Here is a 230,686-nt window from a genome sequence, read left to right on the forward strand (position 1 = left end):
ATTGATGATCTGTCAATCCACTTTGACGGCATTCCATGATGAGACGGTATTGTTCTTCGGCAGGTATTCTTTTGCTTCTCATGAGCACACCTCCATAACTTTAATAGAGTAAAATGCTCGCATCTATCATTTCTAGCAAGAAAAGATGAAGTAAAATGCTTGCATTCTCTATTGATTATTATGGGATATTTTTTGGGGCAACACAATCCGTCGAATTATTTTGCACTTACGATTAATGGACAAAAAAACGAACCACACTAACCATGTGATTCGTTATCTTTTATAACAATTCCAATATTTTTAATATTATGAATCTCATCTTTGCCTCTCCAAAAGATTCTTAAAAATTCTACATTACTTCAAGAACTCGAATTGCTATCAATCCAATTCGAACACTAAGCACTTCTGCTGGATTATTAAAATCTATATTCGTTATTTCTATTATTTTCTGCAAACGATATGAAACAGTTCGATAATGAATAAACATTAATTCAGAAGTCTTTTTTAAGCTTTGGTTGACATTCAGATAACATTCCAATGTATCAACCAGCTCTCCATTTTTCTGAATATCGTACTGGCGAAGTTTATTCAATGACTCCGGTATAAACGCTTGCAACTGATTTATATCTTTCATCTTTTCCAGTATCTGATAAAAGAATCCTACCTTTGTACTATCTATAACTGACTTATCCTCGTCTCCGATTATTCGTCTAATAACTTTAATATATTTAAGCGCAATTTTAGAAGATTTAAAAGACTCCTTCAATTCATGGTATCCTGTGACAGTTTTACCTATACCAATCAGAAAATCTATTTCAACTCCCCTATTAACTAGAAATTCTTGTATCGTTTTCTGCAGTTTCTCCAGTTTTTTACGAAATTCCAATCCGGTTTCCCGTTCCGTTTCTCTGTGAATATATACAATCTGGTTGGTTTGCAAAAAAATAGGCTCCCTCGGTAAATAACGTATAATTTCGTTTTCGACCAATTCTGTTTCTTTTATCTGGGCATTGGTAAATTTTTCCATATTCTTTATTGCATCCATACGGAAAGTGACAACCCGATATATCTCTGCATCATTAAGACCAAGCATACCTGCAACTTCATTTTCTTCATCATTTGACAGCGAACCATTCAGCATACGATATTCCAAATCTCTTAGATGTCGTTTTTCAAGATTCTCTTCTAATACATGTCTGATCAAACTAAACTGTAATGTAATGATAATATTCTCTAACGCGATAAAATCTAATTCCCTCAATGGTTCATTCTGTTCTGAAACAACAAAATACATTTCCTGTCTTTCAAATATATTGAGCTTCTTAATATATTCAATATAGTTAGTATTTTTTCTTTTTTGACACAAATATTGATATCTGGTTATAATTCCAGACTTATATTCCGCAATATTTTTTTCAATTCTAAAATCCTGTGTTTCCGAATTACTTGAAAAAAGACAGGTTCCATCTGCGTTATATAAACCGACCGGATTCCCGAGCATGGTACTGATCAAGAAAAATATTCTCTCTATAGATTCCCTTGAATCTATCACGTTCAGTAAAATATTACTTAAATTATCATGTGTCATCTTAAAATATTTCAGTTTTGCAGTTTCAATATCACACAACTGAAGTAGTATATGCTTAATAATCCCCCAAAAATACAAATCCTCAGAAATTTCTATCACGGGCAAATGATGTTCCTGCGAAAATTCCATTAAAATATCAAACAGTCTTTTCAGGTGTTCAGTTCTCTGACAGCACTTTACTATAAATCCACTTATCTGCTTTTTATCCAATTCTTTTAAATGATGCAAAAAAACATCTTCCTCTGTGGCTTCATAGGCTCGCATACTTGTCAGGAGCAGCTCACCCCCCCCAGGAATTTTTCCATATCTGGCACTTCAATGATTCGGACTCCTTTAATTTCACGACCAATTCCAGAATCATCACTTATCAGTTGCATTTCCGAGAAATTGTTTGATTCAAGCAAGTCCTTTACTGTATACCCCATTTGTATTCCCTTCCTTTTACAATTGATTTGATTTATCTTTATTTTGCCTTATTATGTTATGCTATATCTATTTTAATATATTGGTGGAGTTATTTCTATAATTGTTTTTCATATTCTCTAGTTTGTTTTCTTAGCTATTCTGATAACTCATCGGCATCTGGTTTTATAATCTCCGAGACCTTTATGCCCTTTAGTAGATTGTCATAAGTTTGCTGCACATCCAGCAATATTTTATGTACTTTACAATGCTCTGTTGCATTTCTGGAACAAAACCCATCCTCTTCTAAACAACGATTTAATTTCATGGTTACTTCCGTGGAGGATATTATGTCAAACAGAGAAATATCTTCTGTTTTTTTCACAAGTGAATACCCACCTTTTATTCCTTCGCAAGCTGTAATTATATTCGCTTCTTTTAATTTTTTTGTGATCTTTGGAATATAGCTTTCTGGAATCTTTAATTCGTAAGCTAACTCAGACGCAGTGATTACTTCACCACGACAAGCCAGATAATATACTATTCTGATCGCATAATCCGTTGTAATTTTTAATTGCATAATTGCTCCTCTCCAAAACAGGAAAAATCCCGAATTATTATCCTTGCGCTTCATCTTTTATCGCCTCAAGTCTAATAAATTCGGGATATTGTATAACCTTTCATTTCCATATCTGTGCCTGATGCTTCAACTACTACATTTAAGGATAAAAAACATATAGAAAGAATCAAAATCCAAGAACATAAAATTTTTATGTATTTTTTCCATATATTATGCCTCATCTTGTGATTCTCCCTTATTTCTTTTCTGTTTTTTATGGATTAAAACACTTAGACAAATCAGTGAACCAAACAGCAATAAGAAATATCCCATAACAGGACTGTCATCTCCAGTCTTTACGCTATTGGTTTTTCCTAATCCATCCGAATAGGACGGACCAGATGGTTGTGACGGGTTTGAGGGCTGTGTTAGATTCGGCTTTTCTTCTCCCATATAACTGTTTTTAAAAGAGATCGCTTCTATTTTCTCCCCCTTCTCATTTGCTACAATTGTGACAACTTTTAACTGATTCGATTCATTATAGTAAGCCTCGACAGTCACATAGTACCTGTTTTGATCATATTTATAATCATCCTTTTTTTCTGTCGTCTGATAAATGTTATAATGATACTGTCCTGCTGTTTTTACATTCAGTATAATCTCTGTTGCTGCATTCTTTTCCATTGTCCAGGAATACTGCATATTGCGGCTTCCGGCTGGCATTGGTGCGTCGCTTTGATCGGTTGTCATAATATAAGAAAATTCATCTGCAATGCCTTCCACTTCACTGTCAAAGATCTGTCTCACCGGAATTTTCACTACAGTACAGTTATCAGATGCAAACGCTGATATCTGCATGCTCAGAAAAAGGAGCATAGTCACCAATATGACAGCTGTTTTCTTTAAATCAAGAATTTTCATGTTTTTTCTTTCCCTTCTTCTTTAATTTTCTATCTATCAGCAATAGAACGATAATTAGCAAAAGTATCCAGTAGATAACCGGCACCTGAATCATCTTTTCTTTCAATTTATCAATTCCAGTTCCCAGATTCTTGGCTTTCTCTTTCTCAGGATAGACCTGATCCGTAAGCCTTCCTACTAATATATTTCTTCCATTTGTCATGTCTGAGGTACATGTTATCAGAAGAACCAAATGGTCATTTTCAGTAAGTTCAATGTTTCTTTTATGTAAAGCATTGTCCGATATTTCCTGCAGATACGCCTGTTTTGCTGCCGGTTCCTCTGAACTGACACTGAACAGCCGCTCATTATAAGCATCTGCCTGAATCAATGCATAAAATTCAATTCCATGATCTTTTCCATCAAAAAAAAGATTTCCGTATGGATGTTCGTCAAAATACTCCTTATCTGCGAATAGCCCCACATCTCCAAACATCATGTGTTTTTCCATATGGTGTCCATAAATCATATTGTTAAAATCGGAAAAATCCGGTTTGTTTGCACAGTGCAAAAATATGGAACCACTTAAAGAATATTTGCCTTCGGCATCCGTATTCATATAAGTATCATCATCTTCTGCCTGAAGCAGCGGATAATTAACGTTTGTTTCATTTATTCGAATCCAGCCAATAATATCCGGATTGATTTTCTGCAATTCTTCAAAAGATTTCGTATGTTTTTCTGTTGGAATATAGGCTTCGTAGTTCTTCGCATCAGCCGCCTGATATACCTGATTGGAATCCCATAACATATAGCATGACAGGAACATTACCATAAGAATCAGCAATAACGCTATAAAATTCACCATATGATCGACTATTTTGACTAAAAACTTTGCTGCTTTTTTCATATGAAATATTCCTGAAGTTTCCTTTCTTATTGCAAAAGGGAATGCGACGGAGTATCGCCGCACGCATTCCCTTTGCTGTTACTTTTATGATTTTATGTAATTATTTCTGTACTTTTTTGCGTTTGAAAGCAACGAATCCAAACAGTGCTACAGCACAAAGAGCAACCATCAGAACGTATGGAAGAGTGTTCATGATAATACCAGTTGTTGGTACGTTGTTGAATCTGTTGGTTACGTCAACAATGTTCTTTTTCTGGCCGAGTTTACCACTGGCTGTAATTGCTTCATTGTATTTTTGTGCTGCTTTAGATGTCTCCACACCATTAAGTGTAACTACAGTGCTTCCCTTGTAGTTTGCTTTTGCAGCCTCAGTTACGGTAATCGTTGTTCCTACTGGAAGACCTGTGAATTTCATGTTCTCGCCATTTCCCAGCTGGAATGTACATTGTCCAGTCGCGTCTAACGTAACATCTTTACCATCTTTGTCTTTTACACCGCCAAGTGTTTTTGCATCTGTTCCTGCCGGGAATTCAAATTTTGCAGTAAAGTCGAATTTCTCAGTTGGAAGAGATTTTTCGGCATCTGTTACATTCTGAATAACCTTCTTGGATACGTTCAATGCACCGTTTGTTTTATAGTCAGGATCTGGCTTATTCGGATCTGGTTTCTCACCTGTACCAGCTTCCTGTACATAGGTGTTGACAAAGTTGAAACCATTCTTGCTTGCATCACCACCAATATCTACTTTACCTGTTGTTGCTTTACCTTTGTCATCTTTTGTCTTATTTACAATGATCTTATCAATTTCAAGTGTTCCACCAGTTTTCTCAACAACATATACATCCATTCTATACTCAGCATCGGACATAATCAGTTTTTCATATGCTGTCTCTGTAACAGACGGATTAGCCGTTTCGTTCTCTTCTACTGTATAGGAATATCTACCAGCTTCAGGAAAATCAGTGCCTACTAAATTAATTTTCTTAGTTTTTGTAGTTGTACCAAGATCAGTTGTTTCAAAACTGATTGTTGGTATTTCAACAGCATGAGCAGTATGTATTACATCATCCCCCTCCATAATCTGTGTAGCAGTAAAGCTAAATGTCTCTGCTTTTCCCACCTCAGTGTTGTAGGTCTTGCTGATATAGGCTTCCTTTGCATTATTTTTTGTGTCTGTCGTTGTTTGATCCGCTGCCATTGCCGGCATTGCCATTCCCATTGTCATAGCACCTGCTGCGACAATTGCGAGCATTTTCTTAGTGAATTTTTTCATGCTCATTTTAGTTCCTCCCTTGTAAATTATTTTGTTTTTTATTTGATTAACGGCTCTGGTAATTAAATTCCCCTGCTCCGAATAATCGCGATGACTTTTCCTTTGACATCTTTTATATCAATGCAGCCATAAATTCGGCTGTCCGATGCCTGAGGCCTGTTATCTCCAAGTATAAATACCTGGCCGCTCCCGACTGTGACCGGGAAATCCACTCCATCTTTGAATTGGGTGGTATCAAAGTAAATGTCCTGAGATATCTGTTCTGCACCATTTATCTTCAGTCCGTTTTTTGTAATGTCAACGGTGTCTCCTGCTACTGCCACAACACGTCCGGTCGTGGTTCTGCCATCAGCTTCAAACACTGCAACATCACCGGAGATAAACCTTTTATCCAATCGGTAATACATGACCAGATCACCGTCTTTGATTGCCGGTTTCATGGAGACATCATTTATTCTTACAATTCCATAGAGAAATGTAAAAATAAGAAATACTGCTAAGATAATAAATGCAATCTTCAATAACAACTGAACAATATCCTGTGCTACAGATGTTTCCTGTATTATATTGTTGTTTTTATTTGACCGTTCAGTTTCGTTCTTCATCCTATCCTTCCATAAAAATGGATGCCCATAACCCTTCTAGGGGATTTATTTGTTTTAGGTCAACTCAGACATCCACGGTACTAGTTTGTACCCTTTATTATAGTGGTTTATTTTTTTATTCCAATGCAACAAACATGTAAAAAGGCGGATGTATTTTTGCAAGTTTTGTTCCATAGCAGTGTCTATTCCATTTTCCGTCTTCTCCAGAAAAACAGAACCATAACGATACTTATAGCGAGTAATAGCCATACATGCCTGCTTGTTCCCAGACGAACCCCTGTTTCCGGTATTGATTGTGTGTTTTCGTTTGTGATTTTTAACTCAATCACATCTCCTCGTGCAGCCTCAATCCGCTGTTTCATGACAGCCGTATTTTCATTCGATGTTGCCTGAACTGGATTTGAATACTTATCATTCTCTTCTTTTTTAGAAATCGAAACAGCGTATTTTGATGTATCAACAGTTTCTGTTATTATGATATCCGAAGATATATCTACATTTTGTAATGTAACTTTATCTCCATGTTTCAAGGATGTTCTAAGTGTCTTACTACGCAGCTTTTGACCATCTTCCCAATAGAGAATTTCCATATCAAATGGCTTCTTGCGGTTTCCAAGTGGACCAGTGACTTCCTTTGTAATCTCAACCGTCACCCCGCCTTTTTGCGGATGATTGACGATATGTCTGTCCGAAACAGCTCTCCAGGTATTTGTCGTCGGTGATTTCTCATATAGGAATAAAATATCGGATTCTACATCGACCATATATAAATTAAAGTTATCCTGATACTGTGTTTTGGTTTTATCTGCTTTGTTCTTTTTGTTCGGAGTAACAGATTCTACCATCCAGTATCTGCCATCTGGTATCTCCTCCGATAACTGAAGCATTCCATTCTCATCAGTCAGTTGCAAGTCAAAATCAGGATTACACTTCTGACCATCCTTTTTCAGAACGATATCGTCCTTGCTCTGTGTATTGTCATAATCTACTGTATATCCTGTATCATCCGCATATTCTTTCGTAACATCATCATACGGTACTTTGTAGAACAGAAAACCTGCACCAGCAAGTCGGTTTCTTGGAAGATCATCCGTCTTTAAGAAACTTCGTTCAGCAAGATTGAAATGCAGATTCTGCACTTCCAGTTCCATCTTGGAAACATCCTTGAACTCATTCTCATCCTTCGGGAATATTTGTTGTCCATTTGAATCGAAATACTGAATCTCTGGATAAATAACTTCATAATATAGGAAACCATCCCCGTATTCCGAAGAATAATGTGTCTTTCCTATCTCAATTTCTTCCACCTTATATTCCACCGGATTTCTGTCCTGGAATAGTGGAACATTGTCGACTGTGTGTTCCCATCCGTTCTCTTCATTCAGCAGGAATTCCTGTCCTGTAGAAATTCCATTCTGATACAATCTGATTTTCACCTGTTTTTCCGTCAGTGCATCATTTGGATTTTCCCATGTCTTTTTGATATGCAGAGTGCCTGTTTTAGCAAAATTTCGGATATTAAGGCTGGTATCTCCTCGCTGAAACAGAACAGATTTTCCGTCTATCTTACCATCAACTGGTGCCTTAACAGCCTCCTGATTTTCGTTAGCCTCCCTATCCACCAATTTTGCATCAATGATTTTGAATGCTCCATTGGCAATCTCAACGGTGATCTGTATATCTCCTGTGTCTACATATCCCGTCGGTAAGTTTGTCTCTCGCAACAAATACGTCTCAGTTGCTGTTCTGTTCTGTTTGTTTTCATCTTGTAACGGAATGTGAAGTTGTGCGATTCCGTATTTATCAGTTGTTACCGTTTCCTCCTCAACACCGTTCTTACTGACAGCAAAATTGATCTTCTCCATTCCATGTCCGGTAGACTCATCAAATTTGTTCAGTGTGAGTATTCCCTCTTTCTGATAACGGTTCTCCAATTCAATAGTAAGAGTCTCACCACCGCGTCCAATTCCACGTCCTGTGAATTGAATTCCACTTTCTGGATATGCTTCCCATGAATTTACATTATCTCCTTGTTCATGAGAATTGCGGACATTGTACCAACCTGAAAATTTCACATTCGAATCTTTTGGCTTATAGTTGTACTCTTTTAATGTGTATTTCCAGAATGAGTCCGCCTTAACGATCCACGTACAGCTTGTATGTGTATCATCTGTCCATGTACCTACAACTTCTATTGGAGCATCCTCCGCTTGCGGAGCTTCTGCATCCGGTTTCTGGCTATCTTCTGAAGGAAGCACAAGTTTCATATGCTCATGAAATGCAGGTGGCTGAGGTTTTCCATCTAAAAGCTTTTCATCCATATCTACCTGGATATAATAATCTTTCTTGACTTTCTCTATTGCTTCCGGCATTCCGACAAAATCTTTCTTTACTGTCAGGTAACCATTTTTTGCTACAATACGTCCGTCAATATGCCACCCATCGGACATTTCACTTTTGAAAGAATACCAATAAATGGTGAAGAATTCGGTATCTAATTTCGATGGCGGAATCTCCCTGTCTCCGATACGAATCATACGTCCGCTTTCACGAATTGTCTGGAATACCTCTTCATCGGAAGGAATTCTATCTATCTTGTAGATATAGTCTCCATTTCCAATATATCCCTCATCTGGTTTAGTTCCCTGCAAAAGTTCTTGCACTCTCTTATTTCCATCCGCATACTGTTCCCACGTAGATGGATTCTTATTTCCAAGAACTGGAACATCATGCAATATACTTGCCTTCACATTACAGTTTGCCACGGCAACCGCACTTGTATAATCGTCTACATTCGTGGTTGGTAATGCTACCGAACCATCTTCCGGCATCGCTGACTTACAGATATAAAACTGTACCTGTTTTCGATTTTGGTTACTAACCTTACGCCACGCTGCATAGAGGGTGATTGGCTGTCTTGCACTATTATTTATAAGATCAGAAATAGAATCCCCTGCACCGCATTCCTGCCACTTTCCGTCTTTGTTTCTGTAATCCCAATGATCGAATTCATACTGTTCCAACTCTTTGCTGTCATTATCTTCATGATCATAAACTAGCGGATATGGTGACTTAACGTTATGTTTTCCAGCTTCTATTTCATTCTCATAATCATCTGTATGTCTTGTCTTATTCTCAACCTGAGGGGTCAACTTAGCTTCCTTAGGAAGTTTCTTCATATAACGAGTTGTATTATAGATAACCCTGACTGCCCCAGACTCCAGCGGTTTGTCTGCGATCACCTCATAAGATGAGTTAACCTTCGGAATTTCAAATTTTACCTTATCATTTCCGGACGGTTCTGGAAGAACCTCATTTTCGTCCCTGTCATTAGATGTACAACTCCAGACAATCTCCTTGCCATAATACTCACCTTCTAAACTTGCCCTCTTTGGTACTTCCAAAGTATATGCTTCCCCATGGCCTACATACTGTCTCTTAATTGCTTCTCTTTTGGTCAGATTCAGTGGATCCAACACTTCAATCAGATGAAAACTTTCCTCTACACTGAAATGTCTTCCTGCCAGCCCAACCTGAGAAGAAAGTCCTGTCAAACGATCAAAATAATTTTCGATTCTGTCTGGATTCAGTGGGTTTGGCTGTGAGAAATAATAGACAGATACATCTTTCCCGTTTTTCAGGACAGGAATATACCATGTACCATCGTTGTCCTTATAAGGGTGCTGTACAAACACACGGCTGTCTGTCGCATAACCAAACAGAATCTTCTCTTTCTGATCTGCGCCGGGCTCCAGCTTGCTCGGAGTGAAACCAAACTCACTGTAAATTTTAGAAATCGTATCATCTGGTTTAGCTCGCAAATAATAACGACTGGCTCGGCCACTGTTTGCTTTGATTATGTAATGTTGCTCAGCATTGAGGTTCTTTATCAGCTTATAATGTCCATCGATAAATACATAAAAACTGATATTTGCTTCTTTTACCGCAGCCGGCTTTTCTGTATTATCAGGAACAATCACATATGGACGTACTGCATCATCTGGCTGAATAGTAAAGCTCATGGTATGCTCTGCTTCATTTTTACTCCATGTAACCGCTGAAAGAGTACCATCTTCCTTTCTGCATTCCCAGTTTATATCCTGCGTTTGTTCTTCTACACGCGGCTTTGTACTAACTGTTCTTGTAAGTGTTGACTTTCTTGCAACAAAATCAATTGCCGGAAGATCACGCAAAGCTGTTTGGCTGTAAACCTGTCCATCTTCATCCTGTACTGTCACACTGTAAAAACCGTTATATCTATCATCGTCGTGTTCTAGTAAGGTCTTTGCACTCATTGTGGCAATATTCTGTCCGTCTGGCAGGTAATACACATCCATCGGCTCTCCGGACTTTCCTATATAAATACATTCATGACCTTCTATCGTGTATTTCCCTGCATTATGGATTGTATCGTAATCTCTCTTGGAATAATAAAAACGCTCTTTTGCTCCATTTTGAATAGAACCATCGTAATGAAATTTTTCAAAATGCTCTTTTAACTCATCATTAGAAATATAATAATAAACTGTTCCCGGCTTTGTTGTAGTATCTTTTATAACAGGAATTTCTTCGTTTAGAACATTATATCTCTCATTATTTACAAAAGTATAGAATTTAATGTTCAAGGTTGCTGGTGCAAAAGTGTTGCATGCAACCGTATATGGTTGCTCTATCTTTCCAATAGAAAAGGTTAGTTTATCGCCCTGTTTCACCGGAGCAATTGTTTTATTTTCATCCTCACTGGCACAAAGCCAGTCGCTTTCCTTCGTATCTCCTGGATCAACGGAAATTGTGACCGCAGAATCTTTCTTATAGTAACTCACAGTTCGATTTCCATCCGGATTGATCACTGTAACCGAATAGAAACTGTTCTCATTCTGCTTAATCTGGTCTGAATCATTATCCGGAATTTTTTCGCCATCAGATGCTCCTTTTGGCATATAGTAAACATCTGTCGGTACCGTTGTGTCCTGATTGTCCAGGGTGTAGGATACATATTGCTGTCCTTTATAAGTTACCACTGTCGCCTGTGCTAATGTCTTCTCACCACGGACTGTATATGGAAAATAATTTCCGGACTGTGTTTCCTCTGCATTCAAGCCGAACTCTTTATAAATCTCAGCAAGATCACTGACAGATAAATAGCATCTGCCCTGACGGTTCCATTTATACACTTTTTTCAGTGAATCAGCCGGCAGCTTTCGAACCTCATTGTCTGCATATATATAAAACTGAATATCAAAGGCTGTCTGGTCCGCTCTCTGGAGCACATAAGACTGTGTGATCTTTCCGATTGAGAACCTTGTCCGGTTCCCTGATTCCCGTACACCATCTATTACCTTATCATCTGTTCCCATACAGGTCCATTCGATCTGGTCTGTCTGATCCGGCAATTGTGGATTAAAGTCAGACACAACTTCTTCCACTACAGTTCCTGTTAATGCATAACGAATCCGATCCTGCCCTTCTCCCTTTACCTCTACGGAATAAAACGAGTTGTCCTTTTTTACAGAATCTTTTAAATTTAATGCAAGGCCTTTTCCATTTGGAAGGTAGTAAACATCTATCGCTTCCCCTTGTTTATTCTGTCCATCATTGTAAGAAACATATGTCTTTCCGGATTCTGTGTCTGTATAAACTTTTCCGTATTCTATCCTGCTTTTTCCCCGGTATGCAGATACAAACTTATTTTTTGCATCTGGATTCTGACCATCGCTGTTTTTTACAAATCCAAATTCTTCATATATCAGGAGCAGGTCCTCAATGGAAACACCATAGTAGGTAGTTCTTCCGTCTTTCCATGTTGCAATGCCGGTAATGTCATTATGCTGAAGCTTTACCTTGTTTCCATCAATAATAACATAGAAATCAATATCAAATCCTTCGGAAATCTCCTGAAGCCTTGGTGATTCCTCTTGTGCAATCTGCTCCTCAACGGCTTTTTCTTCTTCTGAAAACTCTCCCGGGGATGGAGTAATTTCTTCCTCCGGAATCTCTTCTAATGGCGGGGTGATTTCCTCTCCAGGAGTCTCTTCTGATGGCGAAGTATTTTCTTCTTTCGACGTCTCTTCCGACAATGATGTACTTTCCTCAGGAATAGATTCTTCTGTGTGCAGTTCACCCTCTTGAGTACTATTTATATTTGGAATATTCTCTTCTTCCACTGAAACTGCCAAAACTGTCGTTCCTGCGCTATTCATGCACAAAACCAATAAAAGTGTCCAGGCTATCCATCTTAGCCATCTCTTTTTCCTCTTCACACAAATTCCTCCTAAAAACATATTTTCATTTTCTTAGCTATCTGCCTTTTTTATCCATTCCTTCTGCATTGCCGCTTCCAGAAAACAATGAAGCAGCGGTTGGGAGAACGAGCCACATTCCCCGTTCAGGATCATTTGCAATGCTTCTCCATGAGTCAGTTTACTTTTATAGGGGCGAGGACTGATTAAGGCATCATATGCATCAGCCAGTCCCACAACCTGTGCACAAAGAGGAATTTCTTCTCCATGCAAACCATCCGGATACCCAGCTCCGTCATATCGTTCATGATGATGTCTGCAGATTTCATAACTAAGCGCATTTAATTTGTCTATAGTAAGACCTTTTGGAAACTTCTTTGTCATTTCAGCTCCAACCAGTGGATGTTGTCTCACGGTTTCCATCTCTTCATCTGTCAGCCTGCCATTTTTGTTCAGAATTTCAACAGGCACCCTGATTTTTCCAATATCATGAATTGGCGCCAAATGTGATACAGCTTCTACTTCTTCGTCTGTAATTCCATATTCCGGATAATTTTTCTGCAGTTGGAGATACATCTGCTTTGTAAAGAAAATAATATTGTCCTGGTTTTCCGCTTCTGATAAATTATTATGATCCAGAACTGTAGACAATAATGACACCATATTCCAATATTGCTTGGTCTTATCGCGCTCGTTCTTCTGGAGTTCTCGTTTCATTTCCATTACGGATCTGTAGGTTCTTTTTACATTATGTAATGTAATCATTGCTATATTATCTTTTATATCCACATATTTCTTAGCCCTCATCTTTATATAAGATTTTTCACTCTCTATTCTGCGGTATACGATATCCTGCTCTGCATAGCCATGAACCAGATTTTCTGTTAACTTATCGCTTAACAGGAAATCTCGTAGCTTTGATTTATCAGCATCATGAATAAATCTCTCTATATATATCTGAATAAACGTATCATAATCTTCTGTCTTCCTTGCTATTTCAAAGACCTCTTGATTATGTGAGTAAATGCATTCATACCTATTTGTTTTTAGATTTAATTTTAATGCTACATAAAACCTGTCAAAGTCCTTATCTGTGCAAACCATTGGTTTTTCCTGCTCCATAACTCCACCTCTTACGTAACTCAACCCTTAAAGGTACTAGTTTATGTCAAAAAAATATTCCTTAATACTATTTTCACATATAATAGTATATCGTTCTTTCTATTTTTTATAATGCACAAAATTTGCAAATATGGTGTGTGTATTTTGCAAGAAGTGTTCCATTATATGAATTTTTCCAAAAAGAAAAACGAACCACACTAACCATGTGATTCGTTATCTTTTATAACAATTCCAATATTTTTAATATTATAATTCCGTTTCGAACAGCTAATATCTCAGCCACATTGTCAAAATCCATTCCTGTCAATTCTACTATTTTCTGCAAACGGTATGAAACTGTTCGAGCATGCACGCACATTAACTCTGAAGTTTTTCGAATACTTTGTTTATGATTCAAATAGCATTCCAGCGTATCAATCAGTTCTCCATTTTTCTGAACATCATACTGATGAATCTCATGGACTGTATCTGGTATATATGTTCTTAATTGCTTTTCATCCTTAATATTTGTAAAAACATGAAAGAATCCTAATTTTGAACAATCCACTACTGACTTCTGTATATCACCTGTTATCTTTCTAATGACATCAATGTATTCTATTGCAGTTTTAGAATCTTCAAAAGAATCTTTCAAATCATGATAACCTTTAACACTTTTTCCTATCCCAATCAGGAATTCAAATTGTTCTTTTCTATCTGTCAATTGATCTTGCGTTTCTTTTTGAAATTTTTCCAGCTTTCTTCGAAATTCCCGTTTTCCTTCTTTTTATTTTCCTTGTGAATATATATGATTCGATTTGTATTACAAAAAATATACTCTTTAGGTAGAAATTTTAAAACTGCTTTTTCTACAATCTTTGTCTCTTTTCTTTGTTCAGCACTGAAATTTTCTTTATTGTTTCCAGATTTCAAATAAAATGTGATAACCCGATATTCATCTGTTGCATTAAGATCAAGCAGATTTGCAACATCCTCTTTCTCTGATTCTGACAGCGATCCATTTAGCATTCGATATTCTAAATCTCTATGATATTTCTTTTCAATACTCTTTACCGTTTCATTTTGAATTAAAAAATATAATAAAGCTGAAACTGCCCCCTCTAATGTTATAAAATCTAATTCCATTAATGGTTCGTTTATCTCTGATATTAGCAAATAATACTTACTCTGACCGAAAATGTCGATTTCTTTTATATATTCAACATTATTTCTTTTTTGACGTATATATTCAAGCTGCGTAATGATATTAGGCACATATTTTGGGCTATCCTTTAAAATTTTTAATTCAATTGGTTCTGATGTACTTGAATACATATTATGAAATTGTGCGTCATACAAAGCAACAGGATTTCCAAGCATAGTTTCCAGACCACAAATCAATTTCTCTATTGCTTTCTCTCTAATAGCTCTTCCAGCAAAATACTGACTGATTTCATCTCGAGTTAATTTAGAATAAATAAATTTTGCAACTACGATATTACTACATATTTGAGATAGTACATACTTAATAACCAACCAGTAACTGATATCCTGTGGAAGTTCCAAAACAGGTATATTGTGTTCTTCACAAAAACATACCAAAGTTTCAAACAACTTATTTAAATGAGCTGTATTCTGCTTTCTTTTCACAATAAATCCACTTATCTGCTTTTTATTTAATTCATTTAAGTGACTTACCATCATATGATCATCTAGTTTTTCATAAGCGGGCAAAGAAGTTAGGAGCAACTCACCCCCCCCCAGAAAATTTTCCATGTTGGGAGCTACAATAATTCGAACTCCTCTTATTTCTCTATTGATTCCTGAATTGTCACTAATTAATTTCATCCCTGGGAATTTGTTTGAGTCAATAAAATTTTTTATTGTGTATCCAATTCGTGTTGTACCTCCGTATTTTATAGTATATGTTTATCTAAAACCTAAACATCTGCCAATGATATAGCGGTATTATAGCAAAAAGTAATATTATTTTCCACCTTAAGTAATCTGTATTTTCGCAAATAAATACAGCAAAACTTTATTTATACACTAAAAAAAGATGCAGGAATCAACTTCCCACACCTTCATTAGTAGCCTGGTATCCGCTATTCTAGCACCCCTGTTTATCTCACACCTCAATCAGCTCCTCTCTCCGGCTTATCTTTTCCCTGTTTTTCTTGAATAATCTTCTTATTGATTTCAAGCCGTTCATGAATGGATAATTTCTTATCTTTTCCATCTACCATCTGCTTCTGCTGTGCCGTTTTTCTATCTGTCTTTCCTGCATCCTTAACCACTGCATTCGCTTCGGTACTTGTTACTCGCTCATCTGCTCTTGGGCTTTGTCTGTACATATACATCTGATCGTTTGCTTTCAACTCCTTGTTGTACTCTCGCATCAAATTGTAGGCATACGCTTTAGAAACACCAAGAATTGCCCACACATCATCCACATCCATATACATTTTTTCCTGCACTATACTCATATCGCTTTATCCTCCTTCAAATATTGCTCAACATGTTCCAGACCATAAATCTTGTCCTCTACATAACGGGTTGGCACCCGACCGAGAATCACATAATAGTTCTTACTTGCCAGATCAGCATTCATTCTTTCCACCACCCGGTAAGCAAAAGAAACTGATAACTCAAAGAGTTCGGCAATGTCTTCCACTGATAAATACATTTTTCTTTTACGCATGAAACCATTCCTTTCCTTCTTCCTGTGGAATCTCACAGGTATCTTCTACCCCGTAGAAACGCTTCACAAAATACTTTGTCGGAACTTTTCCTCTAAGCGTCAAATATCCCTGTTCTTCCAGCTCCTTATTCAGATTGCCAATGATCTCATAAGCCGATGTCTGTTTCACCTCCAGAAGTTCACATATATCAGCTGCCTTTAAAAATAATTTGTTCTGCATAATCAGTACCTCCTGTATTTTGAATATTTATCTCTTCATATACTCTGTACTGGCAGATGCAAAATCGGACATCATTTTCCGAAATTTAGCAAATTATTTTAATTTTACAGTTTCCATATGTGTTATCTCTGAATCATGGAGTTTATATCATTGAAAAAGGGTATAAAAAAACAGTCTGCCCTGACGGAAAATATTTCCATCAAAACAAACTGTTCTTCATATTCACACTAATTATATTTTCTGAGCATAGTTACTTTTTGCGAAAATCTCAGATAACTCCGGAAAGAAAACAAAGAAAAAAAATATTTTTTAACTCCATTTGCACTCCACTGGAACATCCAGACAGCCCGCAAAGCCTTTATTTATGGGCTTTTTCGCAATTTAGTCCGCTACTCAAACTCGACAATCACTAATCAAGTTTGTTTAGAGATTATTTGTTGCCGTGTTCGTTTTTCTTTCAATTACTTGATTTATCCATATTATCCTGCCTATACGAGCTAATGTTATCAGTTTGTTATCGGTATTGATAACACTACTCCGTAACTGTGGATAATAAACTTTTCACTAATTGTTAATATTTTTTCTTTTTAATACAGACTCCACTCTTTTTCGCACATAAGATGTTTGTTTAACATAGGAGAAAACAAACAATAAAATCAATAAGATCAAGAGAATCCAATCCTTATTTTCTTGTAAAAAAGTAATTTTATTTTTTAGACATACTTCATTAATGGAAGCCCCCAATTTATACACAAATGCACAAATAAATGTAGATAACAATGTTCTATATGTATTGTTAGTTTCTGACAATGTGTCCACTAAAGGGTCAATACCGCTTGCCTTCACATAGTCCTGATAAGGTGCATATTTTATTATCCTAATTTTTTTCATTACCGGCTCAATTATGATTGATCCTATCCGGCTCAACACCATACCAACAAAATAAAATACAATCAAATTCTCAAACCAATTATTCGATAATAAATTTGTTCCAAACATAATTTTTAATACATAGACAAATAATATTCCTGGATACAAATTATTGACAATGTTATATGACGAGATTTTCTCAACTATCTGTGCTAATATTTCTTCCATAGTATTATCCCCCCTTATATAGTCATTATATACCAGCCACCATATGTTTCATCATAAAAAGTATCAGGATTACGTTTTTTAGCAAATACTTTATATGTCACATATACATCCATTCCAGATTCACCATTGGTATTAATAATAATGCAGTTTGCCTGATTATTTGTAATATGATCTAAGCCTCTATTATTCCAAGATGAGTAATCCAAATATTCACTCTTTGCATTTCCAAATAATGTTAATTTAGGATTTAATACATCTAAATACTCATCATCCCCCCCTGTTTTTCGACCATGATGCGGCGCTATCAAAATATCAACATCTTTTACATCTTCCTCATGATTCTCCAAAATATAATTCCATGTTTTTTCAGCTGAATCTCCAGCAAATATGATCTTTTTATTATTTCCTGTTCTATATAAAATAACATATGAACAATCATTATAATCTTTTGATTTATTTGCCTCTGCTACCAAATCGGTTGTAGGTGCAAGCAAATATAATCCATCTGCTCCTGATTTACCATCTTCTGTTTGGTTATAATATTTTCCTTTTTGTCCTGCATACAAATTCAAAACCTTAGGAGATGACAAAGATGTTCTGATCTCTTGATAAAAATCCCAATCTGCTTTATCATATCTTCCCCAAGACGTATTATCGTCCATCACTTTCGCATTTTCAGTATCCCAAAAATTCAAAACTTCAAATGTTTCAAACAAATCTTTAATTCCATCCATATGATCCATATCTGGATGTGTCAAAACAAATCTGAAAATTGTGCTTACATTTCTATCTTTCAGATACTCAATCGGATTTACAGGATAGTTTTTTTGATTATGATTTCCAGCCGATGATGCACTTTCAAATATATTAGTTACTTCTTGTCCATTGGATATATCAATTATGGTATTATGTTCAGATGGATGTTCTATCCAAATACAATCGCCTTCATTTACGTTTAAAAAATGTACAATTCCCATATATGCCTCTCTTATATTCATCTAACCTTTTAAATTATACTATAATTTCTCTACCACTTAATTACTTTTTTCTGAATTTTTAATTAGATTTTGTTGCAATGCTACAATCGCTTCCTGATTCTTTTTAAGAATTTCAAGCTGCCGATATGCTTTTTCTCGTAATATCTTTAGTCGTTCAATTTTAGGCACTTCCTGTCTTATCAAATCTGCATTTGTATCTTCCAGATTGATAAGCACAACCAATTCTTCTGCTGAAGCAAAATCTCTGATATTAGGAGTTTTCCCCTTTATTCCTTTTTCACTTCTCCATTGTGCTGCTGTTTTTCCAAACAAAGCCATATTTAGAATATCTGCTTCTGACGCATATGTATATGCCATTTCCTGCGGAGATAATGTGGGAGTTATCAAAAATTCTTTTACTGCATCTGTGTGGATACGATAGTTTATTTTTGAAAGTTCTCTCTTTACATCCCAGCCAATCGCTAACCGATCTGCTTCATCTTTCTTTAATCGCTGATAATCTTTGATGATATAAAGCTTAAACTCCGGTGAAATCCATGAAGCAAACTCAAAAGCAATATCTGTATGTGCATAAGTACCGCCATATCGTCCTGATTTTGATACGATACCGATTGCATCTGTTGCTTTTATCCACTGTTGTGGTGTCAATGTAAAAGCATTATCTCCCGACTCTGCTTTAAACCTATCGAATTCGATAGGTTTAAAATTAGGATTGTGAATCTGTTCCCACAATCCTAAGAATGAAATTGTAGAATGGTTACGCATCCAATTGGCAACTACAATAAAAGCATTATCCGGATTTTTATACTTGGCAATATCTGTAAGAGAAATATATGCATCTTCATTAACAACATCGCCCATCACTCTGATTTCTGTCCCATTGGCATCTATTTTCATATTCTTCATATTTTCTCTTCACCCCTCCCATTCTATTTTTCAAATATGCTTTACACTTGTGCTACAAGTATATCACACACCATTTCATAAATAAATCCACAGTTAAAATTTTACGTTGATAACGAATTTCAATGTCTATTTCCTTAAAATACAGCCTAATAGAAAAACAACAGGCAATCTCATAGACTGCCTGTCATCTAAAATAACCCATATAGAATTTTAATTATTCAAACTCTACAAAGACTAACGCTTTTTGTTTAGGAATTATTCTCTGTAATGTTTCTCGTTCTTTTGATTATTTGATATATCCATATTATCCTGCCTATACGAGCTAATGTTATCATTTTGTTATCGGCATTGATAACACCTACTCGATAACTGTGGATAATAACTATATGTAGCATGTCAAATTATAAGCTATTTTGCTTAGAGATTCAACACAAAACTGAAATTTTACTTTTCCTTATATTCATCTGGTATTGCTATTTGAAATGTTTCACACAACAGCATCACATCATGCACATCATTTTTATCGTGTTCATATCCCAAATGAAGCATTACCTGACTCAATGGTTCAATACAAGAAACAGTTATATCTCCAACTTTTCCAATACCGGAAAAAGTTTTTGATGGAAATATATCTCCCTCATAAACAATTCCGTCATCTGTAAATTCAAAACAATGTAAATCAATGATTCTTTGTTTATCATCTTTCCAGACAGTATGACCATCCGTTGTATAATCAGTATTTACTTCCTCAAATCCATGCTGCTTAATCACATAAATATAATCATGATAATGTTTCAGTTCAACAAACAAATCAATATCATTGTGTATTCTTGATTCTCTTTTAAGAAGTGCATCAACACCCCATCCGCCATCTAAATATACTTTAATTTCGTTTTGCAAAGCATATTTTATAATTTCACATGCATCTTCTGTACGTACCATAATCTATCCTCCAAATTCAAATCTTTGTATGCTTTCCAACTCACTAAAAGCCTGAAATTTGTCAGTCTTTCATCCTTTTTGTTATCAATCACCAATTAGCTGTAATCCATTAGGATTTAGCTGATATATTTTATCGCACACCTCTTCAATATACTTTCTATCGTGAGAAATGCTAATGACAGCCCCCGGAAATTCTCGGAGCATTTTTCTTATTACCGGACCGGACAATGGTGAAAAATTTCTTGTCGGTTCATCCAGAATAAGAACATTTGCACCACTTAAGCTCATCCTCAAGAGAAGCACTTTCGCCTTTTGTCCGCCTGATAACTCCCGAATCGGATGCTCCATTTCATCTGGTGTGTATTTAAGTGAACCAAGGTATGTTCTAATTCTTGTACGCTCTTCTTTATCTCCTGTTTTATCAAGGTAATCAACCGGTGTAACATCCAAATCCAGCAGGTCTTCATAAGTTTGAGGCATATATTCTGCTTTAATGTCATTCCGATTTAGGAGTTCTTCCGCTATCTTTTTTAGAAGAGTCGTTTTTCCTGCCCCGTTGGCTCCTATCATACAGATTTTTTCTGAACCTTTTATTTTTAAATGAATTCCTTCTGCTAAAATTCTTTTGCCATCCGGAGTCACAAGCTTTGAAAGTTCATATTCTATGACCGTTTTTCCTGCGGGAATGTGTGAGTTTTCATCCCCTAATTTGACAAAGATTGCTTCTTCCTGTTCCGGCATCTGAGTCATATTTTCATCTTCTTTTTCAAATCTTCGTTCCATTGCCTTAACCGTATGCATTTTGTCCTTTAAGTTTTTGGCAACAGACGGTGCTTGTCTGGTACAACTTCTTAATGCACCTTGTACACTCTGCATAACTCTTTGATATTTTTCATCGCGAATCTTTTTCTCCCTACGGTCACTCAGTGCCCGCTGTTTTTGGATTTCAAATTTATGAAGCCGTTCTTCCACATAGCGTCTATAGGGAAGCTTTGCCACGGTATATCTCGCCTTTGTTTTTCGTATAATCTGCTCGATATGTATCACCATGTTGGCAGTACGCTCTATCAGCGTTTCATCGTGTGAAATAAAAAGCACAATGTGCTTCCAGTCATTTATGATTTTTTCCAGTAATGTAAGCGTCGCAATGTCGATGTCATTGGAAGGTTCGTCCAACAACAGCACAGAAACATCGCGAATGAAAAGCCTCATAAGTTGTGTCTTGACTTTTTCGCCTCCTGAAAGACTACCCATTGTCTGGTTACTGTAGAAAAAATCATTTTTCATTCCAAATTTTCCCGCAATAACAGACAATTCTTTAGGCGTTTTCTCCCAGAATATTTCCTCTTCAGAAAAATATTCGTATATTGTTTTTTCCTTATCTTCATCGAGCATCTCCTGCGGAAGATAACCAAGACGTTCGTGTCCCATTATCCTTTCCCCATCTGCTTCTATATAGTTTTCTACAAGCGACGGATTGTATATCCACTTCATTAATGTCGATTTCCCATTTCCCTCTTCTCCAATAATAACTGCCTTATCTCCATCATTTAGCACAAGGTTGAAATCATTAAGAATTATTCTCAGGTCTTTTTTATGTGTTAAATTTAATTTTTTTATCTGCAACATTAAAGTTTCTCCTTTTCGAAGTCTGAGCCAATTATTATTTTGAACACACAAAAACGAGTCTTTTTTGCATACGCAAAAATAGACTCGCTAAATAGCCCCTTATTTCTTTTCCAAAAGGAAAACAAAGGAAATGCCTCTTGCGATAATCCAACTTAAGCGTACACAAAACAAACCTATTCTCTACAGGCTCAATAACTATATGTGTCTTACTTAAATCAAATTATCTATTAATCATTTCCTCACCTTACACAAAATGTGCCTTTCTTTCTTCTAATGGCAATACTATCATACTGTATTTTTTGTGTCAATACATTTCACCTTATGGAAGTGCAAATTAAAATTTTCACTTCCTAATTATACATCCAACCATTACGAAATTCAATCTTTCACAACCTCTTTACAACCACAACCACAGCACTCCAGCAAACGCAGGAGCACCATACCGTAAAACGCTTATGTGTAAATCAACTCCGTTCCTACAACTTCCCTCACACAAGCCTGAATATTATTCATTCTTCCAATCCATTCGTAGGGATTATCTTTCTTTAATTGTTCCGTCACATCTTGTCTGTCGGCATATTCCTTTACCAGTCGAAGAAACATATCCTCTGCTTGCTTATCGACTTCTGCAAGATAACTATGCAGCTTTCCGCTTGTCAGCAGGTTCATATATAACACTTTATAGTGTTCCTTTAAATGCCTTGCATGTCGTTTCCCCCATAAACCAATCGGCTCTATTTCTTCTTCGGCTGGTACTGTGATGTTCGGCAATAAATAATCACCCACCTGTCTATAAGTTCCGCCCATTTCTTCAAAAATTGTCTTTGTCATTTTCCTTTTCCTCCTGTGATTTTTGTCTATCGTGATCGTGTATTATCACGCTTGCGACCTTTAACTGTTCTTGCCTGCTCCAACAAATCATCTATCTGTTTGCGACCAAAAACCTTACGGAGCAGGCTGTAATCTTTATTTTCTGCTTTTAGGATTTTGTTTTCTTCGGTCAATCTTTCATTGACTTTCTCCAAACGCTGATTGGTGCGGTATAACTGTGCATTCGCTGTATTCAGCCTATGATAGTTGTCCCACCCCTCAAAGCAGCGGGCAAGCACCGTTTTGACAAGTTGCTTCAATTTCCTTACAACCGGCTCTGCCATTTTGGTTTTATATGCCTTTGCAGTCATAAATTTCTCTGGTTCTGGCAACTGATATTTCGGTGCAGTATCAAGCTCTATTTCAAGATTTGACAGCTCGTCTTTTGCCTTATCATAGTTCAATACTCGTTCCGACAACACATCAAATTCAATCTGTTTCTGCTCGATTTTCGCACCTAATGCCGCCACTTCTTTTTCTCTTTCCTGCTTTTTATAATCCAAAACAGAAAGATGTTTTTCGTGTGTGCCTAAATGTTCCCACTCAATCCCATAACGTTCCATCACCGCCGCAAGCTGTTCTTTTTCGGACTGTATCCATTGCGACCACTCCGTATCGCCACGACTGCCGCCCTTAAAACCTTGCGTTGCAAGAGCCTGCTTTAGTGACACTCTTGTATCAAGTCCACGCTTGCTGCCTGTGGTAAAAGGTACAAAATCTATGTGCAGATGTGGTGTAGCTTCATCCATATGCAGATGAGCCGAGAACACCCGAAGCTGTGGATTTCGCTCCTGAAAACCCTGATAGTATTCATCTAAAATCTGCTTTGCCAGTTCTCCGTTTTCCGTATCGGCGTTCATATTTCCCTTACCGCCCACCTGTAAAATGATTTCGTGGAACGGTTTTTCCTGCTTGGAACTTCGGATTTTTTCATAATAATCTTTTATCTTTCGGTCTGACCTTATCTGCTTGGCATTGTATCTTTCCAATGCTTCATCAAACAATTCGTGATAAACTGTCTTTATATTTTCATTGCAGTAGTCGATATTGAGATGAGTACGAGTTCCGTCTACATTTTCTGCTCGGAACTTTCGGCTATTGTGATTGACCGAGCCTTTACCGACCATTGCACTTATCGTTCTCTGCATTTTTTCATCTCCCATCTGTAAATTTCAACATTCTCAGGTTTTGTTACTTTTGTCAAAAGTAACGCAAAAGCACTTTTGACGGGTACACCCATCAAAAATGCGACCTGTAAACAGGTTTTGCGTTCTCCGAAGGCTCTCCGAGGGGTGAGCGTGTGCCGGTGGCACACACGCCTGCGAACCGACCGAGCCAGCAGGCGAGACCAAAGAGCCGCCTTTGAAAAGGCACTCTCTGCACACTCCCCTAAACTTTATCCGGTGTCAAAGTGTGACGATGGTGACAATGTTTTTCACAGCGTGCTGCTCTCAAAAACATTGACACCTTTGACACCGTTTGTCACGCCGTCTGCTCGGTTTCTTTCCAAAGTGAAACCTTTCTTCCGTCGTGTGTGCGGCTGTTCTGATAACGGATACCGTAATCACGAAACAGCCTGCTTGCGTTGATACTGAGCCTTAAAGAAAGTACATTCGGCTTTATATCCACCGCAAGCCTTTCGCAAAGTTCCGAAGCAGTTCCTTCCCATCTGTCACTTTCCGAAAAGAGCGTATCCGCTATCTTCTCAAGCAGAGGTTCGGGCGGTTCTTTCCACATCTCCGTTTCCGATTTTGCAAAGTTCCACACCAATCGCTCGCTGTCCCTTACAAGATGGATTTTCATATCCTGCTGGTCTCTGCCAGCAACATCAAGTGTGGCATTGTTGGAAGTACGCTTGTCCTTACTGAGAACAAATGCACCGTCTGCCGCACCCATCAGACCATTCGTGCCTGAAATCATATCGAATATATCTTCCGATTTTTGTTTGCGTGTATGATGAACAATAAGCATTGAAACCTTGTAACTGTCTGCCAACGCTTTCAGCCTTGCCACAACATCATAATCACTTGCGTAGCTGTAATCTGCTCCGCCTGCTTCACGCACACGCTTTAAGGTGTCTATGATAATCAAGCCTGTGTCTGGGTGTTCCCTCATAAACCCTCTTATCTGTTCTTCCAGTCCGCCATTGACCGTTTTACATTCCGTTGCGAAATACAGATTGCCTGTCTCCTTTGCACCGAACATCTGAAACAATCGCTTCTGCAAACGTGGGTAATCATCTTCAAGGGCAAAATAAAGCACCGTTGCCTTACGCACCTTATACTCCCAAAGCGGTGTGCCTGTGCTGATATGATAGGCAAGCTGTGCCATCATAAAGCTCTTTCCCACTTTCGGGGAACCTACGAAAAGGTAAGTTCCCCTTTGGAGCAGACCGTCGATAAGTGGTGTCTGAACCTCAAACACCGTATCATACAGCGTTGTCATTGATACTGTTTTCAGATAGGAAGGGTCTAACTGTCTGAGTATTTCCCTTTGCATTTCTTCAAAAGATTGCTCGTACCCCTTGAAATCCGTATCCTGATTGACTATACTATTGTCAGTACATTTGGAAAGTGACTGTTCCGCATCTGTTGCCGCAGATACATTTGGAATAGTCATTTCTTTTTTATTCTCCATTCGCATCCTCTCCTTTCAAACCGCCGAGAATAATGGAAATCAGTTCTATTACACTCAGCAGTTCATCATCCACACCTTTTCCTGCTTCAATCCTTTTCAGTTCCGCAAGGACTGTGGCAAATTCCGTTTTCAACGCCTTATACACTCTCGGATTGCCCTGTACCACCACATCCTGATTTAAGCAACGGCGGTAACAATACTCCTGTTTTGGCAATCCTGATAGAGCTACAGCTCTGTTAATGAGTTCGTTTTCTTCGGGCGATACTCGAAACCCTACTGTGATATTCCTCCAACGATTTTTGTTATCTCTGTTCTTAGCTGACATTTTCAAAATCTCCTTTCCCTAAATCATCTAATTTTTCTGCCATCTCAATCTGCTTTGACGGAAAGAGGTGTGCGTACTGATAAGTAATATCAATACTTTCGTGACCAACTCGGTCAGCAATCGCCACCGCAGAAAAGCCCATATCAATCAAGAGTGAAATGTGGCTGTGACGGAGATCGTGAATGCGGATACGCTTCACGCCTGCCGCCTTTGCCCCTCTGTCCATCTCGTGATGAAGATAGCTTTTCGTCACCGTAAAGATACGGTCTTTCTTCTTCAATCCGTAAAGCATACCGAGATATTCTTTCATTTCCTCACACAGAAACTTCGGCATTTTAATCGTGCGGTTGCTCTTTTTCGTTTTCGGAGAAGTAATCACATCCTGCCCTTTCAAACGCTGATAGGATTTATTGATTGTGACTGTTTCCTTATCAAAGTTGAAATCTGCCGGAGTCAAAGCTAACAGCTCGCCCTCTCGGATACCGCACCAGTAAAGCATTTCAAACGCATAAAAGGAAACAGGCTTGTCCATCATCTCAAAAGAGAATTTCTTGTATTCTTCCTTTGTCCAGAACAGCATTTCCTTGTGTTCCTCACGTCCCATATTTCCCACCTTTGCCGCAGGATTGGAACGCAGTTCATAGTAGCGGACAGCGTGATTGAAAATGGCGGACAACTGATTGTGCAGCGTTTTCAGATACGTCTGTGAATAAGGCTTTTTCTTCTCATCACGATAGGCAAGCATTTCATTCTGCCAAGTAATAATCTCCTTTGTGGAAATCTCGCTGATTTTCAGTTTCCCGAAATACGGAAGTATCTTTGTGCGTATGATATGCTCTTTGGTAAGCCACGTGTTTTCCTTCAAACGGTTCTTCACATCATTGATATAAAGCTCCGTAAAGGCTTCAAAACTCATATCAAGGTCTGAAGAAGTCTGCAATTTGAACATTCTTTCCCATTCCTGTGCTTCTCGTTTGGTAGCAAAGCCACGCTTGCATTTCTGCTTGCGTTCCCCTTTCCAGTTCACATACCTTGCCATCACATACCAAGTACCGTTATCTTCATTCTTAAATACCGGCATTTACATTTCCCCCTTTCCTGCTCCGTAGAGCCTTTCGTAAAAATACTGGCGATTTACACGCCCTGCAATCGTAATAAAGCCCTTTGCTTTCAATTCCTCATTTAATTGTCTGATGAGTTTATATGCATAAGGTTTTGATACGTTTAGTTCCTGAGCCACATCTTCGGCTCGGATAAATCTGTTTTCCATATCCTTTTTCTTCCTTTCTTAAAATAATTTTTTGCTTGCCGCTTTCTCCGTGTTAAAGTTCCAACAGGCACTCCTGCTTGTCGGCAGGCGCTGTGCTGTCCCAATGCACCGCAGTACATCAGGCGCTCGCTCGTATAGGGGTTCCCGAAAAGTCGGAGACTTTTGGGGAAGAGGAGGAGCAGTGCAGCGAATGAGCTTTTGTGCTTGCACACAAGCGAACGATACGGAACTTGCTCCGACGAGGTCTTGGCGGTTTGGCTTTTCGGACGGTCATTCAGTTGTCGCATTAAGCATATTTGTTTAATTCGTAATTTATTTTACTAAACATATTTGCTATTGTCAAGTGGTTGCAAAGAAAATATTAAACATTTTTGTTTCGGTTTTTCTTGACTTCCACTAAACATTTCTGCTATACTTATTTCACTAAATATAAAAGGAGCGTATCATTATGGCTATCAGCGAAAGAATACATTTTTTCAGACTAATGCGTGGTATGACACAAAAGTATCTCGGTACAGCAATCGGTTTTCCAGAAAAGAGTGCTGATGTGCGTTTGGCACAGTACGAAACTGGTACACGCAAACCGAAAGCAGACCTTACAAATGCATTGGCACAGGTGCTTGATGTTTCTCCACAGGCTCTTGATGTTCCTGACATAGACAGCTATATCGGTCTTATGCACACTCTGTTTACCCTTGAAGATATTTACGGTCTTACTGTCAGTGAAGCAGACGGAGAGGTATGCTTAAAGGTCAACAAGGACAAAGGCAGAGAAGCATATGAACTCCTCAAAATGCTGTATGCTTGGAAAGAACAGGCAGACAAGCTATCTTCCGAAGAAATCAACAGAGAAGAATACGATAACTGGCGTTACCATTATCCAGAGTTCGACACCACACAGCGTTGGGCAAAAGTTCCATCACAGGAATTAAGTGACGCTCTCGTGGAAGCATTCAAAGACCACTTGAAAGATAAATAAGCACCTACAGGACCTGCCACTGGCAGCTCCCTACAGATGCTTTGGCAACGACAAAAAAGCCCTTAACTATGGTTATTAACCACAGCTAAGGGCTTAGTTTATAATATGGAATTTGTTCAGAGCCAAGCTCCGAACTTTAGTCTGCAAGCCACCTGTTAATTGTTCCGTTACCCATAAACCACTGGATAACAAGAATAATGGCACTTGCTATGACTGTTATCAATTTGTTATCAAAAGACTAATCGAAATCGCTGAAACCCGCATAAACACTGGCTTTTTTAAGCAACTCGATTTATTCAAACTCGATCGTTGCCGGTGGTTTTCCGGTGCAGTCGTACATGACGCGGTTGATGTGTTTGACTTCGTTTACGATTCGACTGGTTGTTCTTCCGATGACATCCCACGGGATTTCGGCGCTTTCGGCGGTCATGAAATCGGTGGTGGTGACGGCGCGGAGGGCGATGGCGTAATCGTAGGTTCTTTCATCTCCCATGACTCCGACGGAGCGCATGTTGGTCAGGGCTGCGAAGTACTGGCCGATTTCGTGGGCGATTCCGGCTTTGTCGATTTCTTCGCGCCAGATCGCGTCGGCGTCCTGTACCATTTTGACTTTCTCGGCGGTTACTTCGCCGATGATACGGATGCCAAGTCCCGGGCCCGGGAATGGCTGACGGAATACGAGGTATTCCGGGATGCCGAGCTCAAGGCCGGCTTTTCTTACTTCGTCTTTGAAGAGGTTGCGCAGCGGCTCGATGATTTCTTTGAAATCTACGTAATCCGGCAGTCCTCCGACGTTATGATGGGATTTGATGACGGTGGATTCTCCGCCGACGCCGCTCTCTACAACGTCTGGGTAGATGGTTCCCTGTACCAGGAAGTCTACAGCACCAATTTTCTTTGCTTCTTCTTCGAAGACGCGGATGAACTCTTCGCCGATGATTTTACGTTTTCTCTCCGGCTCTTCTACGCCTTTTAATTTTGCATAGAAACGCTCCTGTGCGTTAACGCGGATGAAATTCAGGTCGTATGGGCCGTCCGGTCCGAAGACTGCTTCTACTTCATCGCCCTCGTTTTTACGCAGCAGGCCGTGATCTACGAATACGCAGGTCAGCTGGTTTCCGACTGCTTTGGAAAGCATAACAGCTGCTACGGAGGAATCGACTCCGCCGGACAGTGCGCAGAGGACTTTTCCGTCGCCTACTTTTTCGCGGATAGCTTTGATGGATTCTTCTACGAAGGAGTCCATGTGCCAGTCGCCGGCGCAGCGGCAGACATTGTATACAAAGTTGGAAAGCATTTTCTTTCCTTCTTTGGTGTGCAGAACTTCTGGATGAAACTGGGTTGCATAGAGGTTTTTCTCTACGTTTGCAACGGCTGCTACCGGACAGTCATCCGTATGGGCGATGATTTCGAATCCCGGAGCTGCTTTGGAGATGTAGTCGTTGTGGCTCATCCAGCAGATGGTTTTTTCGGATACGTTCTCAAACAGTGCGGAACTGGTATCTACAGTTACCTCAATTTTTCCATATTCTCTGACCGGTGCTACTTCTACTTTTCCGCCGAGCAGATGCATCATCAGCTGTGATCCGTAGCAGATGCCGAGGATCGGGATTCCAAGTTCAAAAATTTCTTTTGTATAAGTCGGGGAATCCGGCAGATATGCGCTGTTCGGGCCGCCGGTGAAGATAATACCTTTCGGCTGAATTTCTTTGATCTTTTCGATGTCTGTTTTGTAAGAATAAATCTCACAGTAAACGTTGCACTCACGTACACGTCTTGCAATTAACTGATTGTACTGACCGCCAAAATCAAGTACGATAACCGTTTCTCTTTTCAAGAACGTTCCCTCCTGTTTTTTCTTCTGTGCATGATGAACTACATGCGTTTTTTGGGTTTGATGCTAATTATAGTAAAGAAACCGTAAAATTTCAACCCCCGAAGTACAGGAATCGTGTTCTTTTCGCTGTACTTCGGAGGTTTTTCTTTTTTTTCGGGTCCTTATTCTCCGATGGTGATGGTGTAGCCTGCCTGGAAGGTTTCACCGGCTTTCAGGTGCTGTTCGCCGTATTTGTCTTTTAATTCGCCGTCAAAGCCGACGTTGTCGCAGCGGCCGATCCATGGCTCGAGGCACACGAACGGGGCATCTGCTTTTGGCTTGGACCATACGCCGACGCTCGGGAAGCCTTTGCAGGTGAGAGTGACGTACGGTTTTCCATCCACTTCTACGCCGACGCGCTCGACCTGGGTATTGTCGAAGATCAGGGCGTCCTCGTCGAAAAGGGTTCTGGTGTACGGGATTCTGCCGTCCTGAAGTTTCAGTTTTCTCGGATGTGCGGCATCGACGCCTGCTGTTTCCGGGTCGATCAGGACGTATTCGAGTTCGGTCTCGGTGTGGTTTTCCAGGCCTTTGTTGAAGACGATGTCATACTGTTCCGGAATCATGAATGCAGGATGTCCGCCGACGGAGAAGTACATGTCATCATCACCGGTGTTTTCTACGTTCCAGGTTATGGTCAGGGTTCTGCCGGAGAGTTCCTGGGTTACGGTGAAGGCAAAATCGAACGGGTAGACTTTTTGGGTTTCTTCGGTCGATACCAGGCGGTGTACGGTTTTGTTTTCGGTGTTTTCGATGCACTCGAATTCGTTGTCGCGGGCGAAGCCATGCTGACCCATCGGGTATTTGACTCCTTTATGGGTGTAGAAGCCACCGTTTACTTTTCCGACGAACGGGAACAGGACCGGTGCGTGGCGGTTCCAGAAGGCCGGATCGCCGATCCAGACTGCCTCACGGTCTGCCGCTTTGTCATAGATGCTGCTAAGTTCTGCGCCGTGATCGCTGATCTGCACGCGCAGGTTTTCGTTTTCCATGGTTCTCATGTTTTGATATCCCCCTGTGTTATTTTTTATGGTTTATTCTGGATAGACGAGACGGGAATCATCAATTCCGTACAGGACTTCATCCAGGTATTTTTTGCCGAGGTAGTTGGCCATGGAGAGGTTCATGTCCAGGTAGTTTCCGCAGTCTTTCGGAGATGCGCCCGGAACTTCGCCTTTAAAATCGCGGATGAATTCATACATTTCGGTGACGAGCGGGACGATGTCTCTGGAGGTGTAGTCTCCTGCCAGCAGCAGGTAGAAACCGGTGCGGCAGCCCATTGGACCGAAGTATACGGTTTTGTCTTTCCACTGCTCATGGTTACGGAGGAAGGTGGCTCCGAGGTGCTCGATGGTGTGGACTTCAGCGGTGTTCATGACGGGCTCATCGTTTGGGGAGGTCATTCTCAGGTCGAAGGTGGTGATGATGCTGTCACCCACATGATCTTTTCTTGAAACGTAGACGCCTGGTTTAAGTTTGATATGGTCGATCGTAAAGCTTGCAATTTTTTCCATGACTGCTATTTTCCTTTCTTTCTGTCCTTTAATAGCTGCGGAGTTCATCATCGGTATCCGCAGTGTTTTCGATGGATTTAATGATGAGATCATAACTATAGGCATCGCTTACTTTTACAGTGACGCGGTCGCCGACTTTATGACCCAAAATGGCTTTTCCTAATGGCGAGTCGATACTGACGTATCCTTTGAGAGAGTTACCGCGAACGGTAGTGACAAGTTTGTAGGTTTCTGTCTCGTCATCTTCTTCGATGTAAACCTGAACGGTATTGTTGATGCCGACTTCGTCGTCCTTTGAGGTATCTGCAATAACGTGAGCGGTTTTGATCATTTTTTCCAGATAGCGGATGCGGCTTTCGTTGCGGTTTTTGTCCTGTTTGGCAGCTTTGTATTCAAAATTTTCGCTGAGATCGCCCTGGGCACGGGCTTCTTTTACAGCCTCAAGTTCTTTTGGACGGACAACCAGTTTACGGTAGTCGATTTCTTCCTGCATTTTTTTAATATCGTTTTCGGTCAGTTTATCATACATGATTTTTCTACCTCTTTTCTTGTGAGGTTATTTTAGCACAGAATACGATAAATTGGAAGTAGAAAGGCAAACACCTAACCTGTAGTTGTCGAAGCAGCGGATCCGTTATGGTTTGTAGCTGTTGCTGTAGTGTTGTTTGGTTTTGAAGGTGGAGCTCCTTTGTTGCCGCTGTTGTTTGGCATTTTTCCGCCTTCGGAACCACTCATCGTTTTAGCAGACCGGGTTCCCGCGGTGGTGATAATGTCCGTGAGGGTGATCTCTTCATTGTCAGTACCGGCAACCAGAGTATACGTTGCATCCAGTTTCATTTCGGAGCAGGTGAAAACAATGCTGGCGTAGGCTTTTTCGGGTGCAACCGTGAAAAGGGCACTTCCATCGCTGTCTGTCAGTGTGATGGTGGTGGCAGCGGACTGGGTTTCCGTACAGTAGTAAGTAATGACGGGCTGGGTAGAATCTTCGCTGAAACTTTCTGTCATGCCGGCACTGCCGATGGCAGCCAAGGTTCCGCCGGTTGCAAGGCCGACTGCCATAGCACGAAAGATGCTGCTGATTTCTTTAGCACTTCCCGGTGCAGAACGGAATCTGACGAGAAAGAAGGCTCCGGCAACAGCGACTCCGGTTCCAAGATTTCCATTGACGAGCATGATCACCCTCTGTACGATCACAGGCATCAGAACAAGCGTGACAGCAAAGCTTTTGGTGCATTCGCTTTTGTACCTGTAAACAGCAGCGATCAACAGTCCCAGAATCAGAGACACTGCTGTGCAGGCAAGGAACTGACCAAAGGTGAAGGCGGCGGTTGTTTCTGTAAAAACGGAACTGAATATTGCGTTAAGCATAGCAAATTCCTCCCAGAATTTTTTTATTTTCTTGTCTATTCAGAGCCCCATCTCGATTCCGCTTACGCTACATCGCGATGTTGCTTCTATTTTGCATGGCTCTGAATAGTTACATTTTCTTTTTTGTGAAGCAGATTATGTTTGAAAAAGGCTTTTCGCAAGCTGTGAGTCCACCCACTGCTTCTTGCTTTTCGCAATGGCCGCAGAGGACTTACCTGATTCAGCTAACGGAATGCTGTTTTTGATACGGTTTGCCGGATATCTGTGAATGGTATGAAAGCTTTTTCTTCTGATACTTTCTGATTTTCGATCTGATAGGCAAAGCCGTATTTAGAAAATGATGCCGGATAGATTGCAAGATCATCCAGAATTTTGCTGAACCATAGGGGCACAGCACCTGGTGATTTCACCTCCATGAGATACCAGCCTGGTTCTAAAAGCCTGGTTCCTTCCGTTGGACCGTCAAGACACAGATTGTCGGTACGCCATCGGATATTGGTGTCGAAGGTAACACGAAAGTTCCTGTCTTCCGTGCCGAAGCAGGCGATGCGGTCGTAGGCGATGTACATAGCGGGAGCAAGCCCCCGGTAGTAGTTGCGAAGCCAAGTGATTTCGTGGAGAATCTGGCTGTCGAAGCCCGGTTCTGATTTTCCCGCAAGATAGGGAACCGCTTCTGATAATATCATGCGCTCGCGGCGTTTGTAGACGATTCCTTCATATTTTTTCTTTAGTTCTACGTATATGGGGCTGGTCTCTTTGGCCGGGCCATAACTGCGGAGTCGCAGTTTTTCTTTGTAGACGGGTTTTTCCAGCGAACGGCGGATGAGCTGGTGATCCGGGGTATCGTAATAGAGGCTGCAGATGGTATCAAGGCCGTATTCATCCATCTGCAGATGACCCGGAAGGCTCTTGCGAAGCTTGCGGACCATGATCGGGGAAAGCATGTATTTTGTTTCATACCGTTGGAAGGTCATGGGAATCTGTTGGCTTTGCATCATAATCGATTGATCCTTTCGTTTGATTTACTTCCGGAAATGTTTTTTACATTTTTAAGTATAATGAGGAAACTTTAAAGGAACCTTAAAGAATGGACGGAAAATGTGAAAGGTTTGTGAAAAGACGGACCTCTGTAATCCGGATCGCTTTTTGAATACCATATAAAAAAAGAAAGAGCCCTTTTCCGGACAAATTCGTTGGAAGCGAATTTGTTCGGAACGGACTCTTGCAGCCGCTATGCAACGTCATGAAACATATAAAATAGGAAAAGCGTCAAAAATCATCTTGGCCAGCGCTCTTTTCTGGACATGAGTGGCGCGAATGGTACATGAGGATGCGTCTGGTACCAGTAAGCTGTGGTAGCGACATCATCCTGACGTTCAAAGAGACCTCCATGACTGACGCCAATCTGCTGAAGGGTTACCTTAAGATCCTTCTCAAAAAGGATAGGATCAAGAAGGTGCCAGCGGTAGAAGCTGCGCTGTGGCATCTGATCATCATTGTGGTAATCATTATGAAGGAAGGTATCGTGGGTAGAGTAGTAAGGATATCCAAGATACGGAGTGCAGTACTGATTTTCAACGGTTTGGCCATTTTGCTGTGTTGCAAAGCTCCAGGCACCACCGAAGTAATCTTCTGTTCCGGTTCCGCAGATGGTTGGATAATCCTTGTCTCCATCGATGTAGAATTTCATCTCACCTTCTCCGTACCAGTAGCGTTCGAGGCTGGTAAGTGCAAGATACGTTCCAACGTACTGGCCTTTCCCTTTGATGTTGTCGAGGACAACGTAGTCTTTTGCCTTTTCCGTTATGCGCTGACGACGCCACTGGGCATGGAAATAGGCAGCATCTTCCGGAACCGTTGTCAGGCAATAGTCGATCTGATAAAAGAAGGCCGGAATCGGCTCATCACACTGATTTTCAATGGTAATACGGGCGTTTTTACGGAACGGCATCGGGAAATAGCTGTTGAAACCACGGGTCGGATTGACAGCAATCGGGACTGAGTTTACCTGGTAGGAAACACCGAAGCCGCAGCAGAAGAAATCGCCAAGCGGGCATTCCACGGATGGATCTTCTTCGTCATCCCAGTACATGCGCAGAACAAGATCCCGCAGAACATAACGGTTACGTTCACTGGTACGGTCTGTGACGGTGATCCAGATGTGCTGAATGATGCCTTCTCCCTGGATCTCACCAAGTGTTACGGTCTCTCCTGCTTCTATTTTCGGGATACACGGGGAACCTTTTCTGGACGGACCAAGATCGCTGGATGCCATGCCGCCTTTTCCTTTTTCTCCATTCCGGTTTTCCCAGTTAATAGAACGGGACTGTCCGCTTTTCAGCTGGAAAATGTTTTGTAAACCACAATCAAACATCATATATTCCTCCTTTTGTTTTCTTTTGTTTTCTTTTGTTTTCTTTTGTTTTTTCTCTCTTGGAAGCTTTTGATTTCTGCTTTTTTGTGTGTCTGCCTTTCCTGCCCTGCCGTCATTTTTCCGTTTTTCCGGAATTTTGTTTCTTTCATCCTTTTGCCGGAAAGACTGCTTTAAAACAGATGCCATCTCGTGTCCGCTCTGCGGTGATTTTTCCCTTATGTGCCTTTACAATTGCAGCAGCCACGGAAAGGCCGATTCCATAGCCGCCTCTTTCCCCTGGCCCGCGACGCATCCGCACGGTAGAAGAGGCCAAAGAGGCGGTTGAGATCACCTTCCGGCAGGGTATCGCAGGTATTCTGCACCGAAAATTCTGCTTTTTTGCCGTTTTTTCGCCAGAAAATGTGGATTTTTCCACCCTCCGGAGTGTATTTAACGGCGTTATCCACAAGAAGAGAAACGAGCTGGTGGATTCTTGCGGCATCCCCTTCCATATGGACTTCTTCTGCAATATCGCTCTGCAACGCGATCTGTTTCGTAACCGCAGAGGCTTCAAAGGACGTTACGGCATCCATGATGGTTTCTGACGCATTCCATGTTTTCAGCTCCAGTTCTCCGCCACCTTCCTCCATTTTGCAAGCGTCAGAAGCTGTGTTACAAGACTGTTCAGACGCTCAATCTGGTGATGAATGCTCTCCGTCCACTCGCTTAAGACCTCCAGCCCGCTTTTTCCCGGCATCATAATATCCAGGATCATGCCGTCATAGTTTCCGCTCTCTGCCCAGTCCGCAGCATCAATTCCATTATAAACAACATCTACAGAATAATGGTTATGTGTAAACACTGCTTCCAGCGCGTGCGCCATCTCTTTTTCATCTTCTGCCAGCAGCAGTCTCATATCGGTTCTCCTTATTTTGGTAATTTTCAGGATTCTCCGCCGGCGGCGGGTCGCTTCAGCGACATAATTCCCCCTCCGCCGCAGTGCGATCCTGCCCGGAGGGCTTTTTGAATTTACAGAAAAATTCAAAAACATCCGACCGGCACTTTTGCATGGGTGCTCGCAGCCGGATGTTCGGTTTGCATTCATTTTCTTTTTTTCTCTGCCCGTCTCCGCAGCAGCTCTTTTGCGCCTGCGTACAACAGAAAATATACCGTCAGAATCATGACAACTACAATCCTGTTATCTTTCAGGCTGAAAAAAGAGGTCACATTGACTGCCGCCAGAAACAGCAGCAGTGACACACTGAGATCAATTTTTTCTTTTCTGTCGGCCAGCACCATTCCTGCGGCCGCCAGAACCAGAAGAACGGCAATTCTTGCAATCAGATTTGCCATTTTGACGCCTCCTTACTGTTTCCGGAAGGTAATTTCCCCGGTTTTATCATCCATACCATCGACGATGGCAAGAGATTCCAGATGAATGCCGCGGTCACGCAGCAGTTTTCCTCCGATCTGGAACCCTTTTTCGATGACAACGCCTGCTCCTACGAGCTCTGCACCGGAATCCTGTACCAGGGTTGCCAGTCCTTCCAGCGCTTTTCCGTTTGCCAGGAAATCATCGATCAGGAGAACTTTGTCTCCTTTTCCCAGAAATTCTTTGGAAACAATGATATCATAAACTCTTCCATGGGTGAAAGATTCTACTTTTGTGGTATAAACATCTCCGGCGATATTTTTGGTCTGTGTTTTCTTTGCAAACACAACCGGAACATTAAAAATTTCAGCCACAACACAGGCAATTCCGATTCCAGATGCCTCGATGGTCAGAATTTTCGTGATCTCCTCTCCCGCAAAACGACGCTGAAACTCTTTTCCGATTTCCCGGAACAGATTGACGTCCATCTGATGATTTAAAAAGCTGTCCACCTTCAGGACATTTCCCTCGCGTACTTTTCCGTCTTTGCGGATTCTGTCTTCCAATAACTGCATTTTTTTGAAGCCTCCCGAATTTTTATTATACCCATTGTACTTACTTCTCACTGGAAATGCAAGTCCAAATCCATCAAATTTCGCACTGTCTCAAATTTTATTCATGGCAGCCGCCGGTGTCTCTGCATCAGAGATCCTCTTTTCGATCCAGATCCTTTAATTCCCACGCGGCTTCGACCCGGAACGGAATTACCGATTCCCAGTGCCGTTTCAGCACCTTTTTCCCGCCGCGGTCGCCGGAAAGTTCTTTTAGTTCTGAAAAATAAGGTTTTGAGAACCACACCGGATTGCCGCTCTCGCCGCCGCAGAAAACGCAGCCAAGTGGAGCCTTCTGCATCTCCATGGATTCCAGAAAGCGCTCCGCCGTCTCTTCCTTCAGGTACGGCTGATCCGCCGCAAAACACGCACAGGCATCGGCATTTTGCTTCTCCGCCGCCTCGATTCCCGCGCGGATTGTATAGGAAATTCCTTTTTCGCTGTCCGGCGAAAACACCGTCTGCAGACGCCCGGCTTTTACCAGCGGCGCAAGCTCCTCCAGAATCCTTTCATACTGCGTCACAACCAGCAGTTCCCAGTTCTCATGCCTTCCGGCAATTTGGGCCAGCCGGTCCAGCAGATGGCGGTACACCGCCTTTCCATCCAGCGGATAGAGCAACTTATTTTCCCCGAACCGTCTGCTGTTCCCGGCTGCCAGATAAAGTATCGTTACTCGCATTCTTTTTCCGCAATTCCCATTGCAATCTGCTCGCTCGTGATCGGCAGTTCGCGGAACCACAGACCCGTCGCATTGTAGATTGCATGTGCCAGCGCCGGAGCCGGTGTGTTGATAACGATCTCGCCGATCGATTTTGCACCGAACGGACCGGTCGGCTCGTAGCTGCTCCGAAACTCGACGCGCAGCCTGCCCATATCGAGGCGGGTCGGCACTTTATACTGCATAAACGAATTATTGATCATCTGACCCTTGTCCGTGTACTGGATATTTTCAAACAGCGTCATGCCGATGCCCTGCACCAGACCGCCCTCGACCTGTACGCGCGCAAGGTTCGGGTTGATGACGGTTCCGCAGTCGACAACAGCGGCATAATCAAGAATCCTGACCTCGCCGGTCTCTTTATCCAGCTCGATCTCGACCGCACCAGCCATATAAGGCGGCGGCGATACCGGAGAGCAGTTGCTTTCCGTCGCTTCCAGCGCGATGCCGTTATTGCACATGGCCGCTGTTGCGATTTCTTCCATCGTCATGCTGCTTCCACTCTTTTCATGCACGACGCCGGTACCGGTAAATTCTGTCTCATCTTCCGGCACGTTCATCCGCTCTGCCGCCAGGGCACAGATTCGTTTCCGAAGCGTCATGCAGGCTTTTTCCACCGCTTTTCCGGTAATATACGTCGTACTCGATGCATAGGAACCGGAGTCATACGGGGACGTATCGGTATCTGCGCCGACAACGGTAATGTCATCCACATCACACTCCAGACACTCTGCCGCCATCTGGGACAGAATCGTATCGCAGCCGGTTCCCATATCGGCCGCTGCGATCAGCATCGTATAGCCGCCGTCGTCGTTGACTTTGATCGTTGCCGATCCGACATCGAGATTGGAAATACAGGAGCCCTGCATCGCCATCGCAATGCCGACGCTGCGCACCTTTCCATCTCCCATATCACGGCACGGATATTTCTCATCCCAGCCGATCATCTCTTTCGCACGCTCCACGCACTGGTCAAGCGCACAGCTGTTTGCCGTTTCGCCATAGTAAGCCGGCATGAACTGTCCCTCACGGACCATGTTCTGCTCCCGGATCCGGATCGGATCGATGCCAAGACGCGCTGCCATCTCACTGACAGCAGATTCTACGGCAAAGATACCCTGCGTCGCACCGTATCCGCGGTAAGCACCGGCTGACATTACGTTGGAATACACAACATCATACGCAAACCGGTAAGCCTCAAGAGATCCATACATCGGAATCGATTTGTGGCCGGAAAGGCCGACCGTTGTCGGTCCATGCTCGCCGTATGCACCCGTGTTGGAAAGTGTATACAGATCGATCGCACGGATTCTTCCATCCTTCATCGCACCGAGGCGGATCGTTACTTCCATCTCATGGCGCGGTGTGGATGCTGTCTGGGACTCTTCTCTCGTAAAGATCATTTTCGACGGTTTTCCGGTTTTCCAGGTTACAAACGCCGGGAAAATTTCGGCAACCACCGTCTGCTTCGCTCCGAATCCGCCGCCGATTCTCGGCTTGGAAACACGGATCTTCGATTTCGGAATGCCGAGTGCATTGGACAGAATGCGGCGCGCATGGTAAACGATCTGGGTCGAGCTCAGCACATTCAGCCGTCCGTAGGTATCCATAAAGCAGTATGTCCGGAACGTCTCCATCATCGCCTGCTGGGCTGCGCGTACATGATACGTATGCTCTACGACCTCATCGCACTCTGCGAGCACGGCTTCCACATCTCCGTTGTGATCTTCCGCACTTGCACAGAGATTTCTCTGATTGTCCGCACCGACCGGACAGAGCGATTTCCAGCTTTCCTCCGGATGCACCAGCAGTTCATTATCCTTGGACTGATGAAAATCCAGAATGGCCGGAAGCACTTCGTACTCTACTTTCAGGAGCTTCCGCGCACGGTCCACGCATTTTTCATCTTTTCCGGCAATAATCGCCACCGGATCTCCCACGTAGCGCACATGCTGATCGAGGATCAGACGGTCATACGGGCTTGGTTCCGGGTAGGTCTGTCCTGCCATTGTAAAACGCTGTTTCGGCACATCCTCCCAGGTATAAATCGCCTCAATGCCCGGAACACGCTCTGCTGCCGTCTTTTTCACGGATTTTACGATTGCATTGGCATGCGGACTCCGCAGTACCTTGACAATCAGACAATCCTTCGGCACCAGATCATCTACATAAACTGACTTTCCGGTTACCAGCGCGAGGGCATCCTTTTTGATCACCGGCTTATTCACACTGCAGAGCTGATCGGTTCTTCCCGACCAGTCCGGTTCATAGATATGATTTTCTCTGCTCATGACGCACCTCCCTGCTGCTTTTTCCAGGCAAGGAAATTCAAAATTCCCCGAAGCTGTCCTTCATATCCGGAACAGCGGCAGAGATTTCCCGCCAGATATTCTTTAATTTCTTCCTCACTCGGATCCGGATTTTCCCGGAACAGCGCAATCGCATTCATAATCATCCCCGGATTGCAGAACCCGCACTGCTCGGCGCCCTGTCCGGCAATAAAGGAACCAAATTCTTCTGCTTCCTCCTGCAGGCCTTCCAGCGTATCCACCTTACATCCATTCGCCCGCGCCGCAAGCACCGAACACGACAGCACCGGTTTTCCCTCCAGAAAAACCGTACACAGCCCGCAGTTCGACGTCTCACAGCCGCGCTTCACACTGTAGCATCCCTGGCTTCTCACAAAATCGATCAGGAGCATGTCTGCATCGATCTCCGCTTCCGTCTTCTTTCCATTTAAGATCATCGAAATCTTCATCACTGCTCCTCCTTCTTCTGAATTTCTTCCATGCATCTGCGCAGCAGCACCCGTCCCAGATGATGACGATACTCTGCACTTCCGCGCATATTACTGCCATATGTAAACTGATCAGAAATCTCCGAAGCCGCCGCCTTCAGCTCCTCCGCAGATGCCTTTCCAGCCGCCAGCTTTTCCGCCAGCTCCGCCGGAAGCTCTACACGTGCCGCCTTCGCCGGTCTTGCCCCAAGCACCGCACATCCTTTTCCGTCTTCCACCCGCACCGCACACGTCAGCACCGGGAAATCCGTTCTGGAATTTCGATGACTCTGATAAACCGTAACACCCTCATGCTTCTTCACAATCAGCCTTACCAGCACATCCCTGTCTCTCTTTGAACAGGCAAACTCCGCCAGCGGCATCCGTCCCGCATAAACCAGCTCCACCTCCGTATCCAGCGCCAGAAACAGCGTCAGCACATCCGAAAATCCAAATCTGCCGAAAATACTGCCTCCCACCGTAGCCAGATTCCGGAACTGCACCCCGACAATACTCCGCACACTCTCCCGTGCCGCACCGTCGGTATAAGCATTCAGCCCCTCATGCTCCTCCATCTGCCGCAGCGTCACCATGCATCCGATGGAAAACTCCTCTTCCGACTCTTCAATCTGATCCAGTCCGAGTCCGGAAAGATCAATTGCCGTCTGCACCTGTCGCTCTCCCATCTTCGTCCAGAGCATTCCGCCTAAAATACAGGCGCTTCTCTTCTGATTCAGCTCATACGCCTCTTCCAGCGACCCCGCACGGATATAATCCTTAATTTTAATCATAGTTACCCTATGCCCTCCATTTTCAGGTTGTTTATTTCTCAATATAGAAGCCCATATATATCATATTATACCTGACCGGCTCCCCCCTTTCAACTTTTTTCTTATTTTTTCAAAAAAACACTTGCATTTTTGCTCCACATCCAGTATAATCAATCAATGTCGGAAGTCATTCTGACACAAAACAAAATACATGGACGGATTCCCGAGTGGCCAAAGGGGACAGACTGTAAATCTGCTGCAAATTGCTTCGATGGTTCGAATCCATCTCCGTCCATATGCCGCAGTGGCGGAACTGGCAGACGCCCGGGACTTAAAATCCCGTGGGTAGTGATACCCGTACCGGTTCGATCCCGGTTTGCGGCACGATTAAGAGCTCTGATTCATACGAATCGGAGCTCTTTTTCCATTCTCCCCCAAAAATCTTACGCCGATCCGCCCTAGCGGATCCAGCCCCATCTCCCGTTCCCACTACCAGCCTCGCCGCCGCGCGCCCGGTGGTCTTGCGTGATGCGCAGGGCAGCATTGGAAAAGCGGGTTGGAAAAACCAGAAAAAACGGAAGCCTTTCGAAAGACTGAAATCTGGTGCTCAACACCAGATTTCAAGGCATTCTGAGCTGGGAAATCATCAGATTTCCCGGCGAATAATGCCGGTGTCTGTCGAAAGACCTCCGTTTTTTCTACGTTTTTCCCCCGCTTTTCCACCGCTGCCCTGCGCATCACGCAAGACCACCGGGTGTGCGGCGGCGAGGCGTCCCCCAAATCCGTCACTCCTCGCATCTATGCAGTACCACTCCCGATAACGGCAGCAAATCCATCTCCAGTATGCCCGCCGGTGCCTCGATTTCTTTCTCCTCCGAAGAAAATCCCACCGCATCCGTCGCAAACACCTGCGTCAGCTTCGCCACCGAACTCCGGTTAATCCCGGTAAGCCACACCGGAATCTCCACATGCACCCTCTCATTCCGGTTATTAATCACCACAATTACCTGCTCCTCCTGATTAAACCGTCCATAAGAAAGCACATTATAATCATGGTACAAAAATTTCAGCGATCCCATCGCCAGCACCGGAAATCTCCGATGCACCGCAATCATTTCTTTATAGAATCGGATCAGCTCCTGATCCGCCTGTCCCCAGGGATACGTCCTCCGGTTATCCGGATCCGTAAACCCGACCTGGCCGGCCTCATCCCCATAATACAGCGTCGGCGCCCCCGGCCACGTCATCTGAATCACAACCGCCTCGCGCAGCACCGCCTTATTCGTATTCTCCGCAGCCGCATACGGCCCAACATTCGCCACACGCCCCACACGATGATTCGTTCTCGTGAGGAACCGCGAATGATCATGATTATCCAGCTCATTCATCGCCGTATACAGCGAAGGCGCATAAAACGCCGGCATATGATACGTCATCGCCCCGATAAAACTCTCACTGTTTCCGAGAAGCCCCTGGTTAAACTCATCACTGTGCTTCTCCATACCCGTGAGGAACCAGGAAACCGGCTCCATAAACGCATCATAGTTCATCACTGTATCCCACTCGTCGCCCTGCAGCCAGCTCATCGCATCGCCGTAGTGCTCCGCCAGAATAATCGCCTCCGGATTCGCCTCCTTCACAACGCGCCGGAACTCCTTCCAGAACTTGTGGTTAAACTCCGGGCTGTGTCCTAAGTCAGCGGCCACATCCAGCCGCCAGCCGTCCGCATTAAACGGCGGAGAAACCCACTTCGCGCCGATGCGCATAATATCCTCCATCAGCTTCTCCGAACCCTCGTAGTTCAGCTTCGGCAGCGTATCATGGCCCCACCAGCCGTCATAAAACTCATTGTACGGCCAGTTATGCTCATTATAAAACTTAAAAAACGTGTGATACGGACTGTCCTGCGCCACATACGCGCCCGGCTCATAGCCCTTTCCGGCCTCATAAATCCGCTCGCGGTCCAGCCATTTGTTAAACGAACCACAGTGGTTGAAAACGCCGTCCAGAATCACCTTCATGCCGCGCTTGTGCGCCTCCTCCACCAGGTGGATAAACAGTTCATTGCTCGCCTCCAGGTTCGCCTTGTTCGTCACACGGTCAATATACCGCGTTGCCCGCGTATTGTCCTTGTCGCCCGGCCAGAGCAGATCGCCTTCGTCGGAGACAATCTTTCCGAAATGCGGATCAATATAGTCATAATCCTGAATATCATACTTATGGTTCGACGGCGAAACAAACACCGGATTCAGATAAATGACCTGCACACCGAGATCCTGCAGATAATTCATCTTGTCAATGACGCCCTGCAGATCGCCGCCGTAGAAATTGCGGACATCCATCTGCTCCGGGAAGCGGTTCCAGTCATCCACCTTGTTGACCTGCTCACCGATGTAGCTGTACTCTCCCGTCAGCACATCGTTGGACGGATCTCCGTTGCAGAAGCGGTCCACAAAAATCTGATACATGACAGCGCCCTTCGCCCAGTCCGGCGTATGGAAACCTGGAATAATACCAAACGAATACATCTCCTGAAGCTCTCTTGTCACGCCGAGCTTGTTGTAATAACAGACCACGCGGCCTGCCTGAATCTCAAAAAAATAGCGGATCGGCTCATTTCCGACCGGAATCTCGATCTCGTAATAATCAAAACCGTTCCGGACCAAACCGACCTGCATCTGTGCACGGGTGGAACCGCTGATGAAATAAACCGCATCTACATTATTTTTCAGGGTACGGAACCGGATCTTCACCGTGTCGCCCGGGTTCGGCTCAAACGGAATCTGATACTGCGGGGATTCATCGCTGTAGAGCGCATGCTTGTTGAACATCGCCCGCATCTGTGACATATACTGCTGCATTCTTGTTTTATCCATGAACTAACGCCTCTGTCTTTCTCAATCATTCATTCCTTATATTTTACCCCACACCGCCATGTAATACAACCTTTTTCTGAACACATGTAACGATTGTGTTTATTGGATTTTTATATAGTAAAAGAGCCAGCGGGGTACGCTGGCTCTTTTGGAGAAGGTATTTCTCTTATGGGGTGTAGCAAAAACTATATAATGTATTGGGGGGTTTTTACAGTTATTATAGTACCATACGTCCCTCGAAAAGTCTGCACAAATCGCGATTTTTTTTCATTTGATTCTTATTCAAAATAACGATGAATTTTTCCGGCGTTTCGGATTTTCTGTTTTAATTTGCACAAACGCCCGTAAAATCACAGAAAAAAACCTGCAAAAAACTTTTTTTGTTCTCTGCAGGTTTTCTATTGCAAATAAAAAGATATCAGATTTCTCCAGAAACTTCCGGTGCTGTTCCTGTCATCTGTGCTTCCTGCTCAAAAATGGCTTCGAATTCAGCACGGCTCAGCTTCTCTTTTTCCATCAGCTGCTTTGCACACTCATGCAGCACATAGGAATGCTCCAGAATAATCTGTTTCGCCTGATCGTGGCATTTCTCGATCATCTGGCGGACTTCCTCATCGATGGCTGCGGCTACATTCTCGCTGTAGCTCTTCGTATGGCCCCAGTCGCGGCCGATGAAGACCTCATCCGAGTCGGAATCGTAAGCGACAAGACCAAGGTTCTCAGACATACCGTACTTCGTAATCATGGAACGCGCGGTAGCCGTCGCCTGTTTGATATCCTGTGATGCGCCCGTTGTGATATCGTCGAAGATCAACTCCTCTGCCACACGGCCGCCGAGGCATACGGTGATGTACTGCATCATTTTGCCTCTCGTCTGGAACATATCGTCATTCTCCGGCTGCGGCATCGTGTAGCCCGCTGCGCCAGGACCTGTCGGGATAATGGAGATCGTGTAAACCGCCTCCATATCCGGCAGCATATGGAACAGGATCGCATGGCCTGTCTCATGGTATGCGGTGATCCGTTTTTCTTTATCCGAAATGACTTTACTGCGCTTCTCCGCACCGATGCCCACTTTGATGAAAGCAGACTTGATATCGGACTGGCGCACAAATCTTCTGCGGTCCTTTGCCGCCATGATCGCTGCCTCGTTCAGCAGGTTCTCCAGCTCTGCGCCGGTGAAGCCTGCGGTCGTCTGCGCGATCTGTTTCAGATCCACATCCTCGGCCAGCGGTTTGTTCTTTGCATGGACTTTCAGGATTTCCTCACGGCCCATGACATCCGGCGGTCCTACAACCACGCGGCGGTCAAAACGGCCCGGACGGAGAATCGCCGGATCCAGGATATCGACACGGTTCGTCGCTGCCATCACGATGATGCCCTCATTGACGCCGAAACCATCCATCTCAACGAGAAGCTGGTTTAATGTCTGCTCTCTCTCATCGTGGCCGCCGCCCATGCCGGTGCCTCTTCGTCTTGCCACGGCGTCGATCTCATCGATGAAGATGATGCACGGCGCATGTTTTTTTCCTTCCTCAAACAGGTCGCGGACACGGGAAGCGCCGACGCCGACGAACATTTCCACGAAATCCGATCCGGAAATGCTGAAGAACGGCACGCCTGCCTCTCCTGCAACAGCTTTCGCCAGAAGGGTTTTACCGGTTCCAGGAGGGCCCACAAGAAGAACTCCTTTCGGGATTCTTGCGCCGACCTGTGTATATTTCTCCGGTGCTTTCAGGAAATCGACCACCTCAACAAGGTCTTCTTTTTCCTCTTTTAAGCCCGCAACATCGCGGAACAGGACTTTTTTGTCTTTGTCGGTGGACATATGGGCGTTGCTTTTTCCAAAATTCATCATTTTGTTTCCGCCGCCTCCACCGCCGCCCATGGAGCGGTTCATCATCGACATGCCGAAAAGAAGGATCATACCGAGCAGCAGGGCCGGCAGGACGGATGTCATGAAAATGCTGTCTCTCTGGACATTCTGCACGGTGTACGTTACATCAGCATCCTCCAGAAGGCTGATAGCTGCGTTTACGTCGGTCACATTGACCGTATAACTGTCACCGCCCTGCTCCTGTACCACGACGGAGCCGGTCGGCACTTCTTTGTTCTGGACAATCTGCGCGGATGTCACTTTGCCGTCTTTTACGGCGGTTTCAAATTTCTGCTGACTTGGACTGCTGCCTGCGCTGATTTTTCCGGTGATATAGAACATGGCAAGCACGATAATCACCATAAACGCCGCGTAGAGTCCAAATCCACTGCGCTGTCTGTTCATATTTTCTTTTTACTCCTCGTCTTCGTGAAACTCCACTACTCCGATGTATGGAAGATTCCGATATTTCTGTGCGTAATCCAGACCGTAGCCTACGACGAACTCGTCCGGGATATCAAAGCAGGTATAATCTACTTTGACATCGCGCACTCTGCGCTCCGGCTTGTCGAGCAGAGTACACAGGTGTACGGATTTCGGATTTCTCTTTTTCAGGATGTCGATCAGATAGTAAAGCGTTCTTCCGGAATCGATGATATCCTCCACGATCAGAACGTCTTTTCCTTCCAGCGGCTGATCCAGGTCTTTTACAATACGGACAACTCCGCTGGACTTGGTGTCATCGCCGTAACTTGATACGGACATAAAGTCAAGGCTTACCGGCACTGTGATGCGTTTTGCCAGCTCGCACATAAAGAATACGCCGCCTTTTAAAACGCAGATCAGGTGCACTTCTTTTCCTGCGTAATCGCGGTTGATCTGGTCTGCTACTTCTTTAATTCGTCTGTCTACTTCTTCTTCGCTTAATAATACTCTGATTGTCTCTTTCATCTGTTTTCCTCCTTACCAACGCCAATCTGTATCTGCAGAACTGCTTTCGTGTCTTCCCCGACACGGCCGCTCTCTCCTCTGCGATACCCCACGACCCACCAGATCTCCGGTCCGTCGGCGAGCAGCAGAATGGAATCCCGCTCCTCTTTCGGTATCTTGGCATCAATCATATAATCTTTTAGTTTCTTTTTCCCGCCTTTTGCGGTTACTCTCAGATAATCTCCGCTTCTTCTCGTGCGGAGGACAAGACCGTCTTTTATTTTATCACAGTCAAAGCATTTCGTATACTTTTTTTCTTCAATTCTTTCGGGAAAAACCGATGTTTTTTTCACAATCGTGACTGGATTTTCTGCAAATGCGAGACTTTTTTCCTCTTCCCACCCGGCCGGAACCGGAATTGGAACTTCTTCGCCGCTTTTCCTTTTCCGTTCTTCTTTTAAATGCACTCCCTGCTTTTCCAGGCGGAGCGTCTCGTATCCGCGCACGGCGGTGATTCCATACGGCAGGCAGACACTTTTTCCGACCTGCTTTTCAAAAAGTTCCCGCACAGATTCCAGATGCTCCCTGGTAAGATCCTTCCGTTTTCCCGCCAGCTGTTCCAGAACGCGCCGGATCACGTAGCGCTGCAGAAGAGGCGCTTCGCTGCTCACCGCATCACGCAGCACAACCGCATTTTTCTCTGCGGATGCATACCGCTCCATCAGCTGATCCGTCTGCTGCTCCAGATATTCCTCCGTTTCCAGCAGGTCCAGCGATGTCTGTGCCATATGCGCGGCGGCACGCGGATTGACCTCTTCGGTCAGATACGGCAGCACATGGTGGCGGATTCCGTTCCTCGTGTAAGCATCCTCTGCATTCGTGCTGTCCTCACACCAGGAACACTTCCGGCTTTCCAGTTCCTGCCGGATCTCTTTTCGTCCGACGCAGAGAAGCGGACGGATCACATTCCCCCGCACGGGGCGTAAGGAGGCAAGTCCGGCCAGCGACGTTCCCCGTGCCAGGTGATGCAGCATCGTCTCCGCAACGTCATCCTGGTGATGGGCGAGCGCAATTTTCACTGCCCTCTGCTCCTTTGCGCACGCTGCAAAAACTTCCTGCCGCGCCGCGCGTCCCGCCTCCTCCGTCGAGAGATGCTTTTCTTTTGCGATCTTCTCCACGGGACAGGAATAGAGATAGAACGGAACATCATATTCCCGGCACAGATTTTCTGCAAATGCCGCATCCCGCCCGGCTTCCGCGCCGCGCAGATTATGGTTGACGTGGACAGCCAGCAGCGAAAAGCCAAGCGGCTCCTGCAGTTCCCGCAGCAGATGAAACAGGCAGACGGAATCCGCGCCGCCGGAAAGGCCGAGCAGCACGCGTTCGCCTGCCGTTACCATATGATACTGTTCCATAAAGGCTCTTACTTTCTCTCGCATCCTTCGTTTTTACTCCTATTTTTTCCAGATTCTGGCGACCAGAACCGTCATATCATCCCGTGCGCGGCAGCCGCCGAGGCGCAGCACGCGTTCCAAAAGCTCCCGGGCAAATTCCCGCGGCTCGCTGTTTTTCACTTCGAGAAGAAGCTGCTTCATCTGCTCCGTCCTGTCCCCGGGCAGCGCGTCCAGCACTCCGTCCGTCATCATCACAAGGTAATCACCGTCGTACAGCTTTTTCGTTGTGGTATCAAAATCCGTCTGGGAAACGAGACCTGCGGCAAGACTGGTCGACTCCACAACCTCCACCCACGTATCCCGCCTAAGGAACGTCGGCGATGCACCTCCTTTCAAAAAGCTGCAGACGCCTGTGTAGAGATTAATCGAAGCAACATCAAACGTGGAAAACATCCCTTCCTTTGGCTGCAGCAGAAGCATCGAATTGATCATCCGTGCCGCCATGATCCGCGGGAATCCGGCGCGCAGGAACTGTTCAAACAGCTCCACCACCGTCTCGCTCTCCCTGTTTGCCTCGATCCCGGAACCCATGCCGTCCGACAGGCAGAGGACAAACTGGCCGTTTTCGCAGAGCACACTGTAATTATCCCCGGAGATACTCTCCTGCTCCTTGGTGATGCGTCCCACACCGTAGAGAACCTGGAATTTCACATCCTCCTGAAACAGCACCGTCTGGTATTCTCCGCTTAAGACCTGTGCCCCGTCGCGTACCGCAACCATCGGGATTCCGCACAGGGAACCGATCAGTTCCGCCGTCTGGCGAAGCGTGATCCGGCAGTGACGGCCCGCTTTGACCGTCATATAGATCTGTAAATGCTCTTTCGGCCGCTCCTGGAGCCAGATTTTCTGGACGAAAGCCCCGTTTTTCTTCATCTGGCGGCAGATTTTTTCCGAGAGCTCGTCCGGCAGACTGTTGAGGCTGTACAGATCACACGCGGCGCGGTCCATAATCCCGGCGACTTCACTTAACTGTTCTGCCACCACGCGGCGGCTCTCCGCCACACGCCCCGACCAGAGCGCCGTCTGGCGTTCCTGCTGGTAGCGGTTCCAGAACAGTTCCAGAAAGCGGGAGCCGTTCAGGCAGGAGGCGTTCCATTCGCCTTTTGCACGGCTGATCTCGTCCTCATCCCCGTCGGCGATTGTCTGAAGAAGTTCCTGGCACCGCTCGCGCGTCAGGTTTCCGTACTGCTCCCAGCACCACGACGCCTTCGCACAGCGGCTACAGACTTCCTGCTGTTCTTTTTCCAGAATCTTGTCCACCCGGCCCGTCTCCGGCATCACACTTTTTGACGGCATCTGGTAAAAGCTCTCTGCCAGAACGCGGAACGAATCGGCGTAGTGCTCCATCTGCAGTTTCTGCGGATGATTGTCATAGACGGCCGCTTCCCGGCGGCTTCTTCTGGCTTCCAAAAAAATTTTAGCCATGTCCCCTGCTGACAGCAATACGCCGATCAGGAACATGGCAATGATCCACTCCGGCATGTTCCGCTCCTCCTCTCTTTGTTCTGGACTTCAAAGGGGACTGCGAAATCATGCCCTTTCTTTATCTGTTTTGTTTATTTCGACTGGGATTCTTTAAATAAAATCTCATTATCCTTTACCATGCCAAGTTTTTCTCTTGCCGTTTTTTCTATGTACTCATCGGTCTGCATGTATTCTTTCAAGGCGGTAATATCATCGGTGCGCTGCTTCTCCTCTTCAATCTGGCTGTCCAGACTGGAAAGACGGGATGCATTTGCATTGACCTTCTGCTGAAGGCTGATTCCCTTTACGGTAAGGACTGCAACCAGGCAGCACAGGACTACGGTAATTGAGAACTCTGTTGTACGGCTCTTCTTTCTGACTTTTTTCTTTCGGCCAGAATTCTTTTCTTCCCTTTCTTTCATTCTTTTCTTTACCCTTGCTTTCTATTTTCCAACCGTCTGCAGCCAAACTATCTGTTGTTTTTCGTCCGCAGACTTGTTTCTTTTGTTCTTACATGTGTAGTTACATCTTACCGTTCTTCCCATGAAATTTCAACCTTTTTCTCCGTTTTTTCATACTTTTTACCAGCCATTTTCCTGGAAAAGCGAGAATTCGCCCTGCTTTTTTGATTTCCTTTGCCAGAAGTTCCGGAAGAAAGCGTCCAAACGATGCGTGGTACAATGCAGCGCCCCCAAGGATGCCGCCAAACAGATACCCGCGGAGAACGCCGCTGTTCTCTCCGTAAATCCGTACAAACAGATACAGCGCTGCCGCAATCCAGTAGCAGAGGTCCTCTGCAGATACCGCCGCATGGCTGTGGCGGATCAGTTTCCGCGCTGTCTTGATCAGATCGTACCAGAACCCCAGGACTGCCCCCTGCCAGATGGAACAGGCGAACAGAATCAGCTCCCGGGTGACATACGCACTCATTTTTACCGGAACAGCCGCGCAAGCGCAGACCCCTTCTTCTGCAGCGGCCCATGTTCCGTATAGACCAGGCTGTCGATGCTGCCTTCGATATCCGCCTCTCCCTTTTCCAGCTCCAGGCGGCCCACATGCAGCTCTTTTCCGCGGATGGTAAGAACACCGCAGACGGTCACGAGCAGAACTTCGTTCTCATCAAAGCTTTTCACATCCTGCACGCCGCCAAGAGAAAGTGTTTTCCGCTGTTCCAGTAAAAGGCGGTGCGCCTGTTCGTTCATCTCTCCCATGCAAAAAACCTCCATACAATGGTCTATACACCCATTATATGAAGGTTTTCTCTTTTTATTCGCTGCACATGAATCCTGCCGCACTTCTTATAAGTAGCGGTAAAGCTCCTGTGCTTCTTCTTTTTTCACGGTTTCCTGCACATTCAGCACTTCTACCCTGACGGATTTACTTCCGAACTGAATTTCCAGTACATCTCCTGCCTTGACCTGTGCGGATGCTTTTGCCGGTCTGTCGTTGACGAGGACACGGCCTGCATCACAGGCTTCATTGGCTACGGTACGCCGCTTGATCAGTCGTGATACTTTTAAAAATTTATCTAAGCGCATAGATTTTTACTTAGTTCATCATGTCCTTTAAAGCTTTTCCTGCTTTGAATTTCGGAGTTTTGGAAGCTTTGATTTCCATGGTCTCGCCAGTCTGCGGATTTCTTCCTTCTCTTGCTGCTCTTTCGGATACTTCGAAGGTACCAAAGCCTACCAGCTGAACTTTCTCACCTTTCTTTAATTCTTCAGATACTACATCGATAAATGCTTTTAAAGCAGCCTCTGCATCTTTTTTGGATAAATTTGTCTGCTCAGCCATAGCTGCAACTAATTCTGTTTTGTTCATGAGTTTTACTCCTCCTGTATCTTACATTTGTTTTTTACATGGTACGCGGGCCCGCTGATACACACGACCTGCCCTGCCGGCTGTTTTTCTTCCGGATGATCAGTCTGTTACGTTGACCGGCTTTTTCGCGTAGCTGTATATATTTATATACTAATGCGTCTCTCTTGTCAAGAAAAAAGTCCCCCATACCAGCGGTTTTATGGCGATTTCTGCCCAAAACAGACTCTTTTCCACCGCACGGTTAAAAGAAGGATCCCTTAACAAACCGCAGCCAGTCTGCCTGCTGCGCATTGAGTGTTTTTAGTTTCTCCGTATTCCGCCCGGATATCCACGATTTTCTGCTTCCGTAGTAGCGGTTTGCCAGTTTCCAGTATTTCCACGGATAGGAAAGATAGAGGCGGAGTGTCTCGATTTCCCCCTCATCGAGCGGCCGTCTGGCGCTGTAGGCGTTTAAGATCCGTTCTGCCGCGCGCTCGCTCCAGCCGTGTTTTTCCAGAATTTTCCGCATAAAATAGCCAAGATCTGCCACCTGGAGATCGAAGTTCCACTTGTCGAAATTGACCGCCGTTTCGCCTCTGCCGTTTTCCAGCAGAATATTGTGCTGGCTGAATTCCCCGTGGCAGACGGCGCCTTCTTCGTCCGCCCGCTGCCGCAGTTTTTCATAGGAAGAAGCTTTCATTTCCGCGGCCGCCCGCTCTCCCTGTTCCAGATACGGACCGGCGCTTGCCAGCAGCAGTTTTTCGAACTCATTTTTCTTCTTTTTTGTCTGCAAATACTTTCGGATCTTTCGAATTTCCACATTGTGGCGGATGCACTCCTCCACGATGGATTCCCTCCGGTATTCCATTTTCACCGGCAGATGAGCTGCCGTATGTAGCCGCGCCAGCGCGTCCGAGGCGCGGATAAGATCCTCACTGTTTCCCGTCTCACATTCCCGGCCCGGGTACCAGTTCCGCACAATGTACGTTCCTCCGTCGTCCCCGCGCGTTGCAAGCGCTCCCTCTTCGTTCCGCAGAATCTGATCGCACCGCAGGAGCCCCGACTCCGTGATGCGGCACTGTAGAAGATACCGCTGCTCCAGTTTTTCCGCCGCCGTCCCGAACTCGCTGATCAGCTTATCCCCCTGTTCGGTGTGGCACAATAAAGCGCCCCGCACCCGCATTGTGCCGGAAGCCGTAAGACCGTAATGGGACAGCACACTCAATCCATAATCATACAAGAGCCTGACTCCTTTCCCTGTTGTGATCGTTTTTGGGGTCACGATTCAATGTATGCGTATCCGCCCTGTGCCATGCATACTGGTTTCTGTTTTTTCTTTCATCCCAAAAGCAATGTTGAAAGTGTTTTCTTTTTCTCTTATTTTATTGTTTTTAATTTCACCGCATGGTAAAATATTCCAAACTTGACAGGATGAAAAACACCTGTTATGGGGTTCTCTAAAATCATTTTATTTTAAGGAGGGTTTTTATGATTTTCTTACCACAGCCATCTTCCCTTTCCTACGGAGAGGGCACCTTTACAATTCACTATGACAGCCGCATTTTTCTCGATTCCGAGAGCCCGGCTGAGCTTTTTTCTGCAGCACAGCTTCTGCAGCAGGAGATTGAGACACAGACGGGATTCCGTCCTGCCATCTGCCGCCGTCATCAGCCGGTGGGATCACACCTGATCTATCTGACTGCCTCTCCGGAATTATCCCGTGAGGCTTATACCCTCGCTGTCACACCGGAAAACATCACGATCTGCGGATCTCTGGAAAGCGGCGTTCTCTACGGCGTGCAGACACTCCGTCAGATGATCCGCCAGGCAGGTGCTGTTCTTCCAACCGTCCTGATCTCCGACAAACCGGCCATGGAAAACCGCGGCTTCTACCACGATGCGACCCGCGGACGTGTTCCGACGCTTTCCTATCTGAAACAGCTTGCCGCCACCTTGAGCTTCTATAAAATCAATCAGCTTCAGCTCTACATCGAGCACAGCTATCTCTTCGACGATCTGACCGAGATGTGGCGCGACGATACGCCGCTCACTGCGGAGGACATCCTCGAGCTGGACCGCTACTGCAAGGGACTTGGCATTGATCTCGTTCCGTCGCTTGCAAGCTTCGGCCATCTGTACAAGCTGCTCTGCACGAAATCGTATGCACATCTGTGCGAACTGGAAGGCTCTGCTTCGGCTCCGTTCTCCTTCTATGACCGCCAGGCGCACCATACGCTCGATATCACAAACCCGGAGAGCCTCTCCCTTGCCAAACACATTCTTTCCGAATATATGCAGCTCTTCTCCTCGAAGTATTTCAATCTCTGCGCGGATGAAACGTTTGACCTTGGAAAAGGGGCTTCCCGCGCACTCGCCGAGGAAAAGGGAACCACCGTCATCTACACCGAGTTTGTGACAGAGCTTGCCAACTATATCACTGAATCCGGCCGCACGCCGATGTTCTGGAGTGATGTCATCAGCCAGGAGCCGGAAGTTTATCATCTCCTGCCGAAGAACCTGATCTGCCTCCACTGGGATTATGCGTCAAATGTTTCATCGGAGCGTCTGACCCGCCTTGCCAATTCCGGTGCCGAGCATCTGTATGTGTGCCCGGGCGTACAGGGATGGAACCAGCTCATCAACAAGTATCATGAGGCGTATGAAAACATTTCCAGAATGGCGCGCTACGGCCACGAATGCCATGCGATGGGACTTCTGAACACTGACTGGGGCGATTACGGCCACATCAATCACCCGGACTTCTCCCGCATCGGCATGATCTACGGCGCGGCGTTCTCCTGGAATGCAGACATTCTGCCGGAGGAGGAAATCAACCGCCAGATTTCCGTGCTGGAATTTGGTGATGCTTCCGGAAAACTCGTTTCCGTGCTCGATCTTCTCTGCCATCAGGATGCGTATCCGTGGCGCACTGCCGTTATGGTACAGGAAGCACTCGAACTGCATCAGGACAAAGAAGAGGCTGCCGAACTGCTCCGCTCCTGCGCGGAAGGCGATGCGGATGCAGCAAATGCTTCAATCGACGCGCTCTGCGCCGTTCTGTACGAGAAAGCCGGCACCGTCCGCCCGGAGAACCGTCCGATGATCTATGCGTACCTGCTCGCCGCAGACGGCCTGAAAGTGCTGAACCGCCTGCTGCCGTTCCTGCGCGCTTCCCTTCTTTCCGAGGGCACTCTGCCGGAGAAAGAAGACTGTTTTGCACTCGCCGGAGATCTCGAACGGTGGCTGCACAGCTATAAAGAGCTGTGGCGCACCGTCTCCAAGGAGAGCGAACTGTACCGCATTGCCCATGTGTTCTGCTGGTATGCGGATCTGCTGCGTGATCTGAACGCATAAAACCAGCAAAAAACAAAAGAGAGCCGGGGACGGATTGTTCTGTCCCCGGCTCTCTTTTGTTTGCCGTTTTGGCTTTACAGCAGTGTTTTTACGTACTCTGTCAGGTATTCTTTTGTATTCTTCGCCGGATCTTTCATCACTTCTTCCAGCGCCGCGTTCAGGCATTCGCCGATTTTCGGGCCTTTTGGGACACCGAGTTCCATCAGATCTTTGCCGGAAACGGCCAGCATTTTCAACGTAAAGCAGTCGCCGTTATCGAGAATTTCTCTGACGCACTCCCTTACCTTTCCGATCCGTTCCAGGGTTTTCTCCCGCTGGTACAGGCTTTTGGCCATCGTATCGGCTTCCTGCACGATCATCAGTTTTTCGAACAGCTCCGGGCCGAGTTTGTTCAGAATACGGCGGATCACCGGTTTCTCCGGAGCCATGCGGCAGTCATGCCAGCGGATCAATGCTGCGACCTGGCGGATGGTTTCGTTGTCGAATTTCAGACGGCGCAGAATCGCTTTCGCCATTTTCTCCCCCGCCGGTGCGTGGCCTTTAAAATGATCGATGCCGGCCTCATCCGTTGTGCGGCACGCCGGTTTTGCAATGTCGTGGAGCAGCATCGTCCAGCGCAGAATCGGATCTGACGGAACGTGCTGCAGAGCGGCAATCGTGTGCTCACCGACATTATAGCAGTGGTGCGGATTGTTCTGCGGCGTTTTCATCAGTTCATCAAACTCCGGCAGCACAATTTTTGTAATACCCGCCTCATAGACGGCCTCCATGTACTCCGGCCGTTTCGAGATCAGCAGTTTATTCAGTTCCACACGGATCCGCTCGGCGCTGATTTTTTCAAGCGTCGGCGCGAGTGCTATGATGGCATCCAGTGTTGCCGGATCGAGTTTGAAGCCGAGCTGTGCGGAAAAGCGGAGGGCACGCAGGATCCGCAGTGCATCCTCACTGAACCGCTCGGTCGGATTTCCGACACAGCGGATGACTTTGCGCTGTAAATCCCTGATTCCATCGAACAGATCCACAAGCCCCTCTTCGTTGTTGTATGCCATCGCATTGATCGTAAAATCACGGCGGCGCAGATCCTCGGCGAGGCTGGAGGTAAAGACCACTTCTTTCGGATGGCGGCCGTCCTCATACTCTCCGTCGATGCGGTACGTCGTGACCTCGTGCGCGCCGCTTCCGGCCAGAACTGTTACCGTTCCGTGCTCCAGTCCCGTATCCACGGTGCGGTCAAAAATTTCTTTTACCTGCTGTGGGGAAGCAGAGGTTGTAATATCCCAGTCGTCCGGCTCCCGCGCAAGAATCGTATCGCGCACACAGCCTCCGACCGCGTACGCCTCGAAGCCTTTCGCATGCAGGGAATCGATTACCATATTTACGCTTGGCGGCATTTTTATCTTCAAATTTGTTATCTCCTTTTTCTAAATCTGCTTTTCCAGTATAGCAGTTTCCTTTTTTTCCCGCAAGTGTGGTTGCGGTTGTATTTTGGGGATTGCATGTGTATAATAGAGGTTAATAAAATTCGAAAGGGGATTTACATTTTTATGAAACTGGATCGTTACCGAAAATATGTCCGGGCCGGCGTTACTGCCTTTCTGGTACTTGCAGCGTCCATGATTTTTTACTACCTGCTCTTCCACCAGACTTCTGTGCGGACCGCCTTTCACAATGTCCTCGACATTCTCTCCCCCCTGATTGCAGCCCTGATTCTCGCCTATGTGATCAGCCCGATCATTAACTTCATAGAACAGCGGATCATCGCCAGACTCTTTGCCCGGCACGGAAAAACACAGTCGGTACGCTGCAAAAAGCTTGTGCGGGCGCTTTTGATTCTTCTGACGTACGTCGCCATGCTTTTCGCGCTGTACGGACTCATTGCGACCCTGATCCCGGAGCTGTTCTCAAGTATCACAAACATTGTCTCCAACTTCTCCAACTACGCAAACAACATTCAGGATTTTGCCACAAAAGTGCTGGCGAATTACCCGGAGATGCAGCAGACGGCAGACCAGTACATCTCCATGTTCTCCGCAAAGCTTTCCAACTGGCTGACCAATGACCTGATGCCGATGCTCCGTACGTTCCTTCTGAACCTCTCCGGACAGCTCGTCAACATGGTTACGTTTTTCAAAAACATTCTGCTTGGCGCGATCGTTGCAATCTACATGCTGTACAACAAGGAAAGCTACATTGCCAAGCTGAAAAAAGCAGTCTACGCGCTGCTCGGTCTGGATCACGGAAATGCCGTGATCCGCGACTGCCAGTATGTGAACCAGGAATTCAGCGGATTCCTCGTTGGAAAAGTCATCGATTCGATCATCATCGGTGCCATCTGCTATCTTGTGACGAGCCTGATCGGCACCCCGTACGCACTGCTGGTCAGCGTAATCATCGGTGTGACGAATATCATTCCGTTTTTCGGCCCGTTCCTCGGCGCCGTTCCGTGTCTTCTGCTGATCCTTCTGATCGACCCTCTGCAGGCACTGTATTTCCTGATTTTCGTCGTTCTCCTGCAGCAGTTTGACGGAAACTTCTTAGGGCCGAAAATCCTCGGCGAGACGACCGGTGTGTCCAGCTTCCTTATCATCATCTCGATTCTGATCGGCGGCGGCTTCTTGGGTGTCTTTGGCATGATCATCGCCGTTCCGGTCTGTGCCATTATCTGCACGGTCTGCCGCAACTTCGCCAACCGTCGTCTTGAAAAACATCACCTGCCGGATGACGATGCGTTTTACTTCCACATGGACCACATTGATCCTGAAACGAGACAGGCGATCCCATATCAGAAAAAGAAGATCGACGAGGCCGAAGTCTTCCACTTCCCGGGCTACCGGCTGCGCAAAGCGCTGACAAAGCTGGCCACGGAAGAGTCTCCGGTTGATGCGCCGTATACACCGGCAAAGCCTTCGACCGAAGAGAAAAACTCAGATTCTTCCGATTCCGATCAAAAATAAATCGTATCTTACAAAAATGCCTTCTGTGCAGACTGTTTCCATTCTGCACAGAAGGCATTTTTTTATTTTTGCTTTTTATTTCTCGATTACAACCGTGCTGAGTGTCTCTGCCGGAAGATCGACACGCATGATATGTCCGTTGACACGCAGGAAGCAGCCGGAATCCTCTTTTGTGCGGTTCAGCAGGATCACAACGTAGCTTCCGTCCGGATTGACTGCGGCCGTTACATCCAGGTTTGCTCCGTATTTGCTCCAGCCGATGCGTTTTGCACCCGGAGCAATATATTTGGAAATATGGCCGATGTAGTGGTACATGATCGGTTTGCGGTAATGGAAATCATCATCCACAATCAGACCTGAGGTGAATCCCATCGGTACGTGGCGCGGGCCGCCGTCTTTGTCTACGAGGAAGTTCCAGTCAATCCAGCGGTTCATGCCGGCGTTCAGGTTTCCGATCATATCGTGTGCATAATCTGCGGCGTCAAGGTAATCGACGTACTCTGGTGTCTGGAAGTTCACCGGTCCGAAACCACCGTCGCCAAAACCGATTCTGCCCGGCATGTGAAGGGCACAGCACTCGGAAAGCATGAAGGTTTTGTCCGGGTATTTCTGTTTCATCAGCTCAACAGCCTCGAAGTGGTCGCCGGAATACCAGTGGAATGCGATACCGGCTACCATGTCCATGGTCTCCTCGTCAAGGACGGTCAGAACGTGCTCGATCATACGCTCTTTGTTGTGATCCCAGATGAAGATGCCGATCTTGTCCGTCAGGCCTGCTTTTTTCATCTCCGGATACAGATAATCTTTCAGGTAGGTTTTGGACTCTTCCGGTGTCCATACGCAGCTGTCCCAGGTGGTAGCCGCTACGGTCTCGTTCTGCAGGCTCAGCATCGTCACCGGGATTCCCTCATCGAGGTATGCCTGCAGATATTTTACGACATATTTTGCCCAGCTTCCGTAATACTCCGGTTTCAGGCTGCCGCCGTGGTTTCTCTGCGGAATCTCTTCCGGAACCGGCATTCCCATTGCACCGTAAACAGTAGCATCATTCTTTGCGATCTTCGGTGCAGTTTTCCACTGATACGGCGGAGACCACGGGCTCATCAGAACACTGATCGGCTCTACGGAGATTTCGATGGCTTTTTTCAGCATCGGAAGGACATATTTGCGGTCGCGGTCGATCGAGAAGGTTGCCAGATCCGGGTCTGCGATCGGGTCTGCGACTGCCTGATACTCCTCAAGGGAATAGTCACAGCTGTCGATCGGCACGCGGACAAATCTTGCATGAAGGCCGTCCGGTCCGAAAATATCCTGTAATGCCTGATTCTGTGTTTCCTCATCCATACGGGACAGCAGGTATGCGCTGCTCTCGGTCATGGCGCCGCCGAAGCCCTCGATGGTCTGGAACGCAAAGTCCGGATACAGGTTGATGACGTTCGACTCAATCATTTTTACGCTCTTGGACTCGTCTTCCGGTGCCAGCGCTTTTTCCCAGGTTTTTGCTTCCCCTTTTACATGGTACGTTGTAATCTGTTTTGCTTTCATTTTCCACACTCCATTTTTCACATGTTTTGCGGCATTTACTGAAAATCCGCTGTTTCATGCTTCCACTATACCATGCTCTCTTCTTCTTGTTTAGTGCCTTTTTCGGCAGAAAATTAGGGCATTTCCGCTTTTCTGATTCTTACCCACTGGCCCATCGGGCGGTCTCCTTTTTCCTTTTCATACCGCTTCTGCATTTCCTTCATGCTGCAGCCGTACCGCTCCTTAAACAGACGCGACACCGACTTGTAGTTTTCGCAGCCGTGTTTCGGCAGAAGTTCCATGATCCGCGCCTCGGGATGCTGCAGGTCGCGGCAGATCCGGTCGAGCCGGATTTCATACAGATACTGGTAGACCGTCAGACCGAGGTACCGTTTCAGAAGCTTCGACAGATAATTCGGCGTATAACCAAAGTGCTCCGCGACCTGCGCCACCGTCAGCTTTTTGGCGTAATGCTCCTCAATATACCGCATGACCTCGCGGATCTGCTGTACGGCCTTCTGATTCTGCGGAATGTGTTCTTTTCCGATCCGCACCGCATAGTCCACCAGTAAGCGGTACAGCGCTTCAAGAAGAAGGCTGTCGAATTTTAACTGATACCCTTCTTTCTGCGCACCGTACACCTCGTCCATCTCCCGGAGAACTGCTTTGAATTCTGCGAGTTTTTGTTTTTCCGCCTCACTGGCCGGCCTTTCATCCACAACAAAGTAAAGATGATCGTAACGCTCCATGTACTGCAGCAGCATCTCGTACGGAACCTGCAGGACGATGGCCTGATTCGGATAGGCTGTCACGGCGTGGATCGTGCCGGAGTTGATGACGAGAAGTTCATCTGCCCCGATCTGCCGCTCGCCGCCGTCACCGAAACGCACTTTCAGACGGCCTTCCAGAAGATAAATGATCTCCAGATCGTTGTGCCAGTGCGGCGGGTTGCTGTAGCCGCCGTCGTCGATGCTGTGGAAAAAGCGGATGCCGATATCCCCGTTTGCCGTAATCCATTCGAAATTGCTCTCCATGGTGCCCTCCCGTTTCTTGTCTTTTCGTGTATACAGACGAAGCGCGTCTGAACTTTCTGTTCGTTCAGGCGCGCTCCTTCTATTATCTTTTCTGCTACAGGGACATGGTAATTTCCCGCCCTGTGCGGTGGTATTTCTGAAAAGTGACTCCGGACGCCTTCATCATCCGTTTCGATGCGATCACGGACGGGGTGTCCGCGTACTTGTCGCAGTCGTAGATCACCGTTTTGATTCCCGCCTGGATAATCGCCTTGCAGCACTCGTTGCATGGGAACAATGTCACATACAGCTTGGCTCCCTCGAGGCTTCCGCCGCGGTAATTCAGGATGGCGTTCAGTTCACTGTGCGTTGTGTAAAGATACTTGTTTTCCAGCGGATTTTCACTTGTCTTTCCCCACGGGAACTCGTCGTCCGAGCAGCCTCTCGGGAAACCGTTGTATCCCATGGACAGAATCTTGTTGTCCTCGCTCACAATGCAGGCTCCCACCTGTGTGTGCGGATCCTTCGAGCGCATACCGGCAAGCTGGGCAACTGCCATGAAATATTCATCCCAGGAAATATAATCCTCTCGTTTATCGCTCATACCCATTTCCCCTGTGTTTTCTTAACGTACTTTGCTTCCGCTCTTATTTCGTACCGAAGATACGGTCTCCGGCATCGCCGAGGCCTGGTACAATGTAGCCGTGCTCGTTCAGATGGTCATCCAGTGCTCCGACGAAAACATCGACATCCGGGTGAACCTCATGCATTTTCTCGATTCCTTCCGGAGATGCGATGATGCACATGAAGTGGATCTTCTTTGCGCCTTTTTCTTTCAGCATGGTGATGGCTGCCGTTGCAGAACCGCCGGTTGCCAGCATCGGGTCGGTTACAAATACTTCACGGCTTGCGATGTCTGACGGAAGTTTGCAGTAATACTCAACCGGTGCCAGGGTTTCCGGATCACGGTACAGACCAATGTGTCCGATTTTTGCTGCCGGAATCATAGCCAGCATACCTTCTACCATACCAAGACCGGCACGGAGGATCGGCACAACTGCCATTTTCTTTCCTTCGAGCTCTTTTACGGTTGTTTTGCAGATCGGGGTTTCAATTTCAACGTCTGTGAGCGGCAGCTCTCTGGTTGCCTCGTAGCACATCAACATTGCAATCTCGCTGATCATCTCGCGGAACTCCTTGGAGCTTGTGTCTTTCTTTCTGATAATACCGATTTTGTGCTGGATCAGTGGGTGATCCATGATGACTGTTCTTGCCATTTTCCCTTCTCCTTTGTTTAAAATTTATTCATTTTCTCCTTCATGCTCAATCAAGTGAATCCGGCGTTCGTGACGCTCTTCTCCGGAAAATGGAGTGTTCAGGAAGGTTTCTACGATTTTGATTGCAAGGCCAGGGCCTACAACGCGTCCTCCCATCGCCAGTACGTTGGCATCGTTGTGCAGGCGGGTTGCCTCTGCGCAGAAGCAGTCGGTGCAGAGTGCTGCACGGATTCCTTCCATTTTGTTTGCCGTGATAGAAATGCCGATTCCGGTTCCGCAGATCAGGATTCCCTTATCACACGTTCCGTTCTGGATCGCATGGCCTACTTTTCTGGCGTAAACCGGATAATCAACTGCCTCGTTGCTGTAGCATCCGAAGTCCTGATATTCCAATCCCTGTTTGTCCAGATATGCTTTTACCTCCTGCATCAGCTCATATCCGCCGTGGTCGCATCCTAAAGCTATCATTGTTCTTCCTCCTCTTTCAGCCGCGCAAGAACACCTTCAATCAGGAATTCCAGCGCTTCATAACATTTTCCGTATTCGGTAAGCGGTTCCCCGTAAAGGGCGGGGATGTCTCCTGCCAGCCGCAGAAATCCGGCGATCGTCTGCAGATGGGGCGCATCCGGGAAGTCCTCACGGATCTTTTCCCTCTGACTGTCCTCCATCACAAGAAGCAGCGTGTCGTCGTTGATGTCCTCCGCGGTAAGCGGTGTGGTGGTGTGGTCTTTGGCCGAAAGCCCGTTGCGCGCAAGCACTGCCTCTACCTTCTGGTTGACCGGCTGCGGAAACAGAACGACAAGCCCGCGGGAACCAATTTCCATCGGCCACGGAAGCTCTTTGCTCTGCAGAATCGCCTTCGCCATCGGTGCGCGCGCGGTATCGTCCGCGTCCACAAATAAAATCCTGCTGTAATGTTTCACTGTTATACCTCTGCTACTTTGTGGCCTGCGGCTTTTAACAGGCGGTTCATGATCGCCTGCCCCATACGCGGGGTGTCGAAAGCCTCGGAATAAATCACTTCCACGCCGTCCTCATCGAAGTCGCGCAGAATCGCAAACAGGTGATGCGCGATCGTCTCATCTTCGGCGCGCAGCCCGATGCTCTTGATATCTCCTGTGGTGTACTGCTCCCGTGTCTCATCGGTGCAGATTACGCCCACTTTCTTTCCTGCCTTTTCCTGTTCTGCGGCAAGGCGGTTGATTTCCGGAATCACCCGTTCCATCTCGCCCTGGATAATCGTAAGGTCTGCCTTCGGCGCATAATGTTTGTAGCGCATGCCCGGTGCCTTCGGACGCACATGGCTGTCCTCCGCAAGGATTCCCGGATCGACACGCACGGTTCCAAGCACTTTTTCCAGCATCTCTTTGTTGTAATAGCCCGGGCGGAGAATCGTCGGAATCTCCTCTGTAAAATCGACGATGGTGGATTCGAGGCCGATCTCGGCGTCTCCTCCGTCGATGATACAGTCAATTTTGTCCCCAAGGTCCTCGATCACATGCTCGGCTTTCGTCGGGCTCGGCCGGCCTGATGTATTGGCGCTCGGCGCTGCGATGAAGCCGCCTCCGGCTAAGATCAGTGCGTTTGCCACTTTGTTGCTCGGGTAGCGCACGGCTACGGAGGTAAGGCCTCCCGTCGTCTCGAGCGGAACGGCATTTGTTTTCTCAAAAATCATCGTCAGCGGTCCCGGCCAGCATGCAGCTGCCAGTTTGCGTGCACTCTCCGGCACGTTTGCCGCTACGGTTTCGAGGTCCTCCATTCTTCCGATGTGGACGATCAGCGGGTTGTCCGATGGACGGCCCTTTGCCGCATAAATTTTCTCGGAAGCTTTGGCATCCAGCGCATTTCCGCCAAGACCATATACGGTCTCGGTCGGGAATGCCGCCAGACCGCCGTTTTTCAGAATCTCTCCTGCTTTTTCGATCGCGCTCTGATCTATGTTATCTTCTGTCATCCTGGCAATCCATGCCCTCATATGTTTCTTCCTTCTTTCCATCTGTTCCAGCGCACAGTGTTTCCATCTGCGCACACTGTTTTGATTATACCATTTTCCGGCGCAGTTGAAAACCCTTGATTTAAAGAAGCTCTTTTAACTGAGCCGTGCGGTACGCCTCGATCAGTTCCTTTAATTCACGGATGCGCTGCCGGATCTGCCGTCCCTGATCCGTATCGCCGACTAACTGGCGCTTCATGTTGTACCTCACCGCCACCTGGCGGGAGACAATATCCTTCTCCTCCTGGATTGCTTTTTCCGTCGATTCAAACGGCTCGTGCGCGGTGAGGCTGAGGCCGTACGAGTTGTAAATCAGCGTGTAACCCGCGATGCCGGTTTCTTTGTGGTACGCCCTGCAGAAGCCGCCGTCGATGATCAGCACCTTGCCGCCGCATTTGACCGGGCTTTCACCGGCACTCTGATGTACCGGGACGTGGCCGTTGATAATATGTACATTTTCACCGGCAAGCCCGAACTCCTGTAAGATCCGGTCCGCCGTCTCCTCTTTCTCGATCAGGCGGTAATACGCGTTTTTCACCTCGGTCCAGGTCTCTTTTTCTGCGAGGAAATACCGCTCAAATGTTGTCATCTTGTCGCGGCCGTACAGCGGGGAATTCGGCGCGGTCCACAGATACCACAGCGTATTGCGGCCCTGCTCCCGTTTTTTCGGATCGCGGCTTACAAATGCGCGGCGCACGTTGTGCTCGAGGATATCGTACAGTGCTTTTCCCTTGTATTTCTTTCCGTCGACCTGTACCTCTTTTAAGGTGCCGTCCTCATTCATCGGCATGCAGCCGTGGTACAACAGATTTCCATTGTAGACGCGGTAGAGGCTTCCTTTTTTGAGCAGGAAATCGACGTGCGCCTGCAGTTTTTCGCTGTTTCGGAAGGCGAAGATCAGCTTATCGAGCACTTCTGCCTCTTTTTCTGTCAGCTCGTCCGGATGCGCCGGGTCGATCGTCGGAAAGCTCTTGTCGCGCAGAGCATACGTTTTCTCCCCAATCGCCACCGTTCCGTTCTGGTAATCGATCTTTTCCAGCAGACGGCGGTTTTCCATGCCGTACTCCGGGTTCTCACGGATCAGACGGTTCTCGAGCTTTAACTGCATTACGGTGATGGCCTTGTGCATGCGGCGCTCCAGCATCTGCTGGGAATTTCCGCTGTCCTCGCCGCCTTTTGCGGCAAAGCATTCGCACGGATCATCGCCGTACGTCTCGAGAGCAAAGGTGGCAAGCGGAAGCATATTGATGCCGTAGCCGTCCTCCAGCACATCGAGATTGCCGTAGTGGAGGCAGATGCGGATCGTGCTGGCCACGCACGCCGGCTGGCCGGTCGCAGCGCCCATCCAGAGCACATCGTGGTTGCCCCACTGTATATCAAGGGAATGGTAATTCATCAGGCAGTCCATGATTTTATACGGCTCCGGACCGCGGTCAAAGATGTCGCCGATAATGTGGAGATGATCAACAACGAGCCGCTGAATCAGCTCTGCCACGGCAATGATGAAGTTCTCGGCGCTTCCGATTTCGAGGATAGTCTGGATGATCGCCTCGTAGTATGCTTCTTTGTCGAGCACCTCCGGCTTTTCGGTAATCAGCTCCTCGATGATATAGCCATAATCCGCCGGCAGGGCTTTCCGCACTTTGGCGCGGGTGTATTTGGAAGAAACGATTTTGCAGACGTCGATCAGGCGGTACAGCATGACCTTGTACCAGTCATCGATGTCCTCCTGTTGCTTTTTCTCCATCTCCAGGCGCTCTCTCGGGTAATAGATAAGGGTTGCAAGCGCACGTTTTTCCGAAATGCCGAGCGTGTGGCCGAAGACATCGTCAATCTTCTTTCGCACGGCACCGGAACCGTTGCGGAGTACATGAGAAAAGGCTTCGTATTCGCCATGAATATCCGAAAGGAAATGCTCCGTGCCTTTGGGAAGGTTGATAACGGACTGCAGATTGATGATTTCGGTCGCTGCTTTTTCGATGGTCGGGTACAATTCTGCGAGATATTCCAGATAATTTTTTTCGTTTTCCATGAGGACCTCCTGCCTGGGTTGTTTTTTCTTATTTTATAACGAACTCACCCTCGGCACAACCCTTTTTCTTCTTTCGATACATCGGGTGCGTCCCCTCGTGGAAAATATAATAGCTCACATAATCTGTGAGAAAAATTCCCACTGCCGAGAGCAGATACCAGATCCCGAAAAACCACGGGCAGATCAGCCCATCGCAGAAGGAAAACGGCAGCGCACTGTAGTCCCACATACGGTAATGCAGCACCCGCAGGGAAAACATTCCCGAATACAGTTCAATGGCCGTAATCAGGACGGCGGATACCATCATCTGAAACGCCAGCGGAAAGCGGCGCAGCCCGGCGTCTTCCAGCATTCCGATTCCTGCAAGGGACAGTCCTCCGGCAATGCCCATCAGGCGGAAGCTGTAACCGCGGTAGGTGACTTCGATGGCAATATAAATACAGTAGCCCAAAAGAAAAAACAGCAGATACTTCTTCGCTTTCATTCGTTTTTCTCCCATTCTAATTGAGAATCTTTTCTATATTCCCAGTATCTCTGTCTTTTCTCTTTTTATCCGCTTGCATTTTTTCTTTTCCATGTTACAATACTTTCATGTTTCGAAAGAAGTTTTGAATAGAAAGGACAGAAAAAAGAATGGCATTTAACCCAATGAAGTTAATAGAATTAAAAAATCTAAGAGACCGTTTCGCCCAAAACCACCCGAAGTTCGTAAAATTCATGGGCGATCTCGCATCCTCCCAGATCGAAGAGGGAACGATTCTCGAAGTCACGGTGAAAAAACCGGACGGCCGAACGATGGTTTCCAATATCAAGGTGACTGCTTCGGATCTTGAAATGCTGCAGGCAATCAAACAGATGTAACATATTTTTCGTGGCAAAAAGCCGCTTTCGACGAGCGGCAGGCTTTTGGACGCACGGTATTCCTCGAGATACTGCGTCACCGTCTTTCCCGTCATTTTCCGGAATAGGCGGCAGCAGACCTCGCGGGACAGATGCACCTGCTCACCAAGCTTTTCGAGCGAAATCACGGATTCTTACCATTACTCCGATGCATTCCTGACGATCGAAGCGCCGTTCTACTTCCTGCTCGGCCTTCTCGCCGTCTACCGCACCTCGATTCAGAGTATGCAGAACGGACGCGCACCGTTTGCCGCATGCATGATCGAGCTTGTGATGCGTCTTGCTGCTACCGTCTGGCTGTCACGCTTCTTAGGCTACACTGCCGTCTGCATCGCAAGCCTGTTTGCCTGGTTCGGTGCAATTGCACTGCTGATTCCAGTCTACTATCGGATGATGATGAAGCCTGTAAAAACAGTGTAATCAAAATTGGTCCACCGGATATTGATATGCCTGGCAACGCAAAACCCGGAATCCTTTCGCTCCTCTTCTGAGGTCTTGAAAAGATTCCGGGTTTTTTATTTTGCTGTTTTCTCTTCCCAGATTGTCTCCAGATTTTTTCCATCAATCCAGATACAGCGGTACACCCGCTTCATCTGCTCATCCAGTTCCGCTTCCCGGCCCGTCTTTACAATCACATGGCCGATCCGGTCAGTTCCATCTGCCATGGCAGAAACTTCATGCCCCTCCGGATAATCCAGGACAAGCTCCAGCCCTTCCTGACGCAGACGTTCGACCTGATCCCGGTCGATTTGTGTGATGGTTCCGCTTACCGGACTCAGCAGCAGTTTTGCCATGCACGGGCAGCTTTCCGTCTGCTGAAAATCCGTTTCTTCCCCGAGGGCGCTTTTGATCATCTGCTCATAAAAATCAAATCCGTAATACGTTGAAATCAGTTCCGGAATGCAGGTTGCTCCGGTTCTTCCGCCCATTTCAATGATCCAGACCTTCTCTCCGTCCACAAAGACATCCGCATTGACGGAGCACTGATCGGCACCGGATGCGGTGACGGCCAGCTGCATCTGGCGGGCAATTTCTTCCCGCAGTGCCCCGCTGCATCCATACGGAAATGCGTGGCCGACCGGAACGGTCGTGTGTGCACCGCGGTATACAAATTTCGTGTGCGGTGCCAGAAAGACCAGTTTGTGGTTCTGCACAAATCCATCCACGCCGATCTCCGTTCCGCGGAGGAATTTTTCAACCAGCACATAATCTCTTGCCGAACCGTTTCTCGCATTTTCATACGCTTCTTCGATCTGTCCGGAATGCTCCACCACGGTAATTCCGCGGCTTCCTGAACTGTCCACCCGTTTTACGACAACCGGGTATCCAAGCTGTTCTGCGGCTTTTTGTGCCTCCTCTGCGCTTCTTACCCGCATCCCGTCTGCCGCGGAAACGCCGCCCTGCCGGAATGCGTCTTTCATCTTTGCCTTATCGGTCAGAATTTCCGCCGCCTCATACGGAATGCCGGACAGATGCATCTTTTCACAGACATAGCCGATTGTGCTGACGGCCACATCGGTTCCCGATGTACAGATTCCGTCGATCTGTTCTTTTTCCGCCGCCGCAAGAATCGCTTCTTTATCCCGCGTATTCAGTTCATAAATTTTATCTGCAAGTGCAAACCCCGGATAATCGCCGGGAATACTCACTACGATTGTGTAAAGACCCATTCTGCGTGCAGTCCGGATCAGCGGCACCTGGTAAATACCGGCACCTAAAATCATGATTTTTTTCACTTTTTTTCTTCCTCATCAGATACGTTAATGGTTTCCCGCACAATATACTGCGGCGTGCGGTTCAGAATCAGAATCATCTTTCCGATGTATTCTCCGATGATGCCGAGCACCATCAGAATCAATCCTGAAAAGACAACGATGGCGCAGATCGTAGAAGACCAGCCAACCATCACGGTCGGATCGATGAGCTTTCGGATGGCAATCATGATGGCTGCCAGAAAACCGCCGGCTGCAGAAACTCCGCCGAGAACGGACGATATGCGAAGCGGAATTACAGAATAGTTCCAGTAGGCAAGCCACAATTTGATCAGTTTCTTTAACGTATAGTTGGAAGTTCCCACTGCACGTTTGAAATGCTCCACCTCTACATTTCCGATTTTGTGTGTCGTGCGGTAGAAAATGCCGTCAATATAGGGATTGAAGCTGTCGTATTTTACCACCTCGTCCTTGATCTGGCGGGTAATCATCCAGAAATTGCTGGAAACGATGTCTTTTGGCCGTCCGAGAAGAATCCGGGAGGAAACTTCGTTCAGTTTGCTGGTGACATTTTTCAGGAACGAATTTTTTCGTTTCGGATAGCAGCCGTAAACCAGATCGTATCCTTCTTCCATCTTGTGGATCAATTTGCTGATCTGGGACGGATGTGTCTGCATGTCATCGTCCATGCCGAGAATAAAGTCTCCTTCGGTGTAGTGGAGTGCCGCCATCAGCGCATTGTGCTGGCCGAAATTGCGCAGCAGGTTGATGCCCTTGACATTCTGATACTGCTCACCGAGCTTCTTGATCTCCCCATACGTATTGTCTTTCGGGGAACCGTCGTTCACCAGGACAAATTCGCAGTCATATCCATCCATTTTCTTGAATTCTTCCATCACCATCTCTACAACTTTCCGGATCGTTGCCTCGGAATTGTAGCATGGGATGACTATTGAAATCAGTTTCATTTTTTTCCTCCATCGGTATCGTTCAGAATGCAGTCATAGAACAGCGGCGTGCCTCCGGTATGGATAAAAAGCACATCGCAGTCCTGTAACTGATGTTCTTCTATGTACTGCTTCATTCCCCAGAATGCCTTTCCGGTGTACGTCGGATCCAGCGGAAGGCCGTTCCGGCAGAACTCTTCCCGGATCACCTGTAAAATCCGCTCATCGTACTGGCCGTATCCGCCCTGGCGGTATCCCATTTCCAGATGAAGTTCACTCTCCCATCCTTCCGGCAGCACGAGATGATTCTTCGCAAAATAATCGGAAATGCCGCTCTCCATGATGCGGATGGCGCGGTCGTACTCGCGGGATGAAATCGAAAGGCCGGTGATCTGCTCCGTTCCCTGCTCGAGCAGTTTTCCGCTTACCAGGCCGCACTGGGTCGAGCCGGTTCCGGATGCCGCAAAGATATGAGAAAAAGAAATGTTCTGTTCTTTCTCCCACGCAAGAATCTCGCGGTAGCCGTCCACGTAGGCCTGTACCGGTGTGCCTTCATTGCCCGTTCCGAATTTATCCCCGAAAATATAATATGGGTGATATCCCTCTTCTGTCAAACGGTTCATCGTCTTCTCGACGGTCTGTGCAATCTCTGTTTTTCTGCACGGAATGACTTCGGCTCCGAGCCATTTCATCAGACGGCTGTTGTTGGTTTCGATCGGGTGTTCTTCGTTTTCTTCAGAAGAACAGATCATATAGCATGGAATTTTCTCGGCACAGCACAGATTGGCCAGCACGCGGCAGAGGTTGGATCTGCTGTTTCCGTAGATGATCATGCAGTCTTTGTTTTTCTCCTGCATATCCTGGAAAAAAGCACGTCCGATGCGGACTTTGTTTCCGCCTAAGGAAAACGGAAGAAGATCCTCCCGCTTGCAGTACAGGCGGACGCCTCTGTCGTTTGGAAATTCCAGTTTCTGAATTGGTGTCTGTATCATTGTTTCTCCTCTTTTATTCTTGTTTCAACTCACAGTCGGTATTTTCACGGAGTCTGACATGCCGAAAATAGTTCGACTGTGACTTGCCTCATGTCAGTGGAGGATACCGATTTTTCTCCGCCCGCCACTTCCGTTATGTTTCTTTTAACAATTCATCCCACCGCTTTAGAAGCTGGGGACTTCTTGTCTACTGGTGTTAAATTCCGGCATGTACCGGAAGCTTTTCCCTATTATAGACTATTTTTCTCTGCGTGGCAAGCCGTGCCGGAAACAGGAAAAGCCCGCCGGTTTTTGTTTTCACATCTGCCGACGGGCTTTGGGGATTTTTTACGTATTCTGTTTTTTCGTCCGGGATCTGTTCAGGCTTCCTGCGGTGCGGCAAGATTGGCCACAATCCGCGCCACCTGGGCTATCTCTGGGATTTTTGTGTACTCGGCGCAGCTGTGTACCTGATTCATCGAGGTTGCGATGACAAGCCCTTCGATGCCGTGCTGTGCAAAGACGTTGTTGTCGCTGCCGCCGAAAGTTTTTTCGAATGCAGCGGTCAGGCCTTCTTCTGCAACGGCGCTCTCGTAATGCCTTGCGGCATCGCTTGTCAGCGGCGTCTCATACGCATGGATATTCAGCTTTTCTTCCCAGACCAGCTTCGCACCAATCTTCTCTGCTTCCTGCTGGAAGGTTCTGTGATATGTTTCCAGAAGCTCCATGGCCGTCTCGTGGTTCAGGCTTCGAATTTCGCCTTCGATCACGCAGCTTTCCGAAACGATGTTGGTACCGGAGCCGCCGCCGATTTTTCCGATGTTGGCAGTGGTGCTTTCATCCACGTGGCCCTGCGGAAGCTGTGCGATTGCGTGGGCGGCCGCCTGGATGCTGTTGATGCCGTCCTCCGGGTGGAAACCGGCGTGGGCGGCTTTTCCTCGGATTTTCGCCGCGAAGGAAACGAGTGTCGGTGCCGCGTAGGCGGCTGCACCGATCGCGCCGCTTAAATCCAGAACGTATGCTTCTTTTGCCTGCACCTGGCTGTAGTCAAAGGCATTTGCGCCTTTGCAGTACAGCTCCTCACCAGTCGAGATCAGGATTTCGATCGGGCGGTGCGGTATTTTGGTCTCGATGAGGTGGCGGACAGCTTCATAGATGGCTGTCACACCGGCGAGGTCGTCGGCGCCAAGAACCGTCGTGCCGTCGCTCGTTACGGTTCCATCCTCATGGGAGACGGCTTTTTTGCCTTTTGCAGGCTCAACAGTGTCCATGTGGGCCGCAAAGAGAACCGGGGCTCCTGCAAGGCTGCCCGGAATGCGCGCGAACAGATTGCCCGCATTGGAGCCGGTCTGCTCCTGCGTATGATCTTCTGTAAGCGTAACCCCGATTTCGGCGAATTTTATTTTTAAGGTGTCCGCCATCTCGCGCTCCTCTAAGGACGGCGAATCGATAGATACCAGCTCCGCAAAAAAATCAGCAATTCTTTTCTCATCTATCATAATCTTTTCTCCTACTCTTTGGCTGTGTCCGCAATTTAAATAACATACTCAGGCTGCGCCATAATATGCATCTTGCTGAAGAACTCCCGTGTTCTCTGATTCTGCGGATGCTCGAATACTTCTTTCGGTGTTCCGTCTTCTACTACGTGTCCTTTATCAAGGAAGATCACACGGTTCGACACATGGCGGATAAAGTTCATCTCATGGGAAACCAGAAGCATTGTATATCCCTGTGCCGCGACTTTTTTAATAACATCCAGAACCTCTCCAACCAGCTCCGGGTCAAGGGCTGAAGTCGGCTCGTCGAGCAGCAGAATCTGCGGTTTCATGGCGAGGGCTCTTGCGAGCGCCACCCTCTGCTGCTGTCCGCCGGACATATGTTTCGGATAGTGGTTTGCCCATTTCTCCATGCCGACCAGTTTCAGTTCTTCTAATGCAATGGCTCTGGCCTCGTCTTTTTTCATCTTCTTGACAACAATCAGGCCTTCCATCACATTTTCCAGTGCGGTTTTCTTCTCAAACAGATTGAACCGCTGGAACACCATTCCTGTGTTCTGTCTTAAATACAGAAGCTCTTTCGGTTTCCGCTCGGAAAGGCCGATCACCTTGTCCCCGATCGTCACCGTTCCCTTCTCCGGTGTCTCAAGGCGGTTGACGCAGCGCAGAAGCGTTGATTTTCCGGTTCCGGAAGGACCGATGATTCCCACAACATCGCCCTGTTTGATCTCGAGGCTGATGTCGTCGAGCACCACGTTGTCGTTATATTTTTTTGATAAATGATCAATTTTTATCATTTTTCTTACCCTCCCCGTTTGCGGACGCCAGCTCTACCTGGTCCGGAATCCGGATTTTATTTTCAATTACGCGGATAATCTGCTCGATCACCAGCGTTACCAGCCAGTAAATGATAGCCAGTGAAACGTAAACTTCAAAGTAGCGATACGTTCTTCCTCCAATAATCTGGCCCTGTGCGGTAATCTCGACAACGGCGCAGGTAAAGGCAAGAGACGTTCCTTTGATGATACTGATAAAAGAGTTTCCAAGGGTCGGAAGCGCAACCTCAAAGGCCTCCGGCAGAATGATGCGGCGCAGTGTCTGCGGATACGTCATGCCGAGTGCATGTGCTGCTTCGATCTGGCCCGGGTCAACGGACTGCAGGGCCGAACGGATAATCTCAGCCATAAAGCCCGACTGGTTCAGTCCCAGAGCGATCATCGCATAGACGAAACCGGAAATATTGGCAACCGCCAGATTCGTTCCGAACTGCTGGTTGATTGCCTTGAACATCATGGGAATACCAAAGAACGCAACATACAGCTGTACGATGACCGGCGTGCCGCGGAGCAGTGAAATCAGAAGATTCGTAATCTGCGTCAGCACTCTGATTTTTTTCATTTTGATGATCGCCATCACAAGTCCCAGTCCCAGTCCGATCAGCATAGAAACCACGGCCAGTTCCAGCGTGATCGGCAGCTTTGTCAGCAATTCTGGTATGGATGAAAATACCAGTGAAACGTCAAATAATTTTCCCATGATTTTTGTCCTTTCTTACACGTATTTTTCTACCAGTACACAGGTAAAGCCAATATTTTTCTTCGGCTTTTTCGGCTCTTCGTCTTTCTTCGGTGCATGGTGGTCGTATACCGACAGGTCAGCGTCCGGATTCAGTTTGTAGCCTAATTTCTCATAAAAGCCTGCGGCGCGGTCCTGGCTCGTGATGACGATGTGATCGACACCGTATTCTTTCAGCCATTTCTCAGCGGCTTCGACCAGTACGCGGCCGTATCCGCTTTTCTGTTTTTCTCTGACAACACAGACACGCTCGATTTTTCCTGTCTTTTCCGCCGGAAATGCGATGCGGCAGCCGGCTACCGGCTTGTGATCTTCTGTCACCAGAATCGCCTGCAGATCATCTTTGCTCTCGTCCTGTCCGAATTCCAGTTCAATCGGAATGTTCTGTCCGCAGCAGAACGCATCGGTTCTAACGTAATCATATGCTTTGTATTTCCACTCTTCGCTTCCCTTTTCTACCCGGTAAATTTCTGCCATGTTTTTCGCTCCTTTTGGAATCGGGAAACGGATGTTCTCGATCCGCTTCCCGTCTGTTTTGTAATCTCTTCTGTTTTTATTTCGAAAACGATATTCTAGTTTGGTGTCTCATCAAAGTATTTCTCGTCCGGGCTGGTGTCCACGCCGAGATACTCGGTTGTGATCTTGGAAAGAGTTCCGTCTTCTTTCATCTCTTTTAAGGCTTTGTCAACATCCTCGCGGAGTGCTGCGCCCTCTTCGTTCTTTCCAAACAGGAAGTAGGTATTGTTCTGCGGGAACAGGAAATCTTCGGTCTCCTCGTCGATCTCGTTTGCTTCCAGCTGACCTTCCAGTCCGAACTGCGGAAGCAGGTTGTCGATGATCGGTCCGTCGTCGATTGCCACATCAGCGGTTCCATCTACGATATGCTGGTAGCGGACCTGGAAGTTTGCATTGGAATATACGATATTGATCTGGTGATCCGGGTTGTCTGTATTCCATTTTTCCAGTGCATTTGCGGTAAGGCTTCCTGCACTCAGCTCAATTTTGTATCCGCGGTCTGCCAGATCGGTAAGAGAAGTCAGCGGCTCATCGCCGGTTCTCTGAATGTATTCGTTGAAGCTGGTTTTATATGGTAAAGAGAAGTAGTAGGATTCTGCTCTCTCATCGGTATATCCATAGTTGTTGACTGCGATGTCGTACTGACCGCTCAGCACACCCTGCAGTGCATCTGCCTGCTCAATTTTCAGTTCATACTGCGGAAGGCGGTTGAACACTTCTTTTACGATATCGATATCGACACCGGTCAGCTCGTTGTCATCATTTACGTAAAAGTACGGTGCCAGTGTGCCGCTTGTTACAGCTTTGATCACTTTTTTCTCACCGGAATCCGATGCGGAGCTGCCTTCTGCGGAAGATGATGCTGCGGAACCGCTGCTGCTTCCTGCATTTGCTGATGCATTGCTTCCGCATCCTGCAAAGCTTGCTGCCAAAAGGCCCGCCGCTGCCAATACTGCCCAGAATTTCTTTGTCTTTTTCATAATAAAATCCTCCTCATTTCCTCGTTCTTTTCAGTTCCGGCCGCACCCCGGCTGCCTGAGAGTGTTCCACCAGAGCGCTCCGGATTCTTCTGTCTTATCTCTTTATAAAAGTCCTTTCAGCGGATTAATCGATGCATCCACGGAAAGTACGCCGTTCTTCGGGTTTCTGTCTTCCCATTTCGGGCTGTTCCAGATGGTTTTTGAGATTTCTCCTGCGTAATCCTCGTAGGTCTCTCCCTCCGGATGGCGAAGGAATACTTCATCCGGTGTTTTGCTGAGTGTTCTTCTCGATCCATCGTCTTCCATCAGCTTCTCGAAATCTACTTTTGCAAGGATTCGTTCGTTGTATCCGCGGAAGAGAACCTCTCCTAATTTCTTTCCAGTTCTCGAAAGTGCCAGCACCTGCGGATCGCTTCCGTGACGGAAGGCCGGGATCGCATACAGCTCTTTTAAGTAGCCCCAGATATTTTTGTAATCACGAATCGGTTTCTTCACCGGTCCTACGTTGTGGAAGTAGCTGACATCCCAACGGATCAGAGTGACGTAAGCGCGGACATCGCTGTCGGTGATGTAGTCGCCGAACAGGAAACGGTTCGTCTCCAGCCGTTTGTCCAGCTTATCGAGGGATTCATAGAAATCTTCGTATGCCTCATCGTATGCTTCCGGTGACTGGCAGAATGCCATGCGGTAATGGCCGTTGTTGACATGCGGGAAGAGCCAGTCGTTAAACTCATCGATCTCTTTCCGGAATTTTTTCGGGTACAGGTCCGGCGCATCTTTTGGCTGGAATGGACGGAACTGCACTTCGAGGTAGTTCGTCAGGCGGTGATAATCGTTGTTCACAGCCTTTTTCTCTTTGACATCCACCAGGGTCGGTGTCGTTGCTCTTCCTTTGAAGTCCGGGTTTGCTCTTTTATAGAACTCACTTAAGAAGTAAGCGCCTGTCGCCGGATCCTTGAAATCCGGATACTGTCCGAATGCATGTCCGTAACGGTTTGTCTCGCCGGATGGAGAAACTCTCGTCTCCGAGATCACATCCTGCAGTCCTAAAAGCTCCCGCACGATGATCGGACGGTTGGACCAGTTGCATCCGGTTGCCCAGTAGATCCCGAAGCGGTTTGCTTCTGCTTTCAGGTCGCCTTCTTTATCGCCGAATGGCTGGATAAATGCATTTGGCTGACGGATGAAAGCGCCGCGCTCATCGATCTCTACAAGGGTTTCATTTGGTCTTGGGTCTACTCCGACTTCTGCTGCAAACTGTTCTGCCAGTGCATCTGTGTATTTGATTTCTTCGGTTTCTTTATTTTCAACTGGGGTGAAGCTGCATCCGCATCCGCTCATGTTTTTGTCCTCCGTTTTCTATGTCTGTTTATTATCTATTCTTATGTTGTTCATTCGCATTTCTTTTAAAAAAGGTTAAAAAAATAGCAGGCATTCGTTCCGGCCTGCCCGCACATGCAATTTCTGCTATGCTTTTTCTGCCTGCGAATGTTTCTTATTTTTCTTTATTCTGATTGGAGCTGCAGCAACAGAAACAACACATCTCCATCATTCTGTTCTCCTGCATTCGTCTGTTGTCTGTTTTTTTCATTTGCTGTTCTCCTTTCCCACTAAGTCGATATGTTTAATACGTTTCTCGATTACATGGCATATTATAATGCATATTTTTTCTATGTGCAACCCCTAAAACGCCTTTTGGTAATTGTTATTTCGATGAATCGATTATAGGTTTTTCCTATTGGTTAGTCATACCAGAAAGATATTACTTATCACACCTGTAGGCTGATTTTGCTTTTTCCCGGCCAACCGCCGCAACTTTTGCAATATGCTCAACAATTCTTGCCATGGCTTTTTTCTTAAGAAACGATACAATAAAAAGCAAAGAACACCACTTGCAAAATACAATGTACTCTCGGAATCTTTCTGTGCTCGTTTTTGTGAGATGATTTTCCGCCAGCTGCAAAGGCAAGTGCAGAAAGATTCCGAGAGTACATTACAAAATAAAGGAGAGTTTTTCTTATGGAAATGACATTTCGCTGGTATGGTTCCAAATTTGATACCGTTACCTTAGAGCAGATCCGCCAGATTCCGGGCGTAACCGGAGTCATCACAACACTGTACGACACTACCCCGGGCGAGGTGTGGACACGCGAAGCGATTCACGCGTTAAAAGAAGAGGTTGAGGCCTCTGGACTTCACATCTCCGGCATCGAGAGCGTCAACATCCACGACGCCATCAAAATCGGCAGCCCGGACCGTGAGCAGTACATCGATAATTATATTGAAACGTTAAAGCACCTCGGCAAGGAAGACATTCACCTTGTCTGCTATAACTTCATGCCGGTCTTCGACTGGACCAGAACAGAACTCGCACGCGTCCGTCCGGACGGCTCGACCGTACTTGCCTACAAACAGTCCGCCGTAGACGCACTTGTTCCGGAAAAAATGTTTGAATCTATCGCAGGTGATGCAAACGGCGCAATTCTTCCCGGCTGGGAGCCGGAGCGCATGGCAAAAGTGAAAGAGCTCTTTGACGCTTACCGCGATGTGGATGATGAGAAACTGTTTGCCAACCTCAAATACTTCCTCGAACGCATCATGCCGGTCTGCAACGAGTACGACATCAAAATGGCCATTCACCCGGACGACCCGGCATGGAGTGTCTTCGGTCTTCCGAGAATCATCATTAATAAAGAAAACATTCTGCGCATGATGAAGATGGTCGATGACCCGCACAACGGCGTGACCTTCTGCTCAGGTTCCTACGGAACAAACCTGGAAAACGATCTGCCGGATATGATCCGTTCCTTAAAGGGCCGCATCCACTTCGCTCACGTCCGCAATCTGAAATTCCACAGCCAGCAGGATTTCGAAGAGGCCGCACACCTTTCCTCTGACGGCAGCTTCGATATGTATGAGATCATGAAAGCGCTGTACGACATCGGCTTTGACGGCCCGATCCGCCCGGACCACGGACGTATGATCTGGGGCGAGAAGGCAATGCCGGGCTATGGACTGTATGACCGCGCACTCGGCGCGACTTATTTAAACGGACTCTGGGAAGCTATTGACAAGAATCACACACGTGGAATTTAAAGGAGATTTTTACTGATGTCTCTTAACTTAACAGCTGCCGGACTGGCAGATCACAAAGCGTGGGAAGCCGCAGGCTATGCGCTTCCATCCTATGACCGCGAAGCAATGATCACCCGCACGAAAGAATCTCCGTGCTGGGTGCATTTCGGAGCCGGAAATATTTTCCGTGCCTTCCAGGCAAATACAGCACAGGAACTGCTGAACAACGGTACCTTTGACCGCGGTGTCATCGTTGCGGAGGGCTTCGATACAGAAATCATCCGTGATATGTACCAGCCGCACGATAATTTAAGCATTCTGGTGACCTTAAAAGCCGATGGTTCTGTCGAGAAAACCGTTGTTGGAAGCATCGCAGAATCGCTGGCTGCCGATACGGCGGATTCTCCGGATTTTGCCCGGTTAAAAGAAATCTTTACCAAGGATTCCCTGCAGATGGCGACGTTTACGATCACCGAAAAGGGATATTCCCTGAAAAACGGTGCGGGCGAACTGCTGCCGTCTGTTGCTGCCGATTTTGCTGCCGGACCTTCTTCCGTTACCAGCTATATGGGAAAAGTTGCTTCTCTTTTATATGAAAGATTTCTTGCAGGCGAAAAACCGTTTGCGATGGTCAGCACCGACAACTGCTCCCACAATGGCGAAAAACTTTCCCTTGCCCTGACAGCCTACGCTTCTGCATGGGAAGAAAACAAGCTGGTACAGCCAGGCTTCCTCTCCTATCTGCAGAACCCGGAAAAAGTCAGCTTCCCGTGGACCATGATCGACAAGATCACCCCGCGGCCGGATGGTTCCATCGAAAAGATACTCGAGGAGAACGGCCTCGCTGATGCACAGTCGATCGTCACCTCCCGCCACACCTACGTTGCTCCGTTCGTCAATGCAGAGGAATGCCAGTACCTCGTAGTCGAAGATCATTTCCCGAACGGACGGCCGCCGTTAGAAAAGAGCGGATGGATCTTTACCGACCGGGAAACTGTCAACAAAACAGAGCGCATGAAGGTCTGCACCTGCCTGAACCCGCTGCACACCGCACTCGCTGTGTTCGGCTGCCTGCTGGACTACGAACTGATCAGTGAGGAGATGAAAAATCCGGTACTGAAAAAGCTCGTGGAGCGCATCGGATATATCGAAGGACTTCCGGTTGTCACCGATCCTGGTATTCTCTCTCCGAAGCAGTTTATCGATGAAGTGCTGAACATCCGCATCCCGAATCCGTTTATGCCGGATACGCCGCAGCGAATTGCAACCGATACGTCACAGAAGCTGTCGATCCGGTTCGGTGAGACGATCAAATCGTATCTTGCTTCTCCGGAGCTGTCACTCTCGGATCTTCAGGCAATTCCGGCTGTATTTGCGGGATGGCTGCGGTATCTGATGGGCGTGGATGACAACGGTGATGCATTTGATCTGAGCCCGGATCCGCTGCTTGCCACGGTCCGCCCGTATGTGCAGGATCTGAAACTCGGCGCACCGGCTGACCGCGAGACCCTTTCCAAAACTCTGGCTCCGCTGCTCTCCGATGCTTCGATTTTCGGTGTGGATCTGATTTTCGCCGGACTTTCTGACCGTGTGCTGAATGCTTTTGTCTCGATGCTTCAGGGACCTGGCGCTGTGGCAGATACGCTTGCTGCGCTGACTGCTCAATTCTAAAAGGGAGGTATTTCCATATGAAACCTTTTATGGACGCTGACTTTCTGCTGCAGACCGATACGGCGAAAACGCTGTACCACGAGGCAGCTGAAAAAATGCCCATTTTTGACTATCACAACCATCTGAATCCGCAGGAGATTCTCGAAGACCGCCAGATGGAGAATCTGACACGCGTCTGGCTCGGCGGGGATCATTATAAATGGCGTGCCATGCGTGCGATGGGCTTTTCGGAGGATCTGATCACCGGAAACGCCGATGATTACGACAAATATCTGGCGTTTGCCAAGACGATTGAGAACGCGATCGGCAATCCTTTATACCACTGGACACATCTGGAGCTGCAGCGGTACTTCGGCATCACGACACCGCTCTCCCGCGCAACAGCGAAGGAGATCTGGGATGAGGCGAATGCAAAACTGCAGACGAAGGAGTTTACCGTGCGCAATCTGATTCTGAACCAGCATGTGTCGCATCTGTGCACCACCGACGATCCTGCAGATGATCTGCACTGCCATCTGGCATTACAGAAGGAATACTTTGCCTGCCGCGTTCTGCCGTCCTTCCGCCCGGACCGCGCCGTTCATCTCGAAAAGCCGGATTTCCCGGAATACGTGGAAAAGCTTGCCGCTGCCGCCGGCAGGACGATTGCATCCGCAGAGGATATGGTGCATGCCCTCTCCTGCCGCCTCGACTTCTTCCTCTCCGCCGGCTGCGTTGTCAGCGACCACAGCCTTGAGGGCTGCTTCTATGTGCCATGCACGGCTGCTGAGGCGAATGATGTATTTGAAAATCGCATGAACGGCAGTGCTCTCACTGAAAAAGAGCTCGGCATGTACAAGGGCTTCCTTCTGACGAACCTCGGACGGCTGTATCATAAGCACAATATCGCCATGCAGCTTCATATCAAAGCACTCCGTAACAACTCGAAGCGGATGTTCCGTGCGCTCGGTGCCGATACCGGCTTTGACAGCATGAACGATTTCGCCTTTGCCCCGATGCTCGGCGCTTTCTTAAACGATATGGACGAGGACGACGCACTGCCGAAAACTGTGCTCTACTCTCTGAACCCGGGCGACAACCCGATGCTTGCAAGCATGGCTGGAAACTTTGCTGCGCCTGGCATCCGCTCGAAAGTGCAGTTCGGTACCGCATGGTGGTTCAACGATCACAAATACGGCATGGAATCCCAGCTTGCGACGCTTTCCAGCATCGGCATGCTCTCCACCTTCATTGGCATGCTGACCGACTCCCGCAGCTTCCTCTCCTTCCCGCGCCACGAATATTTCCGCCGGATTCTCTGCAATCAAATCGGAAACTGGGTGGAAAACGGGGAGTACCCGGCGAACCTGGAGTTTCTGAAAGAGATGGTGGAAAATATCAGCTACAACAATGCGGTTTCGTATTTCCTGTGATTTTCGCATGCCTTATTGACAATTATTCCCACATACCGTACAATAAAAGGGATTACTGATCAACGAAAGGATTACAGAAACATGGACGACTCAGGCAGTATGCCTCGACGATGCTTTATTTTCATCATTTGATAAACGGAGACATAATCTATCTTTGATTCCGCCAGATTCAAGATAGGTTATGTCTTTTTGTACATTTTTTGCATCGTGTCCCGGTTTCCTAAGAAAGGAAAAACAAATGAACAGCGACATTGTGTCACTCATCATCATTCTTATCTGCGTCATGCTCTCAGCCTACTTTTCGGCGACGGAGACTTCCTTCACCTCGCTGAACCGCATCCGCATGAAAAATATGGCAGAAAAAGGCGACAAGCGGGCGGAACTGGTGTTAAAGCTGCTGGAGAACTTTGACAAGCTGCTCTCCACGATTCTCGTCGGCAACAACATCGTCAACATCGGACTCAGCTCCCTTGCCACGGTGCTTTTTATCAAGCTTCTCGGCGGCGACTCCGGTGCGACGGTTTCCACGATCGTAACCACTATCGTGGTCCTGATCTTCGGCGAAGTTTCCCCGAAAAGCATTGCAAAAGAATCTCCGGAGACGATCGCCAAATTTTCCGCACCGTTTCTCCACATTCTGATGATCGTGCTGACCCCGGTGACGTTTTTCTTTTCCCAGTGGAAGAAGCTGCTCTCCCGCATCTTCAAATCCTCGGAAAACCACGGCATCACCGATGAGGAACTGATGACCATCGTCGAGGAGGCGACCCAGGAGGGCGACATCGACGATCAGGAAGGCGATCTGATTCAGAATGCAATCGGCTTCATGGAGATGGAGGCCGCAGAGATCTTTACTCCGCGTGTCAACGTCATCGGCATTCCGCTCGATGCGACGAAATCCGAGATCGCTAAGACTTTCTCCGACACCGGATTTTCCCGGCTGCCGGTGTATGATGATGATATCGACCACATTGTGGGAATTGTGTATCAGAAGGATTTCCACAACCACATTTACCACACCAACAAACCGCTAAGCAGCATCATCCGCCCGGCGCTCTTTGTAACCGAGAATACGAAGGTCGGCCCGCTGCTGAAAAAAATGCAGGCGAAGAAATCGCATATTGCCATTATCATTGATGAATTCGGCGGCACCGACGGTATCATCACCATGGAAGATATCCTCGAAGAGCTCGTCGGCGAAATCTGGGATGAGCATGATGCGGTTGTACAGGAAATCCAGAAAGTTTCCGAAAACGAATACCTCGTGACCGGAACGGCAAGCATCGACAAGGTGTATGAAGAGCTCGATATTGACAAAGAATTTGACGTCTTTACGGTCAGCGGATGGATCATGGGGATCCTCGAGCGCGTGCCAAAGGAAGGCGATCATTTCGTCTCGGATGGCCTCGACGTAACCGTACTGAAAATGGCAGACCGGAGAGTCGACAAGGTACGGATCGTGCGGCTGCCGAAGGATGAAAATGAACAGTAAGTAATTTACAAACAAAAACGGATCGAAAATCTGGTTTTAAGTTCAGATTCTCGATCCGTTTTTCTTGTCCTATTGTATTTTCTTCTCCACCCGGTACTTCTTCGGCGATATTCCATAGCGCTCTTTGAAAATCCGATGGAAATAACTCATGTTCTCATACCCGACCCGCTCGCCGATGTCTGCCACGGAAAGTCCCGTCGTTTCCAACAGATACGCGGCCTGGGTCAGGCGTTTGTTCTGAACGAGTTCGGTGTAGTTTTTCCCGGTCAGGCGGCGGATCATGCGGCTTAAGGTGTAAAAATCGTAGTGCAGTTCTTCCGCCAGTTCCGAAAGGCTGCCCTCCCGGTAATGTTCCTCGATATAGCGGTATACGCCGAGCAGCATCTCCTGTTCAAAATACTGCTCTCCCACCTGCACGCGTTCGGTGTAGTTCATGAGCTGCAGGAATAAAAGGCCCATCGTAATCTGATTGATGCTCCGCTTATTGCTCTGGTGATGTAAGAGCGTCCAGACGAGATTTTCGATCAGATTCTGCACCGGAAGGACATCCGCGATTCTGTAATGCAGATAACAGAGCGGTACCTCCCCGCTTTTCAGACAGCCGACGATAAAATCCTTTAACTGATTCTCCTCTGCCCCGATCATTCGCAGCGTCTGGTCAAAAAACTCCGGCAGAATCAGAAAGTTGACCGCGATATCGCCACGCCCTGCCGGTTCAATTTCCTGCACTGCATTCTGATTCAGAATCAGCAGCTCACCCGTTTTCAGCTCGATCCGGTCCCCGTTGATGGTGTGTACGGTGCTTCCCTGGCACATGTAGATCATCTCGACATAATTGTGGCTGTGCGCCGGAAAACGAATAAACCGCGTGTGCGGCCGAATATCAATCAATTTTCCCCGCTTCAGCAGCTTTCCCGCATCCATCACAAACTTCTGCCCGCTCGAATACCGCTCCTTTTCCACTTCCGTCTTGCCGTCCAGAATCGCCTGTTCCTCCTCCGTAATCCGGGACAGGTCTGCTATAATTTCCTGTTTCACGATTATTCCTCACATTTTTCACGTTTTTTCTGCTTTCTATTATATTCCATTCTGGTGCAAATAAGCAATGTACTTTTTCTTCTCACTTTCTGATAAATATTCCTTTCCTACGCATCAAAACAGCAAGTGCTGCACTGCCAAGTGAAACGTAACGAAGATTCTCTCTTTACAATTTCACTTTCTTAAAGTATACTTTAAGAAGTTATTCTACTATTCAAACTCTATCGTTCAAGGAGGTTTTTCCATGGAACAGCAGACCTACACCATTCGTGAAATGTCCGAGCGTTTTGGACTTCCGGCCTCTACGCTTCGTTATTATGAGGAGATCGGGCTTTTGACAGATGTCATTCATACCGAAAGCAAGAAACGAATTTACACCCAGCAGCACATTAACTGCATGACCGCAATTCTCTGCTTCAAGCGCACCGGTCTTCCGATTGCGGGGATTCAGGAGTTTTTCCGGCTTGAGGATGATATCCCGGGAAATATTGACCAGATGGTTGCCATTCTCGAGGAACATGAGCAGAATACACGCGAGAAAATCGAGCGCATGGAATCTGATCTCGAGCATATTCAGCAGAAAGTGCGGTATTACAGCGCGGTTCGCGATGCGATTAAAAATGGGGATGAAATGCCGTCGTGGGATTCCTGCGGCTGTGAGGAGAAGGCGCAGTAGATATCTCTCCAGGCTTTTCCGCCGCAGACACACACAAGTTTCAAAAGAGCAGGTAAGAAAAGGGACCAACATCCACTTTTCTTACCTGCTCTTCTTATTTTTTCTATCACCTTTTCCCTTCATACCCGGAATTTTTTCTGCATTTCCCGCATAAAATCTTTTCCGCGGAAAAAAAACAGCCCGATCAGATACAGCACACTAAGGCCCACGCAGATCACGGACGGCCAGGTAATGCGGACAGTTCCCGTCAGCCACAAAATCGCCGGAACGATTCCTGCTGCTCCGGACTGCATCAGATAAAAAAGATATTCACTGACCTCCATTTTGTACGCTCTTGCCAGAATCTGCATCGTCGCGCCATTCATAAGAACGGCGAGCGGAATTGCGAAATCGACAGACCAGCCGATCCAGCCCGTCGCATAATCCCACAGAATCGCACCGATCATAATAAAGATCAATTGCCACATACTGTTTTTGAGTGGATTTTTCCGTTTCTGATATCCCACCCGGATCAGAAGCCAGGCGCAGAACACACCCGCTGTCGCATAACCTGCCCACCACATCTGCGGCGTTGCAAGGAAATTCATCATCCAGCAGAGTACGACAGCCGCGATGCAGGTGAAAGAAAAAATTTTCAATCCCAGTTTGGCCGTCCCGTGCGGCTGTTCTTTCTGTCCCGGAAAATCATTTTCCTCCTGTTCACAGGCGATGCCCTCTTTCTGCAGCAGATGCATCAGGTTCCGTTCAATATTGGAATCAGCGATTTTAGATGTGATTCCAAGCACCATGCTGTCACCGTAGGAACAGGAACACATCTGTACTTTGTCGGTGCTGGTGAAAAATCCGAACCGCTCAATATATGTTTCATACTCCGGCGGCATCTGAATCCGGCCGATATTGGAATAGACGGTCGTAATGCTTCGTCCGCCGAGCGTCGTGCCCGCCATCAGCGCCAGATTTTTGATTTCCAGCGGCACGGCGCGCAGCACCGGATTCCGCTCAATCCGCACCAGATCGTTCATACGTGTGGAAATCTCCTGCTTCAGCGCCTCTTTCTGCATCGCGGCTCCCGTGATCTGCAGGGCATCCTCAAACGATGCCTCCGGCCCAAGATCACAGGCAATCTCGATCCAGCTCCAGAAATTCGTCATCGATGCGGATGGGAAAAAGTTACGCAAGTTGGCTGGAACCATCAGAGAAACCGGCTTTTTCAGCCTGCTTTTCGGGATTTCTTCATATACCGCATATACCAGCGCCGCCGCAAGGTACGCCGTCACCGACACGCCATGTGCTTTTGCGCACTTATGAACTGCTTCCGCGGAAAGCAGAATCTCAGTAATTTCCATCTCCTCCTGCTCCAGATACTCGCCTTTGATCTGGTATGCCGGGCGGCTTTTTTCTTTTTCATTTTTCTTTCCGGTGTAATACTGTGAAAAGCTGTCCTCCTCGAAATCTGTCTCTGTCAGCATGTCTTCGCTGACCTTTGAAAAGATTTCCTCGGGATGACACAAGATCAGATAATTGCTCACCAGTTCTTTCAGAAACAGCATCGCACCGGTGCCGTCTGTCAGGGCATGGAATACTTCGAAATTGATTCGGGTTTTATAGTAAGAAACCTGGAAAAGAAGCGTTTTGTGGTCGGGTACGTAAATCTCACTGCACGGCGGACGCTTTTCCTCTTCTACTTTTGCTGGCAGATCGCGCTGCTCCAGATAAAACCAGAAAAGACCTTTCCGCAGTACCATGGAAAACACCGGATAATGCTCCATTGTCTGCTCCAGCGCTTTCTGCAGCAGATCCGCCTGGATGTCCTCTTTCAGCTGGCAGTAAAACCGGAAGACTCTCGTATCCTTTTTTCCGGTGGCCGCCGGAAATGCCTGTGCCGCGTTGTCCAGCTTTCTCCAGCGCGAAGAATGTTCTTTCTTCATTTTCTATGCCTCCTTACGCCTTCCCGTGTGTCAATTGTTTCTTCACTGCTGCTATGTTTTCCAGTTCTTCGTCTGCATTTTTCTGCTGTTTTTCTTTCCTTAAAAATGCATTCATATACTGAAAACTTTCCTGCACATATAGGTGTTCAATGCCAAGCGCAAAATAGCCGTGCAATGCGCCCTTGATCCGATGATGTTCAACCAGATTGCCAGCCCTTTTCAGCTTTTTCGCATAATCCTCGCCCTCATCGCGCAGCGGATCGTACTGCGCCGTCAGTACCAGCGTGTCCGGCAGTCCCTGCAGATTTTCTGCCAGTACCGGTGCAAAGTACGGATTTTTGCGGTCTTCTTCGGTCCGCTGATACAGAATTACATAATCTTCCATTTTGACACTGGTCAGAAGGTATCCGGTTCCATTGGTTTTCACGGATTTGTACGGTGATTTCTCTGTGTAACAGGAATTCACCGCCGGATAAATCAAAATCTGTTTCCCCGGCAGCAGTTCTTTTTTGTCCCTCGCCATCAGGCAGACCGCAGCCGCAAGATTTCCTCCTGCGCTGTCGCCCATGATCGTGACATTTTCCGGCGTTACCTCCGGCAGAATCTCCCCGCGCAGCATTGCCTGGGCGGCGGCGTAGCAGTCTTCTAAGCCTGTCGGGAAACGATGCTCCGGTGCAAGACGGTATTCTACCGATACAACAATCTGCCCCGTCGACTGCGCCATGCGTGCGCAGACACGGTCGTATGTCTCCACACTCTCGGTTGTCCAGCCGCCGCCATGGAAGAACAGAATCGCTTCTTTTGCACCATGCTCCTCCATTTTTTCATCCGGGAAGAACAGCCGAATCGGAACCTTGTAGTCCCCATTATATATTTCCATATCCAATTTTCGCAGAAAAATACGGATCGGATCCAGCTTCTTGATATCGGCAAGCCGACGGGCGGATTCTACTTCAATTCCGCCGTAGGACAATACATTTAAAATGGCTTTGACTGCTTTTTTCATTCACTCTCTCCTCTGTTGCTATTTTTCTGCTTCTGTTTTTCGTCTAGTTGCAATGTACTGCTTCAAAAATTCATACATCTGCTCATCGGTCGGTGGGCAGCCTTTCAGATTGTATTTAAACCCTGAAGTACAACTTCCCACACCAAGCACCCCGCTCTTTCCCCGGTATCCCTGCCCGATGCAGATTTTTTCGTGGAGTTCCTGCAGCAGTCCTTCCTCCTTCAGCCGGTCGAGCGCCGGGATCAGATAGCCGTAGCAGGCACTGCAGGACTCAACTTCCTCTACGGCATCCTGCAGTTCCACGATCTTCCGTTTTTCCGGAATCACTCTTTTTTCACCAATTTCGCCAATTTGGCGGATTGAAAGCCGTGTGAGATCAGCGCTGCCCACGCCCAACTCTTCTGCCATTTTGACATACGGGACATCTTCTGGCTTATAATGCAGTTCCGCGCAGACATATGCATCGATCAACACCGGATCTAACCCAGCGAAAAGGCGATTCATGATAAACGGATTACCGCCATCCTCAAAGTCAAGGTCTCCGCAGATATTATCCACCAAAATAAAATCCTGATGAATCCCAAGCCCCAGATGCGCAATTGGCCGATGAAGTCCCATGGCATGAAAATGACGTTTTTCTTTATTCGGCAAGAGACCTTTCATGTTTTTCAGTGCGCAGGTAATTTTAGTCTGGCAATGGCCTTTCATGACCGGGACATTGATCATAAAATCCACCTTTTTCGCACATTCGCAAATCTGAAGTTCCATATCACCACACTGCACCGGCATGCTTTTTTCCTTCTGCGCATCGATAAGCGGAACGCCGTACTGTTCCGAAAGCATACGGTATCCACAGACCTCAAACGATTCCTCTGTCTTATCCCCGACCCAGGAACCTTCCATGATTTGAAGGTTGGTAAATCCGTTTTCCTGAAGATATTCGATGATCCCCGCAACCACCTCCGGATGTGTCGTCCCTCCAAACTCCGCCGGGACAGGTGCTACCAGATTTGGCTTAATACCGATGAGACTGACCCTCGAAGGAATGAGCGTAGCTAAGGCACATTCGTTCAAAAGCTGTTTTGTCATTTCTTTATATTCCATTCCCTGTATCTGGATAATTTCGTTTTTATTCATTTAGTATTGCGGCCCCTTTATTCTGATTTGATTTTTTCTGACATTCGATATTCTTTAGTATATAATAGTTACTGCTTTCTTTCAACTCATCCAAAAACAAAATCATTTCCTGTGAACTGTAACCATTCCCGTCAGCTCCAGCTTCATAGAAAATTAAGCACTGTATGCTTGTAAGATTTCCAATCGCATTGTATAATAAATGGAAAACGGTACACAGAAAAAGTACCTCATCAGAAAGGAACTGTCATGAGTTTTGAAGATGATTTAAAGGATGTCGGCGACAGTATTGGAAAGCTTGTGGATAACGCTGTGAATTCTCAGGATTTTCAGGAATTAAACCGGAAGATTTCAGACACCATCAACCAGTTTGTCTACCCCAACCGGAAGGGACCATTCCGTGCAAATGGCACACAGGAGCCGTCCCGCGGCTATTCCGCAGATACTTCCTACAGCAGCCAGTATTCTTCCCATAATAATACAGCGCAGCAGACCGGACCGCATCACTATTCCTACGGGCCGGGAGGCACGATGCCGGGTAAGAGCGCGAACCCGGTTCCCAAACCTTCCCATACCTGGCAGACCTCCCAGAATACGGAATGGAACAGCCGCATACAAGAACGCCGTGTACTGCGCGAGCGCTTTATGCCATCCACCGATCTTGCACTTGTCGGCGGATTTCAGACGGCCGCCGGCTGGGGTGTCACCGGACTGTTCGGCTGCTGCACAGCGCTTAGTCTCTATTCCTTATTTGCAGGTCCAGACAACAGCGCGCTGATTCCTTCTCTTATTTTTGCCGCATTTACCATCGGCGGCGGCATTCTTCTGAAAAAGGGAAGTAAAAACCGGCGTCTGGTCCGCCATTTCCGCCAGATCTGTACGCTGATCGGCACAAAGGAATATATTTCCACGAAAGAACTCTGCGACAGTATGCACTGTGAGAAAGGTGAGCTTCTGACCGATATTACGACCATGATTGATAAATCCATGCTGCGCCAGGGCCACCTCGACGAGAATGGTACCTGTCTGATGGTAACAAATGACTGCTACGACCAGTACCGCGCAATGCTCGCCAGCCAGAAGGAACAGCAGATTGCTGAGCAGAAAGCACGTGAACAGCTGGAGGCCTCCGGTGTAACGCCGGAATACCAGCAGATGCTGGAAGAATGTGAATCTTATATTCAGAAGATCCATCAGTGCAACCTGGATCTGCCGGGTGAAGTCATCACAGCCAAGCTGAGCCGTCTCGAAACGGTTGTTACCCGGATTCTCGAGGAGGCAAAAAAGCGCCCAAAAGAAGCCGCCGCCCTGCGGAAATTTATGGATTACTATATGCCGACAACCTGGAAGCTGCTCGACGCTTACCGTTCCTTTGAGAACGAACCAATTCAAAGCGACAATATCCTCCGAACCAAGAAGGAAATCGAGGACACACTGGATACCATCAATGCCGCATTCGAAAAGCTGCTTGATGATCTGTTCCAGACAACGGCATGGGATATTTCTTCTGATATCTCTGTTCTGCAGACGATGCTGGCGCAGGAGGGACTGACAAATCAGGCAGGTCCGTCAAAGCAGGATATTGAGCCGCTTCACATGTAACTATTCAAAGCTATACAATTGAAATCAAATCACCGGTTACGTTTCCGTACCGAAGAAAAGGAGAATAGAAAACATGAATAATTTTGTAAAGGACACCACTGAAATTCCAAGCTTAAGTTTCGGCACTCCAGAGCCGGAACCGGAACTTCCGGTACAGCAGCCGGAAGAAAAGAAAGAGGTCATGGATGATTCTGTTCTGTCCGACGAACAGAAAGCCATGGTGGATGCCTTTGTTTCCCAGATTGATCTTGCCAATACAAACGGCATTCTGCAGTACGGTGCCGGTGCACAGAAGAAAATGGCAGACTTTTCCGAGAAAACGCTGGAGAACGTCAGAAGCAAAGATCTCGGGGAAATCGGCGATCTGCTCACCTCTGTTGTGACAGAGCTGAAAACGTTTGACGCAGAAGAAGAAAAGGGACCATTCTCTTTCTTTAAGAAAAGCACGAACAAAATCAATGCAATGAAAGCGAAGTATGACAAGGCAGAGGTGAATGTCAATAAAATCTGTGACGTGCTCGACGGCCACCAGCGGCAGCTTCTGAAAGACATTGCCATTCTGGATCAGATGTATGCACAGAACCTGAATTATTTTAAAGAGCTGACCATGTACATTCTCGCTGGAAAGAAAAAGCTGGAGCTGGTACGTTCCACAGAACTCCGTGATCTGCAGAATAAAGCGCAGATGACCGGAAAGGCCGAAGACGCACAGGCTGCCAAGGATCTCGAAGATCTCTGCAACCGATTTGAGAAGAAACTGTATGATCTGGAACTGACCCGTATGGTTTCGATCCAGACAGCGCCGCAGATCCGCATGATTCAGAACAGCGATTCTGTAATGGCCGAAAAGATCCAATCCACACTCGTCAACACCATTCCGCTCTGGAAAAACCAGATGATCATTGCACTCGGCGTTCATCACTCGACTGAGGCTGCCAAAGCACAGCGCCAGGTTTCGGATATGACAAATGAGCTTCTGAAAAAGAATGCGGAGAATCTGAAGATGGCAACGATCGAGACTGCAAAAGAATCTGAGCGCGGTATCGTCGATATGGAAACCTTAAAACAGACGAACCAGAGCCTGATCTCTACCCTCGATGAAGTGATGAAGATTCAGGAGGACGGCCGCCAGAAACGTGCCGCCGCTGAAGTTGAGCTGGTACAGCTCGAAAATGATATTAAGAAAAAAATGCTGGAGCTTTCTGCAGGCGGACAGCACTGATACTTTTTGTATCCTATATAAAAAAAAACGGAGAAGCCGCTTTTTCTGTGGTTTCTCCGTTTTTTACGTCCTGTCTTACCCTTATCTCGGGCGTTCTGCCTTTTCATTCTTTCTTCGGTATTCCGTGAAATAAAATTCAATATCAAAGCAGGTCTGCTCATCGCCCTCTTCTACCATCTCCCAATCCGGTGATTCGTCAAGATCCTCAAAGAAGGTATCCGCCTGATACGTCATGTCAATTCGTGTGACGTATGCCGTATCACAGTATGGGAGAAGCTGACGGTAAATTTCTCCGCCGCCCGCAACATAAATATCGTCGTCCTCATACGGCTTTAACACTTCCATCAGCTCTTTGATACTGTGGACAACGGTTGCGCCGCGGACAGTCCATTCCGAATCACGGCTTAAGATAATATTCGTTCTGCCTTTTAAGGGCTGCCCTGCCGGGAGTGTAGCAAGTGTCTTTCTTCCCATCACGACAACGTGTCCCATCGTAGTTTCACGGAAGAATCGCAGATCAGACGGAATACTTACCAGCAGCCGTCCCTGATATCCCAGACCCCATTTGCGGTCCGCACTTAAAATTGCTTTCATTTTGTTTCCTCTTTCTGTGTTATTTTCTCATCCATACTGCCGGAACGGAACCCTTCCAGATCCATCGTCAGGTAAGAAAAGCCGAGCTTTTTCAGATATGCAATCATTTCTTCTCTCTTCTCAAGCACTTCCCCCATACGCTCCGGTGAGATTTCAAGACGCACCACATCGCCATGTACACGCAGGCGGAGATTCTCTTCCGCACCGAACAGCGTATGAAGCCATGCTTCGCCGTCCGCAATCCGATCCAGAACGTCATAGTTAATTTCTGCCCCGTAGGGAAGGCGTGTCGCCATACATGGAGTGGATGGACGGTGTGCTACGGAAACGCCGTACTTTGCAGCAAGTGCTTTTACCTCTGTTTTTGTCACATGACACGCTGCAAGCGGGCTGATGACACCATATTCTCTCAGCGCTTTTCGCCCCGGCCGGTAGACATGAAGGTCATCCTCATTTGTTCCGTCGAGTACCTGGGTGACACCGTGATCGCGGGCAAATTCCAGAAGTTTCCCAAATAGATAGTGCTTACAGAGATAGCAGCGGTTTTCCGGATTGTAACGGATTGCCTCCTGCTCCAGCTCATCAACAAAAAGGACCTCATGAACAGCGCCAACCTCCTTTGCTACTCTTGTCGCTGTCTCCAGGTCGCAGGGCGGATGCAGCCGTGTCTGAAAGGTTACTGCATAAACCTTTGTTCCATATTTTGCAGATGCATCCATGACAAGCTTCAGCAGCAGACTGCTGTCCACACCGCCGGAGAATGCCAGACAGAGATCCTGTTTTGCAATCTCGTCAAGTTGGGTAAGCAATGCTTTTTCCTTATTCTGCATATCTGTTTTCTGTTCTGTCCGGTTCTTTTTCTTTTCCTGTAATTCCATCGTATCTGTCTTCCTTTCCTGTAAAATGGCCGATGTCTTCTTATCAGAAAATCCATCGGCGGCACTGCTGCCCCGATGGATTTTCTCATACAGGTATTCCTGTTCTATTTTTTATCGATATGTCGGATCGCTTCCGAAAGCACCGCCTGTCCAGGTATAACGGGTCGGGTTTGTCAGCGGATAATCCAGATTGTCGCCAATGCGGACCGTTGTTCCGCTGCTGACGTTATCATAAATCCATTTTGCATCGATTGCAGTCAGTCTGACACAACCATGTGACATCGGTGATCCCAGGGAATTGAAGTCTACGGCAGAGATCATATTCAGATCCGGTGTGCTGCTTGCTACGCCATGGAAGTAAACAGCGTCATAAATCTGTGATACATATGGTGCCCAGCACACATAATCTTCACCTCTCATTTGCTTCTTTTTCAACTGCCAGCCGATTTTATATGTTCCTGCTGCAGTGTAACTGATTGGATTTCCTACGGAGCAGATCATTGATTTGATCGGGGTATCGTAAGAACCGGTTGCACTGTTATAGCCGTAAATGGTGACACGTCCGCGGGTTCTGTCTACTGTGATGTATTTGGATGACGGATTGAAGATGCTTGTCACATCCTCCATCAGAGAACCGTCTGCTTTGCGGTAACGGCGGTATTTTCCGATGTACTCCCATCCTTCCGTGATTCTGCGTCCGGAAGCATCGAATTTGTACTGTTTTCCATTGATCGTAGCGGTGCAGTTCTGATATCTTCCGCCCCAGCTGCGGAAATAATACTGAGAACCGTTCAGTGTCAGCCACTGATCATGGTACATGCCGCCCCAGCTCTTGAAGTAGTACCAGTTCTTATCATGAAGAATCCACTCGTCATGTGCCATGCCGCCCCAGCTCTTCATGTAATAATAGTTACCGTCATGGTAAACCCAGCCGGTCAGCATTTTTCCATCTTTATCCAGATAATAATAATTTTTATCATAGAGGAACCAGCCTTTTTGCGTCCGTTTGGTTCCATCTGCATTAAACCAGTACCAGGTATCGCCGGACTTGCCCCATTCGTTTTTATACATACCACCCCAGCTCTTGAAGTAGTATTTTCCATCGAGCCATTCATTGGCAAGCATGGTTCCATCGGATTTCAGATAATACTTATTTCCTTTGTAGGTCAGCCAGCCGCTGGTATATTTCTTTCCATTTCCGTCAAAATAATACCATACATTGTTGACTTTTGCCCATGCGTTTTTGTAGGCCGCACCCCAGCTGCGGAAGTAATAGGTGTTATCCAGCCACTCATTAAAAGCCATTTTTCCATCGGCTTTCAGATAATAGCTGTTTCCATTGTAATCCAGCCAGGAATTCGTCAGCAGTTTTCCGCCGTCTGCAGTTGCCCAGTACCAGATTGTCTGCGTGCTGGTTTTAATTTTTTTCCATCCTGTTGTCGTCGAAACGGCTCCGTCAGCACCAACGTAATAATAATTTCCATTATAGCTTCCAACATCGTTGACACACATGCCGCCCCAGCTCTTGAAGAGATACATGGTTCCGTTCACATTCAGCGCGTTGTCTTCCATATGACCGTCTTCATGGAGATAATATTTATTTCCATCGTAATTGAACCAGCCTGTCCGTACGCCGCCCCAGCTGCAGAAGCTGTACCATTTTCCATCAATCTGTGCCCAGCCGGATTTATTTTTCTGATTACCGGTTTCCATCTCGAAACTTCCATCTTTCAAATTTCCGTTTGCATCAAAGGAAGCTGGTTTCATATAGTAGATTGCTGTATCTACCTTTTGCCATCCTGAAAGAAGTTCCCCTGTTTCCGCATCCACTAAGTACCAGTTAGAGCCAACCGTCAACCAGCTTACCGTACGATCTCCCTGCTGATACGCATTGTGATTTCCAAGAGATACAGTGCTGTCTTCTGCATTCAGATAATAGGTATGCGTTACATTGTTTTCATCAACAACAGTCTGGAAACCTGCCTCTTTTACGCGGGTTCCATCATTGCCAAACAGATATGTTACATCTCCTACTTTCTGAGTTGTGCTCCAGACTGCATAGCCTTCTTCATCGGCATAGTAATCATCCACACTGCCATCCTCAAATTTGATGGTAACAAGTTCATTTTTTTTCAGTTCCGGTGCAAATACTTTTCCTTCACAAATACCCTGCTGTCTCGAACCAAGTTCATCTTTTGCAGGATCTTCCCCTTCTGTCTCAAAGTAGTAGATTCCGGTTTTTCCATCTTCATCCGTCAGCTCTACTTCACCGGTCAGCATATAGCCATTTTCGTCAAACGCATAATCGACGCCGTCGATTTCTATTGGTCCGGTAGCAGCTACCACCTTATTATTCTCATCCAGAACTCCGTACTGAAACTGTTTCTTTCCATCTTTTTCAACGCTGTTCCAGCCTTCCTTCAGATTACTTACTTCCGGAGCCGGAGTTGCGCTCGGCGTCGGTGTCTCGGAAGGGGTCTCAGTTGGTGTTACGGTTGGTGTTGCGGTCGGTGCCTCGGTTGGAGCCGGAGTCTCACTCGGTGTAACCTCTGGGGTCTCAGTTGGCGCCGGAGTCGTTTCTTCGTCTTCGGCCTGAGCTACAGTATCACTTTCCGAATTTACCGGTAATGGACTGGTTTCTGTAGAAGCTGCATATGCACCGGCTGGTGTAACACTTACCATGACGCCAAGTACGGCTGCGGCCAGAAACTTTCTTTTCATTCTTATTCATCCTCCCATTTTTTTACTCTTATACAATTTATAGCTTACTACATTTTTCCATCTATTTCAAGTTATCCGCCGGTAAAATACCTTACAAATTTCTTATGGTTTTTTCCGGTTTTTCGGGCAGAAAAAACCTCCCGGCTCCGGTTTTCTTGCCGGATACAGGAGGTTTTTCATTTGTTTCTTTTTTATTCGTTTACGGTAGTAGATCCGTAGATTTCTGTCTGAAGTCTGGAAATGGTTGCCGAGAAATCCGGAACAAGCATCTCACCCTTGCTGGAGTACAGATCATCGTATGGTACACGGCTCTGTACAATCTCATAGGAGAGGATCGTCGGCAGCTCGCCGATCAGCGTCATCAGTGTAGACTGGTCGATGTTATGGGTGACACTCGGAAGAATGGTATCTGCCAGCGCGCTCAGTTCTGTTACGCTGGAAGATTTCATCTCCTGCATCATTTTGCTTAATACCTCTCTCTGGCGCTCGGTTCTCTGATAATCCGAGTTTCCGACGTAACGAATTCGTGCATATGCAACCGCCTGATAACCGTCCACGTGCTGATCGCCGCTTGACGTATACTGATGTGCGGATGCATCTGCATTGCGAAGCTTGCACATTTCGTTGATATAGTTGTTTGCCACACGTACCTCATCATCACTCGGGGAAAGCTCGATTCCGCCGATGGCATCGATAATGTCAATCATGGAATCGAAGTCAACACTTGCATAATTGTCAATCGGCAGTTTATAGTTGTCCTCGATGGTTCGTACAACCAGCGGACCGCCGCCATATGCGCAGGCTGCATTCAGTTTTTTCACACCGACATCCGGGATATTTGCATACAGGTCACGCATAAAGGATGTCATGTGGATCTGTTTTGTATCTTTATTGATGGACATCAGAATCATAGAATCGGAGTTTCCATACCACGTTTTGTCACGACGGTCAACACCGATCAGCAGAATGTTGTACACGTTATTGTTGTTTGGAAGTTCAATGTCCTGTGTCTCATTTAAAATCTCAGACTGCAGGGCATCCGTCTCCTCATCAGTCAACCCGGTACTTTCTGTCTCAACCTCTGTGGATTTATTGATCGTGATTTTATCATCGCTTACGTAGTTACTCTTGCTGTAATAGTGATTGATTACAGCATAGACACCGACGAGCACAACCAGTACAACTACGAGAAGGATGGTGAGCACATTAACCCAGCCGAATTTCTTCTTTTTCTTTCCTGAGGAATGGCGTCTTTCCGGGATTTCATCCTCGTCATCATATTCTTTTCTCATAACGACCTCTTTCATTTTCTTATTTTCCGGTATTTTCCAGCCGGATATCGTTTATAATATAGTCAAAAAACGGACTGCTGTCAAGTGTGCAGTCCGTTTTGATTGATTTCCGTTTGCAGTTCTTTTTCCTACCGCTGCATTTTCTCCCACTGGTTCAGTGCAGCCTCAATGACTTTGTCCATATCGTAATACTTGTATTCTCCAAGTCTTCCGCCAAAGATAATCTTCTCTTCTTTTTCCGCAAGTGCGGCATATTTCTGATAAAGTTCCTGGTTTCTGGCATCATTCACCGGGTAGTACGGCTCCATCCCCTCTTTCCAGTCGGTGGAATACTCTCTGGAAATGACGGTCTTTTTCTGGGTTCCGAATTCGAAATGCTTGTGTTCGATCACACGCGTATACGGTGTCTCCCGATCGGTGTAGTTTACTACAGCTACGCCCTGATAATTGTCGGTATCCAGCACTTCTGTTTCAAAGCGCACCGTACGGTATTCCAGCTTGCCAAGTGCATAATCGTAAAACGCATCAATCGCTCCGGTGTAAATCACCGTCTCACCCATCGCCAGGTACTTTTCTTTATTTTCCAGAAAATCAACACCTATCTGTACATCCGCTTTTTCAAAAAGCCGCTCTGTCAGAACGTTATAGCCTCCAATTGGAATTCCCTGATAAAGGTCATTGAAATAGTTGTTGTCATACGTAAAGCGCACCGGAAGCCGTTTGATGATAAAGCTCGGCAGCTCACTGCAATCTCTTCCCCACTGCTTTTCTGTATAACCCTTAACCAGCTTTTCATAAATATCTTTTCCAACCAGTTTGATCGCCTGCTCTTCCAGATTTTTCGGCTCTCCCGGAACAGCTTTTCTCTGCTCTTCGATGATTGTTTTCGCCTCTTCCGGTGTGCGGATTCCCCACATTTTACTGAAGGTATTCATATTGAACGGCATATTATAAATTTCGCCTTTGTAGTTGGCAATCGGCGAGTTTGTATAACGGTTGAATTCTGCCAGCGAATTGACAAACTGCCACACCTCTTTATTCGAAGTATGGAAAATATGCGCTCCATACTTGTGTACATGAATTCCCTCGATTTCTTCGCAGTAAATATTTCCGCCTGTATGATCTCTTCGTTCCAGTACAAGACAGCTTTTCCCTGCCTGACCGGCAAGATAAGCAATCACTCCGGAATACAGACCAGCGCCAACCAGAACATAATCATATTTCTTCATTGTTCTTTCTCCTTACAGTTCTTCCCCAAGTCCCGTCCGGATGGAATTGACAAGGAACTGCAGAGCTTCCTCCTCGTCCTCTCCCTCGCAGAACAGCTCAATTTCGTCTCCGCATTTGACGCATGCGCCAAGGACGCTTAAGACGCTCTTTGCATTTGCTGTATTTCCATCTCCGTAGTGGAATGTAATAGATGATTTAAACTGCATCGCCTGTTTGCACAGGGTTCCGGCCGGGCGAAGATGAAGGCCGGTTGGATTTTTCACGGTCACTTTTCCGCTTACCATTGGTTTCCCTCCTAATTTGTTCCTGTCGTTTTATTTGCTACTGCTTTTTCTTTGATATGAATCGTTGTCTTGACACTGTCTACGAGCTCATAGCCATCCGGCAGTGTGATTTTTACCGGTACCTCGTAATCCCCGACACCCATTCCATTCAGATCTATGGATGCGTTGATCTGGGAAGTATCTAATTTGGCCAGATTTTTGTCCGATGCTTTAATGCGGATTGCAAGCTGTGTCTGATCATACAGAACGGTATAAGTGGACTGAAGATTGCCCGTCTCGATCTGATCGACATCAAGTTCAAATTCCCTGCTCTCATTCGGCATAACCGTTACGTGAACGGTAACGGATGCAGACGAACTGGAAGATACTTTCAGATCTGTCACATCGGCGAGAACATCGCTTAAGTCAACCGTCGTCTCCACATCGGAGCGCTGTCCTGCAACGGAGGTATAGTCTTCCGGAATTTCAATCGTATTGCCTTCATCCGCCAGCTTTGCAAGTGCCTCCTCGGATCCGGCAACGGTGATTTCCTCCGGTGTGGTATAGATATTTTTAATCTGATAGCCGTCTGCCGGAGTTCCGCTGTACAGTGCACTCAGCTTAATACCGGATACACGGCGCCACAGTTCAATATCCACATCCACCTGCGGGGAGCCGCTGTCGAAATTCAAAAATTCCATCTGGGATTCCGGCATCTCATCCTGGTTTTTATCAATAATCATCAGATCCGCCGTGACGGTTCCGGAATTCCGCATATTGGTTACATCTACTTTTGCCACCACACTGCTGATCTTATTGATCAGGGACGTCGGGCCGGAAATGGTGATGCTCTCCGGATCGGAAGTCATCGTTCCCACTTCGTAATCTTTTGCCGGTTTCGTATTTCCTGCGTCAATTGTGATCGGGAATTTTTCGCTGTCCACATCCTCGATTTCCACAGGGATCGTTGCTGTCACTGTGCTCAGTTTTTCCTGTTTTACCATGGAGCACGCTGCCTTGATCGGCACATAAACCGGGTTTGTATCCATCGTCACAATCTGGGTCAGATCGGCCGTGACAGTGATATCCGATGCTTTCAGCCGGCTGACAACCGAGTTGTTGTCCGTGACAGTAACCGTGACCGTCTGGTATTCCTCCGCAATCTGGTATGTTTTCTTTCCGGCTGCGATGTAGGCTTCATTGGTCACCTGCACGGGGACATCAAAGCGCTCTTTCACAATCGGGTCATTCACACTGACCACAACGTACCAGATTACAATGGCAATCAGGATAGAAAGAATTTTCAAAGGGAGATTGTTCAGAAGCTTTTTCAGAATTTTCTTTTTCATTTCTTCTCTCCCTCCACTTTCTGACGCATTCCACGGATATACCATCCTTTCTTCTCTTCCGGTTTTTTCGCGAGCTTCTGGATTTTGTGAAGCTGCTCCCGAAGGTCGCTCGGTGTTACTGCCGTGTGGAGTTCTCCGCCGGAAGCATACGACACATTTCCGGTTTCCTCGGAGACAATAATCGTAAAGGAATCCGTCACCTCACTGATGCCGACACCTGCACGGTGGCGTGTTCCAAGATTCTTGTTCAGATCCATGTTGTCGGACAGCGGCAGGTAACATGTTGCTGCCGTGACACGGTTGTTCCGTACAATCACGGCTCCGTCGTGCAGCGGCGTATTGTGTTCGAAAATATTGATCAGCAGCTGGCTGGTCAGAACGCCGTCAATCGGGATTCCGGTCTTTTCATATTCCTCCAGGGTGATGGTCTTTTCGATGACGATCAGCGCTCCGGTCTTTACTTCTCCCATTTCAAAACTGGCCCTTACCAGTTCATTGATGGTTTTGTCACTGAACCGTTCATTTTCCTCCTGGCCGCTCGCAAAAGAAATGGCAGACAGCGGATTCTTTTCTCCAATCTGCTCGACCACTCTTCGAAGCTCCGGCTGAAAGATAATTACAACCGCTGTGATCGCCGCCCCGCCGATGTTTCCGAACAGCCACAGAATCGTCTGCATTTTCAGCACGTTTGCAATGATGACAAAGACACCAATCAGAAAAATACCTTTCATCAGCGTATAGGCCTTTGTATTCTGCAGCCAGCGGATCAGGTGATAGACGAAAAATGCAATGAGCAGAATCTGCACAATATCAATCAGTTCAATTTGTTTTGGCAGCCCGTAGTCTGCCGTTCTTGTGACAATCCAGTTCCACACGCCACGCACACTGTCACTTCCTTTCTTTTCCCACGGCCGGTTTTCTTCTGATTTTCAAAATTCTTTTAAAGATCCTTTAAGGTGTCCTCCAGCATGCTCTTATAATCCACATCCTGATAATCGCCCTCGTCCAGCGGCGGAATTTCTTCTTCCTGAATTTCTTCTGTTTCGTTTATTTCTTCTGTTTCGTTTATTTCTTCTATTTCTTCTTTTTCCTCGATCTCATCAAGATCCCTGCTGTTCCCGGATTCTTCTGTATGTCCAAGATTTGCCAGAGCATCGAGTTCCTCGTCTGTCAGATCCGGTTCTTTTTTCTTTTCATTCCGAATATAAGTCACACAGCGCTGTGCCTTTGTCACATTGAATTTTGGAACGGCTTTTACGTAGTAATAATAATCGTCGTCATCATATTCCAGGTATTCTGTCCGGGTGTAGTCTGCACCGAACAGGAAAAACTCCAGAACAAATCCAACCAGACAGCCGGCCGCCGCCCCGATCAGAACCATCGGGAGTGCAATCTGTACATCCAGTGCCAGGCTTCCGGCAATCATAATAACCGCATAGGCAACCGAACCTGCCACAATGGAAATCTGCCATGCATAGTCCGCACTGCTGTGGCGGATTGCATTGACAAGAAGTACGGTCAGTGCGCAGGCGATCAGAACCAGCAGCATTTCCTCATTGCGGAAGAGGCCGTTGAAAAATTCCTGTACGACTGCCGTGATCTCCGGTGCTTCCGCCGCATGAAGCAGCGGCTCCATTTTTCCGTGAATCATGTCGCACATATAGTAGACAACGACACCGCAGGCTGCTGAAAATGCAGAGAGCGGCGTGCCGGCAAGACCATAGGCAACCGGAACGGCAGATGGCACGTGAAGCCAGAATGCGAGCGGTGTCAAAAGGAGTGCCGGCGCATCCTTCGGCACAAAGCGAAGATATAGAAACCAGAGCACCAGCAGAACCAGCGCCGCAAGACCCGCGACTACCATGTGAAGTGCAAAGCAGTGGCCGATGATCACCAGCATTGCAAGGAAAACCATTCCATTCAATGGCAGGATGGCGCAGATCAGTGACAGAATCAATACCACATACATGCTGTTCAGCATCTTCAGATAGCCGAGATTGGAATTAATACCACGAAATACAGCAAGAGCGAGCAGAAATTTCACAATCGGAAGTACGATTCCGCTGCAGGAGCCGTAAAACTCTTTTAATTTTTCTTTCAGTTCGATCAATACTGTCATGTTTCCTTCCTCCTGCGCCCGGATTTCTTCCCGCTTTTTTCCTGTTCCTCATATATGTTCTGCAGGTCATCCAGCTCTTTTCCATACCATTTCAGCTTTTTCTGTGCTCCCTGGTAACGGATCGTGCTGATCACATACACGGCAATGGAATAGACTGCCAGAAAACACAGATAGGACGCGATCAGACACCCTGCTGCAAACTGCAGGTCGATTGTGTCTATCTCGTCCACCAACCATTCAATATGATATAAGACTGCAACCGCAAGTACCAGAATGTATCCGATGGAAGCCAGAAAAAAATTTTTCAGAAGCTCTTTTCCGATGTAATCACTCCGAAAATAGCGGCCGATTCGTAAGGCATTTTTTTCTTCTTTTTTTTCGAAAAAAGCCAGTTTTGTCATCTGACGAATCCTTTTTTCGTCCAACATGCCTCTTGGTCTCCTCTTCCCGTTCTAAATTATGTTTATTTTACCATATGTTTCCGATATTGGAAAGCTATTCTCAAAATATTCACACACTATTTTACAATTGCCGCACAAACAAAATCCACCTGTTCTGCTCCATTCACTTTCAACAGTGACGCAATGGCATCAACCGTGCTTCCCGTTGTGTAAATGTCATCTACCAGAAGAATCCGGCAGTATTTCATCTGTCCCGGCTTTGCCAATGCAAAAGCTCCCTCCAGGTTTTTCCGCCGCTCGGCGGGACTAAGCTCTTTCTGGCGTTTTGTTTTTTTCACACGGCGGATCAGGCGGGCATTCATGGGAAGTTCCATTTCTTCTGCCAGCTTTTCTGCAAATACCTCCGCCTGATTGTAGCCGCGCTGCCGCTGTCTCGCCGGATGAAGCGGCACCGGAACGAGCACCTCCGGATTTCTTCTCTGGATCTGCTTTCCCACATAGAAAAACGCCGCGTGAGCATAAAATCCAGCGTATTCCTGCCGTTCATGATATTTGAACCGCATCAGGGAAGCCTCAAGTTCCCCGTGGTAACCGTACGGCGCAAAACCGCGGTCGAAGCTGTGCCTCATTCTGCTGCAGTCCCGGCAGAACTCTTCCTCACTGCCCACGGGTTTCCCGCATTTTTTGCACCGCGCGCCCAGAATCGGATGGATCTTTTCCACACAATTCCGGCATAGATACAGCTCTTCACGTGACAGCAGTCCGTCACAGATGGGACATCGTCTCGGATAAACTGCGTTTAAAAGCCAGTTTCCTGTTTTATTTTTTTCTTTCATGTAACCTGCGCTTTCCCTTATCCACTCTGCCGGATGCAGCCGCATCCATGCCCCGGAAAAACGTGTTTACGCGTTTTCTTCCTGCATTTCCCAGATTCTTCTGGCGAGCGTTGTATACCGGTTCGCCTCGATATGATTTCCGATCATTGCCTGGAATGTCACATCACTTCCGACGATGGTGACGCACTTTCTGGCTCTCGTCACGGCCGTATACAGAAGATTCCGCGTCATCAGCATGCGCGGGCCGCCGAGCAGCGGAATCACAACCGCCGGGTACTCGCTTCCCTGCGCTTTATGTATCGTTGTGGCGTAGGCGAGCTCCAGCTCGTCCGCCTGTTTGAACGTATAGTCTGCGAATTTTCCTTCCTCAAACTCCACGGTGATCACCTCGGTATACGGGTTGATGCTCCGGATCATGCCGAGGTCTCCGTTGAATACACCCATACCGCGCTCCGCCACGATTCCGTTGATGCCGCGGATTTCCCACTCCATCTGGTAATTGTTGCGGATCTGCATGACCTTGTCGCCCTCGCGGAGGATATTACCTCCATTTTCCCGCTCGGCTTTGTCCGGTGCGGGCGGGTTCAGGTATTTCTGCAGAATCTGATTCAGATTTTCCACGCCGAGTGCACCTTTCCGCATCGGAGTCAGAATCTGGATATCCTGCGGGCGGGCATCCACATAACGCGGCAGTTTCTGGGACACCAGCGTCACCAGCACTTTCCAGATCACGTTGACATCGTACCGTTTCAAAAAGAAGAAATCTTTGCTCTTATTGTCCAGTATAACCTCTTCCCCATTATGGATCTTATGTGCATTGACAACAATATCGCTCTGGGATGCCTGCCGGAAAATGTGCGTCAGGCAGACAATCGGAAAGCATTCCGAACGGATCAGATCCCGGAGGACACTGCCCGGGCCGACACTTGGAAGCTGGTTCTGGTCTCCCACCAGGATCAGCCTTGTTCCCGGCACAATCGCGGAAAGAAGGGCATGCATCAGGTGGATATCAACCATCGACATCTCATCAATGATGATGACATCCGCGTCGAGCGGATTATCTGCGTTCCGCTCAAAATGCACATTTGCCGAGGAGTCATCCACATTTCCCGTCAGTTCCAGAAGACGATGGATCGTGCATGCCTCACAGCCAGTTGCCTCTGTCATTCGTTTCGCCGCTCTTCCGGTCGGCGCTGCCAGGAAAATGTCGAGGCCTTCTGCCTCAAAATAATGGATCATCGCATTGATGGTCGTCGTTTTTCCGGTTCCGGGACCTCCGGTCAGGATCATAAGACCGCTGTATGCCGCCTCAACGACTGCCGTCTTCTGCATCTCATCCAGCTCGATCTGATATTTTTTCTCGATCTTTCCGATCCGCTTTTCGATTGCCTCACGGTCTTCCTCGCATGTAATATTCAGCTCATGCAGCATGCGCGCCGTACTCAGTTCCAGATAATAATACTGGCTGGCGTACACAATCCGCAGCGGCTCATCCCCTTCCCGTTCGGCCGGGAGCTCGCGGATGACCGCTTTTTTGTCGATTGCCATATCCTGCAGAGATTTCTGCATCCGCTCCGGTTCTACGCCGAGAAGTTCCTGCCCTCTCCGAAGCAGCACCGGTTCCGGCAGATAGACATGGCCTTCTGCCGTCGCCTGATTCAGCACATACGAAAGACCGCTCTTGATGCGGAATTCGCTGTCCACGGCAATCCCGATTTTTCCGGCAATCTCATCCGCCGTCCGAAATCCCACGCCTGCGATATCTTCCGCCATTTTATACGGGTTTTCCTTTAAAATCCGGTACACATTGTCCCCGTACTGCTGATAAATCTTTGCACCGAGATTCAGTGCAATGCCATATCCCGAGAGGAAAATCATCGCATTCTGCATTTCGGCTTTTTCTGCCACCTGCTGTGCAATTTCACGCGCTTTCCGCTCGCTGATTCCCTTTACCTCCGCGAGGCGCTCCGGCTCTTCCTCGATGATCCGAAGCGTATCGTCACCGAAGCGGCGCACAATTCTTGCCGCCAGCGCCGCACCAACTCCTTTGATCGCACCGGAACCGAGATACCGCTCCAATGCAACAGAATCCTGTGGAACTTTCGTCTCATAGGATTCAATGCGGAACTGCTTTCCATAGGCAGCATGTTCAATATAATCTCCGGAAGCCTCGATCAGCTCGCCCTCTCCGATCATCGGAAGCGTGCCGACGCATGTCAGCTCGCGCCCCTTCATGCTCAGATTCAGGACGGTATAGCCGTTCTCCTCATTTCGGAAAATAATGTGTTCTACGTAGCCTTCTACTTTTTCTTTTTCACTCATCTTTTATCAAAACTGGCTTTCAAATTCATTCATCACTTCGCGGTACTGGCCGGTTCCAAGCGCAACGACGCTCGCCGGATTTTCTGCTGTCACGGTATTGATGCCGGTCCGCTCCTGGATCAGCTCGTCCATTCCGTCAAGGAGACTGCCGCCTCCGGTCAGGATAATGCCGCGGTCGGAAACATCGGATGCCAGTTCCGGCGGCGTTTTTTCCAGTACGGCACAGATCGCGTCCGCAATCTGGTTTGTCGTCTGGGCAAGGGCACCTCGGATTTCGTCGGAGGAAACCGTAATCGTCGCCGGAAGTCCGGTGATGACGTTTCTTCCCTTGATCTCCATCGTTTTCTCCTCGGCCCGCGGATAAGCGGAACCAATCCGGATTTTCACTGCCTCTGCGGTCTGTTCTCCGATAAATACGTTGTATGTTTTCCGTACATAGCGGATGATATCCTGGTCAAATGTCTCACTGGAAATCTTGACCGAATTGGAAACAACGGTTCCCGCAAGCGAGATCACAGCGATATCCGTCGTGCCTCCGCCGATGTCCACGATCATATTTCCGCATGGTTTCGTAATGTCAATTCCGGATCCGATTGCCGCTGCCACCGGCTCCGGCACGATCAGCACTTCCCGGGCTCCCGCCTGGTACGTTGCCTCCTCCACAGCCTTCCGCTCTACTTCCGTCACACCGGACGGCACACAGATGCTGATTCTCGGTTTCCGGAATGCTCTTCTTCCCATTGCCTTCTGGATAAAGTAGCGCAGCATGCGCTCGGTGATCAGAAAGTCCGTGATCACGCCCTGCCGCATGGGCCGGACCGCCATAATATTGCCCGGTGTCCGTCCAATCATCTGACGCGCTTCTTCTCCAATTGCCCGTACTTTATCTGCATCTTTATCATACGCAACTACGGACGGCTCCTTTAATACAATGCCTTTTCCCTTGGCATAGACCAGGATGCTGGACGTCCCCAGATCAATTCCGATATCGGTCGTTGCAGCCATAGTAATCCCCTTTCCTGTTCTCTTTTATTTTTCTTTATTTTAATCTGTTTGAAATTTGTATAGAATAAGTTCGGGTTCAAAACACCCGAAACACAAAAGGATCGAATGTGTTCTGAACCCAACCCGCTTCTTATTATATACAATCCCTTTTAAAATGGAAAGGATTTTTTAGAGATATTTTTCGACATATTTTCCGGTGTAGGATACCGGGCTCTTGGCCACTTCCTCCGGCGTTCCGCACGCAATCACGGTTCCGCCGCCGTCTCCGCCCTCCGGTCCGATATCAATAATATAGTCCGCCGTCTTGATGACATCCAGATTGTGTTCGATAACAACGACGGTATTTCCGCCCTCGGACAGGCGGTGCAGAATCTCCACCAGTTTGTGGACATCCGCAAAATGAAGTCCCGTCGTCGGCTCGTCGAGAATGTAGATCGTTTTTCCCGTGCCGCGGCGGCTCAGCTCTGCTGCGAGCTTGATACGCTGCGCTTCTCCGCCGGACAGCGTGGTGGACGGCTGGCCGAGGCGGATGTAGGAAAGGCCGACATCGTACAGGGTCTGTAATTTCCGGAAAATCGACGGTACCGGCCTGAAGAATTCCAGTGCCTCCTCGACCGTCATATTCAGCACATCGTAGATGCTCTTTCCTTTGTATTTGACTTCCAGTGTCTCACGGTTGTACCGTTTTCCATGGCAGACCTCACACGGCACATAGACATCCGGCAGGAAGTGCATTTCGATCTTCAGGATACCGTCGCCGCCGCAGGCCTCACATCGGCCGCCCTTCACATTAAAGCTGAATCTTCCCTTCTTGTAGCCGCGCGCCTTGGCATCCTGCGTTGCCGCAAACAGGTCGCGGATCTGATCGAACAGACCTGTGTACGTTGCCGGATTGGAACGCGGTGTTCTTCCGATCGGGGACTGGTCGATGTCGATGACCTTATCGAGCTGTTCCATACCGATGATGTCTTTGTGTGCACCCGGAATCGTCCGCGCACGGTTCAGATCTCTTGCCAGCCGTTTGTACAGAATTTCATTGACAAGGGAACTCTTTCCCGATCCGGAGACTCCAGTCACGCAGGTCATGACACCGAGCGGGAAATTCACGTTGATATTTTTCAGATTGTGCTCTTTTGCTCCGACTACCTTCAGCCAGCCCGTCGGCTTTCTGCGCTCAGACGGAACCGGAATTTTCAGCTCTCCGCTTAAGTATTTTCCGGTGATGGAATTCGGATTTTTCATCAGATCTTCCGCCGTTCCGATCGCCACCAGCTCTCCGCCGTGCTCACCGGCTCCCGGACCGATATCGACAACGCAGTCAGCGGCGCGCATCGTATCCTCGTCGTGCTCCACGACGATCAGGCTGTTTCCGAGGTCACGCAGATGTTTCAGCGTCGCGAGAAGTTTGTCGTTGTCTCTCTGGTGAAGACCGATGCTCGGCTCGTCGAGAATATAGGCGACACCGACAAGGCCGGAGCCGATCTGCGTTGCCAGACGGATTCTCTGCGCCTCACCGCCGGACAGCGATGCCGTTCCGCGCGCCAGGGTCAGATAGTTTAATCCGACATCCGCAAGGAAGCTCACACGCGCACGGATCTCTTTTAAAATCTGCTTTCCGATCAGCAGCTGCTGTTCGGAGAGTTCGAGGTTCTGCATAAACTTCTGCAGATTGTCGATGGAAAGGGATGTTACTTCAAAAATATTTTTATCTCCGACCGTCACACCAAGCGACGTCGGTTTCAGACGCTGGCCATGGCACGCCTGGCACGGGGTCACACGCATGAAGGTTTCGTATTCCTGTTTTGTAGAATCCGATCCGGTCTCACGGTAGCGGCGCTCTACATTTTTGATCAGCCCCTCAAAAGCCACATCGTACACACCGACGCCGCGCTGACCGCGGTAATGCACCTTGACGGATTTTCCGTTCGTTCCGTAAATCAGGATATCGTGGATTTTTTTCGGATATTCACAGAACGGAGTGGAAAGGGAAAAATCGTACTCCTCTGCCAGCGCATCGAGAACGGCTCTCGTATAGCTCGATTTGTCCGTGCAGGACTGCCAGCCGAGCACGGTGATGGCTCCGTCTGCGATGGATACGGTCTTGTCCGGAATCATCAGATCCTCGTCGAATTCCATCTTGTAGCCAAGGCCGGCACAGCTCGGGCAGGCGCCGAACGGGTTGTTGAAGGAAAAGCTTCTCGGCTCAATCTCCTCCATGCTGATGCCGCAGTCCGGGCAGGAAAAGCTCTGGCTGAAGTTGAGCTGATTTCCGTCCATCGTGTCGACCACCAGAAGGCCGTCCGCCAGATCCAGTACGTTCTCGACGGAATCCGTCAGACGTTTCTCAATGTCCGGTTTGACTACAAGACGGTCCACAATAATAGAAATGTTGTGTTTCAGGTTCTTATCCAGCGTGATCTCCTCGGACAGCTCATACTGGCTGCCGTCGATCATCACGCGGACATAGCCGCTGCGTTTTGCCTGTTCGAGCACCTTTTCGTGTCTTCCCTTGCGGCCGCGCACAACCGGCGCGAGAAGCTGGATTTTCGTCCGCTCCGGGAGTGCCATGATCTGATCGACCATCTGGTCCACCGACTGGCGGCTGATGACTTTTCCGCACTTCGGACAGTGCGGAATACCGATTCTCGCGTACAGAAGACGGAAGTAATCGTAAATCTCCGTCACGGTTCCGACGGTGGAACGCGGGTTCCGGTTCGTCGATTTCTGATCGATCGAAATAGCAGGCGGCAGGCCTTCGATGCTGTCCACATTCGGTTTTTCCATCTGTCCTAAGAACTGGCGCGCGTAGGAGGAAAGGCTCTCCATGTACCGCCGCTGGCCCTCCGCATAGATCGTGTCAAACGCAAGCGAACTCTTTCCTGAACCGCTGAGGCCCGTAAATACAACAAACTGGTTTCTGGGGATATCGACATTCAGTGCTTTCAGGTTGTTCTCCCTGGCTCCCCGTATTCTGATAAACTCTTTTTTCTCTGCCATAACTGTTCCTCTTATTAATTGGAATCCCTGTCCGGACAGGGACAGGAATCTTGTCTCGTTTTCTCCCATTATAGCACACCGCCGTGCGTTATGCAAACATTTGTTCTATTTCTTTATCATCTTTTTACAGCAGAAAATCTGCCAGAATCACATTGCTGACGGAAATCCCATCGCGTGTCAGAGCCAGACGCCCGCTGTGTTCCTGTAAAAGATGCATCGCTTCGTATTTCTTCAGAACCCCGCCGTATACGGCATGGATCTCCTTTCCAAACTGCTCCTCAAACTCCGCCGTCGAGATCCCTTGTGTCATTCGAAGGCCGAGAAACATAAATTCTTCCATGGCATCCTGCCGGGAAAGAATTTCCTCATCCTCACGGATCTTTTCCAGTGCTCCGCACGCTTTCAGATACAAAGATCGATCTGCCGTGTTCGTCCACCGGCGGTTTCCGAATAACGATGCCGCGGAAGGCCCGAACCCCAGATAATCCGTCCTTTTCCAGTAGCCGATATTGTGGCGGCATGCGAAGCCCGGCTTTGCATAATTGGAAATCTCATACTGGAAAAAGCCGTATTCTGCGAGGATTTCCGCCGTTCTGGCATACATTTCGCGTTCTGTGTCCTCATCCGGCAGATCCAGTTTCTGCTCCGCAAACGGGGTTCCCGGCTCCACGATCAGGCTGTAGGCGGAAATGTGCTCCGGAGAAAGCTCCGCGATCGTCCGAAGACTCTCTTCCCATTTCTTTTCACTCTGCTCCGGCAGACCTGACATCAGATCCACGTTGATATTCGCAAACCCGGCATCCCGTGCCAGTGCAAAACTCTCCTGAAATTCCGCAAACGTGTGGATTCTTCCCAGCCGTTTCAGCTCCTCATCGTGAACCGACTGACAGCCGATACTGATCCGGTTGAAGCCGCTCTTCCTGTAACATTTCAGTTTTTCCGCATCCAGCGTTCCCGGATTGGCCTCCAGCGTAATCTCAGCATCCTCTGAAAAAATGTACTTGCTCCGCAGTTTTTCCATCACACGGGCGAGCATTCCGGCATCCACTGCGGATGGTGTTCCGCCGCCGAAAAAGGCGGAAATCACTTCACTTTCTGCCGTCTCTTCCGCTGCATCGATTTCTGCCAGCAGAGCCTCTTCATACTCCTTCTGCATTGCTTTCGTGCCCGGTCCCGAGACAAAATCACAGTAGGCGCATTTCCGGATGCAGAACGGGATATGCACATAGAGTTCCAGTGGTTTTCTTTTTTTATTCATTCTGCTTTTCCTCCGTACGATCGAAAGACCGGCCCCTGCGCTCCCGCAACAGCAGGCGGCGCCGACAGGCCGGTCTCATTTTTATTTCTTAATTTTCATCCAGTTTCAGCACGCTCATAAAGGCTTTCTGCGGAATCTCCACGTTTCCTACCTGGCGCATCCGCTTCTTACCTTCCTTCTGCTTCTCCAGCAGCTTCTTCTTTCGGGAAATATCGCCGCCGTAGCACTTGGCGAGGACGTCTTTGCGCATCGCGCGGACGGTTTCTCTGGCGATAATCTTCGATCCGACAGCCGCCTGGATCGGGATTTCGAAGAGCTGCCGCGGAATCTCTTCTTTGAGCTTCTCGCACATCTTTCTTCCGCGCTCGTAGGCAGATCCCTCGAATACGATGAAGGACAGCGCATCCACTTCTTCTTTATTGACGAGGATATCGAGTTTTACAAGCTCGCTTCTCTCATAGCCGAGCAGCTCGTAGTCGAATGACGCGTAACCTTTGGAGCGGGATTTTAAAGCATCAAAGAAATCGTAGATAATCTCATTCAGCGGGAGATGGTAATGAAGCATCGCACGCGTCGTCTCCATGTATTCCATTCCCTGATACTGGCCTCGTCTCTGCTGGCAGAGCTCCATGATCGGTCCGATGTAGTCGGTCGTCACCATAATCTCTGCTTTTACCAGCGGCTCTTCCATATAATCAATCTCGGACGGGTCCGGCAGATTCGACGGGTTGGTCAGGTCAATGACGGTTCCGTCGGTTTTGTGAACCTTATAGATAACGCTCGGTGCGGTCGTCACGAGATCCAGATTGTACTCACGCTCCAGGCGCTCCTGAATAATTTCCAGGTGAAGCAGTCCAAGGAAACCGCAGCGGAAGCCAAAGCCCAGTGCTGCCGATGTCTCCGGCTCGTAGAAGAGGGATGCATCGTTTAACTGCAGTTTTTCCAGCGCGTCGCGCAGATCGCCGTACTGTGCGCCGTCGGCCGGGTACATGCCGCAGTATACCATCGGGTTGACTTTTTTGTAGCCCGGCAGTGCTTCTGCACACGGACGGTCGGCATCGGTCACGGTATCACCCACGCGGGTGTCGCGCACGTTTTTGATGCTGGCGGTGATATAGCCTACCATTCCGGCGGAGAGCTCGTCGCACGGGATCAGACGGCCTGCGCCGAAGTAGCCGACCTCGACAACTTCCTCGACAGCGCCTGTCGCCATCATGCGGATTCTCGTTCCTTTTTTCACGCTTCCTTCCATTACACGGCAGGAAATGATGACGCCGCGGTATGCATCGTAAACAGAGTCGAAAATCAGTGCTTTTAACGGTTCCGTCGGATCACCTTCCGGTGCCGGAATTTTCTGTACGATCTGTTCGAGCACCTCGTCCACGTTCAGGCCGGTTTTTGCGGAAATCCGCGGAGCATCCTGCGCTTCCAGTCCGATGACATCCTCGATCTCTGCAATTACACGGTCCGGCTCGGCGCTTGGAAGGTCTACTTTGTTGATGACCGGGAACACATCCAGGTCATGGTCAAGGGCGAGATAGACGTTGGCAAGGGTCTGCGCCTCGATACCCTGCGATGCATCGACAACGAGCAGCGCGCCGTCGCATGCGGCAAGGCTTCTGGAAACCTCATAGTTGAAGTCAACATGGCCCGGGGTGTCAATCATGTTTAAAATGTACTCCTCGCCGTCGGCCGCTTTGTATACGGTACGGACCGCCTGTGCCTTGATCGTGATGCCGCGCTCACGCTCCAGATCCATATTGTCCAGCACCTGATCCTGCATCTCACGCTCGGTCAAAAGGCCTGTTTTCTGAATAATACGGTCCGCAAGGGTTGATTTTCCATGGTCGATATGGGCAATAATACAAAAATTACGAATTTTACTCTGATCTATTCCTGACAAGTTTTTTCCTCCTGCTTTTTCACGGGTTAAATATCAATTTTATCTCATGTCTATTTTGTATGATACGAAATTCCACTCAAAAAAGCAAGATAAATTTATCCGCCTGATGCCGGACTTTTGCCCGACAGAACCTTATGCAGGATATCCGCAAACGGCCCCATTGCATTTTTCACCTCCTCAACCGTATTCGTCTGCGCACCAACCTCGAGAAGAACAGATCTCGGGCGGAGATGGAGGTTGTAGCGGTAGCCTTTTAAATAGATACAGCGCGAAAAGCCGGGATAATACTGTTTTGCCTCATACTCCATCTGAAAGGAAAATGCAAGGTTTTCCGCCTGATACGGATTGGGCAGGCTTGTCAGTTCGCCGCTTTCTTTCGTGCGGGAAAGGCCGTTGAAAAACATGATCTGCGCGGTCGGCTTTCCGTTGATTTCTGTCACAAGACGTTTTGAACCATTGACCCCGTCCCGGTGCAGGTCGATCACGACCTGAATGGACGGGTGTTCTTCCAGCGCCGCTGCGATGACCGGCTCCGCGTAGTTGTAGGCGCGGCTCCGCTCGAGACAGCCTTCTTTCATGTCAAATGCCTCTGTAATATGAAGCACTTCGTATCCGTACTGCTTTTCCAGAAGCTCCTGCAGATCATCACCGAGGCCGATTACCGTGTCCGCTCTTTCTCCCGGACGGGAATCGGCGAAGGTTTCCTGCGAATGGGTATGATAGATCAGAATCTGCGGGCCTTCGGCATTTTCCGGCAGGGTCAGGTCTTTTCCGAGCAGGGTGCTGCCGTCGATCTCGCCCGGCAGGACCGAAGTGTTGGGATCGACAACGAAGAAGCGGTTCAGGAGCGCCTGCGGGTCAGCAAGAAGGTCAGGGGAAATTGTCTCCTGAATCGTGTCGGCCTCCGGGTAGAGAATCTCACGCGGTGCGCCGCCGGTTTCGATGGTCTCCTCCGGGACAGACTGTGGCGCTTCGGGTTCTGCCGTTGATGCCGACTCTCCGGCTGCCGGTTCTGTGATTCCTGTTTCCGTCTGCTCCGGCTCCGTGATTTCCATTCCATCTTTTTGAGTTTCATCTTTTTGAGTTCCATCCTTTTGATCTTCCTCAGTTCCATGCTCCTTCGATTCTGTCTGCCCTCTTTCTGCTCCCGGTCCCGGATTCGAATCCTGCTTCGCCGTATCCGTTTCCGCTGCTTCTGTCCCGGCAGACAGCGTATTTTCTGCCGTGCTTCCCTCCCGAAGCGCCGGTATCTGATCCCGCACTGCCGCGAGGAGATTTTCCATCCATCCCCTTCCGTCCTCTTTTCCGTCATAAAAAAGAAGCGGCATCATCACATCCACGGATAACTGCTCCGCCTGTGCTGCCGCCCGGTGCAGCAGAACTTTCCCCTCTAAGAAATGATTTTTCCGGAGAACCGCTGCACTGCGGAACAGCAGTATACTGCAGGACAGGAAAAGACATCCCCATCCGAACCATCGTCCATTTCGCCTGGCATTCCACATATTATCACCATATTCATGATATGTTACATTTCCCCGGAAAATGCCTGATTCATACCTGCCGCAAGAACCCCGGCCAGGCGGCGGACCATCTCGTCGATCTCTTTTGTCGTCACGTAAAGGCTTTCGAGCGCCGGTGAAATGACTTCTCCCAGAAATTCATCCATCTCGGACTCCTCCAGCGATTCCAGAACGCCTGCGACGGCATCGTGGACGATCGTTCCTGCCCCTACAACGGTCGGCACACCGATTCCGATGACCGGCACGCCGAGCGTCTCCTGATTTAAGGCATTGCGGTGGTTTCCGACGCCCGAGCCCGGCCAGATTCCGGTGTCGGCAAGCTGGATCGTACAGTTCAGCCGGTGAATACTGCATGCGGCAAGGGCATCCACGGCGAGAATCACATCTGGATGGGTCTGTTCTGCCGTTCCGCGCAGGATTTCCACTGCCTCCATGCCCGTCTGTGCCATAACGCCGGGAGCAAGGGCACTCACTTCCCGGCCCTTCTTTCCGTAGGTGCGCACCAGATGGCGCGTAACGTTAAGCTGCTCCACCGTCTCCGGCCCGAGCGCATCCGGCGTGATGCCGCGGTTGCCGAGGCCGGCCACAAGAACGGATCCGCACGCTTCCGGCACCATTTCCATCAGACAGTGGGAAAACTCCTCCGCCGCTTTCCGGCTCTCCTCCTCGTCTGCCGTCAAAAGCAGCGGCGCTTCGATCGTCACATACGTCCCTTTCGGCTTTCCCATCATTTTTGCACCCTGCTCCGATGTGATTTTCACAATGGTTGTCTGAATTTCCGCCTTTCTTTTCTTCTTCTCAATCTCGACCCCGGAGATCTCCACATGGTCCCTCTCAAATTTTTCCTGATTCTCCATCGCCAGGTCTGTCCGCATCCTATACTTTCCTATCATACTTTTCTCCTTCTCCTGTATTTTTGTTGTAGTTTTTGCAATTTTTCCAAAAATATGTATTGACAAACCATGCGAAATATTATAGGATAATAAAGCATGTTTCAGTGGAGCGCCCGTGTCTGTTCCATTGAATAACATCCCTTAAATCACATTAATTTTAAAAATATTGGAGGTGTACAGTTTGGCTAACATTAAATCCGCAAAGAAAAGAATCCTGGTAAATCAGACAAAGGCAGACCGCAACAAAGCAATCCGTTCTGCAGTTAAGACTTCTATGAAAAAAGTAGATGCTGCTGTTGCTGCAAACGATAAAGAGGCTGCTGCTGCTGCATTAGTAAATGCGATCTCTACCATCGACAAGGCTGCTTCTAAAGGCGTTTATCATAAAAACAACGCTGCCAGAAAAGTATCCAATCTGAGCAAAGCTGTAAACTCAATCGCATAATAAAGATATAAAGCAAAGAGAACTTAGTCATACCGTCATGTGGCTGGGTTCTTTTTTTATGCTTACCAAAAGAGTGCGCCGCGACAGATCTTTTGATAAACACAGAACAAGGCGTACCGGTACAGGAAAACTGGCCGATACGCCTTGTTCTTTTTAGAAAACTCTGCTCTTACGCCGCCCTGCTGTATTTCGTAATCAGCAGCTCCACGCTCAGCAGATCGGAAATTTTTCCCGTCTTCACGTCCTCTTCCATCTGCACGCAGTCATTGACCGCCGCTTTTAATTCCTCCGCCGCATACTGGCGCGACATGGGAATATAGTTCCGCACAACGAAGCTCTGCAGTCCCGTCCGTTTTGCGATCGTCGCCTGATCGCAGTGCTCTGCCAGCAGCTCTTTGACCTGCAGCAGCAGATTGAACTGGCGTGCCAGCAGAAAGAGAATCCGCATCGGCGGCTCCTTTAAAGCCAGCAGATCCTGATACAGATCGAGCGCTTTCCGCTGCTTCTTCTCCGTTACCGCGCGGATCATCTCGAAAATCCGGTTCGTAATCTGCGTTGTGCAGACTGCCTCGATATCCGCCCGCGTGATCACATCTCTTCCCATCGTATAGCTGAGCAGTTTTTCCAGCTCCTGCGAGATATTTCCCATATCCGCGCCCGTCTTTTCCAGAAAATCTTCCATATCCTGGCGCGTGATCTTTTTTCCCTCTTTTTTCATCATGCCGAGTACCCAGGTCATCAGCGTCTTTTCGTCCTGACGAGCAAATTCCACTGCTCTTCCCTGCTTCTGCACCGCCTTGTACATACGGTTCCGCTTATCGACTTCCTCCTCCACGAAGATCAGCACCAGATAATCCGGCAGGGATCCCATGTAGTCTGCCAGCGCGTCGGCTTTGTTTTTGAAAAATCCTGTATTTTCCAGCAGAATCACACGGCGGTCCGCAAAAAACGGCATCGTCTCCGCAAGGTCAATCACTTTGGGAATCTCGGTTCCTTTTCCCTCAAAGCGGGAGAAATTCATCGTGTCGTCCTCCGGCAGCAGTGCGTTTTTCAGCTTGTTTTTATACTGATGCTTCAGATAGGCTTCTTCTCCGTAGAGCAGGTAGGCCTGCTTAAAATTCTGCGTTTTGATATCTTCTAAAATGCTTTTCATTCCATCCTCTTTCTTTCGTTCCGGCAGAAGCACGTTTGCGCAGTGCCGCAGCAGCCGGAGCTTTTGACCATTCAGGAGACGGGAAATTCCACATCCGACCGGTATCCGTGAACCGCCAGGCGGTCACGCTTCAGCTGTACTGTCACGGCTCCATCCACCGGTGTTCCGTAGATATGGCTTTTGCAGGCACGAAGCCGCTCCAGCAGCTCCCGGTGCGGATGGCCGTACCGTCCCGGCCACGCGCAGGAAATCAGGCTGATCTGCGGCTGTATGCGGTTCAGAAATGCCTCGCTCGTTGAATTTCTCGAGCCGTGGTGCGCCACCTTTAAAATCTGGCACCGCTCTGCCGCCCCCAGGACCTCTTCTTCTCCGCTTCCCTCCAGATCTCCCGTCAGAAGTGCGCGGCAGGCACCGCAGGAAAGCTGTAATACAACACTTCCGGCGTTTTCCTCTCCCGTATAGTCTTCGCCCGCTCCCGGATGAAGTACCGATACGGTGAGTTCTCCTGCACGGATCTCGTCTCCCTTTTTTAGATATTCTACCATAATTCCCGCTTTTTGTGCGGCTAAAATAAAAGGATTTTCTTTTTCGCTTCCTTTCATCCACACAGGCAGGAACAGATGGCGGATGCGAAGCGCCGTTTTCTGCTCCCCGATCAGCTCCAGCAGTTCGAGGATTCCGTTCGTGTGATCTGCGTCCGGGTGCGTGACAACAACGGCATCAAGAGCGGCAATGCCGCGCTGTTTCAGATATGGGAGAATCCTTTTTTCCCCGATCGCAGACGCACTGCTGCTCCCGCCGTCATTCAGCATCACAAAACGGCCGCTCTCCACCACCAGCGAATCGCCCTGGCCGACGTCCAGCGCTGTAATGGAAAACGTTTCCCGGGGACGGTAAAAAAGCAGAACACAGGCAAAAAACATGGTAATACCAAAGAGCATCCGCTCCCGCTTTCGTGCCTGCGCACCTTTTCGTTTTGCCCCATCCGGATTCATCTCCCGTTTTCGTTTTCGCACATACAGTATCACCAGAAGACCGGTCAGAATGATTCCATATCCTGCCATCTGCCATTTTTCCGGCTGACCGCAGATCCACACATTTCCCGGAATCTGTGCGACCGCCGCTGTCATCTGCCGCAGAAGTGTGAGCAGGAACCGCGCCGGAAGCAGAACAACACTTCCCGCTTTCACGCTTGCCAGTCCCGCCAGAAGCCCCGCAGCACCCGTCAGCAGCACCGCCGTCATGACAGCTCCTGCAAACAGATTCGGCAGAAACGCAAAGAGCGGAATCTCATAAAAATACCACGCCTGCAGCGGGATCATGACAAGCTGCAGGGAAAGGTACACCATCGCAGCCTCTTTTCCTTTCGCCGCAAGCTTTTCCAACCCCGTTTTTTCCCCGCGTCTCTTCCGTTCCGCCTTCTCCCCCGCCAGAACCGGATAAACCCCGGAAATGGCTGTTACTGCTCCAAACGAAAGCCAGAACCCGCTCTGCTCCAGATACGAGGGGTTTTCTGCCAGCATCAGAATTGCCGCAAGAGAGAGCGCACTTAAGGAATCATACGTCCTTCCCACTGCGACAGCTCCCATCCGCACCGCAAACATCACCACTGCACGCACGGTCGCCGTTCCGCTGCCGGTAAACATGCCATACAGCACCATACCGGCGGCCGCTGCCAGAGACGCGGAAGTTTTCGGCAGATGCAGCGCCATCAGCAGCCGTCGGAGTGCCATGCCGAGCAGCATCAGATGCATGCCGGAAACGGAAATCAGGTGCAGCAGACCGCTCTGCTGATACGCCAGATACGTCTCCTCCGTGAGTTCCGACCGTTCCCCGAGCAGCATCGCAGAAAGCACACCTGCCTCCTCCTCCGGCATCATTTCTTTTAAAACGGCACAGCACCGCTCCCGCTCCAGCCGGAGCGCTTCGCCGAGATTCCACCGCCCGGCATCCACAACTTCCTCCCGCTCCGAAATCACGTAGAACGCACAGCCTTTTCCCTCATAATATGTTTTCTCATCAAACATCCCCGGATTGCGCGGGCCTTCCGGCTTTTTTACAGTTCCGTACACCCGCACAGCGGCTCCGACCGGCAGATCTCCCCGCTTTGCGAGCAGATAAATTTTCCCTTTGCTTCCCTCCCCGCGCAGCACATACCCGTTGTTGCTGCTCTTTTTCTCATACGTTTCAATTGTCCCTGCAATCCACACCTTCCTGCCCTGCTGCGCTTTGTTTTCGTATTTGGGGTCAGAAAAAGGCGTGCCAAGAGGCACGCCCGCAATCCGCAGCAGCACAAGCACCAGCATGAATCCAAGACACGCCAGGCACATGGGCCGTTTTCTCATGTATCTTTTTCCTCCAGATAAGACAGGTCTTCCTCGTAGAACTGATTGAGTTTCATCGTTTCACGGAAGGTTACATCGCTCTCTCCGTTGATGGAAAACTGCACCTTATCCACCTTACAGTTCGCCGTGATGGAATCCACCACCGCGTAAATCGGAATCTGCTCCGCCACACTCGAAAGCGCAGAATCCTTAAAAGATTTGTCAAAATTCACATAGGCAATCCGATCGGATGTCGTGACACTTAAGACATTCATCGTATCCGGCAGCACTGCATAATGGCCGTCTTCTTTCGGTCCCTTCATCAGCTGCTCCACCACGACCCGCTCCAGCGGAATGTTCGTGCTGTACGGCACCCGCCGCGTCTCCTTCACAAGATGATCGCCTGCTTCATTTGCAAAATACAGTGTCAGCGTCGCATACTGATACTGATAAATTTCCCTTCCGGAATTTTCCAGAAAGCTGTCCGCCGTCATCGTTCCGATCTCGCGTCCTTTGGAATCCTTTAACGGATCCCCGTCAATCAGAAGCGTCACGCGCTCCACCTCCGGAACCTGCACAAAGGTACGCACCAGTCCTGCACGCACCAAAACCTCCTGCGGCCGCGCAAGCTCTCCGTACTCTCCGCTTAAGTTCAGCGTAAGGAGCCCGTTCTCCAGCGTATACGTCTTGATGGAAATTCCATTGGAAAGAAGTGCCTGGTTTCCGTCCTTGGCAGGTTTCTCCTGCAGCGCGTCAACCAGCTCCTTGATCAGTTTCTGATCCGTTCCTTCTTTTGGTTCATACGGCTCCTGCACCAGTGTTGTGCCGGTTTTGTCCAGGCAGTACAGGTGATACGCCGACTCCTTCTGGCTCTTCTGCCACTGCCCGCAGCCGCTAAGAAGCAGCACGCCGGCCAGCAGTACGCCAAGTATCCGTTTCATGTGCGCCACCTCCTACATCACGTAATTCAGAGGAATCCGCACGGAAAATGTCGTTCCCTCGTTTTCTTTGCTGTATACACGGATCGCTCCCCGGTGCATGACAATCGCGCTCCGCGCAATCGCAAGGCCAAGGCCGGTTCCGCCGATTTCCCGCGAGTGGGACTTGTCCACGCGGTAGAAACGCTCGAAGATATGCGCAATCGACTCCTCCGGGATGCCGATGCCGGAGTCTGCCACCGTCACGTAGAAATATTTGTGATCCGCATTTAAGGATACACGCACCCATCCATTCTCGTTGTTGTACTTGATGCCGTTTTCGATCAGGTTCGAGAACGCCAACGAGAGCTTCGTCGCATCCACCTCTGCATTGACCGGGCGGAAGCTGTCGAGAATGAGCTCCACATTTTTCTGTGCGGCAATCGGATGAAGCCGCTTCAGCAGCTGCTCTAACAGCTCGTTGATATTGACCTGGGTGATATTGAGGTCTGCCACCTTTTTATCCATCTTGACCAGCGACAAAAGGTCGGTAATAATCTGGTTTTCGCGGTCGATCTCCGAGGTAATATCCTGCATGAACTCCTGATAAAGTTCCACCGGAACGCCCTCCTGCCCGTTCAGCGAATCCGCCAGAACCTTCATGGACGCAAGCGGCGTCTTTAACTCATGCGAGACGTTCGAAACAAATTCCTGGCGAGAATCGTCGAGCGTACGGACGCGGGTCAGCATCTTGTTGAATGCGTCCGTGATCAGCTCTGTCTCGAGATAATCCGGAACAGAAATGCTTTCGTCGAGATAGCCGTCGGTGATGTCCTCGATGGAACGGGTGACCTTCTGGAACGGCTTCATCAGAATGCCCGCGAGCAGATAGCCAAAAACCAGCACGAGAAGCGTAATGATCGAAAGAATCGTCATTCCCTTCGTCTCCAGAATTTTCATATTCGCACGGATCTCATCCGTCGAAATGCTGACGAGCATAACGCCGAGCGTCTCCTTCGTCTCGGTATTCTGAATCCGCACCGTCATTTCCAGATAGTTGTTTTTCCGGTCGTACTGGCTCGTCTCCTTGCCCTGAAAGCTCTGGATGACCTCCTGCGAGATAATCGTCTTTCCGCGGTCCATATCGTACGTATCTTTGATGACGCGGAAATCCTGGTCGATAATCAGGATTCTGCCGCCGTAGATATTCGTCAGCATACTGAGCTGTCCGTTGATGACATCCGATCCAGGATCTTCCATGTAATTCTGCTGGATGAGCTGGTTGCAGATAATATCGCACTGATTTTTTACGGTAATGCTGCGCACCGATACCGCACGGTCCTCATAGCTGTTTACGATGCTCTTCTCAAGGATCACACACGGTACAATGCCGATGATCACAAGAATCACCGTGATGCGGAAGCGCAGACTCCGCAGAAACTTCCATTTTTCTTTGTTTTTAAGCCTGGAAATAGTAACCAACTCCCCACTTTGTGTGAACGTACTTCGGTTCACTTGGATTTTTCTCAATCTTTTCGCGCAGACGGCGGATATGTACATCTACGGTGCGCACGTCGCCCGGGTACTCATAGCCCCAGACAATGTTCAGCAGGTTCTCTCTGCTGTACACCTTGTTCGGATTGAAGACGAGAAGCTCGAGCACATCGAACTCCTTCGCAGTCAGATTGATCTCGCGGTCTCCGATGAAGACTCTTCTGCTCTCGCAGTCGATCCGCAGGTCTTTCACCTGTACGACTTTTGCTTTCTCTTCTTTTGGCTCCTGGCGGGCCGCACGGCGCATGATGGCCTTGATGCGTGCTTTTACTTCCAGAATGTTGAACGGCTTTGTGATGTAATCATCTGCGCCGTATTCCAGTCCCAGGATTTTGTCCATGTCCTCGCCCTTTGCGGTCAGCATGACGATCGGAACGTTGGAAAATTCACGGATCTGCTGGCAGACGGACAATCCGTCCAGCTTTGGCAGCATCAGATCCAGAAGGATCATATCGTATTCTTTTTCTTTTGCCATGGAGAGTGCTTCCTCGCCGTCGTATGCGCAGTCAACCTCCATGCCGTCCTGCTCCAGGCTGAAGCGGATTCCTTTTACGATCAGTTTTTCATCATCAACTACAAGAACTTTCTTTGCCATTTCTTCTCCTTCTTGTTCTAAACCTCGATAGAACCCCTTATCTTTTCAAACATCTTTCCCTTGATGCCCTCAATGTTCATAATCTCCTCAATCGAACCAAACGGGCCGTTTGCTTCGCGGTAGGCGATGATGGCATCCGCACGGCTCTCTCCGATGCCGGAGAGTGTCATCAGTTCTTCTTTTCCGGCCGTGTTCAGGTTGACTTTGCCGGAACCGGAAGCCTGCTCCGTGCCGCCCGTATTCTGCTGCGGCGTTTCCGTGATTTCCATGTTTTCTGCCTCCTCGCGCGTCCAGACGGTGATCTGCTCTCCGTCTTCGATTTTCCGTGCAAGATTGAGGATTTTTTCTTCAGCATCCGGCAGAAATCCGCCTGCCGCTTCCACAGCCTGCACTACGCGGCTTCCGCCCGGCAGCGTGTAGACACCGGGGGAAGCGACCGCACCGCAGATATAAACCTGCACCGTTTCTTCCGGTGCTGCCTCCTGTGCCTCACGTTTTTCCGGAATGCCTGTGGTTTCTCCGGCGCTTTTTTCGGAAACCGTCTGCTCCTCATCCACTTCCTTCTGATTCCCGAAAACGTTTTCCGCCGTGCTCCCGCCTGTGCTATCTGACAGTTTGTATTCTGTATCCCTGTGGTTGCATCCGCAGAGCAAAAAAACCAGCATCGCCGCCAGTATTTTTGCATGTTTTCTGCCTCTGTCCTGCTGTTTTTTCAATTTCATGCTGTGTACTCCCTTCCGCTTCGCATCTGACGCGCAAGGGTCCCTTGTGTACGCATAACTACGTTTCTATTGTATCGAAGAAACCATAAAAATACAAGTAGAAATCTTAATCGTTATTCCCACTGAAACACTACAATTCCCACAACTGCCACTGCCATGCCGAGCAGCTTGCGCACGGTGAAATCCGTTTTTTCCATACCGAAAAGGCCGAACAGTTCAATCAGCCACGCCGCTGCGAGCTGGGAAATGACGATCAGCATCGCCGCCTTCGCCGGGCCGAGCCCTGCCATACTCCAGATAACCGTGATCGTGATAAACGCGCCAATTGCACCGCCGAGCAGCAGATACCACGGCTTTACGCGGAACAGATCCCCGATCGGCTCCCTCCCGGTAATGCACCATGCCGCAAGACAGACGACAAACGCACTGATCTGCACCCAGCCGGCCGCCAGCCATGTACTCGTCTGTTTCGTCACCTCCGTGTTGAATACACCCTGAATACTCATCAGCGCTCCGGAGAGCAGCGCTGTTAAAATTCCCGCCATTGATTTTTCCTCCTGCTGTTTTTTTATGTACTCTCGGAGTCTTTCTGCGCTTGATTTTACGAGAAGATTTTTTGTCAGTTGTGCCCAAATTTCTGAGGCGTACGCGGTGCGTACGTTGATGAAATTTGGGTGCAGCTGGCGGAAAATCGGCCGTAAAAGCAAGTGCAGAAAGGCTCCGAGAGTACATTTTATACTATTCCTTTTTTCCCCGTTTTTATACAGAACTCAGGGACAGCAGGAAAACAGCCGACCGGTCTCCTGCCTAGGAAACCAGACGGCTGTCTATTTCACATTACTGTAATGCTTTCTCCAGTTTTTCAATCATCTCATCGATGTCATCTTTCGTAATCACAAGCGGCGGTACCATACGAAGAACGTCGCTTCCGGCGGAAATCACAAGAAGTCCGTTCTCAATCGCGCGGTTGATGACTTCTCCGACCGGACGTCCCGTTACGACAAGGCCCTGCATAAAGCCTTTTCCACGGCGTGCTGCGAGGCAGTCATATTTTTCCACCAGCTCGTCCAGCTTTTTCTCCAGATACGGAGCCGTCTCTGCTACATGCTCTACGACATGCTGTTTCTCATAGCATTCAAATACAGCATTGACAGCCGCGCAGGCCAGCGGGTTTCCGCCGTATGTCGTTCCGTGGTCTCCCGGAATGAGCGAATGCTCTGCCGTCTTTTTATTCAGCACGAAGGCGCCGACCGGAACGCCGCAGCCAAGTGCTTTTGCACACGTCATGACATCCGGCTGTACGCCGTAATCCTGCCATGCGAACAGCTTTCCTGTTCTTCCCATGCCGCACTGGATCTCATCGAGGATCAGCAGAATGTCGTGCTCGTCACACAGATCGCGCACGCCCTGTAAAAATTCTTTCGTTGCCGGATAGATACCGCCCTCGCCCTGTACAGTCTCCATGATGATCGCACATGTCTTGTCGGTAATCTGTGCCTTTACGCTCTCCAGATCATTAAAATCCGCAAATTTAATGCCGCCGATCAGCGGTTTGAACGGATCCTGATAATGCGTATTTCCTGTTACAGAAAGCGCTCCAAGGCTTCTTCCATGGAAAGAATGGTTCATCGCGATGATCTCGTGATCGTTGCTGCCGTCTTTTAAGTAAGCGTATTTTCTCGCTACTTTGATGGCTCCCTCGATCGACTCCGTACCGCTGTTCGTAAAGAATACTTTATCCATGCCGGATGCCTTCGCCAGCTTTTCTGCCGCGGAGCCCATCGGCACATTGTAGAACAGGTTGGAAACATGGATGACTTTGTCCACCTGGTCTTTCACTGCTTTTTTATAATCGTCATTGCTGTAGCCGAGCGCATATACCGCGATACCTGCTGCAAAGTCCAGATATGCTTTTCCGTCGGTGTCATACAGATGAACGCCCTCGCCGTGGTCGATCACGAGCGGGAACCGGTTATAGGTGTGGAGCACGTACTGCTCGGTCTGTTCCATATACTCATTTGTCTTCATGATTGAATTTCTCCTTGTTTTCCCCTAAAATCGCCGTACCAATTCCTTTGTTCGTAAAGATCTCAAGCAGCAGGCAGTGCTGGATTCTTCCGTCCATGATGTGGACTCTTGAAACACCGTTCTCAATCGCGTCGATACAGCCCTGGAGCTTTGGAATCATACCGCCACCGACATTTCCGTTGGTGATGAGATCTCTTGCTTCCTGTACGTGGAGCTCGGAAATCAGGCTCTCCGGGTCCTTCGGATCTTTGTATACACCCTCGATATCGGTCAGGAATGCCAGTTTTTCTGCATTTAACGCCTCTGCGATCGCGCAGGCTGCGTCGTCTGCGTTAATGTTGTAGGTGTTGAAATCATCGTCCATGCCAACCGGGCAGACAACCGGCAGGAAGTCGTTGTCCAGAAGATCGTACAGCACCTTCGGATTTACATTTTTGATATTTCCAACGAAGCCGATGTCCTCTCCCTTGGACAGCTTTTTCTCTACGTTTAAGAGACCGCCGTCTTTTCCGCTGATGCCGACTGCGTTGACACCGAGCGACTGAATCATGGTGACAAGCTCTTTGTTGACCTTATTCAGCACCATCTCTGCCACTTCCATCGTATCCGCATCCGTTACACGAAGGCCGTTGACAAACTTCGGTTCCATGCCGACCTTTCCGACCCAGCGGCTGATTTCCTTTCCGCCGCCGTGTACGATGATTGGTTTGAATCCAACCAGCTTCAGAAGAACAACGTCCTGAATGACGTTTCTCTTCAGCTCTTCATCCACCATCGCGCTTCCGCCGTATTTGATGACAATGATTTTGCGGTTGAACCGCTGAATATAAGGAAGTGCCTCGATCAGCACATTTGCTTTGTCCAGATACATCTGATTTACCATGATTTTTTCCTCGCTCTCCTCTTTTGATTCCTGGTTCTGCTGTACCGGAAACACGATTTCCCGGCACGTTTTCGTTGTATTCCCTCAGAATTTCATCCGAATGTTTTTTAAGAACGGTAATCCGCATTAATTTTTACATAGTCATAGGTCAGGTCGCAGCCCCATGCCGTTGCTGCCGCCTCTCCCATGTGGATGTCGGCGGTCGCAGTTACTTTCGGCTCGGAGAGGATCTTCGTTGCCTCCTCCTCGCTGTAGTCAACGGCAACACCTTTCGTGATAATCTGCAGTTTTCCGGCTGCGCTCTCAAAGTAGAGATCTACATTTTCCGGATCGAATTTTGCTCCGGAGTAACCCATCGCGCAGAGGATTCTTCCCCAGTTGGCGTCATGGCCGAAGATTGCCGCTTTCGTCAGACTCGATGTGATGACGGATTTTGCCAGTGTCACGGCCTGCTCTTTGCTCTCGGCTCCCTGAATCGTCACTTCGAACAGTGCGGTTGCGCCCTCGCCGTCGCCTGCGATGTGCATCGCCTGTGTTTTATTGACTTCAAAGAGTGCTTCTTTGAAAATCTTGTAATCCTCGTTTTCTTCCGTAATTTCCGGGTTTCCGGCAAGACCGTTTGCCAGAAGGAGAACGGTATCGTTTGTGGAAGTATCACCGTCTACGGAAACCATGTTGTAGGTGTCCGGTACGACTTCGCTCAGTGCTTTCTGCAGCATCTCTTTCGAAATATTGGCATCGGTTGCCACAAAGCTCAGCATGGTGCACATATTCGGATGGATCATGCCGGAGCCCTTGCACATGCTGCCGATCGTTACGGTTTTTCCGCCGATTTCGATCTGAACAGCAACTTCCTTCGGCTCGGTGTCGGTTGTCATGATCGCCTGTGCTGCTGTAGCTGCGGCTTCTCTTGTAGCTGCAAGCTGCGGTTTCAGCATTTCCACGCCGGCTGCGATCTTATCGATCGGAATCTGTTTTCCGATAACACCGGTCGATGCAACGAGAACGGAGTCCTCTGGAATGGAAAGTGCAGCCGATGCTGCCTCTGCGGTTTTTCTGCAGTAGCCATAGCCCTCCTCGCCGGTGCATGCATTGGCGATTCCGCTGTTGCAGACGATTGCCTGTGCGGTTGGATGGTTGTATACAATCTCCTGGTCCCATTTGACCGGAGCTGCTTTTACGATGTTTGTAGTAAAGGTTCCTGCTGCTACGCACGGTACCTCGCTGTAGACAAGTGCCATATCCTTTACGCCCTGTTTTTTAATTCCTGCTGCGCCGCCTGCTGCCTGAAAACCTTTTGCAGCAGTGATGCCTCCTTCAATCTTTTTCATTCTTTTATCCTCACTTTTCGTAAATTCCGTCTGTTGTCTGCTTCTGTCTTTTTTACGGGAACATCGGCGGCATGCACAGGCCTTCGTTTTCCGGCAGGCCGAACATCAGGTTCATATTCTGTACCGCCTGTCCTGCTGCGCCTTTGACCAGGTTGTCCATCGCACCCATCATGATGATTCGTTTCGTTCTCGGATCAATCTTGAAGTTGACATCCACATAGTTGCTTCCCTCGACCCATTTCGTCTGCGGGCAGACATCCTTATCGAGAACACGTACAAACTGCTCGTTGGCATAATACTTATCATAAACGGCTTTAACCTCTTCGTAAGTCACATCTTTTTTCAGGGATGCATATGCCGTTACGAGAATGCCGCGGTTCATCGGAACAAGATGCGGGGTGAAGTTCAGGGTGATCGGGTAGCCAGCTGCATAGGAAAGCTGCTCCTCGATCTCCGGTGTGTGGCGGTGGCCGGCAACGCCGTATGCCTTGATGTTTTCATTAACCTCGCAGTAGAGGTTGTCCACTTTCGCTCCTCTTCCTGCTCCGGAAGTTCCGGATTTTGCATCGATGATGATGGTGTTGCCATCAATGAGATCTTCCTTTAATAAAGGATAAATCGAAAGAGTTGAGCAGGTCGGATAGCATCCCGGGTTTGCCACGATGCGCGCCTGTTTTACTTTCTCACGGTTGATCTCGCACAGTCCGTAAACCGCCTCGTCGATATACTGCGGGGATTTATGCTCGATCTTGTACCACTCTTCATACGTTTTTACATCTTTAATACGGAAATCGGCGCTCAGGTCGATGACCTTTACTTTCGAAAGAATTTCATCATTTACCAGGGAAGCACAGAGTCCCTGCGGAGTTGCTGTAAAAATGACGTCTACTTCCTTTGCAAGCTGCTCCATGTTGTCGTCCTTGCAGACATCGTCTACTAACTGAAACATATTCTGGTAAACCGACGCATATTTCTTATCGATATAGCTTCTGGAACCATACCATTTAATCTCCACATCTTTGTGTCCCAGGAGAATACGCACCAGCTCGCCTCCTGCATATCCTGTAGAACCGATAATTCCTGCTCTGATCATACCTTTTTCTCCTTTTTTCTTTCGCCCGTTTTCTTGTCTTGCCGGACATTTTTTCTTTTCTCTTTATGATAGCTCAATTATTTTCTTTTTTCAATGAAAAATCTTTGTTTTCTGCTGTCATATACCGTCGATTGCATAAGTATACACCTCAAATGTATATTATGCAAGTTTTTTTTGAATTTCTGAAAAAAAGCTTGCATAATCCTGTCGTATGATGTATATTTTAGTCATTGACGATGCACCGCGCATATAGGTGCACGAGAAATCCAAGGAGGATCTTACATTATGAAAGAAAAAGTTGTACTTGCCTATTCCGGCGGACTTGATACTACTGCCATTATTCCGTGGCTGAAAGAGACCTTTGACTACGAAGTAATCTGCTGCTGCATCGACTGCGGCCAGGGAAACGAGCTGGTTGGCCTCGATGAGAGAGCAAAACTTTCCGGCGCTTCCAAATTATATATCGAAAACGTTATCGACGAGTTCAGTGAAGACTTCATCATGCCGTGCGTAAAAGCAGGCGCTGTTTATGAGAACAAATACCTGCTCGGTACTTCCATGGCACGTCCGGTTATCGCAAAGAAACTCGTTGAGATCGCAAGAAAAGAAGGTGCTGTTGCCATCTGCCACGGCGCTACCGGTAAAGGAAATGACCAGATCCGTTTCGAGCTCGGCATCAAAGCCCTTGCTCCGGATATCAAAGTAATCGCTCCTTGGAGAATGACCGATGTATGGACCATGCAGTCCCGTGAAGACGAGCTGGCTTACTGTAAAGCACACGGCATCGACCTTCCGTTTGATGCAAACCACAGCTACAGCCGTGATCGTAACCTGTGGCACATCAGCCATGAGGGACTTGAGCTTGAGGATCCGTCCAACGAGCCGAACTACGACGATCTTCTCGTACTGACCACTCCTCCGGAAAAAGCTCCGGACGAAGGCGAGTACGTAACCATGACCTTTGAGGCCGGCGTTCCGAAGACCTTAAACGGAAAAGAAATGAAAGTTTCTGAAATCATCACCGAGCTGAACAAGCTGGGCGGAAAACACGGCATCGGTATTGTTGATATCGTTGAGAACCGTGTTGTCGGCATGAAATCCCGCGGTGTTTATGAGACTCCTGGCGGAACCATCCTGATGGCTGCACATGAGCAGTTAGAGGAGCTGATTCTCGACCGTGAGACCCTGAAAACAAAGAAAGATCTCGGAAACCTGCTTGCTGAGGTTGTTTACGAAGGAAAATGGTACACTCCTCTGCGCGAGGCAATCCAGGCATTCGTTGATGTAACCCAGAAATATGTAACAGGCGAAGTAAAATTCAAACTGTTCAAAGGCAACATCATCAAAGCCGGCGAGTCTTCTCCGTACAGCCTGTACAATGAGTCTCTTGCTTCCTTCACCACCGGCGATCTCTACGATCACCACGATGCAGACGGATTCATCACACTGTTCGGTCTGCCGCTGAAGGTTCGTGCGATGAAAATGCAGGAGCTGGAGAAAAACAACAACAAATAAGATCTGATCCTATGGATTCCCAAAAGAAAGCGGACTCGCTCCGCTTTCTTTTTTTGCATACAAAAAGGACCCGCCCATTTCAGGCAGGTCCCTTTGTTTATTCGTAATATGCGTCGATTCCGTCCGCAATTCCCTGTGCCATCTTGTTTCGGTAATCCTCGGTTGCCATCAAACGGTCCTCGGAAGGATTGCTCATGAAGCCAAGCTCAATGATCGTGACCGGAATGGTACTCCAGTTGATGCCGCTCATGGAATCGGTGTAAATCACATCGCGGTTCTTCGCACCGGTGTCTTTGCAGAATGCTGCGATCATCTTCTGGGAGAGCTTCTGGCTCTTGCTGACCACATCACCGGAAAGATACGTATTTCTGCTGCTCGGTGCCATCGTGAGTGCTCCGTAAACCGACTGGTTCGAATCTCCGTTCGCGTGTACACGCACGAGAATGTCTGCTCCGTTCTGCACGGCAAGTTTTGCACGCTCGGAGTTGCTGATATTGACGTCGTGCGTCTCGCGGATCATGTAAACATCGTAGCCGCGCTCCTCAAGGATATCGCGTACCTTTAAAGATACCGCAAGGTTCAGCTCATACTCATTGATGCCGGTTGCCACACCGCATGTTCCGGAAGCAACCTTCGCCTTATAGGTCGATGATCCCGGTCCGATCGGCTCTTTCTCGCTGTTTCCTCTTCTCTGGTGTCCTGCGTCGATTGCCACGCAGATATTTTTGCTGTTCCGGCGGACACCGTTTTTATCAACGTAATAGCCGTCGATGTAGGTATCCTTATAGATGCCGCCCCAGCTTCGGAAGTAATACGTTTTTCCGTCCACTTCCTGCCAGCCGTTCTTGTAAATACCGCCCCAGCTCCGGAAGTAATACGTTGCGCCTTTGATCGTTACCCATTGGCTCTTATACATGCCGCCCCAGCTCTGCAGGTAATACCAGTTATTATCATACCACAGCCATTCACTGTGCATCATTTTGCCGTCCTGCCTCAGATAATACCAGTTCTTGTCATACAGCAGCCAGCCTTCCCCTTTTGGGGTTCCGTTGCTGTCCATGTAATACCAGTCACTGCCCTTGGCCGCCCAGGCGTTCACGCGCATGCCGCCCCAGCTTTCAAAGTAATAATCAACGCCGTCAATCGTCTGCCAGCCGGTACTCATCACACCGTCTGCGTCTACATGGTACGTTCTTTTATCATGCACAAACCACTGATTCGTTCTGAGGCTTCCGTCCTCATTCAGATAGTACCATGTTCCGCCGACTTTTTTCCAGCCCTGGAATCCGGCTCCGCCCCAGCTCTCGAAGTAGTAGAGCGTTCCGTCAATCTTCTGCAGTCCGGTGCTCATCACACCGTTTTCATCTACATGGTATGTTCTCTTGTCGTGAACGAACCATTCATTCGTTTTGACGCTTCCGTCCTCGTTCAGATAGTACCATGCCCCGCCGACTTTTTTCCAGCCCTGGAATCCGGCTCCGCCCCAGCTCTCAAAATAATAGAGCTTTCCGTTGACCATCGAAAGACCCGTGCACATGATTTCGTCTGCATTCAGATAATATCTCCGGTTCAGATGGGTGATCCACTCGCTGGCGGCCATCGTGCCGTCCTCTTTTCTGTATTTCCAGCTTCCGTCCTCCTGTTTCACCCAGCCGGCAGGAAGTTTCTCTTCCGGCTCCTGTTCGTTGTCCTCACCTGGAATCGTAACAGCCGGCGTCTCGTTTTCCGAAGTACCGCTCTGCTCCTGCGCTGCCGCTTCCTCATCCGAATTCTGCTCGGAACTTTCCGTCTCATCCTGCTGCCAGGTTACGGCCGTGCCGTCATTTTCTGCTGCGCTTACCCTTGCCGGAAGCGCCCAGCCTCCCGCCGCAACGGCCGCTGCGATCAGCAGTGCTGCGATTTTCTTTTTTGCCATCTGGTTTTCCTCCTTTTATCGCGCCATCTGGTAAATCTCATATACTTCCTGTGCGCCCAGCTTGCGGATGCGGGACAGTTTTACAGTGTCCTGCTGTGTTGCATCCATGGAAAGGGCACGCAGATCCTCATCCGACGGGTTCGGGATATCAAGCTCATGCAGGGAGGTCGGCATGCCGAGCGAATGGAAGAACGCTACTGTGCGCTCAATGCCTTCCGTTGCCCGTTTGTGATCGCTTCCCTCTGTGATGCCCCAGACTTTTTCTGCAAACCGTGCAAACCGCCAGAGAACCGTCTCCTCATCGTACTGGTATTTCGCCCAGGCACCCCAGACTGCCGCCAGGGATGCGCCGTGTGCTACATCGTATTTTGCACTTAACGCATGGCCGAATTTATGTACCGAAAAATCTTTGCCGCGTCCGCACTCCGTCAGTCCATTGTGTGACAGGCTTCCGCACCACATGATTTCCGCCATCGCATTGTAATCGGATGGGTTTTCCAGAACCTTCGGTCCGTTTTTGATTACGGTACGGAGGAGTCCCTCTGCGATCTCGTCCGTCATCTCGCACTGGCTCTCCGGAATGAAATAGCGCTCCATCGTGTGCATCATGATGTCGGTTACGCCGCAGGCAATCTGGTATTTCGGCAGGGTTGCTGCCAGCTCCGGGTTCATGATGGCAAATTTGCAGCGGTTGAACGGCGTGTTGATGCCGGCCTTTTTGCCGATTGCCTCGTTTGTCAGAACGGCTGAATCGCTCATCTCGCTTCCGGCTGCCGGTATCGTCAGAACCGCTCCTACCGGGAGAGATTTTGTCAGCGGTACTTTTTTCGTCCAGATATCCCAGAGTGCCTCCGCCGGATTTGCAGCTCCATGCGCAACGGCTTTTGCGGTGTCAATCGAGCTTCCGCCGCCGACGGCAAGAATAAAGTCTGCCTGCATTTCCACTGCTTTTTTCACACCCTCCTCGGCAAGGGCAAGTCTCGGGTTTGGTTTTACGCCGCCAAGCTCTTCAAAGGCAAGGCCCTCTTTTGCAAGAGATGCTTCCACTCGGTCCAGAAGACCGCTCCGTTTTGCACTTCCGCCTCCGTAAACGACGAGCACCTTTGTGCCGCCCCATTTCTTTACCTCAGCGCCTGCCTGGTTTTCGGTCTCTTTTCCGAACACGACTTCCGTCGGGGTATACTGTATAAACTGATCCATCTTCTTATTTCCTCCCTGCATTTTTATTCTTCATAAATCCGTACGTTTCCCGAGCTTACACGGTAAAGATCGTCTCTCCTGTTTTCCAGAGACGGGATTTCATTTCTTGTCCGCTCCAGCACTTCCGGATCCAGCTCTGCGATGAGTACCTGCGGGGTATCATCTGCCTCCGCAAGAATTTCGCCGTCCGGCGCAATGATCATGGAATGGCCGTACGCCTCAAACCGCGCTTTCTGGCCGCACTGGTTGGCGGCGAGCACGTAGCATCCGTTTTCAATGGCGCGCGTGCGCAGCAGTGCTTCCCAGTGGCGCTCTCCCGTTGCTTTCGTAAAATCCGCCGCTATCAGAAATGCATCTGCTCCGGAGGATGCCATCAGCCGGTACTGTTCCGGAAAGCGGATATCGTAGCAGATGCTCATGCCGAACAGGCCAAGCGCCGTGTCCGCAAGAACAATTTCATTTCCCGGACAGATCTCGTGTGATTCTTCGTAGGAGACACTGCCCGGAATATTTACATCAAACATATGTATTTTGCTGTATTCTGCAATCGTTTCTCCATCTGGTCCGAACAGAAACGACGTGTTGGACGGACGCCCCGGATGGCGCCGTACCGTCATGCTGCCGCAGTGCAGATAGACACCGTACCGTTTGGCAAGGCTGGAAAACCGGCGGCTGACGTAGCCCGGCACTGCACTTGCGTGCCCCGGCATGTCTGCTCCCGTGTATTCTGCGGTCTCCGGGAAAAGAATCAGCTTCGCTCCCTGTTCCGCCGCCTCCCGCACATACTGCTCGGCCATACGCATATTTTCATTCATATCCGGCCCAGAATCCATCTGCACCAGGCCTGCAATTATTTTTTCCATCTTTTTGTCCCCTCGTTTCACATGTTATCTTGTGATTTTTCCGCTTATACTCTCGTTTATTATATCGCATATTCCCCAAAACAGCTACCCAAATTCGCAATTTTCATACCTTTTGCAGCTTTTATTTTTTAATTTTTGAAAATAACAATTGACAAATCCGGAAAACAGGAGTAGCTTAGAACCATAAGCTGTCGTGTTCGATCAGATGCGGCAGAAAAAATCATGAAAGGAGAACACCACTTATGATCAATCTTATTTATGCATCCAGCGTAAAACAGAATAAACTTCGTATGGCGATCAAACCAGGTGGCTGCCCTTCTTTCGAAATTCTTTGTAAGCATTAACTCTGCATAACAAATCTCTATGCATTCTTTATGCCTGCTATTTCGCACAGAAGGCGCGGTACGTCGATACTGCGGCTTTTTTTATTGCTATAAACAGTACGAAACCGTTCTTTCCGGCTTCGCTCCGTTTCCGGCAGGCAGATTCCGCGGTCTTCTTACCGCATCGATTCCCTTCTTTTATATACAAACGCAGCCTTCGCTTTCGTTTCCCGTTGTTCCGTTCCCACACTTACGGAGCTTTTGAAAGCCCATGTTCTGCCAGACACCCAAACGACATCAATGAGGAGGTTTTAACATTCATGAAGAAAAATCCAATCGGTAAGTACCTGCTCCAGAACTGGTACTACTACGTTTTCGCTTTTGGTTCCATGGCCTTAAGTGTCTTTCTCGATATGCTCGCGCCGCTTGTCACGCTGCACATCGTGGATGACGTGCTGGTCAGTCACAAAATGGAACTGCTCTGGAAATACCTTGCCGCCTTTCTTCTGATCGGTGCCGCAAAAGCCCTGTTTCAGTACATCAAAGAATTTTTATTCGATGTCAGCAGCGTCCGCGTCGCCAGCCAGATGAGGGACAACCTGTTCCGCCACGTCCAGCGGCTTTCGGTGGAATACTTTGACAAAAACAATACCGGCGAACTCCTCGCCCGCGTGCGCGATGACGTCGACCGGATCTGGGATATCCTCGGCTTTGCCGGCATGCTGATCTTAGAAGGCCTGATCTGTATCATGATGGCAATGGTCAGTATGGTCAAACTGGATCTGCCGCTGACACTCGTCTCCGTGGCGATCCTTCCTTTCGTCGCAGGCATCGCAATCCGCCTCGAAAAAGAACTCGACCGTGTCTACGATGCGATCAGCGAGGAAAACGCCGTCATGAATACCGTTGCACAGGAAAATCTCGCCGGTGTCCGCACCGTCAAATCCTTTGCACGGGAACCGTATGAGATCAAAAAATTCCGGAAACACAATCAGAAATACTGCGATCTCAACATGGATCAGGCGCGCGTCCTGATGAAATACGATCCCGCCATCTCGTTTCTTACGAAGCTGATGCGCGTGCTCGTCCTTCTCGCGGGCGGCTACGGTGTCATCCACGGACGCATTACGCTCGGTGTTTTAACGGCCTTTATGGAGTACACCTCCAAGATCACCTGGCCGATCGAAAACGTCGGCTGGCTCGGCAACTGCTTCGCTTCTGCGATTGCTTCCAACAAGAAGCTGAACAAAATTCTCGCAGAGGAGCCGCAGATCGCAGAACCGGAAAATCCGGTGGAGCTTTCAAAACTTCCGGGTGACCTGGAATTCCATCACGTCGATTTCTCCCTGCATGACACACCGATTCTGCAGGATATCGACTTTACCTTAAAGCAGGGCCACACACTCGGCATCATGGGTATGACGGGTTCCGGAAAAACAACCATCGTCAATCTGCTCGAGCGTTTTTACGATGTCACCAACGGTTACATCTGTCTCGACGGCCACGATATCCGCACCCTGCCGCTGCGCACCGTGCGCGATACTTCTTCCGTCGTCATGCAGGACGTCTTCCTGTTCTCAGATACCATTTCTGAGAATGTCCGCCTCGGCAGCCGCAGCACGATGAAATCCGAGGAGGTACATAACGCTGTCTCCGCTGCATGTGCTTCCGAGTTCGTCGACCATCTTTCGGATCAGTACGAAACCGTCATCGGCGAACGCGGCATGGGACTTTCCGGCGGTCAGAAGCAGCGTCTTTCCATCGCACGCGCCCTGGCAAAACAGGCTCCGATCCTTGTACTGGATGATTCCACCTCGGCGCTCGATATGGAGACCGAATACGAAATCCAGAGCCATCTCGCCGAGAAAAAAGATGTTTCCAAGATCATCATTGCCCACCGCATTTCTTCGGTGCAGAGTGCCGATGAGATCCTGTATCTCGATCACGGACGCATCGCCGAGCGCGGCACGCATGAGAGTCTGATGGCACAGAAAGGCCTGTACTACTCCACCTGGGAGGCTCAGTACGGTGATTACCATAAAGCAAAGGCAGCCCTCGAGCAGGCACTTCCTGCCAATGCTTAATTCAATTTAATCTGTTACCCGACAACTTCTGTATTTACTTACCCGTTAAGAGAGGAACAATACGATTATGGCTATCAATTCCAGTAAAGTAGATGAAGAGCAGAAAGAGGTCTTAAAGAGCGCGACCATCCGCCGCCTCTTCTCCTACTTAAAAAATTATAAACGCCAGGTTGCCGTCGTTCTCGTGGTTCTCGCCGTTACCATCGCGATTTCCACTGTGAACCCGCTGCTCCTGGAGTACGCCATCGACGTCAATATTGCGCAGAAAGACTGGCGCGGGCTTATTGCCCTCTGCGTATTCATGGTTGTGATCAACCTGGTTTACGCGGCCGGTGTCCGCCTGCGGATGCTTCTGATGGCGCGTATTACCAACAACATTCTTCTGGAAATCCGTGACGAGCTCTACACGCATATCCAGACCTTAAGCTTCAGCTTTTTCGATACCCGCCCGGCCGGAAAGATTCTGGCACGCATCATCGGCGATGTCAACTCGTTAAAGGATGTGCTGAACGACGGTGTCACAAAGCTGATTCCGAACATTCTCACGATCATCGCCATTCTGGTGATCATGATGATCAAAAACATCTGGCTCTCCTTAAGTGCGATTCTCGTGCTGCCGCTGATCGCTATCGGCATGTATTTTATTCAGATCGTCGCACACAAGAGATGGCAGACGTTCCGGAAAAAATCTTCCAATGTTACGGCGTATATCCACGAGGACTTCTCCGGTATCCGCATCATCAAGAGCTTTACCGCAGAGCAGGAATCGCAGGGCGAGTTTGACCGGCTTCTTCTTGAGCATCAGAACTCCTTCATCCATGCGGTCCGCCTGGCGGATGGTTTTTCCGCTGTGATCGAGGTGACCTGGGGCATCGGAACGTTTCTTCTGTATTTTATCGGTATTTCCGTGCTCGGCGTGGATGCCGTTCCGATCGGTACGTTCACGGCATTTGCGATGTATCTGACGATGTTCTGGGATCCGATCCAGAACCTGGCCGGTTTTTACAACAAGCTGATCACGAACCTTTCCGCTGCGGAGCGAATCTTTGAGATCCTCGACACACCAGCGGAGGTTGCCGACAAGCCTGGCGTCACAGAACTGCCGCCGATCAAAGGAGAAGTAACGTTCGACCATGTCAGCTTTGCCTACTCCGATGATCCGGACACGCTGGTTTTAAAAGATGTCAGCTTTACAGCGGCTCCCGGTGAGACGATCGCACTCGTCGGCCCGACCGGCGCTGGAAAGACGACCATTGTCAATCTGATCAGCCGTTTCTACAATATTACTTCGGGAACGGTCCGCGTCGACGGCCACAGCCTGACGGATGTCTCCATCAACAGCCTGCGTGCCCAGATGGGCGTGATGACACAGGACAACTTTCTCTTCTCCGGCACGATCCGCGACAACATTGCGTATGGAAAGCTCGATGCCACGGAGGAAGAAATCATTGCCGCCGCAAAGGCCGTGCATGCCCATGACTTTATCATAGAACTGCCGGACGGCTACGACACCGAGATCAGCGAGCGCGGTGCCCGTCTTTCCAACGGCCAGCGCCAGCTTCTCGCCTTTGCCAGAACGATGGTGTCCGATCCGCGGATTCTGATTCTCGACGAGGCGACGTCCAGCATCGACACACAGACAGAAATTCAGGTGCAGCAGGGAATCGAAAGCCTGTTGAAGGGCCGTACCTCGTTCATCATTGCGCACCGTCTTTCTACTATTAAAAATGCGGACCGGATTTTCGTGATCGACCACGGAAAGATTTTCGAGCAGGGAACCCACGACGAACTGATGGCAAAACAGGGCGCGTACTACCAGCTCTACCAGGCACAGTTCCGCAGGGTATCCTAAAATCAAGAAATTTTCTCAAAACTGCCTTTCTTTTTTACAGGGAAAGGCAGTTTTTTTCCCTCTTTTCTATAACTGGTTTTCCTTTCCTTGACAAATGAATCCTCCCTGCTATATGATGATAACTGATCTTTTTTCGGGGACATTTGTTCCCGTCTGCCGCTTCCCACTCCTGCGGCATTTGTCACGAAACAGTCTGATACGGAGCTTTTTCGAATGCCTCCGTGTTTTCTTTCAGAAAGGAGTATCATGACATTTTTTTCAAAAAAAACGTTACGCCTTCTCCTCCTTCCTGCCCTCCTTCTTCTGACGGGCTGTGCGGGATCCTCAAAAGAGACGGCGGATTCCCAGGAGAACACGAAACTCTCCGCCGTGGCTACGATTTTTCCGCAGTATGATTTTCTGCGCGCCATCGGCGGCGATCATCTCGATCTCCACATGCTGCTTTCCCCGGGTGCGGAAAGTCACTCGTTTGAACCGACACCGGGCGATATGATTACGGTTTCCGAATGTGATCTCTTCGTCTACGTCGGCGGCGATTCCGATGCCTGGGTCGAGACAATCCTTGATTCTGTCGATACCTCGAACAAAGAGGTAGTGACGCTGATGGACTGCGTTGACACCGTTGCCGAGGAAACCGTCGAGGGAATGGAGACCCACGGCCACGCACACGATCATGAAGACGAGGATGCGCACGACCATGAGGACGAAGATGCAGATCACGAGGATGTACACGACCATGAGGACGAGGATACACACGACGAATCTTCCCATGATCATGCGCACGAATCCCACGGCGAACAGGACGAGCACGTCTGGACCTCGCCGAAAAATGCGATGCGGATTGTCCAGAAACTCTGCGATTCCCTCTGCCGCCTCGACCCGGAGCATGCGGATGAATACCAGGCAAACACCGCCTCGTATCTTGCTTCGCTTGCCTCCCTCGATGAGGAATTTTCCGATGTCACCGCAATTGCAAGCCGCCATACCATTGTTTTCGGCGACCGTTTCCCGTTCCGCTACTTTGCGGACACCTACGGCCTCGACTACTACGCGGCGTTTCCCGGCTGCTCCTCGGAATCCGAGGCAAGTGCCAAAACCCTTTCTTTTTTAATTGATAAAATCAAGGAAGAACAGATTCCCGTCGTTTTCCACACCGAGCTGTCCAATGAACAAATGACGGACTCCATCTGTGAGGCGACCGGCGCGAAAAAGCTGCTGCTTCATTCCTGTCACAATGTATCCAAAGATGATTTCGAAAGCGGCGCTACGTATCTCTCCCTCATGGAACAGAACGTTTCCGCATTAAAGGAGGCTTTAAACTAAATGGCTCTACTTACCTGCAGTGATGTCACCTTCTCCTACGAGGGCATCCCGGTCCTGACCGATGTCAACTTTGCCCTGGAAGCCGGCTCCTACCTCTGTATTGTGGGCGAGAACGGTTCCGGAAAAAGTACTCTGATCAAGGGACTGCTTCACTTAAAAAATCCGTCCACCGGCTCGATCACAACCGGCGACGGGCTTCATCCAAGCGAGATCGGCTATCTGCCGCAGCAGACCGCCGCACAAAAGGATTTCCCGGCGAGCGTCTGGGAAGTCGTGCTGTCCGGCCGGCAGAACCACCCGCATTTCCCGCCGTTTTACACAAAGGCAGACAAAGAGGACGCGCTCCGCAATATGGAGCTTCTCGACCTCCTTTCATTAAAGAAACGGTGCTACCGTGATCTCTCCGGCGGCCAGCAGCAGCGTGTGCTTCTCGCTCGTGCGCTTTGCGCCACAAAGAAACTGCTGCTCCTCGACGAGCCGGTCACTGGCCTTGACCCGGTCATGACAAACGAAATGTACCAGCTCATCCGCCGCATCAACCGCGAGCAGAACGTTACGATCATCATGGTTTCCCACGATATCCGCAATATTCTGCCGGACGCAACGCACATTCTCCAGCTCGACCAGAAGCAGGTCTTCTTCGGTCCGACGGACGAGTATCTGAAAACCGAGGCTGGAAAACAGTTTTTAGGAGGTGCCGACTTATGATTTCGAATCTGCTGAAAATGCTTTCTTATCCGTTTATGCAGCGTGCCCTTGTGGTCGGCATTCTCGTCTCTTTGTGTGCCGCACTGCTTGGCGTCAGCCTCGTGTTAAAGCGCTACTCCATGATCGGCGACGGCCTCTCCCATGTCGGATTCGGCTCTCTTGCAATTGCAACGGCACTCGGTTTTGCTCCGCTTGCCTTCACAATCCCTGTCGTCGTGCTTGCCGCCTTTCTGCTGCTCCGCATGAACGAATCCAGCAAGATCAAAGGCGACGCCGCCATCGGCCTGATTTCAAGCTCTGCGCTTGCGATCGGTGTCATCACGGTTTCGTGGTCGAGCGGCATGAACACCGATGTCAACAACTACATGTTCGGAAGCATCCTTGCGATGAGTGATGAGGACGTTGTTCTCTCCGTGGTGCTCTCCATCATCGTGCTGATCCTGTTCGTCCTGTATTACAACCGTATTTTTGCCGTCACTTTCGACGAGACATTTGCCAAAGCAACCGGTGTCCGCGCAGAGGTTTACAACATGCTGCTGGCATTCTTAACCGCCATCACCACCGTCCTCGGCATGCGCATGATGGGCGCGCTTCTGATCTCCAGCCTGCTGATTTTCCCGGCACTGACCTCGATGCGTCTCTGCCATACCTTCCAGAGCGTGGTAATCTGCTCCGCGGTTCTTTCCGTGGTATGCTTCCTTCTTGGCATGTCCCTCTCGTTTTTCCTGTCCTCCCCTGCCGGAGCGACGGTCGTAATCGTGAACCTGCTGGCATTCCTGATCTTTTCTGCGATTGCCAGAATCCGCGAGCATACCGCATAAAAAGTTTCCGATCTGACCTGCTTTGTTTTACTGGAGGTATTTTATGAATCGAATTGTAATTGCACTGTTAAAACCGTTTTCCTTCATCCCGGCGATTCTGATGATGTCGATGATTTTCTCCTTCTCTTCCCAGAACGGAACGGAATCCTCACATCTCAGTGAAAAGGTGGCACGCGGCATTTTCATCACGATCGACCACGTCATGGACCGCGGATGGGATGATGAGAAGATCCAGGAACTGGCTGACGAGTATCAGTACCCGGTGCGGAAGCTGGCTCATATGACAGAGTACTGTCTGCTTGCAATCTGTGTTTCGCTTCCGCTCTACGTCTACGGCCTGCGCGGCTTCGCGCTCACATTTCTTGCCGGCATCCTCTGTGTCGCCTTTGCCGCGAGCGATGAGTTCCACCAGACGATGGTCGCCAACCGCGGCCCGTCGGTAAAGGACGTCGGCATCGACAGCATCGGCGTTCTCTTCGGCATCACGTTTGTACGGCTGTTCTGCTGGATTGCACTCGGCGGAAATACGAAAAAAAGAAAGCGGCGCAGACGCCGTTACTATTACTAAAAATATTGGATAACAGAAAAATCCCCGTTGGAAAAATCATTTCTCCTGAAACTGATTTTCCCAACGGGGATTTTTTCATTTTTCTTAAAAACAGCTCTTAGGAAAGTGAATCCGCATATGCCTGAATATCTGCCTTCATCTGAATCCAGGCATCCTCATGCTCCACGTAGTACAGAGGGCAGAGCTTTTCGGTTACATCATAGTGACGGATCACATCGTCCGAAGTCAGATTGAACCGCTTGCATAAGAAACCGGCGAGCTGGACCACAGAATTGTATGTCTCATCGGTAAATTCACCGCTGTCATCCGGGTGGCAGCATTCAATCGAGATCGTATCGAAATTACGCTGGTTCGATGCATACGACCATTCACTCGTCGGGATACACTGAACGACTTCTCCCTCGATGCCGACGACGAAATGGCTGCTGGCCTGCGCCTCCTGCGTCTCAGGCAGGTTTTCAAAGTAATCACGGTTCTGCATCGCCGTGCTTCCCGGGTTTGCCGTGTAGTGAATAACGATGCCGTCCACCTTTTTCAGCCTCGTCTGCGGTCTGGACCAGCTGTTCGGCGTCAGAAGCTCCACATCAATCGGCGGAGCGCCGGTCCAGTCGGTGATATCGTTGTCCTCATAATCAGAACCGGAATAGTCAACGGCCGTGATATCACTTGCCGTTTTTGCCACACAGCGGATGCCGCTGTAAATGCCGACGCAGATCAGCACCACCAGAACTCCCGTCAGAAACATTCTGCGGTGAAGCTGGCGCTGCCTCTGTTTTCTTGTCATTTTTCCCCGTCTCTTCTGTGCCATATGTTCTCTCCCCGCTGCAAATAAGCGCCCCCTCATTTGAAAAGGCAGAAGCTGAAAAGTTTCTGCCCTTTCCCCCTTCTGCCTTTTGCGACTTTTTATTCTTATTTATCGTCCACGCTGTAGTTCGGAGCCTCTTTGGTGATGTGGATATCATGCGGATGGGACTCTTTTAAGGATGCTGCGGAAATCTTCACAAATTTTCCGGTCTCCTTTAAGGTCTCAACATCTTTTGCTCCACAGTAGCCCATGCCGGAACGAAGTCCGCCGATCAGCTGGAATACGGTATCCTCTACAAGACCCTTGTATGCCACACGGCCTTCCACACCTTCCGGAACCAGTTTCTTGGCGCCGGTCTGGAAGTAACGGTCTTTACTTCCGTTCTCCATGGCTGCGATGGATCCCATTCCACGGTATACTTTGTATTTTCTTCCCTGGAACAGTTCGAAATCTCCCGGGCTCTCATCGCATCCTGCGAAGATGCTTCCCATCATGCAGACATTGGCACCGGCTGCGATAGCCTTTGTCATGTCTCCGGAGTACTTGATACCGCCGTCGGCGATGATCGGAGTTCCGGTCTTCTTTGCTTCCTCATAGCAGTCCATAACGGCTGTGACCTGCGGTACACCGATACCTGCAACGACACGGGTCGTACAGATAGAACCAGGTCCGATACCGACTTTAACAGCGTCTGCTCCGGCTGCGATCAGGTCTCTTGTTGCCTCTGCGGTTGCCACGTTTCCGGCGATTACCTGCAGATCCGGATAATGCTCTTTGATGAGACGAAGTGTTTTGAAGATATTTGCGGAATGTCCGTGAGCGGAGTCGATGACGATCACGTCTACGTGTGCTTTTACCAGCGCATCGACACGATCGAGCACGTTTGCCGTGATGCCGACTGCGGCACCGCAGAGCAGACGTCCCTGCTCATCCTTGGCGGACAATGGGTACTTGATGGTTTTCTCGATATCTTTGATGGTGATCAGACCTTTGAGGTTGAAATCGTCATCGACAATCGGAAGTTTTTCTTTTCTGGATTTTGCAAGGATTGCTTTTGCCTCGTCCAGCGTAACGCCTACTTTTGCAGTGATCAGGTTTTCGCTGGTCATGGACTCTTTGATTTTCTTGGTGAAATCAGTTTCAAACTTCAGATCACGGTTTGTAATAATACCAACCAGTTTTCCGTTCTCGGTAATCGGGACACCGGAAATACGGAATTTTGCCATCAGATTATTGGCATCTTCCAGGGTGTGCTCCGGAGACAGATAGAACGGATCGGTGATAACACCGTTCTCAGAACGTTTTACTTTGTCTACTTCTTCTGCCTGCTGCTCAATCGACATATTCTTGTGAATAATACCGATTCCTCCCTGACGTGCCATGGCAATTGCCATACGGTGTTCTGTAACCGTATCCATGCCGGCGCTCATCATCGGGATGTTCAGCTTGATCTTCTTGGTCAGATGCGTAGTCAGATCTACCATGTTTGGGGTTACTTCAGAATACTGCGGAACCAGAAGCACATCATCGAAGGTAATACCATCACCAATAATTGTACCCATTTTCATTTCTTCCTTTCTTCTTAAGTCTTTTTGATTTATCACCTAATTTAACATAAAACAAAAAAGCTGTCAATCCATAAATACTTTTCTTGGTGCACGGTTGCGGATATCTTTTAACATCACTTCGTCCGGCTCGAAGATCACCATCTGCATGGCATTGTCCTTGGAGATGACGAATGCGTACGGTTTGTGGCCCTGTCCTTCGATGCCGGAGGAATAGTTGTAACGTTTGATACTCTGGTTGTTTTTGTAGGAATCAAGCTGATGGGACTGGTACGGCGCCAGGATTTCCATGTTGGAAAGCTCATAGCTTGCGGCTCTTTTTCTTCTTGACTGCGAATAGATGCGGTCGATGTCCAGCTCGCCGTTGACGTACAGATACTCAAACTCTACCGAAAGCTTCGGGATAAAAATATAGTCTACGATTCCAAGAACCAGCGCAAGAAGCAGAATCAGCGGATTCATCATAATTCCTGCGGCTGCAAAAAGAACGGTAAAGAAGATCAGAACTCCTTTGATCGCCTTGTCTTTTCCTGTCTGCTGTTTTTTCACCAGCACTTCTGTGTACAGATCACTCATTTACTCCATCCTCCTCAAGATATTCGATCAGTTTTGCTACATTGTCCGCGTTCTTTGTATTGACCAACACGGTCAGATAACACGGCTCATAGTACGTAAGGCCCATATCCTGGTACTTTTTCAATTTGGAAATGTCGAGGCAGGTATCTCCCGCCTTTATCCCGTACTTCTCACACGTCGCTTCGTCAAACAGTGTGGACAGATCCAGAAAATAATCGTCTTTGCTGTAGTTGTCGTACACGGCCTGTGAACAGATCAGAACATCCATGCTCTGTGCGGCAATCACGGCTGTGAATTTCATCAGCGTGTTGTAATCCGCGTTTTCCAGTTTTTCACCGAAGCTGTAGCTTGTATCGATGCTTACCTTTTCGTACTTATCTCCGGTTCCGAGCGCTTCTTTTAGGTCCTCCTCGATCGGACTTACATCCTGCAGTCCTGCGTAATCCACTACGGCAATGCTCACGAGGTCATAATACTTCGCATTTTCATGGATATTCACAATCGTGCCGATGATGAAGATAACAGCGATGATGCCGAAAATGACAGCCTTGTAGTATTCCCAGATATAGGCCAGTTTCTCTTTAAAATTCATTTTCGACAGCTTCTCTTTTTCGAGCTGCATCTTCTCCTTCCTTGTCATGTCGGATTCATAACGACTTGCCATGTGTGTTTCTTCTCCTTTGTTGTATTTCCCCCAACATCCTACAAATCAGTATAGCATAAAACGCCGGAAGCGTCCATATACGCCGCCCGGCGAAAGCATGAAAACTTTCTGAAATTTTTTGTAACGATTCAGGGCCATTCGAAATGGAAGAAAAACTTTCCACTAAAAAATCGGCCGGCAAAGACAGGACTTCGGAACCCATGTTCCGCTACGGTCTTTGCCAGCCGGTTTTCTTATTTTGTTTTACCAGACATTTTTATCCCGGAAATTACATCATTCCCATTCCGCCGTCTGCGCCTGCCGGCATAGCCGGAGCCGGCTCTTTGATGGTGGAAACTACGGACTCGGTGGTCAGCAGGGTTGCGGAAACGCTGGTAGCGTTCTGCAGTGCGCTTCTGGTAACCTTAACCGGATCAAGGATACCAGCCTGGATCATGTCTACATACTCTTCGTTGTATGCATCAAATCCAACACCTACTTTGGACTCTTTTACTTTGTTGATAACAACAGCGCCTTCCAGACCTGCGTTTGTTACGATGTGGAACAGAGGAGCCTCAAGTGCTTTCTGTACGATTCTTGCACCGATCTTCTCGTCGCCGTCCAAGCTGTCAATCAGCTCTGCAAGCTGTGTTGTTACATGGATGTATGCAGAACCGCCGCCTGCGATGATACCCTCTTCTACGGCTGCTCTCGTTGCATTTAAAGCATCCTCCATACGGAGTTTTTCTTCTTTCATCTCGGTCTCGGTTGCTGCACCTACACGGATCACAGCTACGCCGCCTGCCATTTTTGCCAGTCTCTCCTGCAGTTTCTCTTTATCGAACTCAGAAGTGGTCTCCTCGATCTGGGATCTGATCTGGCCGATTCTTGCTGCGATGGCATCTTTTGCGCCGGCACCGTCAACGATAACGGTGTTCTCTTTCTGAACTTTAACAGATTTTGCACGTCCGAGCATTTCCAGAGTAGCGTCTTTTAATTCCAGACCAACTTCCTCGGAGATCACCTGGCCGCCGGTCAGGATTGCGATATCCTCGAGCATTGCTTTTCTTCTGTCGCCGTATCCCGGTGCTTTGACAGCTACTACGTTGAAGGTTCCGCGCAGTTTGTTGATCACGAGTGTCTGGAGAGCCTCGCCCTCTACGTCCTCAGCGATGATCAGCAGTCTTGCGCCGCTCTGTACGATCTGCTCCAGCAGCGGAAGAACTTCCTGAATGTTGGACAGTTTCTTATCGGTAATCAGGATATATGGATTGTCGAGAACGGCTTCCATTTTCTCCATATCGGTGCACATGTAAGCGGAGATATATCCACGGTCGAACTGCATACCTTCTACCAGCTCCAGCTCGTTCTGCATGGTCTTGGACTCCTCGATGGTGATAACGCCGTCTTTGGAAACTTTTTCCATAGCGTCAGCTACCATCTGGCCTACTTCTTCGCTTCCGGAAGAAACAGCTGCAACTTTTGCAATCTGCTCTTTGCCTGCTACCGGCTGGCTCATCTCTGCAAGGATCTGAACAGCTTTATCGGTTGCTTTCTTCATTCCCTTACGAAGAACGATCGGGTTAGCGCCTGCTGCCAGGTTTTTCATTCCTTCGTTTACCATAGCCTGTGCCAGAACGGTTGCGGTTGTGGTACCATCACCTGCTACGTCGTTGGTCTTTGCAGCAACTTCTTTGATGAGCTGTGCGCCCATGTTTTCAAAGCCGTCTGCCAGCTCGATCTCTTTTGCAATCGTAACACCATCGTTTGTGATGAGCGGAGCGCCGTACTGTTTGTCCAGAACAACGTTTCTTCCTTTCGGTCCAAGGGTTACACGTACGGTATCTGCAAGCTGGTTTACACCATTCTGAAGAGCGTTTCTTGCCTCTGCTCCATATTTAATCTCTTTTGCCATGATTGTCATGCCTCCTGATTTTTACTTGATTATTCTTTATTTTACAACTGCCAGAATGTCATCCTGTTTTACGATGATGTACTCTTCGTCTTCCAGTTTGACGTTGGTTCCTGCATATTTGGAATAGATTACCTGATCTCCGACTGCAACTTCCATTTTTACTTCTTTGCCGTCTTCTACTTTTCCAGGTCCTACTGCGATAACCTCAGCCTGCTGCGGTTTCTCCTGTGCCTGTCCCGGAAGTACGATACCGGATTTTGTGGTTTCCTCTGCTTTTAACTCTTTTAATACAACTCTGTCACCTAAAGGTACTAACTTCATTTATGTTTCCTCCTTCAAGATTTCATTCAGTTTTATTTATTAGCACTCAGTTCATTCGAGTGCTACTTGATGGTTCTTACTATAGTGTTTTCCACCTCATTTCGCAAATGTATGAATTTTGTAATTCTCTTTTTTTTTCTCGTGATAGCTCTTAATTTCTCTTATTTTCTCGTTTTTTCTTATTTTGGCAACTTTTTCATATTTTATACTCTCTTTAGAATCTAATTATAGTTTATTCCTAAAAACGGGAATGATACCATTTTTTTCCGCTCCACGAATGCTTTTTTGCACAAAAAGAAACGGCGCCATTCTTAAACGGCTCCGATTCTTTTCTACATTCCACTTTTTTATTTTTTCGCCTCGTCCGGATGGGCATCGCCCTTTCCTTTCAGGTTCTTTCTTGCTTTGATCTCGTCGAGTTCATCAAAGATATAATCATTTAATACCTTGATATACGTTCCCTTCATACCGCTGGAACGGGACTCGATGACGCCTGCGCTCTCGAATTTGCGGAGGGCATTTACGATGACGGATCTTGTGATGCCGACGCGGTCTGCAATTTTGCTTGCAACCAGAATGCCCTCATCCCCGTTCAGTTCATCAAAGATATGGATGATGGCTTCCAGTTCGGAGAAGGACAACGTGTTGAATGCGGATTTAACCACCTGAACCTTGCGGTTTTCCTCCACATTTTCCTCGTTGACGGAACGCATCATTTCCAGTCCGACAACGGTTGTGCCGTACTCACTGACGATGATATCGTCGATATCGTACTGCGGGGTGCAGCGGTACATAAATACGGTACCAAGGCGTTCTCCGGCGATCTCGATCGGGCAGATAATTGCGGTGTAGCGCTCTACACCAGGCCGCTCAAAGCCGAGGGTCTGTAAATTGACGTTCTCTTTTGTGGAGAGTACGCCGAGGAGACGCTCGTTTAATGCGGCATCGACATAACCGCCCACCTTATCCTCGATCAGCTCCGTAATTTCTTCCACGCCCGGGCAAAGGCTGATGCCCAGCACTTTTCCTTTTTTACTGATCACCAGGATATTGGAACTTAACGTTTCCATCAGGACTTCACAGATATCGTTGAACACGACCTTCGTGGAGTGATTGTTATGAAGCAGTTTGTTGATTTTTCTGGTTTTATCCAGCAGTTGTACGCTCATGTTCTTCTCCTTTCTTTATTTTCTGCATTTTTTTGGCGTATCCGCCGAAAAAAATGCACACTGATGCCTTTTTCAGACAACCCTTAAAACTAAGCTCATTCTATCATGTAGTTTTCCGGAAATCAATATATTTTTCAGAAAACTATAAATTTTATAAAAATTCATGCTAAATTTTTTCGGATCTTCCTGTTTTTCCGCCTCGATAAGCAAAAAAAACGGCCTGCACCAGTTTTTCACCAGTACAGACCGCTTTGTCATTCTCAGTCTTCGTCTTTCTTTTCGCGTGCTTCTACATAGCCGCACTGCTCGTCCGCGCAGACCAGCTTATTGCCTTTTTCCAGCATATAGCCGCCGCACTGCGGGCATTTCTTGGCAGACGGTTTCTGCCAGGACATGAAATCGCATTCCGGATTGTTTTCGCATCCATAATATTTCCGTCCTTTTTTCGTCTTGCGCAGGATCACTTCTTTTCCGCACTTCGGACACGGAACACCGATCTTTTCCAGATACGGCTTCGTGTTCTTGCAGTCCGGGAATCCCGGGCAGGCGAGGAATTTTCCGTGCGGGCCGTATTTGACCACCATGTTGCGGCCGCAGTTCTCGCAGATGACATCCGTCACCTCATCCTCTACCTTAACTTCTTCGAGGTTCTTTTCTGCCTCTGTGACCGCCTCATAGAGATCCGGCCAGAAGTTCTCGACTACTGTCTTCCACGGAACACTGCCATCTCCAACCCTGTCGAGCAGAGCTTCCATCGTTGCCGTAAAGTTGACATCCACGATGCTCGGGAATGCCTCTTTCATCATGTTGTTGACCACCTCGCCGAGCTCTGTCATGTAAAGGTTCTTGTTCTCCTTTGCCACGTAACGGCGGTTGATGATCGTTGTGATGGTCGGCGCATACGTACTTGGACGGCCGATGCCGAGTTCCTCAAGCATTTTGACAAGGGATGCCTCGGTGTAGTGTGCCGGCGGCTGTGTGAAGTGCTGCTGCGGATCCATCTTTTCCAGTGCCAGCTCCGTTCCTGCCTCCAGGCTCCGGACAGCGGCGTTTTTCTCTTTCTTTTCCTCATCCGGATCGGTGTAAACGGACATGAAACCATCAAATGCCAGACGGGAGGAAGCTGCTGTAAAGAGATACTCTCCTGCATTGATCCGTGCGGAAATTGTCTCATAGACGGCCGGCTGCATGCGGCTTGCCACAAAGCGTTTCCAGATCAGCTGATACAGGCGGAACAGATCTCTTGGCAGGGATTCTTTTACCATTACCGGTGTATTCGTCACATCGGTCGGACGGATGGCCTCGTGCGCATCCTGTGCCTTGCTGTTTTTATTCTCCGTCGTGTCCCCGCTTGCGGTATATTTTGTGCCGTACTGCTCCTGGATAAAGGAACGTGCTGCCGCATCGGCCTCCTCGCTGATTCGTGTAGAATCGGTACGCAGATAGGAAATCAAAGCGATCGTTCCCTTTCCTTTTACTTCCACGCCCTCGTAGAGCTGCTGCGCCAGACGCATCGTCTTCTGCGTGGAGAAGTTCAGCACCTTCGATGCTTCCTGCTGCAGGGTACTCGTGGTGAACGGAAGCGGTGCTTTCTTGGAACGCTCTCCTTTTTTCACTTCGGATACGGTAAAGGTCTCATTTTCCAGTCCCTTTAAGATTTCATCGAGCTGCTCTTTCGTCTCGATCGCCATCTTTTCACTGCCTTTGCCGTGGAATTTTGCGACGAGCGGTTTCTTCTCGCCCGGAATTTTCAGATCTGCTTCCAGTGTCCAGTATTCTTTCGGAATGAACGCATTGATCTCATCCTCGCGGTCGCCGATGATGCGCAGTGCAACGGACTGCACACGGCCGGCGGAAAGTCCGCGTTTGATTTTCTTCCATAACAATGGGCTGATTTCATAACCTACCATACGGTCGAGGCAGCGGCGCGCCTGCTGCTCGTCCACCAGGTTCATATCGATGTCGCGTGCCTGTTTGATCGACGCTTTGACTGCTGATTTTGTGATCTCGTTGAAAGTGATGCGGCGCATCTTGTTCTCATCGAGATTCAGCGCAATCGACAGATGCCAGGAAATTGCCTCTCCCTCGCGGTCAGGGTCAGTTGCGAGATAAACTTTATCTGCTTTTTTTGCGGCTTTTCGAAGAGATGCCAGAAGCTCTCCTTTTCCGCGGATGGTGATATATTTTGGTTCAAAGTCATGTTCTACATCAATTCCAAGCCGGCTTTTCGGCAGATCGCGCACATGGCCCATAGATGCTGCAACTTCGTAATTTGCCCCGAGATACTTTTTCACCGTCTTGACTTTTGCCGGTGATTCCACTATTACAAGATATTTTGCCACCTCTGATGCCTCCTGAATACATATTTTTATAACTGTCCAGATCTATATTGCGTTTTTCATATCGCATAGTTCTGCATCATTACAAATTCCAGAATAATTCCTAAATTAGTCGTAACTTCCACTGACTATACACCAAAAAGTTTTTTCTTGCAAGTGTTTTCCATTTTTAAAATGTACCATTTTTCGATGTTTCCCGACAAAATAACAGGATTTTTTCAATTTTTTAACGATTTTTCCTGATTTTTTTCTTTTCTTTTTCCTTTTTCAGACATGCACGCGGCGCAGAAGAGCCCCCTTTTTTCTTTTTCTTCTATTATAATTGTGCACCGGGCGGAATATCACAAAACCTTTCTTTTCCTCGTCCCTTTTACGATAACGCCATGTACACGCCCGGCGGATTTTCCGCAATAATGCCGTCAATTTCGAGTGCCAGCAGAATGCCGGTCAGCTCCTGCAGCGGGATTCCGGTGCTGCCGGCAAGCTGTGCAAGATTCTGCGGTTCTGCCGCGAGTGTTTTCAGAACCATTTCCGCCTCTTTTCCATAGCGCGGACGCGGTGCGGCTCTTTTTGTTCCGGCCTTTTTCACGCCCAGCTCCTCGAGAATCGTTTCGGGTGAAATCGCAATTTCCGCTCCCTGCGCGATCAGGCGGTTGCAGCCGCGGCTTGTCGCATCCGTTGTCCGTCCGGGCAGGGCAAATACCGTTTTTCCCTGCTCCAGCGCGTAGTCCGCCGTAATGAGCGAGCCGCTCTTCTCTTTTGCCTCAATTACCAGAACGACATCTGCCAGCGCACTGATCACGCGGTTGCGGATCGGGAAATGCCACGGAAGCGGCTCTGCGCCCGGCGGAAATTCGCTTAAGACACCGCCTCCGTTCTCCAGCATCCGCCGCATCAGCGGGTAATTCTGTTTCGGATAGCAGATATCCACGCCGCAGCCAAGCACGGCAAACGTCTTTCCCTTTCCGCGCAGTGCCCCCTCGTGCGCCGCCGCGTCGATTCCACACGCCAGTCCGCTGATCACCGCCACGCCGTTTGCCGCCAGCACCTGCGCGAAAAAGGCCGCCTGGCTCTTTCCGTACGCCGTACACATCCGCGCGCCCACAATCGCCGCTGTTTTCTGCTCATCCACCGGCAGCGCGCCCCGCACGAAAAGGCGGGACGGCATGTCCGCGAACGGCATAAGCCGCTCCGGATAGCCCTCCTGCCCGCGGCCGACTGTAAAGATTTCCATCGCCATACGTCAGATCCTCCATATACTTTTGTCGGCGCTCCGAAAGCAGATCGCCTCGCTGATATGCGGCACGCCGATTTTGACCGCCCCGTCCAGATCCGCAATTGTCCGCGCGGTGCGGATAATCCCGTGGTAGGAACGCGCGCTGAGGCGCAGGCGGCGGAAGGCATCCTCTAAAAGCTCTTCCGCTGCCTTTTCCAGGATACAGTATTTCTCGATCTGGCCTGCTTTCAGTTCGCTATTGAAATGAATCGACTCCTGCCGGTAGCGCGCCGCCTGAATTTGCGCCGCTGCCGTCGCTTTTTCCCGCATCCTGGCCGAGGATTCGCACCGCTCCTCGCCGTGCAGATCCTCGTAGGAAAGTGCTTCCACCTGCACGCAGAGATCCATGCGGTCGAGGAACGGCTGGCTGACTCTCGAGAGATACCGGCTGATGTCGCCGGGTGCGCAGGTACAGCGCGATAAGTCGGGGTAAAAGCCGCAGGGGCAGGGGTTCATTGCCGCCACCATCAGAAATGACGCCGGAAACACATAGTTTCCGCTGACACGGGAAATCACAATCCGGTGCTCCTCGAGCGGCTGGCGCAGGATCTCAATGGTTGTGCGCGTCATCTCCGGGAGTTCATCAAGGAAGAGAACACCGCGGTGTGCCAGCGTAATTTCGCCCGGGGACGGCTGTTTTCCGCCGCCTGCAAGAGCCTGCGGCGACATCGTGTGATGCGGAGCACGGAAGGGCCGCTCCCGGCGGACACCCTCTCCTTTGGCAAGCATTCCGGCGATGCTGTAGATCCGCGTTACTTCCATCTGCTCCTCCTCAGACATCGGAGGCATGATCGTCGGAATCCGCCTTGCAATCATGGATTTTCCGCTGCCCGGCGGCCCCAGCATCAGCAGATTGTGAAATCCGGCCGCAGCGATGAGCGCCGCCCGCCGCGCCGCCGTCTGGCCCTGCACTTCGGAAAAGTCCGGCTCTTTTCCGTCCTCCTTCTTTTGATTTTCTATAGACGGAAGCGACGGCATTTTCCCTTCACAGCAGTAGTTCAAAAGCTCCTGTAAATTCTGGATTCCAACGACGTGAAGCCCGCCGACCAGACCCCCTTCCGCGGCATTTCCGGCCGGAACAAGAAGCGTTGTGCATCCAAGCTCCCGCGCCTTCGCCGCTGCCGGAAACACACCGCTGATCTCCTGCACATGGCCGTCAAGGCCGAGTTCGCCGAGCACCATCGTTTTCCGGAGTGACCCGGGCGGAATCCGGCCGAGCGTCATCAGAACGCCCGCTGCAATCGGAAGATCGAAACGCGATCCTTCTTTTCGGACGTCCGCCGGGGATAAATTAATCGTAATTCGTTTCGGAGGCAGGGAAATTCCCATGTTTTTGAGGGCTGTCCGCACGCGGTCCTGCGCCTCCTTTACCTGGGCACTCACGTAGCCGACCATCGTAAACTGCGGCATGCCGTCACTGACATCCGCCTCCACCTGCACCGGAATCATCTCCATGCCCGAGACGGTGGCTGATAATACACTGCAATACAAAGAAAACCTCCTTTTCTTTCAGTAGCAGGTCGTATAGTTCCTATTTATTTTTCATTTTGGGAAAATGTCCGGCAAGAACACCGGGAAGATATTATCTTTGATTTTTGTTCGAAAAAGTAAGGATAAGGAAACCTTTTCTGCACCTGATTTCCTTACCCTTTATTATAGAAGCAGTCCGTTTGAAATGTCAAGCATTTACGAAGCGGCAAACCGTAACCGCAACTTTTCAATTGCATTCTTCTCGATCCGCGACACGTACGAACGGCTGATGCCGAGCCGGGCAGCGACCTGTTTCTGTGTGTATTCTGCTTTTCCGCCAAGGCCGTACCGGAGAAGAAGCACCTGTTTTTCCTGCTCTTTTAATTCCGAATCCAGATAACAGTACAGCCGCACCGCGTCCTCTTTCCGGTTGTACTGTTCCGCGATATCCTCCCCGCCGCCCTCCACGATGTCGAGCAGATGGATCTCATTTCCCTCCTTGTCGGTTCCGATCGGCTCGTAGAGGGAAATCTCCCGTGCCGTTTTCTTTTTGCTCCGAAGATACATCAGCAGCTCATTATCAATACAGCGGGCGGCGTATGCGGCCAGCCGGTTTCCTTTTTTCGAATCATATGTCATCACCGCCTTGATGAGTCCGATCGTTCCAATGGAAATCAGATCGTCGAGATCATCGGGCAGGCCCTGATACTTTTTCACAACGTGCGCGACCAGGCGCAGATTCCGCTCGACCAGAATGTCTCTGGCTTTTGTATCGCCCCTCTGATACGCATCCAGACAGCTTTTTTCTTCCTGTGCAGACAGTGGTTTTAAAAAGGGTTCCAAGAAAAGCGGCACCTCAAAGGGGATTTTTCTTTATTTTATGTTTGAATTGCAGGAAACGTGCCTGTCTGCTATACTGATAAGATCAGCCGGGTTTTCCGGCACTCGACATTATATTTTTAAGAGGAGGTTTCCTTTTATGACAGACCAGAAAAACGGACAGGAATATCTTTCTTTTGTGCTGGAAAAGCTGCAGGCGCGTCTTGCCGAGATCAGCCAGTCTCTGCTGGACGGACAGAAAGAGATTGAAAATATGCACGATTATTACTGGCAGAACTATACCGAGATGGACCAGTACGGATATGAGGATTACGACAATCAGCAGGCACTGCTGCATCAGGTGAATGCGAATCAGGAGCAGCTTCTTCTGCGGAGCCGCTTCCGGAAAATGCTGGATTCTCCGTTCTTCGGGCGTGTGGATTTCCGCTATGACGGGGATGATGAGCCGGAAATTTTCTATATCGGCATCGGCAATTTTGCGGAGCGGCCGGGCGAGCTGCCGCTGATTTACGACTGGAGAAGCCCGGTCAGCGGTCTTTTCTACGATTTTGACCGCGGGCCGGCTTCCTATCTGGCGCCGGGCGGCGAGATGACAGGGGAAATCTGTTCCAAGTGGCAGTATAAGATCCGGGATGGAAAGATGATTTACGGATTTGAGAGTGATGTGAAAATTGATGATGATATTTTAAAGGCGGAGCTTGGCAGCAACGGCGAGGTACAGCTGAAGAATATTATCCGCACAATTCAGAAGGAACAGAATGCGATCATCCGCAATACGAAGGACCGGATTCTGGTAATTCAGGGAGCGGCGGGAAGCGGCAAGACATCGGTGGCGCTGCATCGGATTGCCTACCTTTTGTATCATGACAGACAGAATCTGAAGTCTTCGAATATTCTGATTTTATCGCCGAACGGGGTATTTTCGGATTATATTTCACATATTCTGCCGGAGCTCGGTGAGGAGAATATTCAGGAGATGAGTTTTGATCTCTTTGCTTACCGCAAATTACAGGACACGGCTGCGGACTGTGAGGATCGCTGTGATCAGATTGAGCGGGAGATGCGGGATCCAAAAGCCGCAGAACGGTTTGCTTTAAAACAGTCGCAGGCGTTTGTGGACCAGATGGAGGGATTTGCGCTGGAGCTTGAGGACGAGCTGATGAATTTCTCAGACGTTTCGTATAAGTCGTTTGTGAAGTCAGAATCGGAGATTATTACGCTGTTTTATGACAAGTTTGCGGATATTCCGCTGCTCTCGCGGATGGATGCGGTGGCGGAGACGTTTATTGACGAGATCGAGACGCTGCTGAACCGGGATCTGCCGGAGGAGGAGCGGATTCCGCTCATCGAAAAATTCCGGAAGATGTATGAGACGATGGATTTTTATGTTCTCTACAATCGTTTTCTGAAGAAAGAGGGATATCAGACGCTGCCGCGGCGGCCGTTGGAGAAGCGGAAACTGCGGTATGAGGATGTGTATCCGGTTCTGTATCTGAAGTACCGCCTGTCGCGGCAGGCGGAGCGGTCGAATATTAAGCATCTGGTGATTGATGAAATGCAGGATTATTCGCGGCTCCAGTATCTGATTATCCGGCGGATGTTTTCCTGTAAGATGACGATTCTCGGCGACCGGGCGCAGACGATGGCGGATCAGCAGCAGGATGTACTGCAGTTTTTACCGGGGATTTTCGGGAAGGATCTGCGGCGGATTGAGATGCGGAAGAGTTACCGGAATACGGTGGAAATTGCGTCGTATGCGGCAAATCTCATTGGCGTGACGGATCTGGAGCTGTTTGAACGGCACGGAATGCCGGTGTTGGAACGGGATGTCACGGATCTTGAGGCGGCTCTGCGGGAGGCAGTGGATACGCTGTTTCCAGATGAGAAAACGTATGAGACGGCGGCGGTGATTGTACCGGATGAGAAGACGGCGGAACGGGCTTATTTGATTTTGCGGGAGATTCTGGCAGAAAAAGATTTTGACTGCGGGAAGCGGCTTTCTTGGCTGAACCGTGACAGCTCCAGTTTTAAGAAAGGACTGACGGTTACCACATTTTATCTGGCGAAAGGGCTGGAGTTTGATCAGGTGTTCTCTATTTTCCCGAAGGACGAGAAACGGGAGATAATGATGCAGGCGCAGTATATTGCAGCGACCAGGGCATTGCATGAGCTGAGAGTGTATCATATTTAAAAACAGGGAGATCCTCCGAAAAAATTCGATTGGATCTCCCTGTCATTTTTATTTTCGATCAGATATGATAGAATCCTGCGGACTGTGCCGGGATGGTGATGGTTCCGTCTTTGGATTCTGCTTTTCCTCCGATCGTGTAGAGGGCATCCTTCAGCTCTGCACTGTATGGGAAGGACTGCTCTTTGTCGGATGGGTTGATGATAACGAGGACTTTTTCACCCTCAGCCTCACGGACGTATGCCAGCGGATACTGGTTTTTCTCTGCATAAACGAACTCGATGGTTCCGCGGCTTAAGAGTGCTTTGCTGCTCTGGCGGATCTGGATGAGTTTTTTAACTTCGTGGTACAGGGAATCCGGATCGGCCATCTGTGCTTTGGCGGTCGGACGGTCTTTGCCCGGGTCCATGGTGATGTAGAGGTCACTGGCCGGTGCGCTGGAGAATCCTGCGTTGGTGCTGTCATCCCACTGCATCGGAGAACGGGAACTGGTGCGGTTGTATCCACCCTCAACGGATTTCAGGCCTTCGACGTAGCGCATACCGATTTCATCACCGTAGTAGATGAACGGCGCACCTGGCATGGAAAGAAGGAAAGCGAAAGCAATTTTCAGCTCATCCCCCTGCAGACGGCGTGCCAGACGGTCCATATCATGGTTTCCGGACGGGATGCAGATCAGGCCTTTCTGTGCGGTCTTATTGTAGTTGGTTTTGTAGGTCTCTACAAACTCAGAGATATCTCCTTTTCCGCGTTTGGAGAAGAATGGCTCATCGCAGCGGAACAGATCGTTGTAATGGGACGGTCCAAAGTGAAGCAGGAAGTCCATGTGGAAGCCGCCCTGTAAGGATTTGTCCGGCTCGCCCCACTCGGATACCATGGCTGCATCCGGGAACTCGGCGTCCAGGAATTTCCGTACCTGCTGCCACAGGCGGATGGTTCCTTTGCCTTCCTGATCGTTCTTTACCAGGGAGCCCGCCATATCGACACGGAAGCCGTCGCAGCCCATGTTCAGCCAGAATCTCATGACATCTTCCATCGCTGCCAGCGTTGCCTGCGGTCCCTCATCATCAAAGGACTGCTGCCACGGTTTTTCCGGATCCGGCTGATAAAAGCCGTAGTTCAGGGCCGGCTGGTTGGAGAAGAAGTTGATGGCGCAGGCGCCGTCACGCTCGGAAATGCCGCGCAGGCTTCCCATTCCTTCCGGTGCTTCCCATACGTTATTGGTCCATACGTAGCGGTCTGTAAATTCATTGCGGTCTGCTTTCATGGATTCTTTGAACCATGGATGCTCAACAGATGTATGGCCCGGAACCAGGTCGAGCAGAACGTGCATGTCACGTTTGTGTGCTTCTTCGAAAACTCTCTTCAGATCCTCATTCGTTCCGTAGCGCGGTGCAACGCGGCAGTAATCTGCGACATCGTATCCTGCATCACCGAATGGGGACAGGAAGCACGGGTTGATCCAGATGGCGTTGCAGCCCAGCTCCTTGATGTAGTCTAATTTTTCAATGATACCCTGGAAATCTCCGATTCCGTCGGCGTTGGTGTCGTTGAAGGACTGCGGGTAAATCTCATAAAATACTGCGTTATCTAACCATTTTGACATTTTTTCTTTTCCTCTTTCGCTCTTATTTCTGCTGTATTTTCGTCGTTGCAGCAAGTGTTTCTATATGATATATTACTACTGTATCCGCTGAAATACCAGTAATTTCCTATTTCATTCTAATACTATTCTATGATTTTATGCATGCCGCGCTCTGCCATTTCCGGCATTTTACGCACATGCTTTTTGGAGGAGGATTTTATGATGCTTTCTGCTGCGAAAGAAAAACGCCAGCACGGCTCCATGCAGGTTCCCTACAGTTATTATGACTGCCGGATGCCCGACTATTTTCCCGGCGTACCGCTGCACTGGCACGGGGAGATGGAGCTGAATTATATCAAACGCGGAACGGGGTATTTTCAGTATGAGGACCGTCTGCTTACGGCGCATGCCGGTGATATTTTTCTGATTCAGCCGAACCTCGTACATGCCATTCTGCCCGCCGAGCAGGAGTCGATGTTTTATGATACGATTGTTTTCCACCAGAATATGCTGATCGGCGGGTATGACGACCGCAGCTACACGGAAATTCTGCAGCCGTTTTTCTCCGCCCGGCGCCGCATCCAGGCACCGATTTCACCCGAACATTCCGGTTATGCTGCACTTTCTGCATCCGTCCATCAGATTTTCCGCTGCATCCGTGAAAACTCTGCTGTCTCCGATCTTCTGCTGAAAAGTGAGCTGCTCCGCTTCTTCTATCTGCTCGCCGCATCGCCGGAACTCTGCACCGATCGTCCCGCCATGCCTGCGGCTGCTGAAAACCTGCGGCCTGTGCTCGCCTATATCCAGGAGCACTTCGCCGACCCGATTACCATAGAGGAACTTGCCAGGCTGTCGCATTTGAGCAAAAGCTATTTTATGAGCTGTTTTAAGCAGACCTTCGGACTCGGGGCCGTTGAATATCTGACACAGCTTCGGATCAAAGCCGCCTGCGAGGCGCTGCGCAGTACGACGCGGAGTGTGTCCGAAATCGCGTACGACAATGGTTTCCGCAACCTTTCCAACTTCAACCGGCAGTTCCGAAACAAAGTGGGATGTACGCCGCAGATGTATCGGAAGGAATTTCAAAATCCGTAAATTCAAAAAGGGATGCATCAAAATATGCATCCCGAAAATCTATCTCTGATCCTATTTTTATTCCGTAATCTCCGGTACCGACGGAACATCTTTATCTTCTTCCCGCCAGCTCCCAGAATGCGACAGCGCTCGCCGCAGCGACGTTCAGTGAATCCACACCGTGTGTCATCGGAATCAGCACGGTTGCATCTGTTTCAGCGATCGTATCACTTGCCAGTCCGTCACCCTCGGTTCCGAGCAGAATGGCGAGCTTTTCATGCGTTTTTAACGACGGATCATCCATCGGAACGGAGTCTTCTTTTAATGCCATCGCAACGGTATAAAATCCAAGTTCCTGCAGTGAAGCAATTCCCTGCTCCGGCCAGTAACTGCCGCCTGGCAGCACGGTCCACGGGACCTGGAAGACATTTCCCATGCTCACGCGGATGGCGCGGCGGTACAGCGGGTTGCTGCAGCCTGATGTGAGGAGCACGGCATCGATGCCAAGCGCGGCGGCGGAACGGAAAATCGCACCGACATTCGTCGGGTTCACGACATTTTCCAGAATCGCCACGCGGCGGGCATTCCGGCAGATTTCCTCCATAGCCGGAAGCGTGCGGCGGTGCATCGCGCAGAGCATGCCGCGCGTGAGGGCAAAGCCTGTGAGCTGTTCCAGCACCTTCGTCTCTGCTGTATAGACCGGCGCGTTCGGGCAGTGCGCAAAGAGTGCTTCGTTTGCGGCAAGCTCTGCGCTTCCGGCAAGGAACGAAACCGGTTCATATCCGGCATCCAGCGCACGCTCGATGACACGCGGACTCTCCGCAAGAAAAAGGCCTGGCTGCGGTTCATAATAGTGCAATAACTGCGGTTCTGAAAGACGCGCATACACGTCGAGCTCCGGCGCCGCAAAGTTTTCGATTTTTCTGATCTCTGACATAATATTGATTTCCTTTTGCGTTTTCTCTTTGTTTTCACTATGTTCTATTGTAGCAATCCCGCTCCCGTTTCGCAATCCATTCTTTTTCCCGCCGGTGCCGTTCCCCGCACCATTCGCCAAACCGTGCTTCCAGCACGCATCGAATTTTCTTGTTTATCTGTCTTTTTTTAAAATTTCTCAATTTCCTCTTGCCAAACGCCGCCGGAGACGTTATAATAATCGACGGTTCAAAATTAAAAACTGCAGAAAAGATTGGTATCAGATTGGAAACGGCACAAGTGCATTGCTTGGTTAACGAACAACACATGTGTCTTTTTTGCGCCCATTTTTCAAAATTGCAAAGAAAAGGAGAACAATCGATGCCAAAAACAAAATTTCAAAACGTTGTATTTACCCTCATGATGTCCTTTCTGATGGTCTATGCCATGATCTGCTACAACATTTCCATGAACATCGGCGGAATGACAAATCAGGTCTTTCTGATGGCGTTTCACGAGATGATAATCATGTGGCCGGCCGCTTTTATCCTCGAGTTTTTCCTCGTGGATCATCTGGCTCACAAATTAGCTTTTTGCATGGTAACACCGCAGGATCGTCCGATCGTAATCACGCTGGCAATTTCCATTATGATTATTGCTATTATGTGTCCGATTATGAGTTTTATTGCAACACTGCTGTTTAAAAATGCAGGAAAGGAATTTGTCGCTGTCTGGCTTCAGACCACGTTCTTAAATTTCCCGGTTGCCTTCTTCTGGCAGCTCATGTACTGCGGACCCTTCATCCGTTTTCTGTTCCGCAAACTGTTTCCGGAAAAATAAGAAAAGATATCCACAAAGGCGAACCGCTTTTCCCCTCTCTTTCCACAATTTCTGTGGACAGACGGTGCAAAATGGTTCGCCTTCTGTGGATATCTTTTGTTTTCTTCCGGGATTACTCCTGCGGTACCGGATTGGATACGCTGACTACATGATCATACCAGGTTCCTTTTTTACCAATGATCGCAACATTGAAATCCTCGTCCAGTTTTTCTACCGGGATATCAAAGCCGTACACTTCATCTGTGGTTCCGTCAGAATACGTTACCTCATCTGTGGTCGGCTCGATCAGCTCTGCGCCGTCTGCCTGTGCTTCTTCTTTTGTTCCCACAAAGACATTGACAATGTTTTTGGATACCAGGCTGACGTGGATGGTCATTTTTCCGTCTTTTACCGTCAGGACACCCTTTCCTTCTTTTGCTTCATTGACATGGAACATATTGCTGTCTGTATTGAAGTCTGCCGTATACGTACCGTCTTCCAGCTCTGATGCGCTGCTTTCTCCTGCAGTCTCCGCTGCCGATGCGCTTTCTGCTGAAACATCTGATGTGGATGTACTGCTCTCTGCCTTAGATGCATCCTGTACAGAAGCGGAAGATGCGTCTGCCGCAGAAGACGCAGATACTGCAGATGCAGAAGATGACGCTGCATCCTTTCCGCCACATGCGCCGAGCATGGATACAGTCAGTGCTGCTCCAAGAAAAAGAACTGCCAATTTTTTTCTCATAATAAAATTCCTCCTTGTATCACCTTGAAGCGGATCTTTTTCATCCGCTCAACTTAAAATCCGACAGCACACTGAGTCTCTTCAGCCGTACTGCCGGATCTTATTTTACTCTATTTTACGTTCGGAATGCAACCCCTAATTATTCAGCATCGTCCTGAACGCCGTTGCCGTCCATAGCTGCCTTGGTATGCTGTACATACAGCTGCTCAACAGCATCAATTCTTCCAAGACCTTCGATCTGAGTGTCGATCTCGTCGAATGCACCGGATGCCTCAAACTGGCTCTTCCAGGAATCCTCATCCTCGCCTGCCATATCGTTGTTTGCGTGGTCACCTGCAACAACCATCAGCGGCCGAAGAATTACTTTCTTGTATCCGGCTGCTTTTACTGCCTCGATCACGTTCTCGCAAGCGGTCTCTTCCGGCTTGCCCTCAACGGTTCCGATGAATACGTTTTTGTATCCAAGAGTATCCATCTGTGTCTGCATCTGGCTGTAGGTTACATTTGCAGTGTGGGAAGTACCATGTCCCATAAATACGAAAGCAGTGCCGTCCTCTGCTGCTGCATCCAGACTGTCATAATTTGCAGATTTTACTGCCTGTGCCGTGATTGCTTCTGCAACGGCCTGTTTGTCCTCGTTGATTACGGTAGCGTCACTTCCAACCTCGCCAAGCAGCGGCTCTGCGATGGTTACGGACTCAAATTTATCTTTATAGCTATCTACTGCTTCTTTCAGCTCGTCGTACTCTGCGCCGTGCATCAGATGAGTCGGCTGAATAATCAGTTTTTTCACGCCATTGCTTACAGCTCTTTCCAGTGCCTGATCTACGTTGTCGATCTTCTCGTCATCGCGGGCCTGTACATGGTTGATGATGATCTGTGCAGTGAAGGCACGTCTTACGGACCAGTCCGGATATGCAGCCTGCAGAGCTTTCTCAACGCCTCCGATATCCTCAGCACGGCTGTCGTTGAAGGAAGTACCAAAGCTTACAACCAGAAGCTCATTCTCGCCGATCTCGTCTCCGTTTAACGGATCATCCTTGGAAGCATCCCCTGTGTCTCTTCCGAAGTAATCCGGATCTGCGTTCTCACCTTCTACGAGTTCTTTCTGTGCGTCTGTCAGGGCATCCCATGCCTCTTTTGCTTCTTTGCACTGCTCGTCGGTGTTATCATTTCTTTCCTGTACATAAATTGCGTCAATCAAAGCTGCCACTTTATCTGCTGCCTCCTGGTCTGCATCTGCGGATACCTCTTCAGATGCAGAAGATGCGCTTACGCTGCTGCTTGCTGCTGTGGTGTCTTCCTCAGATGCGGAAGATGCACTTACGCTGCTTGTTGCTGTGCTGCTTGCGCTGCTGCTGGATGCGTTGCTGCTTCCGCATGCGCCGAGCATAGATGTTACCATAGCTGCTGAAATTAAAGCGACTACAAGTTTCTTTTTCATTTTTGTTTTCCTCCCATTTGCTGGTATCTTTGCAACAACCAATATCGGGGACGTTTTACATTTCAAACTATGAGAAACACGCTCCGCGAGTTTCTCAAGTTATCGCGGCAGTCGCTAAGGTCTCGTGCAAGCACGGACTTTGGCTCGTTGCCCGCGTAAATAGAAAGAAGCCCTTTCGTTTTTCAACGAGGGGCTTCCAGTATTTTTATCACAAAGAAAACCATCTCACCCGCTGTGGGGCAAATGTCCGCTTTCCTGTTTTGTACTGCCAGTTCCTCGTGGCACGAACGTAACGTTCCTGTACTGCGAAAGGCAGGTCTCCCGGCTCATTGCTTCAGGATTTGACTCCAGCGCATCGGTCTCCTTCCCGGTTTCCCAGTGGATCATTCCCCTGCTTGCAAAATACGGTGACGAGTTCGTGCAGGATTCACACCTGCTTCCCTTTTCACCGGACACGTATGTCCGACACCTTACACATCGATATTTAATTGTCTTTTCTTTAACGACTGTTAGTGTAGCACATCATCTTTTCTCTGTCAAGTGCCGTAAAATCAGGAAATCCGGCCATTTTCCATTTCATATACCACATCCGCGACGTTCATCGTGGACACAATACAAATTATATTTTTATACTTATACAATAATGTAAAGTTTACATTGTTGTATAACATAAATACTAAAATAAAAAGCACTAGAATATTTTCTAATGCTTTTTGTCTAACACTTATCCAAAAATGTTTTTCAACTCACAGACCTAAGTCTGAACTCGCAGAATATCCTCGGTATTTGTATCCTGCCCTTTTATCTTACCATAAATTCCGCCAACGTCAATTAGTTATTCCTCCCTTCAAATCCTCTATTTATTTTGTATATCTAAAATCCGTATATTTTTATTCTGCATTTCAATCATATTTTTGTTGAATGGACTACAAGAAACTGTTATACTCAATATACGGGTGCTGCCATAACGGTAGGCGGTTAGTCCTTCTACGGAGGGACTGTGACTCTCCGATTACATAGAAACCCTTTATATGGGAATTCCTTGGAAAGGAGGGCTAAGCCATGAGTATTATCGACTTCATAGCAGTTGTAAGTTTCGGCTTAACCTGCTTTAGCCTTGGATACAACTTCGGCAAAGATACTGCGAAATCACAAAAATAGCCGCCCAGTCCTGCAAACTTTGGCGACTATTTTTACATAAACCAATAAATATGGACTAACCGTCTATCGGTAGCACTCTTTTCAATATCATAATATCATGCATTTCAGAATATGTCAAAATCTTCTTTTCACATATCCCGAAATCTCCGATACCTCTCCTCTACCAGTTCTTCCCCATCCATCTTCTCATACTTTTCCAGGAATTTCAGAATTTTGCCTCTCAATTCTTCACACACCACTGGCATTGTGTCCACCGTAAACTCCCCCGGCTCTTCCACAATCTCTTCTACAATTCCCAGTTCCTTCAAATCCCCCGCCGTCAGCTTCATCACCTCGGCGGCCTCCGGCGCGCGTTTGCCGTCTTTCCACAGGATGCTTGCAAATCCCTCCGGCGACAGGATGGAGTAGATGGCATTCTGCATCATCCACACTTCATCCGCCACGGCGAGTGCCAGTGCACCGCCGCTGCCGCCTTCTGAAATGACAATAGAAAGAACCGGCGTTTTTAACGCTGACATTTCATACAGGTTCCGCGCAATCGCCTCGCCCTGGCCGCGTTCTTCGGCTTCCATTCCGCAGAAGGCGCCTGGGGTGTCTACGAGACAGATAACAGGCCTGTGGAATTTTTCGGCCTGTTTCATCAGACGCAGGGCTTTGCGGTAGCCCTCCGGGGACGGCATGCCGAAATTGCGGCGGATGTTTTCTTTCGTATCCGCGCCTTTCGCCTCGGCGATGACCGTGACCGGTGTGCCGTCAAACGATGCAATACCGCCGATGATCGCCGCATCATCGCCATACAGTCGATCACCATGAAACTCAATAAAATCAGGAAACAGCTCCCGAATATAATCTTCTCCCACCGGTCGGTCCTTTTTCCGCGCTTTCTGCACACAGTCCCAAGCCGATGTTTTCTCTCCCGTTTCTGGTGCTGCCAAAGACCGCTTCACGTCTCCATCCCCCAAAGTCAGCACTTCCGAGGAAACTTCGATATCTTTCCCATGCATCCGCAGAATCTCCGACAGCACCTCTTTCGCCTCTTCTCTTGGCAGAATCCGATCCACAAACCCATGCTCCACCAGAAACTCCGCCCGCTGGAATCCTTTCGGCAGTTTCTGTCCTATTGTCTGCTCAATAACCCTCGGTCCCGCAAACCCGATCAGCGCATGCGGCTCCGCCAGAATAATATCCCCCAGCATCGCCCAGCTCGCCGTCACGCCGCCCGTCGTCGGGTCCGTCAGCACACTCACATACAAAAGCCCCGCATCACTGTGTCTTTTCAGCGCCGCCGACGTCTTCGCCATCTGCATCAGAGAAACAATCCCCTCCTGCATCCGCGCCCCTCCCGAGCACGCAAACAAAATCACCGGCAGCGAGAGCTTCGTCGCCCTCTCCACCGCCCGCGTAATCTTCTCCCCAACAGCCTCACCCATACTGGCCATCATAAACCTGCCATCACAGACCCCGATCACCGTCTCCATCCCGTTGATCTGTCCCTTACCAGTCACAACAGCCTCCGTAAGTCCTGTTCTCTCCTGCAGAGCCCTCACCTTCTCTTCATACCCCGGAAACCCCAGCGGATTCCCCGCCGTCATCCCCTGATCCCATTCCTCAAAACTCCCATCATCCAGAAGAAACTCAATCCTCCGATACGCATGCACCCGAAAATAATTCCCACACTTCGGACAAATATAAAGATTCCTCTTCACATCCTCCGTAAAAATAGCCCCCTTACAAGCATTACACTTCTTCAAAATCCCCTGCGGTGCCTCCGGCACCACCCCATCCGCCGTGTGCTCCTTCCGAAACACCGTCTTCTTAAAATACTTACCCAGCATCATACCACCATCACTCCTTACGTCATAACACTTTCACTCTATTGTCACCATAACAATCTTCCAACCACACACCTCACCCATCGAGGCATTCATTCTCTCTTAACCGCTCACTCCTGTCATCCCAGCCGCACCGCCCCGCGGTGTCGCTGACCACACTCTCCCAGTCGTGTGTCTGATCTCAGCCGCCCGGCAGTACAGCAGAGGGGGGCGGCCTTAGTGTTTCTTTCCTCTGAAACCGCGCCGTCCCCCTCTGCTGTACTGCCGGGCGGCGTCCGTCTCTCACAATCTCTCCGTCAACCGCTCCACAAACTCAATATCCGCCCTCCCGGCCAGATACTCCTCTTCATTTAAAATAGAATACAAATAATCAACGTTAGTGTCGACTCCCTCGATGACGACTTCCCCCAGCGCACTCCTCATCCGCGCAATCGCCTCCTCACGCGTCCTCCCATGCACAATCAGCTTCGCCAGCATCGAATCATAAAACGCCGGAATCACATACCCGTCATACGCCGCCGTATCCACCCGTACTCCAAATCCCCCAGGCAGATGCATCTCCGTAATCTTCCCCGGACAAGGCCTGAAATTCTTCGCCGGATTCTCCGCATTAATCCTGCACTCAATCGCATGACCCGAAAGCCGTACCTCCCCCTGCGTCACCGACAGCGGCATCCCCGAAGCCACCCGAAGCTGCTCCTGAATCAGATCCACCCCCGTGACCCACTCCGTCACCGGATGCTCCACCTGAATCCGCGTATTCATCTCCATAAAATAAAAATTCCCGTCCGGCTCCAGCAGAAACTCAATCGTCCCCGCATTCGCATAATGCGCCGCCTTCGCCGCCCGGACCGCCGCCGAGCCCATCCGCTCCCGCAGCGTGTCATCAATCGCCACACAAGGCGACTCCTCAATCATCTTCTGATGATTCCTCTGAATCGAGCAGTCCCGCTCCCCAAGATGAATCACATTCCCGAACGAGTCCGCCATAATCTGAAACTCCACATGACGCGGATGACGAATCAGCCGCTCCACATACATCGTCCCGTCCGCAAACGAACTTTTAGCCTCCTTCTGCGCCGTCTGAAACGCACTCTGGAACTCCCCGCGCGTCTCCGCCATGCGCATACCCTTGCCGCCGCCTCCAAGCGCCGCCTTAATCATCACCGGAAAACCAATCCGGTCGGCCTCAGAAAGACCCGTCTCCCAGTCAAAAACAGGTTCCTTTGTCCCCGGAATCACCGGCACACCGGCTGCCTGCATCGTATTTCGCGCTTCAGACTTATTACCCAGCCGGTCCATCACCTCAGGCGACGGCCCAATCCACGTAATGTGGCACTCCTGGCATCTCCGCGCAAACGTGCTGTTCTCCGACAGGAATCCAAATCCCGGATGAACCGCATCCGCCCCCGTCACAAGCGCCGCACTCAAAATACGTTCCATATTTAAATAACTGTCCTTCGACGGTGCCGGCCCGATGCACACCGCCTCATCCGCGAGCTGCGCATGCAGTGCCTCCCGGTCCGCCTCCGAATAAACAGCAACCGTGAGAATTCCCATCTCACGGCATGCCCGGATAATCCGGACCGCGATCTCCCCACGGTTTGCAATCAAAACTTTTCGAATCATTGTGCTGCCCCCACCATAAAGGTCAGTTCCGCCTGCGCGACCACCTTGCCGTCAACCGAAGCAACCGCTTCCCCGACGCCCATCGGTCCCTTGTGGCGGATAATTTTCGTCTCCAGACGAAGCTTGTCTCCCGGTTTCACTTTTCCCTTAAAGCGGCACTTGTTGATGCCGCCGAAAAATGCAATTTTTCCCTTATTCTCGTCAAGAGAAAGAATCGCAACCGCACCGACCTGCGCCAGCGCCTCGATAATCAGCACGCCCGGCATCACCGGCTCCTGCGGAAAATGACCCGCAAAAAAATCCTCGCGGTACGTCACACATTTATACCCAATGCCGAATTCGCCCGGCTCAAAATCTTCTATGTAATCCACCAGCAGAAACGGATGTCTGTGTGGAATAATCTCCTGAATCTGTTTCGTTGTCAAACTGTTCATTCGCTGCTTCCTTTCTCGTCCCGGCTTTACGCTTTTACCCGGAACAGCGGTTTTCCGTAATCAACCATCTCGCCGTTTTTCACCAGAACCTCCGCAATCACGCCGTCCACTTCGCTCTCAATCTCATTCATCAGCTTCATGGCCTCCACAATCGCTACAACCTGTCCCTTTTTCACGGTGTCGCCAACCTTCACAAACGGCTCGGCATCCTCTGCCGGAGCTGTATAAAACGTTCCGACCAGCGGGGATGTCACAAAAACGCCTTCTTCTGCTTCACTGTGATCCTCAGCCGCTGTACTTTTTCCTGCCGTTTCTTTTCTCTCCGGCATGGCTGCTTCTTTCGCTGTCACGCCATTTGCTCCGCCCATCATCTCTGCCATCTGCAGACCGGCACCGGATGGAACCCCGCTCATCTGCACCTGCACCGGAGCTGCTTTTCCATGCTCCATGGCAATCTTGATCCCATCAGCCTCGTAATCAAACGCGGTCAGCGAAGAATCCGAAACTTTATCAATCAACTGTAAAATCTGATCTAATTCCATCTTATTTTCCTTTCTGCACCGGAACACGATGCCGCTTTATTCATATTTCTGAAACAGCAGCACCGCATTGTGGCCGCCAAAACCAAGGGAATTGCTCATTGCCAGTTTCACATCGGTTTCCACCGGAGCGCCGATGCAGTAATTCAGATCGCATTCCGCATCTGCTTCCTTTGTTCCAATCGTCTGATGCACGAAGCCGTCCTGAATGGATTTCGCACAGACAACAGCTTCCACACCGCCTGCCGCGCCGAGCAGATGACCGACCATCGATTTCGTCGAGTTGACCAGCACATGGTCTGCCGCATCACCGAAGGCTTTCCGGATCGCACGCGTTTCAAACAGATCGTTGTGATGTGTGGACGTTCCGTGTGCATTAATATAAGTAACTTCTTCCGGTTTTACTCCCGCTTCTTCCATCGCAAGCTCCATCGCACGTGCCGCACCACTTCCATCTTCCAATGGAGAAGTAATGTGGTACGCATCGCAGGTTGCGCCGTATCCGACTACCTCTGCATAGATCTTCGCGCCGCGCTGTTTCGCGTGCTCCAGCTCCTCAAGTACGAGAATGCCGGCGCCCTCGCCCATGACGAAACCGTTCCGGTCTTTATCAAACGGAATCGAAGCCCGCAGCGGATCTTCCGACTCGGAAAGTGCGGTCAGTGCCGAAAAGCCTGCCACGCCGACCGGCGTAATTGCGCTCTCCGCACCGCCTGCCACACAGATGTCCGCGTCGTTGTACTGAATTGCGCGGAAGGCATCGCCAATGCAGTGCGTTCCTGTCGCACACGCCGTTACCACGCTGGTACATTTTCCTTTCGCGCCGAGTGCAATCGCAACGTTTCCCGCCGCCATGTTCGCAATCATCACCGGAACGGTAAACGGGTTGACGCGGGACGGATTTCCGGCATCAATTTTGGCTTTCGCCTGCTCGCATGCATTCAGATCACCGACGCCGGAGCCCACCAGAACGCCGACGCGGAACGGATCTTCATTCTCCATGGAAATGCCGGCATCTGCAAACGCTTCTTTTGCTGCCGCAACGGCATACTGGGAGAAAGTTCCCATTCGTCTTGCCGCCTTGAAATCCATGCGTTCTTTTGCCACGAAGCCTTTGACCTCGCCTGCCAGATGTACTTTATATTCTGCTGTATCAAATTTCGTAATCGTTCCGATTCCGCAGGCTCCCTTGCGGACGCCGTTCCAGAATTCCTCCACGGTATTTCCAATCGGGGTTACCGCACCCAGCCCTGTGATGACTACTCTTCTCTTCATTCCAACTCTCCTTTTCTTAGATCACCATGCCGCCGTCGCAGTGAATCACCTGTCCGGTGATGTAAGCTGCCGCTTCGGATGCCAGAAATGCGGCCAGGTTTGCCACATCCTCCGGCTTTCCGAAATGACCGAGCGGAATCTGGGATACGGATGCTTCTTTCACTTTATCCGAAAGAACCTCCGTCATATCGGTCTCAATAAAGCCCGGCGCAATCGCATTGACGCGGATGCCGCGGGATGCCAGTTCTCGTGCCGCTGTTTTCGTCAGGCCGATCACACCTGCTTTCGATGCCGCATAATTTGCCTGTCCGGCGTTTCCTGCCACGCCGACCACAGAAGCCATGTTGATGATGCAGCCGCTCTTCTGGCGGATCATCGGCCGTGCCGCAAAGCGGATGCAGTTGAACGTTCCCTTGAGGTTTGTCTCAATGACACGGTCGAAGGCTTCCTCCGACATACCCATCAGAAGGCCGTCCTTTGTGATGCCCGCGTTGTTGACCAGAATATCGATTTTCCCATACAAAGCAAGAATTTCCTTCATCCACGCTTCACACGCCGCAAAATCTGATACATTGCACTGCATCACACAGCCGTCTCCTCCTGCCGCGCGGATTCCCGCAAGCACGGTTTCGGCCGCCTCTTTTGAACCATTGTAATTGATGACAACAAAGGCTCCCTCCGCCGCCAGTTTTTCTGCAATCGCACGCCCGATTCCGCGGGATGCGCCCGTTACTACTGCTGTTTTTCCACTTAACATCTCATTCTCCTGCTGCATAATCCACTATCTATAATAAAGTTTCGCACACCTGATGCATTTCCTCATAGGTGCGGATATTGTAACCTTTTACATCCCGGTTGATTTTTCTTAAAAAGCCGGTCAGTGTTCTTCCCGGTCCGATCTCCACGAAGGTATCAACGCCGTCCGCAATCATTGCCTCGATGCTCTGCTGCCACCGCACACCGGATGCCACCTGCTGGATCAGAAGGCCGCGCGTCAGTGCAGTATCACGCACATACTGGCCGGTTACATTCGTCACATACGGAATCTTCAACTCCATAAAGCCGACGCCCTCGAGCGCTTCGGTCAGCCCCTGGGACGCAGCTTCCATCATCGGGGAATGGAACGGGCCGCTTACGTTCAGCGGAAGTACCCGCTTTGCGCCTGCTTCTTTTAACTTTTCCGAAGCCTCTGCCACTGCCGCCTCATATCCGGTGATGACAATCTGACCCGGGCAGTTGTAATTGGCAATGTAGGCGCCGGAAATCCCGCTCAAAATCTCTTCGATTTTTGCAGCTTCCATGCCGAGCACCGCCGCCATCGCGCCCTCGCCTGCCGGAACAGCCTCCTCCATCAGGATGCCTCTTCTGCGGACGACCTTCATCGCATCCGCCATTTCCATACCGCCGGCGGACACAATCGCGTTGTACTCGCCAAGGCTGAGACCCGCTGTCACATCCGGCGTAAGGCCGCACGCCCGGATGGACTGCTCCATCGCCATTCCGGTTGTCAGCAGTGCAATCTGGGTAAACTCTGTCTGATCCAGATGTTCATTTTCCTCAAAACAGAGTCTTTTCATATCAATCCCGATCAGCTCGGATGCCATATCGTAGACGGCTCTCGCTTTCGGACATGCTTCATAAAAATCCGCGCCCATGCCGACACACTGGGAACCCTGTCCAGGAAACATAAATGCTGTTTTACTCATAACCGCGCCGGTGCTCCTTTCAGAAGTTCTTCCATCTCATTCATCATCTGCTCTATGATTTCTTTGCAGCTTTTCTCGTCTTTTACCATACCTGCAATCTGACCGGACATCACGCTTCCGGTTTTGACATCGCCGTCCACAACGGCTCTTCGAAGACCGCCGAGCGTCAGTTTTTCCAGCTCTTCGAACGGAGCTCCCTCTTTTTCCAGTTCCAGATAATGGCGTGTCATCTCATTTCGGATCGCCCGCACCGGATGACCGGTTGTGCGGCCTGTCACGCGGGTATCAATATCTTTCGCCTTGATCACCAGCTGCTTGTAATTTTCATGCACAACGGCCTCTTTCGAAGCGACAAAACGCGTTCCCATCTGAACCGCCTCGGCACCCAGCATAAAGGCTGCTGCCATGCCGCGTCCGTCCGCAATTCCACCGGCCGCAATGACCGGAATTTTTACGGCATCTGCCACCTGCGGAACGAGTGCCATCGTTGTCGTCTCGCCGATATGGCCGCCGGACTCACATCCTTCTGCCACAACAGCGTCTGCGCCTGCGCGCTCCATTCGTCTTGCAAGAGCCACGGAAGCGACCACCGGGATGACGCGGATGCCAGCGTTTTTCCACAGTTCCATATATTTCTCCGGATTTCCTGCGCCCGTCGTAACGACTTTTACGCCTTCCTCGGCAACCACTTTTGCCACCTCATCCGCATACGGGCTCATCAGCATGATGTTGACGCCGAACGGTTTGTCCGTCAGTTTTTTTGCTTCGCGGATTTCATTCCGAACCCACTCTGCCGGTGCCGCCGATGCTCCGATGAGGCCAAGGCCGCCGGCCTCGGAAACTGCCGCTGCCAGATGATGCTCCGCCACCCAGGCCATGCCGCCCTGAATGACTGGATACTGAATCCCGAGTAATTTTGTCACTTCTGTGATCATGAATCGCTTCCTCCTGCTTCCCGATCTTTCTTAGTTTTTGTGCTGCTCCAGATACTCTGCAACATCACCGACAGTTACCATCGTTTCCAGATCCTCGGTCGGGATTTCTACGCCGCAGGTGTCCTCGAGGGACATGACCATTTCAAACAGATCCAGGGAATCTGCTCCGAGATCCTCCTTGAAGGAAGTCTCCGCTGTGATGGTATCGATGTCTGCTCCCAGTGCTTCTGCTACGGTTTCTTTTACTTTTTCTAACATGTTTTTGTCCTCACTTTTTTTCTTATTCTTCTTATTTTATATGGGCGTTTCTTACCATTCCAGGTACGCCGCGCCCCAGATCAGTCCTGCTCCGAAACCGGAGAGAACGATTCTCTGTCCTTTTTTGGCTCTGCCGGACCGGTTCCACTCATCCAGCAGAATCGGAATGCTCGCCGCACATGTATTGCCGTATGCTTCGATATTCCGCGGAAATTTTTCTTTCGGTGCTTTCAGTCGTTTTGCCACGCCGTCGATGATGCGGCTGTTTGCCTGATGAAGGATAAACGCATCAATCTCTTCGACCGCCATGTCGGCTTCCGCGAGCACCTCGCGGATGACTTCCGGCACGCGTGATAAAGCAAACTGGAACACGGCACGGCCGTCCATCTGCAGATACGTTCCCTTTTCGCAGGTCAGCGACACGCCTTTTTCTCCATCGGAATGGATCTTTTCGCACGCTTTTGTCTCCTGTTCCTCCGCCGTCAGCACAATGGCTCCCGCGCCGTCCCCGAACAAAATGCAGGTTCCGCGGTCGTGCCAGTCCACCAGGCGGCTCAGGGCATCTGCGCCGATCAGCAGCACGTTTTTTGCCTTGCCGCTCCGGATATACAGCTGGCCCAGTTCATACACCGCAAGAAACCCGGTGCAGGCGGCGCTGACATCGAGACAGGCGGCACGGAAAGCACCGATTTCATCCTGCACAAGACAGGCGGTATTCGGAAAGATACTCTCCGACGAAGAGGTTCCGACGAGAATCAGATCCAGCTCTGTCGAACAGATCCCGGCATTTTCCAGCGCTCTTCTCGCCGCCTTTACTGCCATTTGGGCAACCGTCTCCTCCCCGGCTATGTGGCGCGCACCGATTCCCGTCCGCTCCCGGATCCAGATATCGCTCGTATCCACCATCTTTTCCAGATCTTCATTTTTCCATATCGTCTCCGGTACATACGAACCGGTTCCCGCAATTCTGCCGTTTTTCACCTTACTGTCCTCTTGCTTATTTCATTCTCAAACATTTTTCTTTTCAAATGTTTTGATATTCAAAGTATATCATCAAAATTCATTTTGTCAACCTTTTTTTATTGCTTTTTCCATTTCCCACTTCTATAATGAAACTATGTTCGGGATTTTTTCGAAACTATTTTTTCCGGATTCTATTATTTTGAGCCCCGGCGCAGGTTCTCTATCGAACACTCCGGCAGGCTCCAGAAAGGACACCAAACTTATGCAGGTTCCAATGTCATCCTATCTTGTGGAAATCAAACCACAGATTCAGGAACTGATCCGTCTGCTCGAGCGCGAATTCGATTATGTCAGCGTGCTCTGCACCGATGTCAAAGGTACGACCTACCGCGTCAGCATGCATCAGACCACCGTCGGCGATTATCACTTCTGTGAACGCGGCTTCGTTGTCCGTGCATGGCAGGACGGTTCCTACACCGAATATTCCTTCAACAACCTCACCGATGCCGCAGATCTTGCGGAGGAAATTACTTCCGCGCTGAAATCCGAATTTCAGGCATTAAAGGCACTCGGCATCGCGCAGATGGAGTCTCCTCTCGTGCAGGAAGAAGCCATCGCAAAAACGATGCAGAATGAAATCGAGATTGACCCGGAGACCGTCTCCGCAGAGGAGATTCTCTCCCACCTTCGGAAGCTCTGCGATGCCGGCGCTGCCCATGAAGGAATTCTGGAATTCCAGAGTACCGTCAGCTTTGCCCGTGTCAACAAGCTGTTCCTCTCCTCCAAAAAGGATCTGATGCAGTCCTACGCTTTCTCGGAGGGCTCCCTTTCCGCAATCGGCACAGAAAACGGAAAACAGAATATGTCGTACCGTTCCTGCTCCGGCCTGAAAGGCGTGGAAATCTTAAATGAGATGGATGCGATTGTTGAGGAAATCATCGCCGTTCTGTACGACAAGCTCCACTCCGATCCGGTCATCCCTGGCATGTACGATGTCATCACCGCACCGGATGTCACCGGCGTGATTGCACACGAGGCATTCGGCCACGGTGTCGAGATGGATATGTTTGTCAAAAACCGCGCACTCGCCAAAGAGTATATCGGCAAGCCTGTTGCCTCCCAGCTCTCCTCCATGCACGACGGAGCAGTCGGCGCACAGCAGGTCAGCAGTTATCTTTTTGATGATGAGGGAACGCTCGGCACCGACACCACGGTCATCGACCACGGTACACTCGTTACCGGCATCAGCGATCTCGTAAGCGCACTCCGCCTTGGCACCACGCCGACCGGAAACGGAAAACGCGAGAGCTTCGAGCGCAAAGTCTACTCCCGTATGACCAACACCTACTTCACCGCAGGCACAGACAAACTCGATGATATGATCGCTTCGATTGATCACGGCTATCTTCTCGAAAGCGTTCAGTCCGGTATGGAAGATCCGAAACACTGGGGCATCCAGTGCATGGTCGGACTCGGCCGCGAGATCAAAGACGGTAAGCTGACCGGAAAAGTCGTATCTCCTGTCACCCTGACCGGCTACGTTCCGGATCTCTTAAAGAGCATCTCCATGGTTTCCGACAAAGAAGAGCTCTTCGGCTCCGGCATGTGCGGAAAAGGTCACAAAGAATGGGTCAAAGTCAGCGATGGCGGCCCGTATCTGAAATGTAAAGTGAGGTTAGGCTGATGAACGAATTATACGATGTATTAAAAACAAGCAAAGCCAGCGACTTTCTGATCCGCGAAGAGCAGACCGAATCCCGCGAGGCATTTTTCATCGGTCAGAAGCTCGACATGAGCCGCGCGAAAAAAGTAACTCATACGTTTCTGACCGTCTTTGTCGACAGTGAGGATGGAAAATTCCGCGGAAGCGCAGAAAAAGAGATCCACCAGGGCATTTCCCGCGAAGAAATGCAGCAGGAAATTGACCAGGCGCTGTTCGCCGCACAGTTTGTGCAGAACCCATGGTACCCTGTTGCAGAGCCATCGGATGCCCAGGCAAGCGCCGACATGGCTGATGCTTCCCGCGATCTTACCGCTGAACTCGTAAAACTGGTGCAGGCTATGCAGGAAATCAAGGCGGAAGAGGATTCCCGCGTAAACTCCTATGAGATTTTCGTCAACCAGAAGCAGACACACATCCGCAATTCCCGCGGTGTCGATGTCACCTTCTCCGGCTTTGACTGCGAGATCGAGGTTGTCACAAACTCCCGCAAGGATGATCATGAGATTGAGATCTACAAGGATCTCCGCTTCTCCGACAAATCTGCCGAGAAGATCATCGCCGAAGTGCGCGGAATGTTCCACACCGGCCGCCAGCGTCTGAATGCTGTTCCGACCCGGCAGAATGAGCATGCTGATGTTCTCCTGACCGGAAATGCCGTCGGCAGCTTCTTCCAGTATTTTGCCATGCATACCAACGCTTCTTATCAGTATATGGGCGTTGCAAAAGCAAAAATCGGTGAAGCCATCACCGGTGCGGATGCGGATCCGCTGAATATCCGCCTCGTGCCGACGCTCGACGGCTCTGCCAAAAACGCGCCGTACGACGAAACCGGTATGCCGGTAGCCGAGCGCGTTCTGTTTGAAAACGGCATCTGCCGCTCCTACTGGGGCAGCCTTCAGCATGCCCATTATATCGGCATGAAGGATACTACTTCCCTGAATAACATGGTAGTTGAAGGCGGTTCGAAAACACTCGACGAGCTGCGCAGCATGCCGCATATAGAAATCACCGATTTCAGTGCGTTTGATATGGATGCCGTAAGCGGCACCTGCGGCGGTGAGATCCGGCTCGCGTATGAGAGCGACGGAACCACCTCCCATCCGACAACCAGCGGATCACTTTCCGCCCGTTATGACGATGTGCTGAAAAATCTGACTTTCTCGAAAGAGACACAGCAGATAAACAACCGCGTGGTTCCGTGTGCGGTACTGCTGCGGGATGTGACGGTGGCGGGAGAATAATTTTTCATTCTGCAGCATACGAAAAAGGAGCATCTCCAGGTTTCAAGTTCGAAACCGTAGATGCTCCTTTTTAATTTTCTGTGTTTATGTTCAGTCTTTTCTTCGTCTTCTGGATTTCTTTTTGCTTCCAAAATCCGGAACAACGACCAGGGTGTTAAGACCCAGATAAGTTTCAACATCTTCTGCCGTTTTGATATTGTCATTCAGCACAGTCTGCAGTGTCAGAATTGCCAAAACAAGAACAAAATTTCTAAACAGTAATGGGGTCTGACCCCAATGTGGTTATTTATAATCGTGTGTTTTCAGTGTTGTCGTAATCAGGTTGTGGACCGGCGTATCGTCTTCCACGACCAGTATCAATGTCTTATTCATTTAAATTCACCTCACTGAGCGGCAGCGTAAAACGAAAATGACAGCCGTGCGGAGCGCAGTCACGAAGCACCAGTTCCCCGCCATGCGCATTTACAATGGAGCGGCACAGCGCCAGCCCAAGGCCAAGGCTTCTGCGGCTGTCACTCACCTTATTTTTTCCGGAATAGAACATTTCAAATACATGCTCCCTGCACTCCGCCGGAATGCCGGGTCCATTATCCTCCACCGCAATCCATACGTTTTTTTCTTCTTTTCCGGCTGTAATCCGGATCTTGGATCCTGCCTGTGTATATTTTACTGCATTGTTGATCAGGTTTACCAATACCTGTACAATCAGCTTTGCATCCATGCGGGCGAGCAGTACATCTTCCCCGCAGTCCACCGTAATTTTATGTTCGTTTTTCCGCCGTTCTACATGGCGCAGCGCCTCACGGACTACATCCTCAACCACCTGATCGGATAACTGCAGTTTTACACTTCCATCTTCTATTTTCGTAAGCGCAAGCAGATTTTCCACCAGTTCAATCAGCCATCCGGCATCCTCATAAATATCCGAAAAAATCTGTTTCCGCATCCCTTCGTCCAGTGCGTCAAAGTTACTGATCAAAGAGTCTGCATTGCCGAGAATTGATGTCAGTGGTGTGCGCAGATCATGGGAAATCGTCCGCAGCAGATTCACCCGAAGCTGCTCATTTTTCGCCATGACTGCCGCCTCTTCTTTTTCTCTCGCACTTTGTTCCCGATCCAGTGCCATGGCGCACTCTCCCAGAATAGAAAGCAGGATACTGTTCTCAAACGCATCCAGTGGCTTTTGTCCGATGAAAATGCCGATCACACCATATCTGTTCTGTGCCGCATAGATGGAAAGGTACAGATACGGTTCTTCAGAAAAACGTTCTGTCATAGCTCCCGCCCGTTTCCGGTTTTTCAGAACCCACTGCAGGATTTCCTGTTCTTTCACATTAAAAACTTTTTCTGATTTTATTCCTGTTTCGGCGTTATAAAGAGTTCCCTGCACAATGCCGTTTTTCTTTTTTTCTACCGGCGCCACAACCAGATTTCTTCCCAGAAGCTTTATCAGCTGCGTTGCCGTAATATCAAAAATTTCTGACGCATCCTCTGCCTTTTGCAGAAGCTGGCTGGTATTAAAAAGAATCTTGGTTCGAAAGGCATCTCGTGCAGAAAGCTTTGCATTTTCTTTCAATTTTGAAGCAAGCGTACTGGTCAGGATTGAAGTGCCAAGCATGATCGCAAAGGTCACCGGATAGCCGGAACCATACGCATGCAACGAAAGCCTTGGCTCTGTCATAAAATAATTAAACAGGACAACACTTGCCACAGAGCTGACCACACTACAGGTATAACCGCTGGTCAGAATAGATGTCAGCATGACGCCAAACAGATATACGGTAATGATATTGGCATCGGTAAAACCGAGCCGAAAAAAGATTTCTCCAATTCCGGTCGCAGCAGCCAGAATCAGAACCGTAAGCATCAGTTCTTTCCAGGAAGGCAGCTCCATCCACTCCGGAAATTTTTTTCGTTTCTGATATCTCCGGTACACGTCTGAGTCTGGAATGATGTGAATTTCCAGATCAGGCACAAGATCCGTCAGACGCTCGGTCCACACCCTTCGCTGATGGAAATAGCCCTGCTTCATCATGCTCTTTCCAATGACAATCCGCGTCACCTCGGAAATTCTTGCGTATTCTGCAATCTGCAGGGCAATATCCTCACTGTGTGTCGTTACAATTTCTGCCCCGCTCTGCTCTGCCAGACGAACATGCTTCTGCAGCCTTGCCAGATCCTCCGGTGTTTTTTCTGTTTTTTCTGCTGTCTGCACATACAATGCCGTAAAGCCGGCCTGAAACGCCTGTGCCATCTGCGCCGCAGTCCGAATAATTTTTTCATTGGATGGCGAAGAGGACAGACACACCAGGATATGCTCTTTTTTTTGTTTTTCTTTTTCCAACTGTCTCACCCCGCCTCCTATTGTAGATCATAAACGAAGAGAAAGCTATAGTCAGGAAATCTTTTTTTCTCCCGTTCCCTGTTCTTGTTTTCTGTTTTCCGTGAAATTTTGTCCCGTTTCCGGTTCCTCTCTTCTGTTTTCCGTGAAAAATGTCTCTATCTGATCTACGAGCACGCCTCCAGACAAAAAACCGACCAGGGTAACGAAGAGCAGTCCTACACTTAACACAGAAATCACCTCTCTTTCAGATTCGAAAACATTTCTGGATCGCTTTATATTCACCAAGAACCAATATGGTAGCATCGCCATTCAGAACTGTCTCCGGAGACACCGCAACATCTGTTTTTCCATATTTTCTTGTTGCCAGAATATTAATACCGTATTTTTTCCGGATATCCAGCTGGCCGACATTTTTTCCAATCCAGTTCTCCGGGATTTCAACCTCAAAAATCGCATACTGACTGTCAATTTCAATATAGTCAAACACATGATCCGAGCTGTAACGAATTGCTGTCCATTTTGCCATCTGTTTTTCCGGATAAACAACCTGATCCGCTCCGTTCCGCAACAGGAATTTTTCCTGTACATCCCGTTCTGCCCGGGACACGACCCATTTTGCGCCCAGCTCCTTCAAAAGACATGCGGTTTCCAGCGAATCCTGAAAGCTGCTTCCGATCGTCACAATACAGACATCATAATTTCCCACACCAAGGGATCGCAGAAAGTCTGCATTGACACTGTCACCGATCTGTGCATTTGTCACATACGGCATCACGGCGTCGATCCGTTCCTCATTTCGGTCTACCGCCATCACCTGATGTCCAAGCTGATTCAGATGCATGGCAATATGTCTCCCAAATCTTCCTACTCCAATCAGTAAAATATTTTTCATCTCATCTCTTCCTCTCTTCTTATCCTACATTTATTTTTTCCAGCGGCATTTTTGCATGTGCGCTCTTTCTCCCCGGCATCGCAGCATAAACAAGCGTCAGACCGCCAACCCTTCCAAGAAACATCAGTGCGATCAGAATTCCTTTCGAAAGAACACCGAGCTGCGGCGTAATTCCAAGCGTCAGGCCAACCGTTCCAACAGCAGATGCTGTCTCAAACAGACACTCAGAAATCGGCAGATTTTCTGCCACACTGATCACCATTCCTCCCATCAGCACCAGAAAAAGATACATCATCAGAATCGTAGATGCATTTTTTAATACCTCCTGGCCCACCCTGCGTCCAAACATCTGTGTGTCCTCTCTCTGACGGAACGTAGCAGACGCATTAGCTGTCAGCACGGCAAATGTGGTAATTTTCATTCCGCCAGCCGTTGATCCCGGTGCTCCGCCAATCATCATCAGAACAATCATAATCGCCTGGGAAGCACCTGTCATCCCGGAAAGATCTGCCGTATTAAATCCGGCCGTTCTTGTTGTCACGGACTGAAACAATGCGCAGAGCGTCCGCTCCTTGACCGGCATTCCAGCGAAATCCCGGAAGAAAAAGAAGGCCGCCGGAACAAAAATCAGAAACAGACTTGTAAGCAGGATCACCTTGCTTTGCATGCAGTACTGACGAAAATGGTATTTTTTTGTATAGATATCATCCCAGGTCAGAAATCCGATTCCACCTGTTACAATTAGCCCCATAATCGTAAGATTAACCAGTGGATTTCCCACATAAGAAGTCAGGGACGGATACAGATGATCCGTTTTTCCAAGAAGATCAAATCCTGCATTGCAGAATGCGGATACAGAATGAAACAACGCCATCCAGATTCCTTTTCCGCCGTAATCCCGTAAAAAAACAGGCAGAAGAAACAACGCCCCCAACAGTTCAATTCCAAAGGTTCCTTTGAGGATAAAACGCGTCAGGCGCACAATTCCGCCCACCTTCGGGGCAGAAATCGCATCCTGCATCGTGCTTCGCTGCATCAGGGAAATTTTTCTCCCGGAAAGCATCGCAATCGAAACAGCGATCGTAACCACACCAAGACCGCCGATCTGAATGAGCAGCAAAATCACGCTCTGTCCAAAGACGGACCAGTAGCTTCCTGTATCTCTGACTGCCAGTCCTGTCACACAGGCGGCTGATGTTGCAGTAAACAGTGTTTCTGTAAATGGCGTTACATTTCCTTCCCGCGAAGCCACAGGAAGCATCAAAAGCAGTGCTCCTGCCAGAATTACCCCCGCAAATCCAAGAATGATAATTTCAAACGACGACCATTGTTTCCTGTATCGCAGTTTTATACTCCACATTTCTCTTTTTACTCCTTCTTTTTGATTCCTCCTTATTTTAGAGACTTCCGTTTTAAAAACGTATAAATACCTTTTCCATGGCATTAAGATTGTATAAAGATTTTTCGAATTTCAAACCAAAAAACAGGAACCGCCCAAAAGTTTCCCACAACAGTAATGGGGTCTGACCCCAATGTGTGTATATTCTTCTTTTATCGCAGTAACGCATTAATTGGTTAAACTACCGATTTTTCTCCTTTTGAAAGTAGATTCTTTTGTCATAAATATCAAAAAAAGTATTTACAAATCCTTACGCATCAGTTATTATGTATATAATCTATTGAGAAGTTCGTGTAGAATTATGCAATTTTGTTTTTAACAAATACTCTGTTTCCTTTCCCAACGGCATTTTGTTGACTTTTTACGTCAAACAGAACGGATCAAAGGGTAAAATACCAAATTTTTTCGCAAAAAATCACTCAACGTAATTACAGATGAAATCGGATCCATATCCCGAAAAAAACATCGCACCTTATTTTCGAAAGGAGATATCAATTTTATGTTTCATTTTCTAAAAGGAAAGAGTAAAGAAAATGTTCTTTACGCACCTTGCAAAGGAAAAGTAGTTCCGCTTTCCGAAGTCCCGGATCCTACCTTTTCCGAAAAAATCCTGGGGGACGGATTTGCAGTGATTCCGTCTGAGGGAAAAATTTATGCACCGACAGACGGTGAAATAGCCATGGTATTTGATACTCTTCATGCCATCACGCTCACAAGCAGCTCCGGAACCGAAATCCTGATCCACATCGGCCTGGATACGGTTACACTAAAGGGCGCACCGTTTACCGCACACGTTGCAGCCGGCGATCAGGTCAAAAAAGGAGATCTTCTGATGGATGTCGATCTGGACAAGATCACCGGAGCCGGATTGAACACAGTCACTCCGGTACTGATTTGCAATACCGATGATTACGAGAAAATCAGCTTGAAAAAAGAGGGCGAAGTTTCCTTAGACGAAGCCGTTCTCAGTATTTCCTGATCTTTTTTTGATCTTTCGTCAGATGAATCTTCATCCTCTTCTTTTATGAAATGAAATGTACGCTTGAAGGCTTTTCTCACTTGCTTTTGTGAAATGTACGCTTATAGCCTTTTCTCACTTGCTTTTGCGAAATGCCCTCTCAATGTCTTTTCTGCACTTGCTTTTGTAAGTATATTGGGTGGATTCGGTAAATTCACGTATCTAATTGGAGGTATCCAGTTATATAAATTATCTTTTAAGGAGGGAGAAATATATGAAATTTCTTCAGAAACTAGGGAAAGCCCTCATGCTTCCTGTAGCAGTACTGCCGATCTGCGGTATCCTGATGGGTATCGGATACCGGCTGTGTCCGGCAACGATGCAGGGCGGCGAGATCTCGGGCGCAGTAAACCTGATCGGTCTGTTTCTCGTAAAAGCAGGAGCAGCTCTGATCGACAACATGGCAATCCTCTTTGCAATCGGCGTTGGTGTCGGTATGTCAGAAAAGAATGACGGTACCGGCGGAATCGCAGCTCTGGCATCCTGGCTGATGATCACAACACTTCTTTCTACCGGAGTTGTTACAACTATCATCCCGTCCATCGCTGAGAGTGCTACAAAGACGCTGGCCTTTGACAAGATCGAAAACCCGTTCATCGGTATCCTGGCCGGTATCATCGGATCTGCCTGCTATAACCGTTTCAAAGACACCAAGCTTCCGGACTGGTTATCCTTCTTCAGCGGCAAACGCTGTGTAGCAATTGTTTCCGGTGTTGTTTCTATCGTTGTATCTGCTGTTCTGTTACTGGTATGGCCATTACTGTTCGGTGCTCTGGTAGCAATCGGTAAATCTATTGTCAGCCTTGATGTTGTCGGTGCCGGTATCTATGCATTCCTGAACCGTCTGCTGATCCCGACCGGATTACATCACGCTCTGAACAATGTATTCTGGTTTGACACGATCGGTCTTGGTGACTTGAAGCACTTCTGGGCTGGTGAAACATCTGCTGATGTAACCTGGAGCCTTGGTATGTACATGTCCGGATTCTTCCCATGTATGATGTTCGGTATTCCTGGTGCTGCACTTGCTATGGTAAGATGTGCAAAACCTGCAAAGAAAAAAGCTGCGATCGGTCTGGTAGCTTCTGCTGCAGTTTGTGCATTCATCTGTGGCGTTACAGAACCTTTTGAGTTCGGATTTATGTTCCTTGCTCCTGTTCTGTACGTAATCTATGCATTACTGTATGGTATCTTTACTATGATCACAGTTGCTCTCGGCTTCCGTGCAGGATTCAGCTTCTCCGCCGGTGCTATGGACCTCCTGTTCTCATCCTCACTGCCCGCAGCACAGAAAATATGGCTGATCATTCCGCTTGGAATCGCAGCATTCCTCGTATTCTACTTCGTATTCCTGTTTGCTATCAAGAAATGGGATCTGAAGACTCCTGGAAGAGAAGACGACGATCTCGAAGCAGAGAAAAAAGTAGAGCTGGCAAGCGATAACTATACCGCAATCGCAGCTAAAATCCTGGAAGGCTGCGGCGGAAAAGAAAACATCACAAGCATTGATAACTGCGTTACAAGACTGCGACTGGAAGTGAAAGATATCACTGCCGTAAACGACAAAGTAATCAAATCTGCCGGCGTGGCAGGCGTGATCAAACCTGGCAAAACCTCTGTACAGGTTATCGTTGGAACAAAGGTTCAGTTCGTAGCTGACGCTTTCTCCAAACTTTGTGAATAATATTTACCCAGGTAGTCCAAAAGGAGCATATCGCTGATGCGGTATGCTCCTTTTAATTGCGCAAAGTTTTCCTTATTTTCTGCCCTTTCGCAGAGCAGGAACCAGGCTGTTGTTTGTCAAATGGCTGCTATCAAAACCAAAGGTCGGATTACTGGTGGTTCCGAAAACGTGTGCATATGCATATATGTGGGGAATCGCCGTGTGACCTCAGCTCTTGTTCTAAGCACCGAGCAGCTTTTCGGGACAGGTACAGCACAGTACATCGTTTCGTAAATGTATTTTTTTTAAATCTTGTTATGAAAAGGAGTGCGAAAAAACGTAACTTTGTTTTTTCGCACTCCCATTTTCTCTCCCAAAAAACGCCGCAGCTCTCGTCTTACTTCGCGCTGTCTGCATCAATCACGGACTGGATCTGTTTCATCAGCGTATCATAATTCTCCTGATTGTCGATTCCGCCGAGCATCGGTTCTCCCACAATATTTCCATTTCGATCGACTAAGATTGTGGTCGGAAATGCCATAATATCGGAGGCATACTTTCCTGCAGCGGAAGCAGAATCAATGGAAAGATTGCGGTATTTCGCACCCTGGCTTTCAAGAACCGCTGCTGCTTCTTTGATCGCATCCTGATTTCCGTCGAAGGTTTCTGTGTTGATGCCTACAACCTCGCCTCCCATGGATTTGATTGCATCGTTTAATTCGTTCAGCTTGGATAACTCAGCAACACAAGGCTTGCAGCCGGTAAACCAGAAATTCATGACCGTTACCGCATTTTTGGAAAACAGACTTTCGTCAACTGTGTTGCCATCATAATCCTGACCCGAAAAATCCCGGAACGGAGATGCCTCTTCGGAATCGTTTTTCGCGTTGCTATCTTCCGATGCTGTATTGCCGTTTTCCATTTCCGCTATCTGTTCCTCGATTTTTCGTATCGTTGCAATATCATCCGTCAGTGTATTCAGCTCGTCCTCTGAAAAAGAGTCCTTGTTGGCTTCAACCGTGTCTGCCAGATAATCCCCATAATTTCCGCTCGGATCAGCCGTGCTTTTATTCATCATGCCAAACACCTTGTTCCATACATCCGCATGATCTGAAAAAATCTGGTTCTCCTGCTGATATAAATCGTCCAGCTTTGTGCCGGAAGCCCCTGCCGTTTCGGTTCCGGATTCCGCAACAGATCCCGTAACAGCTTCTGTGCCGGATTCCGTCTGGGTTGTCTGCGTTTTCTTTGTGTCTGCAGCCTCTTTTCCGTTGCATGCGGTAAGTAATAATGCTACGCTGAGTGTAAAAACAGGGATAAAAGTTCTTTTGGTTTTCATAAATTATGGCTCCTTTTAAGATAGTATAATGTAAAAAACAAGAATTCAATATCATCCTTCGATGCTTCGTGATCTGCTGCTAATCAATGGTTTCTGATCTCTGACTGTTGATCTCCGGTGTCCTTTTTCTGACACGTTTTTCCCAGAAACTGATAGTGGATCGCATCCTTCGGGCAGGCCTTGATGCAGGCTCCGCATCGGATGCATTCCGGATGATTGGGAGTCCGGCACACGTCGATATCCATTTTGCATGCCCTGGAACACTGATTGCATCCGACACATTTGCTGTTTTCAATCGTGATATGTAAAAAGCTTACCTTATTAAATAAGGAATAGATTGCCCCAAGAGGACAGATCCATTTGCAGAAGGGTCTGTAAAACAAGATGCTGAGCACGACAACCGTAATCAGAATACCGAATTTAAACGAAAACAGCTTGCCCAGTGCAGACCGGATTGCGGCATTTCCGATGGAAAGCGGGATCGCCCCCTCCAGAACGCCCTGCGGACAAATATATTTGCAGAAGAACGGATCTCCCATCCCGATCGAATTCGTTGCAAACATCGGCAGAAGAATTACAAAAACAGCAAGGATGATATATTTCAGATACCGCAGCGGCTTCAGTCTGGCCGTGGAGAATTTCTTTCCGGGGATTTTGTGAAGCAAATCCTGAAACCATCCAAACGGACACAAAAAACCACAGATGAATCTTCCCAGTGTCACGCCGAGTAAAATCAGGAACCCGGTTATGTAGTAGGAAAACTTAAATTTGGATGATCCGACAACCGCCTGAAAGGCTCCGATGGGGCACGCTCCCGTCGCTGCAGGACAGGAATAACAGTTTAGTCCCGGTACGCATACCGTTTTCGCCTTGCCCTGATATATTTTGCCCTGAAAAAAATTGGGGATATGAGGATTGGTAAGCAGTGTGGCCGCTGCCTGTATCCACCCGCGTATTCCGGCTATCTTCTTTGATCGTAACTTCTTTTTCTTATCCAATTCCGACACACTCCAGACATAATTTAATTGCTTTCCCAAGCACAGCAGCCGCTTCCCCTCTGACGGCGCCATAGCCCATCATCGCTATGCCTGTGATAACTAGAACAATTTGAGATATTTTTCTGCATTTCAAAATGTGGTTGCTCCTTTGATTTTATTGATTGACCAGCTGACTCTGATATTATACAATAGCTGTTGTAAAATCATTGTTAAGAAATGGGCAGGTGAAAAAAATTTTGAGATTATTAATCGTGGAAGATGAGAAACAAATGTGTGACACAGTTGCCAGAAGTCTGTACGCCGCCGGGTACGAGGTAGATACCTGCTATGATGGGGCGGAGGCTCTGGAATGCATCCTGGCAGAAAATTATGATCTGATTGTCCTGGATCTCAATCTGCCCGGCATGGACGGAATGGATCTTCTAAAAGAACTCCGGAAGGAAAACGAAGAAACGAAGGTGCTGATCTTATCTGCAAGAGGACAGATTGCAGACAAAGTAGAAGGACTCGATGCCGGGGCAAATGATTATATGGAAAAGCCGTTCCATCTGCAGGAGCTGGAAGCGCGGATCCGCAGTCTGACAAGAAGAAAATTTGTGCAGAAGGATGTCTGTCTGGAAAGTGGCGGGATCAAATTCGATACCATCAAACGAGAGGCCTATGCCAACGGAACCCTGGTTTCCCTGACAAGAAAAGAAAACGGAATTTTGGAATATCTGCTTCTCCACCTTGGCAGACCGGTAAGCCAGGAAGAATTGATCGAGCATGTCTGGGATGCCTCCGTGGACAGCTTCAGCGGATCCATCCGCGTACATATGTCTTCGCTTCGGCGAAAGCTCAGGGCGGTACTTGGATACGATCCGATTTTGAATAAAGTAGGCGAAGGATATCAAATACGAGAGGAGTCCGACCGATGAAAAAAATATCACTGCAGTGGAGACTTACCTGTATCATTACCCTGTATATTGCGGTCATCTGTGGATGTCTGACCCTGCTTGTCTATAAAAACGGAATTTATTATATCGATTCCCTGCAGGAGACCGTAGATGCCAGGGGCGATGATGCCGGAGATCAGGGCGGAGACGGTACCGCAGACGGTTCCGATCAAATCTATATCAGCATTCCGGAGGACAAGTGGGATGAATTTGCCAGGGATTTCTCTGTTCAGGTGTACAACAATAAAGCAGACTACAAAAGAAACAGCCTGATCCTTTCCGCCTTATTGGCCCTTCTTGGCGGTGTCGCTACCTATTTTATCAGTGGCCATGCACTTCGGCCCATTCGTGAGTTCTCCGAAAAAATCGAGGAGGTGCAGGCACAGAATCTGGCCGATTCGCGCATTGAAGAAAACAAAGTAAAAGAGCTGAACCAGCTTCGTATTTCGTATAACAAGATGCTGGAACGTCTCGCAGATGCTTTTGAAATCCAGAGACAATTTACGGCAAATGCAGCACACGAGCTTCGAACCCCATTGTCTGTCATGCAGGTACAGCTCGATTTATACCATTCCACCCCGCATCCAGGCAATGACGCCGACACCTTACAAACACTGAAAATGGTGACAGAGCAAAACGGCCGGCTCAGCAAAATGGTCAAGACACTGCTCGATATGAGTGAGCTTCAAACGATAGGGCGGGATGAAACCATCGCCGTTGACGCTCTTGTCGATGAAGTAATGGTAGATCTGGAACCGCTTGCCCAGGAAAAAGAGATAAAACTGATCGGAAACTGTAAAGATACCACGATGGTCGGAAGTGACATTTTGATTTACCGGATGGTATACAATCTTGTTGAGAATGCAATCAAATACAACCATTTCGGCGGACAGGTTACCATAACCGCATACCGGAACGGAAAAAATATCTGCCTGTCCGTAGAAGATACCGGAAGCGGAATCCCGGCTGAATTAAAAGAACGCATATTTGAACCATTCTTTCGTGTAGATAAATCCAGAAGCCGCCAGCTTGGCGGAGTAGGCCTTGGGCTGGCCCTGGTTCGTGAAATCGTGCGCGTACATGACGGCAGAATAACCGTTCAGTCCAGCCCGTCCGGTGGAACGATCTTTGAGATAGTTTTTACACAGTGACATCATCCCAAAAGCCAGTCGATGATATCATCTGTTCTGGTGTGACTCCATTTCTTCTTTTTTCTCAGTATGGCATATTATACGCAGAACATCAAAATATTTTCCCATTTCGGAAACTTTTATTTTATTCAGCCCAATATTTTCCCGTTTCAGAAGCAAAACCGCATAAGCCACAGCTGCACTTCGGATTACACCTGGGTGCTGTCTGTGGTTCATGCGGTATGAGGCACAGCCTTCATGCTTCCTTCCGTTGGGCAAAAAAAAGAGCGAACCAACGCATTATCACATGTATCAATTCGCTCAAAATAATACTGATTCGGATGTGCTTCAGTCACTTTCCTCAGCGAAAAGAAGCCCCGTTTATCACACATTTGCTGTTTTCTGTTCAATCAAAAAATCACGCACATCTTCATCAAACCGTTTTGCTTGTGGACATTTTGCAACCACATCATCCCAATTTTCACAAACAGTTTCAATTAACTTTTCGTATGTCCGTTTTTCTTTTTTAGGACGATTTTTAATTTTCACTCCATGATATTGCGGTGAATGTGCAATGATATTAACCCACGGATCAAGTAATGTTTCATAATCATCGTACTGATCACAGGCTGCCACAATCCATGTATCCGTTGCATCAAACGGAATCATATAGCTCACAGCCAGTCCATCTTCCGGAAGCAACAACGTCCTTATGAATGTTCTTAAAAAATCAGCCTCTGCATCTGGAGTATTTCCATGGTGTTCACACGGTAACGCAACCGGACATTCGTTTCTATCTCCAATTATTTTTTCACAGGTAAGCGGATGTGCTCCTTCCGGCGCATCACAAAGTGCCCTTTGACAAACACAATGGACTTCTTTCTCGCATCTTTGGACATCTCCATCCATATGGACAACCAAAAGATCAAGTACTGGTGTCAAGGAATGCATATAGGCCTTCAGCTTTCCCTGATTGTCTTCACACCATTTCCAGACACCTTTCCAACCATTTCCAAACTGTCCGATCATGTTGGGTTCTGGCTGAATCATTTGATAATCGTTTTCTTCATTGGTAATTGTATCAATGACTGCAGCAATCAGTTCAAAATCCCGTGGGCCTTCTGCAACAATTCCTATCGTTTTCATTACAGATTTGGTACGCCCCCTAACCGTCCTTCTGTCCACAATCTCGACAGAGAATAACCAGAATCCATTAACTCCTTAGTCACCTGAATTCTCTGTAAAGATGTGTGACCTGATTTTCTGCTCTTGTTTACTGCAAACAATCTTATATCATCATTCATTAAATCAAGTCCGTCCAAAACCAGAGGGTTGTGGGTTGTTACAAAAACAGTCTTATCCTGTTCCAGAATTGTTTTACAGAGCAGCTTTGTCGTCTCTCTCGCAAGTCTAGGATGCATTGCATGATCAAAACTATCCACAGCAAAAATGCCCGGTGCATCAGGGTGCAATGCCAAGCAAAGAAGAAACAGAACATACAACGCTCCTTCACTGGCATCGTAAGCGGTAAAGCTTGTTTTTGAAGTCAAATATCGATCTTGGAACTCCAAAATTCTTCTCGTCGTCGGAACAGCAGCATTTACGCTTGACTTTTTAGGTGCAGTCACATCAAACCCACTTGCCCAATCGATCAGTTCCAAGACTTCATCCAGTGGAAGATTCTGCAAGTAGCTTTCACCGTCTTCATCTTGCCTCATGATTTCTTCAATTGCCTCTGCAAGTCTGCCTCCGCACAAACCGATAGGATTAACCTGATACGGATCAGGGAGCGTTCCTCTCAATGCTTGTGTGTTAGGTTGATAAATCGCATAGTTCTTAAACTTCTCAATTTCCGGTCTAACCTCAGCAAGTTCTTCATTAGGTTCGAGCATCAGTAACCCCACATACGGATCATATGTTGTTTTTGATGCACCGCTTCTTCCCCACAGTGTTTGATTATTTACAGTCAATTTTTCCGAATGATAACGCCACATGTCTCGTCTGGCTGAATCCGATTCATTTGGAACATTCAAATTGACTCCATATTGATAGTCCTTTTCATTTTGTCGCCAAGACACATCAAAATTGATGGTTGGTGCTTTTCTCCTTAAATCGGAGAATGCCGACTTATAAAGTCCCGGAACACTAAGACGAATACCTTTCCGCTGCATACTTGCGTTATCTACTCGATCTGTCATAGCAGCACAAAGCAAACCAATAGCCTCAAGGATTGTTGTTTTTCCAGAGCCATTTGCTCCAATAAAAACATTTACACGTCCCGGCTCAAACGACACCTCTTCCAATGTCTTGAAATTTTTAAAAACTAGCTTTTTAATGTTCAAAGCACTCACTTCCTTCATAAAGCCAGCTCAAGCTTAACATAAGCTTTGCCATGTTTCAAATTAAGTATACCAGTTTTCTAAAATAATTACAAACTTATTTTAGAATTTTTCTTCGTTTTGAAAATTTGTACTCGATATACAGGTTTCTTTTGTCTTTCCATAATAAAGACCCTCCTAACGATATTTATTGCATCACAGAAAAACCTTCTAAACATTATTTTACAGAAAAGTTTCATACTCTCGTAAATGATGCTAATGATGGCATAATATCAACTCCGCGAATCAAAATGGCAGGGATTCGTATACTGTTATTTTTCGTTTTTTCATCCAAACGTGCATCTTCCATCTGCCCAACAATAAATCAAGTCTTTCAAAAACTCTCTGTACTGTGTCTCAATTTTCTCTTCTTTCACATCATCTCCCGTCTTTTTTCTGTACACTGCGATGTAATGAATCACTGCCTTTCCACCCTCTGAATTAATAATACGATCTATAATTTCCTGACTCTTTTCATCAATTGGACATCCAATGAATTGATCCATAAACGCTTTGATTCCTGCCCCATAATCCCATAATGGTATCTCCGGATACTTCGCCAGCATTCCAATCTGTGCATGATATTGTTCTTCTGCATTTTCAATTCCAAGCATCGGATATTCTTCCATTCCAATCATAGCCACATATCCCTTCGGATCATGGCTCCGCTCTACTTCTTTCCAGAATTCTTTAAATATTCTCTTTTTCGTCTGTGAATCTATCTGTACTCCGTGTGTGTTACTGTTATGAATGCTGAATTCCATCCTTCTTTCGTCCATACTTACAAGAGACATTCTGTGGAAAACCGGAAACAGTTCACTTATATATGTCGTAAATGGTCTCCTTAAAACAATCGTCTCTTTATTCAACATATCTTTTGCAGCTTCAGATAATGGTCTGATTCGATAAAACAGTTTCCAGTTAAGATAGGACTCTGTGCAGAATTTACGCCATACTTTTTTCTCTTTTTCTCCAATCGGGCAGTTTTCCCCTGGTATGTCTAATACAATTTCAGGAATCCCTGAAAATCTCAGGAATATTTCCAACGGTTTTACATTCGAAAAACAGTGCTCTGCTCTCCATTTCACAAACACTTTATCCAAAGCCGAATTCGGCAGGCAATATTTCCATCTAATAGAATCCGGAACTCTGTTCCTGAATTCCGGTCGCCATCGGATCAACCCGCTTATGGCACTCTCCTCTACGCACTGATACATATCTTTTGTAAATTTCCATTGCGAGCAGAACGGAAATGCTTTTTGATAAAATTGAAAGCTTTTCTGCGTAATCAAATTTTTATATTCAAACAACGTATTTTTTTCATTATCGTCAAACTTCACTTTTTCAAACGCAACATAGGAAAATCCAATTCCTGCAATCTGCAGAAAATGCTGCAGCAGAGTTCGCATCTGCTGATCAAAATCCGGCTGTGGAAAAGATTCCCCGTGCATTCCGTTCCAATCCATTTTCCATCTTTTAATCAACTGATCTGCAAGGCAAAATATATGCTGCACCTCTTCCATTCCAGCCTCTGGATCCCACAGTTTTATGCTTTTATCTAACATTTTTACAATTAAAAAATATGGCAGTGTCTTTCTGGTAAGCATTTTATGGTTCCACCGCTCTGGCATTCCCCAATATTTTTTCTTAAGTACACAGCCCTCTGTCCATATTTCTTTCAGTGATATCTCTTTCTTCTGATAAATTCTGTTTGCCATTGCATCAATATCATTTGTGAGATTTCTAATATCATTGTTTTGATAAAATTCATCCAACATGAAAACATATATTCTTTTTGCAAATGCAGTAGCCTCTTCCACAACGCTTTCCAGTTTTCTGCGTGCTGCCAGAGATAATTTCATTCTTGCTGCGTCCACCCAATCATTTCCTGCACCATCCAGCACATCCATCTGATTCAGATATAAGCTGTCACTGCATTTGCCAGATTCCATCCTTTCTGTAAGACGAATCCCCTTATAGCAAACGTTATCTCCTCCCATGCTCTCCATTCCAAAACTTAATACGCAATTCTTCTCCCGATCCCACACCATTATCGACCGGTAGTCATCTGTAAACGCAAAATGATATCGTTCTGACTCGACAGACTGATCAATCAATTGATTTTCTTTTTCTGTTCTGCTCAGTTCATTGTACCAGGTCGACTGCGAAAAAGCTGGTATTCCATAATCCTGATCCGCATAGATGGAAACCATAGGTGTTACGCACCACGTTTCCATTATCTTTTTAATTTCCTTTTGTATTCCATCATTTACATTTTCGAGAAACAATTTTCCACCATTACTTCCGGTTACCCATTCTTTCAGTTCTTCCGTTAACAGAAACGAAAAACTAAATTCTGATCCCCTTTGCAGAGTCTGATTCGTTTTCTTGCAAAATGCATAACCACCTTTTTTCCCTGAATATAATGTCATCTCATTTGCCTTGTTCTCACTATCGGACTTAGTTCGTATCGTCAGGGAATCTGTTACTGAAAATACCGTATGCAGTCCAATTCCAAATGCCCCTGTCGGTCTCAGCCATTCCGGCATTCTTTTGATTTCATCCTGGTATTCTTTTCGTTCCGGCCAGCTTCGTCCTGTTGTCAGAATATTACGTTTAAACTCATCCATGCTGATGCCAATCCCTTTATCCCGAATCGAAAAATAAACTTTTCCCGTTTCACGACTATAGTCTGTGTGAATCATAATCGCATGCTCCTCAAAAATATTGGGATATGCTCTTTCTACATCAAACGGCGATGTTTTTTCATTAAATTGAAAGCCATACGCAGACAACGTCCTGTATAACTGCATCTTTGTTGCGTCCAGTGCATTCTGTATCAGTTCTCTCACAAAAATCAATTTATTATTCTGGTAAATGCTGATATCTTCAATCAGTTTAAATGCCTTTTCAGATGAGAAAAGAAACTTCAGATTTTTATGTGTAGATTCGGATTCCTCTCCGTCAATCAAAATCTTATACTTCAGTTCAGGAACAGAAATAAACTTTTTCTCTGGAAATAATTCCATTGAATGCATCTTTCCTGCAGTAACCTCCTGCTCCAGCCAGGATTTCCAGTTGATATGCTCTTTCACCGTATTCTGAAATATATTTTTCAGTGCAGAATCCCGTTCTGCTTTCTCCATATGTTTCAGCCAGTTCTCTTCACATTCCCTCTGAATCATATCATAACAGACATTGGCAACAACTACTATCCCATCCGAAGATATATGTAAAGTCTCTACACTCTTATGTTTGAAATAATGTGCAAGATTTTCTTCTCCGAGATTGCCGAATACTTTGATTCCAACACCATTAAAACGATTATTATCCATATCACATAAATCGCCCATACGGATCAGATATGCAACCATTCTCGGATGGAATTCTTCAACACCGAATGAATCTGCCAATGGCATTTCTTTTAAAATATCCTCAAACGACCAGTTGTGCGCCATGGATATCCGATAGATGTTATGAATAATTCTGTCTGGCAGGAATGAATCATCTATCGACAGTAATGAACCAAATTCACTTGTTCTGGCATCTGTCACATGCTTGATTCTCTGGCCATGTCTTGGGCGGAAATACTCCATCAGAATCACAGCAACAGAACGGCGTACTTCAAGAACCGAACATCCTTCTCCTTTTTCTGCCTTATCAATCTTCCGCGCAGCTCTTCCTACTTCATCTTCTCTCTTTCTGGCAGAAGTGAGAAAATCCTGAAATCCCTCCGTTTCCCATAATTGTTTCACTTCTTCGTCTGAATACAGCATTCCTGTATCATGCATATAAGCACACATTAAGATTAAAAACGTATCAATGCCCGACATTTTCTTGATCGTCTTTTGTCCAAGAATCTTTTCGATCGCTGAAATAATATTCATGGAATGAACGGCATCGTGCGTACTATAAGTTGGAAATGACGTAACGACAGAGCCGATATATCTTGTAACTTTCTGCTTCTGAATATTGAATACACTTTCCAGATTTTTTACAGTTTCATCGTATTCTGCTATCTTGTGCAGATGCGTTTCTAAGGTGATTCGTCTGGTTTTCATTTGTATTTTGCCCCTTTACTATCAAATATGTTTTCTCGTATAACTAAAAGATTTTCCCATATAATTTTTGCATATATTCACCTATACCGGCTTCGCCACCCGTTTCACATCGGTATCATATTCTTGATTTGTCACATCTGATCTTGTATATCTTTCATCCAGCAAGTCAATCAAATCTTCGACCTGTTGATATGTATTTAAAACAATCAGACCCTCTTGATTTTCTTCAAATTTGTCTTTCCAGTCTCTCAACCTGTGTAGCATCCTTGAGGTACATAATTTTCATCTTCTCCCTTTTCGGTGACGTGTGAACATCCGCAATACTTTCAAAAAGCATTTTTGCTCTTTTGAATACAATTCTAAATCCGCCTCTATGATATCTGAGCAGCAAAAACAAGTCTCCTTTGTACAATACTCCTTCCATATTTCATCCAAACCTCTGGTATGGTCATCATGAGGATGTGTCTAGCACACAAAATCTACCTTCTTTATCCGTTCTTTTTCAAGAACCATTTTAACTGCATTCTGCTCTTCCGTCTTATAACAGTCCACAAGACCCGTCTACGCTACCATCCCATCTGTTTTGATAAAAAATACAACACTTTCTCCTTGATCATGATATCCTATCACATTCAGCTCCAGCTTCAATGAATCTTCAAAAAATAATTTTCGCATCGCTATTCTACCAAACGGATCTTAACTCTTTTTCTTTTCGGTCTTGTTTCTATCGTTATTACTGTATCTGCTGCTTTTACTGCATAGTCCGTAACAAATTCATTTTTGTTTTTCTTTTGCTGCTTTTCTCCATAGCTGGTTATATACGGTGTTTTGAATTGTGTATCAAACTGTATCTTCGCCATTTGCTTCTACTCCTATAATCATATCTTTGTCAAAACTTCCATCAATCAATTGATTTAAAAAAGTTTCCGTTACTGCATCCTTATATAATTCGAAAAGCCAATCGTTCATCTGCATAATTTTTTCTTTATTTTCCATCAGTTCTTTAATACTTTGCGAATCAATCAAATACATATCTGCATCATAATTTACCTGATAGGCCTCTTCTCCACGTAATTCTCCTCTAACAAGAGTTCTAATCAGATTTGCATTGTAACCTGCTATTTCCAGACTGTCCCTTATCTGCATAACTTTCTCTTTTATATTATCTTCACCTTGAATTCTAAAAACATGATAATGTGATGGTTCAAAATATTCGTTCAGACGATTTATGTCTCTTAAAAAACATTGGTTTATCTTTCTCAACCCAAATCTTTTAAATATAAAAAATGGAACTTGTTCAGGCTCAGATATTATAATTGACATCACCTTCCAAAGCACATCACAATGCTTCAAACAATCCACGTATTTTGTTTCTTCAATAGAAATACATGCACAAGACGATGATATGCTTAATTTTATCTGTGGATTTTCATTATGAAATACAAATACTTTCTGCTCACGTATCTTTTTTCCATACAGTTCAGCATAATCGCCACTTTCAGGATCATTGAATTCAAACTGCATTTCCTTTTCAGTCTCAACAGTCCTGCTCGTATAATCATGCTTTTTTAATTCCATACTTATGCTAGATATTACCTGGTCCAGCTCTGTATCATCCATTCCGTCATAATCAAATCTAATAATAATTTTTTTAGGAAATTGTATTTGAGTTTTTTTCTATCAATGCTATTTTTGTCCATCTTTCTTCACCCCAATCCCCCCATTCTCTGCATACCGGTATAGCAAATGAGCATTACTATGCAGGAGTTCTTCAAACATTGCTATTTCTTCATCCGAATACCCTTGACGTTCTGTCCATTTGTAATCAAGCAATTCACATCTTGCCGAATCAAATCCATCTTCTTTCGGCCGTTCAAAGTTTACAATCCATTTTTTCATTCCATCTTTTCAACGATTTGTGAATGAACAATCTCCGTTTCTTCTGCCAGTGTCATATATGGATACATCATGTAACGTCACCCCGTTTCTTATTTTTAAACTCATTATAGCATCATACCCTATCGTTGTCATGTGAATCAAAACTAAATTCCTTCACATCTCTTCGCTGGGAAACAAATCAGCTTTTCTTTTCCTCCTCTTCTGTTCCATCACACAATTTTACTTCAATGTGAATTCCTAACGCCGAAGCGTATTTTTGCAGCACGACCAGTGTTGGAACCCTTTTTCTGCTCTCCAGCCGCGCCAGATTCGGTGCAAGAATTCCCGTCATATCCGCTAAGTCCTGCTGTGTCAGCCCCTGCCTGCGTCTCTCCTCTATAAGTTCTTCTATCACTTTGGACGATTTCTGCAAAGTGATCGTTTGAATCGCTTCCGCATATGCTTCCAACCGCTTCGCACGAGCTTCTTTTTCTCTTTGGTAATCCTTCTTATTCATTTCAATATCGTAATCCATATATTTTTCCTCTCGCATATATTATATAGATCATATCATAAATGATAGTTTTTTTTTTAAAGTCTCCTAAAAAATTTTATATTTTCTTCAAGCATATCTTCTCTTCCCTTCTTCTGTTTTTTATTGCCTCGATCATTTTTCTTTTCCTTCACTTCTTTCGGCACATCGATCAGTCCGAAGCGATAGAACATCCCATAGATGTAAGCCACACCCCGGATGTCACTCAGAGCCTTTGGTCGTTCAACTACTTCTCCTACCTTTTTGATATTCCCAAGTGCCAGCAGCACAGAACTCCACGCCAGGCTTTTGCTCTTCCCTCGGCGGTCGATCCACAATTCCTTTGTATATTCGCCGCTTCTGCCCTTTCGTATTTCATAGGTAAAGGGTAAGCCGGAATAGGTTTTAAATTGCACACCACAATAAAGCAAGACCGTCTCCCACAGGTGCTCCTCTGTCGGCTCTGATCTCAGTTTTCTTATCACTCTGTATCTCCGCTGCCGCTCTGCTCCAACACTGATTTTCTCTTTATCTGCTGTACTCGGGAAGTACACGCCTTTCTGATATGGCAGGTATGAGGTGACGGAGGCTTTGGAGAGTTGAAGAGTATTTGCGGTTGAGAGGATGGCTTCTTTATAGTTCTGTGTTTCTCGATACTCCTCAAAGGTATCCTGTACCTTCTCCGCCACTTCCGATTCATACACACCAGCCGTGATAAGCAGCTTTCTTACTTTGATGGGGTTTAGAGCCAGAGCATCTGCGATGGATTGGAGGGAGCAATCCTCCTCATAAAGCGCCACAGCAGCATCCATCTGTTCTTTCAGATTCTCCCCGGCATCATACTCAGGCTTCAACTTCTTTCGACCGCCGCCAGGCTTTCTGGCGTTATATGCTCTTTTCTCTCCCATAACTCACAGCACCAGCTCATTGAAAGCTTTTTTTTCTGCCTTACGAAATATCATTTTGTCCACCTCTTTACTCATGCAGCTCCAACGGCAGTCCATCCGGGTCATGGAAGAAGGTCATCTTCTTGCCGGTATAATCATCAACACGAATCGGCTCACATTTAATTCCCACCTCTGCCAGTTCTTTCACTGTCTGCTCCACACTCTCCACGCAAAAGGCAAGGTGACGCAAACCACATGCCTCTGGGCGATTCACACGCTTCGGCGGGTTTTCCTCAGCAAAAATCTCCAGCTCCGTGTGTTCATTGACACGAAGATCCAGCTTCCAGTCCTTGCGCTCCGGGCGGTAGTTTTCTCTGATGACAGAGAATCCCAACTTGTTCACATAGAAATCCTTTGCGGCTTCATAGTCGGATACGATGATTGCAATATGATGTATTTTAGATAAGTTCATTTTTTGTCACACTCCATTTCTTCTATCTCATTTTATTTCCGTTATAAACTATATATCAGCTCTCAAAATATACCGTGTGTGCCTCAGCTCCGGGGAGAGCCTTGTGTTCCACACACGGCATTTATTTTTTTCCTACCACAAAACAATACTCTTCTATAGACGCTTTCTTGCCTTCCTGATTCCGTAGTACATCAATCCGCCAAACACTCCACCAACTGTATTATAGAAGATGTCCGACAGCTGAAACGTACCCAGACGAAGCAGTAATTGCAGCGTCTCAATACCTACCGAAAAGATCAATGCTGTCTTTCCGCTATCCCACAATATCTTTCTCCAGCCGTTTCCTGTCTTTTCTTCGAATGTCCACATGAGCACACCGGTGAACGGCACCATCATAATGACGTTCTCGATGCCCTCTGTTGTCAGCACCTGCTCGCCATTCACTGTCTTCCAGATGCCCCATCCGTCCAAAACATTGGACAGCGGATTCAACCACAAATTTCGATTCAACAGCGTTCGGAACAGGATCATCGACGTCACGAATACCAATAGAAACAATTTTCGAAAGAACACTCTTTCCTTGAACCTCTCGTACCATGTCACCAGAGCGCTCTTCCAGCCTTTGCCCGCTTCGCCCGGTTCATACGCATACAGGTAAAAAAACATAGTCATAAAAGAAAGCAGAAGCGAAAATCCAAATGGTTCATACAAAGCCATCAAAATATTTGTGATGATTTTTCCGAGCAACTCCATGGTTCCCTGCATCATGGTTTACAGATCACAGAAGAGATCTGCCTTGTACACGCCGTTTTCCAGCATCTTTTTGAAGCTGTCCTTTACTGCTGCGACATCCTCATGGTAGGTCATACCGTACCAGGTATCATTGGTTTTCAGAACCTTCACAGACATCTTTCCCTGCTCCAGCTGCTCACCAATGAAGATCGGGATCAGAAACTCTGCCTTCAGAGGATTGCCCGGTACCTCTTTCTCAAAGAACTCCCGGAAGCCGTCTTCCAATGTGGTAAGGAAATCAGGAGTCAGACCCCACATATTCATAGAAACCAGCGAATTCACATCGACAGCCACGCCATCTGCCTCCGCTCCGTTTGCGGTCTTTACAATATTCTTGGTTTCCACAACCTCGGTCAGATTGTTCTGCTCATCCATTTTGCAGATACCACGGGTTACGCCGCCGTTATCGGACAGCGTGTTTTTCAGCACAAAGCCAGCCATACAGGACTTGCCGCCATTTACCAGATACTCATGGACGGCACGGAAACCTTCCTTGCCATAGTAGTCATCGGCATTGATCACGATGAACGGTGTGCTAAGAATATTCTTTGCTGCAAGCACGGCCTGACCGGTTCCCCACGGCTTTGTACGGCCTTCCGGCAGAGTGCCCGGGATGTCGTTACTATCCTGGAACGCGTAGTCTACCGTTACCTGATGATCGGCGCAGATCGCGGCGATGCGATCACCGATCACCTCTTTGAACTCCTTCTCGATATCCTTGCGGATAATAAAAACTACATGGTTGAAACCGGCCTCGATTGCATCATGGATTGAGTAGTCCATGATGATACGATTCGAAGCATCTACCGGCTCCAACTGCTTGATTCCTGTTCCGAAACGGCTGCCGATTCCGGCGGCCATGATAAGTAATGTTGTTTTCATAATGTTGTTTTCATAATGTTCCTCTCCTCGTATTTTCTAACACTTACCGAAAGCATATTTTCTCTCTCAAATACTACTCCGAAAATCCGTTCCGAAGCTCTGCGCATCGCTTTTTCCTCACGCAATCCTATTTCGACGACGTTCCAGACCTCAGATAATTCTTATTTCACAAGAGAAGCTTTCAATAACTGTTTTTCCATTCTCTGATAATTTTTTATCACCTGTACAGAACTGTTCTTCTTCAAAAATTCATGCACTTTGTTGTATGCTTCTCCGCAATATCTCCGATATCTGTCCTTAAAATCCGACGGCAATTTTTTTAATACTGCTGGAGCTACATATTTCCTCAATAACTGAATTTGTTTTTCCTCATTGTCTTTCAGAGAAACTGCCGGTTTCATCAACAGAAGATGGGCTTTTTCAAAGTAATCTGCCACATCCACGTTTTTTTCATTTTCAATACGCAATAAATAAAGTCTTGCCTGCTGTGTATCTACCTGAAATGGAACTGTATATTCAGAATCGTGAAAGAAACTATATGCAGCTTCCAGAAAACGTTGTGCCAGATCATACTTTCCGATATTCGCACAAGCAATCGCATACTGAAGCCAAAAAAATGTATTTTCCCTATAATACTCCAACTCTTTCAGGCTATCATAATAATTCACCAAAAACTTTTCCTTTTGACCCGATTTTAAAAGGAATGTATTTACATGCGAATACGATATAATATTTTTTAAAATGTTCTCATAACGATTAATCGTTCGATATCGATTCGCGTATTCTGCCGTCAATTCCAATACTTTTATAATCACATCATTACAGTCCAATTCTTTCAGGATCAAATTCGCTGTAACAGCCGATTTAATGCGAAAATCTGTTGCTTCCTTCGAAAAATCTAAAATCTCCTGTACATTTTCATCTTGTGTAAAACGCGGATCAAACGCCGCGTTAACTCCGATAATTTTACCAATATCCTGTGCATCTATATTTAAGCTCATGATTTTTACCAGTAATGCTAAAATAAGGACTTCATAATATGACACAGAAACTGATTTTATACCTGAAACGATTGTTTCTATTTTATTCTTCATATCCGTAGAATTCACAACATCTACAAGAATACTCTGAAACTCTGAATTTCCCCATTTTCTGTCTTTTAATCTTTTCTTCTTTTCCGATCTGGAAAGATTACTCAAATTTCCCCATAAGCCATTATTTCGCAAAATATTGCTCATGACGTTTAATTCTTTTTCATTCAGTTTATTTAAATCAATGACTTTACTCTCACCTTCCCCCACTTTTAATATTTCATTTGCTTCCCGAATCCGAGTATCATACAGAACCGTACGTGCTGTCAAAATAAACTGAACGTCTTCCAGGGAATAAAAAGCAAATTTCTCCAATACATTAATGTAATTATAATAATTTTCTATAATAACCAACTTTTTTCCTGGGCTTTCGACAATATGCTGAACGTCCGTTGGTAAGCTTTTCATATAAACTGTTTTTAAAGTAAAAATTTGATACCCTTCGTCTTCAAACAGATGCTTCAAACATTCTGCGAAAATCGTTTTTCCATTTCCCAAATTAGCATGTACATAGATAACTCTACAATTATTTTTCAAATCCTCTTTTACTTCTTTTAGTTGCTTTCGAAAAATTAAATTATCATAGATTCCTCTATCGGTATGCCATAAGCTATCTACACTCTGACCGGTCATAAAAAAATTATGAACTTCGAGAGAAGTAGCTTTCTCTATGGTATTTTTTTCCCTGGCCACCTCAAAGCATTGATAAATATGAAAATCTGTCATTTTGACAGGCATTGGATGATCACTTTTATATTTATCTAATCCTTTCGTGAATTCTTCCATTGTTATCGCATAAACCGTTCCATATCTCTTTAACTTTCGTTTCTTATCTTCTGAAATTTTACTATCTTCAATAAATACTATTTTCTCGTGCACATTCTGTGCATAAATTAATCTTTTCAGATCCAAATCATAATCTAAGGAAAGTCCCACAATAACTACACATTCAACCGTTGTCAAATCATCCGAAAAAATAGCGCCCCATGCGTTCTGATTCAAGCTTTCAGAAGCATAGCTTCGACCTGACAAACGGAATTCCGATTGAAGTGTTCGCTCACTCAAATTTCCTATATATCCATTAATATAAACACATTGTTTTTTCTTACTTTTTTCCAACTTGACATCATCAGAAAGGGTAACCGCATAAAGCGGTTCTTCCATATCCTTGGATGCTAAAATCGGCACCTCATCATAATTGGTAGTGTAAACTCTCTGCCAGTCTTGTCCATATAATATTTCATGTTCTTTCTGTACTTTCGAGACATACAGTACCTTCTTTAACTCTGCAATTAATTCATCCGAGCTTTTTGTTTCCAAATAACTGTCTGCTGCATCCTGCAAATCATATGGATTTTCCGGGTTCACAATTCCAGCAGATTTATAAAGTCTTTCCGCTAATGCAACACCTGACGGAAATTTTTCCCCATTCATCCCCAATGCTGTCATATGAGCACCTGAACCAGTAATCAGCATTGCTCTACCAGTTATAATCGCTTGGTATATTTTTTCTAGTTCCATAGAACATCCTCCTCATTTGTAAGGGCAGTGTCAAATTTGCTATCTTTTCTCAAACGTAAACGATAGAACGGTCTTACCAAAACGGCGGGGCCTTATAAAAAGATTTACCTTTCCCCATCTGTCAAGAAACTGTTCAATTAGTCTTGTCTTATCAATATAGTAAAAACCCTGCCGGCGAATTTTCTTAAAATCTTCGATACCAACCGGAAGTTTTAACGTCGCTGCCATTCTTCAACGCTCCTTTCCGAAGCTATACTAACAGGCAAAGGATATTATATCCCAGTGTATTTTGATTTTACCATCTGGGAACTCAAATGGCAAGTTGATCCTATCTTCTTGATAGAGTAAACTTACTGTCAGTTGGAGAGTCGCAGAAGATTCCCTGCTATGAACTTGACCAGATTGTTTTCTCATAGTCTACTTCTCCCACAGTGTTTTGTCAAATACCTCCCAGACGCTCCCGGATCGCAAGCTTTTTCCGGATGTCTATACGTAAGTAGGTAATCATCCGTATATTGACATTTTATAAAAGCCATCTGATACTGTTTCTGGCTGTCTGCCAAATTCTATATCAGATGGCTTAGTATTATTTTTTTAGTTTAGTACGGCAGTATTCCGGAAGATCTTCTGACCATGGAAGCAGTTTCTTTAACTCTTCCTCTTTAGGAAAAGCTCCCATTTTTCTGAGTTCATCCAATATATAAGTCAGATATGCGTATGGTTTCAGATGGTTCAGAAGTGCCGTTTCTGTAATGCTGTAAACAAGGGCACTGGCACCAGCTCCCCGTACACTTTTGGCAAACAGCCAGTTGCGGCGTCCCACTGCAAAGTTTTTCAATGCACGTTCTGCACTGTTGTTGTCTATACTGAGATGGCCATCTTCCAGATAGCGTTTCAGATATGCTTCCTGATTAAGCGTATACAAAATGGCATCACCAATAAGGGAAGACCTGTCTACAGAATCTTCCATCGTATGCAGCCATTCAAACAGGGCATCCATAACTGGACGGGACTGTTTCTGGCGCTCCTCATATTTTTCTTCTGGTGTTTTATTGTGGATCATTTCCTCGATCTTATAGAGGATCCCGATCCTTGACATCGCCTGATATGCAATGGTCTCTTTCAGCTGTTCTTTTGTAAAGTCTTTTTTTAATGCTGTGAGGGCTGCATCAAAACGTCGTCTTGCATGGGTAAGGCACCCGCTTACTATGATACCTTCTCCTAAACTGTGATAAGCCTGATATCCATCACAGGTCAGATACCCATGAAACCTGTCCCCTAAAAAGTTTACAGGATGATATCCCGCACGGGTCCTTTCATAATCGAAGAGTACCATCTGCGGGGAACCACTGAATTCATCCGTGAGATATACCCACATCCAGTTCTGGGTCGTCCCTTTCTGATCCGGTTCTCCGAGTACCTGGATCCGGCTTTCGTCACAATGGATATATCTGCTTTCCAGAAGTTCCTCTTTCATCAGCTGATACAGCGGTTTCAGGTATCTGTCTGCACAGTTTATGATCCAGTTCGCCATAGTCTTTGTGGAGAGATCGAGATCATATCTGGCAAACTCTCTTTCCTGACGTGCCAGAGGCATCCCGTTTACATATTTAGCGTTCATGATACCTGCTACGAGGGAAGGTGTAGCAATGCTCCCACGGATCAGGGAAGGTTCTTTTTCCGGACTTTTCATGGATCCGCATTCCGGACAGTAACGGGCTTCCCCTTCCAGTTTATAGGTCCTGGTCGCAACGGTCTCAAAATTGGAAAGATCTTCTTCCTTCTTTCCTTTTCTTTTTTTACATTTATAAGAGGATGGCCGGATCTCTTCAAAAAGTTCCTCTGTTTCCGCATCCGCATTGGCTTCCGCCTCATTGAACAGGTTCATCTGTTCATAGCCTTCGGCATACTTTTCACTGGATGCCCCAAACTGTTTTCTCTGCGCAAGGGTAAGACGGTCAGAGAGCATGGCATTTAAGAATTCGAGTTCTTTCTGTTTATCCTTCAGCAGCTGGATCTCTGTATCCTTCTTCTTTGTCTGTTCCTGTACGATCTTTATCAATGAGATCAGATCTTCACGGCTCATGTTATTCAGCTGTTTATCTGTAAAGATCGGTTCCATGTCCTGTCCTCCCTGCTTTAGCGTTATAAAAAGTATATCATGGTTCCAGCTGTTTTCCTATAAAAAACTGCGTTTCCGGATATAGGAAATACGCTGGGAATGCCATGTTTTTCATGATTTTTACGGGATTGACAGCTCCGCTGTCTTATGCTTACAGGATGATCTTTGGATGGTGTTCCTCAAATGCACCCCTGGGATTTAAAGAGAGCCCGTCACACAGCCAGTGGATCTCTTTCAGAGTCACCTGACGGAGTTCATCTGGAGTATCCGGCCAGTGAAAAGCATTACGGTCGAGCCGTTTCATCAGGATCCAGAATCCGGATCCGTCCCATTGAAGGATCTTTATAGAAGTACGCCGACGGTTGCAGAACGCAAACATGCAGCGTGAGTATGGGTCGAGGTGAAATTTTAATTTGATGATAGCCGCCAGACCATTGTAACTTTTTCTCAGATCAGTGACACCACAGGAAAGATATACCGTTGTTCCTCCTGCCAGGTCAAGCATGGCGCTGCAGGAATCCCAGTATAGATTCCATCAGTTCCGGTCTGCAGGAATCAGATATTTCAATACGGATACTGTCTGAAATAAAAATACGCACCGATGAAGATTCCTCAGAGAGCAGCTTTCTGGCAGCTTCCTGCTCAGATGGAAGTCTGACAAAGACCATATCCTGTTCAGATTCGGATGCCGGCTCTTCTTTTGCAAATCTGCGGATCCAGTATCCCATCGTAGATAAAGGGATACCGTTTTCTGTACACCATTGTTTACATGTTTGTCCACTGGTCTGGTATTGTTGGATACGGTCAGACCAGAGTTTTGCTTTTTCTTCTTTATTCATAGTGATATAGAATACCTCCTGAGTTTTAAGGAGATTGTAGCAGAATAAAAAACAAAAAAACAGATACGGATGATTACCTACTTACGAGCAGACAGGCTAAAAATGGGTATAAAAATACCCTGCCAGCTTTCACCAGCAGGGTTGATTAGAATTTTTACTTGTAAAGGTCTTCCAGCGTTATCAGCCGAACTTCACCTCGCTCTTGTGCCTGAAGAAGTCCATCTGTGAATCCGCCTTTCGAGAAGATATAGTAGTGATAGTTGTTGCCCTTTCCAAAAACTGAGGCATAATCCCGAATCAAATCGAGTTCATCCACACCGATTTTCTCATTCCGGTATTTGCATGAACCGATGATATAGTCTTTGCCCTCAACAGGAGTTCCGACGATATCAATCTGTATCTGCTTTTTCTTCTTCGGGTCTGTCCCCCACCACTGGCCGATTTCACTCAGCTCAATAGGAAGGCTATCCGAATAATAGAGCAGGTAATCCTGACACATCTTCTCATAAATTAGACCCATGTAATCAGGAAGATACTGCTTTACAGCGTGTGGATAGGTCTTTGCAATTCTGCCAGAGTCAATGGCACTCATATTGATTGGCACAAACCGATACCAGAAACGGAAGAAGTTATCAGCCAGCAGATAGATGGTTTTCTTACCCGGTTTTTCTGTAATCGGTGTTTCTTTCTTCGCAATGCCAAGGTCGATCAGCGTTTTCAGGTACTTCGATACGACCGAGTTTTCCTCGCCGACCTTCATCTTGATATCGTTCATTCGGGAAGCACCTTCTGCAATCGCTTTAATGATTGCATTATAAATGGCCGGCTCCCGGAGTTCCTGCTTCAGTAAGTTCCCCGGTTCCTCATACAGATAGCTGGAGCGGTCAAAGAAATTATCCAACAGAGCTTCATCCACACTATCTCGCACATCCAACTTATTGATATAGTGGGGAACTCCTCCCGTGATCCCATAAATCAGGGAATTGTCTTCTGCAGACAGATTTGGGTGGAACACAGCGGTTTCTTTATAGTCTAGCGGCTCAATCTTAAACTGGCCAGTACGTCTGCCATACAACGGACTTTCCTTTCCAAGCACCTGACTCTCCATGAAGCTCATAGAGGAGCCGCAAAGAATCAGGTACATCTTGGACTCTGTCCATTTGTGGTCGATGATGTGCTGCAGCATCGCTGAAATAGCTGGTTTTGCTTTTGCAAGATAAGGATACTCATCAATGACAAAGACAATCCTCTTTTCCTTTGAAAGTGCTGTCAACTCATCCAAAGCTGCATCATAGGACCTGAACTCCGGTGCAGACTCCATATCCGGCCGCTCAAAACTCATAATCGACTTTGAGAGAGCTTCCAGATTTTCCTTTCCTGTCGTGTTCAATGCAGAAAAGAAAATGGTAGGCTTATCTTTGCAGAACTCGTTGATCAGTGCCGTTTTACCAACACGCCGTCTGCCGTAGATGACAATGCACTCAAACTTATCACCTGCATACCGTTTATTCAGTTTCCGCAGCTCATCCTCACGGCAATAGAATTGACTCATCTGCTCACCTCCAATAATTATACTCGTGAGTTAGTAACTCGTAAGTTACTTCTTTACGAGTATAATAAATCAGATAATCTGCAAAGTCAAGTAAAATAACGATAAGTACATATGTTGCCTTCCATCCTGACCACGATGTCGGCCCTCTGGTTCTTTTGGGATTTCGGCGCTCACTAGCTATCCCTGTTACCTTGCTGTCTACGCTTAGCCTACAGCGTTGCCGCGGCAGACTCAAGACTCGCTTCAAATGCTGTGGTTAGCAGCTTATTTGATGGGGCTTCCACCCACCGGACTATATACCCTTTGCTGGACGCACGGTCAGATCCCAATGTCACTTACCTTAACACTTACACTGTACGTGCTTCATAAAACACTAAATATTTTTCACCTATTGGCTCTTTACTAGCATTACAAGACTGCGCAAAACTCCATTCTAATAAAGCAGCTTTGCCTTGAAGCAAATCATTCCTAAACAGTTTTCGAATTTCAGGAATGTGCTTACTAAGACTATCCAATTCTTCATTACTTATAAAGTTTGCATTTCCAATTATTGATTTATTACCATCTATATCAGTAATTATAGTCACTTCTCTCTCAGAATACGTAACCAAATTCCATAAATCATCTTTTACCGCTTCTATAATTACTTTATCACTTCTTACTTCTAATGTTCCACTTTTATTTGCAATAAAATATGGATAATAGATAACAATTCCATTATTATTCATCTCTTTTAAAAGTTGATCAGCAAATTTTTTTGATACTTTCGATGATTCACCAATAGAACGCGGTAAGTTCAAATCATTTCCACGATATACAGCACTTCTTACAGTCCATAAATATCTATCTTCAAAATTCTCCTTTCCTGTATATTGTTTCCATGGAACAGATGGTAGCTTCATTTCCTTCAATTCCAAAAATCCCATCAATTTATTCATTTTTCAATCACTCTCACATAAATTTTTGTCCTGAAAATTTTTCATAAACAGATATTGCATAGGAATCCATCATACCAGCAATATAATCACAAATCAATCTGTCTTGTAATCTATTAGCATCTACATCCTTTAAATCTTCATATTGCTCCATAATTTCTTTTGCTCTATATTCTGGAGGTAAATACATTCTTTCTTCTGAATATAATTCTTTCAAAAATTTAATTACCTTTCTTCCTTGCTGTTCATAATGATATACATCATCATTGTGATTAATACATCTAAACACAATATCCTTCAATCCATGAATCAATTCTTCATATTTACTAAATCCTAATTCCTCAGTCTGCATTGTATTAGTTTTATTTCTCATGTCATCTGTAACAGGAACCAAGTCAATATCATTTAACGCCAAGTTAATTAATCTTGAAGCTAATTCTTGTCTAAACAATTTAGAATATTGTGTTGAATCAATCTTATTAGTACCATATCCAGCTTTCTTTCGCGCCTCATTAACATTTTCTTCAAAAACAGAATATGATTCAGTCTCTCCATATTTTGCTTTATAATCATGCAATATTTCATCAATTGTAAATGCTTTTACTCTTAATCCATCCTCTAAATCATGCGCTGCATATGCGATTTCATCTGCAATATCCACAATTTGGACGTCTAACGTTCTTACTTTAATTGCATTTTCATCAACGAACTTCTTAAGTAAGTCATAATCTTCATCATAAATAAATTTCTGACTCTTTTTATCATTTTTAAATTTTTCAGCATTAAACTTATTAAAATATTTTACAACACTTAACATACTTCTATATGTTAAGTTCAAGCCTCTAAATTCTGGACGTTTTTTTTCAATATTAGTAAGAATTCTCAATGTCTGTGCATTGCCTTCAAACCCTCCTATATCTTGAAACATTTCATTAAGATATCTCTCTCCCGCATGTCCAAATGGCGGGTTTCCTAAATCATGAGCTAAAGCACCTGCCTCAACTATATAACTTTCACCAGCATCATATTGTATAGTCCCTGCGATAGATCTGGCGATCTGCGCAACTTCCAAGCTATGTGTCAACCTATTTCTAAAAAATTGATCATTTCTTATTCCAAGAAGCTGCATTTTCCCCTGTAAACGTCTAAAAGAAGAAGAATACATTATTCTTGCATAATCTCTCTGAAAAGGACCATCAGGACGATATCTAGACTCTTCGATGTGCACATATGTTTCCATACAGTCCGTCTTCATGGTATTTAATAACGTTCTTTTTATTTTATCCCTTGAAACTTCAAGCGGACTTTTAGACACTTCTTTCATCTTTATATGCTTCCTCCTACATACTTTTCTTTATATCATACTACAAAACGTCCCATATTTCTATAAAACGTTTTGTAAAAATATATGATAGATATTTCTTCATTCAATAGAGAGTTAGAACAGCAGGATTCGAACCTGTGATCTCATGTCTGCGTCTCTATATGTTTCAATCCAATCTATGTTCCAATAAGTACAAGAAATCTGCCTTAATAATGTAACCTGTTTATTAATTTTAAAATTTTCCCAGTTCATATTCCCCCTCAAAAAAACGTTGCGGTATTCCAGATTTTAGAGCCGTTTTATAATCCCGATCCGAATCATAATATATCTGGGTATTATGGTGAGCTCCTCTATCCTCTTTCTTTGGAAGTTGCATATAATCTCCATAACACACTCTCAATATTTTATCATTTTCAGTTGCAACCTGAACTTTTGTATTTTCGTAAGCGCCAAGTATTCCTGCGGATTTTCAAATCCTTAGATTTCCCCTATAATTGCAGCTGATAGATACTTAGATTATTTCACTACAATTATGGAGGATAGGTTATGGCAGGTACTCGCAAGACCCGCGTTCCGATGGTGGAACAGATCAGACTTATCAATGAATGCCGTCAGAGCGGCATGACAGATGCTGACTGGTGTCGTGAAAACGACATTGCAGTAAGCACCTTTTACAACTGGGTCAGCCGTTGTCGGAAAACAGCAGCGGATCAGATCCCAGCGGCGAATTATGGTCATCTTGAGGTTCCACGCCCGAAACAGGACGTGGTTCCCATTGACATTGTTCCGGATCACATTCCGGAACAGCATACCGCATCGCAGATGCTAAATTCGAACCTTGACAATCCACATACGATTGAAGTTTCTATGAAGGATATCACAGTCCGCATCAGCAATGATGCGGATCCTGTTCTGCTCACCAGGACTTTTCGCATGCTTCAGGAGTTTTCATGTTAGGTGATGTTTCCGGACTTGAGAAGATCTACATTGTCTGTGGCTACACGGATATGAGGAAATCTATTGACGGACTCTGCACCGTTATCGAAGACCAGCTTAAGATGGATCCGTCGTCCAGTGCTCTCTTCCTTTTCTGTGGAAGAAGACGGGACAGGATCAAAGCCTTGTTCCGCGAACCGGATGGCTTCGTTCTGATATAAGCGATTGTCTGTCCGCGGCGGTTATCAATGGCCCAGAAAGCAGTCAGAGGTCCGGAATCTTTCCTGGCGGGAGTTTGACTGGCTGATGTCCGGGATTGATATTGACCAGCCAAAAGCCCTCAAAGCAGAATAAAAAGCTCGTGGATCCTGGCAGAAATCCTGCATGGAAAAATCCGGAAATCCCTTGTAAATCCGGCATTTTTCAGGCGTTGTTTTCCTTTAGTAAAAGCCCCCTTTCTGGTATAATAAAGGAATCAAATCCAAGGAGAGAAACGATGGCTTCCAGTGCAAAAGATATCCAGCTTCGAGAGCTGAAAGATACCGTATCACAACTGAAAACAATGATAGCGGAGCAGACGGAACTGATCAAAGCTCTCCGTCTTATTATTGACGAAAAAACCAGTCATGAGAAAGCTCTTCAGGAACAGGTAGATTATCTGACAAAAAAACTCTTGGGTCCCTCCAGCGAGAGAAGATCTGATGATATTCCGGGACAGCAGAATCTCTTCGATGAAGCAGAAGTGGAACAGGATCCATCCCTGTTGGAAGGCGAAACGGTAATCCGGGAGCATACCCGTAAAAAGAAGGCAGCACATGAGGAACTCTTCAAAGGCCTGAAAGTTGAAAAAGTAGTGGTCCCACTTCCGGAAGAGGATCAGATCTGTCCGGTATGTGGTACGCAGATGGTCCTGATCGGTGAGGAATATGTCCGCCGGGAACTGGAATTCATTCCTGCCACCTGTAAAGTGATCGAATACTACAGCCAGAGCTATGGATGCCCCTCCTGCAAGGAAGGACTCGGCGATACAGAAAAGCCTGTGATCGTAAAGTCTCAGGTTCCGCCGGCTCTGCTTGGAAAAGGACCTGCATCAGCATCTGCAGCTGCATGGACTATGTACCAGAAGTATGCCAATGGGCTTCCACTTTCCGGCAGGAAAAGGACTGGAAGCAGTATGGGGTGCAGATCAGCCGGACGACCCTTGCAAACTGGATCATCTACTGTTCAAAGAACTATTTTCAGCCAATGTACGATTACTTTCATCGGGAGCTGCTGAAACGTAGTTTTGCGATGGCAGATGAGACGCGGGTCCAGGTATTGAAAGAGGAAGGACGCAGGGCACAGACCCAGTCATTCATGTGGCTGTTCCGAAGCGGTGAGGGCGGACTTGCGGAGATCATCCTGTATGGCTATTCCCCGACCAGGAGCGGCAGCCATGCAAAGGAGTTTCTGGAAGGCTACAGCGGATATCTGGAAACGGACGGCTATCAGGGTTATAACAGTCTGCCTGGGATCAGGCGCTGCTCCTGTTGGGCACATATCCGCCGCTACTTTATCGACGCTGTTCCCAAAGGGAAGCAGTATGATTACAGCCAGCCTGCAGTACAGGGAGTCCAGTACTGCAATCGGTTGTTTGCCATGGAAGACTCCATTAACAAAAAGCATCCCGGTAATTATGAAAAGCGGAAACAACTGCGTCTCGAGAAGGAAAAACCTGTTCTGGAGGCTTTCTGGCCGTGGCTTGACCAGCAAAAGCCCGTCCGGAATACCCGGCTGGATAAAGCCGTGAATTATGTTCTCAACAGGCGTGATATAGCGGAAACCTATCTGGAAGACGGGCGGTGCAGCTTTACCAATAATCTCAGTGAGAATGCGATCCGTCCGTTCGCAGTGGGGCGAAAAAACTGGCTGTTCAGCAGTTCCGTGGACGGAGCGAATGCCAGCGCAGTAGTCTACACAATGGTTGAGATGGCCAAAGCACATGGGCTGAACATCTACGGATATCTTAAATTTCTGCTGGAGAACCGACCGAGTAAAAATATGACCGATGAACAGCTGGCGGAACTGGCACCTTGGAGTGAAAAACTCCAATCTAGCAAAAATCGCATGTGAATTATAGTGAATTACTCCAACTCGTAAAGGGCTGGAGTAATCTTGTATCTAACCGCATTATTATTTGGCGCTTACCTTGAAACCTTCCTTGCCATAGTAATCATCTGCATTGATCACAATGAACGGAGTCTCAATCACATTTTTCGCAGCAAGCACAGCCTGACCGGTTCCCCACGGCTTTGTCCGGCCTGCCGGAAGTTCTCCTGGAATATCGTTAATATCTTGGAAAGCATAGTCAACAGTTACATTATGAGAAGAGCAAATAGCGGCAATACGATCACCGATGGCCTCTTTGAACTCCTTCCCGATATCCTTACGGATAATAAATACCACATGCTTGAAACCAGCCTCAATCGCATCGTGAATTGAGTAGTCCATGATGATATGGTTAGCATCATCGACCGGCTTCAACTATTTTATTCCTGTTCCAAATCGGCTGCCGATTCCGGCCGCCATGATAAGTAATGTTGTGTTCATAATCTCTCCTTACTGTGCTCGTGCTGCTTTAATTGGGCATACCTTAATGCACTGATAGCAACGAACACATTTACTTTCATCTATCTGTGGATATTCAAAGCCTTCTTCGTCTTCCACCATAGATATAGCTTCTTTCGGACAGATAGCATAACAGGCTGTGCATCCGCAACAATCTTCTTTTCTTTTATATAGTACTGGTATTTCTCTTTCCATATCCAATCACTCCACCGTCACACTCTTTGCAAGGTTTCTCGGCTTATCCACATCGAGGCCCTTTGCCACAGATACATAGTATCCCAGCAACTGCAGCGGAATCACGGCCAGACTGCCAATGAAATGCTCGTCTACCTTCGGGACATAGACTGTGAAGTTCACTTGATCTTCAATCTCGTACTTGCCATAAGTAGTCAGTCCCATCAGATAAGCCCCACGGCTCTTGCACTCCAGCATATTGCTTACAGTCTTCTCATACAGTTCACTCTGAGTTAGCACACCGATGACCAGTGTTCCCTGCTCAATCAGGCTGATAGTGCCGTGCTTCAGCTCACCTGCTGCGTATGCCTCGGAGTGGATATAGCTGATTTCTTTCAGCTTCAAGCTGCCTTCCAGGCTGACTGCATAGTCGATACCACGACCAACAAAGAACACATCATGAGCGTTGGCGTACTTTGCCGCAAACCACTGGATACGCTCTTTGTCTTCCAGAATCTTCTGTATCTTCTCCGGAATAGTCTGCAGTTCAGAAATATAATAGCTGTACTGCTCATCCGTGATTTTGCCTCTGACCTTCGCAAACTGCACTGCCAGGCAGTACATAGCGGCAAGCTGTGCACTGTATGCCTTTGTCGTAGCAACAGAGATTTCCGGTCCAGCAAGTGTGTAGAACACTTTATCCGCTTCACGCGCGATGCTGCTGCCCACCACATTAACGATTGCCATTGTGGTGATGCCCTTTTCTTTTGCAAGACGCAATGCTGCCAGTGTATCCGCTGTCTCACCAGACTGGCTAACAACGACCACCAGTGCCTTCTGATTGAGCGGCATCTTACGGTAGCGGAACTCAGAGGCAAGTTCCACACGCACCGGGATGTCTGCCATATCTTCCAGCACATACTGAGCAGCCATGCCCACATGCCATGCAGAACCACAAGCAACAATATAAATCTGCTCGAAATTCTTAATCTCATCTTCGGTAATCTCCACGCTGGACAGATCGATAACTCCGTTCTTGATTACGGAATTAAGAGTATCTTGGACAGCTTTCGGCTGCTCATGGATCTCTTTCATCATGAAATGCTCAAAGCCGCTCTTTTCAGCCGCTTCTGCATCCCACTTGATCTCGGTGGTCTGCTTTTCGATTTCATCACCATTCAGGTCATAGAAATGAGCCTCACCCGGAACAAGTTTTGCAAACTCAAGGTTTCCAATATAATACACATTGCGAGTGTATTTCAGGATTGCCGGAACATCCGAAGCTACATAAGTTTCTTCGTTAGCAATGCCGATGATCATGGGGCTGTCCTTACGCGCCACCCAGATCTCGCCCGGATAGTCACGGAACATCAGCTCCAAAGCATAGGAACCACGGACACGAACCATTGTCTTCGCAATAGCATCGATGGGGCCAAGGTTATACTTCTTATAATAGTAATCAACCAGTTTAACAACTACTTCCGTATCGGTCTGACTGTAGAAAGTGTAACCGTGCTTCAGCAGCTTTTCCTTCAGTTCGGTATAGTTCTCAATAATACCGTTATGTACACCAACGACCTCGGATTCGACCGGGCCGGAACCAGATCTGGTGCAATTACCAGATACATGCGGATGTGCATTTGTCTGGCTCGGCTCACCGTGGGTAGCCCAGCGGGTATGTCCGATACCACAGGTTCCTTTCAATGCCTTACCGCCATCTGTCTTTTCGATCAAATTGGACAGACGACCCTTTGCTTTCACGACTTGTGCCAGATTCTCTCCATCACGGACAGCCAGTCCGGCCGAATCATATCCTCTATATTCCAGTTTCGACAGACCATCCAGCAGGATCGGTGCTGCCTGTCGGTTTCCTGTAAAACCAACGATTCCACACATAGATTTATCCCTCCCGATATTTACTTCTCTCGTCTATTATACTTTCCCTCTTATGCAAAACGACTCCGGGTAATTGCCAGAGTCGTCATTGACTTTACGCCTTATATCCCTTTTCGCAGATCACATTAACCACTTCGTCAACATACTTCTGGCAAGTATCATGATCTGGTGCTTCCACCATGACACGCACCACAGGCTCAGTGCCGGACTCACGCACCAGAATACGACCAGTATCGCCCAGTGCTTCAGCAACCTTAGACACAGCTTCCTGAACAACAGGATCATTCTGTGCAGCTTTCTTATCGGTCACACGGACATTTTCCAACACCTGCGGATAAATCTTCAGCGGTGCTGCCAGCTCACTCATCGGCTTCTTCTTAGCCAGCATGACTTCCATCATTTTCAGGCTGGTCAGAATACCATCACCAGTGCTCGCATACTTGGAGAAGATGATATGGCCGCTTTGCTCACCGCCGATACGGCAGCCGTTCTTGGCCATATACTCATAAACATACTTATCGCCGACAGCGGTCTTAGCGTAACCGATACCTTGCTCATCGAAAGCCTTGTAGAGACCAAAGTTGGACATAACTGTGGTAACAACAGTATTATTTAACAGCTTACCACGTTCCTTCATGTAACAACCGTAAATGTAAAGGATATGATCGCCAGTGATAACATTGCCCTTTTCGTCCACGCACAGGCAACGGTCGGCATCACCATCGTAAGCAAAACCAACATCCAAGCCCTTCTCCACAACAAACTTCTGAAGGCCCTCGATATGGGTTGAACCTGCATTGTTATTGATGTTCAGCCCATTCGGATTATTATTGATGACATAGGTATCTGCGCCAAGCGCATCGAACACGGACTTTGCGATATTCCAAGAGCTACCATTAGCGCAATCCAAACCGACCTTGACACCCTTAAAGGAGTAGATGCCTAGCGAGATCAGGTAGCCCATGTAGCGGTTGCGACCTGCCACATAGTCCACAGTGCAGCCGATGTGCTCACGATGAGCAAAGGGCAGCTCTGGCCAGTCCTTATCAAAGACATGGAGTTTGCCGTCAATATAGTCCTCCACCAACAGCAGAGTTTCCTCAGGCATTTTCTCGCCATAGCAGTCGATTAGCTTGATGCCATTGTCGTAGTACGGATTGTGACTGGCGGAGATCATAATGCCGCAATCAAAGTCATCCACGCGAGCGATGTACGCCACAGATGGAGTAGTGGTAACATGGAGCAAATAGGCATCTGCACCAGAAGCGGTCAGACCAGCCACAAGGCTGTACTCGAACATGTACGAGCTGCGGCGGGTATCCTTACCAATAACAATACGAGCAGGATCGGTGTCACCGTTGCGCTCACGGAGAGCATTATAATACCAGCCTAAGAAGCGACCAACCTTATAGGCGTGATCCGCTGTTAATGTAATTCCGGCTTCTCCACGGAAGCCGTCTGTTCCAAAGTATTTTGACATTTTTTATTCTCCTTACAATCAAACACGAAGTACAAAGAGTAATCCATATTCTATATTACTCTCTGCCCCCCCCGATTACTTGAAGCATATTTTTAATTATTTTCTTTACTTTCCTTTTTGCTCTTGTTTTCAAGGAATATTTTATCGGAGCAGCATACTTTCCTTCCAGCTCTTCGAAACTCATTGTGTGCATATCATCAAAAAAAGTATCTCTTTGTGACGGCCTTGCACATGACTTGTATTCAGCAGGATTTCCTTTTACACCAGCTTCATATGTCACCTCTTTTAATTTCATTTTGCAACTGATGTAGTTAAATATTTCTTTTCCTTTTTGGGTTCGAATCAATACGAGAGAGGTTCCTAACCCATCATTCATTTCCGGGGCAGCTTCTTTAATTCCCCAGAAGTCCGCGACTGTTAAATCAGACATTTTCTCTTTTTTAGCCACACACTCATAGCAAGAAGGACGTAGGCAGTAATCTCTCAGAAACATTTGCATATATGAGTCTTTATCTTTAGATATATAAAACTTTTTTACGGAATCTTCTGGAATATTTTCCAAAACTTCCTTCATGCCAAAATCAGTCCAACTTTCATCCTTGCAGCGAAAGTTAATTCCTTTCAGCTTTCCACCAGACTTTTTTTCTTGATATTGTGCGTATTCTCTCCACAATGCAGGTGATGGTGCTCCGTGACAAATCACATCCATGCAGATTAAGTTTTCATAATCTTTTCCCAAAAACTTCTTTAACCCGTTTACTTGGCAACCTGTTCCTGTAAATAACACAAGTTTTCCTGCTTGCAATTCTACCTTAACTTTCTTAAATGTATCCCCAACTTTTGCTTGCAGGTATTTTGATCCACGGAGTTTTATTAGTTCGCTTCGATCCGTAACTGCAATAAATTCTGCCGAATAGCAGTCTTCAGACATCGCGACACCATAAATAATGCCATTCTTATTAAGCACATACTCTGCCAGAGAAGAAAATACCGCTCCAGAAGAACTGCTCAATCTCACATCTTTATCTTTACTATAACAAGCATATACTTTTTCTGGCTTCACTAGTATATCCTCCTCTTCCAGTACCTTTTATACAAATCCAATATACCGCAACAATTTTTTATGGTTCTTCAATGTCATCTGAGCAAGATGAACTACGATGTAACTAATGAATGATGTCAGTACAAATCGCAATGCCCAATAAGCATACCAGTTTTCACATTCTATAATTCTACCAACAATCATCAGCACTGCCATGTGAATATAGAAAATTCCATATGAGCAATCTCCTATCTTTGATAGCAAGCGACAGCCACTACGATTATTTTCATTTTTCTTTAGAAGCCAGCCAATTATGGTAACAGCATAAAGAAATGAACCAACTGTTATCTGACTCGTATAGAATCCAATATCAAATCCCACTGCTCTCAATCCAACCGCTTCAACGCAACTTAATGCGAGCGCACCTGCCGCCGCATATCCATTGCATTTCAATTTCCATCCACAGCGCACATGAATTCCTAAATAATAAAAGCCAAACCATGCTGGAAATAATGTTTCATATAGACGCGGTGAGATACCAACTATATAATTCCAAGCGTACAAATACATTAAGTAAAGCGGCGTTACTAACCATAGAATTTTACTGATAACTCCATTTTGTTTTACTGTTTTGACTAGCCAAGGTGTAATCACCGTAAGCTGCACCAAAACAACAATATAGTAAAATGGAGTTGCTGACTTTCCAACAATAAATCGGTAAACAAATCCCAACCAATGAATCTCATTGCCACTGTGTACGATTTTTAGTAGCTCAAGTCCACTATACAGTAGCGACCAAATCATAAATGGGATACACAGTCGCTCCCCCCCCGATAAATTATCCAGTGTTTATAACTGAATTCTTTATCAGACAAGGCATCGACATTCACAAAATAACCGGCCATAAAAACAAATGTAGCAACTGCAAAATTGATGATCTGGCGAAGAACAACGAACTCTGTACCATATCTAGTAGAATAATTAAATCCGCCTAAGGAATGAATCAATACAACCACCAATATACAGATTCCCCGGATGCTTTGCCAATTTTCTTTCTTTTCTTTCATCTCTTTATTTCCTTAAAATTTTTCTAATTGGACCCATAACAAGCTGCTTTTCTTCTTCATTCATTCCTAAGAAATACATTGAGAGTCCGTACACAACTGTATAGACAATTGCAAATACTCCCAATTTAACAAGTCCCATAATATTTGCAAAGTTCATAATGATAATGCCAACCACGCATGGTCCGATTAATGCCGGAACGAATTTCGCAATTTCTTTCCAGAAATAAAACATATTCATTCCAATACGAGCATGATAATACCAGTTCATAAAAATAACATTTCCAGCAATCAGAGAAATTGCGGTTCCAAGCGCTGCACCAGCCGGTCCCATAATTTTAATAAGCGGAATGCTAATAAATACATTGGCAATTGCGATTGCCAAATAGACAACTGCTCTTACTTTATGCATGTTTTTTGCACGTTGAATTTCGATTCCCAAATTTTGTATTAATGGAACTGTAACCGGAATAATTAACAGCAATACCACAGCATATGAAGCTCCATATTCTGGACCAGCCCAAATTTTTATAAAAGGAATACCAAAGAAGGTAAAACCCGACAATATCAGGCCAAGTATTATGAATTGAATACGTCCAACCTTTGTAAAGAGTTTTGTCAGTTCTCTATCATCACCAGCTTCTGCAACAATACGATTTACCTTTGGGACAAAAACATTTGAAACAGATGATGAGAACTCAATGTACATGGAATTAATCTGTCCACCGACTCCATAAACTGCTACTGCTGTTGTGCCAGCGAATCTACCTAATAGGAATTTATCTACACTCCAATTTATCTGATCAATAATTTGGTTTATAAAGATAAAAAATGTGAACACCCACATTTCTTTGAGTAAGCTAGCTTGAAATCCTCTAAAGCAGAATCTAATATGAAGATTATGGAAAGAATAGTATATGTTCATAACCAATACGAGCAGTGTCAAAAATGTTGTTACCGAAACCATTCCTATGGATCCGTATCCCATAATAAGTAGTGGTATTGCCAGTAATGGATTACATATATTCTGAATCAAAATCAGAAATTTCTGAAATAAGAATCTCTCATGCGCTGTAATTGCACATGTAAATACGCTATTTGGAAATGTTAATGCAAGATTAACAACAAGCAGAGCCATTAAAACTTTTGCAGTAGCATATTCAGAATCTGTCAAACCGCTACCAAAAATTGCCCTGATATTCCCCAACATCACACAACCACATAAAATACATACAACCGAAAGTGACGCAAATATCAATAGGAACATTCCATTTAGCCGTGCCACGCCATCTTCATCTTTCTGTGCTTTATAGCGAGAATAGAATCTCATATAGGAGCTACTAAAGCCCAAACTCAATAAACTCAAATAGGAAACGACAGAATAGACCAACTGATAAAGTCCGTATTCGCTCTGCCCCAGCAGTCGAAGCATAATTGGAGTGTAGATTATGCTGATAAGGATTTTGGCTAACTGTCCTGCATAGGAAAGAATAACCCCTGCTTTTCTTTGATTTATATACACTTTTTTTACCACCTCCAGCACATATATACTTACGATATTTCAAGAGCATTACTCAAAAATGCAATAGATTCCTTCTGCTCAATTTTTAAATTATGCAAATCAATATCCACATGTGTACAATGCATTTTATTTTTCAAATCGTCTGGCTCAATCAACCTATCCTGCATTTCAACATAGCCGAGCAAAGTATGAAGGCGTGTATTCATGTTATAAGTTCCTGCATTGCGTCCAAAACACCAAAAATCTTTTTGGAAAATAATTGAAAAGACTGTTGCGTGAAAAGAGTCTGTTATAACAGCTTCCGCATTACGAATCAAATTAAGAAAGTCAGCAGGATTCACTTCTGAAAGAAGTTTTCCCTCCAATTTTTCTGTATACTTTTCCACCTCATTATGAAGATAAGGTATTGCTATAACTTCACAGTTATTTTTTTTTGCAAAGTCATTAGCGGATTTCACTTTTTCGTCAGTCAGATTTAAAAAATAGCAAAAAATGTAGTTTCTATGATTCAAAGATGAATCATCAGCCTTTTTCATCCAATATTCTTGTTGATGTAGCAATGTTGGATCCAAAACCAATTCCACATTTTTCTCTGTTATGCTTGAAATAAGCTTCTGAGCTGAATCTTCTCGTACCGAAATATAGTCTGGAAACTCTAATAGTTTCGAATATGTTTTCTTTTCAAGGCAAGAAAGTTGACCTTTTCCAATACTTGCTGCATAGATAATTTTTCTGCAATCTTTTCTTCCAAAATTCAAGAAAAAAGCTGGAATATTATAATCTGGATTCCAAATTTGATCACTTCCACAAACGAGTTGTTCATAGTTTAGATCAATACTATGCAAATCGCTATAACTCATTTTTTTTGATAGTACAAGATTATGTGCTCTATATTTATCAAACGCTCTTTTGCGCTTTGTAATCAAATCAGAAACTGGATTGGACAGCAGAATCGTTTTTTCTTTTGTCAACTTTTTCTTTATCTTATCAAAAGAAAAATTCTTGATTCCTCTTTTCAAACTAAACGTATTAAACTCTTGACTAACTTCATAATCAATAATCTCACACTCATAACCAAGGCTATTAATGGCATCCTGTAATGCCATTTCCTGCAAAAATCCGCCATAATTATATATTCTCGAATCTAATGTTAATAATCCAACCATATATTACTTCCTTTCCACATCACTTTTAGGCAAACATATATGGGAAAGTTGCATGAGTTCCTGTTATGACATAATAAGATATCCAGTAATACACCATATATGCTAGCACATATAATAAAGTCACATATCGATTTGTTCGATATTTTCTATTTCCAGCATAAACCAATGCCGAATATGAGAGCATGTTGTATTCAGAAAAAAAGGATGCAATTCTAAATGCATACACGTTAATACTAATCAATTGTGAAGCCAACAAATCCAACACAAGCATTGATCCATAAAACGGAGTAAGTTCATCCTCTGTCAGTATCCTTCTCCACCTAATTATGAGTAGTATAATTATTGGCAAACGAAGTATAATTTGATTTGGCATAAGATAAATCGACCCATTTCCTTGGATATAACCCGCATATTTTGCCAATCCAAAGGATCTTAACAAAACCGCAATTACATTTAGTGAAAGCAACACGATACATCCGTATATAAAGACTTTAACTGGAGCAAGAGAGCCAGATAACTTAAAATTAGCAATTTTTATATATTCTCTTTGTTTTTGAGAATACATATAGAGAAAATAGATTACCACTCCCATTAATGCACTTGTATGAAATAAGCATGCAACTACTATCGTTATAAAATATTTTTTCTTTTCATTAGTAATTAAATACGATAGCCCATAGAAAAGAATAGACATTGCTATCCATTGTCTCATCATATTCAATGATGTGTTATAGAAAAGCAAGTAAAAAACAAGCATTCCTAAGTAGACAGGATATGACTTTTTCATTCTCTTCAGTCCTAAGTATATAGGAGCAAGTATTAGAGCCTGAATAAAAAACAAAACTGTTCCTAGAGAGCCTCCTAATTTTTCTATCAAATATACTAATGTCGTGAATCCAATTTCAAATTTATTGACATACATATACCGCCATATTACATACCATCTCTGATCCATATAGGAAGAAAAACTAGTGGACTGCTTCGCTGCATTATACATCGGCTCTACATAGACTCTAAGATCTGTTCCAATTGTATCTGCCCGCATACCAGCCAATATACATGGTAGCAGAATTGCAATAAACGCTAAAAGTTTCCCAATATATCGGCTTGAACTTTTTTCTGACAGCCATATTAGAAAACACGATATCAAGAAAAATACTATATATATCACAAATGTATTCCTCCCTCTATATCAATTTCATTTTACTTTTAGATAAAGCATTCTAATAAATGCCAAGCAATACATTACAAGCCATTGTCTTTTACGAATAATCTCATACTTAATCAATGTCTTTTTTGACATCGTCGCAGTATCACAATCAAGCTCTTTAATGTCTTTACTTACCCTTTTTTTTCTAGTATCTGTAAAAAGATGTAACATCATTAAATCAGATAAATAATTGTACGCTCCATTAATCTGATCTTCTACGAAATTTTCTCTGTATTCTTCCATTTTATACTTCTCTATAATTGAAGCCTGTCTGTTATTTAAACAGCACATATTATCATAATATACATCCGGATATCGCTTAATTCTTGCTATTCTTGAAGACTCTTCCCTTTGGTAACAATATGCGTTTTCCCCTGTGTAATAGTATTTTGATGTACTTACTAGAAAGTCCATGACAAAGTTCATATCTTCACCAGTAACCATCTTTTCATCAAATCTTATTTTATTTTTTTGTATGCATTCATTAGAAAAGAGTTTTGCACATGGACTATTCATACGATTACTAGTAAGAAGTTCTATAAGAATTTCCTTTTTACCAACGATTCCCCGATTGCACTTTAATACCTTCCAAATATCTTTCTTATTATTTTCGAGAACTGCCATATCAAAGAGAATCATTTGATAATCTTCAGTTTTTTCTAAATCTGCAAAAGCATCTTCTACGATGATATCATCTGCATCAACAAAACAGACAAACTTTCCTGTTGCAATATTCAATCCCATATTTCTGGCAGAACTCACTCCACCATTTTTCTTATATTGGTATACTACCTCACCAATGAATTTTTCTTTAAAGAACTTTTTTATATAGTCCTTTGAACCGTCATCAATAATAAGAACTTCTATATCGCATTTATTCTTAAGTTTCAGAACTGATTCTATACATTTTTCAAGCTTATCCAATGGCGTATTATAAACCGGTATAATAACGCTAATATCCTTCATGATAGATTTACCTTTATCCTCTTTATTTTATATTTTTATCCAGTTTCCCATAATGAGATTCCATTCTTCCGGTTTGACCTCAGCGAAACCACTACAATGATAAAATGTTAGTTCTCCAACATATATGTGTCCATTAATCAGATAAAAGTCCACTCGCAGATGTGGCACTCCCCTTGATAATTCCGCGGCAATGCTCTTCATTTGTTCAAAGAGTTCAGGCTTTTTCGGCATTTCTTCTGCATTTGGATCTCTCATTCTGATCGGCAAATGCTTATAGTCCATGTCGAAGAAATCTGTTCTTGGATCATCTGCCTTATCTTTACCAACGTAAACTATCTTAGGGATTCCATCAAAACAGAAAAATTTATAATCTGTCAAACAATCACTTGTACTGGTTTTATGGCACCATAGAACCCAACCATTATGAATTACTGCGTAACCCCCCACTTGTTCAGGGAGCTTAATCATGTCACCAAACTTCTTATCCCACTCTTCCGGATGGAATTCATCAAAACCACTTCCATCAAAGAATGTCATTTCTCCAAAATATGCTTTACCATTTACTTCATAAAAGTCCACACGCAACTCCTCCGTGTCTTTAGCCAGGCATTCTGCTGCTTTCACCATTTGATCAAAGCTCTTCGGTTTGGATGGCAAGACTTTTGAATGCGGATATCCCCATGTAAAATCAAGTGATTTAAAATTAATATCAAAATAATCGGCAGTCGTCTGACCAGATTGACGATCCGAAGAAATAAACAGAGCTTTTGCTATGCTATCAAACGTAAAAATCTTATAGTCTCGCAACTCTTTTGTCGCAGTATCTTCCATATACTGTTCTGCAATTATTCTCGGTTTGACTGCTTTATAGGGGTACTCTCGTCCAACTAAAAAATAGTTTCGTTTTAACGAAGCTTCTATCTTTTTCTTTGCTTTTACCTTATCGAAATGATTCTTGTCCTTACAAATAACAAGTCCCCCGCTGTCATGAGTACATTTTAGTACAAACTGATTCGGTAATTGATTGAAATCAATCTCGTCAAAAGAATCCCATACTCCCAGTGTAGGAATAATATATTCGTCTCCAATTCTTTCAGCCACCCATTTTTTTGCCTCATACTTATCCACCATTTTACTGTATTCCGGGTTCTGATTGTGAAGTTTTAGCCATTGAAGTTTTTCATTAAATGTTACCGGATTCTCTAAATTAAGTCTTTTCCCTATATTTGCCCAATACATCAATTTTAGATATTTTTCATCGCTTATAAAGCCAAGTTTACCCTTCATTCCTAGTGAAAAAATAATTTTCTTAGGATCCTTGAGTGCCTCTTTAAAATCCATATATTTCACCTCAATATTACTTTCCTTCTAATATTCTTATAACACTATTCATATGTTTCTCTACAGCATAATCTTCCTCAACTTTATGTCTTGCGTTTATTCCTAGTGTCATACTTAGTGTAGGTTCAGCTATAAATTTTCTCAATTTATCTGAGAAATCCTTACTGTTTTTCATTTCAAACAACAAGCCTGTTTTGTTGTCTTCAACTATCTCCGTCAGACTGCCAATCCTAGAAGCTACCACAGGTTTTCCATAAGCATATGCTTCAATAACTGTGTTCGGCATGTTTTCATACCATATTGCAGGACACACAATACACGTCGAATGAGATATCAACTCCTGTAATTCTTTTCCATGTTTAAATCCAGTAAAAACTATTTTATCTTCTAGGTTATTCTCTTTGATATAATTCCAAATTTTTTGATCTTCCTCAGAATCAGATATTTGACCTGTTATTCTCAAAACATAATCTGTGTCTCTCAAATATTTCATGGCTTCAATTGCATAGATAGTTCCCTTTTGATGTGCCATTCGGCCTAGAAACAGAAAGTATTTATCATTTTCATAGCACGGCGTAATTGACGTTGCGTCAATAAATGTCGGAACACAGGTAATTTTATCCTTTGAAATTCCACCTTCAATCAGCTTGTTTTTACTGAATTCACATGTGCAAATATATTGATCAACATCATCAAATACTTTAGTAGCTGCATACAATTTCATTGCCATTACTCTCAAGAGTGTACCTGCTTTTGAGCCCTTTACACACCTATGCTCAATTGCCTTTCGATAATCTCCGTGTAAGCAGGCTTCGCATATTTCATTTTCACATAAGAAATCATATTTTGGACAAAACATAAAAAAATCTGAAATTCTATGTACAACGCGAACTCTTTCCTTTCTTGCCGCTCGAATAATAGAAGGTGAAAGATGATTTACTTCGTGTAATATGTAAACCGCATCAGGCTTAGTATCACGGATCATATGTCTAAGCCGTTTTTCCGCATCATAGTTCCATACTGTAGCTCTTACCATTCCAATCAAATTACTAATAGATTTTTTCGTATCCGCATACATTATCTGATTTGAACGCGGCTTTGCAAAATATTTGGCGTATGGAGTTTTTTCATTTTGGGGATTTTTAACAGAGAATGGAATCACTTCAATTCCCATTTTTTCTGCCGCATCCATAAATTTAAACATATATTTCTCTGGTCCACCAGCTATAAAATAGCGGTAGTTTGCTATAATAATCCTCATATTTTTCTCCCAACTTATTTTACAAACACACTTTCATACTGTCCGCAGATCTTATCCCATGTGTACTCTTCTGCCACTCGTTTCTTAGCTCTCTGGCCCATCTCTGCAATTTCATCTGTACTCATCTGATCTGCTTTATCGATCAGTTTTGCAAGGCTCCCCGGCTTGCGGCTCCAGTACAATGCACAATCTTCTGCTACTTCTTTATTAAAAGCAACATCAACCAGCAGATTCAGATCTGTACTGCCAAGAGCTTCAATCAGCGATGGATTCGTACCACCGACCATATGTCCATGAAAATATGCATAGGCATTTTCACGAATCTTCTTCAACAGTTCCTGGTCATAGACAGTGCCCACAAATTTAATTCTCTTATCGCTCTTGAAATGAAGTTTTTCCTCAAGCTCATTCAAAAACTTCTCATTCACATTTGTAATAATGGCAAAGTCCTTTTTGCTCTTGCTCTTCATGAACTCTCGAATCATTACTTCAAAAGAGTTCTCCGGTACAAAACGACCGACGACAAGGTAGTAATCCTTTTTCTTCAGTCCTTTTTCTTTATACCAGTTCACCAGCTTCTCATCGTCATCAGATAACTTGCTGAGTGTCAGATCTGCACCATAAGCGATAAATGTCGTCTTCGGATTTCTGTCCTTGATACCTTTGCAGTCATAGCACTCGTGAATATACTTCTCGATATTCAATGAGTCACAGATAGCAAGATCACAGTATTTGACCATCATCTGCTCAGAAATCTTCCAGTATTTCCGAATCGGTGCAGACCACTTTGCTCTCATCCATTCGTGTCCGTCCGGATTCAGGTACACAGTACCACCCAGCTTGTGGATTTCTTTATAGAAATGACCAGCAAAGGGTCCGATACGGCAAGCCATGATATAAACGATTGGATGCTTAATCCGATGTTCTTTTATGTACTTACAGCAGGCCTTCAGTGCCGCAACATCATAATAAATTGCCTGTGCAGGTCCAATCTGAGGAATATCTATTTTGAAACAATGTGCATTATGGAATTCAAACTCGTGATCATTGATTATGGTCACACCATCCACTTTTGTTTCGTCCATGCAGCCGTCACCGTTAGCCTTACACGCTACATGATATTTAATATTTGTCTTATTCTGGTGGTACTCTGTGAGCTTATAGACAAAAGTCTCGTATCCGCCATAAGCACCTAAGCTCTTAGCTCCTACCAGAAATACATGTTGTACTTCGTTTTCTCGCTGCATTCTTCCTACCCCTGTGTTCTTAAAATTTAAAAGTATCCTTCAGTCCCAACCACTTCTGATCCTTATCGCTCAAATTCAGTGCCGTGCCATCTTCCAGCGTGTAGCCTTCTGCGCTGGCACTACCCTTATACTCTCCCTTTAACTGTGTCCATTCAATGCCGATCTCCGGGTCGTTCCAGGCCATGCCGCCTTCGTCATTCGGATGCCAGAAGTCATTGACCTTGTAGCAGAACTCTGCCTCGTCACTCAGAACCAGGAAACCATGAGCAAATCCTTCCGGGATAAGGAACTGCTTCTTATTCTCGGCCGACAGGATGACACCATACCACTTGCCATAGGTTTCAGAGTTGCTTCTGAGATCAACCGCAACATCAAACACAGTGCCACGCACGGCACGTACCAGCTTGCACTGCGGATACTGCTTCTGGAAGTGCAAACCGCGCAGCACACCCTTTGTAGACATAGACTGGTTATCCTGTACGAAGTGGATATCAATGCCAACTTCCTTCATATCTTTTTCGTTATAGGTTTCCATGAAATAGCCACGGGCATCACCATGAACAGCAGGCTCAATAACACAAAGACCTTCGATGCCTCCTACATTTTTCTCAACTTTAATCTGTCCCATAAGTCTTTCCTCTTTAATCCCTCTGGAAAATATCTCTCGTATATACTTTCTCTTTCACATCATCCAGACACTTGTCATAGCGGTTTGCGATGATGGCCTGACTCTGCTTCTTAAACTCATCCAAATCATTAACCACAACGCTACCGAAGAACTTCTCACCATCTTTCAGAGTCGGCTCATAAATGATGACAGTTGCGCCTTTTGCCTTGATGCGCTTCATGACACCCTGAATGGAACTCTGACGGAAGTTGTCACTGTTGCTTTTCATGGTTAGTCGGTACACACCGACCACAACTTCTTTTTCCTTGCTCTCATCCCAGCTGTCATTCGCTTCATAAGCACCTGCAATCTCCAGTACGCGGTCAGCGATGAAGTCTTTTCTTGTTCTATTACTTTCAACGATAGCCTCAATCAGATTCTCCGGCACATCAGCGTAGTTTGCCAACAGCTGCTTAGTGTCCTTTGGCAGGCAATAGCCGCCATAGCCGAAGGAAGGATTGTTGTAATGGGTGCCGATACGAGGATCGAGACAAACGCCATTGATAATCTGCTGTGTGTTCAATCCCTTCATCTCGGCATAAGTATCCAGTTCGTTGAAGTAGCTGACACGCAGAGCCAAGTAGGTGTTAGCGAATAGCTTAACAGCCTCAGCCTCGGTGAAGCCCATGAACAAGGTATCGATATTTTCCTTAATAGCACCTTCCTGCAGAAGTTCTGCAAAAGTGTGTGCAGCCTTTACCAGTCGAGCGTTATCCACGTCGGTTCCGACGATGATACGGGAAGGATAAAGGTTATCATACAGAGCCTTGCTCTCGCGCAGGAACTCCGGGCTGAAAATAATATTGTCGCAATGGAATTTCTCACGAACACTTGCAGTGTAGCCAACCGGGATGGTACTCTTGATAACCATAATGGCTTCCGGATTGTACTCAATGACCAGCTTAATTACAGCTTCCACCGCACTGGTGTCAAAAAAGTTCTTCTTGCTATCGTAATTTGTAGGAGCTGCAATCACCACGAAATCAGCATCACTGTATGCTTCCTTCGCATCCAACGTTGCGGTCAGATCCAGTTCCTTTTCTGCCAGATACTTTTCAATGTACTCATCCTGAATCGGAGACTTTTTGTTATTGATCAATTCTACTTTCTCAGGAATGATATCTACTGCCGTCACCTTGTGATGCTGAGACAGCAACGTAGCAATAGAAAGACCAACATAACCAGTACCAGCCACAGCAATCTTTAAATCTTTAAACTCTCTCATTTCTCTATCCCTCTAATTCTTTTATTTATAAAACTCAGCGTACCACTCAGCGAAATTTCTTAATCCAGTCCGCAGACTTGTGCTCGGCTTATATCCGAAGTCACGCTCCAGTGCGCTGGTATCTGCATAGGTCACAGGCACATCACCAGGCTGCATCGGAACCAGTTCCTTGTGTGCCTCAAAGTCATAATCTTCCGGCAGAACCTTTGCACGAACCAGCTCCTCGCTCAGAATCTGTACAAAGTCCAGCAGATTCTCAGGGTTCTGATTGCCAATGTTGTAAACTGCATACGGCGGAATCGGCAGACCATCTTCGCCGTTCTTCTTATCCGGTGCCTTCTTCATCACACGGACAACACCCTCTACGATGTCATCCACATAAGTAAAGTCACGCTTACAGTTGCCGTAGTTGAAAATTTTGATAGTTTCGCCTTTCACCAGCTTGTTGGTGAATCCGAAGTAAGCCATGTCAGGACGACCTGCCGGACCATATACGGTAAAGAAGCGCAGACCGGTGGAAGGAATGTTGTAGAGTTTGGAGTAGGCGTGTGCCATCAGCTCATTAGATTTCTTAGTGGCAGCATAAAGGGAAACTGGATTGTCAACCTTGTCATCCGTGCTGTACGGAACCTTCTTGTTGGAACCGTAGACGGAGGAAGAAGAAGCATACACCAAGTGCTCCAGACTCTCGCAATGGCGGCATGCTTCAAGGATATTGAAAAAGCCGACCAAGTTAGATTCCACATAAGCATCTGGGTTGGTGATGGAGTAACGCACACCAGCCTGTGCTGCAAGGTTAACGACCACAGACGGCTTGTACTTCTCGAACAGCTCCGTGATCAGCTCCTTGTCGGCGATGTTGCCTTTGACAAAGGTAAATGTGGGATACTTGGCCAGCTCATTCAGGCGGAACTCTTTGAGTGCCACGTCGTAGTAAGCATTCATGTTGTCGATGCCGATGACCGTAGCAGAAGGAGCCTCCTGATAAATTCGTTTCACAAGGTTGGAGCCTATGAAACCGGCTGCACCTGTGACTAAAATCGTTTTATTATCTAAAGTAACTGTGCTCATATGTATTCCTCCATTTTTGTTAACTTCCTAATCTATGTACACATCTGCTCTTCACAGATAGTATTTCTTTTTCCTCTTGCCGCTCACACGGCTAAGTGTTTTCTTATGCTGTCGTATCCAATTACCCCAGCAATCAATACTTTTCTCGATATTTCGTCTATTTTCCTACATATCTTTATCCAGACAGGTTCACTCAACAAAATCAGTTGCATCTTCTTCCGCATTTCTCCGGCG

At 47.1% G+C, this 230,686-nt stretch carries 204 protein-coding genes, 2 tRNA genes, 5 pseudogenes and 1 riboswitch; of the genes and pseudogenes, 34 read left to right on the forward strand and 177 right to left on the reverse strand.

What is annotated here, in order from left to right:
- Positions 1 to 349 precede the first annotated feature (349 nt).
- From DWX32_RS19765 to DWX32_RS02365, 25 genes are all read right to left on the reverse strand, one after another.
- Positions 350 to 1,852, reverse strand: a complete 1,503-nt coding sequence (locus DWX32_RS19765) for a PucR family transcriptional regulator (RefSeq protein WP_199671262.1) — start codon at positions 1,850 to 1,852, stop codon at positions 350 to 352.
- A 5-nt stretch (positions 1,853 to 1,857) separates the two neighbouring features.
- Positions 1,858 to 2,013 (reverse strand): hypothetical protein, encoded by a 156-nt coding sequence (locus tag DWX32_RS19770; protein WP_199671263.1) that lies wholly within the window; start codon positions 2,011 to 2,013, stop codon positions 1,858 to 1,860.
- A 134-nt stretch (positions 2,014 to 2,147) separates the two neighbouring features.
- Positions 2,148 to 2,624 (reverse strand): RrF2 family transcriptional regulator, encoded by a 477-nt coding sequence (locus tag DWX32_RS02255; protein ID WP_082424891.1) that lies wholly within the window; start codon positions 2,622 to 2,624, stop codon positions 2,148 to 2,150.
- Positions 2,625 to 2,780: 156 nt separating this feature from the next.
- Positions 2,781 to 3,470 carry a Spy0128 family protein gene (locus DWX32_RS02260; protein ID WP_055227179.1) on the reverse strand — a complete coding sequence of 230 codons (690 nt, stop codon included), beginning with the start codon at positions 3,468 to 3,470 and terminating at the stop codon, positions 2,781 to 2,783.
- The gene (gene srtB / locus DWX32_RS02265) at positions 3,457 to 4,359 is read right to left on the reverse strand and encodes a class B sortase (RefSeq protein ID WP_199671264.1); all 903 of its coding nucleotides are present in this window, start codon (positions 4,357 to 4,359) and stop codon (positions 3,457 to 3,459) included. Before srtB ends, DWX32_RS02260 begins: the two co-directional genes overlap by 14 nt.
- A gap of 100 nt (positions 4,360 to 4,459) precedes the next feature.
- Positions 4,460 to 5,638, reverse strand: a complete 1,179-nt coding sequence (locus DWX32_RS02270) for a DUF7601 domain-containing protein (protein ID WP_118600669.1) — start codon at positions 5,636 to 5,638, stop codon at positions 4,460 to 4,462.
- 56 nt (positions 5,639 to 5,694) lie between these two features.
- Positions 5,695 to 6,237: a signal peptidase I gene (gene lepB / locus DWX32_RS02275; RefSeq protein ID WP_118600671.1), complete on the reverse strand. Its 543-nt coding sequence runs from the start codon at positions 6,235 to 6,237 to the stop codon at positions 5,695 to 5,697.
- A gap of 182 nt (positions 6,238 to 6,419) precedes the next feature.
- Positions 6,420 to 12,497: a Cna B-type domain-containing protein gene (locus DWX32_RS02280; RefSeq protein WP_243037537.1), complete on the reverse strand. Its 6,078-nt coding sequence runs from the start codon at positions 12,495 to 12,497 to the stop codon at positions 6,420 to 6,422.
- Positions 12,498 to 12,530: 33 nt separating this feature from the next.
- Positions 12,531 to 13,598: an HD-GYP domain-containing protein gene (locus DWX32_RS02285; protein WP_118600675.1), complete on the reverse strand. Its 1,068-nt coding sequence runs from the start codon at positions 13,596 to 13,598 to the stop codon at positions 12,531 to 12,533.
- A 220-nt stretch (positions 13,599 to 13,818) separates the two neighbouring features.
- A complete protein-coding gene (locus DWX32_RS02290; protein ID WP_158579541.1) occupies positions 13,819 to 14,301 on the reverse strand; it encodes a PucR family transcriptional regulator in 483 nt (160 codons plus the stop codon).
- The gene (locus DWX32_RS02295) at positions 14,298 to 15,497 is read right to left on the reverse strand and encodes a PucR family transcriptional regulator ligand-binding domain-containing protein (protein WP_330421810.1); all 1,200 of its coding nucleotides are present in this window, start codon (positions 15,495 to 15,497) and stop codon (positions 14,298 to 14,300) included. The genes DWX32_RS02290 and DWX32_RS02295 overlap by 4 nt, the downstream gene beginning before the upstream one ends.
- Before the next feature lie 215 nt (positions 15,498 to 15,712).
- Positions 15,713 to 16,063, reverse strand: coding sequence for a hypothetical protein (locus DWX32_RS20835; RefSeq protein WP_242856687.1), 351 nt, complete (start codon positions 16,061 to 16,063; stop codon positions 15,713 to 15,715).
- Positions 16,060 to 16,278: a hypothetical protein gene (locus tag DWX32_RS02305; protein WP_055227196.1), complete on the reverse strand. Its 219-nt coding sequence runs from the start codon at positions 16,276 to 16,278 to the stop codon at positions 16,060 to 16,062. Before DWX32_RS02305 ends, DWX32_RS20835 begins: the two co-directional genes overlap by 4 nt.
- A complete protein-coding gene (locus DWX32_RS02310; RefSeq protein ID WP_008705329.1) occupies positions 16,271 to 16,498 on the reverse strand; it encodes a hypothetical protein in 228 nt (75 codons plus the stop codon). The genes DWX32_RS02305 and DWX32_RS02310 overlap by 8 nt, the downstream gene beginning before the upstream one ends.
- Positions 16,499 to 17,062: 564 nt before the next feature.
- The gene (locus tag DWX32_RS02315; RefSeq protein WP_118659185.1) at positions 17,063 to 17,596 is read right to left on the reverse strand and encodes a hypothetical protein; all 534 of its coding nucleotides are present in this window, start codon (positions 17,594 to 17,596) and stop codon (positions 17,063 to 17,065) included.
- 14 nt (positions 17,597 to 17,610) lie between these two features.
- Entirely contained in the window at positions 17,611 to 18,573 is a 963-nt protein-coding gene (locus DWX32_RS02320; protein WP_199671265.1) for a ComEC/Rec2 family competence protein, read from the reverse strand.
- 57 nt (positions 18,574 to 18,630) lie between these two features.
- Positions 18,631 to 19,500 carry a KilA-N domain-containing protein gene (locus DWX32_RS02325; RefSeq protein WP_118659187.1) on the reverse strand — a complete coding sequence of 290 codons (870 nt, stop codon included), beginning with the start codon at positions 19,498 to 19,500 and terminating at the stop codon, positions 18,631 to 18,633.
- A gap of 444 nt (positions 19,501 to 19,944) precedes the next feature.
- On the reverse strand, positions 19,945 to 20,442 hold the full coding sequence (locus DWX32_RS02330; protein WP_009247521.1) for a nucleotidyltransferase domain-containing protein: 498 nt from the start codon (positions 20,440 to 20,442) through the stop codon (positions 19,945 to 19,947).
- Between the two features lie 84 nt (positions 20,443 to 20,526).
- The gene (locus tag DWX32_RS02335; RefSeq protein WP_009247522.1) at positions 20,527 to 22,071 is read right to left on the reverse strand and encodes an ATP-binding cassette domain-containing protein; all 1,545 of its coding nucleotides are present in this window, start codon (positions 22,069 to 22,071) and stop codon (positions 20,527 to 20,529) included.
- Between the two features lie 453 nt (positions 22,072 to 22,524).
- Entirely contained in the window at positions 22,525 to 22,902 is a 378-nt protein-coding gene (locus DWX32_RS02340; protein WP_009247523.1) for a TnpV protein, read from the reverse strand.
- A 26-nt stretch (positions 22,903 to 22,928) separates the two neighbouring features.
- A complete protein-coding gene (locus DWX32_RS02345) occupies positions 22,929 to 24,068 on the reverse strand; it encodes a plasmid recombination protein (protein WP_019190307.1) in 1,140 nt (379 codons plus the stop codon).
- Positions 24,069 to 24,423: 355 nt separating this feature from the next.
- On the reverse strand, positions 24,424 to 25,578 hold the full coding sequence (locus tag DWX32_RS02350; RefSeq protein ID WP_009247525.1) for an AAA family ATPase: 1,155 nt from the start codon (positions 25,576 to 25,578) through the stop codon (positions 24,424 to 24,426).
- Complete coding sequence (locus tag DWX32_RS02355) at positions 25,568 to 25,903, reverse strand: plasmid mobilization protein (RefSeq protein WP_009247526.1); 336 nt, start codon at positions 25,901 to 25,903, stop codon at positions 25,568 to 25,570. The genes DWX32_RS02350 and DWX32_RS02355 overlap by 11 nt, the downstream gene beginning before the upstream one ends.
- The gene (locus DWX32_RS02360) at positions 25,893 to 26,984 is read right to left on the reverse strand and encodes a site-specific integrase (protein WP_009247527.1); all 1,092 of its coding nucleotides are present in this window, start codon (positions 26,982 to 26,984) and stop codon (positions 25,893 to 25,895) included. Before DWX32_RS02360 ends, DWX32_RS02355 begins: the two co-directional genes overlap by 11 nt.
- Positions 26,985 to 27,173 (reverse strand): transcriptional regulator, encoded by a 189-nt coding sequence (locus tag DWX32_RS02365; RefSeq protein WP_009247528.1) that lies wholly within the window; start codon positions 27,171 to 27,173, stop codon positions 26,985 to 26,987. It abuts the gene before it with no gap.
- Positions 27,174 to 27,621: 448 nt separating this feature from the next.
- On the opposite strand from DWX32_RS02365, the gene DWX32_RS02370 reads away from it, so the two are divergent.
- Complete coding sequence (locus tag DWX32_RS02370) at positions 27,622 to 28,152, forward strand: helix-turn-helix domain-containing protein (RefSeq protein WP_009247529.1); 531 nt, start codon at positions 27,622 to 27,624, stop codon at positions 28,150 to 28,152.
- A 292-nt stretch (positions 28,153 to 28,444) separates the two neighbouring features.
- On the opposite strand, the gene guaA is transcribed toward DWX32_RS02370, so the two are convergent.
- The 15 genes from guaA to DWX32_RS02445 all read right to left on the reverse strand — a co-directional run bounded on the left by guaA (position 28,445) and on the right by DWX32_RS02445 (position 41,531).
- Positions 28,445 to 29,989, reverse strand: a complete 1,545-nt coding sequence (guaA, locus tag DWX32_RS02375) for a glutamine-hydrolyzing GMP synthase (protein ID WP_055218727.1) — start codon at positions 29,987 to 29,989, stop codon at positions 28,445 to 28,447.
- A 161-nt stretch (positions 29,990 to 30,150) separates the two neighbouring features.
- The gene (locus tag DWX32_RS02380) at positions 30,151 to 31,029 is read right to left on the reverse strand and encodes an aldose 1-epimerase family protein (RefSeq protein ID WP_117801447.1); all 879 of its coding nucleotides are present in this window, start codon (positions 31,027 to 31,029) and stop codon (positions 30,151 to 30,153) included.
- A gap of 33 nt (positions 31,030 to 31,062) precedes the next feature.
- The gene (locus tag DWX32_RS02385) at positions 31,063 to 31,542 is read right to left on the reverse strand and encodes an S-ribosylhomocysteine lyase (protein ID WP_055218723.1); all 480 of its coding nucleotides are present in this window, start codon (positions 31,540 to 31,542) and stop codon (positions 31,063 to 31,065) included.
- A gap of 28 nt (positions 31,543 to 31,570) precedes the next feature.
- Positions 31,571 to 32,071 carry a GreA/GreB family elongation factor gene (locus DWX32_RS02390; RefSeq protein ID WP_118659188.1) on the reverse strand — a complete coding sequence of 167 codons (501 nt, stop codon included), beginning with the start codon at positions 32,069 to 32,071 and terminating at the stop codon, positions 31,571 to 31,573.
- 74 nt (positions 32,072 to 32,145) lie between these two features.
- Positions 32,146 to 32,910: a DUF4956 domain-containing protein gene (locus DWX32_RS02395; RefSeq protein ID WP_118659189.1), complete on the reverse strand. Its 765-nt coding sequence runs from the start codon at positions 32,908 to 32,910 to the stop codon at positions 32,146 to 32,148.
- Positions 32,911 to 33,134: 224 nt separating this feature from the next.
- The gene (locus DWX32_RS02400) at positions 33,135 to 33,908 is read right to left on the reverse strand and encodes a polyphosphate polymerase domain-containing protein (protein WP_118659190.1); all 774 of its coding nucleotides are present in this window, start codon (positions 33,906 to 33,908) and stop codon (positions 33,135 to 33,137) included.
- Between the two features lie 278 nt (positions 33,909 to 34,186).
- Complete coding sequence (locus DWX32_RS02405; protein WP_055227238.1) at positions 34,187 to 35,284, reverse strand: glycoside hydrolase family 172 protein; 1,098 nt, start codon at positions 35,282 to 35,284, stop codon at positions 34,187 to 34,189.
- Positions 35,285 to 35,499: 215 nt separating this feature from the next.
- Entirely contained in the window at positions 35,500 to 35,913 is a 414-nt protein-coding gene (locus DWX32_RS02410; RefSeq protein WP_118640003.1) for an ATP-binding protein, read from the reverse strand.
- A complete protein-coding gene (locus DWX32_RS20540; RefSeq protein ID WP_118640087.1) occupies positions 35,883 to 36,179 on the reverse strand; it encodes a response regulator in 297 nt (98 codons plus the stop codon). Before DWX32_RS20540 ends, DWX32_RS02410 begins: the two co-directional genes overlap by 31 nt.
- 185 nt (positions 36,180 to 36,364) lie before the next feature.
- Positions 36,365 to 36,616 carry a hypothetical protein gene (locus tag DWX32_RS02420; RefSeq protein ID WP_022462118.1) on the reverse strand — a complete coding sequence of 84 codons (252 nt, stop codon included), beginning with the start codon at positions 36,614 to 36,616 and terminating at the stop codon, positions 36,365 to 36,367.
- A gap of 12 nt (positions 36,617 to 36,628) precedes the next feature.
- Positions 36,629 to 37,210: a xanthine phosphoribosyltransferase gene (locus tag DWX32_RS02425; RefSeq protein WP_055218716.1), complete on the reverse strand. Its 582-nt coding sequence runs from the start codon at positions 37,208 to 37,210 to the stop codon at positions 36,629 to 36,631.
- Positions 37,211 to 37,337: 127 nt separating this feature from the next.
- Positions 37,338 to 37,925 (reverse strand): nucleotidyltransferase family protein, encoded by a 588-nt coding sequence (locus tag DWX32_RS02430; protein ID WP_118595112.1) that lies wholly within the window; start codon positions 37,923 to 37,925, stop codon positions 37,338 to 37,340.
- Entirely contained in the window at positions 37,916 to 40,255 is a 2,340-nt protein-coding gene (locus DWX32_RS02435) for a xanthine dehydrogenase family protein molybdopterin-binding subunit (protein WP_118659191.1), read from the reverse strand. Before DWX32_RS02435 ends, DWX32_RS02430 begins: the two co-directional genes overlap by 10 nt.
- Positions 40,252 to 40,722 (reverse strand): (2Fe-2S)-binding protein, encoded by a 471-nt coding sequence (locus DWX32_RS02440; RefSeq protein WP_022462114.1) that lies wholly within the window; start codon positions 40,720 to 40,722, stop codon positions 40,252 to 40,254. Before DWX32_RS02440 ends, DWX32_RS02435 begins: the two co-directional genes overlap by 4 nt.
- Positions 40,722 to 41,531: an FAD binding domain-containing protein gene (locus tag DWX32_RS02445; RefSeq protein ID WP_118640002.1), complete on the reverse strand. Its 810-nt coding sequence runs from the start codon at positions 41,529 to 41,531 to the stop codon at positions 40,722 to 40,724. Before DWX32_RS02445 ends, DWX32_RS02440 begins: the two co-directional genes overlap by 1 nt.
- A gap of 192 nt (positions 41,532 to 41,723) precedes the next feature.
- Here DWX32_RS02445 and DWX32_RS02450 point away from each other — a divergent pair.
- Positions 41,724 to 41,805: transfer RNA gene (locus DWX32_RS02450), tRNA-Tyr, on the forward strand.
- Positions 41,806 to 41,808: 3 nt separating this feature from the next.
- A tRNA-Leu gene (locus tag DWX32_RS02455) sits at positions 41,809 to 41,894 on the forward strand.
- A 401-nt stretch (positions 41,895 to 42,295) separates the two neighbouring features.
- Here the strand turns inward: DWX32_RS02455 and DWX32_RS02460 are convergent.
- The 11 genes from DWX32_RS02460 to DWX32_RS02510 all read right to left on the reverse strand — a co-directional run bounded on the left by DWX32_RS02460 (position 42,296) and on the right by DWX32_RS02510 (position 53,150).
- On the reverse strand, positions 42,296 to 44,386 hold the full coding sequence (locus tag DWX32_RS02460; protein ID WP_118659192.1) for a glycoside hydrolase family 13 protein: 2,091 nt from the start codon (positions 44,384 to 44,386) through the stop codon (positions 42,296 to 42,298).
- A gap of 418 nt (positions 44,387 to 44,804) precedes the next feature.
- A complete protein-coding gene (gene ftsH, locus DWX32_RS02465; RefSeq protein ID WP_055227250.1) occupies positions 44,805 to 46,667 on the reverse strand; it encodes an ATP-dependent zinc metalloprotease FtsH in 1,863 nt (620 codons plus the stop codon).
- Positions 46,668 to 46,676: 9 nt separating this feature from the next.
- Positions 46,677 to 47,213: a hypoxanthine phosphoribosyltransferase gene (gene hpt, locus DWX32_RS02470; protein WP_117801456.1), complete on the reverse strand. Its 537-nt coding sequence runs from the start codon at positions 47,211 to 47,213 to the stop codon at positions 46,677 to 46,679.
- On the reverse strand, positions 47,210 to 48,631 hold the full coding sequence (tilS, locus tag DWX32_RS02475; protein ID WP_055227252.1) for a tRNA lysidine(34) synthetase TilS: 1,422 nt from the start codon (positions 48,629 to 48,631) through the stop codon (positions 47,210 to 47,212). The genes hpt and tilS overlap by 4 nt, the downstream gene beginning before the upstream one ends.
- Before the next feature lie 15 nt (positions 48,632 to 48,646).
- Complete coding sequence (locus DWX32_RS02480; RefSeq protein ID WP_118659193.1) at positions 48,647 to 50,128, reverse strand: SpoIIE family protein phosphatase; 1,482 nt, start codon at positions 50,126 to 50,128, stop codon at positions 48,647 to 48,649.
- Positions 50,129 to 50,202: 74 nt separating this feature from the next.
- Positions 50,203 to 50,532, reverse strand: a complete 330-nt coding sequence (locus tag DWX32_RS02485; protein WP_022462107.1) for an FtsB family cell division protein — start codon at positions 50,530 to 50,532, stop codon at positions 50,203 to 50,205.
- A 100-nt stretch (positions 50,533 to 50,632) separates the two neighbouring features.
- Entirely contained in the window at positions 50,633 to 51,040 is a 408-nt protein-coding gene (gene yabQ / locus DWX32_RS02490; RefSeq protein WP_118659194.1) for a spore cortex biosynthesis protein YabQ, read from the reverse strand.
- Positions 51,041 to 51,042: 2 nt separating this feature from the next.
- Positions 51,043 to 51,321: a sporulation protein YabP gene (gene yabP / locus DWX32_RS02495; RefSeq protein WP_330410109.1), complete on the reverse strand. Its 279-nt coding sequence runs from the start codon at positions 51,319 to 51,321 to the stop codon at positions 51,043 to 51,045.
- A gap of 87 nt (positions 51,322 to 51,408) precedes the next feature.
- The gene (locus DWX32_RS02500) at positions 51,409 to 51,648 is read right to left on the reverse strand and encodes an RNA-binding S4 domain-containing protein (protein ID WP_022462104.1); all 240 of its coding nucleotides are present in this window, start codon (positions 51,646 to 51,648) and stop codon (positions 51,409 to 51,411) included.
- A gap of 10 nt (positions 51,649 to 51,658) precedes the next feature.
- On the reverse strand, positions 51,659 to 51,931 hold the full coding sequence (locus tag DWX32_RS02505) for an HU family DNA-binding protein (protein ID WP_022462103.1): 273 nt from the start codon (positions 51,929 to 51,931) through the stop codon (positions 51,659 to 51,661).
- A gap of 241 nt (positions 51,932 to 52,172) precedes the next feature.
- A complete protein-coding gene (locus DWX32_RS02510; RefSeq protein ID WP_117509466.1) occupies positions 52,173 to 53,150 on the reverse strand; it encodes a phosphotransferase in 978 nt (325 codons plus the stop codon).
- Between the two features lie 248 nt (positions 53,151 to 53,398).
- On the opposite strand from DWX32_RS02510, the gene DWX32_RS02515 reads away from it, so the two are divergent.
- Positions 53,399 to 55,264: a beta-N-acetylhexosaminidase gene (locus DWX32_RS02515; RefSeq protein ID WP_118659195.1), complete on the forward strand. Its 1,866-nt coding sequence runs from the start codon at positions 53,399 to 53,401 to the stop codon at positions 55,262 to 55,264.
- A 74-nt stretch (positions 55,265 to 55,338) separates the two neighbouring features.
- Here DWX32_RS02515 and DWX32_RS02520 read toward each other — a convergent pair whose 3' ends face one another.
- Complete coding sequence (locus DWX32_RS02520; RefSeq protein WP_118659196.1) at positions 55,339 to 56,667, reverse strand: CCA tRNA nucleotidyltransferase; 1,329 nt, start codon at positions 56,665 to 56,667, stop codon at positions 55,339 to 55,341.
- 141 nt (positions 56,668 to 56,808) lie between these two features.
- Between DWX32_RS02520 and DWX32_RS02525 the strand changes: the two genes are divergently transcribed.
- Positions 56,809 to 58,218, forward strand: coding sequence for an AI-2E family transporter (locus DWX32_RS02525; RefSeq protein WP_158579542.1), 1,410 nt, complete (start codon positions 56,809 to 56,811; stop codon positions 58,216 to 58,218).
- Positions 58,219 to 58,293: 75 nt separating this feature from the next.
- On the opposite strand, the gene DWX32_RS02530 is transcribed toward DWX32_RS02525, so the two are convergent.
- The 9 genes from DWX32_RS02530 to DWX32_RS02570 form a co-directional block, all read right to left on the reverse strand.
- Positions 58,294 to 59,763 (reverse strand): glycoside hydrolase family 30 protein, encoded by a 1,470-nt coding sequence (locus DWX32_RS02530; protein WP_118659198.1) that lies wholly within the window; start codon positions 59,761 to 59,763, stop codon positions 58,294 to 58,296.
- Positions 59,764 to 59,876: 113 nt separating this feature from the next.
- A complete protein-coding gene (locus DWX32_RS02535) occupies positions 59,877 to 60,776 on the reverse strand; it encodes an AraC family transcriptional regulator (RefSeq protein ID WP_055264852.1) in 900 nt (299 codons plus the stop codon).
- Between the two features lie 94 nt (positions 60,777 to 60,870).
- Positions 60,871 to 61,359, reverse strand: coding sequence for a deoxycytidylate deaminase (locus tag DWX32_RS02540; RefSeq protein WP_022462096.1), 489 nt, complete (start codon positions 61,357 to 61,359; stop codon positions 60,871 to 60,873).
- A 43-nt stretch (positions 61,360 to 61,402) separates the two neighbouring features.
- On the reverse strand, positions 61,403 to 62,032 hold the full coding sequence (gene upp / locus DWX32_RS02545; protein WP_022462095.1) for a uracil phosphoribosyltransferase: 630 nt from the start codon (positions 62,030 to 62,032) through the stop codon (positions 61,403 to 61,405).
- Between the two features lie 24 nt (positions 62,033 to 62,056).
- Positions 62,057 to 62,500, reverse strand: coding sequence for a ribose 5-phosphate isomerase B (gene rpiB / locus DWX32_RS02550; RefSeq protein WP_055218692.1), 444 nt, complete (start codon positions 62,498 to 62,500; stop codon positions 62,057 to 62,059).
- Positions 62,497 to 62,955 (reverse strand): arsenate reductase/protein-tyrosine-phosphatase family protein, encoded by a 459-nt coding sequence (locus DWX32_RS02555; protein WP_055218690.1) that lies wholly within the window; start codon positions 62,953 to 62,955, stop codon positions 62,497 to 62,499. Before DWX32_RS02555 ends, rpiB begins: the two co-directional genes overlap by 4 nt.
- Before the next feature lie 2 nt (positions 62,956 to 62,957).
- Positions 62,958 to 64,007: an L-threonylcarbamoyladenylate synthase gene (locus DWX32_RS02560; protein ID WP_022462093.1), complete on the reverse strand. Its 1,050-nt coding sequence runs from the start codon at positions 64,005 to 64,007 to the stop codon at positions 62,958 to 62,960.
- A 100-nt stretch (positions 64,008 to 64,107) separates the two neighbouring features.
- A complete protein-coding gene (locus DWX32_RS02565) occupies positions 64,108 to 66,057 on the reverse strand; it encodes a fructose-1,6-bisphosphatase (RefSeq protein ID WP_118639992.1) in 1,950 nt (649 codons plus the stop codon).
- Positions 66,058 to 66,085: 28 nt separating this feature from the next.
- The gene (locus tag DWX32_RS02570; RefSeq protein ID WP_022462091.1) at positions 66,086 to 66,541 is read right to left on the reverse strand and encodes a putative ABC transporter permease; all 456 of its coding nucleotides are present in this window, start codon (positions 66,539 to 66,541) and stop codon (positions 66,086 to 66,088) included.
- 149 nt (positions 66,542 to 66,690) lie between these two features.
- Between DWX32_RS02570 and DWX32_RS02575 the strand changes: the two genes are divergently transcribed.
- Complete coding sequence (locus tag DWX32_RS02575) at positions 66,691 to 66,918, forward strand: hypothetical protein (protein ID WP_022462090.1); 228 nt, start codon at positions 66,691 to 66,693, stop codon at positions 66,916 to 66,918.
- Between the two features lie 45 nt (positions 66,919 to 66,963).
- Positions 66,964 to 67,377, forward strand: a complete 414-nt coding sequence (locus tag DWX32_RS02580) for a hypothetical protein (protein ID WP_243037538.1) — start codon at positions 66,964 to 66,966, stop codon at positions 67,375 to 67,377.
- A gap of 95 nt (positions 67,378 to 67,472) precedes the next feature.
- Here DWX32_RS02580 and DWX32_RS02585 read toward each other — a convergent pair whose 3' ends face one another.
- From DWX32_RS02585 to DWX32_RS02630, 9 genes are all read right to left on the reverse strand, one after another.
- Positions 67,473 to 68,693 carry an ATP-binding protein gene (locus DWX32_RS02585; protein ID WP_118659199.1) on the reverse strand — a complete coding sequence of 407 codons (1,221 nt, stop codon included), beginning with the start codon at positions 68,691 to 68,693 and terminating at the stop codon, positions 67,473 to 67,475.
- Complete coding sequence (locus DWX32_RS02590; RefSeq protein ID WP_118659200.1) at positions 68,690 to 69,637, reverse strand: glycosyltransferase family 2 protein; 948 nt, start codon at positions 69,635 to 69,637, stop codon at positions 68,690 to 68,692. The genes DWX32_RS02585 and DWX32_RS02590 overlap by 4 nt, the downstream gene beginning before the upstream one ends.
- Positions 69,634 to 70,608, reverse strand: a complete 975-nt coding sequence (locus DWX32_RS02595) for a 1-aminocyclopropane-1-carboxylate deaminase/D-cysteine desulfhydrase (protein WP_118659201.1) — start codon at positions 70,606 to 70,608, stop codon at positions 69,634 to 69,636. Before DWX32_RS02595 ends, DWX32_RS02590 begins: the two co-directional genes overlap by 4 nt.
- Before the next feature lie 359 nt (positions 70,609 to 70,967).
- Positions 70,968 to 72,086: a M20/M25/M40 family metallo-hydrolase gene (locus DWX32_RS02605; protein ID WP_243037539.1), complete on the reverse strand. Its 1,119-nt coding sequence runs from the start codon at positions 72,084 to 72,086 to the stop codon at positions 70,968 to 70,970.
- Positions 72,087 to 72,121: 35 nt separating this feature from the next.
- Entirely contained in the window at positions 72,122 to 72,880 is a 759-nt protein-coding gene (locus DWX32_RS02610; protein ID WP_022462084.1) for an amino acid ABC transporter ATP-binding protein, read from the reverse strand.
- Positions 72,867 to 73,619 carry an amino acid ABC transporter permease gene (locus tag DWX32_RS02615; protein ID WP_022462083.1) on the reverse strand — a complete coding sequence of 251 codons (753 nt, stop codon included), beginning with the start codon at positions 73,617 to 73,619 and terminating at the stop codon, positions 72,867 to 72,869. The genes DWX32_RS02610 and DWX32_RS02615 overlap by 14 nt, the downstream gene beginning before the upstream one ends.
- A gap of 15 nt (positions 73,620 to 73,634) precedes the next feature.
- On the reverse strand, positions 73,635 to 74,135 hold the full coding sequence (locus DWX32_RS02620) for a GNAT family N-acetyltransferase (protein ID WP_118659203.1): 501 nt from the start codon (positions 74,133 to 74,135) through the stop codon (positions 73,635 to 73,637).
- A gap of 95 nt (positions 74,136 to 74,230) precedes the next feature.
- Positions 74,231 to 75,154 carry a transporter substrate-binding domain-containing protein gene (locus DWX32_RS02625; protein WP_055264864.1) on the reverse strand — a complete coding sequence of 308 codons (924 nt, stop codon included), beginning with the start codon at positions 75,152 to 75,154 and terminating at the stop codon, positions 74,231 to 74,233.
- 102 nt (positions 75,155 to 75,256) lie between these two features.
- Positions 75,257 to 76,495 carry a glutathione S-transferase C-terminal domain-containing protein gene (locus DWX32_RS02630; RefSeq protein WP_118659204.1) on the reverse strand — a complete coding sequence of 413 codons (1,239 nt, stop codon included), beginning with the start codon at positions 76,493 to 76,495 and terminating at the stop codon, positions 75,257 to 75,259.
- Between the two features lie 678 nt (positions 76,496 to 77,173).
- On the opposite strand from DWX32_RS02630, the gene uxuA reads away from it, so the two are divergent.
- From uxuA to DWX32_RS02655, 4 genes are all read left to right on the forward strand, one after another.
- Positions 77,174 to 78,250, forward strand: coding sequence for a mannonate dehydratase (gene uxuA / locus DWX32_RS02640; protein ID WP_118659206.1), 1,077 nt, complete (start codon positions 77,174 to 77,176; stop codon positions 78,248 to 78,250).
- 15 nt (positions 78,251 to 78,265) lie between these two features.
- A complete protein-coding gene (locus tag DWX32_RS02645) occupies positions 78,266 to 79,900 on the forward strand; it encodes a mannitol dehydrogenase family protein (RefSeq protein ID WP_118659207.1) in 1,635 nt (544 codons plus the stop codon).
- Positions 79,901 to 79,917: 17 nt separating this feature from the next.
- Positions 79,918 to 81,312 carry a glucuronate isomerase gene (uxaC, locus tag DWX32_RS02650; RefSeq protein WP_118659208.1) on the forward strand — a complete coding sequence of 465 codons (1,395 nt, stop codon included), beginning with the start codon at positions 79,918 to 79,920 and terminating at the stop codon, positions 81,310 to 81,312.
- A gap of 238 nt (positions 81,313 to 81,550) precedes the next feature.
- Positions 81,551 to 82,804 carry an HlyC/CorC family transporter gene (locus tag DWX32_RS02655; RefSeq protein ID WP_117509487.1) on the forward strand — a complete coding sequence of 418 codons (1,254 nt, stop codon included), beginning with the start codon at positions 81,551 to 81,553 and terminating at the stop codon, positions 82,802 to 82,804.
- A gap of 69 nt (positions 82,805 to 82,873) precedes the next feature.
- Here DWX32_RS02655 and DWX32_RS02660 read toward each other — a convergent pair whose 3' ends face one another.
- Positions 82,874 to 83,842, reverse strand: a complete 969-nt coding sequence (locus DWX32_RS02660) for an AraC family transcriptional regulator (RefSeq protein WP_118659209.1) — start codon at positions 83,840 to 83,842, stop codon at positions 82,874 to 82,876.
- Between the two features lie 244 nt (positions 83,843 to 84,086).
- On the opposite strand from DWX32_RS02660, the gene DWX32_RS02665 reads away from it, so the two are divergent.
- On the forward strand, positions 84,087 to 84,518 hold the full coding sequence (locus tag DWX32_RS02665) for a MerR family transcriptional regulator (protein WP_118659210.1): 432 nt from the start codon (positions 84,087 to 84,089) through the stop codon (positions 84,516 to 84,518).
- A gap of 119 nt (positions 84,519 to 84,637) precedes the next feature.
- Here the strand turns inward: DWX32_RS02665 and DWX32_RS02670 are convergent, their stop codons facing one another.
- The 3 genes from DWX32_RS02670 to DWX32_RS02680 are packed head-to-tail and all read right to left on the reverse strand — an operon-like array spanning position 84,638 to position 88,589.
- Positions 84,638 to 86,446 carry a DUF6320 domain-containing protein gene (locus DWX32_RS02670; protein ID WP_055227317.1) on the reverse strand — a complete coding sequence of 603 codons (1,809 nt, stop codon included), beginning with the start codon at positions 86,444 to 86,446 and terminating at the stop codon, positions 84,638 to 84,640.
- Positions 86,447 to 86,459: 13 nt separating this feature from the next.
- Positions 86,460 to 87,452 carry an alpha/beta hydrolase gene (locus tag DWX32_RS02675; RefSeq protein ID WP_117761068.1) on the reverse strand — a complete coding sequence of 331 codons (993 nt, stop codon included), beginning with the start codon at positions 87,450 to 87,452 and terminating at the stop codon, positions 86,460 to 86,462.
- 18 nt (positions 87,453 to 87,470) lie between these two features.
- Complete coding sequence (locus DWX32_RS02680; RefSeq protein WP_118659211.1) at positions 87,471 to 88,589, reverse strand: DUF362 domain-containing protein; 1,119 nt, start codon at positions 88,587 to 88,589, stop codon at positions 87,471 to 87,473.
- A 246-nt stretch (positions 88,590 to 88,835) separates the two neighbouring features.
- On the opposite strand from DWX32_RS02680, the gene DWX32_RS02685 reads away from it, so the two are divergent.
- Both DWX32_RS02685 and DWX32_RS02690 read left to right on the forward strand, forming a co-directional pair.
- Positions 88,836 to 90,188, forward strand: coding sequence for a 5-bromo-4-chloroindolyl phosphate hydrolysis family protein (locus DWX32_RS02685; RefSeq protein WP_118659212.1), 1,353 nt, complete (start codon positions 88,836 to 88,838; stop codon positions 90,186 to 90,188).
- 73 nt (positions 90,189 to 90,261) lie between these two features.
- Positions 90,262 to 91,410 carry a toxic anion resistance protein gene (locus DWX32_RS02690; RefSeq protein ID WP_118659213.1) on the forward strand — a complete coding sequence of 383 codons (1,149 nt, stop codon included), beginning with the start codon at positions 90,262 to 90,264 and terminating at the stop codon, positions 91,408 to 91,410.
- Between the two features lie 81 nt (positions 91,411 to 91,491).
- Here the strand turns inward: DWX32_RS02690 and DWX32_RS02695 are convergent, their stop codons facing one another.
- From DWX32_RS02695 to gpr, 18 genes are all read right to left on the reverse strand, one after another.
- Positions 91,492 to 92,004 carry a dihydrofolate reductase gene (locus tag DWX32_RS02695; RefSeq protein WP_118659214.1) on the reverse strand — a complete coding sequence of 171 codons (513 nt, stop codon included), beginning with the start codon at positions 92,002 to 92,004 and terminating at the stop codon, positions 91,492 to 91,494.
- A complete protein-coding gene (gene larE, locus DWX32_RS02700) occupies positions 92,001 to 92,882 on the reverse strand; it encodes an ATP-dependent sacrificial sulfur transferase LarE (protein WP_330410110.1) in 882 nt (293 codons plus the stop codon). Before larE ends, DWX32_RS02695 begins: the two co-directional genes overlap by 4 nt.
- 111 nt (positions 92,883 to 92,993) lie before the next feature.
- Entirely contained in the window at positions 92,994 to 95,603 is a 2,610-nt protein-coding gene (locus tag DWX32_RS02705) for a L,D-transpeptidase family protein (protein ID WP_118659215.1), read from the reverse strand.
- A gap of 191 nt (positions 95,604 to 95,794) precedes the next feature.
- On the reverse strand, positions 95,795 to 96,895 hold the full coding sequence (locus DWX32_RS02710; RefSeq protein WP_158579543.1) for an LCP family protein: 1,101 nt from the start codon (positions 96,893 to 96,895) through the stop codon (positions 95,795 to 95,797).
- Between the two features lie 128 nt (positions 96,896 to 97,023).
- A complete protein-coding gene (glf, locus tag DWX32_RS02715; protein ID WP_118659217.1) occupies positions 97,024 to 98,124 on the reverse strand; it encodes a UDP-galactopyranose mutase in 1,101 nt (366 codons plus the stop codon).
- A gap of 12 nt (positions 98,125 to 98,136) precedes the next feature.
- Positions 98,137 to 98,409 carry an HPr family phosphocarrier protein gene (locus DWX32_RS02720; RefSeq protein ID WP_022462230.1) on the reverse strand — a complete coding sequence of 91 codons (273 nt, stop codon included), beginning with the start codon at positions 98,407 to 98,409 and terminating at the stop codon, positions 98,137 to 98,139.
- A gap of 11 nt (positions 98,410 to 98,420) precedes the next feature.
- Positions 98,421 to 99,737: a CdaR family protein gene (locus DWX32_RS02725; protein ID WP_158554979.1), complete on the reverse strand. Its 1,317-nt coding sequence runs from the start codon at positions 99,735 to 99,737 to the stop codon at positions 98,421 to 98,423.
- Positions 99,734 to 100,621, reverse strand: coding sequence for a diadenylate cyclase CdaA (gene cdaA, locus DWX32_RS02730; RefSeq protein WP_330421807.1), 888 nt, complete (start codon positions 100,619 to 100,621; stop codon positions 99,734 to 99,736). Before cdaA ends, DWX32_RS02725 begins: the two co-directional genes overlap by 4 nt.
- 56 nt (positions 100,622 to 100,677) lie before the next feature.
- Positions 100,678 to 101,856: a hypothetical protein gene (locus DWX32_RS02735; RefSeq protein WP_118639982.1), complete on the reverse strand. Its 1,179-nt coding sequence runs from the start codon at positions 101,854 to 101,856 to the stop codon at positions 100,678 to 100,680.
- Entirely contained in the window at positions 101,853 to 102,284 is a 432-nt protein-coding gene (locus DWX32_RS02740; protein WP_117509502.1) for a hypothetical protein, read from the reverse strand. Before DWX32_RS02740 ends, DWX32_RS02735 begins: the two co-directional genes overlap by 4 nt.
- Positions 102,285 to 102,373: 89 nt before the next feature.
- Complete coding sequence (locus tag DWX32_RS02745; protein WP_158579544.1) at positions 102,374 to 103,093, reverse strand: ComF family protein; 720 nt, start codon at positions 103,091 to 103,093, stop codon at positions 102,374 to 102,376.
- A gap of 66 nt (positions 103,094 to 103,159) precedes the next feature.
- Positions 103,160 to 105,415, reverse strand: a complete 2,256-nt coding sequence (gene recD2 / locus DWX32_RS02750; RefSeq protein ID WP_117509504.1) for an SF1B family DNA helicase RecD2 — start codon at positions 105,413 to 105,415, stop codon at positions 103,160 to 103,162.
- 6 nt (positions 105,416 to 105,421) lie between these two features.
- Entirely contained in the window at positions 105,422 to 106,420 is a 999-nt protein-coding gene (locus tag DWX32_RS02755) for a rod shape-determining protein (RefSeq protein ID WP_022462222.1), read from the reverse strand.
- Between the two features lie 168 nt (positions 106,421 to 106,588).
- Positions 106,589 to 109,417 (reverse strand): excinuclease ABC subunit UvrA, encoded by a 2,829-nt coding sequence (gene uvrA, locus DWX32_RS02760; protein ID WP_055218624.1) that lies wholly within the window; start codon positions 109,415 to 109,417, stop codon positions 106,589 to 106,591.
- A 124-nt stretch (positions 109,418 to 109,541) separates the two neighbouring features.
- Complete coding sequence (gene hemW / locus DWX32_RS02765; protein WP_118659220.1) at positions 109,542 to 110,675, reverse strand: radical SAM family heme chaperone HemW; 1,134 nt, start codon at positions 110,673 to 110,675, stop codon at positions 109,542 to 109,544.
- Between the two features lie 88 nt (positions 110,676 to 110,763).
- Positions 110,764 to 112,578 (reverse strand): translation elongation factor 4, encoded by a 1,815-nt coding sequence (gene lepA, locus DWX32_RS02770; protein ID WP_022462217.1) that lies wholly within the window; start codon positions 112,576 to 112,578, stop codon positions 110,764 to 110,766.
- Between the two features lie 95 nt (positions 112,579 to 112,673).
- On the reverse strand, positions 112,674 to 114,080 hold the full coding sequence (locus tag DWX32_RS02775) for a stage II sporulation protein P (RefSeq protein WP_243037540.1): 1,407 nt from the start codon (positions 114,078 to 114,080) through the stop codon (positions 112,674 to 112,676).
- Between the two features lie 23 nt (positions 114,081 to 114,103).
- Complete coding sequence (gene gpr, locus DWX32_RS02780) at positions 114,104 to 114,991, reverse strand: GPR endopeptidase (protein WP_118659221.1); 888 nt, start codon at positions 114,989 to 114,991, stop codon at positions 114,104 to 114,106.
- Between the two features lie 181 nt (positions 114,992 to 115,172).
- Here gpr and rpsT point away from each other — a divergent pair, with 181 nt between their 5' ends.
- A complete protein-coding gene (gene rpsT, locus DWX32_RS02785; RefSeq protein ID WP_022462214.1) occupies positions 115,173 to 115,436 on the forward strand; it encodes a 30S ribosomal protein S20 in 264 nt (87 codons plus the stop codon).
- Between the two features lie 169 nt (positions 115,437 to 115,605).
- Here the strand turns inward: rpsT and holA are convergent, their stop codons facing one another.
- The 11 genes from holA to argC form a co-directional block, all read right to left on the reverse strand.
- The gene (holA, locus tag DWX32_RS02790; RefSeq protein WP_117509509.1) at positions 115,606 to 116,589 is read right to left on the reverse strand and encodes a DNA polymerase III subunit delta; all 984 of its coding nucleotides are present in this window, start codon (positions 116,587 to 116,589) and stop codon (positions 115,606 to 115,608) included.
- A 71-nt stretch (positions 116,590 to 116,660) separates the two neighbouring features.
- Complete coding sequence (locus DWX32_RS02795) at positions 116,661 to 118,934, reverse strand: DNA internalization-related competence protein ComEC/Rec2 (RefSeq protein ID WP_118659222.1); 2,274 nt, start codon at positions 118,932 to 118,934, stop codon at positions 116,661 to 116,663.
- Complete coding sequence (locus tag DWX32_RS02800; protein ID WP_055227346.1) at positions 118,931 to 119,854, reverse strand: GerMN domain-containing protein; 924 nt, start codon at positions 119,852 to 119,854, stop codon at positions 118,931 to 118,933. The genes DWX32_RS02795 and DWX32_RS02800 overlap by 4 nt, the downstream gene beginning before the upstream one ends.
- A gap of 12 nt (positions 119,855 to 119,866) precedes the next feature.
- Complete coding sequence (locus DWX32_RS02805; protein ID WP_242998406.1) at positions 119,867 to 121,345, reverse strand: sensor histidine kinase; 1,479 nt, start codon at positions 121,343 to 121,345, stop codon at positions 119,867 to 119,869.
- Positions 121,290 to 121,979 carry a response regulator transcription factor gene (locus DWX32_RS02810; RefSeq protein ID WP_022462209.1) on the reverse strand — a complete coding sequence of 230 codons (690 nt, stop codon included), beginning with the start codon at positions 121,977 to 121,979 and terminating at the stop codon, positions 121,290 to 121,292. The genes DWX32_RS02805 and DWX32_RS02810 overlap by 56 nt, the downstream gene beginning before the upstream one ends.
- A gap of 17 nt (positions 121,980 to 121,996) precedes the next feature.
- Positions 121,997 to 122,701, reverse strand: coding sequence for a helix-hairpin-helix domain-containing protein (locus tag DWX32_RS02815; RefSeq protein ID WP_117813624.1), 705 nt, complete (start codon positions 122,699 to 122,701; stop codon positions 121,997 to 121,999).
- A gap of 113 nt (positions 122,702 to 122,814) precedes the next feature.
- Entirely contained in the window at positions 122,815 to 123,246 is a 432-nt protein-coding gene (locus tag DWX32_RS02820) for a DMT family transporter (RefSeq protein WP_022462206.1), read from the reverse strand.
- A 292-nt stretch (positions 123,247 to 123,538) separates the two neighbouring features.
- On the reverse strand, positions 123,539 to 124,729 hold the full coding sequence (locus DWX32_RS02825; RefSeq protein WP_117801489.1) for an aspartate aminotransferase family protein: 1,191 nt from the start codon (positions 124,727 to 124,729) through the stop codon (positions 123,539 to 123,541).
- Positions 124,716 to 125,612 (reverse strand): acetylglutamate kinase, encoded by an 897-nt coding sequence (argB, locus tag DWX32_RS02830; RefSeq protein WP_117761227.1) that lies wholly within the window; start codon positions 125,610 to 125,612, stop codon positions 124,716 to 124,718. Before argB ends, DWX32_RS02825 begins: the two co-directional genes overlap by 14 nt.
- A 107-nt stretch (positions 125,613 to 125,719) precedes the next feature.
- Positions 125,720 to 126,943: a bifunctional glutamate N-acetyltransferase/amino-acid acetyltransferase ArgJ gene (gene argJ / locus DWX32_RS02835; RefSeq protein WP_118659223.1), complete on the reverse strand. Its 1,224-nt coding sequence runs from the start codon at positions 126,941 to 126,943 to the stop codon at positions 125,720 to 125,722.
- Positions 126,944 to 126,995: 52 nt separating this feature from the next.
- Entirely contained in the window at positions 126,996 to 128,036 is a 1,041-nt protein-coding gene (gene argC / locus DWX32_RS02840; RefSeq protein WP_022462202.1) for an N-acetyl-gamma-glutamyl-phosphate reductase, read from the reverse strand.
- Positions 128,037 to 128,318: 282 nt separating this feature from the next.
- Here argC and DWX32_RS02845 point away from each other — a divergent pair, with 282 nt between their 5' ends.
- The gene (locus DWX32_RS02845; protein WP_055218598.1) at positions 128,319 to 129,551 is read left to right on the forward strand and encodes an argininosuccinate synthase; all 1,233 of its coding nucleotides are present in this window, start codon (positions 128,319 to 128,321) and stop codon (positions 129,549 to 129,551) included.
- Positions 129,552 to 129,648: 97 nt separating this feature from the next.
- Here DWX32_RS02845 and DWX32_RS02850 read toward each other — a convergent pair whose 3' ends face one another.
- From DWX32_RS02850 to DWX32_RS02860, 3 genes are read right to left on the reverse strand one after another with little or no spacing between them, the layout of a single operon-like run.
- Positions 129,649 to 131,466: an N-acetylmuramoyl-L-alanine amidase gene (locus tag DWX32_RS02850; RefSeq protein ID WP_022462200.1), complete on the reverse strand. Its 1,818-nt coding sequence runs from the start codon at positions 131,464 to 131,466 to the stop codon at positions 129,649 to 129,651.
- 15 nt (positions 131,467 to 131,481) lie between these two features.
- Positions 131,482 to 132,666 (reverse strand): iron-containing alcohol dehydrogenase, encoded by a 1,185-nt coding sequence (locus DWX32_RS02855; protein ID WP_082426140.1) that lies wholly within the window; start codon positions 132,664 to 132,666, stop codon positions 131,482 to 131,484.
- A 23-nt stretch (positions 132,667 to 132,689) separates the two neighbouring features.
- Positions 132,690 to 133,529: a carbon-nitrogen hydrolase family protein gene (locus DWX32_RS02860; protein ID WP_055218595.1), complete on the reverse strand. Its 840-nt coding sequence runs from the start codon at positions 133,527 to 133,529 to the stop codon at positions 132,690 to 132,692.
- A gap of 643 nt (positions 133,530 to 134,172) precedes the next feature.
- Here DWX32_RS02860 and DWX32_RS02865 point away from each other — a divergent pair.
- Complete coding sequence (locus DWX32_RS02865) at positions 134,173 to 135,936, forward strand: ABC transporter ATP-binding protein (RefSeq protein WP_118600773.1); 1,764 nt, start codon at positions 134,173 to 134,175, stop codon at positions 135,934 to 135,936.
- A 67-nt stretch (positions 135,937 to 136,003) separates the two neighbouring features.
- Positions 136,004 to 137,788 carry an ABC transporter ATP-binding protein gene (locus DWX32_RS02870; protein WP_118600775.1) on the forward strand — a complete coding sequence of 595 codons (1,785 nt, stop codon included), beginning with the start codon at positions 136,004 to 136,006 and terminating at the stop codon, positions 137,786 to 137,788.
- A 2-nt stretch (positions 137,789 to 137,790) separates the two neighbouring features.
- Here DWX32_RS02870 and DWX32_RS19775 read toward each other — a convergent pair whose 3' ends face one another.
- On the reverse strand, positions 137,791 to 138,144 hold the full coding sequence (locus DWX32_RS19775) for a hypothetical protein (RefSeq protein WP_173815799.1): 354 nt from the start codon (positions 138,142 to 138,144) through the stop codon (positions 137,791 to 137,793).
- A 13-nt stretch (positions 138,145 to 138,157) separates the two neighbouring features.
- On the opposite strand from DWX32_RS19775, the gene DWX32_RS02880 reads away from it, so the two are divergent.
- Genes DWX32_RS02880 through DWX32_RS02895 form a run of 4 tightly spaced genes read left to right on the forward strand, consistent with a single transcriptional unit; the run spans position 138,158 to position 141,208 of the window.
- A complete protein-coding gene (locus tag DWX32_RS02880; protein WP_242856691.1) occupies positions 138,158 to 139,111 on the forward strand; it encodes a metal ABC transporter substrate-binding protein in 954 nt (317 codons plus the stop codon).
- Positions 139,112 to 139,819 carry a metal ABC transporter ATP-binding protein gene (locus tag DWX32_RS02885; protein ID WP_117509517.1) on the forward strand — a complete coding sequence of 236 codons (708 nt, stop codon included), beginning with the start codon at positions 139,112 to 139,114 and terminating at the stop codon, positions 139,817 to 139,819.
- On the forward strand, positions 139,816 to 140,640 hold the full coding sequence (locus tag DWX32_RS02890) for a metal ABC transporter permease (RefSeq protein WP_118659224.1): 825 nt from the start codon (positions 139,816 to 139,818) through the stop codon (positions 140,638 to 140,640). The genes DWX32_RS02885 and DWX32_RS02890 overlap by 4 nt, the downstream gene beginning before the upstream one ends.
- 43 nt (positions 140,641 to 140,683) lie before the next feature.
- Positions 140,684 to 141,208 (forward strand): VanZ family protein, encoded by a 525-nt coding sequence (locus DWX32_RS02895; protein WP_118659225.1) that lies wholly within the window; start codon positions 140,684 to 140,686, stop codon positions 141,206 to 141,208.
- Between the two features lie 97 nt (positions 141,209 to 141,305).
- Here the strand turns inward: DWX32_RS02895 and DWX32_RS02900 are convergent, their stop codons facing one another.
- The 11 genes from DWX32_RS02900 to sigK form a co-directional block, all read right to left on the reverse strand.
- Positions 141,306 to 142,016, reverse strand: a complete 711-nt coding sequence (locus DWX32_RS02900; protein ID WP_118659226.1) for a peptidoglycan recognition protein family protein — start codon at positions 142,014 to 142,016, stop codon at positions 141,306 to 141,308.
- 101 nt (positions 142,017 to 142,117) lie between these two features.
- The gene (gene guaB, locus DWX32_RS02905) at positions 142,118 to 143,575 is read right to left on the reverse strand and encodes an IMP dehydrogenase (RefSeq protein WP_117509520.1); all 1,458 of its coding nucleotides are present in this window, start codon (positions 143,573 to 143,575) and stop codon (positions 142,118 to 142,120) included.
- A 69-nt stretch (positions 143,576 to 143,644) separates the two neighbouring features.
- Complete coding sequence (locus tag DWX32_RS02910) at positions 143,645 to 144,154, reverse strand: DUF6106 family protein (protein ID WP_055227377.1); 510 nt, start codon at positions 144,152 to 144,154, stop codon at positions 143,645 to 143,647.
- The gene (locus DWX32_RS02915) at positions 144,147 to 144,818 is read right to left on the reverse strand and encodes a hypothetical protein (protein WP_118659227.1); all 672 of its coding nucleotides are present in this window, start codon (positions 144,816 to 144,818) and stop codon (positions 144,147 to 144,149) included. The genes DWX32_RS02910 and DWX32_RS02915 overlap by 8 nt, the downstream gene beginning before the upstream one ends.
- A gap of 268 nt (positions 144,819 to 145,086) precedes the next feature.
- On the reverse strand, positions 145,087 to 146,712 hold the full coding sequence (gene groL, locus DWX32_RS02920; RefSeq protein ID WP_022462186.1) for a chaperonin GroEL: 1,626 nt from the start codon (positions 146,710 to 146,712) through the stop codon (positions 145,087 to 145,089).
- 36 nt (positions 146,713 to 146,748) lie between these two features.
- Positions 146,749 to 147,033 (reverse strand): co-chaperone GroES, encoded by a 285-nt coding sequence (gene groES / locus DWX32_RS02925; protein ID WP_022462185.1) that lies wholly within the window; start codon positions 147,031 to 147,033, stop codon positions 146,749 to 146,751.
- Between the two features lie 347 nt (positions 147,034 to 147,380).
- The gene (gene codY, locus DWX32_RS02930) at positions 147,381 to 148,202 is read right to left on the reverse strand and encodes a GTP-sensing pleiotropic transcriptional regulator CodY (protein WP_022462184.1); all 822 of its coding nucleotides are present in this window, start codon (positions 148,200 to 148,202) and stop codon (positions 147,381 to 147,383) included.
- A 260-nt stretch (positions 148,203 to 148,462) separates the two neighbouring features.
- Entirely contained in the window at positions 148,463 to 150,544 is a 2,082-nt protein-coding gene (topA, locus tag DWX32_RS02940) for a type I DNA topoisomerase (protein WP_055227381.1), read from the reverse strand.
- 367 nt (positions 150,545 to 150,911) lie between these two features.
- Positions 150,912 to 151,781: a DNA-processing protein DprA gene (dprA, locus tag DWX32_RS02945; RefSeq protein ID WP_118659228.1), complete on the reverse strand. Its 870-nt coding sequence runs from the start codon at positions 151,779 to 151,781 to the stop codon at positions 150,912 to 150,914.
- Positions 151,782 to 151,784: 3 nt separating this feature from the next.
- A complete protein-coding gene (locus DWX32_RS02950) occupies positions 151,785 to 153,308 on the reverse strand; it encodes a YifB family Mg chelatase-like AAA ATPase (RefSeq protein ID WP_117509525.1) in 1,524 nt (507 codons plus the stop codon).
- 195 nt (positions 153,309 to 153,503) lie between these two features.
- A complete protein-coding gene (gene sigK, locus DWX32_RS02955) occupies positions 153,504 to 154,130 on the reverse strand; it encodes an RNA polymerase sporulation sigma factor SigK (protein ID WP_022462180.1) in 627 nt (208 codons plus the stop codon).
- 136 nt (positions 154,131 to 154,266) lie between these two features.
- Between sigK and DWX32_RS02960 the strand changes: the two genes are divergently transcribed.
- The gene (locus DWX32_RS02960; RefSeq protein ID WP_118659229.1) at positions 154,267 to 156,318 is read left to right on the forward strand and encodes a HelD family protein; all 2,052 of its coding nucleotides are present in this window, start codon (positions 154,267 to 154,269) and stop codon (positions 156,316 to 156,318) included.
- 58 nt (positions 156,319 to 156,376) lie between these two features.
- On the opposite strand, the gene DWX32_RS02965 is transcribed toward DWX32_RS02960, so the two are convergent.
- Positions 156,377 to 157,921 (reverse strand): alpha-amylase family glycosyl hydrolase, encoded by a 1,545-nt coding sequence (locus tag DWX32_RS02965; protein ID WP_118659230.1) that lies wholly within the window; start codon positions 157,919 to 157,921, stop codon positions 156,377 to 156,379.
- Positions 157,922 to 158,119: 198 nt separating this feature from the next.
- Here DWX32_RS02965 and DWX32_RS02970 point away from each other — a divergent pair, with 198 nt between their 5' ends.
- Entirely contained in the window at positions 158,120 to 158,995 is an 876-nt protein-coding gene (locus DWX32_RS02970; RefSeq protein WP_158576293.1) for an AraC family transcriptional regulator, read from the forward strand.
- Between the two features lie 91 nt (positions 158,996 to 159,086).
- Here the strand turns inward: DWX32_RS02970 and DWX32_RS02975 are convergent, their stop codons facing one another.
- Positions 159,087 to 159,911: a TrmH family RNA methyltransferase gene (locus DWX32_RS02975; RefSeq protein WP_118659288.1), complete on the reverse strand. Its 825-nt coding sequence runs from the start codon at positions 159,909 to 159,911 to the stop codon at positions 159,087 to 159,089.
- 359 nt (positions 159,912 to 160,270) lie between these two features.
- Here DWX32_RS02975 and DWX32_RS02980 point away from each other — a divergent pair, with 359 nt between their 5' ends.
- Positions 160,271 to 160,729, forward strand: coding sequence for a DUF2798 domain-containing protein (locus tag DWX32_RS02980; protein ID WP_022462175.1), 459 nt, complete (start codon positions 160,271 to 160,273; stop codon positions 160,727 to 160,729).
- A gap of 112 nt (positions 160,730 to 160,841) precedes the next feature.
- Here DWX32_RS02980 and DWX32_RS02985 read toward each other — a convergent pair whose 3' ends face one another.
- The 12 genes from DWX32_RS02985 to DWX32_RS03040 all read right to left on the reverse strand — a co-directional run bounded on the left by DWX32_RS02985 (position 160,842) and on the right by DWX32_RS03040 (position 173,647).
- A complete protein-coding gene (locus tag DWX32_RS02985) occupies positions 160,842 to 161,453 on the reverse strand; it encodes a hypothetical protein (RefSeq protein WP_022462174.1) in 612 nt (203 codons plus the stop codon).
- A gap of 139 nt (positions 161,454 to 161,592) precedes the next feature.
- Positions 161,593 to 162,897: a sirohydrochlorin cobaltochelatase gene (locus tag DWX32_RS02990; RefSeq protein WP_117509530.1), complete on the reverse strand. Its 1,305-nt coding sequence runs from the start codon at positions 162,895 to 162,897 to the stop codon at positions 161,593 to 161,595.
- 294 nt (positions 162,898 to 163,191) lie between these two features.
- A riboswitch (cobalamin riboswitch) is annotated at positions 163,192 to 163,385 on the reverse strand.
- Positions 163,386 to 164,186: 801 nt separating this feature from the next.
- Positions 164,187 to 165,896, reverse strand: coding sequence for an acetyl-CoA carboxylase carboxyltransferase subunit alpha (locus DWX32_RS02995; protein ID WP_118659232.1), 1,710 nt, complete (start codon positions 165,894 to 165,896; stop codon positions 164,187 to 164,189).
- A 276-nt stretch (positions 165,897 to 166,172) separates the two neighbouring features.
- Complete coding sequence (locus DWX32_RS03000) at positions 166,173 to 167,519, reverse strand: acetyl-CoA carboxylase biotin carboxylase subunit (protein ID WP_118659233.1); 1,347 nt, start codon at positions 167,517 to 167,519, stop codon at positions 166,173 to 166,175.
- Positions 167,516 to 167,953 (reverse strand): 3-hydroxyacyl-ACP dehydratase FabZ, encoded by a 438-nt coding sequence (gene fabZ / locus DWX32_RS03005; RefSeq protein WP_022462591.1) that lies wholly within the window; start codon positions 167,951 to 167,953, stop codon positions 167,516 to 167,518. The genes DWX32_RS03000 and fabZ overlap by 4 nt, the downstream gene beginning before the upstream one ends.
- A gap of 26 nt (positions 167,954 to 167,979) precedes the next feature.
- Positions 167,980 to 168,495: an acetyl-CoA carboxylase biotin carboxyl carrier protein gene (gene accB / locus DWX32_RS03010; RefSeq protein ID WP_055218562.1), complete on the reverse strand. Its 516-nt coding sequence runs from the start codon at positions 168,493 to 168,495 to the stop codon at positions 167,980 to 167,982.
- Positions 168,496 to 168,531: 36 nt separating this feature from the next.
- The gene (fabF, locus tag DWX32_RS03015; protein ID WP_055227403.1) at positions 168,532 to 169,767 is read right to left on the reverse strand and encodes a beta-ketoacyl-ACP synthase II; all 1,236 of its coding nucleotides are present in this window, start codon (positions 169,765 to 169,767) and stop codon (positions 168,532 to 168,534) included.
- 16 nt (positions 169,768 to 169,783) lie between these two features.
- Positions 169,784 to 170,524, reverse strand: coding sequence for a 3-oxoacyl-[acyl-carrier-protein] reductase (fabG, locus tag DWX32_RS03020; protein ID WP_022462594.1), 741 nt, complete (start codon positions 170,522 to 170,524; stop codon positions 169,784 to 169,786).
- A 28-nt stretch (positions 170,525 to 170,552) separates the two neighbouring features.
- Positions 170,553 to 171,473 (reverse strand): ACP S-malonyltransferase, encoded by a 921-nt coding sequence (gene fabD / locus DWX32_RS03025; RefSeq protein ID WP_055227405.1) that lies wholly within the window; start codon positions 171,471 to 171,473, stop codon positions 170,553 to 170,555.
- The gene (fabK, locus tag DWX32_RS03030; RefSeq protein WP_022462596.1) at positions 171,470 to 172,408 is read right to left on the reverse strand and encodes an enoyl-[acyl-carrier-protein] reductase FabK; all 939 of its coding nucleotides are present in this window, start codon (positions 172,406 to 172,408) and stop codon (positions 171,470 to 171,472) included. The genes fabD and fabK overlap by 4 nt, the downstream gene beginning before the upstream one ends.
- A gap of 30 nt (positions 172,409 to 172,438) precedes the next feature.
- Complete coding sequence (gene acpP / locus DWX32_RS03035) at positions 172,439 to 172,666, reverse strand: acyl carrier protein (protein ID WP_022462597.1); 228 nt, start codon at positions 172,664 to 172,666, stop codon at positions 172,439 to 172,441.
- A 51-nt stretch (positions 172,667 to 172,717) separates the two neighbouring features.
- The gene (locus DWX32_RS03040) at positions 172,718 to 173,647 is read right to left on the reverse strand and encodes a beta-ketoacyl-ACP synthase III (RefSeq protein ID WP_117760985.1); all 930 of its coding nucleotides are present in this window, start codon (positions 173,645 to 173,647) and stop codon (positions 172,718 to 172,720) included.
- 244 nt (positions 173,648 to 173,891) lie between these two features.
- On the opposite strand from DWX32_RS03040, the gene DWX32_RS03045 reads away from it, so the two are divergent.
- Positions 173,892 to 175,313, forward strand: coding sequence for a TldD/PmbA family protein (locus tag DWX32_RS03045; protein ID WP_118659234.1), 1,422 nt, complete (start codon positions 173,892 to 173,894; stop codon positions 175,311 to 175,313).
- The gene (locus DWX32_RS03050) at positions 175,313 to 176,593 is read left to right on the forward strand and encodes a metallopeptidase TldD-related protein (RefSeq protein ID WP_118659235.1); all 1,281 of its coding nucleotides are present in this window, start codon (positions 175,313 to 175,315) and stop codon (positions 176,591 to 176,593) included. The genes DWX32_RS03045 and DWX32_RS03050 overlap by 1 nt, the downstream gene beginning before the upstream one ends.
- Before the next feature lie 90 nt (positions 176,594 to 176,683).
- Here the strand turns inward: DWX32_RS03050 and DWX32_RS19500 are convergent, their stop codons facing one another.
- The 5 genes and pseudogenes from DWX32_RS19500 to DWX32_RS03070 form a co-directional block, all read right to left on the reverse strand.
- Positions 176,684 to 176,827 (reverse strand): hypothetical protein, encoded by a 144-nt coding sequence (locus DWX32_RS19500; protein WP_158579545.1) that lies wholly within the window; start codon positions 176,825 to 176,827, stop codon positions 176,684 to 176,686.
- Between the two features lie 51 nt (positions 176,828 to 176,878).
- Positions 176,879 to 176,965 (reverse strand): annotated as a pseudogene (locus tag DWX32_RS20695) (DNA-binding response regulator); the annotation flags it as partial.
- Positions 176,958 to 178,946: a DUF4118 domain-containing protein gene (locus DWX32_RS03060; RefSeq protein WP_118659236.1), complete on the reverse strand. Its 1,989-nt coding sequence runs from the start codon at positions 178,944 to 178,946 to the stop codon at positions 176,958 to 176,960. The pseudogene DWX32_RS20695 and the gene DWX32_RS03060, both read right to left, overlap by 8 nt.
- 235 nt (positions 178,947 to 179,181) lie before the next feature.
- On the reverse strand, positions 179,182 to 179,829 hold the full coding sequence (locus DWX32_RS03065; RefSeq protein ID WP_117813603.1) for a potassium channel family protein: 648 nt from the start codon (positions 179,827 to 179,829) through the stop codon (positions 179,182 to 179,184).
- 19 nt (positions 179,830 to 179,848) lie between these two features.
- Complete coding sequence (locus DWX32_RS03070) at positions 179,849 to 181,189, reverse strand: TrkH family potassium uptake protein (protein ID WP_117804786.1); 1,341 nt, start codon at positions 181,187 to 181,189, stop codon at positions 179,849 to 179,851.
- A 538-nt stretch (positions 181,190 to 181,727) separates the two neighbouring features.
- Between DWX32_RS03070 and DWX32_RS03075 the strand changes: the two genes are divergently transcribed.
- A complete protein-coding gene (locus tag DWX32_RS03075) occupies positions 181,728 to 182,207 on the forward strand; it encodes a PTS sugar transporter subunit IIA (RefSeq protein WP_118659237.1) in 480 nt (159 codons plus the stop codon).
- A 253-nt stretch (positions 182,208 to 182,460) separates the two neighbouring features.
- Entirely contained in the window at positions 182,461 to 183,930 is a 1,470-nt protein-coding gene (locus DWX32_RS03080; RefSeq protein ID WP_117804788.1) for a PTS transporter subunit EIIC, read from the forward strand.
- A gap of 376 nt (positions 183,931 to 184,306) precedes the next feature.
- Here DWX32_RS03080 and DWX32_RS03085 read toward each other — a convergent pair whose 3' ends face one another.
- From DWX32_RS03085 to DWX32_RS20700, 3 genes are all read right to left on the reverse strand, one after another.
- Positions 184,307 to 185,248 carry a TlpA disulfide reductase family protein gene (locus tag DWX32_RS03085; protein ID WP_118659238.1) on the reverse strand — a complete coding sequence of 314 codons (942 nt, stop codon included), beginning with the start codon at positions 185,246 to 185,248 and terminating at the stop codon, positions 184,307 to 184,309.
- A gap of 83 nt (positions 185,249 to 185,331) precedes the next feature.
- A complete protein-coding gene (locus DWX32_RS03090; RefSeq protein ID WP_022461281.1) occupies positions 185,332 to 186,246 on the reverse strand; it encodes a 4Fe-4S binding protein in 915 nt (304 codons plus the stop codon).
- A complete protein-coding gene (locus DWX32_RS20700; protein WP_055218540.1) occupies positions 186,239 to 186,382 on the reverse strand; it encodes a CD1871A family CXXC motif-containing protein in 144 nt (47 codons plus the stop codon). Before DWX32_RS20700 ends, DWX32_RS03090 begins: the two co-directional genes overlap by 8 nt.
- A gap of 133 nt (positions 186,383 to 186,515) precedes the next feature.
- Here DWX32_RS20700 and DWX32_RS03100 point away from each other — a divergent pair, with 133 nt between their 5' ends.
- Together DWX32_RS03100 and DWX32_RS03105 are read left to right on the forward strand one after the other, a co-directional pair.
- Positions 186,516 to 187,163: a response regulator transcription factor gene (locus DWX32_RS03100; RefSeq protein WP_022461282.1), complete on the forward strand. Its 648-nt coding sequence runs from the start codon at positions 186,516 to 186,518 to the stop codon at positions 187,161 to 187,163.
- The gene (locus tag DWX32_RS03105; RefSeq protein ID WP_118659239.1) at positions 187,160 to 188,332 is read left to right on the forward strand and encodes a sensor histidine kinase; all 1,173 of its coding nucleotides are present in this window, start codon (positions 187,160 to 187,162) and stop codon (positions 188,330 to 188,332) included. The genes DWX32_RS03100 and DWX32_RS03105 overlap by 4 nt, the downstream gene beginning before the upstream one ends.
- Positions 188,333 to 188,695: 363 nt before the next feature.
- Here the strand turns inward: DWX32_RS03105 and DWX32_RS03115 are convergent, their stop codons facing one another.
- The 20 genes and pseudogenes from DWX32_RS03115 to DWX32_RS03210 all read right to left on the reverse strand — a co-directional run bounded on the left by DWX32_RS03115 (position 188,696) and on the right by DWX32_RS03210 (position 209,577).
- Positions 188,696 to 189,457, reverse strand: a complete 762-nt coding sequence (locus DWX32_RS03115; RefSeq protein ID WP_118659240.1) for a hypothetical protein — start codon at positions 189,455 to 189,457, stop codon at positions 188,696 to 188,698.
- Positions 189,457 to 190,653, reverse strand: coding sequence for an AAA family ATPase (locus DWX32_RS03120; protein ID WP_118659241.1), 1,197 nt, complete (start codon positions 190,651 to 190,653; stop codon positions 189,457 to 189,459). The genes DWX32_RS03115 and DWX32_RS03120 overlap by 1 nt, the downstream gene beginning before the upstream one ends.
- 323 nt (positions 190,654 to 190,976) lie before the next feature.
- Positions 190,977 to 194,750: an HD domain-containing protein gene (locus DWX32_RS03125; protein ID WP_118659242.1), complete on the reverse strand. Its 3,774-nt coding sequence runs from the start codon at positions 194,748 to 194,750 to the stop codon at positions 190,977 to 190,979.
- Positions 194,751 to 194,831: 81 nt separating this feature from the next.
- Positions 194,832 to 195,002 carry a Kiwa anti-phage protein KwaB-like domain-containing protein gene (locus DWX32_RS03130; protein WP_243037541.1) on the reverse strand — a complete coding sequence of 57 codons (171 nt, stop codon included), beginning with the start codon at positions 195,000 to 195,002 and terminating at the stop codon, positions 194,832 to 194,834.
- A 425-nt stretch (positions 195,003 to 195,427) separates the two neighbouring features.
- Positions 195,428 to 195,610, reverse strand: coding sequence for a hypothetical protein (locus DWX32_RS03135; protein ID WP_118659244.1), 183 nt, complete (start codon positions 195,608 to 195,610; stop codon positions 195,428 to 195,430).
- Complete coding sequence (locus DWX32_RS03140) at positions 195,591 to 196,415, reverse strand: TIGR04255 family protein (RefSeq protein ID WP_330421811.1); 825 nt, start codon at positions 196,413 to 196,415, stop codon at positions 195,591 to 195,593. Before DWX32_RS03140 ends, DWX32_RS03135 begins: the two co-directional genes overlap by 20 nt.
- A 21-nt stretch (positions 196,416 to 196,436) precedes the next feature.
- Positions 196,437 to 196,649: a hypothetical protein gene (locus DWX32_RS03145; protein WP_330421808.1), complete on the reverse strand. Its 213-nt coding sequence runs from the start codon at positions 196,647 to 196,649 to the stop codon at positions 196,437 to 196,439.
- A 178-nt stretch (positions 196,650 to 196,827) separates the two neighbouring features.
- On the reverse strand, positions 196,828 to 197,163 hold the full coding sequence (locus DWX32_RS03150) for a helix-turn-helix domain-containing protein (protein WP_243037542.1): 336 nt from the start codon (positions 197,161 to 197,163) through the stop codon (positions 196,828 to 196,830).
- A 56-nt stretch (positions 197,164 to 197,219) separates the two neighbouring features.
- The gene (locus DWX32_RS20060; protein WP_243037543.1) at positions 197,220 to 198,068 is read right to left on the reverse strand and encodes a hypothetical protein; all 849 of its coding nucleotides are present in this window, start codon (positions 198,066 to 198,068) and stop codon (positions 197,220 to 197,222) included.
- A 67-nt stretch (positions 198,069 to 198,135) separates the two neighbouring features.
- Positions 198,136 to 198,519 (reverse strand): SMU1112c/YaeR family gloxylase I-like metalloprotein, encoded by a 384-nt coding sequence (gene gloA2 / locus DWX32_RS03160; RefSeq protein WP_118659246.1) that lies wholly within the window; start codon positions 198,517 to 198,519, stop codon positions 198,136 to 198,138.
- Positions 198,520 to 198,672: 153 nt separating this feature from the next.
- On the reverse strand, positions 198,673 to 199,272 hold the full coding sequence (locus tag DWX32_RS03165; protein ID WP_243037544.1) for a VanZ family protein: 600 nt from the start codon (positions 199,270 to 199,272) through the stop codon (positions 198,673 to 198,675).
- 18 nt (positions 199,273 to 199,290) lie between these two features.
- On the reverse strand, positions 199,291 to 200,193 hold the full coding sequence (locus DWX32_RS03170; protein WP_118659247.1) for a sugar phosphate nucleotidyltransferase: 903 nt from the start codon (positions 200,191 to 200,193) through the stop codon (positions 199,291 to 199,293).
- Positions 200,194 to 200,354: 161 nt separating this feature from the next.
- Positions 200,355 to 202,805 (reverse strand): hypothetical protein, encoded by a 2,451-nt coding sequence (locus DWX32_RS03175; protein ID WP_118659248.1) that lies wholly within the window; start codon positions 202,803 to 202,805, stop codon positions 200,355 to 200,357.
- 48 nt (positions 202,806 to 202,853) lie between these two features.
- Positions 202,854 to 203,033: pseudogene (locus tag DWX32_RS03180) on the reverse strand (AAA family ATPase); the annotation flags it as partial.
- 358 nt (positions 203,034 to 203,391) lie between these two features.
- The gene (tnpC, locus tag DWX32_RS03185; RefSeq protein WP_118659250.1) at positions 203,392 to 204,927 is read right to left on the reverse strand and encodes an IS66 family transposase; all 1,536 of its coding nucleotides are present in this window, start codon (positions 204,925 to 204,927) and stop codon (positions 203,392 to 203,394) included.
- 151 nt (positions 204,928 to 205,078) lie between these two features.
- The gene (tnpB, locus tag DWX32_RS03190; RefSeq protein ID WP_055227435.1) at positions 205,079 to 205,432 is read right to left on the reverse strand and encodes an IS66 family insertion sequence element accessory protein TnpB; all 354 of its coding nucleotides are present in this window, start codon (positions 205,430 to 205,432) and stop codon (positions 205,079 to 205,081) included.
- Positions 205,425 to 205,766 (reverse strand): IS66 family insertion sequence element accessory protein TnpA, encoded by a 342-nt coding sequence (gene tnpA / locus DWX32_RS19780; protein WP_173841882.1) that lies wholly within the window; start codon positions 205,764 to 205,766, stop codon positions 205,425 to 205,427. The genes tnpB (DWX32_RS03190) and tnpA (DWX32_RS19780) overlap by 8 nt, the downstream gene beginning before the upstream one ends.
- Before the next feature lie 154 nt (positions 205,767 to 205,920).
- Entirely contained in the window at positions 205,921 to 207,318 is a 1,398-nt protein-coding gene (locus tag DWX32_RS03200) for an ATP-binding protein (protein ID WP_112483362.1), read from the reverse strand.
- 347 nt (positions 207,319 to 207,665) lie between these two features.
- Positions 207,666 to 208,256 (reverse strand): hypothetical protein, encoded by a 591-nt coding sequence (locus DWX32_RS03205; protein WP_242998398.1) that lies wholly within the window; start codon positions 208,254 to 208,256, stop codon positions 207,666 to 207,668.
- 13 nt (positions 208,257 to 208,269) lie between these two features.
- Positions 208,270 to 209,577: a deoxyguanosinetriphosphate triphosphohydrolase family protein gene (locus DWX32_RS03210; protein ID WP_118659251.1), complete on the reverse strand. Its 1,308-nt coding sequence runs from the start codon at positions 209,575 to 209,577 to the stop codon at positions 208,270 to 208,272.
- A 546-nt stretch (positions 209,578 to 210,123) separates the two neighbouring features.
- Between DWX32_RS03210 and tnpA (DWX32_RS03215) the strand changes: the two genes are divergently transcribed.
- From tnpA (DWX32_RS03215) to tnpC (DWX32_RS03230), 3 genes and pseudogenes are all read left to right on the forward strand, one after another.
- On the forward strand, positions 210,124 to 210,534 hold the full coding sequence (gene tnpA, locus DWX32_RS03215) for an IS66 family insertion sequence element accessory protein TnpA (RefSeq protein ID WP_242998605.1): 411 nt from the start codon (positions 210,124 to 210,126) through the stop codon (positions 210,532 to 210,534).
- Positions 210,528 to 210,867, forward strand: a pseudogene (gene tnpB / locus DWX32_RS20840) (IS66 family insertion sequence element accessory protein TnpB). The gene tnpA (DWX32_RS03215) and the pseudogene tnpB (DWX32_RS20840) overlap by 7 nt, the downstream one beginning before the upstream one ends.
- A 142-nt stretch (positions 210,868 to 211,009) precedes the next feature.
- A pseudogene (gene tnpC, locus DWX32_RS03230) lies at positions 211,010 to 212,625 on the forward strand (IS66 family transposase).
- Between the two features lie 75 nt (positions 212,626 to 212,700).
- Here the strand turns inward: tnpC (DWX32_RS03230) and DWX32_RS03235 are convergent.
- From DWX32_RS03235 to DWX32_RS03315, 17 genes and pseudogenes are all read right to left on the reverse strand, one after another.
- A pseudogene (locus tag DWX32_RS03235) lies at positions 212,701 to 213,102 on the reverse strand (sugar phosphate nucleotidyltransferase); the annotation flags it as partial.
- A gap of 9 nt (positions 213,103 to 213,111) precedes the next feature.
- Positions 213,112 to 213,315 carry a 4Fe-4S binding protein gene (locus DWX32_RS03240; RefSeq protein WP_082426130.1) on the reverse strand — a complete coding sequence of 68 codons (204 nt, stop codon included), beginning with the start codon at positions 213,313 to 213,315 and terminating at the stop codon, positions 213,112 to 213,114.
- A 6-nt stretch (positions 213,316 to 213,321) separates the two neighbouring features.
- The gene (gene glmS, locus DWX32_RS03245; protein ID WP_118659254.1) at positions 213,322 to 215,190 is read right to left on the reverse strand and encodes a glutamine--fructose-6-phosphate transaminase (isomerizing); all 1,869 of its coding nucleotides are present in this window, start codon (positions 215,188 to 215,190) and stop codon (positions 213,322 to 213,324) included.
- A gap of 94 nt (positions 215,191 to 215,284) precedes the next feature.
- Complete coding sequence (glmM, locus tag DWX32_RS03250; protein WP_118659255.1) at positions 215,285 to 216,670, reverse strand: phosphoglucosamine mutase; 1,386 nt, start codon at positions 216,668 to 216,670, stop codon at positions 215,285 to 215,287.
- A gap of 55 nt (positions 216,671 to 216,725) precedes the next feature.
- Entirely contained in the window at positions 216,726 to 217,733 is a 1,008-nt protein-coding gene (locus tag DWX32_RS03255) for a Coenzyme F420 hydrogenase/dehydrogenase, beta subunit C-terminal domain (RefSeq protein ID WP_243037545.1), read from the reverse strand.
- 27 nt (positions 217,734 to 217,760) lie between these two features.
- The gene (locus tag DWX32_RS03260) at positions 217,761 to 218,516 is read right to left on the reverse strand and encodes an acyltransferase family protein (protein WP_118659257.1); all 756 of its coding nucleotides are present in this window, start codon (positions 218,514 to 218,516) and stop codon (positions 217,761 to 217,763) included.
- Positions 218,513 to 218,779: an acyltransferase family protein gene (locus DWX32_RS03265; RefSeq protein ID WP_118659258.1), complete on the reverse strand. Its 267-nt coding sequence runs from the start codon at positions 218,777 to 218,779 to the stop codon at positions 218,513 to 218,515. Before DWX32_RS03265 ends, DWX32_RS03260 begins: the two co-directional genes overlap by 4 nt.
- A 4-nt stretch (positions 218,780 to 218,783) precedes the next feature.
- Positions 218,784 to 220,298 carry a lipopolysaccharide biosynthesis protein gene (locus DWX32_RS03270; RefSeq protein WP_118659259.1) on the reverse strand — a complete coding sequence of 505 codons (1,515 nt, stop codon included), beginning with the start codon at positions 220,296 to 220,298 and terminating at the stop codon, positions 218,784 to 218,786.
- 29 nt (positions 220,299 to 220,327) lie between these two features.
- Positions 220,328 to 221,464, reverse strand: a complete 1,137-nt coding sequence (locus DWX32_RS03275; RefSeq protein ID WP_118659260.1) for a polysaccharide pyruvyl transferase family protein — start codon at positions 221,462 to 221,464, stop codon at positions 220,328 to 220,330.
- Positions 221,465 to 221,489: 25 nt separating this feature from the next.
- Positions 221,490 to 222,635, reverse strand: a complete 1,146-nt coding sequence (locus DWX32_RS03280; protein ID WP_118659261.1) for an EpsG family protein — start codon at positions 222,633 to 222,635, stop codon at positions 221,490 to 221,492.
- 27 nt (positions 222,636 to 222,662) lie between these two features.
- Positions 222,663 to 223,640, reverse strand: coding sequence for a glycosyltransferase family 2 protein (locus DWX32_RS03285; RefSeq protein WP_118659262.1), 978 nt, complete (start codon positions 223,638 to 223,640; stop codon positions 222,663 to 222,665).
- A 27-nt stretch (positions 223,641 to 223,667) separates the two neighbouring features.
- Positions 223,668 to 224,981: an ATP-grasp fold amidoligase family protein gene (locus tag DWX32_RS03290; protein ID WP_199671266.1), complete on the reverse strand. Its 1,314-nt coding sequence runs from the start codon at positions 224,979 to 224,981 to the stop codon at positions 223,668 to 223,670.
- 16 nt (positions 224,982 to 224,997) lie between these two features.
- Entirely contained in the window at positions 224,998 to 226,242 is a 1,245-nt protein-coding gene (locus tag DWX32_RS03295; RefSeq protein ID WP_118659263.1) for a glycosyltransferase family 4 protein, read from the reverse strand.
- A gap of 14 nt (positions 226,243 to 226,256) precedes the next feature.
- Entirely contained in the window at positions 226,257 to 227,489 is a 1,233-nt protein-coding gene (cps2T, locus tag DWX32_RS03300; RefSeq protein WP_118659264.1) for a beta 1-4 rhamnosyltransferase Cps2T, read from the reverse strand.
- A gap of 19 nt (positions 227,490 to 227,508) precedes the next feature.
- Positions 227,509 to 228,117 (reverse strand): dTDP-4-dehydrorhamnose 3,5-epimerase, encoded by a 609-nt coding sequence (rfbC, locus tag DWX32_RS03305; RefSeq protein WP_118659265.1) that lies wholly within the window; start codon positions 228,115 to 228,117, stop codon positions 227,509 to 227,511.
- 13 nt (positions 228,118 to 228,130) lie between these two features.
- Positions 228,131 to 229,381 (reverse strand): nucleotide sugar dehydrogenase, encoded by a 1,251-nt coding sequence (locus DWX32_RS03310; RefSeq protein ID WP_118659266.1) that lies wholly within the window; start codon positions 229,379 to 229,381, stop codon positions 228,131 to 228,133.
- A 21-nt stretch (positions 229,382 to 229,402) separates the two neighbouring features.
- Complete coding sequence (locus DWX32_RS03315; protein WP_024344867.1) at positions 229,403 to 230,452, reverse strand: NAD-dependent epimerase/dehydratase family protein; 1,050 nt, start codon at positions 230,450 to 230,452, stop codon at positions 229,403 to 229,405.
- Positions 230,453 to 230,686: the final 234 nt, after the last annotated feature.

This window comes from Blautia sp. AF19-13LB, assembly GCF_003479105.1.
Classification (GTDB): Bacteria; Bacillota; Clostridia; order Lachnospirales; family Lachnospiraceae; genus Fusicatenibacter; species Fusicatenibacter saccharivorans.

Excerpts from the sequence above, each read along its gene's own strand:
- DWX32_RS02285 (WP_118600675.1), bottom strand. The coding sequence starts at position 13,598 with ATGGAGCAGGAAAAACCAATGGTTTGCACAGATAAGGACTTTGACAGG.
- DWX32_RS02625 (WP_055264864.1), bottom strand. The coding sequence starts at position 75,154 with ATGAAAAAGACAAAGAAATTCTGGGCAGTATTGGCAGCGGCGGGCCTT.
- DWX32_RS02820 (WP_022462206.1), bottom strand. The coding sequence starts at position 123,246 with ATGGCGGGAATTTTAACAGCGCTGCTCTCCGGAGCGCTGATGAGTATT.
- DWX32_RS02960 (WP_118659229.1), top strand. The coding sequence starts at position 154,267 with ATGACAGACCAGAAAAACGGACAGGAATATCTTTCTTTTGTGCTGGAA.
- DWX32_RS02850 (WP_022462200.1), bottom strand. The coding sequence starts at position 131,466 with ATGGCAAAAAAGAAAATCGCAGCACTGCTGATCGCAGCGGCCGTTGCG.
- DWX32_RS02810 (WP_022462209.1), bottom strand. The coding sequence starts at position 121,979 with ATGGCAAAGAAAGTTCTTGTAGTTGATGATGAAAAACTGATCGTAAAA.
- groES (WP_022462185.1), bottom strand. The coding sequence starts at position 147,033 with ATGAAGTTAGTACCTTTAGGTGACAGAGTTGTATTAAAAGAGTTAAAA.
- DWX32_RS02725 (WP_158554979.1), bottom strand. The coding sequence starts at position 99,737 with ATGAAAAAGAAAATTCTGAAAAAGCTTCTGAACAATCTCCCTTTGAAA.
- DWX32_RS02315 (WP_118659185.1), bottom strand. The coding sequence starts at position 17,596 with ATGGAAGAAATATTAGCACAGATAGTTGAGAAAATCTCGTCATATAAC.
- fabD (WP_055227405.1), bottom strand. The coding sequence starts at position 171,473 with ATGAGTAAAACAGCATTTATGTTTCCTGGACAGGGTTCCCAGTGTGTC.
- DWX32_RS02860 (WP_055218595.1), bottom strand. The coding sequence starts at position 133,529 with ATGGAAAAAATAATTGCAGGCCTGGTGCAGATGGATTCTGGGCCGGAT.
- DWX32_RS02655 (WP_117509487.1), top strand. The coding sequence starts at position 81,551 with ATGAACAGCGACATTGTGTCACTCATCATCATTCTTATCTGCGTCATG.
- DWX32_RS02970 (WP_158576293.1), top strand. The coding sequence starts at position 158,120 with ATGATGCTTTCTGCTGCGAAAGAAAAACGCCAGCACGGCTCCATGCAG.
- DWX32_RS02685 (WP_118659212.1), top strand. The coding sequence starts at position 88,836 with ATGAGTTTTGAAGATGATTTAAAGGATGTCGGCGACAGTATTGGAAAG.
- DWX32_RS03150 (WP_243037542.1), bottom strand. The coding sequence starts at position 197,163 with ATGGATTACGATATTGAAATGAATAAGAAGGATTACCAAAGAGAAAAA.
- DWX32_RS02335 (WP_009247522.1), bottom strand. The coding sequence starts at position 22,071 with ATGTTGCAGATAAAAAAATTAAATTTAACACATAAAAAAGACCTGAGA.
- DWX32_RS02405 (WP_055227238.1), bottom strand. The coding sequence starts at position 35,284 with ATGTTTGATTGTGGTTTACAAAACATTTTCCAGCTGAAAAGCGGACAG.
- DWX32_RS02980 (WP_022462175.1), top strand. The coding sequence starts at position 160,271 with ATGCCAAAAACAAAATTTCAAAACGTTGTATTTACCCTCATGATGTCC.
- DWX32_RS02695 (WP_118659214.1), bottom strand. The coding sequence starts at position 92,004 with ATGAAAGCAATTTTAAGTGCGGACCGCAAATGGGGTCTGGGATATCAG.
- DWX32_RS02675 (WP_117761068.1), bottom strand. The coding sequence starts at position 87,452 with ATGAAAAAAGCAGTCAAAGCCATTTTAAATGTATTGTCCTACGGCGGA.
- acpP (WP_022462597.1), bottom strand. The coding sequence starts at position 172,666 with ATGTTAGAAAAAGTAAAAGAAACCGTAGCAGAAGCACTGGGAGCAGAC.
- DWX32_RS03115 (WP_118659240.1), bottom strand. The coding sequence starts at position 189,457 with ATGAAAACGATAGGAATTGTTGCAGAAGGCCCACGGGATTTTGAACTG.
- hemW (WP_118659220.1), bottom strand. The coding sequence starts at position 110,675 with ATGAATAAAAAAAGAAAACCACTGGAACTCTATGTGCATATCCCGTTC.
- DWX32_RS02570 (WP_022462091.1), bottom strand. The coding sequence starts at position 66,541 with ATGAAAGCGAAGAAGTATCTGCTGTTTTTTCTTTTGGGCTACTGTATT.
- dprA (WP_118659228.1), bottom strand. The coding sequence starts at position 151,781 with ATGGCGATGGAAATCTTTACAGTCGGCCGCGGGCAGGAGGGCTATCCG.
- DWX32_RS02395 (WP_118659189.1), bottom strand. The coding sequence starts at position 32,910 with ATGCTTAACGCAATATTCAGTTCCGTTTTTACAGAAACAACCGCCGCC.
- DWX32_RS02690 (WP_118659213.1), top strand. The coding sequence starts at position 90,262 with ATGAATAATTTTGTAAAGGACACCACTGAAATTCCAAGCTTAAGTTTC.
- DWX32_RS02720 (WP_022462230.1), bottom strand. The coding sequence starts at position 98,409 with ATGGTAAGCGGAAAAGTGACCGTGAAAAATCCAACCGGCCTTCATCTT.
- DWX32_RS02345 (WP_019190307.1), bottom strand. The coding sequence starts at position 24,068 with ATGGTCGGTAAAGGCTCGGTCAATCACAATAGCCGAAAGTTCCGAGCA.
- DWX32_RS02855 (WP_082426140.1), bottom strand. The coding sequence starts at position 132,666 with ATGGATCAGTTTATACAGTATACCCCGACGGAAGTCGTGTTCGGAAAA.
- DWX32_RS03175 (WP_118659248.1), bottom strand. The coding sequence starts at position 202,805 with ATGGAACTAGAAAAAATATACCAAGCGATTATAACTGGTAGAGCAATG.
- upp (WP_022462095.1), bottom strand. The coding sequence starts at position 62,032 with ATGGCAAGAACAGTCATCATGGATCACCCACTGATCCAGCACAAAATC.
- DWX32_RS20835 (WP_242856687.1), bottom strand. The coding sequence starts at position 16,063 with ATGAGTATAGTGCAGGAAAAAATGTATATGGATGTGGATGATGTGTGG.
- DWX32_RS03050 (WP_118659235.1), top strand. The coding sequence starts at position 175,313 with ATGAACGAATTATACGATGTATTAAAAACAAGCAAAGCCAGCGACTTT.
- DWX32_RS02365 (WP_009247528.1), bottom strand. The coding sequence starts at position 27,173 with ATGGAAAACAGATTTATCCGAGCCGAAGATGTGGCTCAGGAACTAAAC.
- DWX32_RS02515 (WP_118659195.1), top strand. The coding sequence starts at position 53,399 with ATGATTTTCTTACCACAGCCATCTTCCCTTTCCTACGGAGAGGGCACC.
- tilS (WP_055227252.1), bottom strand. The coding sequence starts at position 48,631 with ATGCGAGAGAAAGTAAGAGCCTTTATGGAACAGTATCATATGGTAACG.
- DWX32_RS03000 (WP_118659233.1), bottom strand. The coding sequence starts at position 167,519 with ATGATTCGAAAAGTTTTGATTGCAAACCGTGGGGAGATCGCGGTCCGG.
- DWX32_RS02890 (WP_118659224.1), top strand. The coding sequence starts at position 139,816 with ATGATTTCGAATCTGCTGAAAATGCTTTCTTATCCGTTTATGCAGCGT.
- DWX32_RS02995 (WP_118659232.1), bottom strand. The coding sequence starts at position 165,896 with ATGATGCTGGGTAAGTATTTTAAGAAGACGGTGTTTCGGAAGGAGCAC.
- DWX32_RS03275 (WP_118659260.1), bottom strand. The coding sequence starts at position 221,464 with ATGGTTGGATTATTAACATTAGATTCGAGAATATATAATTATGGCGGA.
- DWX32_RS03285 (WP_118659262.1), bottom strand. The coding sequence starts at position 223,640 with ATGAAGGATATTAGCGTTATTATACCGGTTTATAATACGCCATTGGAT.
- DWX32_RS02355 (WP_009247526.1), bottom strand. The coding sequence starts at position 25,903 with ATGTCAGCTAAGAACAGAGATAACAAAAATCGTTGGAGGAATATCACA.
- DWX32_RS03165 (WP_243037544.1), bottom strand. The coding sequence starts at position 199,272 with ATGGAGTTGCTCGGAAAAATCATCACAAATATTTTGATGGCTTTGTAT.
- uxuA (WP_118659206.1), top strand. The coding sequence starts at position 77,174 with ATGGAAATGACATTTCGCTGGTATGGTTCCAAATTTGATACCGTTACC.
- hpt (WP_117801456.1), bottom strand. The coding sequence starts at position 47,213 with ATGAAAGAGACAATCAGAGTATTATTAAGCGAAGAAGAAGTAGACAGA.
- DWX32_RS02565 (WP_118639992.1), bottom strand. The coding sequence starts at position 66,057 with ATGGAAAACGAAAAAAATTATCTGGAATATCTCGCAGAATTGTACCCG.
- DWX32_RS02895 (WP_118659225.1), top strand. The coding sequence starts at position 140,684 with ATGAATCGAATTGTAATTGCACTGTTAAAACCGTTTTCCTTCATCCCG.
- DWX32_RS02630 (WP_118659204.1), bottom strand. The coding sequence starts at position 76,495 with ATGAGCGGATGCGGATGCAGCTTCACCCCAGTTGAAAATAAAGAAACC.
- tnpC (WP_118659250.1), bottom strand. The coding sequence starts at position 204,927 with ATGGAACCGATCTTTACAGATAAACAGCTGAATAACATGAGCCGTGAA.
- DWX32_RS02745 (WP_158579544.1), bottom strand. The coding sequence starts at position 103,093 with ATGAAAGAAAAAAATAAAACAGGAAACTGGCTTTTAAACGCAGTTTAT.
- DWX32_RS03265 (WP_118659258.1), bottom strand. The coding sequence starts at position 218,779 with ATGAAAGAAAAGAAAGAAAATTGGCAAAGCATCCGGGGAATCTGTATA.
- fabF (WP_055227403.1), bottom strand. The coding sequence starts at position 169,767 with ATGAAGAGAAGAGTAGTCATCACAGGGCTGGGTGCGGTAACCCCGATT.
- DWX32_RS02590 (WP_118659200.1), bottom strand. The coding sequence starts at position 69,637 with ATGAAACTGATTTCAATAGTCATCCCATGCTACAATTCCGAGGCAACG.
- DWX32_RS02985 (WP_022462174.1), bottom strand. The coding sequence starts at position 161,453 with ATGAGAAAAAAATTGGCAGTTCTTTTTCTTGGAGCAGCACTGACTGTA.
- codY (WP_022462184.1), bottom strand. The coding sequence starts at position 148,202 with ATGAGCGTACAACTGCTGGATAAAACCAGAAAAATCAACAAACTGCTT.
- fabG (WP_022462594.1), bottom strand. The coding sequence starts at position 170,524 with ATGTTAAGTGGAAAAACAGCAGTAGTAACGGGCGCATCCCGCGGAATC.
- DWX32_RS02445 (WP_118640002.1), bottom strand. The coding sequence starts at position 41,531 with ATGATTAAAATTAAGGATTATATCCGTGCGGGGTCGCTGGAAGAGGCG.
- DWX32_RS02435 (WP_118659191.1), bottom strand. The coding sequence starts at position 40,255 with ATGAGCAGAGAAAATCATATCTATGAACCGGACTGGTCGGGAAGAACC.
- DWX32_RS02480 (WP_118659193.1), bottom strand. The coding sequence starts at position 50,128 with ATGCCGGAGTGGATCATTGCCATGTTCCTGATCGGCGTATTGCTGTCA.
- DWX32_RS03105 (WP_118659239.1), top strand. The coding sequence starts at position 187,160 with ATGAAAAAAATATCACTGCAGTGGAGACTTACCTGTATCATTACCCTG.
- DWX32_RS02710 (WP_158579543.1), bottom strand. The coding sequence starts at position 96,895 with ATGAGAAAAGAATATGATGACGAGGATGAAATCCCGGAAAGACGCCAT.
- DWX32_RS02360 (WP_009247527.1), bottom strand. The coding sequence starts at position 26,984 with ATGCCGGTATTTAAGAATGAAGATAACGGTACTTGGTATGTGATGGCA.
- DWX32_RS02575 (WP_022462090.1), top strand. The coding sequence starts at position 66,691 with ATGGCATTTAACCCAATGAAGTTAATAGAATTAAAAAATCTAAGAGAC.
- DWX32_RS02910 (WP_055227377.1), bottom strand. The coding sequence starts at position 144,154 with ATGAGTGATCTGTACACAGAAGTGCTGGTGAAAAAACAGCAGACAGGA.
- DWX32_RS02350 (WP_009247525.1), bottom strand. The coding sequence starts at position 25,578 with ATGGAGAATAAAAAAGAAATGACTATTCCAAATGTATCTGCGGCAACA.
- DWX32_RS02815 (WP_117813624.1), bottom strand. The coding sequence starts at position 122,701 with ATGAAATTGAAAAAACAGCAGGACAGAGGCAGAAAACATGCAAAAATA.
- DWX32_RS03240 (WP_082426130.1), bottom strand. The coding sequence starts at position 213,315 with ATGGAAAGAGAAATACCAGTACTATATAAAAGAAAAGAAGATTGTTGC.
- DWX32_RS02535 (WP_055264852.1), bottom strand. The coding sequence starts at position 60,776 with ATGGAGAGCAATTTCGAATGGATTACGGCAAACGGGGATATCGGCATC.
- DWX32_RS02990 (WP_117509530.1), bottom strand. The coding sequence starts at position 162,897 with ATGAAAAAGAAACTTGTAGTCGCTTTAATTTCAGCAGCTATGGTAACA.
- DWX32_RS03290 (WP_199671266.1), bottom strand. The coding sequence starts at position 224,981 with ATGGATTTTAAAGAGGCACTCAAGGATCCTAAGAAAATTATTTTTTCA.
- fabK (WP_022462596.1), bottom strand. The coding sequence starts at position 172,408 with ATGATCACAGAAGTGACAAAATTACTCGGGATTCAGTATCCAGTCATT.
- cps2T (WP_118659264.1), bottom strand. The coding sequence starts at position 227,489 with ATGCAGCGAGAAAACGAAGTACAACATGTATTTCTGGTAGGAGCTAAG.
- ftsH (WP_055227250.1), bottom strand. The coding sequence starts at position 46,667 with ATGAACAGACAGCGCAGTGGATTTGGACTCTACGCGGCGTTTATGGTG.
- DWX32_RS02795 (WP_118659222.1), bottom strand. The coding sequence starts at position 118,934 with ATGAGAAAACGGCCCATGTGCCTGGCGTGTCTTGGATTCATGCTGGTG.
- DWX32_RS02380 (WP_117801447.1), bottom strand. The coding sequence starts at position 31,029 with ATGAGAACCATGGAAAACGAAAACCTGCGCGTGCAGATCAGCGATCAC.
- glmS (WP_118659254.1), bottom strand. The coding sequence starts at position 215,190 with ATGTGTGGAATCGTTGGTTTTACAGGAAACCGACAGGCAGCACCGATC.
- DWX32_RS03145 (WP_330421808.1), bottom strand. The coding sequence starts at position 196,649 with ATGAAAAAATGGATTGTAAACTTTGAACGGCCGAAAGAAGATGGATTT.
- DWX32_RS02420 (WP_022462118.1), bottom strand. The coding sequence starts at position 36,616 with ATGGCAAATCTGATTGCAAGAATTGCCGTTCTTCTGGTTCTGGCGGCC.
- DWX32_RS03315 (WP_024344867.1), bottom strand. The coding sequence starts at position 230,452 with ATGAGCACAGTTACTTTAGATAATAAAACGATTTTAGTCACAGGTGCA.
- tnpA (WP_173841882.1), bottom strand. The coding sequence starts at position 205,766 with ATGAATAAAGAAGAAAAAGCAAAACTCTGGTCTGACCGTATCCAACAA.
- DWX32_RS02740 (WP_117509502.1), bottom strand. The coding sequence starts at position 102,284 with ATGTTGGACGAAAAAAGGATTCGTCAGATGACAAAACTGGCTTTTTTC.
- argC (WP_022462202.1), bottom strand. The coding sequence starts at position 128,036 with ATGATCAGAGCAGGAATTATCGGTTCTACAGGATATGCAGGAGGCGAG.
- DWX32_RS02595 (WP_118659201.1), bottom strand. The coding sequence starts at position 70,608 with ATGATACAGACACCAATTCAGAAACTGGAATTTCCAAACGACAGAGGC.
- DWX32_RS02255 (WP_082424891.1), bottom strand. The coding sequence starts at position 2,624 with ATGAAGCGCAAGGATAATAATTCGGGATTTTTCCTGTTTTGGAGAGGA.
- fabZ (WP_022462591.1), bottom strand. The coding sequence starts at position 167,953 with ATGAACAGTTTGACAACGAAACAGATTCAGGAGATTATTCCACACAGA.
- DWX32_RS02755 (WP_022462222.1), bottom strand. The coding sequence starts at position 106,420 with ATGGCTGCAACGACCGATATCGGAATTGATCTGGGGACGTCCAGCATC.
- holA (WP_117509509.1), bottom strand. The coding sequence starts at position 116,589 with ATGAAAAGCATTTTAGAAGATATCAAAACGCAGAATTTTAAGCAGGCC.
- DWX32_RS02410 (WP_118640003.1), bottom strand. The coding sequence starts at position 35,913 with ATGGAGGAAGGTGGCGGAGAACTGGAGCTGAAAACATGGAATGCGTCA.
- DWX32_RS02615 (WP_022462083.1), bottom strand. The coding sequence starts at position 73,619 with ATGGGAAAATTATTTGACGTTTCACTGGTATTTTCATCCATACCAGAA.
- DWX32_RS02665 (WP_118659210.1), top strand. The coding sequence starts at position 84,087 with ATGGAACAGCAGACCTACACCATTCGTGAAATGTCCGAGCGTTTTGGA.
- DWX32_RS02485 (WP_022462107.1), bottom strand. The coding sequence starts at position 50,532 with ATGAAAGAAAGGGAAGAAAAGAATTCTGGCCGAAAGAAAAAAGTCAGA.
- DWX32_RS19765 (WP_199671262.1), bottom strand. The coding sequence starts at position 1,852 with ATGCGAGCCTATGAAGCCACAGAGGAAGATGTTTTTTTGCATCATTTA.
- DWX32_RS02505 (WP_022462103.1), bottom strand. The coding sequence starts at position 51,931 with ATGAACAAAACAGAATTAGTTGCAGCTATGGCTGAGCAGACAAATTTA.
- DWX32_RS03205 (WP_242998398.1), bottom strand. The coding sequence starts at position 208,256 with ATGAATAAATTGATGGGATTTTTGGAATTGAAGGAAATGAAGCTACCA.
- DWX32_RS02530 (WP_118659198.1), bottom strand. The coding sequence starts at position 59,763 with ATGAAAGCAAAACAGATTACAACGTACCATGTAAAAGGGGAAGCAAAA.
- DWX32_RS02680 (WP_118659211.1), bottom strand. The coding sequence starts at position 88,589 with ATGAATAAAAACGAAATTATCCAGATACAGGGAATGGAATATAAAGAA.
- uvrA (WP_055218624.1), bottom strand. The coding sequence starts at position 109,417 with ATGGCAGAGAAAAAAGAGTTTATCAGAATACGGGGAGCCAGGGAGAAC.
- DWX32_RS02500 (WP_022462104.1), bottom strand. The coding sequence starts at position 51,648 with ATGCGCTTAGATAAATTTTTAAAAGTATCACGACTGATCAAGCGGCGT.
- DWX32_RS03065 (WP_117813603.1), bottom strand. The coding sequence starts at position 179,829 with ATGAAAAATATTTTACTGATTGGAGTAGGAAGATTTGGGAGACATATT.
- DWX32_RS03135 (WP_118659244.1), bottom strand. The coding sequence starts at position 195,610 with ATGGCGAAGATACAGTTTGATACACAATTCAAAACACCGTATATAACC.
- DWX32_RS02645 (WP_118659207.1), top strand. The coding sequence starts at position 78,266 with ATGTCTCTTAACTTAACAGCTGCCGGACTGGCAGATCACAAAGCGTGG.
- DWX32_RS03260 (WP_118659257.1), bottom strand. The coding sequence starts at position 218,516 with ATGATTTGGTCGCTACTGTATAGTGGACTTGAGCTACTAAAAATCGTA.
- DWX32_RS03200 (WP_112483362.1), bottom strand. The coding sequence starts at position 207,318 with ATGAGTCAATTCTATTGCCGTGAGGATGAGCTGCGGAAACTGAATAAA.
- DWX32_RS03295 (WP_118659263.1), bottom strand. The coding sequence starts at position 226,242 with ATGAGGATTATTATAGCAAACTACCGCTATTTTATAGCTGGTGGACCA.
- lepB (WP_118600671.1), bottom strand. The coding sequence starts at position 6,237 with ATGAAGAACGAAACTGAACGGTCAAATAAAAACAACAATATAATACAG.
- DWX32_RS02900 (WP_118659226.1), bottom strand. The coding sequence starts at position 142,016 with ATGGCACAGAAGAGACGGGGAAAAATGACAAGAAAACAGAGGCAGCGC.
- DWX32_RS02975 (WP_118659288.1), bottom strand. The coding sequence starts at position 159,911 with ATGTCAGAGATCAGAAAAATCGAAAACTTTGCGGCGCCGGAGCTCGAC.
- DWX32_RS03075 (WP_118659237.1), top strand. The coding sequence starts at position 181,728 with ATGTTTCATTTTCTAAAAGGAAAGAGTAAAGAAAATGTTCTTTACGCA.
- DWX32_RS02460 (WP_118659192.1), bottom strand. The coding sequence starts at position 44,386 with ATGGATAAAACAAGAATGCAGCAGTATATGTCACAGATGCGGGCGATG.
- uxaC (WP_118659208.1), top strand. The coding sequence starts at position 79,918 with ATGAAACCTTTTATGGACGCTGACTTTCTGCTGCAGACCGATACGGCG.
- DWX32_RS02430 (WP_118595112.1), bottom strand. The coding sequence starts at position 37,925 with ATGCGAGTAACGATACTTTATCTGGCAGCCGGGAACAGCAGACGGTTC.
- DWX32_RS02525 (WP_158579542.1), top strand. The coding sequence starts at position 56,809 with ATGAAACTGGATCGTTACCGAAAATATGTCCGGGCCGGCGTTACTGCC.
- DWX32_RS02260 (WP_055227179.1), bottom strand. The coding sequence starts at position 3,470 with ATGAAAATTCTTGATTTAAAGAAAACAGCTGTCATATTGGTGACTATG.
- DWX32_RS02390 (WP_118659188.1), bottom strand. The coding sequence starts at position 32,071 with ATGTATGATAAACTGACCGAAAACGATATTAAAAAAATGCAGGAAGAA.
- DWX32_RS03310 (WP_118659266.1), bottom strand. The coding sequence starts at position 229,381 with ATGAGAGAGTTTAAAGATTTAAAGATTGCTGTGGCTGGTACTGGTTAT.
- DWX32_RS02705 (WP_118659215.1), bottom strand. The coding sequence starts at position 95,603 with ATGAAAAGAAAGTTTCTGGCCGCAGCCGTACTTGGCGTCATGGTAAGT.
- tnpB (WP_055227435.1), bottom strand. The coding sequence starts at position 205,432 with ATGCTTGACCTGGCAGGAGGAACAACGGTATATCTTTCCTGTGGTGTC.
- DWX32_RS02735 (WP_118639982.1), bottom strand. The coding sequence starts at position 101,856 with ATGACAGTATTGATCGAACTGAAAGAAAAATTAAAAGAGTTTTACGGC.
- DWX32_RS02605 (WP_243037539.1), bottom strand. The coding sequence starts at position 72,086 with ATGATAGATGAGAAAAGAATTGCTGATTTTTTTGCGGAGCTGGTATCT.
- rfbC (WP_118659265.1), bottom strand. The coding sequence starts at position 228,117 with ATGGGACAGATTAAAGTTGAGAAAAATGTAGGAGGCATCGAAGGTCTT.
- DWX32_RS03100 (WP_022461282.1), top strand. The coding sequence starts at position 186,516 with ATGTGTGACACAGTTGCCAGAAGTCTGTACGCCGCCGGGTACGAGGTA.
- DWX32_RS03080 (WP_117804788.1), top strand. The coding sequence starts at position 182,461 with ATGAAATTTCTTCAGAAACTAGGGAAAGCCCTCATGCTTCCTGTAGCA.
- DWX32_RS02775 (WP_243037540.1), bottom strand. The coding sequence starts at position 114,080 with ATGTGGAATGCCAGGCGAAATGGACGATGGTTCGGATGGGGATGTCTT.
- DWX32_RS02270 (WP_118600669.1), bottom strand. The coding sequence starts at position 5,638 with ATGAGCATGAAAAAATTCACTAAGAAAATGCTCGCAATTGTCGCAGCA.
- DWX32_RS03070 (WP_117804786.1), bottom strand. The coding sequence starts at position 181,189 with ATGTGGAGTATAAAACTGCGATACAGGAAACAATGGTCGTCGTTTGAA.
- DWX32_RS03210 (WP_118659251.1), bottom strand. The coding sequence starts at position 209,577 with ATGAAAGAAGTGTCTAAAAGTCCGCTTGAAGTTTCAAGGGATAAAATA.
- DWX32_RS02400 (WP_118659190.1), bottom strand. The coding sequence starts at position 33,908 with ATGATGCAAAGCCAACAGATTCCCATGACCTTCCAACGGTATGAAACA.
- accB (WP_055218562.1), bottom strand. The coding sequence starts at position 168,495 with ATGGAATTAGATCAGATTTTACAGTTGATTGATAAAGTTTCGGATTCT.
- DWX32_RS02825 (WP_117801489.1), bottom strand. The coding sequence starts at position 124,729 with ATGAAGACAAATGAGTATATGGAACAGACCGAGCAGTACGTGCTCCAC.
- DWX32_RS20540 (WP_118640087.1), bottom strand. The coding sequence starts at position 36,179 with ATGAGACTGCTGCTGGCAGAAGATGAAAAAGAGATGGCGCACGCGCTG.
- guaB (WP_117509520.1), bottom strand. The coding sequence starts at position 143,575 with ATGGGTACAATTATTGGTGATGGTATTACCTTCGATGATGTGCTTCTG.
- argJ (WP_118659223.1), bottom strand. The coding sequence starts at position 126,943 with ATGAAAAAGATTGAAGGAGGCATCACTGCTGCAAAAGGTTTTCAGGCA.
- DWX32_RS02320 (WP_199671265.1), bottom strand. The coding sequence starts at position 18,573 with ATGGGAATTGTACATTTTTTAAACGTAAATGAAGGCGATTGTATTTGG.
- DWX32_RS02885 (WP_117509517.1), top strand. The coding sequence starts at position 139,112 with ATGGCTCTACTTACCTGCAGTGATGTCACCTTCTCCTACGAGGGCATC.
- DWX32_RS03170 (WP_118659247.1), bottom strand. The coding sequence starts at position 200,193 with ATGAAAACAACATTACTTATCATGGCCGCCGGAATCGGCAGCCGTTTC.
- DWX32_RS20060 (WP_243037543.1), bottom strand. The coding sequence starts at position 198,068 with ATGGGAGAGAAAAGAGCATATAACGCCAGAAAGCCTGGCGGCGGTCGA.
- DWX32_RS02385 (WP_055218723.1), bottom strand. The coding sequence starts at position 31,542 with ATGGAAAAAATTGCAAGCTTTACGATCGACCATATCAAACTTAAACCA.
- DWX32_RS02440 (WP_022462114.1), bottom strand. The coding sequence starts at position 40,722 with ATGAAGATTTCGATGATCTTAAATGGAAAGAAGACGGAAGCGGAGATC.
- recD2 (WP_117509504.1), bottom strand. The coding sequence starts at position 105,415 with ATGAGTGAAAAAGAAAAAGTAGAAGGCTACGTAGAACACATTATTTTC.
- DWX32_RS02425 (WP_055218716.1), bottom strand. The coding sequence starts at position 37,210 with ATGCAGTTATTGGAAGACAGAATCCGCAAAGACGGAAAAGTACGCGAG.
- tnpA (WP_242998605.1), top strand. The coding sequence starts at position 210,124 with ATGGCAGGTACTCGCAAGACCCGCGTTCCGATGGTGGAACAGATCAGA.
- DWX32_RS02965 (WP_118659230.1), bottom strand. The coding sequence starts at position 157,921 with ATGTCAAAATGGTTAGATAACGCAGTATTTTATGAGATTTACCCGCAG.
- DWX32_RS02330 (WP_009247521.1), bottom strand. The coding sequence starts at position 20,442 with ATGGTACGTACAGAAGATGCATGTGAAATTATAAAATATGCTTTGCAA.
- DWX32_RS02325 (WP_118659187.1), bottom strand. The coding sequence starts at position 19,500 with ATGAAGAATATGAAAATAGATGCCAATGGGACAGAAATCAGAGTGATG.
- DWX32_RS02370 (WP_009247529.1), top strand. The coding sequence starts at position 27,622 with ATGGCTATCAGCGAAAGAATACATTTTTTCAGACTAATGCGTGGTATG.
- rpiB (WP_055218692.1), bottom strand. The coding sequence starts at position 62,500 with ATGATAGCTTTAGGATGCGACCACGGCGGATATGAGCTGATGCAGGAG.
- larE (WP_330410110.1), bottom strand. The coding sequence starts at position 92,882 with ATGGAATTACAGGAAAAGAAAAAGAACCGGACAGAACAGAAAACAGAT.
- yabP (WP_330410109.1), bottom strand. The coding sequence starts at position 51,321 with ATGGGAGAGATGAACGAACAGGCGCACCGCCTTTTACTGGAACAGCGG.
- glmM (WP_118659255.1), bottom strand. The coding sequence starts at position 216,670 with ATGTCAAAATACTTTGGAACAGACGGCTTCCGTGGAGAAGCCGGAATT.
- DWX32_RS02560 (WP_022462093.1), bottom strand. The coding sequence starts at position 64,007 with ATGAGGGCATGGATTGCCAGGATGACAGAAGATAACATAGATCAGAGC.
- srtB (WP_199671264.1), bottom strand. The coding sequence starts at position 4,359 with ATGAAAAAAGCAGCAAAGTTTTTAGTCAAAATAGTCGATCATATGGTG.
- DWX32_RS02865 (WP_118600773.1), top strand. The coding sequence starts at position 134,173 with ATGAAGAAAAATCCAATCGGTAAGTACCTGCTCCAGAACTGGTACTAC.
- DWX32_RS02620 (WP_118659203.1), bottom strand. The coding sequence starts at position 74,135 with ATGGCAGAAATTTACCGGGTAGAAAAGGGAAGCGAAGAGTGGAAATAC.
- glf (WP_118659217.1), bottom strand. The coding sequence starts at position 98,124 with ATGAAGAAATATGATTATGTTCTGGTTGGCGCTGGTCTGTATTCCGGA.
- argB (WP_117761227.1), bottom strand. The coding sequence starts at position 125,612 with ATGGTAAATCAGATGTATCTGGACAAAGCAAATGTGCTGATCGAGGCA.
- DWX32_RS02540 (WP_022462096.1), bottom strand. The coding sequence starts at position 61,359 with ATGAGCGATAAACGAGAGGATTATATTTCCTGGGATGAATATTTCATG.
- yabQ (WP_118659194.1), bottom strand. The coding sequence starts at position 51,040 with ATGAGTGCGTATGTCACCCGGGAGCTGATTCTGTTCGCCTGTTCCATC.
- gpr (WP_118659221.1), bottom strand. The coding sequence starts at position 114,991 with ATGATAGGAAAGTATAGGATGCGGACAGACCTGGCGATGGAGAATCAG.
- DWX32_RS02610 (WP_022462084.1), bottom strand. The coding sequence starts at position 72,880 with ATGATAAAAATTGATCATTTATCAAAAAAATATAACGACAACGTGGTG.
- DWX32_RS02670 (WP_055227317.1), bottom strand. The coding sequence starts at position 86,446 with ATGAAGAAAGAACATTCTTCGCGCTGGAGAAAGCTGGACAACGCGGCA.
- DWX32_RS03085 (WP_118659238.1), bottom strand. The coding sequence starts at position 185,248 with ATGAAAACCAAAAGAACTTTTATCCCTGTTTTTACACTCAGCGTAGCA.
- DWX32_RS03045 (WP_118659234.1), top strand. The coding sequence starts at position 173,892 with ATGCAGGTTCCAATGTCATCCTATCTTGTGGAAATCAAACCACAGATT.
- DWX32_RS03125 (WP_118659242.1), bottom strand. The coding sequence starts at position 194,750 with ATGAAAACCAGACGAATCACCTTAGAAACGCATCTGCACAAGATAGCA.
- DWX32_RS02305 (WP_055227196.1), bottom strand. The coding sequence starts at position 16,278 with ATGCGTAAAAGAAAAATGTATTTATCAGTGGAAGACATTGCCGAACTC.
- gloA2 (WP_118659246.1), bottom strand. The coding sequence starts at position 198,519 with ATGAACTTATCTAAAATACATCATATTGCAATCATCGTATCCGACTAT.
- DWX32_RS02800 (WP_055227346.1), bottom strand. The coding sequence starts at position 119,854 with ATGAAACGGATACTTGGCGTACTGCTGGCCGGCGTGCTGCTTCTTAGC.
- groL (WP_022462186.1), bottom strand. The coding sequence starts at position 146,712 with ATGGCAAAAGAGATTAAATATGGAGCAGAGGCAAGAAACGCTCTTCAG.
- DWX32_RS02310 (WP_008705329.1), bottom strand. The coding sequence starts at position 16,498 with ATGCAGAACAAATTATTTTTAAAGGCAGCTGATATATGTGAACTTCTG.
- DWX32_RS19770 (WP_199671263.1), bottom strand. The coding sequence starts at position 2,013 with ATGGGGTATACAGTAAAGGACTTGCTTGAATCAAACAATTTCTCGGAA.
- DWX32_RS02915 (WP_118659227.1), bottom strand. The coding sequence starts at position 144,818 with ATGGCAAGTCGTTATGAATCCGACATGACAAGGAAGGAGAAGATGCAG.
- DWX32_RS02870 (WP_118600775.1), top strand. The coding sequence starts at position 136,004 with ATGGCTATCAATTCCAGTAAAGTAGATGAAGAGCAGAAAGAGGTCTTA.
- DWX32_RS02340 (WP_009247523.1), bottom strand. The coding sequence starts at position 22,902 with ATGACAAAGACAATTTTTGAAGAAATGGGCGGAACTTATAGACAGGTG.